This window comes from Lewinellaceae bacterium (genome assembly GCA_020636135.1).
In the GTDB taxonomy this organism is placed as follows: Bacteria; Bacteroidota; Bacteroidia; order Chitinophagales; family Saprospiraceae; genus JAGQXC01.
Genome location: JACJYK010000003.1, coordinates 461,373 through 641,586 on the forward strand (window position 1 = coordinate 461,373; position 180,214 = coordinate 641,586).

General features: G+C 47.1%; 139 protein-coding genes and 1 tRNA gene. 70 read left to right on the forward strand and 70 right to left on the reverse strand.

The annotated features are described in order from the left end of the window. Positions 1-198: 198 nt before the first annotated feature. On the forward strand, positions 199-3,555 hold the full coding sequence (locus H6570_21240) for a methylmalonyl-CoA mutase family protein (GenBank protein ID MCB9321819.1): 3,357 nt from the start codon (positions 199-201) through the stop codon (positions 3,553-3,555). 26 nt (positions 3,556-3,581) lie between these two features. After that, positions 3,582-4,706, forward strand: a complete 1,125-nt coding sequence (locus tag H6570_21245; GenBank protein MCB9321820.1) for a sorbosone dehydrogenase family protein — start codon at positions 3,582-3,584, stop codon at positions 4,704-4,706. Between the two features lie 41 nt (positions 4,707-4,747). On the opposite strand, the gene H6570_21250 is transcribed toward H6570_21245, so the two are convergent. From H6570_21250 to H6570_21260, 3 genes are all read right to left on the reverse strand, one after another. Next, complete coding sequence (locus H6570_21250; protein MCB9321821.1) at positions 4,748-5,986, reverse strand: HlyC/CorC family transporter; 1,239 nt, start codon at positions 5,984-5,986, stop codon at positions 4,748-4,750. Between the two features lie 61 nt (positions 5,987-6,047). Continuing rightward, complete coding sequence (gene lptC, locus H6570_21255) at positions 6,048-6,617, reverse strand: LPS export ABC transporter periplasmic protein LptC (protein ID MCB9321822.1); 570 nt, start codon at positions 6,615-6,617, stop codon at positions 6,048-6,050. Continuing rightward, positions 6,614-8,704, reverse strand: coding sequence for a gliding motility-associated C-terminal domain-containing protein (locus tag H6570_21260; GenBank protein MCB9321823.1), 2,091 nt, complete (start codon positions 8,702-8,704; stop codon positions 6,614-6,616). The genes lptC and H6570_21260 overlap by 4 nt, the downstream gene beginning before the upstream one ends. A gap of 106 nt (positions 8,705-8,810) precedes the next feature. Here H6570_21260 and H6570_21265 point away from each other — a divergent pair, with 106 nt between their 5' ends. Then, entirely contained in the window at positions 8,811-9,566 is a 756-nt protein-coding gene (locus tag H6570_21265) for a CDP-alcohol phosphatidyltransferase family protein (protein ID MCB9321824.1), read from the forward strand. A gap of 43 nt (positions 9,567-9,609) precedes the next feature. Then, positions 9,610-10,290, forward strand: a complete 681-nt coding sequence (rsmI, locus tag H6570_21270; GenBank protein ID MCB9321825.1) for a 16S rRNA (cytidine(1402)-2'-O)-methyltransferase — start codon at positions 9,610-9,612, stop codon at positions 10,288-10,290. A gap of 2 nt (positions 10,291-10,292) precedes the next feature. Here the strand turns inward: rsmI and H6570_21275 are convergent, their stop codons facing one another. The 4 genes from H6570_21275 to H6570_21290 are packed head-to-tail and all read right to left on the reverse strand — an operon-like array spanning position 10,293 to position 15,042. Further along, positions 10,293-11,057, reverse strand: a complete 765-nt coding sequence (locus H6570_21275; protein ID MCB9321826.1) for a 2,4-dihydroxyhept-2-ene-1,7-dioic acid aldolase — start codon at positions 11,055-11,057, stop codon at positions 10,293-10,295. 11 nt (positions 11,058-11,068) lie between these two features. Then, positions 11,069-12,463, reverse strand: a complete 1,395-nt coding sequence (lpdA, locus tag H6570_21280) for a dihydrolipoyl dehydrogenase (GenBank protein MCB9321827.1) — start codon at positions 12,461-12,463, stop codon at positions 11,069-11,071. Continuing rightward, positions 12,460-13,854 carry a hypothetical protein gene (locus H6570_21285; protein MCB9321828.1) on the reverse strand — a complete coding sequence of 465 codons (1,395 nt, stop codon included), beginning with the start codon at positions 13,852-13,854 and terminating at the stop codon, positions 12,460-12,462. The genes lpdA and H6570_21285 overlap by 4 nt, the downstream gene beginning before the upstream one ends. Before the next feature lie 60 nt (positions 13,855-13,914). After that, entirely contained in the window at positions 13,915-15,042 is a 1,128-nt protein-coding gene (locus H6570_21290) for a hypothetical protein (protein MCB9321829.1), read from the reverse strand. 509 nt (positions 15,043-15,551) lie between these two features. Here H6570_21290 and H6570_21295 point away from each other — a divergent pair. Continuing rightward, positions 15,552-15,959 carry a 6-carboxytetrahydropterin synthase gene (locus H6570_21295; protein MCB9321830.1) on the forward strand — a complete coding sequence of 136 codons (408 nt, stop codon included), beginning with the start codon at positions 15,552-15,554 and terminating at the stop codon, positions 15,957-15,959. A 49-nt stretch (positions 15,960-16,008) separates the two neighbouring features. Here the strand turns inward: H6570_21295 and H6570_21300 are convergent, their stop codons facing one another. Further along, positions 16,009-16,689 carry a T9SS type A sorting domain-containing protein gene (locus H6570_21300; GenBank protein MCB9321831.1) on the reverse strand — a complete coding sequence of 227 codons (681 nt, stop codon included), beginning with the start codon at positions 16,687-16,689 and terminating at the stop codon, positions 16,009-16,011. A gap of 213 nt (positions 16,690-16,902) precedes the next feature. On the opposite strand from H6570_21300, the gene H6570_21305 reads away from it, so the two are divergent. Both H6570_21305 and H6570_21310 read left to right on the forward strand, forming a co-directional pair. Further along, positions 16,903-18,252 (forward strand): NAD(P)/FAD-dependent oxidoreductase, encoded by a 1,350-nt coding sequence (locus tag H6570_21305; GenBank protein ID MCB9321832.1) that lies wholly within the window; start codon positions 16,903-16,905, stop codon positions 18,250-18,252. Between the two features lie 11 nt (positions 18,253-18,263). Beyond that, the gene (locus H6570_21310) at positions 18,264-19,631 is read left to right on the forward strand and encodes a 4Fe-4S binding protein (GenBank protein MCB9321833.1); all 1,368 of its coding nucleotides are present in this window, start codon (positions 18,264-18,266) and stop codon (positions 19,629-19,631) included. 131 nt (positions 19,632-19,762) lie between these two features. Here the strand turns inward: H6570_21310 and atpG are convergent, their stop codons facing one another. The 14 genes from atpG to H6570_21380 form a co-directional block, all read right to left on the reverse strand. After that, positions 19,763-20,659, reverse strand: coding sequence for an ATP synthase F1 subunit gamma (atpG, locus tag H6570_21315; GenBank protein ID MCB9321834.1), 897 nt, complete (start codon positions 20,657-20,659; stop codon positions 19,763-19,765). 22 nt (positions 20,660-20,681) lie between these two features. Then, complete coding sequence (locus tag H6570_21320; GenBank protein ID MCB9321835.1) at positions 20,682-22,286, reverse strand: F0F1 ATP synthase subunit alpha; 1,605 nt, start codon at positions 22,284-22,286, stop codon at positions 20,682-20,684. 37 nt (positions 22,287-22,323) lie between these two features. After that, on the reverse strand, positions 22,324-22,875 hold the full coding sequence (atpH, locus tag H6570_21325) for an ATP synthase F1 subunit delta (protein MCB9321836.1): 552 nt from the start codon (positions 22,873-22,875) through the stop codon (positions 22,324-22,326). A 3-nt stretch (positions 22,876-22,878) separates the two neighbouring features. Further along, positions 22,879-23,382, reverse strand: coding sequence for a F0F1 ATP synthase subunit B (gene atpF, locus H6570_21330; GenBank protein ID MCB9321837.1), 504 nt, complete (start codon positions 23,380-23,382; stop codon positions 22,879-22,881). Between the two features lie 106 nt (positions 23,383-23,488). Further along, entirely contained in the window at positions 23,489-23,698 is a 210-nt protein-coding gene (atpE, locus tag H6570_21335; protein ID MCB9321838.1) for an ATP synthase F0 subunit C, read from the reverse strand. 21 nt (positions 23,699-23,719) lie between these two features. Next, positions 23,720-24,970, reverse strand: coding sequence for a F0F1 ATP synthase subunit A (atpB, locus tag H6570_21340; GenBank protein ID MCB9321839.1), 1,251 nt, complete (start codon positions 24,968-24,970; stop codon positions 23,720-23,722). 167 nt (positions 24,971-25,137) lie between these two features. Beyond that, positions 25,138-25,344 (reverse strand): hypothetical protein, encoded by a 207-nt coding sequence (locus H6570_21345; protein MCB9321840.1) that lies wholly within the window; start codon positions 25,342-25,344, stop codon positions 25,138-25,140. 307 nt (positions 25,345-25,651) lie between these two features. Then, entirely contained in the window at positions 25,652-27,322 is a 1,671-nt protein-coding gene (gene rny / locus H6570_21350) for a ribonuclease Y (GenBank protein MCB9321841.1), read from the reverse strand. A 79-nt stretch (positions 27,323-27,401) separates the two neighbouring features. Further along, complete coding sequence (locus H6570_21355) at positions 27,402-27,692, reverse strand: cell division protein ZapA (protein MCB9321842.1); 291 nt, start codon at positions 27,690-27,692, stop codon at positions 27,402-27,404. Positions 27,693-27,700: 8 nt separating this feature from the next. Beyond that, complete coding sequence (locus H6570_21360; protein ID MCB9321843.1) at positions 27,701-27,982, reverse strand: hypothetical protein; 282 nt, start codon at positions 27,980-27,982, stop codon at positions 27,701-27,703. Between the two features lie 47 nt (positions 27,983-28,029). After that, positions 28,030-30,474 (reverse strand): phenylalanine--tRNA ligase subunit beta, encoded by a 2,445-nt coding sequence (locus tag H6570_21365; GenBank protein ID MCB9321844.1) that lies wholly within the window; start codon positions 30,472-30,474, stop codon positions 28,030-28,032. Positions 30,475-30,574: 100 nt separating this feature from the next. Next, positions 30,575-31,759 carry an HD domain-containing protein gene (locus H6570_21370; GenBank protein ID MCB9321845.1) on the reverse strand — a complete coding sequence of 395 codons (1,185 nt, stop codon included), beginning with the start codon at positions 31,757-31,759 and terminating at the stop codon, positions 30,575-30,577. Positions 31,760-31,832: 73 nt separating this feature from the next. Next, entirely contained in the window at positions 31,833-32,699 is an 867-nt protein-coding gene (locus tag H6570_21375) for an SdiA-regulated domain-containing protein (GenBank protein ID MCB9321846.1), read from the reverse strand. Continuing rightward, positions 32,693-35,764, reverse strand: a complete 3,072-nt coding sequence (locus H6570_21380) for a PD40 domain-containing protein (GenBank protein MCB9321847.1) — start codon at positions 35,762-35,764, stop codon at positions 32,693-32,695. The genes H6570_21375 and H6570_21380 overlap by 7 nt, the downstream gene beginning before the upstream one ends. Positions 35,765-35,910: 146 nt before the next feature. Between H6570_21380 and H6570_21385 the strand changes: the two genes are divergently transcribed. Next, complete coding sequence (locus H6570_21385) at positions 35,911-37,656, forward strand: M14 family metallopeptidase (GenBank protein ID MCB9321848.1); 1,746 nt, start codon at positions 35,911-35,913, stop codon at positions 37,654-37,656. Between the two features lie 97 nt (positions 37,657-37,753). Then, positions 37,754-40,534 carry an AAA family ATPase gene (locus H6570_21390; GenBank protein ID MCB9321849.1) on the forward strand — a complete coding sequence of 927 codons (2,781 nt, stop codon included), beginning with the start codon at positions 37,754-37,756 and terminating at the stop codon, positions 40,532-40,534. 7 nt (positions 40,535-40,541) lie between these two features. Here H6570_21390 and H6570_21395 read toward each other — a convergent pair whose 3' ends face one another. Then, complete coding sequence (locus H6570_21395) at positions 40,542-41,396, reverse strand: sulfurtransferase (GenBank protein MCB9321850.1); 855 nt, start codon at positions 41,394-41,396, stop codon at positions 40,542-40,544. Between the two features lie 162 nt (positions 41,397-41,558). On the opposite strand from H6570_21395, the gene H6570_21400 reads away from it, so the two are divergent. From H6570_21400 to H6570_21420, 5 genes are all read left to right on the forward strand, one after another. Further along, on the forward strand, positions 41,559-42,134 hold the full coding sequence (locus H6570_21400) for a RidA family protein (GenBank protein MCB9321851.1): 576 nt from the start codon (positions 41,559-41,561) through the stop codon (positions 42,132-42,134). Positions 42,135-42,163: 29 nt separating this feature from the next. Continuing rightward, positions 42,164-42,613, forward strand: coding sequence for a hypothetical protein (locus H6570_21405; protein MCB9321852.1), 450 nt, complete (start codon positions 42,164-42,166; stop codon positions 42,611-42,613). 126 nt (positions 42,614-42,739) lie between these two features. Then, positions 42,740-43,564: a mechanosensitive ion channel gene (locus H6570_21410; protein MCB9321853.1), complete on the forward strand. Its 825-nt coding sequence runs from the start codon at positions 42,740-42,742 to the stop codon at positions 43,562-43,564. A 184-nt stretch (positions 43,565-43,748) separates the two neighbouring features. Further along, the gene (locus H6570_21415) at positions 43,749-44,315 is read left to right on the forward strand and encodes a YceI family protein (protein ID MCB9321854.1); all 567 of its coding nucleotides are present in this window, start codon (positions 43,749-43,751) and stop codon (positions 44,313-44,315) included. 6 nt (positions 44,316-44,321) lie between these two features. Continuing rightward, positions 44,322-45,383, forward strand: coding sequence for a hypothetical protein (locus H6570_21420; GenBank protein ID MCB9321855.1), 1,062 nt, complete (start codon positions 44,322-44,324; stop codon positions 45,381-45,383). 65 nt (positions 45,384-45,448) lie between these two features. Here the strand turns inward: H6570_21420 and H6570_21425 are convergent, their stop codons facing one another. Both H6570_21425 and H6570_21430 read right to left on the reverse strand, forming a co-directional pair. Then, on the reverse strand, positions 45,449-45,991 hold the full coding sequence (locus H6570_21425) for an HD domain-containing protein (protein ID MCB9321856.1): 543 nt from the start codon (positions 45,989-45,991) through the stop codon (positions 45,449-45,451). Between the two features lie 95 nt (positions 45,992-46,086). Beyond that, positions 46,087-47,613 (reverse strand): aldehyde dehydrogenase family protein, encoded by a 1,527-nt coding sequence (locus tag H6570_21430; protein ID MCB9321857.1) that lies wholly within the window; start codon positions 47,611-47,613, stop codon positions 46,087-46,089. A 115-nt stretch (positions 47,614-47,728) separates the two neighbouring features. Here H6570_21430 and H6570_21435 point away from each other — a divergent pair, with 115 nt between their 5' ends. Both H6570_21435 and H6570_21440 read left to right on the forward strand, forming a co-directional pair. Further along, on the forward strand, positions 47,729-48,835 hold the full coding sequence (locus tag H6570_21435; GenBank protein ID MCB9321858.1) for an OmpA family protein: 1,107 nt from the start codon (positions 47,729-47,731) through the stop codon (positions 48,833-48,835). Positions 48,836-48,942: 107 nt separating this feature from the next. Further along, positions 48,943-50,895, forward strand: coding sequence for a DUF2961 domain-containing protein (locus H6570_21440; GenBank protein ID MCB9321859.1), 1,953 nt, complete (start codon positions 48,943-48,945; stop codon positions 50,893-50,895). A 53-nt stretch (positions 50,896-50,948) separates the two neighbouring features. Here the strand turns inward: H6570_21440 and H6570_21445 are convergent, their stop codons facing one another. After that, the gene (locus tag H6570_21445) at positions 50,949-52,445 is read right to left on the reverse strand and encodes a polysaccharide biosynthesis C-terminal domain-containing protein (GenBank protein MCB9321860.1); all 1,497 of its coding nucleotides are present in this window, start codon (positions 52,443-52,445) and stop codon (positions 50,949-50,951) included. 155 nt (positions 52,446-52,600) lie between these two features. Between H6570_21445 and H6570_21450 the strand changes: the two genes are divergently transcribed. Continuing rightward, the gene (locus H6570_21450) at positions 52,601-55,348 is read left to right on the forward strand and encodes an SUMF1/EgtB/PvdO family nonheme iron enzyme (protein ID MCB9321861.1); all 2,748 of its coding nucleotides are present in this window, start codon (positions 52,601-52,603) and stop codon (positions 55,346-55,348) included. 57 nt (positions 55,349-55,405) lie between these two features. On the opposite strand, the gene H6570_21455 is transcribed toward H6570_21450, so the two are convergent. The 5 genes from H6570_21455 to H6570_21475 form a co-directional block, all read right to left on the reverse strand. After that, positions 55,406-57,913, reverse strand: a complete 2,508-nt coding sequence (locus H6570_21455; GenBank protein MCB9321862.1) for a TonB-dependent receptor — start codon at positions 57,911-57,913, stop codon at positions 55,406-55,408. A 215-nt stretch (positions 57,914-58,128) separates the two neighbouring features. Then, complete coding sequence (locus H6570_21460) at positions 58,129-58,701, reverse strand: DUF2911 domain-containing protein (GenBank protein MCB9321863.1); 573 nt, start codon at positions 58,699-58,701, stop codon at positions 58,129-58,131. Positions 58,702-58,900: 199 nt separating this feature from the next. Further along, positions 58,901-60,067: a DUF819 family protein gene (locus H6570_21465; protein ID MCB9321864.1), complete on the reverse strand. Its 1,167-nt coding sequence runs from the start codon at positions 60,065-60,067 to the stop codon at positions 58,901-58,903. Then, on the reverse strand, positions 60,064-61,176 hold the full coding sequence (locus H6570_21470) for a dipeptide epimerase (protein MCB9321865.1): 1,113 nt from the start codon (positions 61,174-61,176) through the stop codon (positions 60,064-60,066). Before H6570_21470 ends, H6570_21465 begins: the two co-directional genes overlap by 4 nt. Before the next feature lie 207 nt (positions 61,177-61,383). Next, positions 61,384-62,337, reverse strand: coding sequence for a bifunctional helix-turn-helix transcriptional regulator/GNAT family N-acetyltransferase (locus H6570_21475; GenBank protein MCB9321866.1), 954 nt, complete (start codon positions 62,335-62,337; stop codon positions 61,384-61,386). A gap of 99 nt (positions 62,338-62,436) precedes the next feature. Here H6570_21475 and H6570_21480 point away from each other — a divergent pair, with 99 nt between their 5' ends. Both H6570_21480 and H6570_21485 read left to right on the forward strand, forming a co-directional pair. Then, positions 62,437-63,450, forward strand: a complete 1,014-nt coding sequence (locus H6570_21480; GenBank protein ID MCB9321867.1) for a ligase-associated DNA damage response exonuclease — start codon at positions 62,437-62,439, stop codon at positions 63,448-63,450. Beyond that, positions 63,447-65,042 (forward strand): ATP-dependent DNA ligase, encoded by a 1,596-nt coding sequence (locus H6570_21485; protein ID MCB9321868.1) that lies wholly within the window; start codon positions 63,447-63,449, stop codon positions 65,040-65,042. The genes H6570_21480 and H6570_21485 overlap by 4 nt, the downstream gene beginning before the upstream one ends. A 281-nt stretch (positions 65,043-65,323) precedes the next feature. Here H6570_21485 and H6570_21490 read toward each other — a convergent pair whose 3' ends face one another. From H6570_21490 to H6570_21510, 5 genes are all read right to left on the reverse strand, one after another. Then, the gene (locus H6570_21490; protein MCB9321869.1) at positions 65,324-65,884 is read right to left on the reverse strand and encodes a hypothetical protein; all 561 of its coding nucleotides are present in this window, start codon (positions 65,882-65,884) and stop codon (positions 65,324-65,326) included. Between the two features lie 80 nt (positions 65,885-65,964). Next, entirely contained in the window at positions 65,965-67,125 is a 1,161-nt protein-coding gene (locus H6570_21495; GenBank protein MCB9321870.1) for a hypothetical protein, read from the reverse strand. Positions 67,126-67,349: 224 nt separating this feature from the next. Continuing rightward, entirely contained in the window at positions 67,350-68,369 is a 1,020-nt protein-coding gene (locus H6570_21500; protein MCB9321871.1) for a hypothetical protein, read from the reverse strand. Between the two features lie 239 nt (positions 68,370-68,608). After that, positions 68,609-69,481 (reverse strand): hypothetical protein, encoded by an 873-nt coding sequence (locus H6570_21505; GenBank protein ID MCB9321872.1) that lies wholly within the window; start codon positions 69,479-69,481, stop codon positions 68,609-68,611. A 1,512-nt stretch (positions 69,482-70,993) separates the two neighbouring features. Beyond that, a complete protein-coding gene (locus H6570_21510; protein ID MCB9321873.1) occupies positions 70,994-75,052 on the reverse strand; it encodes a response regulator in 4,059 nt (1,352 codons plus the stop codon). A gap of 129 nt (positions 75,053-75,181) precedes the next feature. On the opposite strand from H6570_21510, the gene H6570_21515 reads away from it, so the two are divergent. From H6570_21515 to H6570_21530, 4 genes are all read left to right on the forward strand, one after another. Next, positions 75,182-76,090, forward strand: coding sequence for a pseudouridine-5'-phosphate glycosidase (locus H6570_21515; protein MCB9321874.1), 909 nt, complete (start codon positions 75,182-75,184; stop codon positions 76,088-76,090). 132 nt (positions 76,091-76,222) lie between these two features. After that, entirely contained in the window at positions 76,223-77,692 is a 1,470-nt protein-coding gene (locus H6570_21520; protein MCB9321875.1) for a DASS family sodium-coupled anion symporter, read from the forward strand. 21 nt (positions 77,693-77,713) lie between these two features. Further along, complete coding sequence (locus H6570_21525) at positions 77,714-77,956, forward strand: hypothetical protein (GenBank protein ID MCB9321876.1); 243 nt, start codon at positions 77,714-77,716, stop codon at positions 77,954-77,956. A 131-nt stretch (positions 77,957-78,087) separates the two neighbouring features. Then, positions 78,088-79,305, forward strand: a complete 1,218-nt coding sequence (locus H6570_21530; GenBank protein MCB9321877.1) for a hypothetical protein — start codon at positions 78,088-78,090, stop codon at positions 79,303-79,305. Between the two features lie 89 nt (positions 79,306-79,394). Here the strand turns inward: H6570_21530 and H6570_21535 are convergent, their stop codons facing one another. The 4 genes from H6570_21535 to H6570_21550 form a co-directional block, all read right to left on the reverse strand. After that, entirely contained in the window at positions 79,395-80,546 is a 1,152-nt protein-coding gene (locus tag H6570_21535) for an aminotransferase class I/II-fold pyridoxal phosphate-dependent enzyme (protein ID MCB9321878.1), read from the reverse strand. Further along, positions 80,543-80,803: a 4a-hydroxytetrahydrobiopterin dehydratase gene (locus H6570_21540; protein MCB9321879.1), complete on the reverse strand. Its 261-nt coding sequence runs from the start codon at positions 80,801-80,803 to the stop codon at positions 80,543-80,545. The genes H6570_21535 and H6570_21540 overlap by 4 nt, the downstream gene beginning before the upstream one ends. Positions 80,804-80,819: 16 nt before the next feature. Beyond that, positions 80,820-81,878 (reverse strand): M42 family metallopeptidase, encoded by a 1,059-nt coding sequence (locus H6570_21545; protein MCB9321880.1) that lies wholly within the window; start codon positions 81,876-81,878, stop codon positions 80,820-80,822. A gap of 61 nt (positions 81,879-81,939) precedes the next feature. Next, a complete protein-coding gene (locus tag H6570_21550; protein ID MCB9321881.1) occupies positions 81,940-82,134 on the reverse strand; it encodes a hypothetical protein in 195 nt (64 codons plus the stop codon). A 13-nt stretch (positions 82,135-82,147) separates the two neighbouring features. Here H6570_21550 and H6570_21555 point away from each other — a divergent pair, with 13 nt between their 5' ends. Next, a complete protein-coding gene (locus H6570_21555; GenBank protein MCB9321882.1) occupies positions 82,148-83,620 on the forward strand; it encodes an oligosaccharide flippase family protein in 1,473 nt (490 codons plus the stop codon). A gap of 44 nt (positions 83,621-83,664) precedes the next feature. Here H6570_21555 and apaG read toward each other — a convergent pair whose 3' ends face one another. From apaG to H6570_21570, 3 genes are read right to left on the reverse strand one after another with little or no spacing between them, the layout of a single operon-like run. Then, complete coding sequence (apaG, locus tag H6570_21560) at positions 83,665-84,051, reverse strand: Co2+/Mg2+ efflux protein ApaG (protein MCB9321883.1); 387 nt, start codon at positions 84,049-84,051, stop codon at positions 83,665-83,667. Next, positions 84,029-84,628: a guanylate kinase gene (gene gmk / locus H6570_21565; protein MCB9321884.1), complete on the reverse strand. Its 600-nt coding sequence runs from the start codon at positions 84,626-84,628 to the stop codon at positions 84,029-84,031. Before gmk ends, apaG begins: the two co-directional genes overlap by 23 nt. Next, complete coding sequence (locus H6570_21570) at positions 84,628-85,500, reverse strand: YicC family protein (GenBank protein MCB9321885.1); 873 nt, start codon at positions 85,498-85,500, stop codon at positions 84,628-84,630. Before H6570_21570 ends, gmk begins: the two co-directional genes overlap by 1 nt. Before the next feature lie 225 nt (positions 85,501-85,725). On the opposite strand from H6570_21570, the gene H6570_21575 reads away from it, so the two are divergent. The 12 genes from H6570_21575 to H6570_21630 all read left to right on the forward strand — a co-directional run bounded on the left by H6570_21575 (position 85,726) and on the right by H6570_21630 (position 102,270). After that, a complete protein-coding gene (locus H6570_21575; GenBank protein ID MCB9321886.1) occupies positions 85,726-86,052 on the forward strand; it encodes an integration host factor subunit beta in 327 nt (108 codons plus the stop codon). Between the two features lie 3 nt (positions 86,053-86,055). Next, positions 86,056-86,841 carry a tetratricopeptide repeat protein gene (locus tag H6570_21580; protein MCB9321887.1) on the forward strand — a complete coding sequence of 262 codons (786 nt, stop codon included), beginning with the start codon at positions 86,056-86,058 and terminating at the stop codon, positions 86,839-86,841. A gap of 310 nt (positions 86,842-87,151) precedes the next feature. Then, entirely contained in the window at positions 87,152-88,702 is a 1,551-nt protein-coding gene (locus H6570_21585) for an Rne/Rng family ribonuclease (protein MCB9321888.1), read from the forward strand. 14 nt (positions 88,703-88,716) lie between these two features. Then, on the forward strand, positions 88,717-89,799 hold the full coding sequence (locus H6570_21590; protein ID MCB9321889.1) for a glycosyltransferase: 1,083 nt from the start codon (positions 88,717-88,719) through the stop codon (positions 89,797-89,799). 542 nt (positions 89,800-90,341) lie between these two features. Continuing rightward, positions 90,342-91,067: a DNA repair protein RecO gene (recO, locus tag H6570_21595; protein ID MCB9321890.1), complete on the forward strand. Its 726-nt coding sequence runs from the start codon at positions 90,342-90,344 to the stop codon at positions 91,065-91,067. 30 nt (positions 91,068-91,097) lie between these two features. Beyond that, positions 91,098-93,506 carry a transglycosylase domain-containing protein gene (locus tag H6570_21600; GenBank protein MCB9321891.1) on the forward strand — a complete coding sequence of 803 codons (2,409 nt, stop codon included), beginning with the start codon at positions 91,098-91,100 and terminating at the stop codon, positions 93,504-93,506. A gap of 147 nt (positions 93,507-93,653) precedes the next feature. Next, positions 93,654-94,469 carry an outer membrane beta-barrel protein gene (locus tag H6570_21605; protein ID MCB9321892.1) on the forward strand — a complete coding sequence of 272 codons (816 nt, stop codon included), beginning with the start codon at positions 93,654-93,656 and terminating at the stop codon, positions 94,467-94,469. Between the two features lie 104 nt (positions 94,470-94,573). After that, positions 94,574-95,953 (forward strand): dNTP triphosphohydrolase, encoded by a 1,380-nt coding sequence (gene dgt / locus H6570_21610; GenBank protein ID MCB9321893.1) that lies wholly within the window; start codon positions 94,574-94,576, stop codon positions 95,951-95,953. A gap of 68 nt (positions 95,954-96,021) precedes the next feature. Continuing rightward, positions 96,022-96,432 carry a YjbQ family protein gene (locus H6570_21615; GenBank protein MCB9321894.1) on the forward strand — a complete coding sequence of 137 codons (411 nt, stop codon included), beginning with the start codon at positions 96,022-96,024 and terminating at the stop codon, positions 96,430-96,432. 85 nt (positions 96,433-96,517) lie between these two features. Continuing rightward, the gene (locus H6570_21620) at positions 96,518-98,167 is read left to right on the forward strand and encodes an FAD-dependent oxidoreductase (GenBank protein MCB9321895.1); all 1,650 of its coding nucleotides are present in this window, start codon (positions 96,518-96,520) and stop codon (positions 98,165-98,167) included. A 60-nt stretch (positions 98,168-98,227) separates the two neighbouring features. Next, positions 98,228-98,938: an aquaporin family protein gene (locus tag H6570_21625; protein ID MCB9321896.1), complete on the forward strand. Its 711-nt coding sequence runs from the start codon at positions 98,228-98,230 to the stop codon at positions 98,936-98,938. 137 nt (positions 98,939-99,075) lie between these two features. Next, on the forward strand, positions 99,076-102,270 hold the full coding sequence (locus tag H6570_21630) for a DUF4981 domain-containing protein (protein MCB9321897.1): 3,195 nt from the start codon (positions 99,076-99,078) through the stop codon (positions 102,268-102,270). Here H6570_21630 and H6570_21635 read toward each other — a convergent pair. The 4 genes from H6570_21635 to H6570_21650 form a co-directional block, all read right to left on the reverse strand. Beyond that, entirely contained in the window at positions 102,267-102,539 is a 273-nt protein-coding gene (locus H6570_21635) for a hypothetical protein (protein ID MCB9321898.1), read from the reverse strand. The genes H6570_21630 and H6570_21635 overlap by 4 nt on opposite strands. A gap of 25 nt (positions 102,540-102,564) precedes the next feature. Then, positions 102,565-102,990, reverse strand: a complete 426-nt coding sequence (locus tag H6570_21640) for an RNA-binding protein (protein MCB9321899.1) — start codon at positions 102,988-102,990, stop codon at positions 102,565-102,567. Between the two features lie 182 nt (positions 102,991-103,172). After that, positions 103,173-104,339, reverse strand: coding sequence for a 3-hydroxybutyryl-CoA dehydrogenase (locus H6570_21645; GenBank protein MCB9321900.1), 1,167 nt, complete (start codon positions 104,337-104,339; stop codon positions 103,173-103,175). Continuing rightward, positions 104,336-104,785 (reverse strand): low molecular weight phosphotyrosine protein phosphatase, encoded by a 450-nt coding sequence (locus H6570_21650; GenBank protein MCB9321901.1) that lies wholly within the window; start codon positions 104,783-104,785, stop codon positions 104,336-104,338. The genes H6570_21645 and H6570_21650 overlap by 4 nt, the downstream gene beginning before the upstream one ends. Before the next feature lie 170 nt (positions 104,786-104,955). Between H6570_21650 and H6570_21655 the strand changes: the two genes are divergently transcribed. Together H6570_21655 and feoB are read left to right on the forward strand one after the other, a co-directional pair. Then, on the forward strand, positions 104,956-105,177 hold the full coding sequence (locus H6570_21655) for a ferrous iron transport protein A (GenBank protein MCB9321902.1): 222 nt from the start codon (positions 104,956-104,958) through the stop codon (positions 105,175-105,177). 8 nt (positions 105,178-105,185) lie between these two features. Beyond that, the gene (gene feoB, locus H6570_21660) at positions 105,186-107,318 is read left to right on the forward strand and encodes a ferrous iron transport protein B (protein ID MCB9321903.1); all 2,133 of its coding nucleotides are present in this window, start codon (positions 105,186-105,188) and stop codon (positions 107,316-107,318) included. 10 nt (positions 107,319-107,328) lie between these two features. On the opposite strand, the gene H6570_21665 is transcribed toward feoB, so the two are convergent. Beyond that, positions 107,329-108,162, reverse strand: a complete 834-nt coding sequence (locus tag H6570_21665; protein MCB9321904.1) for a DUF1080 domain-containing protein — start codon at positions 108,160-108,162, stop codon at positions 107,329-107,331. 109 nt (positions 108,163-108,271) lie between these two features. On the opposite strand from H6570_21665, the gene H6570_21670 reads away from it, so the two are divergent. Together H6570_21670 and H6570_21675 are read left to right on the forward strand one after the other, a co-directional pair. Then, positions 108,272-109,210: an EamA family transporter gene (locus tag H6570_21670; GenBank protein MCB9321905.1), complete on the forward strand. Its 939-nt coding sequence runs from the start codon at positions 108,272-108,274 to the stop codon at positions 109,208-109,210. Positions 109,211-109,295: 85 nt separating this feature from the next. Then, the gene (locus tag H6570_21675) at positions 109,296-110,189 is read left to right on the forward strand and encodes an alpha/beta fold hydrolase (protein ID MCB9321906.1); all 894 of its coding nucleotides are present in this window, start codon (positions 109,296-109,298) and stop codon (positions 110,187-110,189) included. Positions 110,190-110,205: 16 nt separating this feature from the next. Here H6570_21675 and H6570_21680 read toward each other — a convergent pair whose 3' ends face one another. Beyond that, positions 110,206-111,072: a TIM barrel protein gene (locus tag H6570_21680; protein MCB9321907.1), complete on the reverse strand. Its 867-nt coding sequence runs from the start codon at positions 111,070-111,072 to the stop codon at positions 110,206-110,208. A gap of 240 nt (positions 111,073-111,312) precedes the next feature. On the opposite strand from H6570_21680, the gene H6570_21685 reads away from it, so the two are divergent. The 10 genes from H6570_21685 to H6570_21730 all read left to right on the forward strand — a co-directional run bounded on the left by H6570_21685 (position 111,313) and on the right by H6570_21730 (position 124,195). Continuing rightward, positions 111,313-113,010 carry a GMC family oxidoreductase gene (locus H6570_21685; GenBank protein MCB9321908.1) on the forward strand — a complete coding sequence of 566 codons (1,698 nt, stop codon included), beginning with the start codon at positions 111,313-111,315 and terminating at the stop codon, positions 113,008-113,010. A gap of 10 nt (positions 113,011-113,020) precedes the next feature. Further along, complete coding sequence (locus H6570_21690; protein ID MCB9321909.1) at positions 113,021-113,614, forward strand: gluconate 2-dehydrogenase subunit 3 family protein; 594 nt, start codon at positions 113,021-113,023, stop codon at positions 113,612-113,614. 47 nt (positions 113,615-113,661) lie between these two features. Next, complete coding sequence (locus H6570_21695) at positions 113,662-114,099, forward strand: hypothetical protein (GenBank protein ID MCB9321910.1); 438 nt, start codon at positions 113,662-113,664, stop codon at positions 114,097-114,099. A 94-nt stretch (positions 114,100-114,193) separates the two neighbouring features. Then, positions 114,194-118,027 carry an efflux RND transporter permease subunit gene (locus tag H6570_21700; GenBank protein MCB9321911.1) on the forward strand — a complete coding sequence of 1,278 codons (3,834 nt, stop codon included), beginning with the start codon at positions 114,194-114,196 and terminating at the stop codon, positions 118,025-118,027. Next, positions 118,014-119,276: a TolC family protein gene (locus tag H6570_21705; protein MCB9321912.1), complete on the forward strand. Its 1,263-nt coding sequence runs from the start codon at positions 118,014-118,016 to the stop codon at positions 119,274-119,276. Before H6570_21700 ends, H6570_21705 begins: the two co-directional genes overlap by 14 nt. 10 nt (positions 119,277-119,286) lie before the next feature. Further along, positions 119,287-121,020: an efflux RND transporter periplasmic adaptor subunit gene (locus H6570_21710; GenBank protein ID MCB9321913.1), complete on the forward strand. Its 1,734-nt coding sequence runs from the start codon at positions 119,287-119,289 to the stop codon at positions 121,018-121,020. Positions 121,021-121,090: 70 nt separating this feature from the next. Continuing rightward, positions 121,091-121,315, forward strand: coding sequence for a heavy-metal-associated domain-containing protein (locus H6570_21715; GenBank protein ID MCB9321914.1), 225 nt, complete (start codon positions 121,091-121,093; stop codon positions 121,313-121,315). A gap of 101 nt (positions 121,316-121,416) precedes the next feature. Then, positions 121,417-122,214: a universal stress protein gene (locus tag H6570_21720; protein ID MCB9321915.1), complete on the forward strand. Its 798-nt coding sequence runs from the start codon at positions 121,417-121,419 to the stop codon at positions 122,212-122,214. Positions 122,215-122,305: 91 nt separating this feature from the next. Further along, the gene (locus H6570_21725; GenBank protein MCB9321916.1) at positions 122,306-122,938 is read left to right on the forward strand and encodes a hemolysin III family protein; all 633 of its coding nucleotides are present in this window, start codon (positions 122,306-122,308) and stop codon (positions 122,936-122,938) included. Between the two features lie 36 nt (positions 122,939-122,974). Continuing rightward, complete coding sequence (locus H6570_21730; protein ID MCB9321917.1) at positions 122,975-124,195, forward strand: NAD(P)/FAD-dependent oxidoreductase; 1,221 nt, start codon at positions 122,975-122,977, stop codon at positions 124,193-124,195. On the opposite strand, the gene H6570_21735 is transcribed toward H6570_21730, so the two are convergent. Further along, a complete protein-coding gene (locus H6570_21735) occupies positions 124,192-124,536 on the reverse strand; it encodes a hypothetical protein (protein ID MCB9321918.1) in 345 nt (114 codons plus the stop codon). The two genes, H6570_21730 and H6570_21735, sit on opposite strands and share 4 nt — an antisense overlap. A gap of 171 nt (positions 124,537-124,707) precedes the next feature. Then, a complete protein-coding gene (locus tag H6570_21740) occupies positions 124,708-125,808 on the reverse strand; it encodes an HlyC/CorC family transporter (protein ID MCB9321919.1) in 1,101 nt (366 codons plus the stop codon). A 138-nt stretch (positions 125,809-125,946) separates the two neighbouring features. Here H6570_21740 and ade point away from each other — a divergent pair, with 138 nt between their 5' ends. Together ade and galK are read left to right on the forward strand one after the other, a co-directional pair. Beyond that, the gene (gene ade, locus H6570_21745; protein ID MCB9321920.1) at positions 125,947-127,569 is read left to right on the forward strand and encodes an adenine deaminase; all 1,623 of its coding nucleotides are present in this window, start codon (positions 125,947-125,949) and stop codon (positions 127,567-127,569) included. Positions 127,570-127,607: 38 nt separating this feature from the next. Further along, entirely contained in the window at positions 127,608-128,795 is a 1,188-nt protein-coding gene (gene galK, locus H6570_21750; GenBank protein MCB9321921.1) for a galactokinase, read from the forward strand. 11 nt (positions 128,796-128,806) lie between these two features. On the opposite strand, the gene H6570_21755 is transcribed toward galK, so the two are convergent. Together H6570_21755 and H6570_21760 are read right to left on the reverse strand one after the other, a co-directional pair. Next, positions 128,807-130,843, reverse strand: coding sequence for a transketolase (locus H6570_21755; protein ID MCB9321922.1), 2,037 nt, complete (start codon positions 130,841-130,843; stop codon positions 128,807-128,809). Positions 130,844-131,461: 618 nt separating this feature from the next. Beyond that, positions 131,462-133,429 carry a carbohydrate kinase gene (locus H6570_21760; protein MCB9321923.1) on the reverse strand — a complete coding sequence of 656 codons (1,968 nt, stop codon included), beginning with the start codon at positions 133,427-133,429 and terminating at the stop codon, positions 131,462-131,464. A gap of 774 nt (positions 133,430-134,203) precedes the next feature. Here H6570_21760 and H6570_21765 point away from each other — a divergent pair. Continuing rightward, positions 134,204-136,393, forward strand: a complete 2,190-nt coding sequence (locus H6570_21765) for a carbohydrate binding family 9 domain-containing protein (protein MCB9321924.1) — start codon at positions 134,204-134,206, stop codon at positions 136,391-136,393. Positions 136,394-136,815: 422 nt separating this feature from the next. Here H6570_21765 and H6570_21770 read toward each other — a convergent pair whose 3' ends face one another. Both H6570_21770 and H6570_21775 read right to left on the reverse strand, forming a co-directional pair. Further along, positions 136,816-137,235: a hypothetical protein gene (locus tag H6570_21770; GenBank protein MCB9321925.1), complete on the reverse strand. Its 420-nt coding sequence runs from the start codon at positions 137,233-137,235 to the stop codon at positions 136,816-136,818. Between the two features lie 58 nt (positions 137,236-137,293). Continuing rightward, the gene (locus H6570_21775; protein MCB9321926.1) at positions 137,294-137,602 is read right to left on the reverse strand and encodes a hypothetical protein; all 309 of its coding nucleotides are present in this window, start codon (positions 137,600-137,602) and stop codon (positions 137,294-137,296) included. A gap of 191 nt (positions 137,603-137,793) precedes the next feature. On the opposite strand from H6570_21775, the gene iolG reads away from it, so the two are divergent. Beyond that, on the forward strand, positions 137,794-138,780 hold the full coding sequence (gene iolG, locus H6570_21780; GenBank protein MCB9321927.1) for an inositol 2-dehydrogenase: 987 nt from the start codon (positions 137,794-137,796) through the stop codon (positions 138,778-138,780). A 2,050-nt stretch (positions 138,781-140,830) separates the two neighbouring features. Here iolG and H6570_21785 read toward each other — a convergent pair. Beyond that, positions 140,831-141,238: a hypothetical protein gene (locus H6570_21785; protein ID MCB9321928.1), complete on the reverse strand. Its 408-nt coding sequence runs from the start codon at positions 141,236-141,238 to the stop codon at positions 140,831-140,833. Positions 141,239-141,738: 500 nt separating this feature from the next. On the opposite strand from H6570_21785, the gene H6570_21790 reads away from it, so the two are divergent. The 8 genes from H6570_21790 to H6570_21825 all read left to right on the forward strand — a co-directional run bounded on the left by H6570_21790 (position 141,739) and on the right by H6570_21825 (position 153,451). Then, a tRNA-Cys gene (locus H6570_21790) sits at positions 141,739-141,809 on the forward strand. A gap of 176 nt (positions 141,810-141,985) precedes the next feature. Next, positions 141,986-143,308, forward strand: a complete 1,323-nt coding sequence (locus H6570_21795) for a phage integrase SAM-like domain-containing protein (GenBank protein ID MCB9321929.1) — start codon at positions 141,986-141,988, stop codon at positions 143,306-143,308. Between the two features lie 295 nt (positions 143,309-143,603). Continuing rightward, positions 143,604-143,870, forward strand: coding sequence for a helix-turn-helix domain-containing protein (locus tag H6570_21800; GenBank protein MCB9321930.1), 267 nt, complete (start codon positions 143,604-143,606; stop codon positions 143,868-143,870). Next, the gene (locus H6570_21805; protein ID MCB9321931.1) at positions 143,867-145,258 is read left to right on the forward strand and encodes a hypothetical protein; all 1,392 of its coding nucleotides are present in this window, start codon (positions 143,867-143,869) and stop codon (positions 145,256-145,258) included. Before H6570_21800 ends, H6570_21805 begins: the two co-directional genes overlap by 4 nt. Positions 145,259-146,009: 751 nt before the next feature. Then, positions 146,010-148,415, forward strand: a complete 2,406-nt coding sequence (locus H6570_21810) for an N-6 DNA methylase (GenBank protein MCB9321932.1) — start codon at positions 146,010-146,012, stop codon at positions 148,413-148,415. Further along, complete coding sequence (locus H6570_21815; GenBank protein MCB9321933.1) at positions 148,406-149,692, forward strand: restriction endonuclease subunit S; 1,287 nt, start codon at positions 148,406-148,408, stop codon at positions 149,690-149,692. Before H6570_21810 ends, H6570_21815 begins: the two co-directional genes overlap by 10 nt. Beyond that, a complete protein-coding gene (locus tag H6570_21820) occupies positions 149,689-152,736 on the forward strand; it encodes an HsdR family type I site-specific deoxyribonuclease (protein MCB9321934.1) in 3,048 nt (1,015 codons plus the stop codon). The genes H6570_21815 and H6570_21820 overlap by 4 nt, the downstream gene beginning before the upstream one ends. A 10-nt stretch (positions 152,737-152,746) precedes the next feature. Then, positions 152,747-153,451 carry a M48 family metallopeptidase gene (locus tag H6570_21825; protein MCB9321935.1) on the forward strand — a complete coding sequence of 235 codons (705 nt, stop codon included), beginning with the start codon at positions 152,747-152,749 and terminating at the stop codon, positions 153,449-153,451. Positions 153,452-153,486: 35 nt separating this feature from the next. On the opposite strand, the gene H6570_21830 is transcribed toward H6570_21825, so the two are convergent. Then, the gene (locus tag H6570_21830; GenBank protein ID MCB9321936.1) at positions 153,487-154,467 is read right to left on the reverse strand and encodes an IS982 family transposase; all 981 of its coding nucleotides are present in this window, start codon (positions 154,465-154,467) and stop codon (positions 153,487-153,489) included. Positions 154,468-154,777: 310 nt separating this feature from the next. Here H6570_21830 and H6570_21835 point away from each other — a divergent pair, with 310 nt between their 5' ends. Next, on the forward strand, positions 154,778-156,424 hold the full coding sequence (locus tag H6570_21835; protein MCB9321937.1) for a hypothetical protein: 1,647 nt from the start codon (positions 154,778-154,780) through the stop codon (positions 156,422-156,424). Continuing rightward, positions 156,424-157,065 (forward strand): hypothetical protein, encoded by a 642-nt coding sequence (locus H6570_21840; GenBank protein ID MCB9321938.1) that lies wholly within the window; start codon positions 156,424-156,426, stop codon positions 157,063-157,065. The genes H6570_21835 and H6570_21840 overlap by 1 nt, the downstream gene beginning before the upstream one ends. Positions 157,066-157,093: 28 nt before the next feature. Here H6570_21840 and H6570_21845 read toward each other — a convergent pair whose 3' ends face one another. Next, entirely contained in the window at positions 157,094-157,819 is a 726-nt protein-coding gene (locus H6570_21845) for a serine/threonine-protein phosphatase (GenBank protein ID MCB9321939.1), read from the reverse strand. Positions 157,820-157,861: 42 nt separating this feature from the next. Beyond that, on the reverse strand, positions 157,862-159,808 hold the full coding sequence (locus H6570_21850) for a protein kinase (GenBank protein ID MCB9321940.1): 1,947 nt from the start codon (positions 159,806-159,808) through the stop codon (positions 157,862-157,864). 251 nt (positions 159,809-160,059) lie between these two features. Between H6570_21850 and H6570_21855 the strand changes: the two genes are divergently transcribed. Continuing rightward, positions 160,060-160,461, forward strand: coding sequence for a hypothetical protein (locus H6570_21855; GenBank protein MCB9321941.1), 402 nt, complete (start codon positions 160,060-160,062; stop codon positions 160,459-160,461). A 44-nt stretch (positions 160,462-160,505) separates the two neighbouring features. Here the strand turns inward: H6570_21855 and H6570_21860 are convergent, their stop codons facing one another. The 7 genes from H6570_21860 to H6570_21890 all read right to left on the reverse strand — a co-directional run bounded on the left by H6570_21860 (position 160,506) and on the right by H6570_21890 (position 169,960). Then, positions 160,506-161,174 (reverse strand): hypothetical protein, encoded by a 669-nt coding sequence (locus tag H6570_21860; protein MCB9321942.1) that lies wholly within the window; start codon positions 161,172-161,174, stop codon positions 160,506-160,508. 712 nt (positions 161,175-161,886) lie between these two features. After that, complete coding sequence (locus tag H6570_21865; GenBank protein MCB9321943.1) at positions 161,887-162,699, reverse strand: endonuclease/exonuclease/phosphatase family protein; 813 nt, start codon at positions 162,697-162,699, stop codon at positions 161,887-161,889. A gap of 9 nt (positions 162,700-162,708) precedes the next feature. Beyond that, entirely contained in the window at positions 162,709-163,929 is a 1,221-nt protein-coding gene (locus tag H6570_21870) for a trypsin-like peptidase domain-containing protein (GenBank protein MCB9321944.1), read from the reverse strand. Between the two features lie 8 nt (positions 163,930-163,937). Next, positions 163,938-166,232, reverse strand: a complete 2,295-nt coding sequence (locus tag H6570_21875) for a PKD domain-containing protein (protein ID MCB9321945.1) — start codon at positions 166,230-166,232, stop codon at positions 163,938-163,940. A gap of 12 nt (positions 166,233-166,244) precedes the next feature. After that, positions 166,245-168,026, reverse strand: a complete 1,782-nt coding sequence (locus tag H6570_21880) for a hypothetical protein (protein MCB9321946.1) — start codon at positions 168,024-168,026, stop codon at positions 166,245-166,247. 9 nt (positions 168,027-168,035) lie between these two features. Then, on the reverse strand, positions 168,036-169,091 hold the full coding sequence (locus H6570_21885) for a hypothetical protein (GenBank protein MCB9321947.1): 1,056 nt from the start codon (positions 169,089-169,091) through the stop codon (positions 168,036-168,038). 26 nt (positions 169,092-169,117) lie between these two features. Further along, complete coding sequence (locus tag H6570_21890; protein ID MCB9321948.1) at positions 169,118-169,960, reverse strand: hypothetical protein; 843 nt, start codon at positions 169,958-169,960, stop codon at positions 169,118-169,120. Between the two features lie 402 nt (positions 169,961-170,362). On the opposite strand from H6570_21890, the gene H6570_21895 reads away from it, so the two are divergent. Further along, positions 170,363-170,533 carry a transposase family protein gene (locus H6570_21895; protein ID MCB9321949.1) on the forward strand — a complete coding sequence of 57 codons (171 nt, stop codon included), beginning with the start codon at positions 170,363-170,365 and terminating at the stop codon, positions 170,531-170,533. 51 nt (positions 170,534-170,584) lie between these two features. Further along, positions 170,585-170,716 (forward strand): hypothetical protein, encoded by a 132-nt coding sequence (locus H6570_21900; GenBank protein MCB9321950.1) that lies wholly within the window; start codon positions 170,585-170,587, stop codon positions 170,714-170,716. 136 nt (positions 170,717-170,852) lie between these two features. Here the strand turns inward: H6570_21900 and H6570_21905 are convergent, their stop codons facing one another. From H6570_21905 to H6570_21920, 4 genes are all read right to left on the reverse strand, one after another. Further along, on the reverse strand, positions 170,853-171,494 hold the full coding sequence (locus H6570_21905; GenBank protein MCB9321951.1) for a hypothetical protein: 642 nt from the start codon (positions 171,492-171,494) through the stop codon (positions 170,853-170,855). A gap of 285 nt (positions 171,495-171,779) precedes the next feature. Then, positions 171,780-173,339, reverse strand: coding sequence for a WG repeat-containing protein (locus H6570_21910; GenBank protein ID MCB9321952.1), 1,560 nt, complete (start codon positions 173,337-173,339; stop codon positions 171,780-171,782). Positions 173,340-173,630: 291 nt separating this feature from the next. Beyond that, positions 173,631-174,164, reverse strand: coding sequence for a hypothetical protein (locus H6570_21915; GenBank protein ID MCB9321953.1), 534 nt, complete (start codon positions 174,162-174,164; stop codon positions 173,631-173,633). A gap of 37 nt (positions 174,165-174,201) precedes the next feature. After that, entirely contained in the window at positions 174,202-175,245 is a 1,044-nt protein-coding gene (locus tag H6570_21920; protein MCB9321954.1) for a hypothetical protein, read from the reverse strand. A gap of 742 nt (positions 175,246-175,987) precedes the next feature. On the opposite strand from H6570_21920, the gene H6570_21925 reads away from it, so the two are divergent. From H6570_21925 to H6570_21935, 3 genes are all read left to right on the forward strand, one after another. Next, positions 175,988-176,323 (forward strand): hypothetical protein, encoded by a 336-nt coding sequence (locus H6570_21925; protein ID MCB9321955.1) that lies wholly within the window; start codon positions 175,988-175,990, stop codon positions 176,321-176,323. 47 nt (positions 176,324-176,370) lie between these two features. After that, complete coding sequence (gene rmuC / locus H6570_21930; protein ID MCB9321956.1) at positions 176,371-177,705, forward strand: DNA recombination protein RmuC; 1,335 nt, start codon at positions 176,371-176,373, stop codon at positions 177,703-177,705. 823 nt (positions 177,706-178,528) lie between these two features. Further along, positions 178,529-180,214, forward strand: a 1,686-nt coding sequence (locus H6570_21935) for a TM0106 family RecB-like putative nuclease (protein MCB9321957.1), incomplete at its 3' end; no start/stop codon positions are given.

Genomic DNA, 180,214 nt, shown 5'->3' on the forward strand with positions numbered 1-180,214 from the left:
ACCCCTATCTCAACTATGAAAAAACAAGTGCATAAATTCAATAACCAATTCTTAGGACAAGAACGAGTACAGTCTTTACCGGATTTTGAATTGCCGGTGCATTAAGAAAAGATTAACCCACGCCGTGCAGGCAGTTGTAGCACCCAATGCACCGGTCCGGACAGAAAAATCAGTTATTTTTGCAAGAAGCAATCCGGCATGCAGTCCTACCATCCGAAAAATAAAATCCGAATCGTTACCGCAGCTTCTCTCTTTGACGGCCATGATGCTGCCATCAATATCATGCGCAGGATCATGCAAGCTTCAGGGGCTGAGATCATTCACCTGGGACACAACCGTTCGGTACGTGAAATAGTACGTGCAGCGATTCAGGAGGATGCCCAGGCGATCGCCATTACCTCCTATCAGGGCGGACACATGGAATATTTCAAGTACATGTACGATCTGCTTCAGGAAGCCCACGCCGGACATATCCGGATATTTGGTGGTGGCGGTGGTACCATATTACCTGAGGAGATCGAGGCTTTGCAGGCTTATGGCATTGCTCACATCTACAGTCCCGATGAAGGGCGGCATCTGGGGCTCCAGGGCATGATCAATGATCTGCTGAAAGCATGTGACTTTGCGACCGGTGCTATCGAAAAAGATGCATTTTCACAACTGGATACAAAGCATCCTCAAATCGTGGCCCGGGTGATATCTGCCATAGAAAACGGTATACCCGGACACCAAGCCGATCTGGATGCTTTGTCGGGGAAGGCTGCTGGCCTGAAAAACACCCCCGTCATTGGGTTTACAGGAACCGGTGGCGCCGGCAAATCCAGCCTGGTCGATGAATTGATCAGGCGATTTCTGCACCAGTTCCCCAGGAAAACCATCGGTGTCATTTCGGTGGACCCGACCAAGCGCAAAACCGGCGGTGCACTGCTGGGTGACCGGATCCGGATGAATGCCATCGATACGGACCGGGTTTATCTGCGCTCTCTGGCTACCCGTCAGGCCAATCAGGCTTTATCGCAATTCGTTCAGCCGGCCATTGATGTTTTGAAAGTTGCAGGATTTGATCTGATCATTCTGGAATCTTCCGGCATAGGCCAGTCCGGATCGGAAATCACCGATCATGTCAACCTTGCCGTCTATGTCATGACGCCGGAATACGGGGCTGCCTCCCAGCTGGAAAAGATCGACATGCTGGACTTTGCGGATGTGGTGGTTATCAACAAATTCGACAAACGGGGTGCTCAGGATGCGCTCCGCGATGTACGCAAACAATACGTGCGCAACCATCAATTATGGGACCAGGACCCAGTGAATTTGCCTGTGTTTGGAACCATGGCTTCCCAGTTCAATGATCCGGGGGTTAATGTACTCTATCATCACCTGCTGGATCAGTTGGGAGAACGTGGATTTTTAACCACAGGAAATAACCCGTCTCAACCGGAAGCCGAACAAACGAAACGTTACATCATTCCTCCGGCCCGGACCCGTTACCTGGCGGAGATCGCTGAAAATAACCGCCAATACGATGGTTTGGTGAAAGAACAGGCCGACCTGGCAAGGGAAGCATTTGCCCTGTCCCTTACCCTGAAACGACAAGATTCGGACCCGGTTCGGAAAAATTTACAGGAACAATTCGAGGCTATCTGGGCAAAACTGGATGCTACCAGTAAAGAAATTATTGAGAACTGGAAGCAACAACGGCAAGCTTATCAGGATGACACGTTCACTTACCTGGTGCGAGGCAAGGCCATCACGGTACCGACGCGAACGGAAACGTTGTCCCATCAGTTGATCCCCAAAATAGCATTTCCCAGGTGGGAAGACTGGGGTGAACAGGTACACTGGTCCCGGCAGGAAAATGTACCAGGTTCATTTCCCTACACAGCCGGGGTATTTCCCTTCAAACGAAAAGGAGAGGACCCTACCCGAATGTTTGCCGGCGAAGGAAGCCCGGAACGGACCAACCGCAGATTCCACTACCTTAGTTATAACATGCCGGCAATCCGTTTGTCCACAGCTTTTGATTCAGTGACCCTCTATGGCGAGGATCCGGATCATCGCCCCGACATCTATGGAAAGGTGGGTAATTCCGGAGTGAGTATTTGTTCGCTGGATGATATCAAACGGCTGTATTCCGGGTTTGACCTTTGTGACCCGAAGACCTCGGTGTCCATGACCATCAATGGCCCGGCAGCCACCATGACCGCTTTGTTCATGAATGCTGCCATTGACCAGCAATGTGAAAAATATATCATTGCAAATGGCCTGGAAGCGCAGGTAGAACAATTCAAAAAGCAGCAATACGACGAAAGAGGTCTCTCCAGGCCGGAATACCGGACAGAACTGCCACCGCATCATGACCAACTCGGTCTGCTTCTCCTGGGATTGACCGGAGATCAGGTCCTGTCACAGGAAATTTACCAGGAATGCAAGGACCGGGCGCTGGCATCTGTGCGGGGTACCGTGCAGGCCGACATTCTGAAGGAGGACCAGGCGCAAAATACCTGCATTTTCTCCACGGAGTTTTCCCTGCAGTTGATGGGTGACATGCAGGCTTATTTCATTGATCAACAGGTGCGTAATTTTTACTCCGTCTCGATCTCGGGCTATCACATCGCTGAGGCGGGGGCCAATCCCATTACCCAGTTGGCCTTTACCTTATCCAATGGATTCACTTATGTGGAATATTACCTTTCGCGGGGTATGCACATCGACGATTTTGCACCAAACTTTTCTTTCTTCTTCAGCAATGGGCTGGATCCGGAATATGCCGTCATCGGACGGGTGGCCCGGCGCATCTGGGCGAAAGCCATCAAGCATAAATACGGAGGCAATGAGCGTTCGCAAATGTTGAAATACCACATCCAGACCTCAGGTCGGTCCCTGCATGCCCAGGAGATTGCCTTCAATGATATCCGGACCACACTGCAGGCGCTCTATGCCATCTACGATAACTGCAATTCATTGCACACCAACGCTTACGATGAAGCGATCACGACACCCACGGAAGAGTCGGTCCGGCGTGCAGTGGCTATTCAACTGATCATCAACCATGAGCTGGGGATGACCCGTAATGAAAATCCATTGCAGGGCGCCTTTATCATTGAAGAGCTGACGGATCTGGTTGAAGAAGCCGTGCTTCTTGAATTCGAGCGGATATCGGACCGTGGCGGTGTACTGGGTGCCATGGAGACGATGTATCAAAGATCAAGGATTCAGGAGGAGAGTTTGTACTATGAGACCCTTAAACATTCCGGCGCATATCCGATCATCGGGGTGAATACATTCCTCTCCAAGGAAGGATCACCGACCATCGTTCCCCGCGAAGTGATCCGTGCGACCGGGGAAGAGAAGCAATATCAGATCTCATCCCTGCACGAGATGCAAAGTCTTCTGAGGCCAAAGGCTCAGGAATCTTTAAAGCAATTAAGACAGAAAGCATTGGAGGGTGAAAACCTCTTTGAAACCCTGATGGAAACCGTGAAATATTGTTCTCTGGGCCAGATCACCCATGCCTTATATGAAGTTGGTGGTCAGTACCGGAGAAATATGTGATCTTGTAATTTTAAATAAATTCAAAAATGAACAGATATAAATGGTCTTTACTACTTGTGCTGGGTGCTGCCGTGACATGGTTTGCGTTTACCCGGTTCAGAGAAGTTAAACCGGACATCCAGCTGGATAAGATCAAACTACCCGCCGGATTTAAGATTGAATTATTTGCCGAGAACGTTACCAATGCCCGTTCCATGTGCCTGTCCCCGTCAGGAACCTTGTTTGTAGGCACTCGGGATGAAGGGAGTGTATATGCTTTGGTGGATCAGAACGGCGATCATAAGGCGGACAAGATGTACACCATTGCCAAAGGATTGCAAATGCCCAATGGAGTTGCTTTTAAGGACGGCAGCCTGTACGTAGCGGAGGTAAGTAAGATCTGGCGGTTCGATCGCATCGAACAGAATTTATCCAATCCGCCCAAGCCGGTGCTGATCACGGATAAATACCCAGATAAAACCCATCACGGATGGAAGTATATCGCCTTTGGTCCGGATGGCAAACTTTACGTGCCGGTCGGTGCTCCATGCAACGTTTGCGAATCGGAAGACCCGGTCTTTAACACCATCACACGCATCAATCCGGACGGCAGCAACCGGGAGATCGTAGCACGGGGCGTACGCAATTCCGTCGGATTCACCTGGCATCCGCAAACCAAAGAGCTGTGGTTTACCGATAATGGCCGGGACTGGATGGGAGATGATTCGCCGTCCTGTGAGTTAAACCACCTGACCAGGGTAGGCGAGCATTTTGGATTTCCGTATTGCCATGAGGGCGATATTCTTGATCCTAAATTTGGTGAAGGCCACCAATGCAGTGAGTTTACTCCTCCGGCCATGAAGCTGGGACCGCATGTAGCCCCGCTGGGGTTAAAATTTTATACCGGAAATCAATTTCCGGCCAGTTACAAAAATCAGATTTTTATTGCCGAACACGGAAGTTGGAACCGGGCCAACAAAATCGGATACCGTATCGCGTTGGTCCACATGCAGGGTAACCAATGTACCAGTGTAGAAAACTTTGCGGAAGGCTGGCTGCAGGGAGAGAACGCCTGGGGCCGCCCGGTGGATATCGAATGGTTGCCGGACGGTTCCATGCTGGTAAGTGACGATCAGGCGAATGCCATCTATCTCATTTCTTATCAACGTTAATTTGCGGAATCCTTATAGTAATCTATTCTTTTGGTGCAGGATCAGTCTTCTTCCTGTCTGATGACACGGACCAGTTCGATTTTCTTTTCATCGACTTTGGCCATAATAAATTTATAGCCCTCCAGTTCGATTTCCTCATCCTGGTGTGGTATGTGGCCGGTCGTCATGATCAGATAACCGGAGAGGGTGGAATAGTCGCCTTCCGGGAAATGAATGGCATCGTATTTTTCATTCAGGTAGTCGATCTCCAGTCTCCCTGAAAACAACCATTCGTGGTCGGATACTTGTTCTTCGGTGTGTTCTTCCTCGTCATGCTCATCGTCGATTTCACCAAAGATCTCTTCCAGGATGTCCTCCAGGGTGATGATACCTGCGGTACCACCGAATTCGTCCACTACCCAGGCGATGGTCTGGCTTTCTTTGATGAGCCTGAGCATAAGCGCCTGGATATTCATCGTTTCCGGCACCACCGGTATTTCCAGGACCAGACGGCGTAGAGACCTGGGATTTTTCAGCAATTGCTGATGGTGTATGTATCCGAGAATGTTATCGATATCCTCATCGTAGACAATGATCCGGGAATGTTTGCTGGTGTCAAACAGATCGATCAGCTCCTGAATGTCGGCGCTCACGTCAATGCTCTGGATTTCCGTGCGGGGCACCATGATTTCTTTGATGCGTGTTTGTTTCAGATGGAGCGCATTTTTGAAGATGTCCGTCTCGATGGGTTCATCATTGGAACCAGCGGAGTCTGCTATGAAATGCTCAAGGTCAAAGCGGGTTAATGCGGCCTGCGTTTTCTCAACCGGAGCATTGGTGAACACCCGGATGATCCATTCCGACAGTTTATTGACCAGGGCGGAAAATGGAAAGAACAAGACCTGAAATATCTTTAGGATGTAGGTGAAGAAATACAACAGGTCATTCGCAAAAATGCGAAAAATGGTTTTAGGGAGGAATTCCCCGAACACCAATACGATCGCGGTACTTAGTAGGGTTATCACCAGGTAACTGGCCACGCCGCCAATGCTTTGGAGTGGTGGTAACAGCAGCTGCTCCATCAGGGAGGTATAGACAACCAGGGCCAGGTTGTTCCCGATCAGCATGCCGCTGATGAAATATTCCGGTTTGCGATAAAATCCTCCGAGTACCCGTCCTTTGCGGAGTCCTTTCTCCTTCTTAAGTTCAATACCGATCTTATTGGCAGAGACAAAGGCAATTTCGGAACCAGAAAAAATGGCTGAAAGCAGCAAAAAGAGAATGATGTAAAACAGGATCATAGCTGAATAATGCAACTACAAAAATAAAGGTCCTGAGGATATTGACCGTCTTTTTTAAATATTAAGGGAGGGTGTCGGTCTTATGCTCCTCAAATAAGAAGCGATTGTAGACCGAATGGGATTTGAAATAGGTAAATGATTCGTTGGCGGTGAAGCCCATTAATCCATTCGCGAGATCCCCATTGGCGCGGCGCAGCCGGTAGGGTTTGTCCGTGCTAATCAACCGGTCATTTTCGTTCCACATCAATTCTGAGGTTTCCAGTTTATCTCCCTGGACACTCTGATAGACCACATTATCTTTGACGATAACCTGCCGGTCCTGTTCTTTGCGTTGCGCATAATTGGCGCGCAGGGTGGATGTTAGGACGCCCTCTTCGTCGTAAAATTCGACGTAAATGCCTTTAGGGAAGGTCTGGATATGGTAGCGACGATTGGTTTCCTGGTACATCACCGGAGCCTCTATCATCACTTTTAGCCGGGCTGAATCGCTATACAGGATCTGCACCGAATCACCGACTTCAATTCCTTGCCGTAACAATGCCATCAGGGATTCATCCTCCACCGGGGCTTCCTTTCGGCACGAACTGGCAGCAAGCAGCAAGAGCAATCCTATGAATATACAATACTTCATCGCACGATGGTGATATCTCCGGAATAGGGCAAACTTACATTATCAACAAACCGCACCACGGCCATAAAAACATAAACACCCGGAGGCAGGGTCTCTCCATTACGGGTTCCATCCCAACCCACGTTTTGGTCATTGAGAGGCAGGTTGTGACCTTCATACAACAACCCTCCCCACCTGTCGAAAACGCGTAGTACTTCGATTCCGGTAGCTGCCTGATTCGAACCGATGTAGAATACATCGTTGATGTTATCTCCGTTGGGAGAGATGGCATTGGGGAAAAAGATAGGCCGGTTATTGTTAACGCGAATTTCAATGGTATCCTTGGCGATACAACCGGTCGCATCCATGATCTGGACGACATAGGTGGTTGTTCCCGGCGGCAGGACATCGATGGTCAGACACCGGGGATCCAGACAAATGATGGAGTCGCCCTTGGTGGATTGCCAGCTGGTGACAATATTGACCGGAGGAGAATAGGTGCCATTAATCTGTGTGCGGTAGCCTAGATCGATTTCCTGGTCAGGGCCCAGATCGACATCGAGTGGTTGGGGTTCGGTGATGGTGACAATCTGCTCACCTTCACACCCTTTCGCATCGACAACATGCAATAAATAGCTGCCGGCATCCAGATTGCCAAAATAATTGTTGAAGGAGTATTCCCCGTCTTCCAGGGAAAACTTATACCATATCTGGCCGTTCATCCCTTCTACCTGGATGGAGCCATTGGGTACTCCGGCGCACACCAGATTGCTGACAGTGGCTTCCAGGGTAGGAGGAGGCAGGTCAATGCAACAGGGCTCAGCATAGATGGACGTGGTATCCGTGACAATACATCCCCGGTCGGTCTCAACCTGCAGACTGATAACTTTTTGTCCAAAGGAATTATACATAACGGGATGTGGTCCGGGACCGGTTGCTGTGATCGGCTCCGCGCCTTCACCAAATCCCCAGGAATAACGGTCGATGGTTCCGAAGTTAAAAACCGAATTATCCGAGATGGTAAATACCTGATCACACCGGAGGCCTGAGTCCGGTACGATGGTCAGCGCAATATCAGGGCCCTGAAATTCAGAAGTACCCCCGAATTCGATGCTGAACCCATTACCGGTCGAAGTGTAGTTGTTGATGGCAAGGGCATAAGATTTACCAGCTTCAATAGTGACCGTGGAGATCCAGTTGTCCTGTCCCCGATTGCAACCGGGTGGCTCGGAAGTGTCTTTGGATTCATCTCGCAAACCGGTAGGCCCATGGCAGGCGGATGGATAAAGGGCCACATCTTCTCCTGCAGCCTCGCAGCGAATGGGATTTTTTGACTGGCAGTCATCAATTCCGTTTGTTAATTCATACAGGACAAAATCAATGTCATCGTCAACCTTGGTCGGTGTTATCGCAAACGTCAGGCTACCGGTGGTCTTGCAGACCCATTTAAACCAGGAAGAATTTGACTCGAAATTTATTCCCTGCAAACCACCCTCAAAACAGGGGGCGTCATTCAATTCATTTGGGTCGTTTCCAGCACCGGATACACTCTCCACGGAAAACGATGATTTATCACACAAAATGGCAGCAGAACTGCAATCCGATCCTGGAAATTTTGGTGCAAAGTAGTTATTGACGCATAGCTGGAAGGTGCCGGTTTGACCATTGCGGCCATCTACCCGGATGTAATAGGGCTGGCCTATAAATAGTCCTCCCTGGTAGATCTCTATGATATTATTCCGGGTATCGGTACCACACTCGATGTTGTTGACATTGGTCGAGATGCACGAATTGTAATATAATCCTACTTGTGGGTTTCTGAGGGTTCCGCCTGGATTGGTGGCAGTGGCGCCAACTACGGTGATGATGACATCGGTAGCCTTGGGGATAAAACGGAACCAGATGTCGTGACTCACAGCATCAAAACAAACCGGTTGGGTATAGTCGGTCGGTGTAGCTCCGGTGTTGGAAAACTGACCTACCGCGGAGCAATAGTTGGTGACATTTTTAATTTCAATAGCCTGCAAACATTCATCGCCGGGCACGATTTGCCCCCATCCAACCGTCATGGTTGCACAAACCAGGACCAGCGTAGCGATTTGTCTCATTCGTTTCCTATGATTTACCACCTTATAAAACGGTTAGAAGTGCCGGATTTGTTGGGGGAACTATCCGTATTTTGATTAAAGTATCGTTAAAAACTGCCTGACAAAGATGAAAAATTCAAGCATCTTTGTCGTGACCATTCTTTCAATGAAACGTTTTTTGGCTGATATCGTTACCTTATTCAATCTTTTTTTAGGTTGTACGGCCCTCATATTTGCCGGTTATCAGCAATTCATCCCGGCGTTTTGGTTACTTTTTGCGGCTGGCTGGGCAGATTTTCTGGATGGAATGGTCGCCCGGGCGGTCGGGTCCAATTCTTCCCTGGGTGTTCAACTGGATTCACTGGCCGACATGGTCTCCTTCGGCGTGGTTCCGGGCATGATCATGGTGCAGCTGCTGGGTATCGGCATGGATTTGTCACCAGGTTATAACTGGACGCTACTGGGTTTCATCATCACGGTATTTTCATGTATACGACTGGCTATTTTTAATGTGAAAGACTCCGGCTCCCAGGATTTCAGCGGATTACCGACACCTTCCAGTACCGGTTTGGTGGCGGGTTGGGGCCTGGCTTACGCCCACCATCCCGGGTTTGCCTGGATGGTCCATCCGGTGACCCTGATCGTGATAACCATCTTGGTGTCGTTTTTGATGGTATCAAGACTCCCGATGGTCGGGATGAAATTCAAAAATTGGAATTGGAAGGACAATGCCGTCCGGTACCTGCTGATCACTACCGGGATATTACTTCTGATATTTCTGCGGGAGTGGGCCTTTTCTGTCCTGATCGCATCGTACATTTTGCTCTCTGCGATCCTGTATCTGGTACAGCCCCGGTCCACAATGAATGCGCATAACCAATGAATACCCCTCTTCTTCATTTCCCGAGTATTATGATTCATGGCCTATGCTGTACATAGTTCCGACGCCAATCGGTAATTTGGGTGATATGACAAGCCGGAGCATTGAGGTACTCCGACAGGTGGAACTGATCCTCGCTGAAGATACCAGGACATCCAAGGTTCTGCTGGATCATTTCGGCATTCAAACTACCATTCGCGCTTTTCACCAGCATAACGAACATCAGGTCTTATCCGGTCTTCTCGACCTGTTGCATTCAGGTAGTGACCTCGCCCTGATCAGCGATGCCGGAACTCCGGGTATCAGTGACCCGGGCTTTTTGCTGGTAAGGGCTTGTCGGGAAGCCGGTGTTGAGGTAACCGTTTTGCCGGGTGCTACGGCCTTCGTTCCAGCCCTGGTAGCCTCCGGATTGCCGTGTGACCGCTTTCATTTTGAAGGATTCCTGCCGCATAAGAAGGGAAGGCAGTCCCGGCTACAGTGGCTAGCCGTTTATCCTTATACCATCATTCTGTATGAATCACCTCACCGGTTGATCAAATGCCTGGAACAGATCAAAACCTTTCTGTCCGATCGCAAGATCTGTGTAGCCAGGGAAATCTCAAAAATGCATGAGGACATCCGAACCGGTACCGTCGATGAATTATTAGCTCACTACCGGGAACAATCCAAGGTGCGGGGTGAAGTAGTGCTGATTGTAGGTCCGGCAGGTTTTGCCGAAGATCTGTAGTGCTATCCGCGTAATGCCCTGTCCAGTTGCTTGGCGCTATCCATCAGCAAGTGAGAATCCGACCCTGTCGAGAAGATATGGAATCCCAGTGCATGCAAATCCGGTATGCGTGAGGTGTCCGAGGTATGGATTCCAAGTAATAATTCCTTTTTCTGTGCTGCCGCGGCAATGCGCTCCAGAGCCGACCACAGTACCGGATCGGAAAGATCCGCCAATTTAGGTCTGCCCAGGCAAATACTGAGATCATATGGTCCGACATAAAGCCCTTTTAATCCGGGTACGGCAGCGATTGCTTCCACCTGGTTCAGTCCACTTGCTGTCTCAATCTGAGCAAAGATTAAAAGGTCACCGGACACCTGATGACGGTAATCCGGATGAGTTACAAAAGCAGCCCGGGTAGGGCCATGTGAACGATTTCCCTGAGGGGGATAATAACATGCGGACAAAGCTTCTTTCAATTGCTCCGGACCATCGATCATCGGTAGAATCAATCCAAGGGCTCCGGCGTCCAGCCATTTCATTAAATTCGGAACAGCATTGTCATGGACCCGGATGACGGGTAATGCTTTCGTATTTCCAATGGCCTGAAGCATATGCAGCCCGGTCTCATAATCCATCAGACCATGTTGCACATCGATCGTACAAAAGTCAAAACCGCTTCGCGCCATGATTTCAGCCGTCCAGGCGCTCGGAATGGTCAACCAGGCGTTTGAATAGACCTTATTCCGCTTTACCGATCGCAATCTTGACAGGAGTTCTTCAGCCATTTTATTGTTTATCAGATGTGAATGGAACGGCCGTCTACATTCAGGGCAGCCTCTTTCATGGCCTCCGAGTAGGTGGGATGCGGGTGACTCATCCGGGCAATGTCCTCGGCCGATCCGCGGTATTCCATGACGGCGGTGGCTTCCTGGATCAGGTCGGCTGCCCGGGCACCAATGATGTGTACTCCCAGGACTTCATCGGTATGGGCATCGGCGATAATTTTCACAAATCCTTCGGTATCCATGCTCGCACGGGCTCTTCCCAAAGCTTTATACGGAAACTTGCCGGTCTTGAAGTCAAGGCCTTTGTCTTTGCACTCCTGCTCGGTATATCCCACACCGGCAACTTCCGGCCAGGTGTAAACCACACCGGGTATCAGATGATAATGGATCACCGGTTTTTGGCCGGCAATGGTCTCAACGGCAAAGACTCCTTCTTCCTCAGCTTTGTGTGCCAGCATCGCTCCACGGACCACGTCCCCAATGGCATAAATGTGTGATTTGGCGGTTTGCAATTGCTCATTCACCGGTATACGCCCTTTATCATCGGTAGCAAGTCCGGCATTTTCCAGGCCCAAACCATCGGTATAGGGTCTGCGACCAATTGCTACCAGGCAATAGTCCGCCTGGAGTGAAAACGAATCTTCTGTATCACGTTTCCGGACATCTACGGTAACGCCTTTGGACGAAGATTTCACGCCGGTGACCATATGGCCGAGATGAAATTTGATACCAATTTTCTTAAGAACACGCTGGAGTTCTTTTCCGAGATCCTGGTCCATGGTGGCAATGATCCGGTCCAGGTATTCGACCACTTCCACCTCGGTCCCCAGCCTTGCAAATACAGAACCCAGTTCAAGCCCAATAACCCCTCCGCCGATGATGATCATCCGTTTTGGCAGTTTTTCGATCTGCAGCGCTTCAGTGGATGTGATGACCCTTTTTTTGTCGTAGTTAAAGGCTGGAGGTACTGCAGGTTTGGACCCGGTGGCAATGATGATGTGCTGACCTGTGATGGTTACATTTTCCTTTTCTCCCTGAACCAGTATCGAATGTTCATCCTTGAATGAAGCGACTCCATGCAGCACATCGATCTTGTTTTTCTTCATCAGAAAATCAATCCCGCTGACGTTTTGTTTGACAACTTCCGCTTTGCGGGCAATCATCTGTGCCAAATTCAACGTAACAGTGGCCTCGATGCCGTGTTCGGCGAAATGCTGCAGAGCGTTGTAATAATGTTCGGAAGAATCGAGCAGCGCTTTAGAAGGGATGCATCCGACATTGAGGCAGGTCCCTCCCAGCGTAGGGTATTTTTCAATGATAGCGGTTTTCATGCCCAGTTGTGCAGCACGGATCGCTGCCACATATCCGCCGGGCCCCGAGCCAATCACGATCAAATCGTAGTTCATACATCCTTGCTTTTCGGTGGATTATTCCGGTTCCGGTTCTGGTTGCGGTTGCGTCCGCCCCGACTCCGGTTTGACCGGGATCGTTGATCATTGTTGGTGTTTTCCGGGCCGGCATTGAATTTAGGTGGATTGGATCGCTCCGCACCTCCCGTATTTTCCTTGTTGGAAGAGTTGTTTCTGGAGGGGCGGTTCCGGTCGCGTTTTTGATTGGGTCCGGATGGGCGGTTGGATTGGCCTGACCGGTTGTCCGAGCCACCTGTGCCTTCTCCACGTTGCCGGGGCTTTCTTTTTTTCTTCTTTTTCTTGATGCTGGGTAATTCGATCTGGCCGGTTACATCGGCAAAATCCATTTCTTCCTCCACCTCATCTTCTATGATCCGCATCGAAGAAAGATCTTCTGCCATGGTGCCTTTTTCCTGCATTTCAAGAATTTGCCACACGGTCTGCACATCCAGTGGTACCACCCTGCTCCGGCCTATCTCTTCTTCCACGGCATAGTACATGATGCCTTTGAAGATGTCCAATTTGATGAGGGTGCCTTTACCTTTTTTGGTGCGGATTTCGTCTGCAGTCGTCGGGAAATCTTCCAGGGCTTCCAGATAGGTATCCAATTCGTAGTTCAGGCAACATTTGAGTCGCCCGCATTGACCGGACAGTTTGGCCTGATTGATGGCCAGGTTCTGATACCGGGCAGCGACGGTGGAGACGGATTTAAAATCTGAAAGCCAGGTCGAGCAGCATAGTTCACGTCCGCAGGGACCCATACCTCCGATCCGGGCTGACTCCTGCCGGGCACCGATCTGTCGCATTTCTATCTTGATGCGGAATTCTTTGGCATAATTGCGGACCAGCTCCCGGAAATCAACCCTTCCGTCAGCCGTGTAGTAAAAAGTAGCTTTTTTCAGGTCCGACTGATACTGGACGTCACCCACTTTCATGTCCAGACCAAGGGTGCGTGCGATGACCCTGGCGCGAACCAGGGTAGGTTTCTCCAGATTGCGGGCTTCATCCATGCGGTCAAGGTCTTTCGGTGAAGCCCGGCGCTGGATCTTATGCACCACCTTATTCTGGGATACGCGCTTCTTTTTCATCTGGATCTGAACCAGTGCACCGGTAAGGGATATTTCACCGACGTCCCAGCCATTGCCGGTATCCACGACGACGTATTCGCCTTTACACAATCCTGCTTCGGGCCCGGTCCAGAAGAATTCTTTCTTGGCTCCCTGTTTGAAAGATACTTCAACCAGATCGCTGGAGTCCGGATCTTCGATATCATACATGGCCAGCCAGTCGAACGTATTCAGGCGGTTACAACCACCGGTACTACACGACCCGTTACTGCGACAGCCGTTGGGTTTTCCATTTTCAGAAGAGCAATTCGAACATCCCATAGTCTTGAAGTCCGTTTTTTTATCGTGAATCCCTTAAGGGATATTGAGTTTTATTCATTTTCAGGCGGCTTTGCTGGATCGTTGTGAGCTGATCCAGTCTCTCCATCTGACATATCTTGCCAGGAGCAGCAGACGGATCTGTCCGTTGCGCTCCACTTGTCCTTCCAGTTCCGTGATGTCATCCATCATCCGGATGACCGTGTCCTCAGTCAATCCCTGCAGGCCAAACTGAATTAATTTCTGCCCGGCGTCTGACAGGGTCGAGGTCATATCAATGCCTTTTCTGAGTAGTAATAGTATACGCAGGAATCCCAGTCCAAATTGCACCCATTGTTTGACCTTTTCCCTCCCCAACTGTTCAATGGTGCTGTTTAATTCCACGATTTGAGCTGTTTTGCCCTGCAAGCAATATTGAAACCAGGGCAGCCAAAGAAGTGGCGCCTGTTGGCGTTCTTCTTCTGAAGCCATTTGAATGGCGCGGTGCATGTCTCCTTCGGCATAATTGGCGATCTGCAGCGCGTCACCGGATTCCAGCTGGTAATTTTCGACCAGATAATCCCGGATCTCGGTCTCAGGATAAGGTTTTAGTTTCAGCAGCTGACAGCGGGATACGATGGTTGGCAGCAGTTCCTGCAGCTCGTCTGCGATGAGGATCATGTATGTATCTGGCGTGGGTTCTTCGATCATTTTCAGCAGGCGGTTGCCTTCCTTGCCCAGATATTCGGCTCCCCAGATTATCCAGATCTTTTTTGCGGCTTCAAAGCTTTTCATTTGCAGGGTGCGCAACATGTGCTGACATTCATCCTTGTTGATGCCGCCTTGTTTGTTGTCGGCTTCCTGCAATGCGAACCAGTCGGCCATGGTCATGAATGGATTTTTTTGAAATCCTTCCCGCCAAACCTGGATGACATCCGCCGATTTGGTTTGTGCTCCGATGGTAGGAAATGAAATATGCACGTCCGGGTGTGCCCAGTGTGCATTTTTACGGCAGGAGGGACAGCTGCCACAGGCGCCTTCTGGTCCCGGGTGTTCACACATTAATTCGGTAGCAAATGCCATGGCCAGGGGTAACGCACCCGAACCTTCCGGACCCCAGAACAACTGCGCATGAGGCACTCGTTGCATCCGGATGGTCTGCTGCAGGTAATTTTTTATTTCGGATCTGCCAGGTATCTGCTGGAAAAACATACGATGCGTTAACGATGACTATTCGATCGTCTCCAGATATTTTCCGGCAATGCAGAGGAATTTACGACTAAGACCAGCTAGGAACAGCTGTTCTTGATGCTCATTTGGGTTTTATTAAGGCCTTTTTTTGCCGCAGCAACTAAAGACTATATAATGATGGCGATGTCGTTATCGATCCTTCGCTCAATCCAACTACCTAAGGGCAGGGGATTGGTAAAATGCCGGGAACTACCCCAGACGAAATGGCTTGTAATTACTACACGTACCATTCAAAAGATAAAAGTACCTATTTTTTCAACGAAATACCAACAAACGCTTTGACCATACCCTTTGCAATGGTTTTCAACCGGAGGCCTTGCGGGAAAATCGAATCAGGCAATCAGCTGGATTCTTCATCTGGTAAAGGGTTTATTTAAACCAGCAGGACTCATTTTCAACATGGCCTCTTTGGGGGAAGGGATAAACTCTGAAGCGATATTTTCGTTAACATTGCTACGAAACCTATCACCATGCGCATTGCGGTATTTCGAAGAGCTCATTTCAACGCGGCACATCGCCTGCACCGCCCGGAATGGAGTCTGGAGGAGAACCTGAAGTTTTTCGGCGTTTGTGCGAATGCCAACTATCATGGCCATAATTACGAACTGGAAGTCAAAGTGACGGGAGAAGTGGATCCCCTGACCGGGTTCCTGATAGATCTGAAAGTGTTGAAAGAGTTGATCCATACGCATGTGGAGCAGCGATTTGATCACAAAAATCTGAACCTGGATACAGAAGAGTTCAGGTCATTGAATCCTACCGCTGAAAACATCTGCTTTGTGATCTGGCAAATCCTGCGCGATGTCCTGGATAAGAAATACGACCTGACGGTCCGGCTCTATGAGACTCCGCGCAATTATGTCGAATATCCTGCCTGATCTGACCAAGGGTCCGGGACAAGTAACAGCAATAAAAATCAGGGAAAAATTATCTTTTGTTCAGGCGCAGGGTTTTGATGACCCGGTTGTTGACATCCATGAGACGAACAAGGTATAGTCCGTCCGGCAGGTCATCCACATAATAACGCTTATTACGGTAGGCATAAAATGTTTTCACCCGGTCTCCTACGATGTTGTACATATCGATTTTTGCCAATACATCGCGGGTCTCAACTTTAAAATATTCGGTTGCCGGGTTGGGATAGATTTTGACATCGTCAGGACGCACCTGTTCCTGTACGGCAGAAGTCTGATTAAAAAGATACATGCCAACGACTTTGTTGTCGCTGTCGTCAACATCGGTGATGGTCAATTCAATTTTGGATTTGCCGGGCACTCCATTTGGATAGATGTGAATGTCCATATTACTGGTCTCACCAGCACCCAATTCCAGGAGCATGGTGTCGATACTGGGTATATAGCATGCATTTTTATCGCAAACGGCAGTCTGCCAGCCCATGGATAATTCCATGATGCGACGCACCCACCGTACATTGATGGTATGATCGGAATTATTTGTCAGGGAAGCTTTGGCCGGAACATCATTGTCTGTTGCCAGAACCGATGCAGCAGCAGGGTTTGGTGTCAGTTCCAGGGACACTTGACTCAACCCCAGGGTACAGCTGACAAATAAAAAAATAAAGGTGTTTACTCGGTGTAGTGTTTTCATCATAGGCAATCTACCACAATATATTAAACTAATTTGCTATATGATAGTTCACAGACTAAAATTAACAGTTATCTGACGAAGTTTCAAGATTCCATGCTGCATTAAATGAACATTAACAAGCTTCAGAATCGGATGTCGGAGGGGTGACAACAATACCAGGTATGCTTCCGGTCATGCTAAACTTTGCCTACATTTAGGCCTAAAGCACATTACATGCACATTGTAATCCTGGGAAACGGAATCAGTGGAATCACCGCAGCCAGGCATATCCGAAAGCTGAGTGACCACCGGATCACAGTTATTTCTTCAGAATCACAATACTTCTTCTCACGTACCGCACTCATGTACATCTACATGGGTCACATGCGTATGGAGGATACGCAGCCCTATGCGGAAGACTTTTGGGAGAAGAACCGGATCAATTTGGTATTTGACCACGTCATTTCAATAGATTTCCTACAGAAATCGCTCCAATTTTCGTCAAAAAACAAAATTTCTTACGACAAATTGCTTCTTGCGGTAGGCTCAGCGTCCAATCGATTCGACTGGCCCGGTCAAAATCTGCAGGGTGTCCATGGATTATACACCTTGCAAGACCTGAAAGCTATGGATGATGCCAGTAAGAACCTGAAACATGCGGTCATCGTCGGTGGAGGCCTGATCGGTATTGAAATGGCAGAGATGTTCAGTAGCCGTCAGATCCCGGTGACTTTTCTGGTGCGCGAAAAAAGCTTTTGGGATATTGTCCTTCCCCCGGAAGAGTCCAGAATGATCAACCAGCACCTCATCGAGCATCACATCGACCTGCGCCTCGAGACCGGGTTGGAGTCTATTGAAGACGACGGTCATGGTGTGGTCGCTGCGGTGCATACGGACCGCCATGAGCGGATACCCTGTACATTTGTTGGGCTGACTGCCGGCGTACACCCCAATGTCCACTGGCTGAAAGATACCGGCCTGGAGATCAACCGGGGTATCTTGGTCGATGCATTCCTCCAAACCAATATTCCGGATGTCTATGCTGCCGGAGACTGTGCTGAAGTGCGCCATCCTGATGAAGGAAGACGATCGATCGAGCCGGTCTGGTATACCGGTCGCATGATGGGCGAAGTTGCTGCTTACAATTTGTGTGACCACCCGGTCGAATACCATCCGGGCCACTGGTTCAACTCTGCCAAGTTTTTAGATATTGAATATCAGGTGTACGGACAGGTTCCCCCCATCATACCACCAGAGCAGGACAGCATTTGCTGGATCCATGCTTCCGGGAAAAAAAGCATTCGCCTGGTGTGGCGCAAATCCGACGATGTCCTGCTGGGTATTAATCTGATGGGTACCCGCTATCGCCAGGAAATTTGCATGCGGTGGCTTCATGAAAATACCTCCATCCGGGATGTATTGGAACAATTGGAGCTAGCCAACTTCGATCCCGAACTATTCTCTTCAAATGAAGAAGAGGTCAGGTCCCTGTATAAGGCCAGGACCGGTAAGGAAATCAGCCGTAAATCCAGGGGTGGTGCTGACCGGGTGTGGCAATTCCTCAAACAACCCAAGTTATCATGATAGAAACCAGTATGTCTTTCAGTAACCCGCACCCCCGGCTGACCTGGTCCCAGCGACTGGCTAGTGCAGTGGGAGCAACAGGCCTGTTGATTCTGGTTGTTGCCTGGTCGGGCATTGAATTCGCACATGCCGGATTCTGGTTAGCGGCCTCTTTGCTGTTGTTGGCCACGGGTACCGTCTGGTTTGCATTTGCCACCTACCGTGGTCACCCTGCCGGCATTAAAAACAATGGAGTTTGGTTTAATCTATTGACCAATCGAGGCATATGGGGATGGTGTCTCGGGATCATCATCACCGGACTTTATATCCTGTTGTATTTCTATCCCGGGTTATTGGGGTTACGCCCGGAAGGGCCCAATACCGGACTCATCGGTGTTTTTGATCTACTGAGCTTTTGGTTGAAGGGAAAGCCAGGTGGTCAATGGTTTGTTTATGGAACGCTTTACACGTTGGCTATCCTGATCTTCGGTGTTAAATTCATCTGGAAATACCGGCATAACCGATACCAGATCATACGTACCATCTCGGTCATGTTTTTCCAATTGTGTTTGGCCTTTTTGTTGCCGGAGCTGATGGATCGATTGAACCAGCCCAGCATGGACCTTAAAAACATGTGGCCGCTCAACTACTATTTTTTCTTTGACTGGAATCTGGATAAGCTGTTGAAGGATGGAAACCTTGGACTTTTTCTCTTCGGGTGGGGACTGGTTATGATCCTGGTCGTTTCGCCGGTATTGACCTATTTTTTCGGCAAGCGCTGGTATTGCAGTTGGGTCTGTGGATGCGGTGGTTTGGCAGAGACGGCCGGTGATCCATTCCGGCACCTCTCCTCTAAGACACTCCAAGCGTGGAAGATCGAGCGCTGGCTGATCTACGGTGTCCTGGTCTTTGCCGTGATCATGACCTTCCTCGTCATCTATACCTACATGACAGGCCGGGACTCCATATTATTCATCAATTCCTATGTGATCCGCGAATGGTACGGGTTCTTCATCGGGGCCATTTTTTCCGGCGTGGTCGGTGTCGGATTTTATCCCATCCTGGGCAGCAGGGTATGGTGCCGGTTTGGCTGTCCGATGGCTGCGATACTAGGTCTGCAACAAAAATTTTTCAGCCGGTTTCGCATCACGACCAACGGAGGCCAGTGCATTTCCTGTGGGAATTGTTCGACCTATTGTGAGATGGGAATTGACGTGCGCTGGTATGCGCAAAGGGGGCAGAATGTCGTTCGCGCTTCCTGTGTAGGATGCGGGATCTGTGCCGCTGTTTGTCCCAGAGGTGTCTTACGACTGGAAAATGGAAAGGTGGATATCAATCAACGCACCGACGAGCTCAGGACCATCCACGTACGCCTGGAAGATGTCACCGTGAACAGGTAGAAGGTTCTCAATCAGAATTTGATCAAAGCCCAGTGTCCAGGTGAATAACCTGGTCGTTGTTTTACCCAAATAAAAAAGGGCAGATCAAGTGACCGGCCCTTTCATTTCTTAGGATATTGTCATAATCCGGATCATCCGCCCAGTGCGGCAGCTCCGGCAACAATTTCGCTCAACTCGGTGGTAATCGCAGCTTGACGTGCTTTGTTGTAATTGATGCGCAGCTCTTTGAGCAACTCATCAGCGTTCTCAGATGCTTTATCCATAGCAGTCATCCGGGCGCCATGCTCGGAAGCCGCATTATCCAGTAAGAACCGGTGGAGCTGTACTTTCAGGATGGCTGGTACCAACTCTGCCAGCAGTGATTCCTCATCCGGTTCAAAGGTGTAATTGGGAACAATGTTTTGTTTCTTTTCTTTCAATGGTTTTGGTGGCGGTACCGGAAGGTACTGGACTGTTTCCGGGATCTGCATGGCTGCATTGCGAAAGCGTCCATAACTTACATCGATGATGTCAAAATTACCGTTGCGGAATTCATCCATCAGGAATGTAGCAAAGTCATAGACCTGGTCCATCTCGATTTTTTCACCCAGTTCCATGAACGAGCGATCCAGCAATGTGGGATCATAATGGCGTTTCAGGACATCCACCGCTTTCTTCCCGACTGGAATGATGCGGATGGTTTTATTCCTGACGGCCTCTGCATATTTGGAATCGATATGGTGGATGGCTTCCTTGACAATGTTACTGTTGTAGGCGCCACAAAGTCCGCGGTTGGACGTGATGATGATGACCGCCGGACGCATACCTTCCGTAGGCCGGTTGAAAACCAGCTGATCGCTATTATCCACGTACCGCATAACATTGCGAAGCATAGCCGTAAGCTTGTTGGCATAAGGCCGTGCTTGCTGGATGGCCGTCTGTGCTTTCCGCAATTTAGCTGCGGAAACCATCTTCATGGCTTTTGTGATCTGCTGGGTGTTGATCACCGATTTGATCCTTTCCCTGACTTCTTTTAGTTGTCCGCTCATGGCAATATCGGATTACTACCGGTTACTTTTTGTATTGTTTGCTGAGATTCGCAGCAACGGTTTTCACGATCTCCAGATCTTCATCCTGAAGCTTTCCTTTGCGGAAGTTGTCCAGAATGGATTGGTGCTGTTTTTCCATTTCGGTGAGGAACATTTCCTCGAACTCGCTCACTTTATTTACCGGCACATCACGCAACAATCCATTGGTTCCCAGATAGATGATTGCTACCTGCTTTTCGACCGGTACCGGAGAATATTGCGGTTGCTTCAGAATTTCCACATTGCGTTTTCCTTTATCAAGGACTGCCTGGGTGGCCGGATCAAGGTCCGATCCAAATTTTGCAAATGCTTCCAGTGAACGGTACTGAGCCTGGTCCAGCTTCAGGGTACCGGCTACTTTCTTCATGGATTTGATCTGTGCGGCACCACCTACCCGGGATACGGAAATACCCACGTTGATGGCGGGGCGTACACCGGCGTTAAACAATCCGGATTCGAGGAAGATCTGTCCGTCCGTGATGGAAATAACGTTGGTAGGAATATAAGCTGAGACGTCACCTGCCTGGGTCTCAATGATCGGCAGAGCAGTCAAAGAACCTCCACCTTTCACCAGTGGTTCCCCATTGGCATCTTTGGCATTTTTCAGGGAATCCGGCAGGTCATTCATGTTTCTGGCTACGCTGTCGTCGTCGATGATCTTGGCAGCACGCTCCAGCAATCTGGAGTGCAGATAAAACACGTCGCCGGGATAAGCCTCACGTCCCGGTGGACGGCGCAGCAGCAGGGATACTTCACGGTAAGCCACCGCTTGTTTTGACAGATCGTCGTATATGATCAATGCCGGCCGGCCGGTATCGCGGAAAAATTCACCGATAGCGGCACCTGCAAAAGGTGCAAAGAACTGAAGTGGTGCCGGATCAGCCGCCGAAGCGCTGACGATGGTGGTATAGTTCATGGCACCGGCTTCTTCCAGCGTCTTGGCAACCTGCGCTACGGTAGAAGCTTTCTGTCCGGAAGCAACATAGATGCAATAGACCGTTTCGCCCTTTTCGAAAAATTCTTTCTGGTTGATGATGGTATCGATGGCGATAGCCGATTTTCCGGTCTGGCGGTCACCGATGATCAATTCCCGCTGGCCACGGCCGATCGGAATCATAGAGTCGATGGCTTTGATACCGGTCTGCAGCGGTTCATTGACCGGTCTGCGGTAGATAACCCCGGGAGCTTTGCGCTCCAGCGGCATTTCGTATTTGATGCCGGTGATCGGTCCTTTACCGTCAATCGCTTCGCCAAGCGGATTGACAACCCGACCAATGTAGCCTTCGCCAACCTGGATGGAGGAGATGCGACCGGTACGACGCACAGTAGAACCTTCCTTAATATCATCGCCAGGTCCCATCAGTACGACCCCGACGTTGTCTTCTTCAAGGTTCAGCACGATAGCCTGAACGCCGGTCTCAAATTCCACCAGCTCATTGGCTTGTGCCTTGTTCAGACCATAAATACGGGCAATACCGTCACCTACCTGAAGGACAGTCCCGATTTCTTCTAATTCTGTTTCTGATTTAAAACCGGATAATTGCTGTTTCAGTATCGCGGATATTTCATCTGGTTTTACATCAACCATATCGAGTGCATTAAAAGATGTTAACGAATGATAGGCGTTAAGCCACTTGTTTATTGATTAATTGTTTGCGCATGGTCTCCAACTGATGGTGAACCGAAGCGTCATACATTTTATCGTCAAATTCAAGAATAAATCCACCGATCAGTTCCGGATTAACTTCCGGTATCAGCTCGATGTGTTTACGGGTCACCTTGCTTTCAGCCAGTTTAGCCTTAACTTCTTCAAGAAATGCTGTGGAGACCGGGCTGGCGGTGATGATCCGGACGGTAGTGATCCCTTTCAGGGCTTTGTACTGCGTCTGAAATTCATAAGCCATCTCCGGCAGGTACATTTCACGACCCTTGCGCACCAACACATGCAAGAAGGCAAGTGTCAGGGCATCAAATTTTCCTTTAAAAAGCACATCCAGGATAGACTGTTTCTTGCTGGTATGGATGATCGGGCTTTTGAGCATCAGGTAAAAATCACGGCTTTTCAATGCGGTGATAAAACCATCCACATCTTCCTTGACCCGCTCGAGATTTTTCTGGTCAATGGCCAGTTCAAGCAGTGATTTTGCGTACCTGGAAGCAACACGGGTTACCGACATGGATTAAGGATTTAATTCTTTAACCAATTTTTCGACGTAAGCCGTTTGCTCTCTATCCTGTTCCAGTTGCTTGCGGATCACTTTCTCGGCAATATCCAGAGCCATGGCGCCTACCTGATTTTTCACTTCCAGCAGGGCAGCTTTTTTCTGGCTTTCGATCTCGGCACGAGCGCTGGTAATGATCCGGGAGGATTCCTCCTTGGCGGACTCGCGTGCTTCGGCGATGATCTCGTTCTTAACTTCTTTGGCTTCCTTGAGGATTTTTGCCCGTTCTTCACGCGCTTCGATCAGCAGGCGCTCGTTCTCGGCATGCAAATTGGACATTTCCTCGCGTGCTTTTTTGGCTTCGTCCAGGGCATTCTGGATGTCCTGATCTCTTTTTTCAAGGGAGCGGGCTATCGGGCCGAAGGCATATTTTGCCATCAGCCACCAGAAGATACCAAAGATGATCAGGGACCATAATGCCAGTCCCGGTGCCGGTTGAAAAGGTGCAAATAAAAGCGTCATTTTAACTGCTTTTAATTTATAGAGTTCCTTAAAACAAATTTCAATGAAAGGATTGACAGCGCAGCCAACCGCTAAACCCTGTCAATCCGTGTTGGGATAATTCAAATTATCCCTGTAACATAAAGATGGACAACAGGATAGCGATCAGGGCAGCGCCTTCTACGAAGGCAGCCATCAGGATCATACCTGAACGGATGTCACCGGCAGCTTCCGGTTGACGTGCAATACCGTCCATGGCTTTTCCACCGATCAAACCAATGCCGATTCCGGCACCGATTACTGCAAGTCCAGCTCCAATAGCAATTAAAGATGTCATGATCTTAACTATTTATATAAATTAATGATGTCCGTCATCTATTGCCGCACCGATATAGGATGCGGTCAGAATGGTAAATACAAATGCCTGTACGAAGGCTACGATCAGCTCGATGGCCATCATAAACATCGTCAGTGGAACCGACATAAATGTTCCTACGACGCTGCCTCCCAGGCTTTCTCCCGCTTTGCCAAAAATAAAGATCAAGCCGATGAAGCTCAGGATGGCGATGTGTCCGGATACGATGTTCCCGGCCAAACGAAGCATCAGGGTGATAGGCTTGATGAATACTCCCAGGAATTCTACGAAGGCCAGTAATGGCTTTACGAAGACAGGTACACCGGGCATCCAGAATATGTGCTGCCAGTAGTGTTTTTTACCACTGAAACTGACCACCAGAAATACGAGAATCGCCAAAATGCCGGTCACGGTAAGGTTACCGGTCACGTTGGTGCCACCCAGAAAGGGAATCTGGCCAAACAGATTTAATCCCAGGATAAAGAAGAATAAGCTCATCAGTAAGGGCAGGTATTTCAGATAACGGTCTCTGCCGATAAACGGAATGGCAACTTCATCGCGGATAAAGGTAAACACGGGTTCCAGCCAGGACTGTACACCACTTGGTGCCTTTCCATTTCGGCGGGTATAGGCCACAGCCGCCTGGCGGAACAGCCAGAACAGGATCAGTGCCACCAGGATCATGGAAAGGACATTCTTGGTGATCGAAAAATCATAGAAAGAGGTGAATTTACCTCCAAACATTCCGTTGTCCAGCGTCGTTCTGGGATCCAGCGGATATTCGGTACCCTGGTAGTTCAGGAAAACCACTTCATCGTTTTCATCATTGATGTGCTCGGTGAAGGAGTGTGGTCCTATTTCCACCAGATCGTTCGGAAAGGAAGGGTCTTTGATCCGGTGTACGTTTCCTTCAAACAGTACATAGCGGTGGTATGCATACTCACCATTGTCGTGCTCGCCGGGATGAAATCTGCCGGAAGAGAAAATGTCCAGGCCTTCATCCTTGCTGTATAGGATCATCGGTAGTGGGATGCGGATGAAATCCAGAATGGTATAAACATTGGCATCGCTGATGTGGTGCAGGGCAGTAGCTGTGGGGTCAAAGGCGGCAGGTCCTTCTTCATGGGATGCTTCAGCATGCGTAGCATCTTCCTGGTGTTCATCGGATTCGTGCTGTGCCCAGCCGGTATATGGCAGACTGAACAGAGCTGCAATCAGCGGCACAATAAGGTAACGGTGGCTTAACATGCGCATAAGGCCTTTTTCAAAATCCGTGCAAAGGTATAGATTCTCCCTCTTATTTCAGCTATAGTAAAACACTTTTTTCCCCTTATATGTGCAAGTAAATCAAGCTTTTAGCTAGCCTGACCGGGTCAGTATGACCTTATGGGGTTTTGCAGATAGAATGGAGTGCCAAATAGTTAGTGGCTTTCGACCTGAATTTCAGAATATTTGGCTAGAAAGTAATTTCCGGAAAGACCGGTTAATGTAACATTGGTTACGCAGGAGAAAACCTGCCAGGCGTCATGCTGTACATCGATCAGCACGTAAAACCGCCGATGAGTTAAAACGGTGAATACCACATTCCCGGACTGTGCCAAATGAATCTTTGCAGATAAATAGTTCATAACAAACCAATGATTCAAAATTATATACCGAAATTATAAAATAACAAAGTATATAATATCGAATCTTTCGCCCCGTGCCATTCTTTGAGCATCACGAAAGGATACATATTCTTGGCCACCTCACCCTGTGAAATCAGGTACCTTGGAGATAGTCGGATCCAGAGGGGAATTTTCTAATCATCAGTGAAGGAAACAGAAATGGAAATCATTTCTTCCAAAATAAGAGACCACTCTATTATTCCTGACATTGACTCGTGGAGCTACTGTTTGCAATCAGTAGCTCCTTTTATTTCAGGCCAATGCTTGATCAACGGGCAAACGCCGTAGCCCGTTTTTCGCGGATTACGGTAACCTTGATTTGCCCGGGGTATTGCATTTCGTCCTGGATCTTCTGAGAGATCAGGAAGGAGAGATCTTCGGCATAGTTGTCGGTTACTTTTTCACTTTCCACGATGACACGAAGTTCACGGCCTGCCTGCAGGGCATAAGCCTTCTGTACGCCGTCGTAAGACATCGCCAGCTCTTCCAGTTCGCCGATGCGTTTCAGGTAGCTTTCCAGGATCTCCCTCCGGGCGCCCGGGCGTGCACCCGATATGGCGTCACAGGCCTGGATGATCGGGGAGATGATGTTGTTCATCTCGATCTCGTCGTGGTGCGCACCCACCGCATTGAGGATGGCCGGGTGCTCTTTATGTTTTTCACAGATCTGCATACCCAGGATCGCATGTGAAAGTTCTGACTCCTCCTCACTTACTTTTCCAATATCGTGCAGCAGCCCCGCGCGTTTTGCCATTTTGACCTGTTTAGGGTGCAGGCCGAGCTCGGCCGCCATCGTAGCGCATAGATTGGCTGTTTCGATGGAGTGTTTGAGCAGGTTCTGACCGTAAGAAGACCGGAACCGCATCCGGCCAACCATTTTGACCAGATAAGGGTCCATGCCGTGGATATCCAGATCAATGACTGTACGTTCGCCGATCTCGACGATCTGCTCGTTCAGCTGTTCTTTCACTTTCTGTACAACCTCCTCGATACGGGCCGGGTGGATACGTCCGTCGGCGACCAGCCGCTTCAGGGCCAGGCGGGCAATCTCCCGGCGGATGGGATCGAATGAGGAGATGACAATCGCCTCTGGTGTGTCGTCGACTACGATCTCGGCACCGGTTGCAGCTTCAAGCGCGCGGATGTTTCGGCCTTCACGACCGATGATCTGGCCCTTGATGTCGTCGGAATCCAGGTTGAATACCGATACGGTGTTTTCGATGGTGTATTCTGCGGCCATCCGCTGGATGGTCTGGATCACGATCTTCTTGGCATCTTTATTGGCAGTGGCTTTTGCCTGCTCCATGCTTTCTTTAATGAAGGCCATGGCTTCTGACTCGGCTTTGCCTTTGACGGCTTCCAGCAGTTGTTCTTTAGCTTCCGTTTCGCTCAGCTTGGCGATGTTTTCGAGCAGGCTGATCTCCTTCTCTATGGATGCATCCAGTTCTTCTTTTTTCTTGGCGACGATCTTCAGCTGTTTATCCAGATTGTCGCGAACCGCATTCAGTTCGGTTTCCTTTGAGTCAATGGAATCGATCCGTTGTTTGAATTCATCCTGCTGCCGCTTCAGTTCTTTTTCCTGGTCAGCGACAACTACCTCGCGCTCCTTCAGTTCGATCTTATGCTGGGCCTTTTCGGAATCAAATTCAGATCGCAGTTTGTTGAATTTGTCTTTGGCTTCCTGGATTTTCTTCTGCTTGATGCGTTCATGGTTGTTTTCAGCATTGGACAGTAGTTTATCGGATTTGGTCTCGGCCTCGGCTACGATGCGTTTGGCGGTTACACGGGCTTCCTGGATGGCCAGGTCGGCCTTCTGGTTTATCTCTTCTATTTTGGATTGATTGGACTTGTTGAGGAGCATGCGGACGATAACGAATCCGATGCCGGCACCGATTACCAGTCCAATAATCAATCCCAAACCTAAGGTACTTGCTTCCATTACGTTGTATATTTTATGTTATAAATGGAGCCAGTACGATCGGACTACATCAAAAAAGTAGGAGAAAGCACACCTGTTTTTAATGGAGCAGGGACGTCAGCAATTCGTCAAGCTTGCCCAGCCGGTCGGACAATTGTCCTTCGGCATTGTTCAGCCTGGCTTTATATAAGTCTACGGCATACGTTAAGAGTGCCATAGACAGGCAATCTTGTTTATCGCGATTGGAATAGGTACGCTGAAAATATTGGATTTTATCATTGACTTCTTCTGCGATCTTCATAATGGCAGAAGCATCTTCTTCATTCACTTTCAGCGGATAGGATCTTCCCGCGATGTATACTTGTATGCTCTTTGCTTCTTTTCCCTCCATGAGGTGGCTTAAAGATTATTCATGAGCTTGATGCACTCGTCGATTTCTTGGATATACCGGTCAATCTCCTCCCGCACTTTTCCCTTGGCTTCTTCATCCAGGGCGTTGGCACCTTCAAAGGTCAGAGGCTGAATGGCCTGATTCTTCGTTTCTTTCTCAACGAGCAATTCCCGCAAGCCGATATTCTCCTTCACCAAATTGGCATTTTCTTCTTTGATGAGTTCTATCTTTCTGGCTAATTGCTTTATTTTAAATTCAATGGTTTCTATATGGTTTACAATATCTGACATTGTCCAAAAATAATACCTTTTTACAAGTTTTGGAATCCCGTCATTTTTTAACCTTTCCGCAGAACCGCTCCCGCTTCTTTCTCCAGGGCTGAAATCATACGCTGCATGATCTTTTCGATCTGCTTATCGGTCATGGTTTGTTCCTTATCTTCCAGCAAAACGTAGATGGCATAGGACTTTTTGCCTTTGCCCAGGGCTTCTTCATTTTTGAATACGTCAAACAGTCCTATCTCTTTGATCCGCACCGGATCTGTATTGCGGATCACCTCCTGGATCTGCGCATAGGCGACGGAATCATCGACCACCAGGGCCAGATCACGCCTGACTACCGGGAATTTTGACGGGTCGGCTACCTGTATTTTTGATTTTCCTATCGAAGGGAACAGATTTTCCCAGAAGATCTCTCCGTACCAAACGTCCGGCTTGATACCCATGTCAGCACGGATGGATGATTTAATTGCCCCGGCCACCCCGATCAGTTGATTGTCGTGCATCCACTCCAGACCATATTCCAGATGGGGATGTTCCATGATCTCCGTAACCCCGTCCGGAAAGACGCCGGTGATCCGGAATATTTGCTGTATGTGTGCCTTGATGTCGTAAAAAGTGAACGATGGCGATTTGCCCGTGATCCAGTTATCGTTGAATTTTTTGCCGCATAAGGTCAGCTGGAGTCGCTCGGATTCAATAAAATCCTCCTGTTTTCCGTATACCCTGCCAAACTCGAACAACTGGATCCGTTGTGCCTGGCGATTCAGATTGTAGGCTACATTTTCCAAAGCCCCGGGGACCATGGAGGCCCGCATGGCATCCAGCTGGATGTTGGAAGTATTGTTGATATAAACCAGAGAGCCTACTTCGGCATGAGCCCACTGTTCATAATATTTCGAAGGACTTAATGAAAGCGACATGGCTTCCATGTATCCGTTAGCTGCCAGATAATCAGCCACCCGGTTGCGGGTGAAATGCGGACTGGGATAATCCGAATAATTGAACGTATAATGGACCGACTCATCAAAATCTACCCGGTTGAATCCATACACGCGCAAGAGTTCTTCAATCAGATCGACTTCCCGCTGTACATCAATTTTATTGGTGGGCACTTCAACCGTCAAGCCCCCTTCATGGATGTTTTCGATGCTTATCTCCAATGCATTCAGGATGTCCCGGATATCCTCTTTGGTCAGATCCACACCAATCAGTTTACGGATATTCTCGTATTGAATGTCAATTTTGACCGGTTCTATCTTTTTGGGATAAATATCTATTGGGTGGGAAGAGACCTGGCCACCTGCGATGTCCTGGATCAGCTGGACAACCCGCTTAAGTGCGGTGACACAGATATTCGGATCAGAACCTTTCTCAAAGACCATAGCTGCGTCCGTACGCAGGAAATGCTTCATGCTGGTACGCCGCACCCATTTGGCATTGAAGTGGGCGGATTCGATAAACAAATTGACCGTGTTGTCGGTTACACCCGAATCTGCACCGCCAAATACACCGGCTATACACATGCCTTTGTTTTCACCATCACAGATCATCAGATCAGTCGGCAGCAATGTCCGTTCAATTTCATCCAGGCTTAAGAATTTGGTGCCTGCAGGCAGGGTCTGGACGATGATCTTTTTACCCTTGATCTTATCGGCATCAAAGGCGTGGGTAGGCTGCCCCAATTCGTGCAGGACAAAATTGCTGATGTCAACAATATTGTTGATGGGTCGGAGCCCGATGGCCTTAAGCCGGTTTTGCAACCAGTCCGGTGATGGTCCCACCTTCACCCCGGTCAGGGTAATGCCTGCATAGCGGGGACAGGCGCGATGGTCGGCTACCTCCACCTCGATTTGCATATCCAGGTTGTCGATATTAAACTGTTCGCCCGACGGGATCTTGATCTTGCCGGTAAATCCACGGTTGACCCGTAAGTAGGCAGCCAGATCTTTGGCAACGCCAAGGTGATTGGTCGCATCAGAACGGTTAGGAGTTAAGCCTATTTCAAATACCGTATCCCGTTCTACCGGAAAATACTGAATGGCTGGCTTCCCGATCTCATAGCGGTCATCCAATACCAGGATACCAGCGTGGCTGGTGCCCAATCCAATTTCGTCTTCCGCACAGATCATACCTTCAGATAATTCGCCCCGTATCTTGGCTTTGTTGATTTGAAAGGGCTCCCCGTTCGTTGGGTGAATGGTCGTGCCTACGGGTGCCACCAGAACCGTTTGGCCGGCCGCCACATTGGAGGCGCCACAAACGATGGATAAATCTTCTCCTGAACCGATGTCTACGGTGGTCAGGGATAATTTATCTGCGTTGGGATGCTTCTCACAAGTAAGCACCTTGCCAATGAGGATACCTTCCAGACTGCCGGGAATGGATTCGAAAGCTTCCATACCTTCCACTTCCAGGCCTAAGCCGGTGAGCATATCTGCCACTTCTTCAGCAGGATAGTCGATATCCAGGTACGCTTTCAACCAGTTATAGGAGATTTTCATCCAACGTATCAATTTGCGAAGAGCAAAGATAGGATTATAGGTCCAGTATAATCGGAAACTGTGTAAGATTCACACGTGGAGAACCGGAATTACCGGATTACTATAGGGTATTGGCACCACTGAGAAAGGCAATCATAAAGGCAAACGCCGTAATGACAATGCCATACATGAAGAAATTGTAACAATGGCGCAGATAGGTGTATTTCTGGCCCAGGGCTTTACCGAGATAAAATAAGTCACGGGTTATCGACTGATCCAGCCGGTCATCTTCTGCGACAATGTGCTTGATCCCGCGTTCGTAATCTTCGTACGTCATTTTGAAGAAGTTGCCAAAGAAAAACAGATTGGATTTGTTTTTATCGATGTCTTCCTGCAGGGTTATCCCGGACATCTTTACGGGCCGCGTAGCCAGGGTGGCGAAGATAATGGCAATGACACACACCACGATGAGCATCAGCGTTGGTATCAGCAGTTGCTGGTTGCTTTTCAGGATGCTGCCTAAAAATGGCAGTGAAATGGAAAGGATCAGTGCATTGACGGAAAGCATGTGATTTGCCTTATTATCCGCAATCGAACTGAGGTTTACGTGATTCCGCAAGGATGTCTTGAATTGATTTTGCGCCGGGCGGTTTTGAGCCAGCGACCGGGAAAGATGCGAACTCGGTCTCAGGGCCTTGGCTTGTTCCAGCAATTGTTCCTGGCGCTTAAGCAGCAGGAGATCCAGGTTGGCTTCCTTGCCTTTGCCCAGCAGTTTTTTTCCTTCCTCCGAATAATATTCATGATGGGTGAAGAAGTCAATATTGGTTTTCAGCCATCCTTTTTTCTTGATCTTATCATCGTGTATGGCTGTCAATTCCTGTCTCAACCTCTCGGACCATATGGCATAATCGGGATCAGCCAGATTTGCGACGTCGGCATCTTTGAGCAACGCCTGCAGGTGGGTCGTCGGTTTGACATCCCTTCTGGTTGCCTCAATCACCTGACAAACGGTCTTGATCGTACCTTCCGGCACCTCATTTTCTTTGAGGAATTTGCGGGCAATATCTTTGGATTGATCTTCATGCTGATCGTAATCGTAAATGAATCCGGCATCATGAAATAAAGCGGCGAGCAATAGTATCTCCGTATCCTCCGGATTGAGTTTAGCCATATGGCCTAACTTCCGGGCTTGTTCAAAGACTTTCTCAGTATGCTCCCAGTTGTGATAAGCATATTCGGGTCCCAATTCCCGGTGTAGTAAATCCTTGACAAAAGCTTCAGCGATGGAAATCCGATCTGTGGCCATACCTTTTAAAAACGCTTCCAATCAAAGGTAACGATAATTTACCATTGGCTTAACGGAGTATTTCTGGGACCGGTCAGGATTTTTTTGGGTGGAAAACCAACAGGGTTGCCGCGCCGTGTTTGCCTTCGTTGGCGATGTACAAGGTTCCGTCCGGAGCAAAACACATCGACTCCGGTTGAGGATAAAGCAAGGATGACAACCGTTGCCAGCTTTTGATTTTGCCTTTAGGGTCCAGTACCAGCAATTGTGGCTCCGGAGAAGAAAGGACAAAAAGTTCACCTGTAAGCGGGTTGAGGGCAATCGATGATGAATGGAAGTCGATCTTGTCAGGCACCTTGAGTCCGGTATTATTCTGTGCCTTGATAAATGACCTGATCTTGTCATCGCTGATAGAAAAGCGGGACTTCGAGGAGGCGTCCAGGTTATTGGGATCAATGGCGATCACTGCACGCTCTTCATCATGCTGGTCTTCTTTTGCCGCCACCCATAATCCATGGCCATCTTCGGTAACCGTCAAACCTTCCACATTGTGCTTTTTACCCCAGAATGATGGTAACCGCCGGGAGGTTTTGTTTTTTGGATCAATTTGCCACAATTTCGCTTCGCTGGTCACCACGTAGCAATAACCATCCATCCACTCCAGCGCCTCATAATCGTCCTTGGGGCCAAACTGAAAGTTGGTAATATTAATTTCCTGATCCTGCGGAACCATTTTAAACAACAACCCATCCTCATCCTGAATGGCCCATAAAGTATCGTCGTACCATGCCAGTCCGGATATTTCCCTCAATATACCCGGAAGCTGATAGGTTGCATCCGGTTCACCGGTTTCATAGGGGAGAGGAGCACCAATAACCGGAGTCGTCAATTGACAATGCAGTTGCCATATTGACAAGATCAAACCCCACAGGACCATCAATTTATTCCAGGAACCTACCACCCCGGCACCAGATTTATTCCAAAACTACCTTTGGTGTTCTTCTGAATGGGGAAGGCCAGATAGGGTTCCACGATCAAAGCACCGAAAACATTGATCCGTAATCCCAAACCGGTACTGAAGACCACTGCCGGTTTAGTGGTTAATGGACCCTCGGCAGGATCTTTGAATTCCGAGAAACTGTCAAAAGCCACACCGCCATCGATGAAGTAGTTCAGCTCGGTGAACAATGCCTTTGACTTGATCAGGGACAGGCGCTCTGGTCCGGTAAATGGCAATCGTGTCTCAAAGTTGACCATCGCCATTTTACTTCCGCTGAGCTGATTGAAGTTGATGCCATAGCGCTGTTCGATCTCATCACGCAATCCGTAGCGATAACCGTGGACAAGACCCATTTCACCGATAAAGAGCGGATAGAATGCATTGGCATCCACGCCGAAGCGCGAATATTGCATCGCCCTGAAGGCAAAGGTAACCGGATTGACCCGTATGTATTTTCGCACGTCGATGAGGGTTGTATAAAAGTCATACCCACCGAAATATTTCTCTGCACCAATCCGGTAGCGGTATCCAGCCAGGGGAGAAGTGAGGCCGAAATAGGAGTTGTCTCCCACCAATGCCACATTTGCATTATGCATGAATGTTTTGCGGATGATATATCCTCCCAGGTTCAGGTCGCCCTCGAGCTTTTGCCTTTCACGCTCCTGATAGATGAGCTGACCGAAACCGTCGTAATAGTTGTGGTACTGGTCCCATCGAAAATACCGGTACGACGTACCGATGCTACCTTCTACTCGCATGGTTGAAGAAAACGGATAATGGAAAAAAGCGGAAGTTCCGTCTTCGAAGATGCGCAACAGATTCAGCTCAACACGGTCGGCAAGGATGTACCCGTTACCATACCGCAACGAATCCACGCCGGCATAGCTGGCATAACCGGTGCGGTAGGGGATATGCGATAAGGTCATCCCCCAGGCTAAGCGATGTTTTCGGTTGATGTACTGGAATACGCCGGCAACGTCGTAGATCTCACCATTGAGGGAGACCCCGGTGTAGAGTTGATTGTTGCCCAGGATGTCACTGAACAACATATCAATACCTCCCGCCAGACCGGTCTGGGTACCATAGGCATTACTGGTCCCTACACCTACTCCGCTGCTGCCGCCGATATAATCCAGCTGGAATTTGGGTTTGTATGCGATCTGTTTGAACTCCTTTACTGGCGGCGCCGGACGGTTTTCCATAAAGTCCAGATTCGAGTTCACCTGATCGGTTTTACTCAGACCTATGACCGGCAGGGTGGCTGCCGTATAGTCGATGGCATTAGGGTCTGCTTCTTCCATCAGGAAGTCCTCCTTCTGCGCCCGGTTGATGATGTATTTACCGTCCAGATAATTGGAGTAATAGACTTCATCTCTTTTCTTGGAGACAGAAATGGCCGGAGAATATGAGGTTATACCGCTGATACCGACGAGATAATCGGTCATCCTGAATACCTTGTCTTCTGGTACTTTGTAATAATACAGGTTGCGAAAGCCGTCGTGGTCGGATAAGAAATAAATATTTCCCTGACCGTCAAATTCAGGATTGAGGTTATCCGCTCCATGGAAGAAATCGTATTGGGTGATTTCCTTGCTTTCCATATCCATAACGGCAATATTCATGGTGTATTTTCCACGCACGCGGCCATCATCAATCGCCATTTTGTCGGTTGCAAAGACCAGCTTGCTACCGTCCTCCGACCAACTGGGCTGGATCTGACTGTACAGGTCATCGGTGAGCTGCGTCAGCCGCTTGGTCCTAATATCAATCTGGTATAGATCGGATTTACCTTCCGACAACCCGGCAACGACAATGCTGCGTCCATTGGGTGACCAGGTTGGATTGGCAAAAGCCTGTAAATTTTTCGGAGCGATCTCCTCGACGGTCCGACCATTGCTGACATCCTTGATCACGAGGATGTTCCTTCCTTTCTTGAAAGCAACAAATGCGAATCTTTTGGAGTCAGGGGACCAGGTACCGGAAGACTCCAGGTAGTCAATGTTATCCAGGTGTCCGTCCTTGACACGGCTGGACACTTTGCGGATGATCTTGCCATCTTTGGTATCGGCCAGGTACAGGTCGGTGGTGATCAGTTCTTTTTCGGATAAGAAAATGACGTAACGGCCATTCGGGCTCACGACCGGCGAGATGTTCATCTCCCCTCCGTTATCTTCCGTGACAATCTTTCGTCCGAAGCTTGCTTCTTTTTTGTCGGCCAGCAGGGGTGTATAATACGTTTCCAGAGCGGTTTTAAACTGGTTGCTCAGGGTTTCGAAATTGGTATGAAGTACCGATTGTACCGCAACGGGTAGTCCGTATTTGGCCGTGGCTACAAAAAAGGGCTTGATCATTTCGTCCCCGTAAAGTCCGGAGAAAAAAGCCCAGAATGCCTGACCGTAACGGTAGGGGAAGAATTCCGGATTAAAAAGATCTTTCAGGGTGGGTACCTTGTTATTAAGGACAACGTCCCGCATCCACATTGCCGTGTTGGCATCATAACGACCGAGGGACATGTATTCGGCCATACCTTCCACCATCCACAATGGCAGGTTCTGCAGGCTGGCCAGGTTAGTCGAATCACCGGTGAGGATCATATGATACTGGAATGCATGAACCATCTCATGGCCCAGCACGTGGTTGGTCTGTTGGTTGGTCATGGTCAGCGGCATGACCACCCGGTTTTTCAAAGCTTCCGTGACCCCGCCGGTACCGATGCCGATCGAACCTGAGATGGCATTGGTCTGCTGGAAATCCGAGTGATCGTTGTAAAACAGGATCGGATTTTTTTCGGTGAATGTATCCCGCAGCACTTCCTGGTGCATGCTGTACCACAATTCAGACCATTCGCTGAGCCGGTTTATCTCATTGCGGTCCTTCAAATAGGAGTATATGTCAAAATGGGGAGTTTCGATGACTTTGAAATCAAAGTTCTGATACACGGGTTTATTACGGCCAAAGTACTGTGCCTGGGCAGTTTGTGCGGTCAGGATAAGTGCAAAACTCACCCCAATGAAAAGTCTATTCATGGTGTTCAACTTTTTTGGCTGTACTTATTTTAACTATTGTTAAGGTCAAGACGTTTACTGGAAAGCATAGATCTGACGTTAAAGATTGCTTAAACCTTTACTTTTACATCCATCCTCTAATATACGAATACAGTAAATTCCTGATTATGGTTTGTTGGTTCAGCAAATTTCTGCCTGTAGTATTTATCCTGTCAACCTGGGCTTTGCCGGCTCAGAATGTAAGACAAACTCCTTTTGAGCGTGACACCAATTATTCAGCCACCTATGCTGAAGTGATTGATTATTACCAGCAGCTGGCGGGCACAGCGGACCAGATCCGCATGCAACCATTCGGTATGACCGACAGTGGGTTTCCTTTGCACGAGATCATCCTCTCTGCCAATGGCGTTTTTGATCCGGGTATCCTTCGTCAGCAGAACAAGCTGATCCTCTTCATCAATAACGGGATCCATGCCGGCGAACCCTGTGGAGTGGATGCTTCCATGATGTTTGTACGGGATTTACTGGAAGGCAAGATCGATCCAGGCCTGTGGCAGAACGTAGTTGTGGTCCTGATACCGTTTTACAACATTGGCGGTGCTCTCAACCGGGACGCTTTCAGTCGTGCCAATCAAAACGGACCGGCAGAACATGGTTTCAGGGGTAATGCCAGGAACCTGGATCTGAACCGCGACTTTATCAAAAGCGATTCAAAAAATGCACAGAGCTTCCAGCAGTTGTTCTGCAAATGGGACCCGGACGTGTTTCTGGATAATCATACGACCAATGGCGCCGACTATCCATACATTATGACCATTGTGGAGTCCCAGAAAGACAAGGCTTCGCCTCCTTTGGGAGATTATATGCGTAAGGAGTTCTTTCCGGAGATCTACCGCCGGCTCACTGCTTCCGGTTATCCCGCGGTTCCCTATGTGAATGTTGAAAATACGCCGGACCAGGGCATATTTGCTTTTTTTGAGAGCCCCCGGTTTGGCTCCGGATATGCGGCATTACATCACACCATTGCCATGATCTCTGAAGCCCATATGCTGAAGACCTTTGCCCAGCGTGTTCGGGGTGCCTATTCCCTGGAGATGCATTTATTGGAGATCCTTACGGAACAAGGGAGTAAAATCCGGGCATTGCGTGAGGAAGCAAAGCAACTTGCACGTGAACAACAGGATTTTCCGGTAGCCTGGGAACTGGATCTGAATCAAAAGGATTCAATACTTTTTTCCGGTTATGAAGCAACCTATAAACCCAGTCTCGTCACCGGCCAGAAACGGATGTATTACGACCACAGCAAACCTTACCGGAAATACATCCCATTTTACAATACTTACATTCCTTCCAGGACCATACATCGTCCGGAAGCATACCTCCTACCGCAGGCCTACGATGACATCATTGACCGCCTGCGCTGGAATGGTGTTCAAATGCGACAGTTGACTGCGGACACCACTCTCGAACTGGAGATGTATTCCATCACCGATTTCCGCTCTCCTTCCAATCCCTATGAAGGCCACTACCTGCATACGAAGGTTGCTGTCCTGGCGCAAACAAGATCATGGAACTATCACAAGGGCGATTATGTGATCCCTACCGACCAACCGGCAGTGCGATTTATCATAGAGACCCTGGAACCGGAAGCCACTGACTCTTATTTTGCGTGGAACTATTTTGACGCGATCCTGGGGCAGAAAGAATATTTCTCAAGTTACGTCTTTGAAGACACGGCAGCAGATTTATTGGCAAAGGACCCGCAGCTTGCTGCTGAATTCGAAGCTAAGAAGCAGGCAGACGCTGATTTTGCAGCCAATGCCCGGGCACAGCTGAATTTCGTCTATCAGCATTCGCCCTACTACGAAAAAACATTCCGTTTGTATCCTGTCGGCCGGATATTGCGTCAATAATCAGAAGGAATTGCTTGTCGTTGACTGGAGGTAAGACCAGTGCCATGAATTAAAAAGGCAATTGTGCTAATTTTGGACACCTAACGAAAGAAGATTTATGACCTACGATGATTTTACCATAAAAGCGCAGGAGTGCATTCTGGAGGGACAGAAGCTGGCCGGCACCCTGCATCAGCAGCAGGTTGACACCACCCATTTGTTATTGGGTATCATGAATTCGGAGGAGAGCATCAGCTCCTTTCTGCTGCAAAAGATGCACGTTGATATGGACCAGCTGCGGACCATCCTGGATCAGGCCATCCGCAACTATCCTCGTTCTGAAGGCGCCAATAAACAATTTCTGAGCAGTGATGCGAATGCAGCTCTGGCCCGGGCTAAAAAAATGATGCCCATCTTCGGGGATGAATACATCTCCGTTGAGCTGATCCTGCTGGGTATCCTCCAGGGGAAGGACAAGGCAGCGAGTCTGTTGCAGGGACTGGGAGCCACCGAGACAGCCATGAAAGAAGCCATCCGTGAACTTCGGCAGGGCCGGAAGGTAGATGACCCCAATGTGGATAATCAATACAACGCACTGAAAAAATACACGATCAATCTCAACGACCGGGCTGCCAATGGTGACCTGGACCCGATCATCGGGCGGGATGATGAGATCCGTCGTATCCTGCAGATCCTGTCCCGAAGGAGTAAGAACAATCCCATTCTGGTGGGTGACGCAGGGGTCGGAAAGACAGCCATCGTAGAGGGAATCGCCTGGCGCATAGTCAAAAAAGATGTACCTGAAAATCTGCGTAAGAAACGCATCCTCACCCTGGACATGGCGGGATTGGTTGCCGGGGCAAAATTTAAAGGTGAGTTTGAAGAGCGGTTGAAAGGAGTCATCGATGAAGTAAATGCTTCCCAGGGAGAGGTTATCCTGTTCATTGATGAGATCCATACCCTGATCGGCACCGGAGGAGGCAATGGAGCACTGGATGCAGCCAATATCCTGAAGCCGGCGCTGGCCCGTGGTGAACTCCGGGTTATTGGTGCGACCACACCGGATGAATTCCAGAAGTATTTTGAACAGGATAAGGCACTGGTGAGGCGTTTTCAGACCGTTTACGTCGATGAACCCAGTGTGGCAGATACCATTTCGATCCTCCGGGGAGTCCAGGAAAAATTCGAAGTTTACCACAAAATCGACATCCTGGATGAAGCACTGGTGGCCGCCGCAGAGCTGTCCAGCCGGTACATCACCGACCGAAGATTGCCCGACAAGGCCTTGGATCTGATCGATGAGGCTGCGGCCAAGCTCCGCCTCGAACTGGACTCCGTGCCGGACGAAATCGATGAATTGGATCGACGCGTTCAGCAGTTGGAGATCGAACGGGAGGCCATCAAGCGGGAGAACAATCAGGTTAAGCTGAAACAAATCTCGGAACAGCTGGCCAATGCCCGCGAAAAAGCCAATAGTAAGCGCTCCCAGTGGCACAATGAAAAAGAACAGGTCGACGCCATCCAAAACCTGAAAAAACAAATTGACGAAAAAGAGCAGGAAGCCAGTAAGGCTGAGCGCAATGCTGAATTCGACAAGGTAGCCCAGATTCGCTACGGTGAGATCGAAAAGCTGAAAGCCGAATTGATTGAAAAGGAAAAGCTATTGAACGCACTTCCGGAAGAAGATCGATTTACCAATGAAGAGGTAACCGCCAATGATGTGGCAGAGGTTGTCGCTCGCTGGACGGGTATACCGGTTCAGCGAATGCTGCAGAGCGAGAAGGAAAAATTGCTGCATCTGGAAGAAAAGATCGGGGAGCGCCTCATCGGTCAGAAAGAAGCGGTAAGAGCTGTTTCCGATGCCGTGCGCAGAAGTCGCGCTGGCATGCAGGACCCCAATCGTCCCATCGGTTCATTTATATTTCTGGGCCCTACCGGGGTCGGAAAGACTGAACTCGCCAAGGCGCTGGCCGAGGTGCTCTTTGATGACGAACGTGCCATCACCCGTATCGACATGAGTGAATACCAGGAGAAGCATGCAGCATCCCGCCTGGTCGGCGCGCCTCCGGGGTATGTAGGTTACGAGGAAGGAGGACAGCTTACGGAAGCGGTTCGCCGGCGACCCTATTCCATTATCCTCATGGATGAGATCGAGAAAGCCCATCCGGACACCTTTAATATATTGTTGCAGGTCCTGGATGACGGGCGGCTGACCGATAACAAAGGCCGCGTAGCCAACTTTAAGAATACCATCATCATCATGACCTCCAATATGGCCTCGGATGTCATTCTGGAGAACTTCGAGGACCTCGATGCGCTCGGGGCGGATCATCGCGCGGAGATTATCGAGACCACCAAAGAGGAGGTGTTTAACCAGCTGAAGGAAAATCTGCGGCCGGAATTTCTTAACCGGATCGATGAAAAGATCATGTTCCTTCCTTTAACCAAAGACGAGATCAAGCAAATTGCCGGACTGTTGCTGAAAGGCGTCCGCAAGAACCTGGGTCAGCAAGGCATCAGTCTGGAATTGACTCCCGCGGCCCTGGATCTGCTCACCGATCTGGGTTACGATCCCGAATTCGGTGCACGACCACTAAAACGGGTGATCCAGAAAGAACTTGTCAACGAACTGGCCAAGCAGGTGCTGGGAGGTACGGCTGGGCCCGGAACCGCCATGGTCATCGATGCGCAGAATGGCCAATTTGTATTCAACGGAGTGAGTAAACCGCTGGCTGAAGAAACGAAAGCGAACAAAAAAGCCGACGCAAAGCAGGAGGATCCTCAGCGCAAGCAACAATTGAACGAACTGATCAAAGCCACGGATGAAGTGAATGACGCGGTGAAGCAAGTGAAAAGAACCCGGCGGTCAGGATCTAAAGGTCACGAAAACAAGGAATAAAACCACATCAGGGATTTTCTCCTAATGCAACCGGGCGCGATGGGTCGGCAATCCAGTGGCTCCATGATCCGGCATATAAGCAAGGCATACCCAATCCGGCCTGGTGATAAGCCAGAATGTTGTGACATGCGGTTACACCAGATCCGCAATAAAAGACGGTGTGGTCGGCAGGTACTTTATCGGCTATGACGGCAAAACGGTCCTTCAGCGTATGGGCTGATTTCCAGGCTTTGGTTTCGCTCATGTTTTCACCGAAGGGCAGATTTACTGCTCCCGGTACATGACCGGCCACCGGGTCAATGGGTTCCTGTTCGCCACGGTACCGGATAGCTTCCCGGCTGTCCACCACACAGAATGCCGGATCTTGTCTCCAGCGATCCACCTCCTGGGCTGGTATCAGCCATTCGTCGTGATAATCCGGGGTATAGGATGATAAACCCGGTTTCGCAATGTCTTTGGTCACCGGAAATCCGCCATTCACCCAGGACTGCCAGCCACCATCAAGGACCATCACCTTGGGGAACCCTGACCATCGCAGCATCCACCACAGCCGTGCAGCGATACCTCCAATCTGATCGTCGTATACGACAAGGTGCATGTCCTTGCTGAGACCCCATTTATTCAGAGTCTCTTCCCAATTTTTTTTGTCCGGCAAGGGATGTCTGCCGGTAACCCCCGGGATCACCGGTTGCGATAGATCACGATCCAGATGGGCATAGATAGCTCCCGGGATGTGGCCATTCAGGTAAGCCTGCTCTCCGGCAGCAGGATCGGGCAGAGAAAACCGGGTGTCAAATACCCGCCAGTCAGGCTTATCAAGGTGATGGTATAGTGCCGCAGCGGTCAGGATTGAATCAGACATAGTCCTGGGTTTTAAGGAGCAAAAGGTAGTTATTTTTCTCAGCCTGCACATGCAAAGCAGATCGTTCCCCAGGCTGACAGGGAATATTTAGAATCGGCAGGGATAAACTTTGGCCGGAATATTTCATGATTTTTTATCTTCATCGGCAGAATCAACTGAATTATGAAAGTCTTTTATTCATTTGCTTTTTTTATCCTAATATTGGCAACCGGATGTGAAGCTCCTTCGACTTCCCAGCCGGCCACCAGCGAAAATCAGGAAACCATGGATCCATCGTACAACCCCGAAGCGAAACTGCAGGAATTAGGCATCACCCTCCCGGAAGTAGGGGCGCCCGTTGCGAACTATGTAAATACCGTACGCGTCGGCAATCTGGTCTATACCTCTGGGAAAGGGCCTAACACGCCGGATGGCGGATACATAACCGGGAAAGTAGGTGTCGACCTGACCCAGGAGCAAGGTTATGAAGCAGCTAAATTGGCTGCTATTCAGTTGATAGCATCGCTGAAAGCTGAAGTGGGTGATCTTAAGAAGATCAAGCGCATTGTGAAAGTGTTGGGCATGGTCAATTGTGCGCCGGACTTTGGCAATCAGCCGGAAGTAGTGAATGGATGTTCTGACCTGCTGGTTCATGTTTTTGGTGAACATGGACGGCATGCCAGATCAGCCGTAGGCATGGGCTCATTGCCCCGGAACATTGCCATCGAGATTGAATTGATAGCAGAAGTATACCCTTAACATCTAAACCTCTAAATCCTTTTTTTCTCGTGACGAAAAGGTTGCCTTTTGAGCCGAATGATGAGCTCATTCAAACAATAACCCGTGAAGTACAGGGCGGAAAGATATGTTATTTACACCGGCCTACCGGTGATCTGAACTTCCTGCCTGACGATGACCACTTCTTCGATAACTTACCTTCCGAATGGGTCGAATTCCTGGATTTCGTCGAAGCCAATGAAGATGATTTCGCCATTGTAGAACCCATGGACGAATTTGATCATCATCAGGTCATGACGGATTTTATGGTAGACGTAACCTTGCCAGTGCATTTTACGGACCTGCTTTACGATGCCCTGCAGGGAAAGCAACCACAGTCTGCTTTCAACCAGGAAGTCAACAACTCACCCTATCGCAAGCAGTGGACAGATTACCACCAGCAGCGGTACGAGGAATACGTACGCACGGGATTGGTTGATTACGACTGGGAGGAAGAATAAAGCAGATTTCAGCATGATGATACTGGATTTCAGATTCTCCTCTGTCACCTCTGATACCTCTGATACCTCTTTTACTTCTGATACCTCTGCTACCTCTTTTACCTCTTTTACCACTGATACCTGCATATGAACGTAGCGAAGTTGAATGATTTTCTCAATAATCTGGGTGGCTGGATCTGGGATATAGCACCCAAATTTTTATTGGCCATCGCCATCCTGCTGATCGGCTTCTGGCTGGTCAAAAAAGTACTGGTGGTCCTTCATCGACTGTTAGCTAAGGCATTCATATCACCAGAGCTGGAAGGGTTTCTCACCTCCATGGCCAGCATTGCCCTGAAAATTATTGTGGTCCTGTTTGCAGCCGGTACGCTGGGTTTCCAGGTGTCTTCCATCGTTGGGGTATTGGCTGGGATCGTCTTCGCCATCGGGCTTGCACTGCAGGGGTTCCTTGGCAATTTTGCATCCGGCATGACCATCATTTTTTTCAAACCATACAAAGTAGGCGATTGGGTGCAGATCTCGGATGTCTTTGGCCGCGTGGAACGCATTGAGATCTTCAACACGTTATTGGTGACACCCGGTAATAAAACCCTCATTGTGCCCAACGGAAAAGTGACCGATAGCATCATCACCAATTTCTCGATGAAAAACTACATCCGGCTTGAGTTAAAGGTCACGATGGCATATTCGGAAAGTTTTCCCAAAGTGCGGGAAACCATCGAGAAGGCGCTCCTTGACTTTCCGGTCATTCTTCAGGATCCTGCACCCATTATCGGCATCGAGTCTTTTGACAGCCACAACATCCTCGTCAGTGTACGACCGTGTATCCTTCCGGATGATTATTGGACCGCCACATTTGAAACCTATCAGCGCATCAAACACGCCTTTAACGAAGCGGGCATCGAGGTCGCCTACTCGGAAGGTATTGAGTTGGGCAAAATAGGGGTTTAAAGGATTTAGTAGTCAGTAATCAGTAATCAGTAATCAGTAGTCAGTAGCAATATTTATTATTTCTGAATACTAACTACTAAATACTCCCTACTCATTACAGTTTTACATTCGGTTTACACTGTTTTACAAGTACTTTACACCAATTCGGCAAAAAGTGGGTTTAGTTTGTCAAAAATAAATTCACATGAAGAAAATGATCAATACCCTCATCGGGATGGTGGTAGTAGGTGCAGGTATCAAAGCTCAGGAAACGCTAAGTGTCAACCTCGAAAAAAGCTCCCTGAAATGGATGGGAGAATATACCTTTTATTTTGGCGGTCATGAGGGGTTTATTAGCCTCACGGAAGGTCAGTTAATAAAAACAAACGATCAAATTACCGGAGGTCATTTTATCATCGATATGAATTCCATTTCAAACACGGATATTAAAATTGAGGATGCAAATAAAAGCTTGGTAGACCATTTAAAATCCGAAGACTTTTTTAATGTCAAGGAATATCCGGTGGCAAGATTGGTTATCACCCAAATAAACTATAACGATCAGACACATGCTGAAATAGATGCTGTGCTGACGATAAAGAATATTTCAAAATCGATCCGCTTCCGGGCAGAATTTGATCCCGGCAAAAAGGAAGTAAATACAAAATTCAAAATTGACCGCAATGATTGGGGCGTGAACTACAATCACCTCCTTAAAGATGAAGCCATTTCGGATGCCATTGGATTTCATATTAACCTGATCTACAAATAACTGATGATGACTCATTCTGTAAACAAGATTTTTGGAATGCTCTACATCCTGATTGCAATGACCATTTTATGTTGTGCTCCCAGCCGGACATCTGAGCATGAAGAAAGTGATGAGCTAACAGGTGGCGGATCCCAAATCGCCGATTATGTAGTAGCAACTTTTGAAGATGCGAAGGGGAATCTGTGGTTTGGTACATTAAGTAAGGGTGTAGCCCGTTACGATGGAAAAAGACTCGGTTATCTGACCATGGATGATGGCCTGCCAAGCAACCGGATAACCAGTATTATTCAGGACCAGGCTGGAAATATGTGGTTTGGTACCGGAGAAGGTATTTCCAAATACGACGGCCAGGCTTTTACCAATTTTACGACGGCCAATCAGCTTTGTAATAACCTGGTGAGCAATTTACTGATCGACAGCCAGGGCAATTTTTGGGTCGGGACCTGGGGAGGCGTTTGTAAATTTGACGGAGAACAATTCGTTGATTTTCCCTTTCCGAGACCGTTGGTAAATACAACCATCAATGAGGACACGAAAAATTGGATAACAGCCATCCGGGAGGATTCACAGGGAGGCATTTGGTTTGGCCTGGACGGATATGGCGCTACCCGATTCGACGGGAAATCATTTGCTCATTTTACCAAAGATGATGGTCTTTATTCGAATAATGTACAAGCCATTGCCGAGGATAAAGACGGTACTATTTGGTTTGGATCCCGCGTCGCGGAAAAAGACGACCCGGATGAAAACAAACGATTTGGACCGGGTGGGGTCACCCGATATGACGGAAAAAATTTCATCCATTATCCCGGAATAGAAGGAATAAATGACAACGATGTTTATGAAATTTATCGCGATCGGTCGGGAAAGATTTGGTTGGGAACATTATCTCATGGTGTCTATCAATACGATGATGACGCATTTAAAAATTACCCGGTTCCCAAACCCATCATGAGCATCACGGAAGACCGAAGAGGTAATTATTGGATTGGCTGTGCCGGTGGATTGTATAAAATCGATTTAAATGGTAAGGTATTAAACATCACGACCAACGGTCCATGGAAATAAATTAGCGAACCGTTTTATTAATCAAACTTCAATCCATATTATTTTCGGGCAGGCAATCCAAATGCTTACTCCAAATCCATTTCTTCCTTATGCTCCGTAAGGACCTCGATGATCATTTTGATGAGATCCGGCAACTCCATGCCGATCATCTCGGCACCCTTATACACTTCATCGCGGTCCACACTGGCCGCAAAGCCTTTGGTCTTGAGTTTTTTAATGACGGATTTGGGCTCCATTCCATCAATCTTGGTGGGTCGGATCAAAGCGGCGGCATACGTAAATCCCGTTAGCTCGTCAGCGGCCACAATGCATTTGTCGAGCAGGCTGTTGCGAGGCACATTCCACTTGGTATAATGGCCGGCAATCGCGTGAGCCATTTCATCCTCGCCCTGCTTGCGCAGTTCTTCCACGATCAGATTAGGGTGCTTTTCCGGCCACTTTTCATAATCTGCATCGTGGAGCAAACCGGTAATACCGAAGAGGTCTTCATCTTCACCAAAGTGCTGTGCCAGTCTGCGCATGACCAGTTCTACGCTGCGCATATGGCGTCGCAGGGCTTCGGTCTCAGTCATCGAAAACAAGAGGGCTTCTGCTTCTGTACGATTCATCAGGATAATTTAAGTCAATGTCTAACGGTCCGAAAATACCATTTTATAGGTGGTAATCGGACAGTATGTGTTGATCATCTTCGGAAGCACAAAGGTTAAAAATCAAATTTGATCCCTTGTGCTAAAGGCAGCTCCGTGCTGTAATTAATGGTATTGGTCTGCCGGCGCATGTAGGCTTTCCAGGAGTCGGAACCACTTTCCCGTCCGCCACCGGTCTGCTTCTCACCACCAAACGCTCCGCCGATCTCTGCGCCACTCGTGCCGATATTGACATTGGCTATGCCACAATCCGATCCGGCGGTCGAGAGATAAAGCTCTGCCTCCCGCAAATTAGTGGTCATAATAGCCGAAGATAGTCCCTGTGGAACGCCATTCTGCAAAGCAATGGCTTCCTCGATGGTCGAATATTTGATCAGGTACAGCAACGGCGCGAATGTCTCGTGCTGTACGATGGCCAGATCATTGGTAACCTCGGCGATCGAAGGGCTCACATAACATCCGGAGTCATACCCTTCTCCGGTCAGCGCTTTACCCCGTACCAGGAAGGTACCGCCCTGCTCCTTAACGGCTTTCAGCGAATTTTCGTAAAGGGCTACTGCGTCGGTATCAATCAGCGGACCCATGTGATTGGAGGCATCCAGCGGATTGCCGATGCGTATTTGCCGGTAGGCTTTGCGCAACGCCTTCTTTACGTCTTCGTAGATGGATTCGTGGATGATCAGCCGGCGCGTTGAAGTACACCGCTGCCCGGCAGTACCTACGGCACCGAAAACGGCCCCGGTAAGAACCAGCTTCATGTCCGAACTTGGGGTGATGATGATGGCATTGTTACCTCCCAGCTCCAGTAAGGAGCGGCCCAGGCGTTGAGCCACCGCCGTGCCGACGATCTTGCCCATACGGATGCTGCCGGTGGCCGAAATCAAGGGTACCCGCTCGTCATGCGTCATGTATTCCCCGACCCGGTAATCCCCGTTGATCAGGTTGACAATGCCTTCCGGCATTTTATTGGCCTTGAGGATGTCCTGAAAGATCAGCTGGCAGGCTACGCCGCAGAGTGGTACTTTTTCCGATGGTTTCCAAACGACCACATCGCCGCAGACCAGGGCGATCATGGCATTCCAGGACCATACTGCCACCGGGAAGTTAAACGCAGACACGATGCCCACGATCCCGAGGGGATGCCATTGCTCGTACATGCGGTGTGCAGGTCGCTCCGAATGCATGGACAATCCGTAGAGTTGCCGGGACAGGCCAACTGCAAAATCACAGATGTCGATCATTTCCTGTACTTCTCCCAGACCTTCCTGATAACTCTTTCCCATTTCATAGGAGACCAGCATACCCAGATGTTCTTTATGCCTGCGCAAAGCATCTCCGTATTGCCGCACGATCTCTCCGCGCTTGGGAGCGGGGACTGTCCTCCAGTAAACAAAAGCTTTCTCGGCAGTCTGGATGATTTTATCGTAATCTTTGCGACTGGTCACGCTTACTTTTCCAATCAGCTGCCCGTCTACGGGAGAATAGGATTCCAGATGATCATCGGATGTGCTGGATTTCATCCCGGTCCAGCTTCCTGCATTGATTTTTGTGAGTCGTAATTTTTTGATGAAATCTTTTTTCATTTTTTGTTTATCTTTAAGGCAAGGCAAAGTTATAAAAAGCCTCCCCCCGTCGTATCCCCCGAGTATAAGAAAGCGAAGTTCGACTTCGTTATTTGTTTACTGGAACTTGATTCCGATGCGCGGCCAACCAATCTTAATCTGTATCCTATGGATAGCTAACTGGCTATACAGCCAGCCACCATTGCGCTATCCCAACCTGATTCCTAACCCTTCATTTGAAGAACTCAACACCAGACCACTGGAATGGTTCTACACGGGGACCCATTTTACGCAATGCAGTAATAACTGGTGTTCACCTACCAGTGCATCGCCGGATCTCTACGGACCGGGGCTGAACGTCCCCAGGCATTGGCGTGAGAAGGGTTTTGGCAACATGTATGCCAAGGACGGATCCTATTGTGCTGGGATTACCGTCTATGGCTGTTACAATGGTAAGCCTCATTGCCGTGAATATATACAGGTATTGCTCAATGAACCACTGGTTCCCGGGCAGCTTTATGAGGTGACGATGTGGGTCGGACACCTCAAAGGCTCCTTATGGGCCGGCAATATCGGAGGGTATTTCTCGGAGGAGAAGATTTCTGACGTTGGAGCCAGCTTACTGGAAGAAGAACCACAGGTTGTCTGGAAAGATGCGGTTATTGTAAAGGATGGCAGCTGGCTGCGACTGCAGAAGACGTTTAGCGCTGAGGTTGACGCTAAATACCTGACCATAGGCAACTTCTTCCCGGATGACCGGACAGCCACCAGTGGGGAGAGCTTTCTGAATTATGCTTATTACTACCTGGATGATGTTTCCGTCCGGAAAATCGATCCCGTCATCAAGGCCGATTCAACCCAGTTGGTGCCGGATCCCATCGAGACCAACCGGCTGTATGCATTGAATAACATCTACTTCGATTACGATGAGGCGACCTTATTGCCCGCGTCCTATCACGAACTGAATAAGTTGCTGAAGCTGATGCGTGAACACGCCGACTGGCTGATCCAGATCCACGGACATACCGATATCTCCGGGGATCCGGTGTACAATCAGAAGCTGTCGGTTCAGCGTGCCCAGGCAGTGGTCAATTACCTGATCAAATACGGCATCGAGCCACGCCGGGTGACCTATGTAGGCCATGGCAGTCAGCAGCCCATAGCCTCCAATGCGGTGGAATCGGGAAGGCAGCTCAATCGCAGGGTGGAGTTCAAGATTGTGATATCGGATGTGGAATATTAACGACAGGGCTTGATCTTCGCATCCTGTGTTAAACGATATGCATAAACCTTTCCCCCCATTACCGCAGAACCATCCAACCCCTTAACTTTATTCCTAGATCGTTATGCATGATGCGAAAGTCTTTACTATGGGTGATCTTCGGAATCATCATCCTGGGTTGCCGGGATCAGCCGCTGATATTTCCTGCCGGACACGATGCGGCCTACTGGGTGGAACGCACTCGTGATGAATATCAGATTTCCAGTTACGATACGACCGGAGGCAACAATGACCGCTGGAGTCTGGCTGCTGGTGACACGGCAATAATTGCAGATGTTTCCGGTCCGGGTCTCATCAATCGCATGTGGTTTACTTTTGACTCCCGGGATCCGGACTACTTACGGCATATCATCCTGCGCATCTTTTGGGACGGAGAACAAAACCCTTCCGTCTGGTCTCCGGTGGGTGACTTTTTTGGCAGCCCCTTCCGGTACGAACATTTTACCGCACAGTTCATCGGCATGAGCAGCGGGGGATATTACTGTTATTTTCCGATGCCCTTCTCCCAGCATGCACGTGTCGAGATCATCAACCGGAGTTCCTATCCCCTTTACGCACTGTATTTTCACATCAATGTGGGTAAATTAAGAGAGGTACCATCGCATCTGACCACCTTCCATGCCCGGTGGCAGCGGGAAGTACGGACGCAGGATACTATTCCTTATACTGCCCTGGATATGCAGGGAAGAGGCTATTTTGCGGGCCTGCACTATTCAGGAGAAAGTTATCATAGTGACCTGGGTTATCTCGAAGGCGACGAACAGATCTATGTAGATGGAGAGCCCCGGCCTTCCACGCATGGCACGGGCATAGAGGACTATCTGAACAGTGGCTGGTATTTCCGCAATGGTGTGTATGCCGCCGATTTTCATGGCCTGGTGGTGAAGGACGACGCGACATCTCGTATTTCAGCTTACCGGCATCACATACGGGATGCGATTCCATTTGATAAATCCCTCCTGGTCCAGCTGGAACACGGTCAGGTGAACGATGAAGAAGCGGATATAGCTACAGTAGCTTTTTGGTATCAGGAAGGCCCAACCAGGCAGCCGGCTCCGGAAATACCGGACGGCCATCTGCAGGCGGTAACCCGGAAAGTTGCCTGGCCGGTGCTGGAAGGCGAGGCCATGATCCTGCCAGGGGTTTACAATCCCCGGATTGTGGATCGCAGCGATGCTGGTCCGGACTGGAGCAACGATCACGAATTGTGGTTTGGCCTGCTTCCCGGCCAGGAGACCCGGCTCTCGATGCCGAACCTGAAAGAATCCGGCTATGACCTCACCCTGTATCTGACGGGTAGTCCCCAGGGAGGCGATTTGGTTATACGGGGCGGAGCCCAGCCTTTAGCCGTGAAAACCTACCGCGATAATCTGTTGCCACTTCCGGAATGGGTGGTGCCGGCAATATCCAATGCACCTGAAGTAAGTCTCACCCTAGCCAATCCTTCACAAACAGATACACTTTGGTTGGGTCTGGATGCCATACGGCTGGAACCGGTACGACATTACATACCTTCGTGGGCATTCATCGGGCCTTTTGACAATCCCAGGATCAACGATGATTTGCGTTTTGGCCTGGATAGTGTCTATCCTCCGGAGCAAAACTGGGACCCGCGAGCTTCTTACACGGGTAAGAATGGTCAGGAAGTACATTGGGAATTGTTACCCGGAGAACCAGCCGGTTACGGCATGCAGTTGTGGCGAAAAGTCAAACCTTCCGAGTTCGTGATTTGTTATGCCCAGACGTTTATCCATGCACCCAGGGATACGGTGATGCCTATGATGTTCGGCAGTGATGATGGCATCAAGGTCTTTCTGAACGATACCCTGTTGCATCGGTTTTTGGCAGTTCGTGTGGCTGCGCCGGATCAAACAACCATTGACCTGCCATTACATGCGGGGTGGAATAAACTGCTGCTCAAACTCGAGAACAACTTTGGAGGATACGGATTTTATGCACGCATCCAGGATCGAAATGATATCCTAAGCTATGATCCGAAATTGTCACAGGCTAATCAGTAAGGCTGACGCTACCTGAATTATCAAGTGATTTTTCAGAGCCGTACGCTGAAGTCTTAGCGGATTAGTTTACCGGGATGGCGTACCCAATCCAGACCCTGGTAGAATAAAGAGGTCAGGTCTTCCGATACTTTCCATTTCATGACCGCAAAAACATACAGGCCACCGATCAACGAGCATTTCAGAAAAATATTAAGCAGCGGAATGCCGGTATCCGGGAAAAAATAACCAATCAGATAACCCACTATTCCAATTGCGATCACTTTGATCAATCCAGGCGAAAAAGGTTGCATCTGAAACCGGTAGCGGATGTAGATCAGTTTAATAAGATTATACAATGTAATGGACAGGCAGGTCGAAATAGCCGCACCAACAATAGCATATTTGGGAATAAATATCAGGTTGAATCCGATATTCAAAACCGATAATAGTACAATGGTGTAAAAATTAAACCGGAAATACCTGGAGTACGAAATAATGTGGGTATTTACGCTGGTCAGCATATCAACCAGACGGGATATGGCTATAAAAAATACCACATATTTACCAAGTGCTGCTTTATCGGAATTAGGCATCACATGAAACACATCATCGATGCAGCTCCAGATCAACAGAAAAAACAATAATCCGATGGCAAAAAGATTAATGGATGATTTTTTATAGAGTTGTTCCACTTCATCCATTCGACCGGCTTTTATGGCAACGGCCAGTATTGGTCCGGCTATCGCCCCGAGTGCTGCGGAAGGGATCTGAATTACAAAGGCCAGGTAATTGGCGTTACTGCTGATGCCATTCAGGCTGTCATCCCGGATTAAATTGCCGATCATAAAGGTGTCGATGCGGGACATCAGCAATCCGCTCAGGCTGCCAAAAACACCGTAAAACGCGAATGTTCCCATATCGCGTAATAACGGCCGGTCCAGGAAGCTGAAGTCCAGTGACAATTTCAATTCACCCAGCCGGGCTAAATAGACGACCAGAAGAAATAGTGTCATAAAATAGTTCAGGGCAATCAGATAACCAGCACCCGTCACCGAAATTGCCTTGAAATAAAAGAGCAGCACAATAAGCGGATAAAATAACTTGTGCAGATTATTAATCATCCCGGGAACCGCAATCCGGTGAAAATTGGAAATATACTGGGTCATCATCGAGGCCAAGCTGAAAAAAATGGCCGTAGGAATAAAAAAAGGTAATGCCCGGATAAATAAATCATCTTTTTTCCCGGTCATATATTGCTCATACCAGGGATAGAAGAAATAGGCCAATACCAAAAACACTATTGTCCCGGCCAGGGCGAATAAAAGCAACAAGGTCAGGAAGCTGTACCGGCTGGCCTGTCCCTTAAATTGCGGAAAATAACGAACAGTCAGGTTTTGAGCGCCCAGCAGAATAAAAGGGGAAAACAGGAAGGCCGTAGCCTGGACAAATGAAATGATCCCATATACCTCAAAATCCAGTGGATAGATGAAAATGGTACTGATGCCGCCAATACCTGCGGCGATCAGGTTAATTAGGGTTTGTTTGGCACCCTGCCTTTGGATTACGCCCATATAAACTTACCTGCGGGAGACAAAGGTAGCAAATGAAGCACATGTAGGCGGTAAAAGGTAGGACCTCCAGCTTTGCCCCGGCTCATGATCTTGTTCCCACATCCTTTGCTTCAGGAGGAAGTCAATTTTACCTATTTTACGACCAAAGAATCATCATGCGTTATTATTGGGGCATCACACTATTACTCCTGGTTCATTGGACGTATAGCCAAACTTTCTGGACGACCGGTCAGGGCCATCTCAACGGCATCAAATTGCCGGGTTCGAGCCTGGCCTTTGACCATCCATTACCCTGGGCAAGTGTGGAGGTGGATGGTGTTCTGCATCAGATCACCGGATCCGCTGTTGACTCCGTTTTGGAAGTTGGCGGCAGCCCGGACCTCCAGGGTGTCTTGCGCAGCCCGGTCTCGAAAAATGGCTATGGGCAAGTGACCCTGATCATTCGCAACACCGGGAAGGATACACTGACCCTCCGCAACCTGGTTCTGACCGGTGAAGATTCTACCCGGTATTATATTACCGGGTATGGAGACCATTGGTTGTCGCGGTCCCGGTTATTCCGGCCGGGTCAGAGCTCCGTACCGGTCATCCTGCCCGATGATGCCTGGGAGATGGGTTATGCCGATGTACCTGTCGGTAAGGATCAGGGTGTAGCATTTCTTTGCCGGCGTAAATCCTGGACTTCAGCTGCCCGTCGTCGTTTTGAGACCGATCTTTTCCCCGGTGGTAAGGTTACATATCAGGCCTATGCCGTTCCTTATGCCGGAGGATGGCGGGATGGCATGCGGCAGGTATTTCAAAAACACTATTTGTTTGATCTGGATTCTGCCTTTGATGATCACCTTTATCAACGGCAGGACCTGGCCTGGATCCGGGATGTCGGCATGATCCATTTGATGATGAGCTGGGATAAAGAATTTTATGACCCGGATTCCGATCGTTATACCTGTCTGGACTTCCTGAAAAAAGCAAAACCAGCCTATGGCGGCATTGACGTGCTGGGTATCTGGCCTACCTGGCCTACCCTGGGGCTGGATCAACGCAACCAATACGACATGTTCAGGACCTTACCCGGCGGCCTTACCCGGCTCCGTGAAGTCGTTGATTCCTGTCACATTCTGGGTACCAAAGTCTTCATCGCTTACAACCCGTGGGATGAGAGCACCCGTAAAGAGGATCATTATGCCGGGTTGGAAGCGCTGACCCGCGCCCTGGACATCGACGGGGTCATCCTGGATACCCGCGGCAATGCCAGCATAGAGCTGCAAAATGCGGTGGACCGGGCCAAGCCTGGGGTAGTTCTGTTTAGCGAGGGCATGGCTGTCCCTAAAGATATGCCCGGGATCATCACCGGCCGGGTGCATAATGCCTTGTACTATCCGCCGGCGCTGAACCTCAATAAATTTATCCGTCCGGACTTTGCTATTTACCGGGTTGCCGAATGGGCTTACGAACCCATCCGCAGGGAATATGCCTTGTCATTATTTAATGGTTATGGCATCGAGATCAATGCATTTAGGCCGGGCTATCCCGACTGGATCGAACCCTATTTTCCATTTTTGGATCAGATACTCCGGCACCTGGATCAGCATCGCAGTACGTTCATGAAAAATTTTACTCCGCTGATTACCACCTACGAAGATCAGGTATTGGTGAATGGCTGGGGTGATGACGACAAAAAGGTCTATACCCTCCTCTCTTTATTGCCCGAAGGATATCAGGGCCCGCTGATCCAGCTTCAGGAAGGAGATGCAGGTCTGCACTGGGTGGACCTGTGGAATCACGAAGAAATGCGGTTTGATACAATAATGGGAAAGCACTACCTCCACGCCGAGATTGACCCGTATCCCAAAAAGTGGGCGGGAACCAATAACGAAAGCCAGCCCGGCCTCATCGCCGGATTTAAGCCCCACCTTGATGTCCGTTTGCAGGGAGACTCATTACAGCTGGCAAGTGACCGGAAGGGCACCATCCTGCTGTGGGAAACTATCCCCTCATCGTCACGGCAACCGGTAAGAAAGGAAATCATGGCCGGTAAAATCCAAAGCTGGCATCTGAATGACCTGGTGGGGACTTTTGAAGGCAAACTGATTGTACAGCTATTGGATGACCAGGGAGAATTGCGGGATGAAAGTATTCTGTCTATACCCCCCAGTATTCCCCGGTTAATGGCATCCAGTCCTGAGCGTGCCATAACCACCGACAAGAGCATGAAATCCATACCAGCCGGATCGTTTCATTATAAAGTCACCCATGGGTACGACTTCATACCTTACCCTGAACCTGCCGATCGCGGTTTGTTGCAGATGCCGGCCTATTTCATGGATGCGCATCCGGTCACCAACGGTCAGTTCAATCAATTCCTGCAGGCCACCCATTACCAGCCACAGGATACATCACGTTTCCTGGCACACTGGACGGGTGCACAGATACCGCAGGGACAAGAAAACTTCCCGGTGGTGTATGTAAGTCTGGAAGATGCCCAGGCCTATGCAGCATGGGCTGGCAAACGGTTGCCCACCGAGGCGGAATGGCAATATGCAGCTCAGACCGGAGAGGGCAACGACTGGCCCTGGGGAATGACCTACGACAGTACGCACTGCAATCCGGGTAATGGCCAACTGGAAGCGGTAGGCGCACATCCCGACGGTGCCAATCCCTGGGGCATTGAAGACCTGACCGGGGTAGTCTGGGAGCTCACGGCAGGGGAATACGTCAGCGGTTCCTATCGCTATCTGATCCTGAAAGGCGGCTCGTATTACCGGCCTACTTCCAGCAGCTGGTATGTGGAAGGGGGCCCTCAGCCACTGCATCGCCAGCAACAGTTGCTACGGGTTTCATCCGGCTTTGAACGAAATGCTACCATTGGATTCCGCTGCATGGCAGATCAGCTGAAGAAATAAAAAAGGGTTTGGACTGCTAAAGTCCAAACCCAGAAAAGCTTATGAAAATAAAGTTACTTACTTGCGCTGTTGTCCGCTGTTGCCTTGCATCTGGGTATTGTCACCACCGGATTTAAGGTCGTCGTTCTTGATGGAGCTTCCCCGCTCACGGGCTTTGAAGTCCAGCTTACCGAAACTATAGCGGAAGGTCACGCCTACCGAGCGGAACGGCATGCTGAAATTACTCGTTTGGGTAAAGGTGGCGCCACTCAATTCGGTTTTGAAATTCAGGTATTTCTGGAATGGAGCAACGGCACGGATCCCCAATGAAGCACGTTTATTCAAAAATTCCTTGCTGATACCAATGCTATACATGGAGAAGGATGGGAATGTTCCCTGCAGGGTGAAGCGTGGCGAATTAAAAAATCCAAAGGCTTCAATCTGCCAGTCCTTTTTCAACTTAAAGGATGTATTCCCGAATATGCGGTATTGCATGCCCTGGTTGGAGACCGACTCCCCGCCCAGATTGCTGGTGATATTCAGGTAATTCACATCGATGCTGCTGCGTAAAGTCCAGAATTTGGTGATCGGAAATGATCCGAAAACATTTAATCCGTAATTTTCAGACAGTCCCAGGTTCTGGAAGGAAGTAGATGCTACCCCTTCGTTATCGATGGTCAGGTAGCGCTCGATAACGTCTTTGGTCCGCCGGTAATAGATCGAAGAGTTCAACACCGATCCTTTCAGGAATGCGGTATAACCCAGGTCATACTGATCGGATAATTCCGGATTCAAATCCGGGTTACCATAGGAAATGTTCAATGGGTCAGAGATGTCCTGGAATGGGTTGATGTACTCGAGGCTCGGGCGCTGGATGCGCCGCGCATAGCTGACCTTCAGCGTCGAGAAATTCTTGAATTTGCGGGACAGGATCAGACTGGGGACAAAGTTGTCGTACTGATTGGTAAAGGTCGTTTCCCCTTGCTTCAGGTCACCGGCTATCGAGGTGTGCTCATAGCGCATTCCGGCAACCATGCTGTAAGCTGCATTGAAATTAACAGTCAGCGAACCGTAACCGGCATACACATCCTGATCATAGAGTAAGATGTTGGACCGCTGGGGATCGGTTAAGTATTCCGAGAGGTTGTAATCAAAATTGGAATAGCGCGAATCGGAATTGATCCTGCGGAAAACGGCTTTTGCACCGGTTTCCAGTTTGAACTTATCATTGAATGGATGGGTGTAATCGGATTGCAGGGTGTACTCACGGTTTACACCATCATTAAAGGTCTTTTGCTTCAGATCGGTACCGCCGTTTTCGTAGACGGTTGCTAATTCAGTGTTGTTCTTGGAGTTTTCACCGCTTAACTGAAATGCCAGGGTCAATTCCTGTCCCGGATTTTTGAATGTTTTCTTGAAGTCGGTATTCCAGTCAAATCCGTCACGTCCATTATTCCCATCAGTGGTCCGGCGATAGTTTTGAATCAGGTTTAGCGAAGGATCGTTGAATACGGCATCCTGGTAGCCATCCCGATTGAATGAAAATCCGCGCAGGTTGAAAGAGGTATTGATGCTGTTGTACGCATTGAAATCATAAAATGCGCCGGCAGTACCCCGGAATCCGATACGCTGCGTGGTGCTATTACCCACCTGGGAGAGCGTACGTACGGCATTTTCCAGGTAGTCTTCCCGGTAGAAGGAGGAAGGACCGTCCTGCGGCCAGGAAAAGAAGGTACCCCCACCACCATTAAGACCAAAACGTCCGCGGGCAAAATTGAAATTCAGGCCACCATTGTTCTGAATATTTCCCAGTGACCCATTCACTGAGCCGCTGAAACCGTCGATGGTTTTTTTCTTGGTAATGATGTTGATGATGCCACCGGTACCTTCGGCGTCGTATTTGGCGCCGGGAGTTGTGATGACTTCTACATTTTTGATCTGATCGGAAGGGATCATGCGCAAAGCATCACCGACGTTGGAGGAAAACATGCCGGATGGCTTGCCATTGATCAGGATTTGCAGGTTGCTTGAACCGCGGAGCGACACGTTACCATCCATGTCTACTGAAAGCAGAGGCACTTTGCGCAGCACATCGGTGGCATCCCCGCCGGCAGTGGACGGATCCTTATCCGCATTGTAGACGATGCGGTCCACTTTATTCTCTACGACAGCAGCCTGTCCGACCACTTCCACTTCATCAAGCATCAGCTGGTCCGATGACATCAATACAGTTCCCAGATCCACGTCCGGTTTGTCCGGTGTCAGTTCGATGTTGTAAATGGTTTTGGTCGTATAGCCGATGAAAGAAAGCTGAACGTCGTATTTGCCCAGGGGTAATTCGATGACTTTAAATACGCCGCCATCTTCACTCACCGTACCATTCACCACTTTGTCTGATCCGGCCTTTAGCACGGAGACGGTGGCAAATTCAACCATGGTTTGTGCCGTAGAATCCTGCAGTACTCCGGATATCTTACCGGTGATCGACGGGCCCTGTGTGCGCCCACTGATCGGCACCTGAGCCGATAGATATCCCGTGCTCAGGATCAGGGCGAAAAACAGAATAATGGTAAATGATTTTTTCATTGCAGTCAGTGATTTGTTTGATTTTCGGATGCAAACGTATGCCATTATCAATGGATGTCGCCAGTTTTCGTGGGCGCTGACCCGTTAATAATTCCTTAAAAAAGATCAACTCAGTGAATGTGTCGACGAAATATCATTTTCAGGAATAGCAAAAAAAATGCGTTCCGGGAGGCGAAACGCATTTGATTGAATCTGATTGGTTGGTTGTAGATTCCTTATTTAAATTTTACTGGTAGTTCTACCTTGGTGTGATCCCAGGCGAACAACAGCACGACCGAGCCATTTTCCTTATCCATAAAGGTGACGGTGAATGCTTCCACCTCGTCATCCATTTTGGAAACCGGGGCAGTTACCCGTGCGATGATTTTGGACTCATCCATATGGTATTGACCCCAGATGTAGAGATCGGTGCTAACTAAAAAAGTCCAGCTGTCTTCCTCTACCAGGGCAAACAGGCTGTATGTGCCGGCTTTCAGGGTTACATCCCCCAGCATGGCTTCGGTATAAAGCGTCAATTCGGTGGCTTCATTGGCACCCAGTCTCCATACTTCCCCATAAGGGACCAGCTCGCCAAAAATGCTGCGGCCTTTCTTTTGCGGGCGGGAATACAGGACTCTCGCTTTGGGTTGAATATCACGCTCTGCACCCTTCTGAAAGTTCCGGAATGCCGTGTTGGTGGGATAGTAGGCGACATCCAGGGGACTCTTGTCGATTGCAGGCAAATTCTCCTGCGCCCGGAGTGTTACAGTAAAGAAAACAAGAACAATTAAGGATATGGTATTTCTCATTAAGCAGACTTCTACACCTATCAAAATTAGTGAATTATATCATATGATCTGTTAATATTAACTCAATTTATGGTTGGGGGAGTATATAGGTGCCGATTATTGGCCTGTAAACTCCGTTTACGGAAACTCCAAACCCGGAACATGCCATCAATTTGGTCATGTAAATTCCAGATGATCTTGAAGGGAATATCGGTTGAAATTAACCGGTGATAGCCCCAAAGCCAATGCCAAGGATGGTGCCGATTACGTAACCCAGAATGGCGATCAGAATGGCCGGGGTCACCGCCATCTTCATTCCATAATTGGCAGCCATTGGAGCCGAAACGGAAGGTCCTCCGATATTGGCAATGGAAGCGATCGCTATCTCCTTGAGCGAAAATTTTAACCAGTATCCCGCAAGCATAATGAACAGGAAGTGAACGACCAGTATGATTGAAACGAAGCCGATAATGGCCGGGCTGGAATGCAATATGGCCTTGATGTCCGAGGCGGCGCCGATCGCTGCGATGAATACGAACATCATCCAGACGCCAATCGGGAAAGCGGTGGGCTCCAGTTTACTGAAATAAGCCGGGAAAACATTGACCAATACCAGGGTCAGGATCGTGATCACCACGATATCCATTTGGATGGAAGTATGTAACAGCTGTTGAAGAGGGCCGTTCAGGCCAACCCCTATGGCCACGATGGCGGCGGTGATCAATAAGATTTGTGCCAGGTTCTCAATTTTGAAACTGGCTATTGGGTCCGATTTATGTTCGATGATCTCCTTTTCTTCTTCACTGTAGTAAGGATAAAACCTGCGGATGATGCTCCAGACCGGGATAGTAAAAATGAGCAGGAAGTAGACATTGGTATAGACGTTGTCTACCGCTACACAAGCGGCGAACAACGGACTCCGCACGAAGTCCAGCGCTGCCGCTACCGACATGAAGTTTACGCTGCCACCGGTATAGGTTCCGATGAATACGCTGGCCACTTTGCTGGTGTCCGGGCCCAGGTTGATCACCAGATAGGCTATAATTGCACCTATGATGACACCTACCGTGCCCAGCAGGAAGAGGACGGTGAGCCGGCCGGCTTCCCGCCAGATCTTTTTGATTTGTGCATTAAACAATAACAGGGGAATCGAGAAAGGAACGAAATAAGTGAATACAAACTGGTAGGCCGGAACTTCAACCTGCTGGTCGGAGGCACTCGGTATTACATTGAAGGTAACCAACAGTGCACATCCCAGTATGGTGATAAAAACGCCGGATACTTTGCCATACCATCCCCGGGCCTCACCAACAATGCCGGCTGCTGCTGCCAGAACCAGAATGGTGAAAATGGTCAAGGACTGGCCCGGTCCGATAAGGGTACTCAAGAGATCACCTGTTGTGGTAACCGGGCCAAAAAGGCCGGATCCCAGGTAGCGCCAATACCGGGTTCGTGATCATCCAGTTCGACAGTGCCCTGGTCCGTGTACCGGATACCACCCTGGACAGGATCCTCAACCAGCATGATCGGGCTATCCATATCGTAATAATGAATGATGGGGTAAGCATAAACAAGGTGTGCCAGGGCGGTAATCGCAAACCGGGTTTCCGAAAAACAGCCGACCTGACAAATGATGTTGTTTTCAGTAGCCAGTTGCAGGATCCGGATTCCGTCCAGGATACCTCCGGACTTGCCCAGTTTTAGATTGAACTGATGACAGGCATTGAAATCGATCAAGCGCTGGGCATCTGTGGAGGTAAACAGGGACTCGTCGGCCATGATGGGCACCGGACTATTGGCAGTCAGATAGACTTGTCCGGCCAGGTCCCAGCGGGCGATCGGCTCTTCACAATGTCCGATACCCAGGGCACCGGCATGCTGCAATACGGATAAAGCATCCTCACGGGTCCATCCCTGGTTCGCGTCGATGCGAAGATCTATATCAGGTCCCACTGCTTTACGGATGGCATCCAGTCTGACCTTGTCCTCGGCTGCTGATTTGCCCAATTTGACTTTGATGGTTTCAAATCCGCTTCGGACGAACCGTATGGCCTGCTCTGCCATCACTTCCGGACGATCGATGCCGATGGTCATATCCGTAGGTAACGAGCGAACCATATCGCCTCCGAGGTAGCGGTAAAGGGGTTCACCGGCATGCCGGGCGTTTAGGTCGTAAAGGGCCAGGTCAAAGGCACTCTTCAGGTTTGTATTTCCAAATACAAAGCGGTCCAGATCGTGCATGCGGGCTTTGATATTCCGCGAATCTTCACCGATCCATTGTCGTGCCAGCGCCGGCGCCAGCGCAAACTGAGCAGCCTGCACTTCTCCGTTGATGCTTTGAAAGGGCGTGCATTCGCCAAACCCTTCCGCACCATCTGAATCCTGGATCCGGATGATGATCCCCGGCGCATCCGTGACGGTTTCACGCGAGATCACAAAGGGCTCGGTCAATGGAATGGAAAATGCATATACGGTAATGCGATCGATGGTCGGCATAGCTGCTTGATGTGTTGGGAGGTAAAATACAAATTAGTAGTCAGACCCCAGATATCAGGTTTCAGAGCAAAGCGAACAGATGCCGGATAAACAAATCCACAAATAAACAACTCAACAGATTTGCGACATACAAAATACGGACACTAGAAAACAGATGTAAGGCCAGACCACACAACCATAAAACCACAAAACCACAAAAACCACGTTTTACAGCGCCACCACCATCATCGCATGTAAAGGATCCGGTGCCGGAAAGCTGTGTTTGTACTTAGAAGTGTAAGTAAAGTGTTCGGCACGAAACAGGTATTCGGCAGCGACAAAAAACCGGGAGGTGTGGAATATGGCTTGCCGGCAACCGATGGACCGGGCATGGTCCAGCGCCTGTTGTAAAAGGCGTCTGCCGATCTGATGCCGCCGGTGATCCGGATGGACCCAGATGAATAGGATCTGGGCAATATCAAAACTAAGCCTTCTCACGGCGACCGTGCCAATGGTTTGTCCATCACGGGCATAAGCAAATAATTGTCCGCCGTCGTTGATGAGATGCTTTTTAGGGTTTTGCAGTAATTCCTCGACAGCAGGAACAGCAAGGTTTAGGGTTGCAAAATGACGGTAATGGTTGAGTACGGCAGGCCATTCTTCCGCCGGCAAAACATCAATGTTGATCGCCGCCATCTGGTGCCCTTTCCAGAGTTCCATCACCCGGTCATGAAACGACTGGGTGTTGAGCGAATACTCCAGATTACGGAGGATCAGAAAGAACTCCGGCGCTTTTTCGCGGATCCACTGTTCTGTCGCGCGCTCGGTGGCCTGCCACACAGGCAATAGTTTTTGAACCATTTCCTGACCTTTGGCCGTCAGGGTGAGCTTGCGTTTGCGCTTGTCGCGCCGGTCGTTTACAGAGGTAAGGTATCCGGCAGATTCCATAGCTTTGGTGATGGTATGGATCTCCGGATGTGACTTGTTCAGCTGCTGGGCGATCGAGGTCACGGGCATGGGTTCCGCTTTCAGATGCAGCAAATTCAGCAGATTCATCCAGCGTACCGGGAAATCCACGCCAACCGATTCATAGATCTTATTTTCTTCCTGATTGAGACGATCCAGGAAACCACGTAGCCTGGATCGCAGTGTTAAATATTGATTATCAATTATATAATCCATTTTACGTAATTAATTACGTATTCAATATACATATTTATTATCGTAATTTTAACCATCGGAAAGATCCATATCTTCGGGATATTGTTAGCGGTATGACACATGGCATTAATGACATTCAGCGATAAGGGTTTCTATTGCCCGCCCGGAGATTTCTACATCGATCCCTGGCGCCAGGTATCCAAAGCAGTGATCACCCACGCCCACTCGGATCATGCCCGCTCCGGCCACCGGCAGTACATCGCCCAGCAGGATTCCATACCGCTGCTCAAATTGCGGCTGGGCTCTTTTATCCAGGCTACCGGATATCCTTACGGTGTTCCATTTACCATCCGTGGTGTCAGGGTTTCTTTTCATCCGGCGGCACATGTCCTTGGCTCAGCACAGGTCCGGCTGGAATACAAAGGTGAAGTGTGGGTGGTGACCGGAGACTACAAACTGGCCCGGGATCCGCTGGCCGGTACGTTCGAACCGGTACCCTGCCATACCTTCATCACCGAATGTACCTTCGGTTTACCCATCTATCAATGGCCCGAGCCTGGTGAGGTTTTTGCCGGTATCAACCAGTGGTGGAGGCAGAATAAAGAAGAAGGAAGGACCTCCATTTTATCGGCATATTCGTTGGGTAAGGCACAGCGTATCCTCTGCAGTGTGGATGCCGGGATCGGTCCCATCTATACACATGGAGCCATCGAGAACACCCATGATGTGATCCGCCAGATGGGCATTACATTGCCCCCGACACAGCGCATTACAGATAAAACCAACAAAAAAGACCTGACCGGGGCCCTGGTCCTCACCCCATCTGCGGGAATGGCGTCCAACTGGATTAGCCGGTTTGCCGATCCGGAGACGGCCACCGCATCAGGCTGGATGATGGTCCGTGGCAACCGCCGCCGGCAAAGCGTGGATCGCGGATTTGTCCTTTCCGATCATGCCGATTGGAATGCCTTGAATGCCGTGATCGGCGAACTGCATCCGGAGAAGATCTTCGTCACCCACGGGTTTACGGATTTGTTCGCCCGCTGGCTGCGGGAACAGGGTTACGATGCCGATGTGGTGCGCACCGAGTATTCCGGGGAAAATGGAGAGCCGGCGGAGGAGGCCAACGGATGAAGCTGTTTGCCAAACTTTACCGGGACCTGGATCAGACCACCAGCACCAACCGCAAGCTGGAGGCACTGGCTGAATATTTTCGAACTGCACCTCATGAGGACGCGTTGTGGACCATTGCCCTGTTCTCCCACCGCCGGCCCCGCCGTACCGTGACCACGACCTTATTGCGTTTGTGGGCTGCTGAATCTGCCGGTATTCCCTTGTGGCTTTTTGAAGCCAGTTACGACATGGTAGGTGATCTGGCGGAAGCCATTGCGCTGGTTACCCCGCCGCCGGAACGAAGCGAAACGGTGCGAACCCTGAAAGACTGGATACGCTTCATGCAGGATCTCAAGGATGTTGATGAAGAGGCCAAGCGAAAGGCTATCATCGAAGCGTGGAGTCAACTGGAACAGGATGAACGGTTCCTGTTCAATAAACTGCTCACCGGAGGCTTCCGGATCGGTGTCTCTCAACAGATGGTGACAAAGGCGCTGGCGCAGGTATTGGATATGGAAGAGAATGCACTAGCTCACCGGCTGATGGGTGACTGGACACCGGATAATACAACCTGGGATGCATTATTCCATAGCGACTCTGCCCTTGATGATCACTCCAAGCCTTTTCCGTTTTACCTGGCCTATGCCCTGGAAGGAGCACCACAGGAGTTGGGATCCTTGTCCGGATGGGCGGCCGAACGAAAATGGGACGGCATCAGGGGGCAATATATTCATCGTGGCAGCAACTGGTTTTTATGGTCCCGTGGCGAGGAGTTGATCACCGGTAAATTTCCTGAACTGGATATCCTCCGACAGGTATTGCCTCCGGGTACGGTCCTGGACGGTGAGATCATGCCCTGGAAAGATGAAAAACCCTTACCGTTTGCCGACCTGCAGAAACGTATCGGGAGGAAGAATGTCTCTAAGAAATTGATGACGGAGATACCGGTCATCTTCAAAGCGTATGACCTGCTGGAGTGGGAGAGCAAGGACATCCGGGAGCGTCCTTACCGGGAGCGACGGGAAATCCTGGATCCTTTGATTGAGCAAATACCAGCTGGATTTCCTATCCGTTTATCGCCTATCGTCACCGCAGAGAACTGGGAAGAGCTTTCCGCGATCCGGTCGCGTGCCCGTGAAGAACACTGTGAAGGACTGATGCTCAAGCGGATGGATTCTGCCTATGGCACCGGAAGGAAGAAGGGCGACTGGTGGAAGTGGAAGATCGATCCGCTCACCATCGATGCGGTGATGATCTATGCCCAGCGAGGTCATGGCCGCCGTGCCAGCCTCTTCACCGACTTCACCTTTGCCGTCCTCGATGGCGAGCAGCTCATCCCCTTCACCAAGGCCTACTCCGGCCTCACCGATGCCGAGTTTGCTGAGGTCAATGTTTTCATCCGCGACAATACCCTGGAGCGCTTTGGGCCCGTCTCCGTCGTCAAGCCCGAGCTGGTCTTCGAGATCGCCTTCGAAGGCATCCAGGCCTCCAGCCGCCACAAGTCGGGCATCGCCTTGCGCTTCCCGAGGATCAAAAGGTGGCGGAAGGATAAGGTGAGGAAAGAAGCGAATACTTTTGAAGATTTGCGGTGGATGTTGGAAAGGTACGGGTAGAAATGTTGAATGCTGAGTGTTGAATGTTGAATGGGGAAACTCAAATTCAACAAACTAATTGTCATTTCGAGCGAAGTCCGAAGCATGAGGACGTAGTCGAGAAATCTCATTAAAGCATTGAGGGAATCCTGCAAACGAAAAAAACGGTGTGAATTGCTCCACACCGTTTCTTACTCGAAGAGAAAGGAATGTTATTGGGTTACCATCAATTTTTGAAGTCACGATTATCCAATGAATTGTATGGCCAGGAATTTCTCTGCTTATATTAAAAGGCTATTAATTCAAACATTACACCCGTAAGTTATTTTAATGTTTCCAGTATGACCTCGTACATCAAGATAAGTGCCTATGCCCACATCTGTGCAATTGATTGGTATTGTAATATTTGAATAATAGCCAATATTTGTAACAATATAGTCGAGTCTCAATGTATAATTACCATCTAGATCGTATGTCCCACTTACGATGGATTTTTGCCCAGCGTCTGCTTGATTTATTTTCACGCCAGTACCTGAAAATAAGCCGTCAGCGAATTCTGTAATAGTTAATTGATGTGTGTGAACTCCATTAAATGCATAACCTTCAAGTGTAAAGCATCCCTCTCCGATTATTACCTTGTCTCCATGATCCAAATGAGTAGTCAGAGCATTTTTGTTCACTTCGATTACATCACTTTCCCTATTTTCATTTAAGTGACATATCAGGGCTTTTCCCTGTTTGACATTTGAAGCAATAATTGAAGTTGTAGACTTTTCATTTGGAGAAGTTACAATATGCTCACAAGAACTAAAAATAATAACAGAAAATAGAAATAGATATAGGTGAATTTTTATAGTTGGCATAATGTAAAGTTTACTTGATTAATTAAACAACGATAAAATCAGGGTGTCCTCTCCGGCATTCATCTCTCTCACTATGAAACTTAAAAACATTCATCTGTTGTGATATCGATCTGGGTCCCGCCGATGATCTTGTTATCCACGCCACAATCCTTCACGGTTTGGCCTGGTTTGAAATAACCCCGGTTATCATGGGTGAATGGAGTCAGGAAGCCAAAGCGCTCGGAGTCACCGACAAAATCAAAATCATAACTGCCATTGTTGGAAGCGGTATTGGCCACCAGTAAATTGGCATAAGCGCCATCTATGGTTACAAATCCCGCGTATAGGTTGTCGTGTGAATTATTTAAGGCTATGATCCAGTGATTGGCTGGTTCCGCAGCGCCTACTACCGTGCCATCATAGGCAATGTAGGCTTCCGGGACCTTGCAAAGAATATGTCCGTAAAAGTTTCCGGAGGTTTCATTTCCCATACAAATACCTCCCTTAACACACTCCCAAATGCCGAATACACTCTGTTGTATGGTATTGTTGGTAATGCTGCAACTGTTGCCATTCATGATGACCACACCATAAGCATCGGCCACTTCATTGGTGTACCAGATATCCGATGTCGTGATGTCATTATGATGTACTTTAAATTGATTACCACCATTATTGAGAATGGCAATCTGAAATCCGTTGAACGTGCATTCACGTACGATGGCTTTATTACCGGTATTCCAGATACCCACCCCTCCGATGGTCACATCCGGTGTAATGGAAATGCCTTCGATAATTGTTCCTACTCCATGGGTAATAATTCCAGGTTGAATGGAGGCCGTATAATCCAGGATATCTGGTGCATGCAGGGTAAGTTCCGCACCCTCTTCACCTTTGATACGCACCTTACTGTCGATGATCAATTGTGCCAATTCGGTATGCATGCCCGCTTCCAGCACTACCGTTCCACCTTCACCTGCTTCGGCAATGGCATCTGCCAGGGCATCAACCGAACCTGCCGGAACGGTAACAGTATTTCCTGAACGGAATTCGAGCAAATCTTCGTCATTCAACAGTGTTTTAATAAGGGCAATTTCTTCCGGGGGGAAAGCATCTGGCATTTCCTGTTGAGCAAATTGCAGCACCTGGTCAGGAGTACGTAATTCGGTTGTTTGCAGCGGTGTATCCATTTTTGCAATGGGTTCCTTGGTGCAGGCAATCAGGGAAACGAATCCCAGCAGTACAATGGTTTTCTTTGTCATGTTTTTTATTGATTATTGGACGTTAAAGAATTTTTATTTAGTAATCAGTAATCAGTAATCAGTAATCAGTAATCAGTAGTCAGTAATCAGAGGAAGGTTATGATTAAAAATAGCCAGGATAAATGGCCGGATTTTTACTCCCGGAGTGTTTCGTACAGTCATCCAATGGTGTATTGAAATCATCAATGAATTATTGCTGCTTCAACAATCATTATCCCTTGTTATTAATAACAGGCATCGATGGAAGTGTCTACTTTATCCCCGCCATAGATTTTGTTGTCTACGCCACAGTCCTTTACGATTTGACCCGTTTTAAAGTAACCTCGATTATCGTGAGAACCGGGAACTAAAAATCCAAACCGATCGGTGTCCTTGGTGAATTCAAAATCATAATTGGCATTGTCAGCGGCTTTATTGGAGACCAGAAGATTATAATTGGCGCCGTCAATAATTACAAAGCCTGTATCGTAATTGTCATGGGAATTGTTTAGTGCAAGTATCCAATGGTTTCCCGGGTTGTGGGACCCCGTCAGATTACCGTAAGGATCGGTATATATATCTTCGGGTACATTGCACAAAATCTGGCCATAAAGGCATGCTGTAGTCTCATTGCCCATATTGATCCCGCCTTTGTCACACGACCAGATACCGAAGATGCATCCGGTAACATTATTGTTCGTAATGCTTGCGCTGCGTCCATTCATATTGATGACACCATGGACTTCGACACTGAAGTCGGACAACCAGATATCCGCCCCCACGATGGTATTGGCATGGACACGCATCTGGTCACCCGCATCATTGATGATTGATAATTCAAATAGGTCAAAATTATTATGGTGAATATTCACCTTATCTGCGGAGTGAATCCAGATGCAATTGCCTCCCAAATCCGTATCCGGAAGAAAATGGATATTGCTGATCTCAACTTTGTCAGCCTCGATCAGAATTCCCGGATCATTAACGTAACTGCGGGCATCAGGTGAGTGAACGACCAATACAGCGTCCGGTTCTCCCGTAAGCTTGATCGGAACATTTAATACGACGCGGTTATTTTCGGTGTGCATGCCGGACTCCAGGACCACCGTACCTCCTTCGCCTGCTTCGGCAATCGCATCTGCCAGGGCATCAACCGAACCTGCCGGGACGGTAACCGTATTTCCGGAACGAACCTCGAATATTTCATCATTAATTAATAATGATTTAATACGTGTAATTTCTTCCGGTGTATATTCATCCGGCATCTCCTGTTGTGCGAATTGTAAAACTTCTTCGGCAGTACTTAACTCTTTAACTGGTTCGGTTGTTCAATTTTGGTTACCGGCTCTTTGGTGCAGGTGATCAGCGATAGCAATCCCAGGAATACAATGGTTCTTTTAAGCATGGTTAATTGAGTTTTGGACGTTAGTAAATGATTTTATGGTTTTTTGTTGAAGTGGTATTTTGGTGTTACTAAAATTAACAAGGCATGGGTTAGGAATTTCTACTCCCGGAGTACTTCGTACTGCCAGCCGATGCGGTGTAGATAATGAACCGCTTCCTTACAGGTGGTGAATGGATAATGGAAATATTCACTGGCGATCCTCAGGATCTTGCGCTGGTAATTTTTGATATCCATGGATTTCCATCCGGTAATACGTTCGATATCTTTGATGCCTGCTTCCGGGTTTTGAAAGTAGATCTCGAATATTTTTCCATGGATAGGATCGAAGCGGATATCGAGAATATGACGAAAATATTGCCGAGCTTCCATCATAAGCCCATCTCTAATTTTAGAAAACCCAATGGACTTAAAAAGTAATTCTGGTGGTTCGAGCAATTCACCCTTATAAGGATGACCCATAAAATGTTGATTGACCTGAGAAATCATCATTCCCTGATCATCTACTTCCAATGGAAAACTAGATTGATATACCCAGTAGTAATTGCCATTTGAATGTTTCATTGGTACCCGAATACGATAGCAAGGATATGATCCCTCAGAAATCAGATTGCGATATTGGATACTTGCGGCATAAGAAGCATGAGCAAACTGAAGAAATAATTGTAATCGATGTGGGTTTATCCAGCTAAGCATATCCCTAATAGGTAAACCATTAAAAGTTGGTTGGATGTCATTGTAACCTAATGCATCTTTTAGCCCGGCAGTAAACTGAATTCTTCTGTCTTTCAGATTGAGCACCATCCAGAATAAATTTTGTATGATCATAGGATGCATTTCTTGATTGATCTGTCCAAATAGTTCTTGAGTCCGACCACTACTTACAAGTCCCAATTGATTTGCATATTGTGTACTGTAAGTGTCGTAGGCATCAAGAATCTCTTTTTGCCGAACTGTACCAATTCCTTTAACCATGAATTGTTTTTACTCCACCAAACTAAATCCAGGAGTAAAATGGGGTCTGGACTATTGTTCCGAATGTTAGCATTATTGTTTACAGGATTGTTACACGGAGGGTCACAAAGGAGGTACAGAGTTCCACAGAGGGTGGAAAATGTCATTATTACAACAATGAATAAGCTCCACAACATAATCCTGACAATAAGCTCAGTGCACCTCTGTGCAAGACTCCGCGTACCTCTGTGAGAAGTTACTTGAGATATTCACGGAATTCCGGAGCGTACTGACGCTGGCTTCACCCGGTGAATATCAAAAGGAAAAAAAATAAACTCAGCGCACCTCTGTGCATAACTCCGTGTACCTCTGTGGTTCCCCCTATCAACTCCTGTCTTCTGAGGGCGGGAGGTAATTACACGGAGACACAGCGATTCACAGAGAAGTTACTTGAGATATTCACAGCATTCTGGAGTGTACTGACGCTGGCTTCACCCGGTGAATATCAAAAGGATAAAAAATAAACTCCGTGCACCTCTGTGCCCAACTCCGCGTACCTCTGTGGTTCCCTTATCAAGTCCTGTCTTCTGAGGGCGGGAGGTAATTACACTGCGACACCGCGTTTCACAGAGAAGTTATTAGAGATTTTCACAGCATTCCGGAGCGTACTGACGCTGGCTTCACCCGGTGAATATCAAAAGGATAAAAAATAAACTCCGTGCACCTCTGTGCACGACTCCGCGTACCTCTGTGGTTCCCTTATCAAGTCCTGTCTTCTGAGGGCGGGAGGTAATTACACTGCGACACCGCGTTTCACAGAGAAGTTATTAGAGATATTCACCAGAAATCCGGAGAGTACTGACGCTGGCTTCACCCGGTGAATATCAAAAGGAAAAAAAATAACTCAGTGCACCTCTGTGCAAGACTCCGCGTACCTCTGTGGTTCCCTTATCAAGTCCTGTCTTCTGAGGGCGGGAGGTAATTACACTGCGACACCGCGTTTCACAGAGAAGTTATTAGAGATATTCACCAGAAATCCGGAGAGTACTGACGCTGGCTTCACCCGGTGAATATCAAAAGGAAAAAAAATAACTCAGTGCACCTCTGTGCAAGACTCCGCGTACCTCTGTGGTTCCCTTATCAAGTCCTGTCTTCTGAGGGCGGGAGGTAATTACACTGCGACACCGCGTTTCACAGAGAAGTTATTAGAGATATTCACCAGAAATCCGGAGCGTACTGACACTGGCTTCACCGGGTGAATATCAATAGGATAAAAAATAAACTCAGCGCACCTCTGTGCAGGACTCCGTGTAACTCTGTGGTATCCCCTATCAACTCCTGTCTTCCGAGGGCGGGAGGTAATTACACTGAGGAGCAGGGAAGAGACACAGCGTTTCACAGAGAAGTTATTTGAGATATTCCTGCATTCCGGAAAGTACTGACGCTGGCTTCACCCGGTGAATATCAATAGGATAAAAAATAAACTCAGCGCACCTCTGTGCCTAACTCCGTGTAACTCTGTGGTTCCCCTTATCAACTCCTGTCTTCCGACGGCGTCACGCCATATTCCTCATGGTAGCACCTGCTGAAATAATTGGGATCGCTGAAGCCCACCGAGTAGGCGACGTCTGCCACCTGCCGGTCGGATTGCAGCAATAATTCCTTCCCTTTCTGTAGCCGGATGGTGCGGATCACATGGGAGGTGGATCTTCCGGTGAGCGCCACCAACTTATTGTGCAACTGGGTACGGCTGACGAGCAGAGACTGACACAATTGAGGGATGGCAAAGTTCGGGTCCTCCAGGTGCTCCAGCACGGTCTGGCGAATTTTCGTGATGAAGGCATCCTCTTGTTGAAATTCTTCCTCTTTCCGTATCATGATCCCCGGATCGAAATAGGCATAGCGGTCCTGGAGCTTCTTGCGGAGGGCCAGCATCTGCTCCATACGAACCAGCAGTTCTTCACGGTTGAATGGTTTGATCAGGTAGGCATCGGCTCCTTTCCGGTATCCGGACATTCGGGAGGCATCATCTGCCTTGGCGGTTAGCAGGATCACGGGAATATGACTGGTCCTTTCATCATTTTTCAGCGTGGTGCATACTTCAAAGCCATCCATTTCAGGCATCATGACATCGCTGATAACCAGATCGGGCACTTGTTCGATGGCTTTTTCCACGCCGGCTTTGCCATTTACAGCCTCCTGGACGTGGTATTGTTCAGGCAAACAGGATCGCAGGTATGCGCGGACATCGGTATTATCTTCAATGATCAGAATGCGGGAGAGGGCCTGATCAACCTTTATTTCATTTGCATGAGGACCGGAGGAGACAGCAAATTCTGAGGCCAGCGGTCCAAAGGATGGCAGGGCGGTCCAGGCGGACCGCTTCGGTGCTTGTCGCGTGATTGGTATTTTCACGGTGAATGCTGTTCCCTCCCCAAGGTTGCTTTCAACCATAATGTCACCATGCATCACCTGGACCAGTTCTTTGGTGAGGGCCAGGCCGATACCGGTTCCTTCTCCCCGGCGGGTAGCACTGGACTCCACCTGGAAAAACCGGTCAAACAGATGTGGGAGGCTTTCCGGTGCGATGCCTATACCATCGTCCGCCACCGACAACCGAATTTCTTGATCTGCTTCGGTGATCCTCACCGATACATTTCCATCATCGGGGGTGAATTTGATTGCGTTGGAGATCAGGTTTTGCACGATCTGTTGATAACGCAGGGGATCAAAATCAACCAATATTGGCGTTGCAGGGATGCTGCATTGCAGCCGGATGTTTTTCTGCTCCGCCAGCGAATGAAACGACTCGGTCAGGTATTTGGTGAAGGCACCGATATCGTCCTGTACCGGATCCAGGACCAGTTTTCCGGCTTCGAGCTTGGCCAGATCCAGCATCTGGTTGACCAGTTGCAGTAAATTGTTCCCATTACGATCGATGGTCTGCAGGTGTTCGAAGATCTGCTTTTGTTCCAGCAGGGGAAATTGCTCCCGGATGATGTTGGTCAAACCCAGGATGACCGTCAGCGGCGTGCGGAACTCATGGGTTATGTTGGTGTACAGAGCGGTTTTGATGCCGTCCAATTCTTTCAGCCGGTCTGCTTCCTGTTTTTCAGCTGCCAGTTGTGCTTTGAGCAGCCACCGACGTCGCTGAAAAAGGTAGATGCCGGTTAACAAGAGCAGCACGGCGACTCCGTAGAGTGTATAAGCCCACCAGGTCCTCCACCAGGGTGGCAGGATGGTGATCTTCAGGGTGCGCCCTTCTTCGTTCCAGACACCGTCCGGGTTAGCGGCTTTGACATGGAAGGTATAATGTCCGGGATTGAGGTTGGTATACGTGGCGGAACGCTGGCTGCCCACGTATTGCCAGTCATTTTGAAATCCATCCAGGTAATGGGCGTACTTGATGCGGCCCGGATTGGTATAATGCAGGCCCGCATAGGTCAGGGTAATGACGTTGAAATGGTAGGGCAGGGTGATGGAGGTGGTGTAGTCGAGCGATTGGGGCAAGTAAAAGGTGTCACGATTGTGGAGCTGGTGTTCATTCCTTGCTATAGAAACGGACCGGTTGAAAATTTGCAAATCGGTGAATACCAACTGAGGAACGATGGTGTCATCCTGAAAATCATCCGGATTAAAATAATCAAAGCCTATCGTTCCTTCAGAGAGGATATATCCCGTCTCCGGATCCTGACACGATCCAAAGGCATCGAATTCAGGATTGTAGAAGCCATCCTTGCTGTTGTAATTGCGAATGGCACCGGTCTTCAGATTGTACCGACTCCAGCCCCGGAAGGTGCAAAGCCAGATATTTCCGTGGTGATCCGGGAAAATGGCAAAAATATTGTTATTCGCTAAGCCTTCTTTTTCTCCAACTATTCTAAATGCATCCGTTGACGGATCATAAATATTCAGGCCACCGCCATAAGTGCCAACATAAACATAACCAGCGGAGTCTTCAAAGAAACTAAATCCGGTGTTTTCTCCAATGGAACCAGTTACATCATTATCGTGAGTATATTTAATAAATGTATCTTTTTCTTTTGGCTTTTTGTAGACACCTTCCCGGCTGCCAAACCAGAGATTCCCTTTCGAATCTTCAAAGATTTTTCGCATTGCATTATTTGGTAAGTAGTGGATGAAAGAATTAGCACCTTGCTTCAACATTCCTAAACCATGATCCCAACTGGCAAGCCAAATATTACCTTGACTATCTTCATAAATATCTTTGACTTTTCGTAAATAATAATTTATGGAGTCTTTCGGACCTGTTAAATATGACTTTAAACTCTTGGTTTTCTCATCATAAATTATCACTCCCAGATCACCGCCCATCCATAGCCTACCTTCACAATCTCTAAGAAAACATAATACGGATTTTAGTTTTTGAGTAACCTTATTTTGTATTTTCGGTAAAAATGGTCTGATTTGATTTGAATTTGGAGAAAACTGAATTAATTCAGAACCTTCGGCCATCAGAAACTTATTCTGACCAATTGGAACAGAGGACCTAACATAATATGCGTTATTTACCTTTCTGGTATATTCACAATCAAAGGACTTAATGATGTTATTAGAATTATTTTTTAGAATAGACACTCCATTGACTGTTTCAACCCATAAATTCCTATTTAGATCAAACATTAGGTTTGAAATGGTGCCTCCTTTCATGCTAAACCTGAATCCATCAACATATTTTATTGTTTGAAATGACTTACTGATTGAAGAAAAAATAATTAATTCCTCATCAACGCCAATCCAGTAATGATTATTATTCGTTGCACTATAACCTATATCATTAAAACGAACCAATGGCTTGGGATAAAAATCCCATTTATTTGAATTTGGATTGCCGCTGACAAAACCATCAAAAGAAAAGAATTCCAATAATTCATTACTGGAAAATCTTTTTTTTACTGGCTGAAGAAAATGATAATTGTTTAAAGCATCAAATATTGAATCTGTAATCAGTAGTTTTTTGTTCAAGTCAATTTTTTTTACTCCTCGATATAATGTACAATACAATGAGTTTTCGTATTCAAATATCTTTTCATTCCCAATTCGCAAACTATCTGCCAGAATTTCTGTAGTAAGAATTTTTTCAATTCTATTATTGGAATTATTAAATTGAAATAAATTCGTCCAACTCAAGAATAATACTTCACCTTTTTTTGAAATATATACGAAATATATTTCTTCATTATAGTCTTTCAATCCAATTTTAGAATTGCTATATTGTATAAATTGATTTTTATCTCGTTGATAATAGCTTAAACCATTTTGAGTTACTATCCATAAATTTCCTAAGCTATCTTCTGCTATATCATTGATTTTATTGTCGATTATTGAAAGTGAGTCATTCGGATCGTTATAGTACCATTTGGTTTCGTAACCATCGAATCTTGACAAGCCTGAATACCCGCCAAACCAAATATATCCGTAAGAATCTTGGAATGATGCAACAGTTGCTATATCAGAGAAGCCCTGCTCCTCCGGTATCTCATCAAACTTATAAATCCTGGTTTGCCCGGTAAGTGTAGTACCCGGGCTACAGAGGCAGTACCATAGCAATAGAGCTATCCAGCGATGCATGATGGTCAGCAGATTGTTCCTCGATTAAGTTAACACAATACCGGTAGATATCAATTTACTCCTGGAGTAAATATTATTGGTTATGGCTGATTCATTCAGAGCGGCTCCGGCTGTGATCTGTCTTTTCTGATGTATTTTACAATCATGAATATCAAAATTGACCTTCCATCAAGTCTTCCACCGGTTGCCCTCGAGTCGACACTTTTATGTCATGGGCTCCCCTGGCCGGCCAATTATGAACTGGCACTTGAGATCAACAGCATCCTTGCTGAAGAAGGAGCCACTCCAGCAGTAGTCGCTCTCATCGATGGCCTGGTGCGAGTGGGACTGAGCGACACTGAACTGGAAAACCTGTGCCGCGAAGGAAGTAAAGCAGTAAAGGTAGCGGCGCGCGACATGCCCTATGTACTGGCTACCAGGCATCTTGGGGCAACGACTGTTTCGGCGACCATGTGGGCGGCAGCAAAGGCGGGGATCCGGCTCTTTGCCACGGGCGGTATAGGTGGTGTGCATCGCGATGGAGAGAATAGTATGGATATCTCTGCCGACCTGGTCGAATTGGCGCGCACGCCGGTGGCGGTAGTGAGTTCTGGCGCCAAATCGATCCTGGACCTGTGCCGCACCCTGGAATACCTGGAGACGATGGGCGTTCCGGTAGTTGGCTACCGCACGGACACCTTTCCGGCCTTTTATGTACCGCATTCACCCTATGCATTGTCCTGTCGCATAAATGATGCAAAACTGCTGGCAGCGGTGATCCGACAACAGGACAGTTTAGGTTTACCATCCGGCATGCTGATAGCCAACCCGATCCCTGCCGGATACGCCATCCCGGCAGTAACCATGGAGACCTGGATCGAAGAGGCCCTGGAAGCAGCGGCTGCGGACCGGATCACCGGTAAAGCGGTCACCCCCTATTTATTGGCCTATCTGCACCGTATTTCCCAGGGTAAAACGGTGGAGGCGAACAAAGCGCTGGTTTTGGACAATGTCCGGCTGGCAGCCAGGATAGCAAAACATTATGCGACGCTGCATTAAACCATTATACCCGGATAACTAGGATAATATGGATATGAATCGGGAAACCATTTGGTCGTATCATCCACATTCAACATTCAAAATTAAACCCTCAGCCTTTTTATTTTCCCCCTTTTTCCTAGCTTTAAGTCTATGAAATTTGGCGCCTCAACCATCGGTTTGATCCTCGGTCCACTCCTGTTTATTTTGGTCCTCACCAATTTTCACCCGGAAGGATTGTCCGAAGCGGGGGTAGCGGTCCTGGCTTGTACCCTGTGGGTCGCCGTCTGGTGGATCACGGAGGCAATACCCATTGCGGTTACCTCCCTGTTGCCGATCGTGCTCTTTCCGCTCACCGGAGCGCTGGATCTGAAAGCAACTTCCACCTCCTTTGGGCATCCCTATGTCTTTTTGTATATGGGCGGTTTTTTTATCGCCATCGCCATCGAAAAGTGGAACTTGCATCGCCGCATCGCCCTCAATATCATCCGGATGATCGGGACCAATACCACCCGCATCATCCTGGGATTCATGCTGGCCACGGCTTTCCTCTCGATGTGGATTTCCAATACCGCCACTGCGGTCATGATGTTGCCGATCGGTATGGCCATCATCGCCCAGCTGAAAGACAACCCGGAGACTTCCGAGGATGAAAATGCCATCTTCGGCAAGGCACTGATGCTATCGGTGGCTTATTCGGCTTCCATCGGCGGCATCGCCACACTGATCGGGACGCCTCCCAACCTGGTTCTGGCCGGCGTACTAAAGAATATGTACGGGGTGGAACTCACTTTTGCCACCTGGCTTAAATTCGGATTGCCGATCTCGATTCTGATGCTGCTGATCTGCTGGATCTACCTGACCCGGTTTGCCTTCACTTTCCGCGATAAATCGTTTCCCGGCGGCCGTGAGGAGATCCGCCGGCAATTGAAGCGTCTGGGCAAAATAAGCTATGAAGAGAAAAGCGTGCTGGCTGTTTTCCTGGTTACTGCATTTGCGTGGATCACCCGCTCGTTTTTATTGACCCGGTTTTTACCTGGTCTAGACGACACGATCATCGCCATTGCAGCAGCAGTGGTACTCTTTTTATTACCTAATAAGGACCGTAGTCGCAGTATACTACGATGGGAAGAAGCGGTAAAATTACCCTGGGGCATCATTTTGCTCTTTGGTAGCGGTATGGCCATTGCAGAAGGGTTTACATCCACCGGTCTGGCGGAATGGATAGGCAACCATTTGACACTGCTGCATGGCATAGCCATGCTGATTTTGGTGCTGATCCTGATCGCTGCCGTCAATTTCCTGACAGAGATCACCTCCAATCTGGCGACCACAGCCATGCTCCTGCCCATCCTGGCCCCCATGGCTTTAAGTATCGACGTGCATCCCTATATTCTGATGGTGTCAGCGACCGTTGCGGCATCCTGTGCTTTCATGTTGCCGGTGGCTACGCCACCCAATGCGGTCGTCTTTGGTTCCGGTTATTTGCGGATTCCGGATATGGTGCGTACCGGTATCTGGATGAATATTTTATCCATCGTATTGCTAACGATCATTGTATATTTCTTTCTTCCCTTGTTATGGGGATTTGACCCGGGGACATTCCCTGAAGCATGGAAGTAGACGATAATAAATCATGTAGCTATGAATACCATCTGGTTTAAAAGAACGGAAATCTTTTTTGTACCAGTCTCTCTGATGGGGTGGCTGCTTTTATCCGGCGCACTGGCTTATGCAGTTTATATATTTATCGCGATTGACCGCAGGTCTCATTCGGTAAGCGACACGCTGATGAATTTCGCCTTTAACCTGTTACTGATAGGCGCGGTGTATGTCCTGGTTGCCTTTTTTACCAGTAAGAAAAAACAGGCATCCTCTGGCGATTAATCATAGTTTTTTTTGCAGTGCAATTAAATTAAAGATCCTCCGTTTTGAGATGTATGCAATATCTCAGAACGCTCATCCTCTTTTATATTTTCTTTCTGGCCTACTCAAATCAGGCAGCTATAGCTTGCAGTATGTATAAAATTACTGTTGACGGTAAGACTATGGTTGGCTGTAATGAAGATGCATGGAGAACCACTTCCAGCATATGGTTTGAAAAAGCAAAAAATAATCAGGCTTACGGCGCGGCATTTACCGGTTCCAGAAGGGTAGGGCAAAACCGCATGGCCCCCCAATCCGGGATGAACGAAGCTGGATTGGTTTTCTCCAGATTGGCGTCTTATTATCCCCGTCAGGAGGAACAAAATAGAGGTAAAAAAGCAATTGTCAATGAAGTGGATTATCTATCCGGTATCCTGCATCAATGCAAAACAATAGATGAGGTTAAGCACTTTATCGAACAATACGACCACAGCTTCTTTATTGACGATGTATTTATTTACGTGGACCAATCTGGAAAATATTTGGTGGTAGAGCCCTATAATTTGATTGAAGGAGATAATCCGTCTTATGTTTTGTCCAATTTCTGTCCCTCGATCACTGGCCTTGAAAAAGCAAGAAACCTCACCCGGTACCGCAATGGTGACGATTTTTTGAAAGTTCATTACCCTGATACAACGTTAGCTTTTTGTACCGCTCTGTCCGACACCATGCATGTTTGCAGAAAGCGCAATGGTGACGGCACATTGCTTACTTCTATCTGGGATAATAGGCATGGTCTGGTAAATATTTATTTTTACCACAATTACGATACTACGGTACAATTTAATTTATCGCAGGAGTTGGCCAAAGGTGACCATATGTTGCAAGTGGCTGAATTATTCCCCGTCAACGCGGAATTTGAGCGATTAAAAACCTATAAAACTCCTTACAACACCCCGTTCTTGCGGGTTATGTTGGTGTTGTTGGCGGGTGCCCTATTAACTTTCACATTACTATTGCTGTTGTTTTATTTCATGAAGTCAGAAAGCCACAGATTGGATAAAATATATTTATTCAGCGCAGTGCTTAATGTAATTTTAATCTGGTATTTATTTATCCTGGCTACTAATGTCAATGTGTATTATTTTGATGCACCTTACAAACATTACAGTTCGCTGCTGATAAACATGTCATCTTATATTCCATATTTATTTTTGATCGCTTTAATTCCACTGATGGTTTATAGTTTGCGACTGATAAAAGCGACAAAGAATAAACGCTGGATCAAGGGCGCACTTGTATTAAACAATTTAATTTACCTGACGTTAATCGCCGGGTTTGCTTATTGGGGCTTGACTTCCTTATCCTGAATTATGCGGGCCGTAATTAATGATCCTCTGAGAAACTCAGTGTGTTCTCTCCAGTCTTCCTTTAGCGGATAATCGTATTGGAATCCCAGCTATCCGAGGGCGTGTAGCCGTCGTCCTGCTTCCAGCAGGGTCTCCGCCTTTTTGGCAAAACAGAATCGTACCAGGCGCAGATCATTTGGTGCAGTATAAAATGCAGACATTGGGATGGTTGCAATGCCATAGTTCTCCATCAGCCAAAGAACAAATTCTTCATCCGGGAGGTCACTTATGGCACTATAGTCGGCAACCATGAAATAGGTGCCCTGCGTAGGTATCACCCTAAAAGGAGTTGGAGCAAGCTGCTCCATCAGCAAGTCCCGCTTCTTTTCGAAGAAGGGTGCCAGCTGCTTAAAGGGATGGTGCTTGGCGACATATTTTGCTATGCCGGCCTGAGCCGGATGGTTGACCACGAAGACGGTAAACTGATGTACCTGCCTGAAGCGAGCGGTGAGGGTTTCGGTGGCAACAACATAACCGATCTTCCACCCGGTGACATGGAGGCTTTTTCCAAACGAAAAACAGGTCAGGCAACGGTCACGAAGCCCCTCATAAGCCAGTGCAGTCAAATGGCGGGCACCATCGTAAACCAGATGTTCATACACCTCATCACTGATCACCCATAAGTCATGTTGTTGGGCGATCTTTTCCAGCTCGCGGTAGTCCTCGTCGGTCCATACATATCCGGAAGGATTATGCGGAGAGTTGATGATGATACCCCGGCTGCGAGGGGTGATGGCAGCCCGGATCTGGTCCCAGTCCAGAGATCCAAAGGGAGGCTCAAGGACAATGGGTACCGGAACGCCGAGATGAGTAAGGATTGCCGGACGGTATGAATCAAATACCGGTTCGAAGAAGAGAACCTCATCACCGGGATAAACCAGGGTGCTCAGTGCGGTATAAATAGCCTGGGTAGCGCCGGCGGTTATCGTAATTTCATTGTGTGGATCGTAATTCACCCCATAGGTGGTATGCAGATGATCATGGATGACTTGCAGCAGTTCCGGAACCCCTGCCAGCGGAGCATACTGGTTAGCACCCTCAAGCATGGCCTGATGCGTGAGATGAAGGAGGTCTTCGTCCGGCATAAAGTCAGGAAAGCCCTGGGAGAGATTGATGGCACCAAGTTCCTTCGCCTGGCGGGAAATACGGGTAAAAATGGTGGTGCCGATCCCGGGTAATTTGGTGTCCCGCCAGTGGGTCATGATTTGTGGGCTTGTTGGTATTTCTGATATACTTTGGATATGACAGCTGCCAGTTTGCGGTCTTTCTCGGTGACGATATTTCCGGCGTCATGGGTACTAAGGTCTATAGTGACCTGATTCCAGGAGTTGCTCCAATCCGGATGGTGATTGGCTTTCTCCGCGTGGAAGGCTATTTCAGTCATAAACGAGAAGGCCTCAGCGAAGTCCACGAATGCAAATTCGGCATGCAGGCTTTTTGGTGTTTCTTTCCAGTCCATAAAATCGTTTGGTTTTTCAGTTGGTTCGTTCATCCCATCCCCATGCGAATGTAGGAAAATCCAGTAAAGCATGCTTTAACAGATCGATTGAATTCCGGACGTCCTGTTTGTGTACCATTTCAATAACCTGATGAATGTGGCGGGTAGGAATGGATATGGCTCCGGCGATGGTTCCTTTCTTGCCCATACGCTGCACGTAGGCGGTATCCGTCCCTCCGGCAGTCAGGATCTCAGGCTGCCAGGTAATGCTGTGCTTAGCGGCGGTCTCCTTCAGGTAGCGTACCATGCGGTGGTCGCAGATCACACTACCGTCCATGATCTTGATGGCGGTCCCTTTTCCCAGGGATGTGATCATCTCGTGCGGCTTGGCACCGGGAACATCAAAGGCAATGGTCGTATCCAGGTTGATCCCAAAATCGGCATCAACAGCATGTGCTGAGACCATGGCTCCCCGCAATCCTACCTCCTCCTGTACTGTGAATACGGCGGTAAGGTCATAGGGCAGAACTTGTCCCCTGAGTTCACGCAAGGCTTCGATGAGTATAAAGACCGAGATGCGGTTATCCAGGGACTTGGCATTGATACAGTCACCCATTTCGATGGTGGTGCGCTCCCGGGTGATGGGATCACCGACTTCCACATACTTGAGAACCTCTTCGCGTGACATACCCAGATCGATGAAATAATCCTGGATTTGCACCACTTTATTGCGTTCCTCAGCGGTCATCAGGTGGATGGGTTTCGAGCCCATGACTCCGATGAGGTCTTTTTTTCCATGGACAATGACGCGCTGGGAGGTCAGCGTCTTTGGATCAAATCCACCCAACGTATGAAAACGCAGAAATCCATCTTCGTCGATGTGCGTAACGATAAAACTGATCTCATCCATATGGGCCGTGACCAGGACACTTTTTGACTCCGTGCCTTTGCGTACGGCCAGAATATTGCCCATGGCATCAATGGAATACGAGTCAACCAGATCCCGGATCTCGCGCAGGATCAAGGTACGGATCCGGTCTTCAAACCCAGGAGCGCCGGGTGTCTCACAGACCGCTTTTAAAAGTTCGATATTCATGAATGTGCGAAACTTAATGATGAACGGGGCAGGAGTACGAAGGTATTGTTTTTCACCCAATTCACGCATCCGAATTCCAGGTGATGAATGGATTGCCAATAGGAAGCTGGCGCAGAATGAGAAAGACAACAAATGGTTGATTGGTTTTTCCTTCACTGCGATCACCGCGGCAACCGGTACTTGACAGAACCAGCCCAGAAAGGCCCAGGTCATTCACAGGAAAGGATAATGGAAAGCGCTGGATTTTCAGTAACATTGCGGGCGGAATTATGGCGTTTATCAAGAAACTAGCGGGCGAGACCATTCTGTATGGGATAAGCAATATCCTGCCGCGGATATTGAACTACCTGGTCATCACCTACTACCTTACCCGTAAGTTTCCGGAAAATATTTACGCCAAGCACGGCACCTATTATGCCTTTACCGCCTTCATCCTGGTGATCTTTTCATTTCGTATGGAGACGGCATTCTTTCGCTTTGGCAATCAGAAACAGCAACGGGAATCGGCATTTGGAACGGCGCTGATCATTGTGGCGGTCATCTCGGTGTTGCTGAGCGGCCTCATATTCGGCTTTGCCCGCCCATTAGCCGACATCCTCAGTGCGAACCCGGACGAATATTACATTGTGCAATGGTTCGTCGCCATAACCCTGCTTGATGCAGTGGTGGCGGTTCCTTTTGCACGCCTCCGGCTGGAGGGCAGGCCTTTGTTTTTCGCTGCGGTCAAGGTCCTGAATGTGGTGATCAATATTGCGCTCATCTTCCTGTTTCTGGAAATGATCCCCTGGCTTGCCGACCATGGCCACCGCTTCTGGCAGGGCTGGGTGGACAAAAACCGGTTGATGGATTATGTGTTTCTGGCCAATTTACTGGCGAGTGCTGCGATTGCCCTCTTTATGATACCTTACTTTCATTTCCGTACCTGGACCTTTGACAAAGCACTGGCCCGCAAGATGATGATCTATGCTGCACCTCTGGTGGTGGTGGGCGCGGCCAGCATGGTGAATCTGTTTGCCGACCGCTTGTTGATTGCCAACTGGGTAGGATTTGACGATTCCGGGATTTACAATGGGGCGGTCAAGATCGCTATCCTGATGAATCTGTTTGCCACAGCATTTAACTATGCGGCGGAGCCCTTCTTCTTCAGCCAGTCTGATCATACGGATGCACGGACCATCTATGCACGGGTGGCTCAGGCATTCACGCTGGCTGCTTCCGTGCTGATGCTGATCATCTTGCTGTACCTGGATCAGATCCAGATCCTCATCGGACGGAATTACCGGGCTGGACTCACCATCATCCCGTATTCGCTGGTAGCTTATGTCTTTCTGGGACTGTATTACAATTTCTCCATTTGGTTTAAACTGAAGGACCGGACCGGACTGGGCGCATTGATAGGCATTGGCGGGGTCGTGGTCACTTACCTGGTCAATTACCTGACACTCAAAGTATGGCATACCGGATACATTGGATCCGCCTATGCTGCGCTGGCTTGTTTTTTGTTTATGGCATTAGCCACCTATGTGACTGGTCAGCGCAATTTCAAGATACCCTATGATCTGGGGAGGATGACTGCTTATGTGGGGGGTGGGTTGCTGATTTTTGGAGTCAGTGAGTTGCTGCGCCACTATGTCACCGGAACCCTGGTGATCTTTCTCCTGAATACTTTCCTGCTTGTATCTTATATAGCCCTGGTTTGGCTTATCGACCGGAAAAACCTGAAAGCCCTGCTCCGTTTTTAACGTACATTATGACATCCGGGTCTTAAGGAGAAAGTCCTTGTTATTTAATTAAGGATATAACTGGCGGCCAGCCGGAACTCGGGAATCTGGACTATAAAATGTTCATCGTCGTCGATATAGCGCATGGTGTAGGTGCCATACATTTTACCAACCATGGTGGATAGCGGGCACCAGGAAACGTATTGATGAAACTGGCCTTTCTCGAGGATGGGTTGTTTACCGATAACACCTTCTCCTTTCACTTCCCGGTGGTTGCCGGCGGAATCGAGGATATGCCAATGCCTTTCCAGGAGTTGAACGGTACGGGGTCCATGATTTTCGATGGTGATGCGGTAGGAGAAGACATACTGGTCAGCCAGAGGCCGCGAATATTCGACCTGGAAGAATGTTTCTACGGTTACTTTTATGTCACGCGTGATTAATGTTTCCATCTTCAGCTTTGACCTCTATAAAATCGGCTACGATCTTTTCTGCTTCCTGTAATGCTATATCTAAATGGTCGTTGAGTAAAACTACATCAAATTTTGTTTCATACGTCAATTCTTTCTTAATCCGTTCCAATCGTTTTTTCAGCGACTGCTCGTTTTCGGTTCGACGTTTTATCAACCGTTCAACCAGGATCTCGTACGATGGCGGTTTAACAAATACAGCCAGAGACTGGTCAGGATAGGCTGCTTTCAGATGTGTAGCTCCCCGGACATCAATGTCAAAAACGATGTGTTTTCCTTTGTGCCAGATGCGTTCGATCTCACGACGGAGGGTTCCATAAAACTGATCTTCATAGACTTCTTCCCACTCAACGAAGGCGCCATCGGCAATCCAGGCTCTGAATTCTTCTTTGCTTACAAAATAATAATCTTTGCCGTTCTCTTCATGTGGGCGTCGCAGACGGGTGGTGGCTGAGATGGAAAATTCCAGTTGTGGGAAGACCTGGAGCAAATGATGTACAATAGTCGATTTGCCTGCTCCGGAAGGCGCAGTGAATATGATCATTTTTCCCTGCTGCATCACATGATGTTTGCCAGTTGCTCTTTGATCTTCTCCAGTTCGTCTTTCATCTGAACGACGTAGCGCTGGATCTCGGGATGCTGGGCCTTGGCACCGAGAGTATTGATCTCGCGGCCCATTTCCTGGGTAATAAATCCCAGTTTTCTGCCTTTCAGCACCTCGTTCTGGGCGAGGACATCATGGAAATACTGGGCATGCTGGGTAAGCCGGACCTTCTCTTCGGTGAAATCCAGTTTTTCCAGATAATACAGGATCTCCTGTTCAAACCGGTTTTTATCAAACTTGACGTCGTTGATCAGGTCATTGAGATCTTTGTTGAGCCGGGTACGGATGGCCTGGATGCGGGTTTCCTCCAGAGGTTCTATTTGCTGTAACAGGGCTATGATGGCCTGTACCCGTTCCTCCATATCGATTTCCAGTGCACGGCCTTCTTCCACCATATGTTCAAGCAGCAATGAACAGGCCTGCTGGACCAAAGCGGAAACGGCTTCCCATTCTGCAGGGAGAATGTCTTCGTCAGCAACGGTTACCACGTTGGGGATGCGCATGATGGAAGGGATGAAGTCAGGGCTTTGAGCGCCTAATTCCCGGCTTATCTCGGACAGCTGGTTGTAAAATTGCCTGAACAACGGACGATTGATGGAGAAGCTCTCATCGGAACTGCCGTTAAGCAGGATGTTCATCTCAATTTTGCCACGCTGGATGCGTTCCTGGACCATCTTGCGGAGCTCAATTTCTTTTTCGCGGTAAGCAAAAGGGATTTTGACCCTCAGGTCGGGGTATTTACTATTGAGAGATTTGATTTCAACCGTGATTTCTTTGGTTCCAAAGCTGCCTTTTACCTTGGCATATCCGGTCATGGATACGATCATACATGCGTGATTTAGATGCGTGGGCCCAAAGTTAATCCAATTCCACCACAACCCTGAGCCTCTGCCGGCCAAAAACACAAGTCCTTACTATTCAAATACTTATTTCGGGCCACTTTCTATAAAAAGGTTGAGGTTTCTTTTGATAATTTTAGAATTTTACGAAATTTGCCACGCTTTTTTTTGCAACTATTCTCTTGTAACTAGTTAAAAACCAAACAAATAACGATGAGAAAAGCCGATTTAGTTACTGCCATCTCCGAGAAAACAGGTGTTCCCAAGGTGGATGTATTGGTTTCGTTGGAAACCTTTTTCAAAGAAGTGAAAGATTCCTTGTCCACCGGAGAGAACGTGTACATCAGAGGTTTCGGCTCCTTTGTCATCAAAAAGAGGGCGAAAAAAATCGGTCGCCACATCAAAAAGAACATTGCTCTGGAGATTCCGGAACACTGCATACCGGCCTTCAAACCGGCCAAAGTATTTGTTGAGCAGGTGAAAGACAATGCTCCCATCCCTCAGGATGACGATGGAAGCGATGAGGATGATGAGGATTAATCCATGACACCATTCAGGTCCAAACCGATCACGTATTACATTAGTATTGGGGTGGCTCTGGCAGCCATAGGTATCATATATTTTGGATTTGATATCAAGCCAAGCACCCAGCGAGTCGTGGAACAGTCCCGGCTTAACCAATTTGAAAGTACAAACATCAATGCGCTGTTTGATGAAGCCATGCCAAAACTGGATGAATCGTCCCGGATTTTTTTACAGAATCTGGAACGGTCCTTGCAGCCGGAAGACAGCCTGAATGCCGAAGTCTATAAACAACTGTCATCGGCCTGGTTTAACCACCAGAATTATGCGATCGCGGGGTATTACGCTCAAAAGGTAGCCGATATCGAAGCGACCGCAGAAGCCTGGGGCATTGCGGGTTCGACCTACAGCTATGGATTGCGGAATGAAGACCCGAAGATTCGCGATTTCTGTGCCAGCCGGGCATTGGATGCATTTGAGCAGGCCATCTCCCTGGATCCCACTGAGGTAGCATACCGCGTCAATCAGGCTCTGGTTTACACGGAAGTGCCACCGCAGGATAATCCGATGAAGGGCATCCTGGCGCTCAGAGAGCTGGAACAGCAATTCCCGGATAACACCACCATCCTCAGCGCTTTGGGCAAATTGGCCGTAAAGACAGGCCAGTACGATCGGGCTAAACAGCGGTTCGAGCGGGTGGTGGAGCTGAACCCGGAGACACCGGGAATTTATTGCCTGCTTGCAGATGTTTATAAAAACCTGGGTGAAGACAGCAATGCTGCCCAGGCTCAAGCGAAATGTAATTGATTAAAACATAAAAAATTTTAGACTATGCCCTGTGGTAAAAAACGTAAAAGACATAAGATTGCAACACACAAACGCAAGAAGCGTCTTCGTAAAAACAGACATAAGAAGAAGAATAGATAGTTTGTAGATCTGGTTTGTGTAGATCTGGCAAGGTCATATTCTTACTTTTAGCTGCCCGCCTAAATTATTATCGAACTCCGCCCGCCCCGTTTATCGGGGATTGATTAAGATAATGACGTAAGCACAAGATTCAATTAAGGATGAATCTTGTGCTTTCCTTGCTTGTACACGGCCATCAAATGCCGTTAAGTTGAAAAAAGAACTGATCATTGATTCTTCCAGTTCCAGCGTGGAAATTGCGCTGCTGGAAGATGGCAGACTGGTGGAGTTGCATCAACAGCGGACCAACAACAATTTTTCTGTCGGTGATGTGTTCCTGGGACGGGTGCAGAAGCTCATGCCTGGTTTGAACGCCGCATTCATCGACATTGGTCACAAACGCGATGCCTTCCTCCACTACACGGATCTTAGCCCCAAACTGCGATCCGTATTAAAATTTACCGAAGGCTCCATGAATGGAAACCTTCAGACACACCTGCTGGAGAAATTCAAGGTTGAGCCGGACATCTTCAAAGGTGGCAAGATCTCCCAGGTGCTGAAAAAGAAGCAGCCCATCCTGGTACAAATCCTCAAGGAACCCATCTCAACCAAAGGACCACGGCTTTCCTGTGAATTAACCTTGCCTGGTCGTTATATGGTGATGACCCCATTCCTCGACATGGTTGCCGTATCCAAGAAGGTGGTTAACAAAGAGGAACGCAAACGCCTCCAGACTCTGGCGGAATCCATTAAACCCAAGAACTTCGGATTGATCATTCGTACGGCAGCTATCGGTAAAGGGGTGGCTGACCTGCACGAAGAATTGCTGATGCTTCTTGATAAATGGAAGACCATCTACAGTCAGGCCTTTCACGCCAAGCCGCCGGTCAAATTATTAAGTGAACTGGACAAGACCTCTTCCATCCTTCGCGATATCCTCAACGACTCCTTTACCAAGATTGTGGTGAACTCGCGCACCATGCAGCAGCAGATCACGCAATTTATGGAAGGAGCCGCCCCCGAAAAGGTAAAGATCATCCAACTGTATAAAGGCAACCGGCCCATCTTTGATGCATTTGGCATCAACCGGCAAATCAAAGGTTCCTTTGGTAAAACATCCACCATGCCCAGTGGCGCTTATGTGGTCATCGAGCATACCGAAGCGATGCACGTGATCGATGTGAACAGCGGACCCAAACTGATCCAGGGCGATCAGGAGACTTCCGCTATCAAGGTAAACCTGGAAGCAGCACAGGAGATCGCACGACAACTGAGACTCCGGGATATCGGAGGATTGATCATTGTCGATTTCATCGATATGCGCGACCGTGACCACAAGCAGGAACTGTACAAGACCATGAAGGAATTCATGAGCTCGGACCGGGCCCAGCATACCGTGTTGCCCCTGTCAAAATTCGGTTTGATGCAGATCACCAGGCAGCGCGTACGTCCTGAACTGAAGATCAATACCGAGGAGCGTTGTCCCACCTGCAATGGCACCGGAAAAGTGCAGCCGACCATCCTGTTGCTGGAAGAGATCGAACGCGATTTGCAATTTATTCTGCAATCCCGTCCGAATATTTCGCTGAACATCCATGTACACCCGTACATAGAGGCTTATCTGAAACGGGGATTCTGGAATCAGCAGAAGAAATGGTATATGAAATACCGTAAATGGATCCGGATCAAGGTGGAGGATGAATTAAATCTTACGGACTACGCATTTTACGATGGTAACCAGGATGAGATTCGTCTGAATTAAGCTAGTTTTCCGGTATGAAACCGGACAACCCCCAAATTCTGGTCGCTCCGCTTAATTGGGGTCTGGGCCATGCTACACGGTGCATGCCCATCATCCGTACGCTGCTTGAACGAGGTTATGATGTGACGATAGCTTCTGACGGCCTTGCTCTGGAATTGCTGAAGCGGGAATTCCCGCATCTTGAAAAATGGGAATTACCGGGCTATGGCGTGCATTACCGTAAGCCGGTTCTGATCTCATTGGTCAAACAAATACCAGGGATTCAAAAAATTATTCGTCAGGAACATCAACTGCTGCTTGAAAAAGCAAGGCAAACCCCATTTCGGGCGATCATTTCAGACAACCGGTACGGGATGTGGCATCCGGATATCCCTTCGATCCTGATGACGCATCAGGTTCAACTACCCATCGGGCGCTGGACCACAAAGCTGATTAATCCCTGGTTGCGGACCTATCTGAAACCCTATCGTGAAATCTGGGTACCGGATTTTGCTCCTCCGCACCATTTGACCGGTTATATGACCGAATCCGGTGATCCCCGGATACAGCGGATTGGTCCATTGTCGCGCTTTAAACCAGACACTGTTCACCAGGATATCGATTTGCTGGTACTGCTCTCCGGGCCTGAGCCGGCAAGGACACGCTGGGAGAATCATTTCTTACAGGAAGTGGTTCGCTTGCCGTATGAGAAGATGGTGTTATTGCGTGGATTGCCCGGAGCGAACCCGGATGCCATACCTTCAACCAACAAACTGACCATTCACCCGCATCTGCCGGCTGATGCGCTGAATAATCTGATGGCGAGAAGTAAAGCCATCATCTGCCGGGCCGGCTATTCTACCATAATGGACCTGATGGTATTGGGAAAAACGGCCATCATGGTACCCACACCGGGCCAGCCGGAACAGGAATATGTGGCACACCGGCTTCATCAAAAAAATTTGGCCGTAGTCCGCCACCACGAGTTATTTCCGATCCAGGAGGCCGTGGCACAGCTGGACCGCTGCCAGCCGTGGCCTCAGGGAGAATGGACTCCCTGGGAAGACCGGTTAAAAGACTTGCTGGCAGATGAAAAAACAACTGCTGCTTCCGGATAAAGAAGCAGCAGTGCTAAAAACGGATTATGCGAGAATATTTTTCAGGGCAGAGAAAAAAGTTACCTCAAACTTTCAACCATCACAACGATGGTATCCTGAATAGGTTCATGCAGCCCGTCGATGAATGACCTGTAATACATTTTAAACATTACAGAAGATAAACGAGCAATACCTCAAAATCAAGGTGCAAAGTCCCGGGTTTAATATACATTTAACGGGTTGTGAATAGAAAACAGAGGCCGGGAGACCGTTATTGTTTTAGAATTTAATCCACATCATGTATTAGGCCCTTTAATGTTAGAACTTGCCAGGAACTCAAGTGGCTGTAAATCAATAAATTATTAATGGTTTACATTTAAGGCTGAAAGCAAATAATTCACATCTCAAGGCTGATTTTGATTCGTATAATTTCAAATTTGTTCTATTTTGAAGGTTTGAAAAATATTCTGCTACGGCACATTTCTGCTTCAATGCCGGTAGTCGGACAGGCCGCACAATAGCGCCCTGCAACGAAATTCTATTGCATCATTTGGGTTTAACGGATGTTAATTAAAACCAGAGGGATCGTTTTCAGGCAAGTCAAGTATGGTGAAAGTAGTTTCATTCTGGACATCTTCACGGAGGACCAGGGCCTTAAGTCGTTTATGGTCCATGGGGTCCGTAAAACAAAGCCTGCCGTAGCGCCTGCCCTGGTGCAGGTCATGAGTCTGGTGGAAGTGGTGGCATATGATAAACGTACGACCACACTGGCAAAGGTTAAGGAGATGAAAAGTGCCTGGCCTTTTCGTAACCTTCCGTTTTCTGTTGCCAAAAGTGCCATTGGGCAGTTTGTACTGGAAGTGACCCGTAGCGCACTTCGTGAGTCGGAAGCCCACCAGGAACTATTCGATTTTATTTTTGATGCACTGATCCTGCTGGATGAAACAGACCAGGGTTTGGCCCTGTATCCGGTGATCTATTTGCTGGAACTTGGCCGGCTTGTTGGATTTCAGATTCAACCGGCGCCGGGAGAGGGGCAATGGTATTTTGACCTTCAGGAAGGTGTATTTCTGCGTCAAGCTCCCTATCATCGCTATTACCTGGAGCCAGAGCTGAGTGCATCACTGGACCTGGTCATGCAACTGAACCTGGAGTCTTCCCATGAAATCCGTATCCCCAAGGCGACCCGTCTCGAATTGATCAAACATCTGTTGTTGTTTTATCAGTTACACCTTGATCAATTCGGTCCCATCCATTCGCATCATATTCTATCTGTTATTCTGAAATAATCGTTCACGGGCAATCGTTAACTTGGTGCCATGCAGATCAACTGGAAGTCCCTGTATCTTGAAAGCCGAAATCGACTCTTTGAGGGTTGGAAATATCTCCGCGCTCAACCCCGGGCATTTTGGATCAAATGGGGAATACGGTGCGCTGGCGGGGGTATAGTTGCCCTGTTGCTTTTTATTTTTTTCGTCTGGATCGGCTTGTTTGGCCGCCTGCCCAGGGCAGCCCAGTTTGAACAAATCAAAAACCCCAATGCAAGCCTGATCTATGGTACTAACGGGGAGCTGATCGGTAAATATTTTGTTGAAAACCGGACAAATGCCACCTTCACGGAAATTTCACCACATGTAATCGATGCTTTAGTCGCGACGGAAGATGTACGGTTTTATCATCATCATGGTATAGATGTCCGTAGCTGGATGCGGGTGTTTTTCAAAACGATACTTTTACAGGATCGCGGTTCCGGGGGAGGTAGCACCATTTCCCAGCAACTGGCCAAGAATTTGTTTCCACGCAAGCGCTATTGGTTTTTCTCGATGCCTATCAATAAGGTCCGGGAGATCATCACCGCCCGGCGGTTGGAAAAATATTTTTCGAAAGAGGATATACTGACACTATATCTCAATACGGTTTCTTTCGGTGGAACCACCTATGGGATCAAAGCGGCGGCCTCACAACTTTTCGGCAAGAGTCCGGAGAAATTGTCCATTGAGGAAGCTGCCTTATTGGTGGGGATGCTGAAAGCAACTACGTTTTATCATCCGGAACGGAACGCAGATCGCGCGAAAGAGCGGCGCAATGTGGTACTGCTGCAGATGGAGAAGGCAGGGTACCTCGATTCGTTATCGCTGGATTCATTGCAGGAGCTGCCCCTCGTTTACGAATATACGCCGGAAGGAAATCAGAGTGGCATCGCCACCTATTTCCGGGAACATTTGCGGCAGGAGCTGGGAGACCTGTTGGATAAGATCAATCAGGACCGGGACCAGCCTTATAATTTATACACCGACGGTCTGAAGATCTATACGACCATAGATCCTACCATCCAGGAGCTGGCGGAAGCCTCGGTCGAAGACCACATGAAGCGATTGCAGAATGACTTTGACAAACACTGGAGCAAACGGGCGCGGCCCTGGGAGAATAGTGAAACCTTCACAAACTTATGGCACGATCTTCCCCGGTACCGTCAGTTGAAGCAGGAAGGCTACGATGACAAGATCATTGACAGTTTGCTGCGGTTGCCCGTGGACATGCGGTTATTCACCTATGACGGGGCAGTAGATACGCTGCTCAGCCCTTACGATTCACTTCGCTATGCCTTTGCCTTATTACAGACCGGCTTTTTGCTGGCCGATGCACATAACGGTGAAATAAGAGCCTGGATCGGAGGAATTGACAGTCGCTTTTTCCATTACGATCATGTCCTGTCACGTCGTCAGGCCGGATCGCTGTTCAAACCTTTTGTCTATGCCAGCGCATTGGAAGCAGGTTATGGACCGTGCGATTACCTGGACAATCAGTTGACCACCTATCCGGATTTTGACAACTGGACGCCAGAGAATGCCGAAGGCAATTACGGTGGGTTGTATTCGTTGCAGGGCGCATTGGCGCATTCCATCAATACGGTGACGGTAGCTCTGGGTTATGAAATCGGGGTGGATTCGGTTCGTGATTATGCCCGGCGGGTGGGAATTACCAGTCCGATACCTAAAGTCCCCTCCATCTTCCTGGGTACGGCAGAGGTCAGCCTGTGGGAGATCGTGCAAGCCTATCAGACCATAGCCAATCAGGGAGCCAGACGAAATCTGCATTACCTGGTCAAAGTAGAAAATGCACAGGGCGAGGTCTTGTACGAGGCACCTGCAGCAGGTGGAGACCAGGCCATGGATCCGGAACTGGATGCCGTACTCATCCGGATGCTATCCAATGTGGTGAACCGGGGTACCGCCAGTTCACTGCGCACCGCTTATGGTTTTACCGGACCTATGGCCGGCAAGACCGGTACAACGCAGGACCAGACCGATGGCTGGTTTGCCGGATTTACCCCCGGATATGTAGCGGCCGCCTGGGTAGGTGGTGAGTCTCCCCTGGTGCGGTTCCGGTCGTTGAGTATGGGGCAGGGAGCTTATATGGCGCTTCCAATCTGGGCACGTACTTTCGGTAAGATGTCCCGGTATAAAAAATATCAGAGCAGGCTGAATGGCAGTTTCCCGGAAGTTACGGAGGAGTGGGCTTACGATTGTCCTGACTTCATGGAGGAATCGGAATACGCTCCGTGGCAGGAATTCTTGTCGGGATTATTTCATGGGCAGGATAGTACCGCAGTAACCGATACCGTTACGGCTGATGCCTCGACAAAACGAAAAGTGCGTCCCAGCCGGAGGATTCAGAAAGAATCCAAACTGAAAAACATCCTGGATAAAATCTTCAAAAAGAACTAACCACAATGGGCGGCACACCCACACGTGTTGCCCGGTAGCGTGTATTAAACGGGTATAAGCCTTATTTTGGCCTAATTTTAGCATTTACTTGTATAACATTTGTGGATTGCCATCGTTTTAAAACGTGGCTGGAAAGCAAATTTTTTCATGCGAAGCATTCGAAAGGCAACCCTGACATTATCCCTCTTGATGTTGTTGTGGCAAGTATATGCCCAACGAGGCCCAGAAGTAGGCGGCTGGCTGGGTGTTGCCAATTATTTCGGTGACCTGAATACGCAGTTTGACCTGGGCCAGCCAGGACCGGCTGGCGGACTGATTTACCGCTACAATTTTAATGAACGACTGGCCTGGAAATTTTCCGGTAATTATGGATTGGTACATGCCGACGATGCACGTTCGGACAATTATTTTGAGCACACCCGTAATCTGATGTTCCGCTCGAGTTTACTCGAATTGGCCGGACAACTGGAGTTTAATTTTCTACCCTATATTCACGGATCTTACGATGATTTTTTTTCTCCTTATCTGGCCGCTGGAGTCCAGTATACCCATTTCAGGCCCAAAGCCTTGTATGAGGGCACCTGGTATGATCTGCAACCGCTGGGTACCGAGGGTCAGCTTCCCGGGGACGAATACCGCCTTTTAACGTTTGGGATCAGCACAGCATTTGGATTGAAATTTGACCTCAGCTATCGCTGGTCCATGAATCTTGAACTTGGAATCCGCAAGCTGTTCACGGATTACCTGGATGATGTAAGTACCACATACCCGGACCCGCTGGTCCTGGCCAGTCAGCGCGATCCACTGGCAGTGATCCTGAGTGACCGGTCAACCACAGATCCTAAAATAGGAGATCCCGGCAGACAGCGCGGAGACCGTCGCACGGGGGATAACTATACCTTTCTGAGTGTAGGACTCGTTTATTATTTCGGCCAGGTAGCCTGTCCGGAGATCACCCGGTGATTACAACGCACCCCTTTCAAATTTATCGTTCATAAACCCTGCATACCTGCACCCGCCAATCTTTGGAGATAATTGGTAGATTTGGCTCCGAATAACCAATCGTTATGGCCGTAACCTGGAATGAGCTTATCTCACGCGTTCGCACCGGCAGCACAGGAACACCGGATCAGAACCGGTCGGACTTTCAGGTTGACTTTGATCGCCTGATCTTTTCATCACCCTTCCGCCGGCTGCAAAATAAAACCCAGGTGTTTCCTTTGCCCGGGAGCATTTTTGTTCACAACCGGCTGACGCATTCGCTGGAGGTTGCCAGTGTGGGTCGTTCACTGGGTAAAATGGCCGGACGTAAATTAGTGGAAGAGCATCCGGACTGGGACCACGACCTGCGGGAATTTTATGCCTATGACCTGGCCAATGTCATTTCTGCCGGATGCCTGGCACACGACATTGGCAACCCTGCTTTTGGTCATTCGGGCGAAGATGCCATCGCTTCTTTTTTTCGTGATCATGCCACAATGAACATCGATGGCCGGGAGCTGAGTGACTTTTTCAGCAAGGCCGAATGGTATGACCTGATCCATTTTGAGGGCAATGCCAACTCCATTCGCATTTTAACCCAACAACTGAACGGCAGACTCCCGGGGGGATTCCGGATGACCTATACCACCCTGGCCTCCATCGCCAAATACCCTTGTGCTTCGCAGGCACGCAACAAGAAGCAGTTACACCGCAAAAAGATCGGCTTTTTCCAGAGTGAAGAGCTCATATTCCGAGACATAGCCAGCCATACCGGCATGCAGATGGAGCAGGATGAACCGCTGGCTTACCGGCGCCACCCCTTTGTTTTTTTGGTCGAAGCGGCTGATGATATTTGCTACCGTGTCATCGACTTTGAAGATGCACACCGCCTGAAGATCCTGCGCACGGATGAGATCCAGGAATGGTTGCTCGACCTGCTGAAATGCAGCCCCTACGATAAGCTGGATGCCATCCGTGCCCGCCTGAAATCTATCGGAGATATCAATGAGAAGATGGCATATTTACGGGCTAAGACCATCAATTATCTCACCCTGGCCTGCACCGATGAGTACATCCGGCAGGAGCAGGAGCTGCTTACAGGTACGCTCGACCGGCCACTGATCGATCTCCTTCCTGCTGAAGTTCAACATTCGCTGAAGGCCATCGATGAGGTTTCTTTTTCCCGCATTTACAAACACCAGAGCGTGGTGGAGCTGGAAATTGCCGGTTACCATATTTTGTCCGGATTGCTTCAGCTATTCGTGCCTGCCGTCCTGAAGCAGGACCCCAGTGGATTGGATAAGAATATCCTTCGTCTGATTCCCGAACAGTTTAAATTAGGAGGTAATGAAGCCAGCCCCTACCAACGTATATTCTGGGCCATAGACTATATCAGTGGCATGACAGATATCTACGCCACAGAATTGTATAAGAAGATTACCGGCATATCCATCGGTTTGTCCTGAGGACGAGGTTGGGTAGGGCCGGGCAATTTCCGGGAAAATAGGATCAAACTTTCAACTATAAACGTGGCATGATTATACAAAAGGTATTTCAACTTAATCCGTATCCGCGTGGCTTTCACCTGATTACCCACGAGGTTGTTCGCCAGCTTGGTGAACTGCCGGCACAGGGTCTGCTTCACTTGTTCATTCAGCATACTTCCGCCGGTCTGACCATCAATGAAAATGCCGATCCATCCGTGCTGACGGACTTTGCTACCTATTTTGAACGACTGGCTCCGGAGCATTTACCCGGTATCACGCATACCATGGAGGGCCCGGATGATATGCCAGCCCACATCAAGGCAACCCTCGTTGGGTCGAGTGTTAGTGTGCCTATTACTGCAGGGCGCCTCCATTTTGGTACCTGGCAAGGGATCTACCTCTGTGAATTCCGTAATCGTGGTGGCTCCCGCCGTCTGGTGGCAACCATTTATTCCTGAGGTTCTGTGTCCATAGAATTTTCAGGAGGCTGCGATTTGAAGCCAACCTTTTTCTTTATATTTTCATAGCAGACCATCTGACCATATGGTATTAGAACGTAAGGAACAGCTTGCTGTAGCGACCCGCACCGAATACGATCTGTGCATTATTGGTGCCGGAGCCAGTGGCGCCGGAGTGGCCCTCGATGCTTCGCTCCGCGGCTATCAGGTATTGCTTATCGATCGAGGCGATTTTGGCGGAGCTACGTCCTCCAAATCCACTAAGCTTATCCATGGAGGAGTCCGGTATCTGGAACAGGCTTTTACCAAATTGGACTTTGGTCAGCTAAAACAAGTTTATCATGGACTGCATGAACGCCATACGCTGCTGCATTTGGCGCCGCATCTGACCCGTTCGATCGCATTGATAACACCGGTGAGACGGTGGCTGGCCGGATTGTACTATACCATCGGTCTGCGTATGTATGGCTGGTTCGCTTCGGGGCAGGACAGACTTCCACATTCGCGCTGGTTGTCCCGCAAGCAAGCTCTTAAGCACATTCCCGGATTGGCAAGGTGGGTGCATAGCGCAGTCATGTATTACGACGGTCAGCTGGATGACGCACGTTATGCCCTTTCCCTCGTGCTGACTTCGGTGAAAGCTGGAGCTACGGTGATCAATCATACCTCACTGGTAGATTTTGACAGGCTGGAAACCGGCCGGATCCATGGAGCTACCTTACGGGATGAGATCGGTCAGAAGACATTTACTGTCAAGGCGAGACATTTTGTCAATTGCACCGGTCCGTATTCGGATGCCATCCGCCAGCTGGCGAATCCCCGGATGGAGTCCAGGATCCGGCCAAGCAAAGGAATCCACGTGATGCTCGAAGCCATCCTGCTGAATAGTCTGGATGGGCTGCTGATACCCGAAACAAAAGATGGGCGGGTGGTATTTGCTTTACCTTTCGCCGGCCGGACCTTGTTAGGTACGACCGATACCCCCTATTCGGACCTCGATCTGGAGCCGGCCGTATTGCGTGAAGAGGTTGAGTATCTGGTCCAGACGCTCAATCCTTACCTGGAGGTTCCCATCCATCCGGATCAAGTCAAGGCCGGATTTAGCGGTATCCGTCCGCTCATTACTACTGCCGAAAAAGAAGGCACCAAGTCCTTGCTGCGTGACCATGAAGTGGAATACGACGACCAGTCCGGCCTAATCAGCTTATTGGGTGGTAAATGGACCACGTACCGCCTGATGGCCAGTGATACGGTAGAGCGCATTCTGGAACTGGATGAACGTGAAGAACCGGACCGTACGGCAAATCACCCTTTGGTTGGAGCTACCGGATGGCATGCCAATTATGAAGACGACCTGGTCCGGCTCTATGCCATTTCCAGTGACTGGGCCCACCATCTTTCGCATCATTACGGCACGGACAGCCCTGAAATCATCCATATCTACCAGGAGCATCCGGATCATCAGGAAAAGTGGCATCCGGATTTTCCGTATCGTGTTGCGGAGATCATCTATCATGTGCGGTTTGAAATGGCTATAACGATTCGCGATGTCCTGGCACAACGAACCCGGCTGGAAATCCAGGATTGGCAGGCGGCGTATACGGTGGCCCCAAAGATAGGTCACTGGCTGGGGAAACTGTTTGATTGGCCGGAACACGAGCGGGATGCAGCGATATTATCTTACCGTACGTATCTGGCTAACGCAGGAGAAAAGGCAGGTATCGTGGTAAAATAGGTAAGTCCGAGCCAGGATTTTGTATATTCAGACAGAAAACAAAAACCAATATATACGGATATGGGACAATCTTTTCTGGCCGAAATGATCGGAACGGCCCTTTTAATCTTATTGGGCGACGGCGTTGTGGCAGGGGTACTGCTCAAGCATTCGAAAGCTAATGACAGCGGATGGATCGTGATTACCTTTGGATGGGCAGCGGCAGTGACATTCGGTGTTTACCTGGCCGGGCAGATCAGTGGGGCGCACATAAATCCCGCTGTGACCATTGCTCTGGCTGCCGGTGGCGCCTTCCCCTGGGGTGATGTACCCTATTATCTGGCGGGTCAGTTTCTGGGTGCGATCCTGGGAGCCGTATTGGTATATATTCACTATCTCCCCCACTGGAGCCAGACAGACGATCAGGATGTCAAGCTGGGCGTCTTCTGCACCGCACCGGCAATCCGCAATTTACCTGCTAATTTTCTGAGTGAATTCATTGGAACGTTTGTACTTATGTTCGGTTTGATGGCGATCGGTGCAAATACCTTTGCGGATGGACTTAACCCTTTGATTGTAGGGGCTCTGGTACTGGCGATCGGTCTTTCACTCGGGGGCACCACTGGTTATGCAATCAATCCAGCACGTGATCTGGGCCCACGCATCGCTCATGCCTTGTTGCCGATACCCGGTAAGGGAGGATCGGATTGGGGTTATTCCTGGGTTCCGGTAGCGGGGCCTATCACCGGAGGCATATTCGGGGTTCTCGTGTATCAGTGGTTATTCGGTTAGACAATAAGTCGCTTTGAGCTGCTCAGAGTGATTAGATTCTTTGGAGCCGGGATAGAAATCTCCGGACCCACTGATCCATCTCATCGGTGTACATTTTACACTTTTTGTATCTTTTGAACTCAACTTTTAACATGATCATGAAAATACAAGCATTTGCCCGGTATGGTTGGAGTCTGCTGGTATTGATGCCACTATTTGCTACTTACAATGGATACAGTCAATCGGTGCCGGACTGGGAGAATCCCAATGTGGTTGAACGCAACAGGGAGCCCATGCATGCACAGTTCTTCCCGTTCCCATCCGAGCAGGAAGCAACAGGAGATGCCCGGACTTCCACAAACTTCATCAACCTGAATGGTAACTGGAAATTCCATTTTGTGGATAATCCCCAAAAAGTGCCAATGGGATTTTACCAGGAGACCTATCGCGATGCAGGATGGGATAACATTCAGGTTCCGGCAAACTGGGAGTTGCTTGGGTACGGAATTCCGATCTACACCAATATACCCTATGAATTTCCCAATCCAGATCCTCCCAAAGTGCCAGAAGATTATAATCCTACCGGGTGTTACCGCAAGGTGGTCAACTTGCCAGCCAACTGGAATGGACAGAAAGTCTTCATCCATCTGGGTGCAGTCAAATCCGCTTTCTACATCTGGGTCAATGGGCAACAGGTTGGGTATAGCCAGGATAGCAAACTGGAAGCGGAATTTGACCTTACCCCATATGTTCATATGGGCGCCAATACGATTGCCCTGCAGGTCATGCGCTGGAGTGATGGCTCCTACCTGGAATGCCAGGATTTCTGGCGCATCAGCGGAATCGAGCGGGATGTTTATTTGTACACGACACCGATGATGCGCGTTAAAGATTTTCATTCCACCGCGGCATTTCATGAACAAAACGGCAGTGGCACTTTCTCGTGTTTAGTCAAACTGGTCGATGAATCCGGAGCAAAAAAATCACCCTACTCTGTTGACGTAGTCCTCACGGATGCGGACGGAAAATCAATAGCACAGGGATCCGCTTCCGGACAAATGACGAGAGATCAGACTATGGGCGAGGTACAGCTCAATATAGATCTCAACAAAGTCAATCCATGGTCTGCTGAGGTGCCCACCCTCTATCACTACCGCATCATCCTCAGGGACAAAAAGGGAAACATTTTACAGGTGATTCCCAAGCGTATCGGCTTCAGGAGCGTACGCATAGAACATGGGCAGCTGCTGGTCAATGGAAAAGCGATCCTTGTCAAAGGGGTGAACCGTCACGAGCATGACCCCATCTATGGCCATGTGATCTCTGAAGAATTGATGATCCGTGATATCCAGTTGATGAAGTCCATGAATATCAATGCGGTGAGAACCTGTCATTATCCCAATGATCCACGCTGGTACGAACTATGCGATCAATATGGACTTTATATTGTCGATGAAGCCAATATTGAAAGCCATGGTATGGGTTACGACCTGGATCGCACGCTGGGCAACGATCCGCGATTCAAGTTGGCCCATCTTGCCCGGGTATCGCGCATGTATGAGAGGGACAAAAACAATACCTGTGTCATCGTTTGGTCATTAGGCAATGAAGCGGGCAATGGGGTTAACTTTTATGCCTGTTACGAGTGGCTTAAGGCGAATGAAATGGAACGCCCGGTCCAGTACGAACGGACACAATATGGCTGGGGCAATAATGAGGGGGTGGAATGGAATACCGACATCATAGCAAACATGTATGCCTGGACGGAAGAGATGGACCGTATGATGAATAAATACCCTGACCGGCCTCTTATCCTCTGTGAATATGCGCACGCCATGGGTAACAGTCTGGGTGGATTCAAAGAATACTGGGACTACTTCCGAAGCCACCCACGTGCTCAGGGTGGGTTCATCTGGGACTGGGTGGATCAGGCATTTTTGAAAACCATGCCGGATGGATCGACCATGTGGGCGTACGGTGGAGACTATGGCCCGGAGGGTACACCCAGTGACGGCAACTTTTTATGCAATGGGTTGATTCAGCCGGACCGGACACCCAATCCACATGCCTGGGAAGCTAAAAAAGGTTATCAACCGGTATGGTTCTCCTGGGCCAACAGCCAATCAACCGCCATTGAGATTTACAATGAATATTCATTCCGTAACCTGGACCACCTGAAACTCGTCTGGTCGTTGCTGGAGAATGGCAACAAGATCCAGTCCGGTACCTGGGAGATGCCTTCTGTAGAACCGGGTCAGCGTAAAGTGCTTCCTGTTACCCTGCCTTCGCACAAGGATCCAACCGCCGAATACGTGGTCACCATTGAGGCAGCGCTGAAAGAAGCCACAGATCTTTTACCGGAAGGCCATACGGTGGCCTGGGAGCAATTGCCTCTCAGTCCACTCACCAGTACCGTATCCGTGAAGAAGGAATCGTTGGCCATGGTCAAAGACCAGTCCAATGCGCAGCGCATCATCCTGCAGTCTCCAGAGGTAACCATTGCCTGGGATCGTATTACCGGCCAGATGGTTCGCTACGAAGTCCGTGGCAGGGATTACCTCCAGACCGGTCCTGGGTTGGAATTTTGGCGGGCACCAACCGATAACGATTACGGAGCAAATCTGAGTGAAAAATTAATGGTTTGGAAAAATGCCGGCAAGGAAGCCAGGCTGGACTCCATTTCTTACTCCATCGGCACAGGAGAGGCCATGGTATATGTGCACTACCAGTTGCTGGGAGGTAATGCCACCTGGGTATCCACCTTCCATCTGTATGGTAACGGAAGTTTGCAGGTTGACAATGACTTCGCGGCGCTGGCCGGAGCTTATCCGATGATGCCCAGGGTGGGGGTTAGCTTTACCGCACCTCAAAACCTGGATCAGTTCACCTGGTATGGTCCGGGGCCTTTGGAGACCTATTCAGACCGTAAATGGGCGGCAATACTCGGGCGGTATTCGTTACCAGTGAAGGATGTGCCTCATGCCTACATCCGGCCTCAGGAAACCGGTAACCACGTGGATATGCGCTGGTTTACCGTCACGGACCGGGCAGGAAATGGTATCCTGATCCATGGTGATGAGCTGATCGATGGGACCGCATTGCCCTATACCGTGGGAGATCTGGATGGCGGAGTCCATAAGACTCAGACACACAGTTCAGAACTGAAGCCGGAAGCTTTCACGACGATTCACATCGATTTGCGTCAGATGGGTCTGGGTTGTATCAACAGCTGGGGTGCGTTGCCATTGCAGAAATACTGGATCCCGTACCAGAATTATTCGTATTCTTACTGGATCCAGCCCATTGCTTCCGGTGAGGATGCCGAAGGATTGTCCAGACAGCGGGTGAACTAGGTACGGTCAACGTAATAAAGCCGGGGAGCTTGGGGATCCCTATCTCCACGCCCTATGCCTATCCGATGGCAAAAACCATGGGTTATGGAGCGATATACTTTTGTCACTTCTTTAACCTCTGCTACTTCTTTAACCTCTTTAACCTCTTTAACCTCTGTTACCTCTTTTACTTCTGCTACTTCTGCTACCTCTGCTACTTCTTTTACTTTTTTACTTCTGTTCCCCCTTCCCCAAAACAAAAAAGGCCCCTGAAAATCAGGAGCCTTCACTCTATTAATTTACGTAAACGTCGTTTCAGAATTTTCTGCGATCGTTGCGATCTCCGCGATCGAAGGAACGGCGTTCTCCGCGATCGAAACGGTCACCGCCACGATCACCACCACGGTCAAAGCGGTTGCCACCGCCATAACCACTGCCACCGGAACGGAACGGACGCTGTCCGCCACCGCCGCCAAATGGACGACGTTGCTGGTTGTCGGGACGTGGTTCTGCTTTTTTAACTACAATGACACTGCCTTGAAAATCATTGTCATTGAGGCTTTCGATAGCACGCAAGCCATCAGCCTGAGTAGCCATTTCAACAAAGCCATAGCATTTGGAACGACCGGTTTCCCGATCCATGATTACCTTGGCGGTGTTAACTACACCGAAGGTTTCAAATAACTGTTGCAAGTCTTCCTGAGTCGTCTCGGGACTTAACTTAGCTACAAAAAGATTCATATTGAAAAGTATTTAGAAAAATAAAAAATCAACAAAAAAAACTACAAATGGTAAATGCAATGAGCTAAGTAACTTCCCGATTTGGTTCTCCCTTGTTTCGTTCTGTTAGACCTAATAGCTTTAGCCAACCAATCTTCATTCAAAGATACGTTAATAACTCATCGCGGTGCCAAAAAATTTCATCAACGCCTGAATTCTGAATAGAAATTTGAATTTCGTTCGTAAACATAACGCAAACCGGGACTTACACGATATCTCGGGTCCCCATAATACCGGTACCAGGTTTCCAGGCGGTGGATGATCTGAGCGAGGTCCAGGTGCTCGGACCATTTCAATAATCCTTGCGGATAACCAGCTCCCAATTGCATAGCCAGATCGATGTCCCCAGGGGTGGCAATACCAAAATACCAGGCATCAGCAGCTTCATTGATCAGCATGGTCAGGATGCGGTCTGCAATTTGTCTCGTCACAGAAGCATTGGTAGGCAAGGCGGATGTATCCCTGGGATACCGGTAAAATCCGCGACCGCTTTTTCTCCCCAGATAGCCAGCTTCCACCAGCCGCAGCTGGTAAATACTGGGCCGGTAGCGGGGTTCTCCGGAGTAGGCCGCGAACATGGATGAAGTCACGGCAAGATTGATGTCGTTGCCGATGTAATCCATCAGGGTGAATGGCCCCATCGGAAAACCGGCTTCCTCCATGGCGGAATCAATCTCTTCTATCCGGGCAATGCCCTCTTCCAGGATACGCAAAGCTTCACTGTAATAAGGCCGGGCAATGCGATTGACGATAAATCCGGGCGTGTCCCTGGCAAGCACCGGAGTCTTACCCCAGGAAAGCAATCTTTCATGGATTTCTTCCACCAGCTGTCCGGCAGTTTGCAGGGCAGGAATGACTTCCACCAGGCGCATCAGTGGCGCCGGATTAAAAAAGTGAGTGCCGATCACACGTTGCGGATGCTCACAAATCGCAGCAATTCCGGTTATGGATAAAGAAGACGTATTGGATGCCAGGATGGTATCCCCGGAAACTATATCTTCCAGTTCTTTAAAAAGCGTCCGTTTTACTTCCAGGTTTTCGACAATGGCTTCAATGATCAGGCCGGCAGGATGCAGATCTGCTAATCCGGTGGCCGGTAGAATCCGTGCTTTTGCTGCGTCGGCTTCAGTCGCCTGGATTTGCTTCTTGGCCGCCATCTTATCCAGGTAGCCATAGATTTTATCGCGGGCAGCCAGGCTTTGATTTGGCTGTACATCAAAAAGTATTACCTGCTCCCCCGCGAGAGCTGCCACCTGGGCGATTCCCTGACCCATCGTGCCGGCACCAATGATCCCGACGACGGAAGTCATAAATAGGATTTGATCAGCACCTCACAGGAAGCATCCAGCAGGTTATAAACTTCCTGAAAACGATCGTTGAAGTATGGATCAGGCACTCCGCGGTGTTGCCCCGGAAAAGCGTAATCCAGGATGGGTTTAACTTTATTTTTCTGAACGGGAAGATTGGCCATATGAATCACATCCCGGTAATTTTCATTGTCCATGGTCAGGATCAGGTCAAAACGATCAAAGTCAATTTTGGAAAACTGACGGGCCCGTAGTCCTGAGATATCCAGGCCGTGGACTCTCATGGCTGCTTGTGCCCGGTGATCAGGCGGCTGTCCGATGTGCCATCCTCCGGTCCCGGCGGAATCTACCTCCCAGTCCAGATTATGAGCGCTTATTTTATGCCTCAGGATGCCTTCTGCCATCGGGGAACGGCAGATATTGCCCAGGCATACCATTAATACATTCATGGTTCACGTGTATTCGAAGATACAAAGATACGGATTCTTGGCATGGGGCGCAGGCAAGTCATTGCTTGTATATACCCAGGCTATGACAGGAATCATGCCGAAAAAATACCTACATTAAGGATTTAGTTTTACTTTTGTTTGGATTTTGTCTAAATAAGAATTGCCGAGCATTGAACAAACAGAATTGGGATCGATTGCCGAAACTTGGATTGCGCGTCCAGCGTTTATTGGAGGATGCGAAAAGCACCAAGTTGATGGCGATGGGCGTGTTGCCCGGCAGTGTAGTCGATGTATTGCGTAAGGCTCCATTCGGACAAGTCTATTACATTAAAGTCGATGGACAGCGTATGGCCCTGCGGCAAGATGAATTAAGCTACATCGTTTTTGAGTAAGTGAGGGTATGACAACGGAGGTCGTAAAAAAGAAATTGGTCAAAACGGTTGCTCTGGTCGGAAATCCGAACAGCGGCAAAACCTCCCTTTTCAATCAGCTCACTGGTATGAACCAACGCACCGGTAACTATCCCGGTATCACCGTTTCCATAAAGACCGGCAAGATCACTAAAAACATTGAATGCGTCGACCTCCCCGGTGCTTACAGTCTCCATGCCACCTCCGGTGATGAATACATCCTGACCAATGTATTGCTTGATCCTGAAGATCAGCATTTTCCCGACCTGGTGGTCTATGTAGCCGATGTGACCCAGCTTGAAAAACAATTTTTACTCTTTACCCAGGTCCAGGATCTTGGATTTCCCATCGTGCTGGTCCTGAACATGATGGACCTTGCCGACCGCCAGAAATACCAGGTGGACATCCAGGCGTTACAAAAACGGCTTAGTCCGGTAGAAGTCATTCCGGTGAGCAGCCGTACCGGCGCAGGCATCGACCGGCTGAAACAGCGCATCTACGCGCTGTCCGGCCAACCGCTTACCGTGCAACCTCCGGTCAATCCATTTTACAAACTATCTGATGCGGAGAAGGATGGAGTAGCCTGGATGGAGGATGCCTTCGGATATACGAATCCGTATCATTCTTTGTTGTGCCTTCATCATCACCAGCATCTGGAGCACCATTCGGAAGCAGAAAAGGCAAAGATCACCAACTGGTGCCAGGAGCATCACTTTAATTCACTGCGGCTGCAGATCGACGATACGATGCACCGCTTCGATACGTTCGAGCCCATACTACACCAGGTAAAATCAAAGAGCTCTGAACACGAAAATAATTCCGACCGGGCCGACCGGATCCTGACAAACCGTTTCACCGGACCAATCATTTTTATTCTGTCCATGGTAGTGGTCTTTCAGGCTATTTTCAGCTGGGCTTCCTATCCCATGGAATGGATCGAGTCTGCATTTGGGTATGCCTCTTCTACCCTCGGTGAAGCTTTGCCGGACACCTGGTGGTCCAGTTTGCTGATTGACGGGATCATACCCGGTATCGCCGGGATATTGGTTTTTATTCCGCAGATCGCCATCCTGTTTTTCATCATCTCTCTGATGGAAGAGTCTGGATACATGGCGCGGGCAGTATTCATGTTCGACCGGGTGATGCAGCGGTTTGGCCTGAATGGACGTAGTTTAATTTCACTGATATCCGGTGGGGCCTGTGCCATTCCGGCTATTTTATCCACACGCTCCATTAGTAATCCCAAGGAACGGTTGATTACCATACTGGTCACCCCTTTCATCAGCTGTTCGGCGCGCATCCCGGTATATGCAGTTCTGGTCGCATTCGTCATTCCGCCGGTAACCATCTGGGGAATATTCAATGCCCAGGGATTGGTCTTCATGGGCCTGTATGCCGTAGGGATCATTGTAGCCATGCTGGTATCCCTGCTTTTATCCAAAACCATGAAAACCCAGGGGTCCAGTTACCTGATGATCCACCTTCCGGAATACAAGATGCCAAGCCTGCGCAATGTGAGCTTAATGGTCTACGAAAGTGTGCGTTCATTTGTCTTTGAGGCTGGCAAGATCATCCTCTTCATCTCATTGATCCTGTGGGTTCTCAGCAGCTATGGACCGGGTGATAAAATGCAATTGGCAGAAGCTCAGGCGACCGAACAGGCACAACAGCAGCAATTGGATGATGCAACCACGGCAAATCTGATCGCATCCCAGAAAATGGAAGCCTCCTATGCCGGCCATATCGGAAAATGGATGGAACCGGCGATTCGCCCATTAGGCTACGATTGGAAAATTGGTATAGCGTTGCTCACGTCTTTTGCCGCCCGCGAAGTATTTGTGGGTACGATGGCGACCATCTATAGCCTGGGTAGCGCCGATGACGAACTGACCATCCATGACCGCATGGCCAGAGAAGTGGACCAGGTGACCGGAAGGCCACGCTATGACCTGGCTACGGCCCTATCACTGTTACTATTTTATGTCCTCGCCATGCAATGTATCAGCACCCTGGCGGTGGTAAAAAAAGAAACCGGAAGCTGGAAATGGCCCGCTATCCAGTTTACCATGATGACTGGCCTCGCTTATATGGTCGCGTTAGCTATTTACCAGTTCTTATCCTGATCTCGGCTCACTAAAGATTCCGAACCCAGATGTTGCGGTAACGCACTTTATCTCCGTGATCCTGGAGCAACAAAGGCATCTTATCCGGGTGTGCTATGTAGTAAGGTTCTCCAATGAATACGCAGGGACCTTTTAAGGCTACGTGATTCTGGATCAGGACTCCATTATGGAATACGGTAATGTAAGCCGGGCTTTCTACAGAGCCGTCGGATTTGAACTTAGGTGCAATGAAGATGGCATCATAGGACTGCCATTCTCCGGAAGGCCTTGATGCATTTACCAAAGGAATGGATTGCTTGTACATCGAGCCGGCCTGTCCATTGGAATAGGTGGCGTTTTCATAGGAGTTCAGCACCTGGAGTTCATACAAGCTCATAAAAAATACCCCGCTATTGCTGTAAGCCTGACCTTCTTTACCCGGGTCGGTCGGACACAGCCACTCGATGTGCAACTGTATATCGCCAAATCCCATCTTGGTCTCAATGGCTCCGGAACCGGGGTGGACAATGCATTCTCCGTCTTTGACATCCCAGGCAGCAGGTGATTTTTTATATCCATTCATCCTTTTCTTAAGGATGGCTTCAACCACATCCATGCGTGCACCGTAGTCAACCTCCGGAGTTACCCACTGATCGAGGTCTTTACCTTCAAAAAGGACAATAGCATCGGAGGGTGGCGCTGTAAAAACACCGGGGGTGACCTTGGCTGGTACCGGTTGCCAGACTTCGGTCGGTTCCCATGGTTTGGTTTTACTCAATTCAGCCCAGTCGAGCTGTGGTATCTCCTGGCTGATGGATATGGTCTTAGCCAGGACCAATACACAAATGATAAAGAAGTATTTCATCTTAAATTATTTTTTCCAATTCGTGAATTTAGGAAAGCAATTCATAAATCCGTACAGGAATTGGGGTCGTAAAGGTGGTAAATAACATTTGAAAACCGAGCTTTGCGCGATGTTAGGGAAACATATAACGGCGCATCCGGATTTCAAAGCTTATCTGGCCTTGTATCTGGTGTGTTTTATCTGGGGAATCACCTGGATCGCATCCAAGGAAGCGGTGAGTTATATGCCGGCCTTACAAATGGCCGGAGTGCGTCAGCTTCTGGCCGGTATGGCCTATGTCATCTATTTTTCGTTGAAAGGTCATGCCCTGCCCAAGGGTAAGGCCTGGACACCTATTCTTTTGTTGGCCGTTTTGAATTTTGTGATCAGTAACGGGCTCAATACCTGGGGCTTAAAGTACATTTCTGCCGGTTTGGGGGCCATCATAGGAGCCATTTTCCCTTTATGGCTGGTGATCATCGAGACTTTTCGCAGTTCAGACCGTCTGCCCAGATTGGCCTACCTCGGTTTGCTGTTGGGGTTTGGCGGCATTTTGGTGATATTCTACGAACACCTGGCTGACTTTCTGAACCGTGAATTTTTGCTGGGTATCTTTCTGTCGGTGGTGGCTACCTGGTCCTGGTCATTCGGCACCATCTATACCAAGGCGTTTGCACAGTCTTTTAATCCCTATTACAGCATCGGGTTGCAGATGCTGATTTCCGGCACCTTTCTTTCCCTGGTTTCCTATGGCTCGGGGCACGTAATACCCCTGGCCGCTATTCCGGCGCAGGCCTGGGTCGCGATTGGTTTTCTGGCTATCATCAGCTCGGTATTTACCTTCATTGCCTACGTCTATGCATTACAACATTTACCAACCAACCTGGTATCCATTTATGCCTACATCAACCCGGTGGTGGCCGTGATCACCGGATGGCTGTTTTTCAGTGAGATCCTGACGCCTTTTCTGATGCTGGGAATTGGCATCACGCTGGGAGGTGTCTACCTCGTCAATTCATCTCTGCGACGGCAGCGCCTGGGTTATCTGCCACCCAGAAACCGTATCTGAGACTATTCACTCCAGGCATCTGTTGTCCGGTTTTTGTATATTAGAATGGAGCATTTTCCAGATAAAACCAAATGGTTTGATTCCGATGACGATAGAAAAACAGGCGGTCCATTTTCACACGCGAGCCATTAAGATCAGTGCCTGGATGATGAAAAAACAGGGTTTACGATCACCTGCTCCTGCCATTGTGATGGGTCCGGGTTTATCAGGCGTCAAAGATTGTATCTACGATCTGATTGCCGGGGTCCTGGCTGCGGCGGATTACGTCGTCGTTCTTTTCGACTATCCCGGATTCGGCGAGAGTGAAGGCCTGCCGCAACAAGAGGTTAATCCTGACCTTCAGATTGAGACTTATCGCGCTGCATTTGATTTTCTAAGCTCACAGCAAGGTGTCGATACCAACAGGATTGGCTTATGGGGTGGAAGTTACAGTGGTTCCCATGCCCTGGTTGCGGCATCGCTGGAAAACCGTGTACGATGTGTGGTTGCCATGACACCGTTCGTCAGCGGATCGGCGCATTGGCAAAGCCTTTCTGATAAAATGCGGATAAGATTAAGTGCCCTCTTTGAGAAGGAAGAAGAGCAATTACAGGCAAGTGAACAGCCTTCTTTGATTCCTGTGGTATCCAATGATCCTCATGTTTTCTGCATGCTCCCTGGTCCGTCAGCCTACCAATTTGGCATGTTTTGTAAACAACAATCGGAATATTGGCGCAATGAAGTCACACTGAACAGCCTTGCCATGCATTTTAGGTACGACCCTATCCGATGGGTTCCGGACATCCAGGCACCTGTACTTATGCAGATTGCTGAAGAAGATGAACTCATCCCAGCCAGTGAATCCAAGCGATTGTATCAAGCCTTACATGTGGTGAAAGAATTCAGGACCATACCCGGAAATCATTTTTCACCTTACCAGACTTGCAGGGATCTGGCGATGACACAAGCTATCAATTGGTTTGACCGGCACCTGAAATAAGTTTTACGGCACCTGCTTATACGTCGCAGGTCATCACGCCATGGCGCAAGGAGCCGATCGGATCGTCGCCGGTTGGAACAAACTCCTGAGCGACATACCCTTTGTATCCGGTGTCTACAATGGCTTGCATGATGGCCGGATAATACAATTCCTGCTGTTCGTTGAGTTCGTGTCTTCCGGGTACGCCACCGGTATGATAATGACCATAGTAATCCTTGTTTTTCCGGATGGTGGCGATGACATCTCCTTCCATGATCTGCATATGGTAGATGTCGTACAGGAGTTTGAAATTGGGTGAACCCAGCTTCTCCACCAGCGCCACACCCCAGGGGGATTTATCGCACTGATAATCCGGATGGTTGACCTTGCTGTTGAGCAATTCCATCTGGAGGATGATGTTATGTTTTTCAGCCAGCTTAACCAATGGTTCCAGGCCGGTGGCACAATTTTCCAGTCCTTGTTCATCACCCAGGCCGTTGCGGTTTCCAGAGAAGCAGATCATGTTTTTCAGGCCTGCCTCGGCAGCCAGCACGATACCTTTTACATAGGAATCCTGCAACTTGGCATGCATCTTTGGGTCGTTAAATCCTTCGGTCAGGCTGGAATATTCCGGATAGGCCATGGTGCAGGTTAGCCCATGATCAAAGGCTGTCTGCCACTCTTCCGGTTTGAGCAGATCGATGCCCACCAGGCCGATGGCTTTGGCCTGGGTGCATAACTCGTCCAGGGGTATCTTGCCATAACACCAGCGGCAGGCAGAATGATTGATATTTCCTTTCAGAGTAACAGATTCTGACATAGTTGGCCATTTTAAACCGGTACCGGCAAGCCCCAAACTTATGGACCCTCCGGTCATGAGATGCAATGCTTCTTTGCGATTCATTTTACAAAAATTGAGTATTCATTAACGGGTATTCGGTCTATTCCCAACTAAGATAGCATTATGGATTTATTTCAAAAATTCCATTGCTCTGGATTTAGGAATGGATTTAAACTTCTTCCTTTTAATTCGTCAATTTCCATTCATCCAAAACTTTTATTTAAGTTTAAGCAATATCTAAATACGGAATACGGATTTCATCAATACTGTATACGGATTACTTATTACTGAATACTCTACAACATGTACTTTAACAGCAATGACACCAATACCTTCGATGCGATCGTCATCGGGTCCGGAGTGAGCGGAGGATGGGCCGCCAAAGAATTATGTGAAAAAGGCTTGAAGACCCTGGTTCTTGAGCGTGGTCGTCCGGTGCGGCACATGGCCGATTATCCGACCATGAACACCGACCCCTGGGATTTGCCCATGCGCGGAGCACTGACCGCCGAAGAACGCAAAAAATTCCATGTCCAGAATCGCAGCGGATTCATTGATGAGTACAATAAGCAATTTTTTATCAATGACCTGGAGAATCCCTATAAAGAAGACAAGCGCTTCGACTGGATACGTGGTGATCAGACCGGTGGTAAATCCCTGACCTGGGGCAGGCAGTGCTACCGCTGGAGTGACCTGGATTTCGAAGCCAATGCCAAAGAGGGCATCGGCGTCGACTGGCCGATACGGTACAAGGATATTGCACCCTGGTACGATTATGTCGAAAAATTCGTAGGGGTAAGTGGTGAAAAGCTGGGCCTGGCACACCTACCGGATGGCCAGTTTCAGAAACCCATGGAGCTGAACTGCGTCGAGCAGGTCGCCAGGGAAAAGATCGAGTCTAATTTCCCGGGCCGGGTGTTTACCATCGGCCGCGTCGCCAATCTTACCGAGCAGCTGAATGGCCGGGGTCCTTGCCAGTTTCGCAATCGCTGCAACCGGGGATGCCCGTATTCCGCTTACTTCAGCAGTGTGTCGGTCACCCTTCCTGCAGCTGAAAAAACCGGTAATCTGACCATCCGCAATCATTCCATAGCCCATTCGATCATCTATGACCCGGAGAGTGGCAAAGCCAGTGGCGTACGGATCGTAGACACCGAGACCAAGGAAATGCAGGAATTTTATGCCAAAGTGGTCTTTGTGTGTGCTTCTGCCATGGCGTCCACTGCCGTATTGCTGAATTCGACGTCGGACCGCTTCCCTAACGGACTGGGCAATGACAGCGGCGAACTGGGACATAACCTGATGGACCATCATTACTTTGTAGGCGCCATCGGATCATTCCCCGGTATGGAAGATAAATATTACAAGGGTCGCCGGCCCAACGGTGTCTATATCCCCCGGTTTTATAACATCGATGCACGCAGTAAAAACGATGCCTTCCTGCGTGGGTTTGGCTACCAGGGTGGTGCCAGTCGAAGTGGCTGGGACGGAGGGATCAATGGGGGCGGAATCGGTGCCGACTTCAAGAATAAGCTTTTTGAGCCGGGAGGCTGGAGCCTTGCACTCAACGGATTTGGAGAATGCCTGCCCGATCACCACAACCGCCTTTACCTCCACGACACCGAGAAAGACCCGTACGGCATCCCAATGGTGGTGTTTGATGCCGAATTTAAATCGAACGAAATCGCCATGCGTGATTTCATGAAGAACGATGCATCGGCCATGCTTGAAGCCGCCGGCTGTAAAGACATCTATACCTTTGATTACCTCGGGGCACCGGGTAAATGCATCCACGAGATGGGAACAGCACGCATGGGACATGATCCCAAGACTTCCGTCCTCAACAAGAACAATCAGGTTCATAGCGTGCCCAATGTTTATGTGACCGATGGGGCGTGCATGACCTCCTCGTCCTGTGTTAATCCGTCCATAACCTACATGGCGTTGACGGCACGGGCAGTCGATCATGCTGTGAAAGAACTCAATCGCCAAAACCTTTAAACCGGAAATCATGAATCGCAGAGAAGCGTTATTATACAGTGGTCAATTGCTTGGTTACACCATCACCGGAACTGTCCTCGCCGGTGTGCTTAATGGTTGTCAGGCACCCCCGGCGCTCGGGTGGGAACCTAAGGTCCTGGCTCCGGAAGATGCATCCTACCTGGCCGAAGTTTGCGAGACCATCCTACCTAAGACAGATACACCAGGTGCCAAGGATGTTGGCGTTGACCGCTACATCGATGCCATGCTCCTTGAGAATTACAGTGAAGAAGAACGCAATGCTTTCCTGGAAGGCATCAAGACATTTCGCCAGGACTGCATCTCCAGCCAGGGTAAGGATTTTCTAAAACTGACTCCGGAAGAACGTACAGCTTATCTGGCTGCCATGGATGCTAATACCCCTCCAAAACCACCATCTATCTGGGGCATATCAACCGAAAAATTTGTAGCTCCACCTTTCTGGAGATCGCTGAAGGAATTAACGGTCACAGGATATTTTACTTCTGAAGAAGTAGGCAAGAATGTTCTGCGTTATCTGCCTATCCCCGGAAGTTATGAAGGATGTATTCCTTATACTACGGGAGAGCGGGCATGGTCTTTGTGATTTCAAATGAAGTGGCACGCTATTTTGATTTTCTGTAATTTTGCATCATGATTCACCAGCGATCCATCGCATATCGGCTTTTATCCGGCTTCATGGCCGTATGGATGCTTGTGGTAAGCCTGGGTGCTACCGTGGATATGCATTTTTGTCGCGGTCATCTGGTGGATTATAAAATATGGGGAAAGGCGCGTAGTTGTGGGATGAAGGAAGAGGTTGCTGCCTGCACGCATGCGACTCATGGTCTCTCACGTCCGAAATGCTGTGATCAGAAGACCCACCAACTTTATTTTGATCAGACCAATGCCGGAGCACAGCAAACAAGTGTCGTTGCGTTGACCCAATCATCACCAGTTGCACTGTTACCTGCCTGGGATAAGATCTGGGTACACCTTGAGATTACCAGACTTCAACCCAACATTCCTGTTCATGGCCCTCCCTGGCAAGTCCGGGACCGCACTATTCTTTTCGCTTCCATTTTGTGTTAGACATCATTGTACGTGGCTACGGTCATCAGATCCGTATGTCCTGGTGCTTCATTGCATCAACCTTGAACATTGATTCTTCGCGAAATGAACTTTTATGCTCAAACCGATTATCCGGTTTTTCCTGGAAAATAAACTGGCAGCCTATGTGCTCCTGATTGTATTTACGGTCTGGGGCCTGATCACTGCGCCATTTACCTGGAATTTACCGTTGCCTGCTGACCCTGTACCGGTAGATGCCATCCCGGATTTAGGTGAAAATCAGCAGATCGTTTTCACCGAATGGATGGGCCGTTCCCCACAGGATGTGGAGGACCAGATCACCTATCCGCTTAGCACGACCTTATTGGGTATCCCGGGTGTGAAGTCCATCCGCTGTAATTCCATGTTTGGCTTTTCCAGCATCTACATCATCTTTGATGAAAGTGTCGAATTTTACTGGTCGCGATCCCGCATACTCGAAAAGCTGAATGCTTTACCCAATGGTCTGCTCCCTCCCGGGGTACAGCCGAGCCTGGGGCCCGACGCTACTGCGCTGGGCCAGGTATTCTGGTACACACTGGAAGGGCGCGATGATCAGGGCAACCCAACCGGAGGCTGGGATCTGCAGGAGATAAGGTCTGTACAGGATTTTCAGGTCAAGTATGCACTCAATGCCGTGGAAGGCGTATCTGAAGTGGCATCGGTGGGAGGATTTGTGAAAGAATACCAGATTGATGTGAATCCGCAGGCATTGCAATCCTATGGCATACCCCTGTCTGCGGTCATGGATGCGGCCCGCAACTCCAACCGGGATGCCGGTGCCCAGACCATCGAGATGAATCAGGCCGAATACCTGGTCCGGGGCCTGGGTTATGTGCATACCGTCGAAGACTTGCAAAAAGCTGTGGTCCGTGTCACGAATAATGTTCCGATCCGCATCGGTGATGTCGCTGTGGTTACGATGGGGCCTGCTCCCCGTAGGGGTATCCTGGATAAGGACGGTGCGGAAGTGGCTGGTGGCGTAGTAGTTGCCCGCTATGGAGCCAACCCGTTGAAGGTGATCGACGGAGTGAAGCAAAAGATCAGGGAGATCAATGCGGGCTTGCCCAGCAAAACATTGGCCGATGGCCGGGTATCGCATTTGACGGTAATCCCGTTTTATGACCGCACCCAGCTGATTCATGAGACGATTGGCACCCTCGAACGAGCGCTGTCCGACGAGATCCTGATCACCATCATTGTAGTCATGGTCCTGGTGTTTAACCTGCAGGCATCGATCCTGATCTCCAGTTTGCTTCCGATAGCAGTTTTGATGACCTTTATCGTGATGCGTTATGCCGGCGTGGAAGCCAATATCGTGGCTTTGTCGGGGATAGCGATAGCCATTGGAGTGATGGTAGATGTGGGTATTGTATTCGTGGAGAATATGGTCCGGCATCTGGAAATGCCGGAAAACAAGGGCATCCGCGGTAAAAAATTAAAGGACACCATCTTCCTCGCCGTCAGCGAGGTATCCAGCGCCATTTTTACCGCTTTGGCCACGACACTGGTTAGTTTTCTTCCGGTTTTTGCTTTGCAGGGAGCCGAGGGAAAGCTGTTCAGGCCATTGGCTTTTACGAAGACAATCGCGTTAGGAGCGGCCTTTGTGCTGGGACTCGTGGTGTTGCCAGCGCTGGCTCATCTGGTGTTGTCCTTACGGACGGACCGCACACGCACACGGCGTTTCTGGAGTGTGGTGCTCATTGCATTCGGTGCAGGATTGTATTATTATTCAGGACTTTGGATAGCTCTTGTACTCTGTGTGCTGGGTCTCAACCGTCTTTTCGAAGATCGCTGGATGGAACGCCGGAAGTCCGTTCCATCCTATCTGCAGATCGGTATTCTGGTCTTGGCGGCTACTTATCTGCTGGCCGGGGAATGGGTGCCTCTCGGTCACCAGCAACCCACTTCAGTCAACTTTTTGTTTGTAATCGGGATCGTAGGAGGCATACTTCTGGCTCTCTGGGCTATGGTCTATTTTTACGAGCCTGTACTAAAATGGTGTTTACGTAATAAGGCTCTCTTCTTGCTACTTCCGGTTATTACCATTTTTTTTGGGATAGTCATCTGGCTGGGATGGCATCGAACCATGGGTTTTGCCGACCGGTCCATGGAGGCCATTGGCATTGAGGCCGGTGAATTATCATTCTGGAAATCCATGGAGCGCAGGTTTCCGGGCCTGGGAAAAGAATTTATGCCTAGCCTGGATGAAGGTAGTTTTTTACTCATGCCTACCGCCATGCCTCACTCCGGCGTGGAGGCAAACCGGCAGACTGTCGCTCAGCTGGACATGCTATTAGCTAATATCCCGGAAGTGGACCTTGCCGTAGGGAAGGCCGGACGTGCAGAGAGCGCCCTGGATCCTGCACCCATTTTTATGTTCGAAAATGTGATTAACTACAAGCCGGAATACATCATCGACGCATCAGGAAGACGACTGACTTTTCAGGTGGATGGTGCGGGCAGGTATGTGCTGGCCACCGGCGACACTCTGAGTCAGGAACAGATCCTGGCGCGTGGAATAGGAAGAGAGGCATTGATTCCCGATCAGCATGGCCAGTATTTTCGCAATTGGCGGCCCGAGATCAAGCATCCGGATGATATCTGGGACGAGATCGTGCGCGTAGCCCAGCTTCCGGGGATCACTTCCGCACCGAAATTACAGCCCATAGAAACCCGGCTGGTGATGTTACAGACCGGTATGCGGGCACCGATGGGCATTAAAGTTTTTGGCCCCGATCTGCAAACCATAGAAGTTTTCGGTCTGCGGCTGGAAGACTTGTTAAAACAAGTGGATGGCGTGAAAGCAGAAGCTGTTTTTGCCGACCGCATTGTTGGTAAGCCCTATCTCAATCTCAGGATCGACCGGGATGCCGCTTCCCGTTATGGTCTGAACATTGAGGACGTGCAGAGGTTTATTGAAGCCGCCATCGGTGGGGTCACCGTAGCCACCACCGTGGAAGGGCGGGAGCGCTATGATGTCCGGGTACGTTATCCGCGTGAACTGCGTGATAACCCCGAGCGGATTCGCAATATGCTGATCCCGACTCCAGTGGGTCCTCAGGTCCCGTTAGGGGATCTGGTCCGGATCGAATACCTTCCGGGGCCGCAGATGATCAAAAGTGAAGAGACCTTTTTGGTAGGTTTTGTCTTGTTTGACAAACAAGAAGGAAGGGCAGAGGTCGACGTGGTCGAGGCAGCTCAGGCTTTCCTGGCGGATAAGATCCGGACGGGCGAACTCGTCGTGCCGACTGGAGTACGCTATGTTTTTTCCGGCACCTATGAAAACCAGGTCCGTGCAGTCAAGCGTCTGGGGATCGTCATACCGCTCTGTTTGATCCTGATATTCCTGCTGTTGTATTTTCAGTTTAAGACGATCATTGCTTCCACCATTCACTTCTCCGGGGTTTTTGTAGCCTTTGCCGGAGGATTTATTCTGATCTGGCTTTATGGCCAGGACTGGTTTCTGAATTTTTCCGTCGCCGATATGTCCATGCGGACCCTCTTTCAGATCCACCCGATCAATCTTAGTGTGGCGGTGTGGGTCGGATTCATTGCATTGTTCGGTATTGCAACGGATGATGGGGTCATTATGGGCACCTACATCCACCAGGTCTTTGAGGAGAAACAACCGCAGTCCGTCCCGGAAGTTCGTGCCGCAGTACTGGAAGCCGGAAAGAAAAGAGTTCGCCCGGCAATGATGACGGCGGCAACGGCACTGATCGCTCTGCTACCCGTATTGACTTCCACGGGTAAAGGTGCCGATATCATGGTGCCAATGGCTATCCCCACCTTCGGAGGCATGTCCATTCAATTGATGACCATGTTTGTCGTCCCGGTATTACAAGCCCTGTGGCGCGAGAATGTGGTTAAAAAACAATCCAAATCGAAAAGTCATGAAATTGCATAAACCGAAAACCCACTGGTTGGGAATCCTTGCTGTGCTACTACTTAACGCCGGGATGACCGGAGCCCAGGAGTTGGACGATTACATCGGGATGGCATTAAAAAATAGTCCTGCCATCAAAGCTCAGGGGCTGGCATATGAAGCGTCCATGCAAAAAATCCCGCAGGTCCGGTCCTGGGCTGACCCCCAGGTCAATGCATCGCTTTTCATCAATCCGATGATGCTCCCTATGGGCAATCAGATCGGTAACCTGTCCGTCATGCAGATGCTGCCCAGAAAGAATGAGTTCAACATTCGTGAATCATTGGCGACTGGTCAGGCTGATCTTAATCTCAAAGAAGGCCGTATCCTCGCCAACGATTTGATCTATCAGGTAACCACAGCGTGGTATGCTCTGGTGGCTAATCGTGAAATGCAGGCCCTCCAGCAGCGGAATCTGGACCTCTTAGCGGATATTAAAACATTGGCCGAGGCACAGTTCCGTCAGGGCAATGCTTCGATGACAGACGTTTTACGGGTAGACGTCGTCAAGGATGATATTCAGACAAATCTTGAAATCCTGGCAGATGAACAATCTGCACGGGAGAAACAGTTTAACCTATTGCTCAACCAGGATCCGGGCACTTCCTTAAAATACCCTGACACACTGGAAGCCCTGAATGCAGAGCTATTGCCTGTCACAACCTTTGATGGCCATCCGCAGGCTGCGTTGCTGGATCAGCGTTCTGAAGTTGCGAATGCAATTATCGAAAGTACCAACCTCAGTCGCAAGCCGGTATTCGGGGTCGGATTGCAATACACACCGCTTTACCGGCGCAAAAATGCATCCTTTGAGTTACCACCCAATACTGGAAGAGACATGATCATGCCAATGGCTACCGTGTCGATACCCATCTGGCGCAAGCAATACGATGCTGCAGTCCGGGAACAGCATATCGCTCAGGCACAATTTGCCGAACAGAAGGAAGCGCTGTTTCTGGAATTGCGCAAAGACGAAGAGGAACTTGGTTATCAACTGGAAAAAACCAGGGCCAATCTGCTCAAGCGCGACCGTCAATACGCAACGACCCGACAGATCCTTGACTTACTGATGTCCGAATACCAAAATGGCTCGGGAACGATGGAAGAATTATTACGGGTAGAACAGCAGTTGCTGAACTACCGTCTGGAGCAAATCGAATTGAAAATGAATTATTATCAGCTGGAAGCCAAACGCAATATGCTGTACGGCAACCGCAATTACAACTATTAACCAGATCTCTATGAAATCACAAACGCGAACCTTGATACTGGCCGTTTTGGTCACGCTCGTGCTAGGAATACTGATCGGCAGGTGGCTGGCACCAAAACAGCAGCATATGCCGTCATCTGAAGTTACCTCTACCGAGTCTTCTGTTACCGAATGGACTTGTTCCATGCACCCGCAGATCCGGCAGCATGAACCCGGCAAGTGCCCCATCTGTGGTATGGACCTCATACCGGTAGGAAACCTGTCCGGAGACGACAATCCAATGGAGATTAGCATGAGCCCCACAGCGGTTCAGCTGGCAAATATTCAGACCGCAGTGATCCGGACGGGCCAGGCGGAAAAGGAGATCCGTGTCATCGGAAAGGTACAGGCCGATGAACGCCGGGTTTTCTCCCAGGTGACACATCTGGAAGGCCGGATCGAGTCCCTGGAGATCAATTTTACCGGTGAACCGGTGACCAAAGGTCAGACACTGGCTACCATTTATTCGCCAGACCTGGTTACAGGCCAGCAGGAGCTCTTTACCGCCTATACCCTGCGTAATTCCCAGCCGGCGCTGTACGAGGCAGCCCGTGAGAAATTGAAAAACTGGAAAATTTCCGATGCACAGATCGATGCCATTATCGCTGCAGGCAAGCCCCGGGAAACTTTCCCGATCACCGCTGACGTAGGTGGGCTGGTGATGGCCAAGAAAGTCAATCTGGGGGACTATGTGATGCGCGGAATGCCTTTGTATGATATTGTAGACCTGAGTAGGATCTGGGTCCTTTTTGACATTTACGAACAAGACCTTAGCCTGGTCCATGTTGGGAGTAAGATTGAATTTACCTTTCAGTCCATTCCCGGACAGACCTACTCGGGTAAGATAACATTCATCGATCCGGTTATTGATCCGATGACGCGATCAGCAAAAGCCAGGGTGGAAATTCCCAACAACAATGGCCAGTTGAAACCTGAAATGTTTGCCTCCGGGTTTATGCGTATACCCGTAGGATCCCGGCGGCAGCAGATTGTGATTCCGGCATCTGCAGTATTGTGGACCGGTGAGCGTTCCCTGGTTTATGTGAAGAATCCCGATATGGGCACACCTTCTTTTCAAATGCATGAGATCACCCTCGGACCGAATCTGGGTAATGAATACCTGGTTAAGTCTGGACTGGAGACCGGCATGGAAATCGTCGTGAATGGCACCTTTGCAGTTGACGCAGCAGCCCAGCTGGCCGGTAAACCAAGCATGATGAGTCCCAGGACCTTGCCAGCAAGCACGATGGACACCATCCCCAGGCTGGCGGAAGTTCCGCCGGCATTCCACCGGGCAATCGGTGCTTTGCTGACCGATTACCTGGTTTTAAAAGATGCTCTGGTTGCAGGAGATATCGTCAATGCACCTCAAATCGTGTCCCGGCTCTTTATCAAGGCAGAGCAAATGCCACTGGAGGATCTTAAAGGCGATGCATCGGCCATAGTACGCAATCAGATCGGTGCCATGAAAGAGACGCTGAAACAAATGCAGCAGAATGATCAACTGGAGGCTTTACGGGCTCAATTCAAACCGTTGTCCAAACTGATGATCGACTTTGCGACAGCATTTGGGCCATTCGAACAGCCGGTCTATGTTCAGCATTGCCCAATGGCCGATCATAACAAAGGTGCTGACTGGCTCAGTGTCCAGAAAAACATTCGCAACCCTTATTTTGGCGATGCGATGTTGACTTGTGGGTCCACGATCCGGGAAATTAATGACTAGGAAGATGAAGGGGATATCGTACATCCTTCCTGCCAATGATTTGTTTATAATGGATAATTAAAGTTTGGATATGAAAAAGACTTTTGAGGTTACTGGCATGACGTGTAATCATTGTGTGCATTCGGTGCAACGCCTGTTACAAAGCATGGACGAAGTGACCGACGTACGGGTTTCGCTGGAACCTCCACAAGCGACCATTGAGGCAGACAAAGATTACAGCCTGGATGAATTGAATGCCCAGCTGGCAGCACACAGCAATTACCGGGTGGAAAAAATGATCTCTGAAAGGTCGTAAGACACATTTTTCCGACTGATCTTGATCATTAAATCCGGTGATTTAGTTTCCAGCAAATCAATACGCCATGGTTTAATTTAAGGATATAAAACCAGTGCATTATGCGTATCCTGATCCCGTATGATTTCTCCAGCAATGCGCAGCATGCATTGCGTTATGCCTTAAACGTGTATCCTGCTGCAGAGCATGACATCACGTTGGTGCATATCTTCCTGACGGATTCGATCAGACCGGTGCTTCCTCTGCCGGATGATCACCTTATCCGGAAAGAAATCATTCAAAATCTGCGTGAAGCGGTGGCTTCCTTTGATGATGCACAACGCATCAAGCTGGAGGCAGCCTATGGCTTACCCAATGAAGTATTGATCGATATGGTCAAAGAGCGATCCATCAACCTGATCGTCATGGGAACCCATGGTGCCGACCAGGCTTATCGTCTCTTATTGGGCACTCATGCTTCCTATCTTGCCAGTCATGCCGACTGTGCAGTGTACATAATCCCTGAACATAGCGTACTGCAATCCCCGAAAAGAGTGGCGTTGGCTATCGACCCGCATCACCCGGTGGTCCCTGAGAACATTGAACTCATCAAGAGCCTGCCATTGGAGCATTTGGAAATTATCTCAGTCGCCAATAGTCAGAAGCAAGCAGACGAGATCGAAGAACTGGCCTGGCTGCTAGAGTTGCGGAAACTGGATATGTTCTCCATGGAAGTTATAGAACCGGCCGGAAGCATCGACCAGACCCTGGAAAAGCTGGTGAAGGAAAAATCCATTGGCCTGGTAAGCCTTATCCGGCGTAAACACCACTTCCCGGAAAGCTTATTCCATGACAGTGTGCTGTCCAGGATAACCAAAAACGCAAAAATGCCGGTGCTGGTCCTGCCGGGCGAATCCTAATTTCTGCTTGTTTTGTGTAATTCTTTTTCTTCTGAGGAATGAATTTGGTTTTCACTCGTTCTACTTTTAAGGATTGAAACCATCCATCTTTATGTTATCTGAAAAAGAAGAACAACTAAACACCTATACACACGGACTTGGCCTTTTATTTGGGCTGGTCGCTTTGCCCTTATTACTCATCCAGGCCTATCAGAATGCCGCTATGGACCTCTTTATGGCCATTCTGATCTACAGCATTTGCTTCACCCTGCTCTACCTCGCATCGACGCTTTATCATGGCATCCGCAATCCGCGCCTGAAGGAAATACTAAAGACCGTCGATCACATCAGTATTTATTTTAAGATCGCCGGGACTTATACACCCTTCATCATCGGTTTTCTGTACGGGCAGGAACAGATGGTTTTTATGATGGTGATATGGAGCATCGTCCTGCTGGGTACGTTGTTTAAGCTGCGGTATACCGGAAAATTTGAAAAGCTTTCGGTTGCACTCTACCTGATCATGGGATGGCTGGTGGTATTCAGGGCTCCAACTTTTTACGATCGCATGCCCATGAGCATTATCCTTTTCATCATCCTTGGCGGACTGGCATTCACGATCGGGGTTTATTTCTACCGCCGCGATGATCGCCGCTACTATCACGCCATATGGCATGTGTTCACCCTGGCTGGAAGCATTCTTCATTATATCGCAGTTCTTTTGATCATCCATTCCTGGAGTTAGGATCAGTCAATCGCTTACATAACTTTATCTTTGGCCATGCACTATCAGGTTGTTGTCATCGGGGGCGGGGCAGCCGGTTTTTTTGGCGCTATCACATTGGCAGAGGCACTGCCTGGCGTACGCATCCTCATACTTGAGCAGGGTAAAAACGTACTCGAGAAAGTCCGGATCTCCGGTGGCGGCCGGTGCAATGTTACCAATGCCTGTGAGGATCCTGCGGAACTGGTAGGATACTATCCCCGGGGTCACAAGGAATTGCTTGGGCCTTTTTACCACTTTGGACCTGCCCAGATGAAAGGCTGGCTGACTGATCATGGAGTGAAGCTTAAAACCGAAGATGATGGTCGCGTATTTCCGGCATCCGACCAGTCGGAAACCATCATCGATTGTTTTCTTCATTATTGTAAAAAGTATGGCATCGACCTGATCACTTCCCGAAAAGTGACAGGAATAGTCCACCATGACCAGGAAGATTACCCTTTTCAGGTGCAGACGAAGCAAGGAAGTATTCAGACAAAATACTTGTTGGTAACACCCGGATCGCAGGCCACCATCTGGAAAATGCTGGAACATCTGGGCCACCGGATCGTAGCACCGGTGCCGTCATTGTTTACGTTTCAGATCAAAGATCCACGGATAATAGCATTGGCCGGTATCCAGGTTCCACATGCACATGTATCGATCCGGGACACCCACCTGGAAGCCGAAGGGCCTTTGCTTATCACCCACTGGGGAGTTAGCGGACCCGCAATCCTGAAATTATCAGCCTGGGGCGCCCGTGTCCTCCATGACCAGAATTACCGGTTTGAACTGCTGATCAACTGGAATCCACACTGGACACTGGATGATGTCCGGCAATTGGCTGCTAAAGAATCAAAAAAGCAGGTAAAGAATACCAGCATTCCTCCGGTACCCCGGCGGCTGTGGCATGCATTGCTGCAGGATTTTCCTGGCCTGGAGCAGAATTGGAACACGTGCATCCCTACAGATCTGAACCAGATCCTGGAACACATCACGTCCTCACAGTGGCAGGTGACCGGCAAGGCAACTTTCAAAGATGAATTTGTCACCTCCGGTGGTGTTGACCTGAAAGAAATTGATTTCAAGACCTTTCGCAGTCGCAAAGTTCCGGGAATGTACCTGGCTGGTGAAGTGCTGAATATTGATGCCCTGACCGGCGGATTCAATTTTCAGGCCGCCTGGACCGGTGCTTATCTTGCCGCCCAGGCTATGGCCAGAGAACTTGAAACGGGTTAGTTTTCCGGTGCTCCATTTTGCACCCAGCAGGTGATCAGTTTGATTTGAGCTTCGCTAAGGGCGGTAGCTCCTGCGGGTGGCATGGATTTATCGGAGACCCGTGATTGGATGCTGCTGGCAAATGTCTTTACTGCAGTGTAAGTATCGTATTTGGGTTGTGGCACATCACCGGTATGACACCCGGACAGTGCACAACTCGATTTGATGATCGATTGGATACCGTTGTTCCAGGTAGCCGTTACGCCATCACATGTATCGGTGGGAGTTGGGTCTCCGGATTTACTGCACTGCAAAAGGGTCAGGGAGAGGATGAATCCCAGGAATAGGAGTCTCTTGATCATAGATATAAGCTTTTCACCAGCAAAATAGTATTGATAGCGTATTCTTTTGTCAATAACCGGATGAACGGGAATAAGCACAGTACGAGAAGGTAAGATAACCTGGTTGAACGCTGGTTAGCCTCTGTGGATTGGATTTCGGAAAGTACAGGCTATCCGGTTATTAAGTGGGATTTATACAGCAGAATCCTGGATTTGATCGCGGTCGATCAATCCCATTTTCAGGGCGCGTTCCTCCCATTTTTCCCGGGCTAATTGTTGTAGATCCGCAGTGGCATCAGACTCATCTACGATCTCCAGTCCCAGGATGGTCTCAATGACATCCTCTACCGTGAGCAGACCGACGACGCTACCGTATTCATCGATGACGATGGCGATATGGGTCCGCTGGTGCATTAAGCGGTCAAAGACCTGTGGTATGGGTAAGTTATCAGCAATAAAGAGGATGGGCCTCCGGATTTGTGACAACGACTGGAGACCTTGTTGCTGGAGCAGTTTGAGCAAGAGTTCGTCCTTTAGAAAAAACCCGGTGATGTGGTCCGGCTCATCCTGATAAACGGGGATTCGGGAGAACCGCATCTTCGGATGCGTGCGGTAATATTCATCGAGGGTCATGTCCTGATTGGCCAGGTGCATCACTGTCCGCGGTGTCATCACATCCCTGCTGGTGAGCTTGTTCAGTTCAAGTAAATTGCGGATCATCACGGATTCGTTCTCGGCAAGTACGCCACTCTCTTTGCCGGCATGGGCCAGAGCTACGTAATCGGCACGGCTCAAAACACTACGATCCTTATCCGACTTCAGTTTCCTGGTAATCACCTGACTGAGCCAAACCAGCGGAGCCAGGACGAAGAGTAATATGCGCAATGACCGGATGGTGAATGTCGCCAGCTGTTGCCAGTAATTGGCGCCAATCGTCTTAGGAATGATCTCCGAAAATATGAGGATGGCCAGCGTCATCAGGGCAGCAATAACCGATTCGGCATTCAGATGCAGTCCGGCGATCTGCCATCCGGAGTCACCAAATAATTTTCCAGCCTGCGCTCCTACACCGATGGCCCCGACGGTATGCGCGATGGTATTGAGCGTCAGGATTGCCGATAAAGGCCGGTCAATGTCATCCTTGTAAACCAATAGAGTTCCTGCGATCTCATCCTCATCCTGGATCTTCCGGCTAATGAAAGAAGGTGTAATGCTTAACAATACCGCTTCCCAGATCGAGCATAAGAAGGAAAACAGCAGCGAGACAAAAAAGAAAATCAATAACAGGACCATTCCACAATATACGACGCCGGAGGGAGTAGACTAAATAGGATCGTTTTTGATCCGGCTGCCGGAAGAGGAAGCCCACCATAAGAAAACCGCTTTATTTTCTAAATTGCTACCGACTTCTAACAAAAACAACGTAAGGTGATTTGTACTGGTCGAATTGTAGATCTATACCAACGCCGGATCTATCCGGGTCATGTCGTTTTTGATGAATCAGGAATTAAAGAACTGATCCCGGACTCCGGAGTCACCGGCCCCTACATCATGCCGGGTTTTATCGATGCCCATGTCCATATTGAATCTTCCATGCTCCTTCCCACGGCGTTTGCCCGGATGGCGGTTCGCCATGGCACCGTAGCCACCGTCTCTGACCCGCACGAGATTGCCAATGTGTTGGGTTCATCCGGTGTCCATTATATGATCGGGAATGCACGGCAGACACCTTTTAAAGTCTTTTTCGGCGCACCTTCCTGTGTGCCGGCGACTTCTTTTGAGACTGCAGGTGCGACCATCGACGCAGCAGAAATTGACCGTTTATTGGGCGACCCGGATATCTGGTACCTCGCAGAGATGATGAATTATCCCGGTGTGTTGCATCAGGATCCGGAGGTACTGGCCAAAATAGCTGCAGCACAACAGCACGGTAAACCGGTGGACGGGCATGCCCCAACACTCACCGGTGACGAAGCTGTAAGGTATATTCAGGCAGGCATTTCAACCGATCACGAATGCATCACGCTGGAGGAAGCCCGGTTTAAGGCTCTTAACGGGATGAAGATCATCATCCGGGAGGGCAGTGCAGCGAAAAATTTCACGGAGCTCATCCCGTTGATCGGTGAGTACCCTGACCGGATCATGTTTTGCTCCGATGACAAACATCCGGATGACTTATTGGTCAGTCACATCAATGGCCTGGTAGCCAGGGCTATCGGGTTGGGTTACGACCTCTATGATGTGTTGAATGCCGCCTGTGTTAACCCCGTCCAACATTACCGGCTGCCGGTGGGCACCCTCCGACCGGGTGAGCCTGCCGATTTTATATTGGTGCCTGACTTGAAGAACATGGTACCCGTGGCTACATTCATCGGAGGTAAAAAAGTGTATGAACGGGGACAGGTATTGATCGATCATAATCCTCCGGCCGAAGTACCCAATGCATTTACCGCCCAATCGATTGTCCCTGCAGACCTTCATTTAACGGTCCGCCCGGGCGAGGCAAGGGTCATTCATTGCTGGGACGGATCATTGGTGACGCAAACACAAATGTATTCCGTACCGGAAGGTCAGACTGCATTTTCCGCAGATATACCGCAGGATGTCCTGAAAATAGTGGTGCTTAACCGGTACCGGAAGGCGCCTCCGGCGGTGGCATTGGTTCATGGATTTGGTCTGCAAAAGGGTGCCATGGCCTCCACCGTTGCGCACGACTCGCACAACATCATTGCAGTAGGTACCTCAGATGAAGCCATTTGCCGGGTTATCGATGAACTTGTCCGGAGTCATGGAGGGATAGCCGCCGGAGATCTGGATTCGATGCAGCATTTACCACTTCCGGTGGCCGGATTGATTGCCACCCTGGATGGTGACCTGGTAGCGGAACGATATACCGCCATAGATCGTTACACCAAAGAAGCTCTGGGCTGTACCCTCGCGGCACCATTCATGACCCTTTCTTTTTTAGCCCTGCTGGTGATTCCCCAACTCAAATTGAGTGATCTGGGATTATTTGATGGTCAAAAGTTTACATTTACAGAAGTAATGTGTTGAATCAACAAAATCTGTCTTCAAGCCCGAATCCGATCAAAATGAAAATGCATGCTCCATCACTTTTAGATCATGTGGTCGAGGAATTTAAGATCCATTTTAACCGCAACCCACTCGTACTGGCCCAGGCTCCCGGAAGGATCAATCTGATCGGTGAACATACGGATTACAACGATGGCCTGGTATTGCCGGGCGCCATTGACCGGAATACCATCTTTGCCCTGGGATTTTCCCCGGAGCCACAGATGTGTGAGGTACATGCCTTGGATGTGGGAGAAATGATACGCTTTGATATCAGTGATCTGGATAAAATGCAGACGCAGGGTTGGGGTCTATACGTCCTTGGGGTGGTAGCCGCCCTGCAACAGGCAGATTATCCGGTGCGTGGATTCCAGGCGGTCTTTGCCAGTACCGTGCCTCTGGGTTCAGGAGTATCGTCCTCCGCAGCTCTGGAATGCAGCTTGCTGATGGCTTGCCGCGAGTTATTCGACCTGGATATCGAACCCTTTACAATCGCCAAATTAGGCCAGTGGGCTGAACACCATTATCCGGGTGTCCTCTGCGGCCTCATGGACCAGTTTAGCAGCGTTATGGGTAAGCAGGATCAGCTCGTCTGTCTGGATTGTCGCGATCTGAGTTACCAATACATCGATTTTCCATTGCCGGATTACCGCTTTGTCCTCCTGAACACCAATGTCAAGCACAGTTTGTCTTCGTCGGAATACAATGTCCGCAAGCGAGAATGCCAGGAAGCCGTCCAGTTGATCGGTGAGGCAATGGGGGAGACCTTTCCCAGCTTGCGCGAGATCACCTTACCGCAACTACAAAAACATCAGGAAGTCCTGTCCGGTAAACAATACTTGCGCGCCTATCACGTGATCACGGAAAACGCCCGGGTGATGCAAATGATGCAGGAACTGGCCCGTGGTAATGAAGAGCAGATTGGCAGCCTTATGTTTGCATCCCACTACAGTCTGCGGGATGCCTATGAGGTCAGCTGCCCCGAACTGGATTTTCTGGTGGTGCAGGCCGAAAATCATCCCGGCGTCCTGGGTGCCCGCATGATGGGCGGTGGCTTCGGCGGTTGTACCATAAACCTGGTACAGGTTGACCAAATCGCGGATTTTATCAGCAAGACAACGGAAGCTTACCTGGAAAGCTACGGCATCCAGCTTACACCGATCACGGTCAAGCTGGCAGATGGTGCGGGCATTATTTCCAATCCTTAATGCCCACGGATTCAGGCCAGAAGTGCCTTTACCTGCTGGTAAACATTTTCCCCGGTGAATCCAAACTTTTCATCCAGAACCTGATAAGGGGCTGAATAACCAAAATGTTCCAGACCGAAGACTTTACCATTTTCACCAACCAGGCCTTCCAGGTTCACCGGTAACCCGGCGGTCATGCCAAAGCGTGGTATGCCTGCTGGCAGAATCGCATGTTGATAAGAGATATCCTGGTCACGGAATCGACCTTCCGAAGGTACCGAAACGATCCGTGTTTTGATCCCGTCGGCTTCCAGCAGGTGAGAGCCCTCTACCAGTGTGGCTACTTCCGATCCATTGGCCAGGAGTACCACATCCGCCTTGCCCTGACAATCCTGAACGATGTATCCTCCCCGCTCCGAAGCCAACGCCTCCTGATAGCGGCTTTCGCCGGCAGCAGGTAGATCCTTTATGCCCTGACGAGACAGGATCAGTCCGGTCGGAGTTTGTCGGTTTTCCAGAGCCATCTTCCAGGCTACTGTGGTTTCAGCTGAGTCAGCAGGACGCAATGCCAGCAGGCTGCGGTGGTGAGCATGATTTTTCAGTTTTTCCAGCAAGCGAAGTTGTGCTTCCTGCTCGATCGGTTGATGGGTAGGCCCATCTTCTCCGACCCGGAATGCGTCGTGGGTCCAGATGAAGATCACCGGGGTTTGCATCAACGCAGCCACCCGCAGCACAGGTTTCATATAATCGCTGAAGGCAAAGAAGGTGCCACAGGCAGGGATGACCCCACCGTGCAGTCCCATGCCGGTCATGATGGCAGCCATCGACAACTCGGAAACACCGGCTTGTAGGAAACCACCGGAGAAATTGCCTTTTTCAAATGCTTTGCGCTTCTTGAGGAAGGCGTCGGTTTTATCACTGTTGCTCAGGTCAGCTGAAGCGACCACCATATTTTCAACGTGGTCAGCCAGATAGGATAGTACCGCTGCCGATGCATCACGGGTGGCTGCATTTGCTTTTTGTGGTATGGATGCAAAATCAATGTCAGGTAGATGGCCACTCAGGAACTGATCGAGTTTTTTGGCCATTTCCGGATTGTCAGATGCCCATTTTTGCTGTCCATTTTTAGCTGCCGATACCTGCTTGCGTTTTTCCGCCAGCACAGATTGATAGTGTGCACGGACATCATCGAAGATGAGGAATGGATTGCCTGGATTGGCACCCAGATGTTGCAGGGTTTTTGGAAAGTCCCCATCGGTGCTACCCAATGGTTTGCCGTGCGTGTCAACTTTTCCTTCGTAGGGCGTACCATCTGCGGTGACTGCACCTTTACCCATGGTGGTATGACCGATGATCAGGCTGGGCCGCTCCGTCTCTGCCGTTGCTGCTTTGAGGGCCATGCGGATGGCATCCGGATCATTGCCAGGTATGGTCTGCACGTGCCATCCCCAGGCGCTGTATTTAGCTGCTGTGTCTTCGCGGGTGACTTCATGGACCTCAGTTGAAAGCTGGATGTCGTTGGCATCGTAAAACATAACCACCTGACCCAGTCCGAGGAATCCGGCAATACGGCCGACGCCCTGAGAGATTTCCTCCTGGATACCACCATCGGAGATGTAGATGAAGGTGCGGTGACTCATCCATTCTCCAAAACGTTCGACTAAAAAACGTTCGGCTATGGCAGAGCCGACACCGAAGGCATGACCCAGGCCCAGAGGCCCGCTGGTATTTTCGATGCCCCGTTTGACGTCAATCTCCGGGTGTCCCGGGGTAGGGCTGTCCCATTGCCGGAAGTTTTCCAGATCCTCCATGGAATAAGACCCGATTAACCCGAGTTGTGCATACAGCATGGCTGACATGTGCCCCGGATCAAGAAAGAACCGGTCGCGCATGGGCCAGGTCAGATCATCCGGATCGAAGTTGAGAAATTCAGAATACAGGATGTGGATGAAATCGGCTCCACCCATGGGTCCGCCCGGATGCCCGGATCTGGCTTTCTCGACCATGGCGATGGCCAGGGCCCGGATATTGTCTGCTGTCCTTTGATCGATCGATGTTTTGACTTCCATGCTATTGGATGCTTTTTGAATTGAGTTGCAAAGTTAACCTTTACAGTTAATGTGGAGGTGAATAGAGTTCATGAGTGGATTAGTTATTTAAGATTTCGGATTTCGGATTTCAGATTTGTTGGCTTCGTAAACTAACAGGTGAATTTAATGAGGGGATAAGTTAATGTGTGTTGTTAATCGAATATGGAGTTAATATGTTGATGAGGAGATAGGTTAATGTGTGCAGTTTATCCGGTACCCCCTATACACATATACAAATATACAACACCATACCACCACAACACCATAAAACCAGAAAACCAGAAATCCATACCACCAAAAAACCACCCCACTGAGTTAATGAGTTAATAAGGAGATAAGTTAATGAGTACGGCTACTACCTGCAACATATACAGATTTACAACGCCCCAACACCAAAACACCCCAAAACCAAAAAACCATACCACCATACCACCAAAAAACCACCCCACTGAGTTAATGAGTTAATAAGGAGATAGGTTAATGAGTACGGCTACTACCTGCAACATATACAGATATACAGATATACAACGCCCCAACAACAAAACACCCCAAAACCAAAAAACCATACCACCATACCACCAAAAACACCCCCCTTTTCTAAATCTTATCAATAAATTCCTGAAGGCTGCGGTTATTCTTGAGCTGCAGTTTCCTGCGCAGCCGGTAACGCTTCGTCTCCACTCCGCGGGGCGATAAGGCCAGGATGCGGGCAATGTCTTTGGTGCCTAACTTTTGACGCAGGAGCGCGCAAAGTTTCAGGTCTTGCTGGGTGAGGCCCGGGAATCGCTGGCGCAGCGTTTGGATGAAAGGGTCCTGCAGCAGATGCAGGTGGGATTCGAATTCATCCCAGCTGGTCTCGTCCATCACTTCTTCTTCCAGTTCGCGGCTAAGTTTGCGGAGACCTGAAATCTCCGGATATTGCTCACTCAGGCGGTTCAGTTTTTGGATGGTTTTCTCCCATTTTTTACGCTGGTTCTCCAGCTGGAGGGATGTTTTGGATAGTTCTGCCTCTTTCTGCTGCAGAGAAACCAGCCATTGTTGTTGCCGCTGCATGCTGTTGCTTTCGCTGCGGGCTATGTTTCTTTCCAGCATGTGCTCCAGGTAAGACTGCCAGTAGGTGTAAGCCTGATGGGTCTGGCCGTAATTCTGGCTGGGCTCGTAGACGGTATCGAGTTTTTGTACCCCCATGGCTTCTTCCAGGGAATGGTAAATGCCAATGGCTACGCCGGCAGCCCGGGCAGCGCCTGCCGCTCCCGTGGTGTCAAATACTTCGATCTGGCTGTTCATCAGGGTGGCGATGGTGGAGGAGAAGACCGGCGACTGAAACATGTTGTCGTTGCTGACGCGTATGACATCGATGTTCAGCCCCATTTTCTTGAGGATGTTCATCCCATAGACAAACGAGAAAGCCACTCCTTCTACCGCCGCCCGGTACAGATGGGCGCGCGTGTGCCGGTTAAACTGGATGTTAAAGATGTGGCTGTCCAGGTTGCGGTTATTCAGCATGCGTTCGGCCCCATTGCCGAAGGGCAGGATGCATAGTCCGTCTGAGCCCACCGGTACGCTGGACATCATCCGTTCCATATCCCAGTAGCTGTTACCGGGCCGGGCTACCTGATGGCGCATCCAGGCATACTGGATCCCGGCGCCATTAATACAGAGGAGGATCCCGATGCGGTTTTTTCCTTTTTGATGGTTGACGTGTGCGAAGGCATTGATGCGGGTACGCTCATCGTAAAGCGGTTTGTCCACCACGCCGTAGACGACACCCGAGGTACCGCTGGTGGCTGCGATCTCGCCCGGCTGCAACACTTTCAGCGATAAGGCATTGTTCGGTTGATCACCGGAACGGTAGGTGACGGGAATACCGGGTATCAGTCCCATCGCATTGGCTGCCTGCCTGGTAAGCTTGCCCTGAACCCCGAAGGTGGGTGTGATGGGAGGTATCATGTCCCGGTCGATGCCGTAATAGTCCAGCACCTCCGCGGCGATGGTATGATTTTTAAAATCCCACAGGATGGCTTCTGAGAGTCCGGGGATGGTCGTTGCAGTTTCACCAGTCATACGCAGGACCATGTAGTCTCCCGGCAACATAAACCGGGTGCCCTGGCTGTAGATCTCGGGCTCATTGTCCTTGACCCATTTTAACTTGGAGGCGGTAAAATTTCCCGGTGAATTCAGGTAATGCTCCAGGCAATAGCCGGTGCCGATGCCCTGGAATGCCTCATCACCCAATCCTACCGCCCGGCTGTCACACCAGATGATGGAAGGCCGCAAGACATGTTTTTCTTCGTCCACCAGGACCAGCCCGTGCATCTGATACCCCAGGCCGATGGCTTTGATCTGGTTGGGTGATACCTGCGTTTGCTTGAGGAGCATCTGGGTGGCAAAACACATGTTCTCCCACCAGATGGCCGGCTGCTGCTCAGCCCATCCCGGTTGCCGGGAGATCATATCCATTTCATGATCGGGGAAAGTGACCATGCCCGCTACCTGGTGGGTTCTGGTTTCCACCAGGGCTGCTTTCACGGTTGAGCTTCCTATGTCAAATCCTAATAAATACACGTTGACGTCAATCCCTCTCTTTCTAACGTTTGAGCGTTGCAGTTTGTAAAGGGGCTACGTCAAAAATACGCCAATTAAGAATAATTTCAGACATTCCAGCGATTTCTCGACTATGTCACAATGCTCTACTACCTCATTGTCATCTCGACCGACCGAAAGAGTACTGACGCCATGGTCAGCATAAAGTGGAGAGGCTTTGCTTGCGCTTGGCCTGATAAAAAATTAATTGTCTCCCCGAGATTAAGCGAGGGGTCTCGACTTCGTCCTCGTTCCTCGTCCTGTGCTCGAAATGACATATGGATTGGTTATGATTGTAAGACAGTTTATTGGTGTCACAAACATCTTCTACCTTATTGTCATCTCGACCGACCAAAGGGAGCGGAGAGATCTCTACCAACGGAGCGATGTCATCCTGCAAATACCCCAGAGAGATCTCTGCTTCGTCCTCGTACCTCGTCCTTCGCTCGAAATGACATAAGGATTGGTTATGATTGTAAGACAGTTTACTGGTGTTACAAACATCTTCTACCTCATTGTCATCTCGACCGACCGAAGGGTACTGACGCCATGGTCAGTATTAGCGTGGAGAGATCTCTATAATACAAAAGCATCAGGTTATCAGGAAATTGAAATCAAAAGAAAAACTCCTTAAACTCTGTGCATAACTCAGGGTAACTCTGTGGTTAAACCCACGTGCATATTGGATTCCCATCACAATTCCTCTCGATCATCCTTCACGAATCATTAAGTTTGCAACCGGAAAGGTTGAAAGATATGAAGACGCACTTGGGCAGGCTGTTCGGCCTGATGATGTATTTGGTTGTTCCCATGTTTTTGAGTGGTCAGGAGACCAATTCCATCCTGGTCCGTACCACGAAAGACCCGATAACCATCGACGGACGGATGAATGAATCAGCCTGGCAAAAAGCCGACAAGCTCACTAATTTTTGGCTTTGGTTTCCCGATGATACTTCACGTGCGCACTACCAGACCGAGATCTATATGATCCGTGATGCAAAAAAACTGTACATCGCAGCCAGGTGCTTTGCATCCGGCGATCATTACATCATCCCGGGTTTGCGCAGGGACTTCAGGGCAGGGGGCAATGACAACATCAGCCTGATATTTGATACGTTCAATGACGGAACCAATGCATTTTTGTTCGGATTGAATCCCCTGGGCGTACAGCGCGAAGCGCTCATCTCAGCCGGAGGACAGGAACTGGAAAATTTCGCCACCGCTTGGGATAATGTCTGGGAAGGCGAAGCCCAGATCTACGATGGGTATTATGTCTGCGAGTTTGCCATACCTTTCCAGACCTTGCGGTATAATGAAGGCGTCAACGAATGGAATTTCAACAGCTACCGCTTCGATTCGCAATCCAACGAGCAATCTACCTGGAACCGTATTCCCCGCAATCAGTGGATATTTAGCCTGGGACATATGGGTAAGATCATCTGGGAGGATCCACTGCCGAAAGCCGGGGCTAACCTCTCTCTGATTCCCTATCTCCGCGGAGGCATCAGTCAGGATCAGACGCATGAAGGCCTGGACCCGGAGGGTAACCTGGGTATCGACGCGAAGGTTGCCGTAACACCCGGGCTGAATCTCGACCTCACGGTCAACCCGGATTTTTCCCAGGTGGAAGTTGACCAGCAATTGACCAATTTGACGCGTTTTGAATTATCACTCCCGGAACAGCGGCAATTCTTTACGGAAAATTCGGACCTCTTTGGTTCTTTTGGAAATGCCAGTATCAATCCGTTTTTCTCACGGAGGATAGGCGTTGCCATCGACACGTCGACAGGGTTTCCAGTGCAAAATCCGATCTGGTATGGCGCCCGTCTGAGTGGAAAGATCAGCAACCCTTTACGGGTCGGATTGCTCAACCTGCAGACGGCGGCTGTCGGAGCCAGCGGAATCCCCAGCTCCAATTACACCACTGCGGTGGTCCAGCATAAGGTCTTTTCCCGCTCCAATGTAGGACTCATCTTTGTCAACAAACAGGATTTTGGCAAGGACCGGGATAGCGAAGACGACTACAACCGGGTGGTGGGCGCAGAATACAATCTGGCCAGCGCCAATAACGAGTGGAATGGCAAGGTGTTCCTGCAGCGGTCCTTTGTGCCGGGCACCCAACTGCAACCCTATGCGCACGGTACCCGCCTGAACTACATCGGCCGGCATCTGAATGCTACCTGGGAACACGAGTGGGTAGGGACGGATTATAACGCCCGCGTAGGTTTTGTTCCACGCCATGATTACTGGAAGGTGAGTCCCAAGTTCCAGACCTTCTTCTACCCGGAGCATGGTATCATCAACAACCATGGACCCGGCATCGAGTGGTCCACATTCTGGAAACCCGGTTTTGGTCGCTCTGACCAGGAGATCATGTATTATTGGGAAATAGATTTCCGGGGTACCCAGACCTTACGTGTCGGCGCTATCCAGTCCTTTATCCATTTGTTTGAAGCCTTTGACCCCAGCCGGACCAATGCTACGCCCTTACCCGGCGACCGGGATTACCGGTTCACCTATTTTGGTGCAGTCTTTAAATCCGATCAGCGCAAGGCAGCCTATTTTCAGCTGACTCCGCTATTCGGCCCATTTTACAATGGCAAATTGCTGTCCCTGGACATGCAGACCTCATTCCGCTTTCAGCCCTATGCCACCCTGGCTGTCAACGGGAGCTTCAACCGGTTGCGGTTTCCGGAGCCCTATGCCACGCGCAATGTAATCCTCTTCGGTCCGCGGCTGGACCTCACCTTCAACAAAAAGTTATTCCTGACCGCTTTCTTCCAGTACAACGATCAGGCGGAGAACATCAACATCAATACGCGGTTGCAATGGCGGTTTAAGCCGGTCTCCGATTTCTACCTGGTGTATACCGATAATTATTACACCGACTTCGCTGCCAAGAACCGTGCGGTTGTCGCCAAGCTGACGTATTGGTTGAACATTTGAGATGGACTATCGTTACAAAGGTGCAACAATGGATTATTATCCCAAGACGATTGAAAGCCAGCCACTGACACATTGGTCAGCAGAATTGGTGAGATTTCTCGACTTGTGTTTGTTCCTCAGACTGCGCTCGAAATGACAAAAGGTTTATTAAGGTGTTCTTCCTTAATATTTCCATTTGCTCATTCAAGATGAAAACAATCATTTTACCTATCCTGCCTCATTTTCATCCCGACCAATCTTCTCTTGCGTACTTTTCATCCCGACAGACCCACTCCCCACTTATTGTCATCTCGACCGACCGCAGGGAGTGGAGAGATCTCAGTAATTTGAATCCGCATTAAACAATGTCGATAGTTTAAGCAGATTTGCCACCAGGCAATCTGAGTGCAAATTCGAAGTGTCAGGCTGAACGGAGTCGAAGCCTACTTCCCTCTTCCCAGCATCCATCCGGCAACACCACCGCCGACAGCCATGATCACCGTGAAGATGACGATGTCCAGGATGGTCCCGCTTAAAGACATAATGTTTGCAGTGGCAAACATGGTCAGGTCAAAGGCGGCTGCGGCCAGCAAGCCAATGATGGCTCCACCTTTGAGGCCGCCCATGAAGGTGGATATGTTCGCCCATGTACCGAAGATGTAAGCCAGCAGGAACCCCCAGAGTAGGTTACCAATAATCAAAGCCCACCAGACCATAGCATCCATTTCTTTCATGACTCCGGGGGCTGAGCCTGTCATCGTTTCCATCGTACTCATGAAGATCACTCCGTAGAGTAGATATCCCATAAGGAATACCGCGATGCCTGATATCAGTCCGCTGATAAGAATTTTGTTAGCTCCCATTAATTGTTGGTTTTATGTTGTAATGAAATTGATTGAAGACGGCTGGAGAGGAAGTAGCTCAGTTGGTGTCTTTCCAGAAACTGGCTACGCCGCTGATGGCTGCGCAGATTACAGCCAGCGAACCGAAGTGTTTCAAATCACCGGTAAGAGCCATTGGGGAAGTCGAATAAGCTGAAATACCGGCTTTCAGATACAAAAACAGGGTTGTCATGCCCGGTACATTGCTTGAGGTCTGGATTCCGTGTTCGAGCGGAGCCAGTGGTTGCGTAAGCATACCGGTAAGCAACAGACAATATAGTGTACAACCCAATACACTGGCGGCAATACCTGCGATCACCCCGCTGATAATAATTTTACGGACTGGCATAATGATGAATTGATTTTTAATTCGTCATTTCAGCCAGATTTACATTGTTAATATCGTTATTTCATTTGAAATGTCATAATATATTTTTGGTAGTCTGTTAATGACAGAATTATATCAGGCCATGGTGAAAGATTTTAGCCTGGCAAGGCCCTGCGGGTTTTCGTAACTTGGGGCATAGCAAATTTAATCCGATGCATATTGCGATAGCCGGTATGGGACGGATGGGTCAGACTCATCTCAAGTCCCTGGCGTTAAATTTTCCGGAGCTGCACCTGCATGTGGTGAGCGCCCGGAAGGAGGGGCATGATTTCGCCCGCAAATTTGGCGTAGAACATTGTTATACGGACCTGGATGAGGCATTGGCGCATCCGGAAGTCACAGCGGTGATCATTTGTTGTCTGTCGGACCTGCATGTCACCCAGGTGGAGAAAGCCATCAAGGCGGGCAAACACGTATTTGTAGAAAAGCCACTGGCGATGGACCTCGCTACCATCCACCGGCTGGACGAGCTGGCCAAAAGCCGCAAGGTCCATCTGATGGTTGGCTTCAATCAGCGTTTTGATCCCACATGGTCGCGGATCCAGGAAGAAGTTGCGGAAGGAAAGATCGGTTCACTGCGTCTGATGCAGATCACCAGCCGGGATCCAATACCTCCCAATATGAAGTTTGCCAAAGCTTCCGGAGGGTTGTTTATGGATATGATGATCCATGATTTTGACATGGTTCGCTTTGTGACCGGTCAGGAGGTAAAGGAGGTGTATGCCAAGGGGGCAGTCAAGGTGGTTCCGGAGCTGGCGAAAATAGGTGATGTCGATACGGCGGTGGTGGTGTTGACGCTGGAAGATGGGTCGATGGCGGTCATTGACAATTGCCGTGAAGCCAAGTATGGCTATGATCAGCGCATGGAGGTCTTTGGATCCGAGGGTATGCTGCAGGGCCACAACCAATACGGGGACACGGTATTGCATTACGATGAGCAGGGCCAGCACCGTGACAAGCCGCTGTATTTCTTCATGGAGCGATATCAGCAGTCGTATTTCCGGCAGATGGAGGCTTTTATTCAGGTATTGGAGGGTAAGATGCCGGTGCCAGTTGGTGCGTACGAGACGGGGCAAGCGACCGAGATTGCGCTTGCCGCCATCAAGTCCGTCAAGACCGGCAAGCCGGTCCTCTTGTAACAGGGGAGTTCTTCAAGGTGATCTCAGAAGTGTTCAAAAGTTTGGGTTCGGCTTGCAAATAATAGAGCTTGCTTTAAACAGAGTCGGGTTTCATTTTTGTTTATATTCTGTTTTCCAAGTTTAATATTGGAATGTTCTGATAATCTCATTCCGTGCTTACAGTTAAACGGGCTTTCAGAGCTTTCTTGCTTTTTTTCCGCAAAAAAGCAACAAAAAACTCGTAACCCGCAAAACTCACCTTGGTGCTCTGTCGTTTCATTTGGCGTGCCATTGCATTTGATCTTCAACCATCCCTCCTTTGATGTCCTTCCCGCCAACCACCGTCTTTCGACGGCAATCAAAGTAGGGTGTATCAATTGTTCAAACAGTTGCGGCTTACCCCAAAGCCCGGATCATTTTGCTTTGAATCACCTTCATTCCTTTGACCCTAAACGTCAAGTAACTACATCCACACAAAAAGATTCATGAGCAGTAGGCGAGTACAGCGAAACTGAAGTTAAGGGAGTCTCCCTTGCGTTATGCCTGGTGTTAAAGCTGAAGGGTGATTAGGGGGGATGTCGCGGTGCATAGGATCCTGGTGCCGGTGGGGGCGTACGAGACGGGGCAAGCGACCGAGATTGCGCTTGCCGCCATCAAGTCCGTCAAGACCGGCAAGCCGGTCCTCTTGTAACAGGGGTCATGTGAAAGGTGTTCTCAGAAGTGTTCATGGTTGTGCCTTTCGGCAGAATAAGCTTTATTTCGTTGTTGTCACATTTATCAATGTGTACTGACGATTACCGTCGTGATGTCAGCATTGTCCTGAAGACGGAGCCGAAATGGAGAAATCTTTATGATGTTTTAGGTTTAGAGCTTGGAAGTTTTTCGTTCAGTTCTTTGCTTTAATTTTTGTTCCCTTTTTGAATCGGCAAAAAGGGAGAAAAACCTCGTAACCCGCAAAACTCACTTAAGTTTAAGTTCAATTTTAAAGGTTCAGTTTCTTCCGTTCTTTACTCATCCCTCCTTTGATGTCCTTCCCGCCAACCACCGTCTTTCGACGGCAATCAAAGTAGGGTGTATCAATTGTTCAAACAATTGCGGCTTACCCCAAAGCCCGGATCATTTTGCTTTGAATCACCTTCATTCCTTTGACCCTAAACGTCAAGTAACTACATCCACACAAAAAGATTCATGAGCAGTAGGCGCGTACAGCGAAACTAAAGTTAAGGGAGTCTCCCTTGCGTTATGCCTGGTGTAAAAGCTGAAGCTGAAGGGTGATTAGGGGGGATGTCGCGGTGCATAGGATCCTGGTGCCGGTGGGGGCGTACGAGACGGGGCAAGCGACCGAGATTGCGCTTGCCGCCATCAAGTCCGTCAAGACCGGCAAGCCGGTCCTCTTGTAACAGGGGTCATGTGAAAGGTGTTCTCAGAAGTGTTCATGGTTGTGCCTTTCGGCTGAATAAGCTTTATTTCACGAATTCTCGCAATTGTCATGGCTTAGCAACCCGAAGGTTGCTGCTGCCATCTTTCTACTTTTTATCATTTCGTACTGACGATCACTATCGTGATATAAGCATCGTCCTGAAGGCGGAGCCGAAATGGAGAAATCTTTATGATGTTTTAGGTTTAGAGCTTGGAAGTTTTTCGTTCAGTTCTTTGCTTTAATTTTTGTTCCCTTTTTGAATCGGCAAAAAGGGAGAAAAACCTCGTAACCCGCAAAACTCACTTAAGTTTAAGTTCAATTTTAAAGGTTCAGTTTCTTCCGTTCTTTACTCATCCCTCCTTTAATGTCCTTCCCGCCAACCACCGTCTTTCGACGGCAATCAAAGTAGGGTGTATCAATTGTTCAAACAGTTGCGGCTTACATCTTTGCCCACCGGTTATGACTTGCAAATATTCATTCCGTTGACAAATATGTCATGGCGAAACAGCCCGAAGGGTACTGCTGACATCTGTTTGTCGAATGTCAGGCTGAGCGAAGTCGAAGCCTGAACGACTGCCCAGGAGCGTCAGTGCTCCGTGCCACTCTGTGCCGTACTCGGAGTAACTCTGTGGTTAAATCTAAATCCTCAAATCACAGTTTTGTTATCTCAATCCGTACTCTATAGTCCTCCGGTTTAATCGATTCCGGGGTATCCGGATAGGGTGTCACTTCGATCATCCGATACAGATATCCGTTGTGTTCGACCTGTGTTTTCGTTTGTGTTGTTTCATAATCGGTGGTAGACAGTTGGATTGTATCCTGTCCATTCTTCTCAAAGAGGAAGTAGGCGGTAGCTACTCCGGCCCAGAAGCAATCAACCTGGGTCGGACACCGGCTGTCATCGATCTTGAAGAGAGTCAGGTCCGCATTCTGGTCACCCAGATGTTTTGTCTCTCCGATTTTGAAGGCACTGTCCTGATACAGGTCAAGGTTTTTTTTCGTGCATGCCATACTGCCCAGTAAGAGCAGGGTCAGGCTAAAGATTAAAGGATATTTCATTTTAGTGTCGTTTCTTACATTAACGTTACCGTGCGATGAAAAGGTTGGGTGGTAAATCCAAAAAGTTGGTATATTTGACGCTCTTTAGCCGGACCACGGATGCGGGTATCCAACTCTGGCTGAAGTAATCAGTTGTGATTTTGACATCGATGGTGTGTATGACCTGGGCTCATAAGCTGCAATGCTGATTGAAAAAGTGGTAAGGTATTTGAGAATATGGGGTGAAGGATTAAAGCTGAAAGGTTAAAGACAGTTAGAACACTTGACGATAGAACTTATTGCACAAGTCTCATATCTGGTGTCTCAAATCGCACATCTAGTTTATGGTCGGTTGGCCCCGCCTTCGCTAAAGCTCCGTTGGGCAGGCGAGTGTGCTAGGCAGAGGCCTCCAAAAACCTTGTACAGCGGTTCTCATCCTAAAGTGGGTGGGATAGAATGATTGAAAGAATCACAACCATTGAGTCTGAATACTCAATACTGAATACTGAAATACTAGAAATGGTCGGTTGGCCGAGTGGCTAGGCAGAGGTCTGCAAAACCTCGTACAGCGGTTCGAATCCGCTACCGACCTCAAAATCTTAAAGTCCCTTTATTCGATTTGAATAGAGGGATTTTTTATTGGCTGAAAATCAGCATATTACGAGATCGGGTGTTTAAATCCGTTTAAATGAGTTTAAGCATTTTTGTACCCCATCTTGTACCCCAACCCAAAATGGAGTAATTTAGAAGCAGCTAAAGAGCCTTCTGATGAACTACAAGAACATCAAATTCTACCTCAAGCGAACGAATGGTGATCAGCCCACCGCCATCTATGCCAAGCTGCAATTGAACAAGAAGCCTTTCAAGTATTACATCGGCGATAGCATCATTCCTGCACTCTGGGATGCCAATCAAGGGAAACCTACTTCAGACTCGGACATGGTGAAAGCCTTTGCCAAAGTCCAGCCCCAAATCCGGGTGATCATGCAAAACATCCAGACGCAAATAGATAAGGTTAGAAATGCCATTGTGGCCTTTGTAAACCTCCAGGAGTCTACGGGTAACGTGGTGACCTCAGATCAATTGAGAGACCATTTGGATGAGCTTTTGGGTAAAGAGAAAGATACGAAGGGAACCAAGCTGAGTGACTACATCGATCACTTCATCCGTGATATTGAATCTGGTGCTCGACTGACACCGAATAAAACACGTTATTCCGAAGGCACCATCAAGAACTATTATGGCTTCAGGACCCAGTGGTTATTGTTCCAGAAGGAGATCAGGAAGACCTTGGACTTCGATGACATCACCCTGGATCTCTACAATCGGTACATCCAATTCTTTACCAGGAAGAACTATTCAATTAATACCATCGGTCGCCATGTCAAGGCACTGAAGGTTATCATGGGAGCTGGAAAAGAAGATGGATTGCATCAAAATAAAATTTATCGACATAGGAAGTTTCAAGTGCTCACCGCAAAGATTGATAGTATCTATCTGTCCGAAACCGAGGTCCAATCTATATTTGATCTAGACCTATCAGATTCCCCTCATCTTGACCTGGCTCGTGACGTATTTTTATTGGGATGCTATACCACGCTGCGCTATTCGGATGTGTCCAGGATCAAACCCCATCATGTGATCGAGGAAGGCAGTAAATGCTATCTAAATATTTACAACCAGAAGACAGAGAAACCTACCATTGTCCCTCTTAAACCTGAAGCCCTGCACATTCTTGCCAAGTACGAGAATGAGATCCCCAAGACATACGAGCAGAAAGTCAACAAATACATCAAAGAAGTTGGCAAGATGGCTGGTATTGATAATCAAGTTGAGATCATTGAAAAACGCGGAGGTTTGAAACTTAAAAAAGTAGTGCCTAAGTACCAGCTGATCATGACCCATACCGCCAGGAGATCAGGAGTGACTAATATGTGCCTAAGAGGGATTGATACGCTTTTAATCATGAAGATCACCAATCATGCATCGGAAAAGGACCTGCTTAAGTATATTCGGATAAGCCGGGAAGAGTCCGCTAGGAAGTTGGCTAGTCATGAATATTTCAAATTTTCAGATATGAAAAGAGTGTAAACTCCTTGCAAGTATTTTCAAACCCACGTCCATTCAGAGGTAAAATTTGTCTATAATCCATTGATAATCTATTTTTTAAGTTTTGCATTATAGCACTATCTATTGATTTACCAATGAATGTACTTTATCAAGTCATGTGAAGCCTGATAATACATATACACTTCTTTAATATAAGCCTTTCATATACGAAAATCTTTTTCTCAACCAGAGATGTTCAGTCTTACAATAAGGTTGAGCAATTAGTTCTTGGACACACGGATAATGGTTGCATTGAGCCTCTCAAAAGGTTAATAGTATGGGTAGTATTAATATAATACAAGGGGATTTTGAGGAATTCATTTCTGGCATCGTAGAGAGAGTAGTTGCCGAAGTGGATAAAAAACTTCTGCAACCAAAATCAGAAGAGGTTCTTTCCTGTCGACAGGTAGAAGAACTATTGGATATCTCACCTACAACGCGTATTGCATGGACGAAAAACGGGATACTTAAAGCCCATGCTCTAGGCAGTCGCAAGTACTACAAGCGGTCTGACATTGATTCATCTTTAATTCCGATAAGATGACCCCAGGACGAGCTTTTGCAATGCACTATGATTGTAGACTACCCAAAAATATTGATCTTGATAAGATCCTTCATAAGCATCCTTTTAACCCACGTTTACATAAGGATAATCCAATTGCCATCAAAGATCGACTTGCATTGGTTTTGGATATGCTCATGGGTTCATTAAACATCAAATGGGGACACGGAGAAGATAAAGATTGTTACGCCAATCTTTGCTCTACCATCCTACAGGATCTTGTAAGGGATTACAAAGGATATATAGCTTTTGCGATTGAAGTCGGAATCATTGAGAAAGGCGACAACTATTTCGTTGGCAAGAAATGTACCTCTTATCGGTTCACGAAGTTATACCGAACCTCCAAGAAGCTACAATTTCATTATATCTACGAAAAGGCTTTGGTGAAAAGGATATGGTCGGCGAAAATAGATCCGGAAGCCGTTAAAAAATATCTACACCTACATGACCAAATAGGCCATTTAAGTGTGGATTGGATAGAAGCTGAAAAGTTCCTTGATGAACTCTATGGAAAAGACGAATTCAGAAAAGAGTTGCAACGGAATAGCTTAAGGAGACTAAAAGATCAAAAATATTGGACGTTTAAGATCGGAGGGACAGGACGTCTATACACTCCGTTAAGCAATATTCATGAAGAACTACGTAAGACATTGCGGTATAATAGTGAGCCGTTGGTGGGGTTGGATATCAAGAACTCTATACCATTCTTCAGTATGGCATTTTTCATCAAAGCAGTGTATGAAGAACAAGGTGTTGAAAAGTTGATTTTAGCTAATAATGAAAGTTTAAATAGTAAAGCAAAGTGGGAAAAGAACCAGGGGACATCCCGACGCCCCCTGGTTATCTTAGTTGATTTTCAAAATAGGCTAGATGAAATTCCAGATCTCAAGGAATTTGTGGAGTTGGTTAAGAGTGGAGAACTCTATGAATTACTTATGGAATTGTTTAACATCCCTGACAGAACAGAAGCAAAAAAGAAGTTCTTGGCAATACTAAACGCTCCGAGTCATTGGGAGTCCCGAAGGAGGGCATCCCTGGTAAAACGTTTTCCAAGTGTTATGCAAGCTATTGATCTTATAAATACAGGTTACACCAAGACCAAGCAGGGTATAGGAAAAGGAGAAAAAAAGATTAATTGGAAACCAGGTGATCAGGTCTGCACCTTAGCTCATGTTACCCAGCAGTTAGAAGCACGCTTTTTACTTGATACCGTTTGCAAAGCGATAGAAGAGGATCATCCGGAGGTTCCGATGCTTACATTGCACGATTGCATTTTTACAACGCAGAATCACATTGCACTTGTCAAATCATATATGGAAAGACACGCAGTAGAGTTTATGGGATTTGCACCGGGAATAGAGGTGAAGTAATTTCATACTTTCAAGGTCCTCAACAATACGTACTACTTATGTGATTGACAATGGAGTAAATATTTAATGGGAAAAAATGATGGAAGTTAAGGGAAGATAAGAGGGCTGACAAAAGGCGGTTGACAGTGATATGGTTATTTCTTATATTTTGAATAGTAGTGGTAGAAATTTTTAAATACCCCAATATATTTATGGTTACCCCTATAACTTGTGCTCCCTTCAATAATCGAATCATTGTATTGATAAATAGAAAATATTAAATAATAACCTATTCGGCCAGACGCAGACGTAACTCTCGGTCCCCATATTCCTTCCTTGCCAGCTAAATATTTTTCAAAATCCTTTTGTGTCGGATTTAATAGGGCTAATAGAAGTATTGTTCCTGTTAGCCCAATCAATATTTTCTTTCTCTTGGTCACTGTCATGTCAATTTTAGTGAAATAAAAAAGTCAGTATCTACCAGCCTCGATAACAAGATGACTTTGCAGGTTATGCAAATGTAATCAAGAAAACGTCTTTTAGGAGGCTACAATCCACGGACAAAGTTAAGTTGATTTCTTGCCAGCATGAGCAACTCATCCTCAAAAAAAGAGATATGATAGATCGCTTGCCACTTAATTGGTGGATTAGTACTAGGTGGCCCAAGGTCTCGGTGAAGTTCAATTGCAACATTAAGAGTTATCCATCCTTTCTTTGATATGATTTCCCTCTTGTCGTACTTTTACAATTCCTACAATAGCACCAAACGACTATGGCCATAAAAAAATCCGAGCTTTACTCTTCCCTCTGGGCTTCCTGCGATGAACTACGTGGTGGTATGGATGCCTCCCAATACAAGGATTACGTACTGACAATGCTCTTCGTCAAATACGTCTCCGACAAATATGCTGGTAATCCCAACAGTCTGATAGAAGTACCAAAGGGAGCATCGTTCGAAGACATGATCGCACTGAAGGGGCAACCTGATATCGGTGATCGGATCAACAAGGAAATCCTCCGTCCACTCTTTGCTGCCAATGGTCTGGAAGGCTCGATGGAACTGGTGGATTTCAACGATGATGAGAAACTTGGAAGTGGCAAGGAAAAGGTAGACCGACTCTCCAATTTGGTTGCCATCTTTGAGAATCCGGCCCTGAACTTTAAGAATAACCGGGCAGAGGATGATGATATTCTGGGTGATGCGTACGAGTATTTGATGCGTCACTTTGCCACCGAATCCGGAAAGTCCAAAGGACAGTTCTACACGCCTGCTGAGGTCTCCAGGGTCATGGCAAAGATCATTGACGTCCACAAGTTGGATAAGCCTTCCTATACGGTTTATGACCCTACTTGTGGTAGTGGCTCGCTGTTATTAAAAGTTGCCGATGAGGCTCCCAATGGACTGACCATCTATGGCCAGGAAAAGGATATCGCTACTAAGGGGTTGGCGATCATGAATATGTGGCTTCACGGTTATCCGGAAGCAGCTATTGCAGGTAAGAATACACTGGCTGATCCTCAATTCAAAGAGCCAGATGGCACGCTGAAACGATTCGACCGCGCTTCTTGCAATCCTCCATTCTCTTTAAAAAACTGGAGTACCGGTATCGTTCCGATGGAAGACGAGTACAATCGTTTCATCGGATATGGAGAACCACCAGCTAAGAATGGCGACTATGCCTTCCTACTTCACATCATTGCATCACTAAAAAGCACTGGAAAAGCCGCTGTGATCCTTCCACATGGCGTATTATTTCGTGGTAATGCCGAAGCCACGATCCGTGAAAATATCCTCAGGAGGAAGTTGATCAAGGGTATTATTGGACTGCCAGCAAACTTGTTTTACGGCACAGGAATTCCTGCCTGCATCATCGTAATCGACAAGGAGGATGCAGAGCATCGAGAAGGTATCTTCATCATCGATGCAAGCAAGGGCTTTAAAAAGGATGGAGCTAAGAACCGTCTCCGTGAGCAGGATATCCATAAGATTGTGGATGTATTCAATAGCCAGTTGGAGATTGATAAGTATTCACGTTTTGTCCCGTTTTCGGAGATTGAGAAAAATGAGTACAACCTGAATATCCCTCGCTACATCGATACACAGGAGGAAGAAGACATCCAGGACTTGAATGCCCATCTGAATGGTGGCATTCCAGATCGTGATGTAGACTCGCTGAAGGAGTTTTGGAAGGTCTATCCAAATCTCCGATCAACGCTATTCTCCCAGCTTCGGCCTGGCTATCAAAAGTTGAATGTGCAGAAGTCTCAGATCAAGAATATGATCTTCGATCATCCAGAATTCAGCGCGTACAGTCAGGAGCTCAACCACATCTTCGAAGATTGGAAGTCGGATGTGTATGACACCCTCACTGGTGTTACGGTAGGCACCAGTCCTAAGGAAATGATCCATTCCATTTCCGAATTGATCCTGAAGCATTACAGTACCCGTCCCCTCATCATCCGCTACGACATCTTCCAGCACCTGTTGGATTACTGGAATGAAACTATGAAGGACGATGTCTACTTGATTATTGAAGATGGCTGGAAAGCCAAAGTGGATCGCATCATCGTGAAGGGCAAGGACAAGGGCTGGACATGTGAACTCATCCCGAAAGAACTGGTCATCAATCGTTATCTGTCTGATCAACAAACAGCTATGCAGGAGATGGAATCCGAACTGGAAAGTCTGCAAGCCAAGATCAGTGAATATGAAGAAGAAAATGGGGGTGATGAGGGTATACTCTCCGATGCCACCAATGACAAGGGCAAGTTCACCAAGTCCACAGTGACCCAATACATGCGGGAAATTAAGGGCGATCCGGAAGAACGGGAAGCTTATAAACTACTGCAGGAGATCAGGGAGTTATTCGACAAAGAGTCTGATTTGAAAAAGGAAATCAAGCAAGTTGATACCGATCTAGATGCTGCAACTCTGAAGCAGTATGGCAAACTCACAGAAGATGAAGTCCGATCACTGGTCATTGACGACAAATGGCTGGCATCAATCCAGGCGGATATCCAGTCTGAGATCGACAGCATTTCACAGCGCTTGACTAGCCGTATCAAGGAACTAGCTGAACGATATGAACATACACTGACCGAACTGGATCAGGAAGTATCCACGCTGGAAGACAAAGTTTCTGCTCACCTGAAAAAAATGGGGCTGGTATGGAATTAGTTGAAGCTGGATTTAAGATGACAGATGTGGGCGTGATTCCTGAAGATTGGGAGTTGATTCCCTTTGATACAATTTTTTCTTTTCATTCCACATCCAATTATTCAAAAGCAGAAATGTCAGACGAAGGAGATGTAGGATGTATTCACTATGGTCTAATTCATGCTATCCCTAATACTCAATACAACCTAAAAAATGGAATAAAATATTACGTCTCGACCGAGCAAGCTACGTATGAATTTGTTCGTAACGGAGATGTAATTATGGTAGATGCGTCTGAGGATTTAGAAGGGATCAATAAGTCGGTTGAAGTTAGTGGAATTGGAGATAAGAAATTTATTTCAGGATTACACACTTTCTTACTAAGAGATAAGAATAAGTCCCTTGCGGATAATTTCAGGGGAATTATTCTTAACTCTCAAATGGTAAAATACCAAATGCTTCAGCTTGCTGTCGGCATGAAAGTATTTGGTGTGTCTAAAACACAATTAATCAAGGTTAAACTCCCACTTCCCCCAACTCTCACCGAACAAAAAGCCATCGCCACCGCCCTCTCCGACGTAGATGCCCTCATCTCCAGCCTGGACAAGCTCATCGAAAAGAAAAAGAAGATCAAGCAGGGATCGATGCAGGAGTTGTTGACGGGGAAGACTCGACTAGCAAGATTTGACAATGGTGTTGGATATAAGATGACGGAGGTGGGGAGGATTCCGAGTGAATGGGAGGTGCTGAAACTAGACAAAATTGTAAAGTTTATCAATGGCATCGCTCATGAGAAATTAATATCAGACAGAGGCGATTACGTAGTTGTGAACTCTAAGTTCATCTCATCTGGAGGGGCAGTAATAAAAAATTGTGACGAATTACTTAACCCAGCATTTGAAGGTGACATACTTATGGTCATGAGTGATGTACCAAATGGACGGGCAATTGCGAAATGCTATTTTGTGGAAACGGATAATTTGTATTCCGTGAACCAACGAATATGTAGATTATCTGCTATATCATCTAATTCAAAGTTCTTATTTTATCAATTAGATAGGAATCCATTCTATATTCAATTTGACGACGGTGTAAAACAGACTAACCTAAGGAAAAGTGAAGTCTTATCTTGTCCAATCCCACTTCCCCCAACTCTCACCGAACAAAAAGCCATCGCCACCGCACTCAACGACATGGACTCAGAAATTAAAGAGTTTGAAACCAAACGAGACAAATACAAGCAGATCAAGCAAGGGATGATGCAAGAACTCCTTACTGGTAAAACCCGACTGGTGTGAGTACTCAAAGCATCGGCAAACTCGAACGTGCCACCCAGAATCGGGTATTAAAACTGTTCCAGCAAGAGTTGGGCTACGACTATCTGGGTGACTGGGTGGATGAAACTCGGACCATCCCCGTCGAGGAGGACCTGCTATACAATTACCTGGTCAATATCAAAGGGTACTCTGAAACCCTCGCCAACAAAGCAATCGAGAAGTTTGACCGAGCGGTCTCCACTATTGGTGTCGGTCTATATGAGGCCAACAAGGAGGTGTATAAACTACTTCGCTATGGTGTCAATGTCCGGGAAGAACTTGGAGAAGCCAAGGAAAATGTCTTCCTGATCGATTGGGAGAACCCGTTGAATAATGAATTCGGAGTAGCTGAAGAAGTCACTTTTCACGGCAAGCACAATAAGCGACCTGATGTCGTCATCTATGTCAATGGGATTGCCTTGGGAGTCCTTGAGTTGAAGCGATCAAAAGTATCGGTATCCGAGGGTATACGACAGAACCTGGACAACCAGAAGAAGGATTTCATCCCGAAATTCTTCACCACCATACAATTGGTCATGGCGGGCAGCGATGCACAAGGGTTACGCTATGGTACCATCGGAACCACCGAAAAGTACTACCTCAAGTGGAAAGAAGAGTCAGATCGTTCATACGATTATTCACTAGACAAACATCTTGCCCAAATTTGCCAAAAAGAGCGATTCTTAGAGCTGATCCATGATTTTGTGGTGTTCGACAAGGGCATCAAAAAAATCTGCCGTCCCAACCAATATTTTGGTATCAAAGCCGCTCAAGAGCGAGTCAGTCACCGAGAGGGAGGTATCCTTTGGCACACCCAAGGTTCTGGCAAGAGTCTGACCATGGTTTGGCTCACCAAATGGATACGTGAGCATGTCAAAGATAGCCGTGTACTGATCATCACCGATCGGGAGGAATTGGATGAACAAATCGAGAAGACGTTTCTAGGTGTTGATGAGCATATTTACCGTACCAAGAGTGGTAGAGACCTGCTCAATACGCTGAATGAAAAGAAACCGTGGCTGATCTGTAGTCTGGTCCACAAATTTGGGAGACGATCTGATGATTCGGACTATGAAAACTATGTTAAAGACATACGTTCCAGTTTACCTACTAACTTCCAAGCCAAAGGTGATATCTATGTCTTTGTAGATGAGTGTCACCGCACACAGTCTGGTATCCTGCATGATGCGATGAAAGAAATCTTACCAGATGCGTTGTTTATTGGGTTTACGGGGACACCGCTTCTAAAGAAAGACAAAGCCAAGTCAATCGAAATCTTCGGAAGCTACATTGGCAGGCCCTATAAATTTGACGAAGCAGTCGAAGATGGAGTAGTCCTGGACCTCCTTTACGAAGCACGTGATGTGGAACAGTTCGTGACCGATCAGCAAGGCATCGACGATTGGTTTGAAGCAGAGACTAAAGGACTGACCGATGTAGCAAAAGTAGAGCTCAAGAAGCGATGGGGCAAAATGCAGGAAGTACTTGGATCAAAAGCCCGATTGGAAAAAATCGTCTACGATATCATCCGGGATTTCAAGGTCAAACCCCGGTTGTCTACTGGTGAAGGTAATGCGATGCTGGTTTCCAGCAGTGTCTACCAGGCCTGCCGGTACTATGAATTATTCCAAAGTGTTGGATTTAAAGAATGTGCGATTATTACCTCCTACGAGCCACATCATGGTGACATTAAAGGGGAAGAGACTGGTGAAGGAAATCCTACAGAAGCGCTGAAAAAATACGAAGTCTACCAGCAAATGCTTGGCAATCGATCGGTGGAGGAATTTGAGAAAGAAGCCAAGTCGAAGTTCATCAATGAACCAGGCAAGATGAAGTTGCTGATCGTGGTAGACAAACTGCTCACGGGTTTTGATGCACCATCAGCCACCTACCTCTACATTGACAAGTCCATGCAAGATCATGGCTTATTCCAGGCTATCTGTCGGGTCAATCGGGTGGATACGGAGAGCAAGACCTATGGATATATCATTGACTATAAGGACTTGTTCATGAGCCTCGAACGGTCGATCAATGATTATACCTCAGCGGCGTTCGAACAATACGATGGAGAAGATATCAAAGGGCTGTTGGCAGATCGATATGAAGTATCTAGGAACAATCTGGAGAATGCCTTAGAAGCAGTAATTGCTATCTGTGAACCGGTCTATCCACCGAAAGAAGAACCACAGTTTATTGGATACTTCTGTGGCGATCCTGAGGATTCGGAAGCTATCATTGCAACAGAAGAAAGAAGGGTGGCTCTGTACAAAGCCGTGGTAAAGCTTATTCGAGCCTACACCGAGATTGCCAATGAAATGCACAAAGTTGGTTATTACCAGGAAGAAGCAGAGAAGATCAAACGGCAGGTAAAGTTTTACACAGACCTACGAGAAACCATCAAAAGAGCAAGTGGAGACTGGGTTGATCTGAAAGCATATGAGGGTGGTATGCGCCAGTTGATGGATATGTATCTCGATGCCAAATCCAGCCGGAAAATCTCCTACTTCGAAAATGATTCGCTGGTCGATCTCATCTCGAATGTATCAGAACCATTGGCAGAATATGGTAGTAAGAGTCCGAAAGAAGTAATAGCGGAGACCATTGAGAACAATGTCAGGAGGGTGATCATCGAAGAGCGACAGACCAATCCGAAGTACTTCGAGAGAATGTCGCAATTACTGAATGAGTTGATCCGTCAGCGCAAAGAAAAGGCGATTGCTTACGAAATGTATCTGGAAAAGATCAAGGAGCTGGCTGAGAAAATAAGTAAGCCCTCGGAAACCACTTCCTATCCACATACACTTAAGACCAATGCCACCAGAGCATTGTTTGACAATCTAGGTCAGAACGAAAGTATGGCTATTGGGGTGGATGCTGTCATCCAGGCGACAAAGCTCGATGGGTGGCGTGATGGAGGTATCAAAGAAAGGAAGCTCAAGCTAGCGGTACTTGCAGTGCTACCAGAAAAGGATAAACTACGGATCGACGAGATCATGGACATTATAAAAGCTCAGCGTGATTACTAGGGAGCAGATCATGATTGGCAATGTGGAGATTGATGTCGTGCGCAAGGACATCAAAAACATGCATTTGGCGGTATATCCACCAAATGGTCGCATTCGTCTTGCTGCTCCTATTAAGACCGATCATGAAGTCGTCCGGCTCTTCGCTATCTCCAAGCTGGGATGGATCAAGAAGCATGTCAAATCCTTCCAGGATCAACGACGGGAAACACCAAGAAGCTATGTTTCAGGAGAGAGCCATTATTATCAGGGCAAACGTTATTTGCTGGAGGTCATTGAGCGTAAGGGCATCAATAAGATAGAACTGAGCGGTAACAAGAAGATCAAGATGTATGTGCGTCCTGGGACAACAGAATCCATCCGTGCTCAAGTGATGAAAGAATGGTATCGCAAGCAGCTCAAGGCTCAGATTCCAGAACTGCTGGAGAAGTGGGAGAAGATCATCGGCGTCACATCCAATGACTGGGGAGTAAAGCAAATGCGCACAAAGTGGGGAGCCTGCAATTCCGATGTCAAGCGTATCTGGTTGAATCTGGAACTGGCCAAGAAACCACCAATCTGTCTGGAATACATCATCGTCCACGAGCTAGTGCACCTATTGGAACGTCATCATAACAACCGTTTCGGGGCGTATATGGACAAATTTATGCCCAAGTGGAGATTGTATCGGGACCAGCTCAACGAGTTGCCTGTAGCGCATGGGGATTGGGGATATTGATGAAAACTTTAAGTTATGAATAACGCGTTGAGTGGTTAAGCTGCCAAAGCATGTTTGGTTTGGTTTATAGGACGGTTGTTTAAATAATTCCAGTATTGCTTAAAAGTTTTGGCTGCAACTTTCGTAATAATCCTGATTTCAAAACCATCAAATCTTTTGGCATAATTCTGTCTGATGGCGTATTCATCACAGTATTGAGAAAAGACCACTTCTATTGTTTTACGCTTTAATTTAAGGATTGGATTGTAAGCTTGATAGTCCTTTTGATTTCTTCGATACGGCACATGAACTTTAAGTCCGGTCTCTTCGAATAATCGTAATTGTGTGGAGTGTCCAATATATGCTCGATCTCCCAATAATTCTCGTCGATAAAGATGCTCATCGTCCATGGATATCTCTTTTAAAAAAGCATTGTCGTGGACGTTTGCAGAGGTGACTAAAAGATCTCTATATACACCTGATTCTGTGGTAATTAAATGGATTTTATAGCCAATAAAGTAACCACCCATAATCGCGTTGTAACCCTTATTGGCCAGTACCTCGTCCATTTCCGGTCTCCGGCAAGCTTTAGAAAACTTCTCCCGTATAATCTTGCAGGTAGGAACTGGGATGGAGTCTATAATAAAGGAATCATTATCGTTAACTAATGGTAATGCAAGGCGCTCCGTACATACCAAAAAGATATATCGAAGGGCCTTCTTTCTGCGGTTATACGAGGTGCGATGTACAAGGTTTGGAAATAGGAAAGGGTAGTCTTTTTGGATCTTGGACCAGAGAAGATTTTCAGAGGTTATCTGCAAGCTCTCGGCGGCCAAAGTCAGGCTTATTATCTCCAGATCTGACATGGATGGGGCATTGGGATAGTATCGATGGTTGCCGTCAGAATCAAAACAATCTTTGGCTACTGTCTTTAGAGTCCTGCGGATTTTTGTGTAAATTGACTTGAGATCATGCATATCAGTAGTTTTAAGATTTGTCGTTATTTCTTTAAAATACTGATTTTCAAACAAATGCATGATCTTTTTTATTAATATTTCAACCACTCAACGCGTTATGAATAATGCCAAAGATCTTTTCATTTCAGAAAAAACGAAATATTGGTGCTGTACAAAAAAGTAGTTGAAGTGCAACAATCAGGGGATATAGTTTTTGTTGACAATATAATCTTTAGAGCTACAGGTTCGTCCAAAACATAAATACACCTCAGCGGAATAGTGTATTTAACTAAGATTTGTTCTTATTTCAACTTCGTTCATATCTTTAAGGGTAAGGTTGTAAATTAATATAATTGAATATTTATGATCTCTTTATTGTAATTAATACCTTATGGTAGACAACGATTTACAATTTGAAAAATGTTTTGCCCCCAAGGCAATGATGCTCTCTTGGGAAAGGGCTAACATAAGTATAGGCAGTGATGCAAAGGATTACTTTGGTATAAGTATTTATCAATCAAACATAAAGAAAAGGTTAGATCAATTGTCAGAGCGAATTTTGAATGGTAAGTATCAGCCACTTAGGCCATTCAAATACTTTGAACCTAAGAGTACCGGTACCCAGCGAACAAAGACAGTGTTGAATATCGAAGATGCCCTTGTTTATCAAGCGATAGGAAATCATATTGCTGAATTACTATATCAGGAATTAGAGGAAACTCGTCAATCCGTTTTCGGTAGTGTTTTAAATGCAAATGTAAAAAATGGGGTCAAATTACTAGATGAGGAAACCGAAGATTATTATTTTTTTGAATACTATGTTAATCTCTACAATAGGTTTATCGACAGTATTGAAGCAACAGTTAAGATCAAATCTATTACCCACATATTAGAAACAGACATTACAGGTTTTTTCGATGCAATTCCGCATTCAGTATTAATCCTTGAATTAAAAAAGCGAGGAGTGAGTAAACCAATATTGGATTTACTTGCAATATGTCTCAACGTGTGGTCTGGAACAAGAGATGAGATCACTCCTGGTGTAGGCATACCGCAAGGGCCAGCAGCATCATATCTATTTGCTAATATCCTTTTAGATAGACTGGATCGGTTTGTAATCAAAACCGGTGTTTATTATTACCGTTTCATGGACGATATTCGGATTTATGGCAAATCAAATAATGAACTCCTATCTATACTTGTAGGAGTTGACCGATGTCTAAAAGGAATGTCTCTAAGTCTAAATGCTCAAAAAACTTCAATAAAATCCATTGATGACCTTGACAAGGAAAAAGATCAAATATTGGACTCATCCACTTTTGAAATCGAACTTGATGCATTAGACTTTGATCCCGAAACTAAGGAGCAAATAAAATCCGATCCTATTGGTGGAGATTCCGAAATAAAAATCATCGATAACATTTATGCTACTAAGCTTTATCAATTGTTAATCGGTAAGGCTGAAAATAATATTGGCGATTTAGTTTATGGGGAGGATAATGATGACCTATTAAGACCTACAAAAGTTAGGGAATTTCTTACACTTGCTCATGATTGGCGAAAACTGGCGCGAGCATTATCTGGAAATAGCGATTGGAAACCAGATCATTCTTTCATTCCTGTTTGGCTTAATTCCATCCCCAAATTTTATTGGAAATCAAATCATATTGTATGGAATCTGAGGTATTATAGCCTTGATGGATACTATGAAAAAATCAATGAGCTAATAGATCACTTCAACGACTATGAGTGGATTCAATATCAATTACTTCAACTTATTGGAGAGTTAGTGCTTGATGACAAAGAAAAACAACTTGAATGTATTCGCAAAATAAATGTAACAAGCAGTCCGCTTGTTAGATTGGGCTACTATAAAGTTATGCTCCATACAATCAAGACTGATTCAAAGCTATTTGAAACATTAGCTATCAGCCTAAAAGCTGAAGAGAATGAATTCGTGAAAAATTCAGTAATGAATGCAATACATTTGAATTTTAGCAAAATCAGTCTTGATATACTTAATAATTGGTTCCGCTAATGAGCTATTTAGATACATTGGAAGAAATCAAAGGTATTGTCGAGAGGACGGAAGAGTTTAATTATGCTCAACGCATTCTCCTTTTGGATATACTGGGAGAAAAAATCCAAGTGGAAAATATGTCAGATGATAAATTTGTGGCCTACTATGAAGATGTTACAAAGTCTGAGCTAAACTTTAATTTTAAAGACACCTTAGGAGAAGCTCCCTATAATTCTGCATCTGCTGCTGCAGCAAATTGTTTTTCTGTTGTTGACAGGTTTGATAATCTAAGGTCAGATCATTCCTTATACCCATGGTTGACGAATGCTATTAAATTTACGGATGAGATAGTACTGCATTATATTCAAGAAGTTTGTGGAGAGGCGGTGACAAATCACCCTGATCATGGGATAGAAAGGTCGCGCTATATTCAAATCAATAGTAAGGTATATTCTGCACAAGTCGCTGGTAATAATATGAATATTTTGTTTGATGAGCGCAATAAACTTGAGCATAGGACTAAAAGAGATCAAGTAAGCGGAAGGCAAATTATAATCGTTCCAGACTATACGAAAACTAAAAAGAAAATAGAGAAGCTTTATCCCAAAGCACTTCTCTCATTTTTGAAAGCATATACAGAATTCTATGGTATAGCTTGATACACCGGAATTAACTGAGTTGTAGTATCTATGATATCCGGGCCACCACAGCCGTGTTATTATCGCTCGAATGTTCGGTACAATGTTTTTTAATCTCACAAATGATCTTCCAGGTATCCGCCATTCTGCTGACCAGGGTGGAAAGTCCCTCGTTCGTCCATGACTCCAATACACCATCGCTACATACCATAATAATGTCCCCATTATCAACTGACTTAAGTTGAGTAACGGATGCTTTCACCTGGTGATCTTTCTTCCCTTGCAAAATCCGGGTAATAACATTGCGTTTTGGGTGATCGGTAGCCTGCTCTGGTGTGATTATGCCAGCATCAATAAGTTCTTGAACAAAGGAGTGGTCTTTGCTCACCCATTTTATAGTCCCATCTGCTGCAAAATGATAAATCCGGCTGTCTCCAATATGTATGGCATAGATTTGATCTTCAACCTGGACTACCATGGCCAGGGTAGCTCCCAGCCCGTGGGACTCAGGATTTTCTCTGACCTGCTCCCATAAAGTCTGCAAGATAGCAGAAGTTAGGTTTTGAGCCCATGCCGGGATGTCATGCCCACCAGGAGGATTGTTTGTCAAGAAGGATTTTGTGACACTGCTTACGATTTCAGAAGCTTTATCCCCTTTAGCCAATCCACCGACACCGTCTGATACCAATAGATAATTTAAGCCACAGGACCAATGATCTTCCTGGAAGTCCCTTTTACCTTGATGGGTGTAGTAGGATATTGAGGTTAGTTGCATTATCTAAATATTTCTTCTGTAAAAGAATAAAAGCGCCATAGCTTAAGTCCTACACAAACGAAATCCAATATGGTCGCGGCGTAACAACCAGAAATCATCTCCGTAGTAGTTCCGATAGGCAACCTGGCAGAGCCTTGCATTATAGCGAAAGGCTCCGCCGCGGATCACCGGAGTGATAATGCCTGGGACATCATAGTGGTTGCTCGTATATTCCAATACATTGCCACTCATGTCGTGCAAGCCATAGCCGTTCGGAAGTTTTTGTCCTACCGGGTGCGTTTTTCCTCCACTGTTGTCCCTAAACCATCCCACATCATTAAGGTCGTTGCTACCGGCAAACTTAGTCCCGTCTGCTCCACCTGCCCTCGCAGCATATTCCCACTCTTCTTCCGTAGGTAACCTGTATTGCTCACCACTTAGTCGATTTAGCTTTTGAATAAATATAACTAAATATGATTGGCCTATTTGCTCTACCGGACACCGGGCACACCCTTTATTTCGACTTGGATTCTCTCCCATAATTGCTTCCCATTGCTCCTGCGTCACCTCATACTTACCCATGTAGAACATTCTGACACTTATCTGCCGGGCAGGCTTCATATCATCACAATTATCTCCCTGCTCAGATGTACAGCCGATCATACAACTGCCTCCCGGGATAGGTACCATTGAGGCTTTAATCTCTGCTGCGGCTTTTCCTGATGCAGTTAATACATTCTCTGGACAGCCATTGTTTTTAGCTACCCCGAATTCAGTTGGGCATATATCCTTTATGTCTGGTACATCATCGCCGTCACTATCATTCTCAAGCCTCTTAGGGTTTAGACTATTCATAATATCGATGCCAGTCAACTCCCATTCAACCCAAGTCCGACCATCCGAGTCCTTTGGCATTTCAGGTGCTTTCTTTGGAGAATTTTGAATAATTACATCTCTAGTTTTACTTCCGGACAAACCTTGCAATAAGAAATATCCTCCTACGCCAATCAGAAAGAACAAAGGCAACACCCACCAAAACTTATGGAGAGGACTAGGTGATGCGGTAGCAGGTTGAGGATCTGTCTTTTCTGCTACGATCGTCTCTTCATTGCTAAGTATTGGCGTTTCCCTAGCAGGTTTTTCTCCAGGGGACTTCCACGACCCTCCCGCGATAATTTCCTGCACATCTTTGACCGTTTTTACTCTCTGCATAGGATCCGCTATCAGACACGCATTGATTACCCGCTGCCAGGGTTGCGGTACGCTTTTGATCGCTTCCGGTATAGCTGCCCGGTTGATCTTTTTTACAATCTCAGCCTGGGCTGTCTCCGTACCGGTATCCGACTCAGGGGTAAAAGGTGTTCTCCCTACAAACAACTCATACAACACCACGCCCAAACTCCAAAGATCTACGTTCTTTCGTATTTCCTCGCCTGCCAGCTGCTCGGGGGCCACATACAGCAAACTACCTCCCGCAAAACTATTGCTGAAGTAACTCTTATCCGTATCGGCAAACTGCTTGCTCAATCCAAAATCGGCGATCTTGGGGACCAAATCACCCTTGTATCCCCGGGTCATCAGGATATTGCTGCTTTTAAGATCACGATGGACGATATGGTGCCTATGCAAGTGATCGATACCTTCGATAATTCCTTGGGCAATATTTTCCTTTTCTACCTCGGAAAGGATTTCTGACTGGATTAGTTGGGTGAGGTTGCCATCGGGATAATACTGCAGAATACCGTAATCAAAGATACCATTGGGCATCTTGAAGCGGTAACAAACCTCATAATGAGCGATGTTTTTATGTTCTGGAAGTTCGGTGGCGAGCTCTACTTCCTTAAGCAAACTAAGTGATTCCTGGCCCTTTTTGACTTGCGACACTTTAAGAGCCACATGTCTATTTCTGACTTCATCAAACGCTTTGTACACGGTGCCAAAGCCACCACCTCCTAATTCGTCTTTCTCGATGTCGTATTTGTACCGGGAGAAAAAAGCTTCTTGGTTCATCTTCTTGACTTATATTACATGTTGGTATTATATAACATTGGTACAACATCTTATAGGCAGTAAATAGCCACTAATTTTATTGGTTTTCAATTATTATGTTTTGTCAATCCTTCTCGCTCACTTTCTTTTCTATACTCTTTGTAGCTGATATTGTCCTATCTTATCATAAAGTAATAAAGTTAGATAATCATTGAAAAGGGGGTGGTATTCAATTTATTTTTATGCAGGAGAACTGTTTTAATTCAATTTTTATGGATGGATACAATCAAGAAACCCTGGAAACATACACTGCCACTGTATCCCTGGGTCAGGAAGATGGCTATACCCAGAGAATCATTTTGGGAGACGATTACATTCATGCCATCCAAGCTTATCAGCATGACCTTAGGAGTACTAAGGAAATCTATCTCTCTGTAAGCATAAGTGAAAGCCGTATTATCCTTGGTGGACAAAACGAGCCACACATCCGTTTGGAAATCATCAACTACCCGCGTTTTCCCTTGAAGCAAGAGGTTTTCAAATCCGAAGTGATTGCCATGGTGGATCATTTGATGGAAACCTTCCATCAAAACCGAACGGTGATCGTCTTCACGGATGAAACCGTTATGTTGCAAAAGACTGAAGAAGTAGATCCGAGAATTGAATCATATTGATTGTCTAAAGCAAAGGATGACTCATCAGAATGGTTTTTCCATTATCATTTGTTGTAGAACACAATAAATAATGTGCTTTCAATTTGGGTATTTGACCAATCTGGGTAGCAATTACATCTCAAATAATTGATAAATGTCATATATCGCTTATAGCCAGAGAGCCCATTTGCCCATGAACTTGGTTTAGCACTTGCTTTAACTGATCTCGTTAAGGCTGGCCATACCCTCTTCAAGATGATTTTATTATCAATAGCTACTGGAGGATCTTTATCAAACCCTAAAGCTCGGCACATAAAATGAAGTGTTTTAGAGGTGATAACTGGGGACCAGCTTAAACTGGACTCTATGTTCTTCCATGCTTCATCTATATTTTTTTCATCATGCAAAGAACTGTTACAGTTCTCAAGTACTTGGTATATTCTTAGCAGATCTGTCGTGTATATTCTTGGATTTTGTCTCCACATAGTCCCCCAAGAAATCGTCATTGCAAGCCCCTCTAGAAATTGATTTTTGCGAAAACAAGTTATTATGTTATCCGGAGATGAATAAGCTTTTCCTGTAAGCATCTGTTTTGACAATAACTTAGTTTGCCAATTGTGTACATTCATGTAGCGTCCAGCAAATTGACTCTGTGGCTGAGTAAAAATCTTGAATTGTTCGGGCAGATATTTGTCCAAAAATGTGACTGTACTATTATCATCTAACCACTCCATGATATAAAAATATGGCTTAGCCATCGGAAATTATAGAGATGTTTGTTAGACGTACCGTTTGCCTAACCCCCGGTGTGTTTTGATTTTTCGAATATCCCCCACTACCTTTGTACTCTAGAATCCAAGGGTGGGGTGGCTGTAGCATGAATATTTATACCCCAATTTGTACCCCAATATTATTATTAGCCGCTAAATATTTGAATATCTTTTAGTTATAAGAAATAATGAGGTCCGCTACCGACCTCAAACTTTTAGCGCACCCTGTCCGCGAATGCGGGCAGGGTTTTTTATTGCGCTATGCGAGCCAAGCCCAAACTTGAGCGAGCGGAGCGCAATGAAAAACAGATGACCTATATGTCAATCTAGGGTGCGCTAAAAAGTTTGTTGGCCTCCCCCTCACCGGATCGACGAAGTCAATCCACTTTACGTAAACACAAGAACACGGAAACACGTCAACACCTTAAAGGGTGCGCTATTCGATTGTTGGGCCACCCCTCTCCGGGTCAGCGAAGCTATTCCTATACATACCTAACCAAGCTAGCTTGAGAGACTGTAGGACAATAAAAAAGCATTGACCGCCAGGTCAATTAGGGTTTGCGTTTTGTTTTGTTGGAACACCCCGCACCGGATCGACGAAGTCAATTTCCTCCTTAACCGAACCAATACTCGTGGGAGAAGAAGGAAATTAATAAAACCATTAATAAATTTAGGACTAATAAATCCCAATCCTCACGCTCACAGGCACATGATCCGAAATCATTAGTGCTGCATCAAGATTTGAGCAATCTTTGATAAAATCAATTACTCTACCTTCGAGGATTTTATAATCGCCTGGGATGAAAATATTGTCTATAGCATGGTTTAGGTAGTAGCCATGGTCACATTTAGACTTTATTGTTGTGGCTTGATTTTTTATACTTGCTTGATAGCCTTGTTCATACATAGGTGAAAATACAGGGTGCTTGTCATCCAGATTGAAATCACCAGCAATGACTACTGGTATCTCGAACCTATCCTTATAATACTGAAAAGTTACCACCTCATCCTCCGGATGTTCATTATACCTCCTTGAATGAAAATTAACTAGAATGAATTCTTTCTTTGTCTTTAGGTCCCTGAATCGTCCTATAAATGGTTCCCGATCACATACAGTCGCCAATTCTTTGTCCAGTTGTGGCCTGCCAATCAATATCACCTTTGAGGGCTTCCACAAATAGGCATAACGTTCTGACCGGTAAGGCGAAGGGCTATTGGTCGGATCACTGATGCGATAGTCCCATTTCGTGCCCAGCCGGTTCAACTGATCGGCTAGTCGAGCCACTGCCTGTGCACCACCTGGATCTTTTGCTACAACTTCCTGAATAGCAATAATATCTGCATCCCTTATCGTCTTTGCAATGGTGACCATTTCAAGACTATCCTTCGATTTTCCAAAATCTCGAATGTTCCACGAGATCAGAGTCAACTGTTGCCCGAAAAGAATTAATTGGAAGAATAAAAGATAATATAAGAGTATAAGCTTCAAATGAACCTATTAAAAACTATTAATCAACTCAGTTTGCGCGCGTACTATTTCACATTGACTATTCAAATGAATGGTTGCTTTTATGTGAGATATGATGTATTTCTTGTTTGAGTTCCTAAATGTAATAATATAATCTGCGGAGACAGAGTTGTTCTGATATTGAATATTGTCCCATTCAACAATTGCCTTCTCCACCTCATAACCAGACTTGTCCAGGCCTTTCTTTTGTAATATTTTCCTTACCTCGGACTTCTTTACATTACGTTCATTTTCAAACTGAATCAGTGTGGGGGCACAAATTGCCTCTAAATTTTGAAAGTCGTCGTAAACGATTGCCTCAAAGTAGGACCGCACGGCTTTGTCGAGGCAGACCTTGGATGACGAATTGAAGCTTGGTTCTTTGAGTTTTGACATAGGTTGGTCTGAAACTGTTGCAGTTTGGGTCGAAATATTTTGTTCAGTAGAAATTAGATTAATGTATTGTTGATAGGGTATCATTTGGATATTAAGAGCAAAATTTAAACTTTGTCCATCAATTCCACCTGTATTTACTCCAATAACTTCAAGATTATGGTTTAATAACGGTCCTCCGCTATTTCCGTGAGTTATTGCTACATCTGTTTGAATCCAATTCTTATCCTTCCTGTAACTTGAAATGATTCCTTTTGTAACAGTATAATCCAAGCCAAGTGGATGACCGATGGCAAAACAGTCGCTCCCAACCGGAGCAAGATTTGAGGCTATAGGAATGGTCATGTATGGACGTATCGTTGGATCTAATCCCAAAATGGCGTAATCCAATTCGGGATTAAATTCTAAAATTTCAACATTGATAACATTAGTATCTCCAGTTTTAAATGCAACTATCGCAAATGCATTTTCAACAACATGGTAATTGCTTATTGCCACGCCAGATTGATCAATGACAAATGCCGTACCTCTATTAATGTTATTTGAATCTATGATATTGTATATAATATAAATGGCTTTTTTCAGATCTTCAAATTGATCGGTATGATCATTGTTTTTAAGTCTAGATATTTCAAATTTTAAACTATCTATTATCCTTTGATTTGGTGCAACGGTAGTCCCAATAGTATCGATAGGTATACTTGTCTCCATAGCGGAATTATCCATTTTGGCTTGACCACAAGAAAAAAATGTTAATAAAACATTATAAACTAAGAAAATCACTAATGAATTAATCGAATAATTATTAATTTTTTTCATGATCAAATTTATTTAATTAAGATCAATTTTATTCTATCTACAAATTTGAGCTGTTCATCTACAAGATCACCTCTATCAAAAAATCCCGGTGTACTCAATGGAGTGGAACCCGAATGGATATCCAAAAAGTAAATTCCAGCATCCAATTGACTCAGATCAACCTGGAAGGTGTGTTTTCCACCACTGATTAATGCGCCATTGCCAAAGGATCGGGAAAATAAATGCTGACCCATTCCATTAATTACCGTATACGCTAATGGCATGGTCTCCGGCAAGTAAAATTCAATAAATGATATACCTGAAGTCGGATTTGGATATAAGTTTTGTATTTCAAAATCAATATTTAAAGGATCTTTGACCAGTATTCTGGCCTGTGCGGTATCGTTACAGCCAAACGTATCGATGGTGGATAGTAGCACATTGTATATCCCATCCTCATGATATACATGAGTGACTTCTGGTTCAGAGGCTATGGAACCATCACCGAAAACCCAGAGACTATTTATTAATGGACTACTGGATGTACTTTTCAATTGGATATCTTCACCAACCAGCAATATCGAATCAGATAAGAAAACATTGCTAATGTTTTGGTAGGGAACATAAACCTGAAACAGTGAATCGGTAGAACACTTGTTCTGGTCTATTACAGTTAATTTGATAGTATGAAGTCCAGGGTTTGCAAATTGATAGTCGAATGAACGACTATCATTATTTTTACGCTTGTTTTCAATAGTCCAATAACTATTTATTGGTGTTGTACCACCTGAGAAGTTAAATAAATTTAATGTCTGCGGATCGCAACGATAAACTTCATTGTATGCAATGTAAGGTTTTGGGACAATTTGAAATTCAACTTCGGCTGTGTTACTGCAACCGTTTGGATCTTCATAATAATAACTAACTGTATGTATCCCTACTCCCAGAAGCTTTGGATCCAAATTTCCATTGGAGAACTTTACGGGTAGTAACAATCCACCGACAGGTTGACGTGAAATTTTGAATGGCGTTTGATTCTCACAAATGATAGGATCTACATTTAATATCCGGACATCAGGCAATGGTAATATTTGAATGGTATTCACAATAGAATTGGAACAGTAATCGTCAGAAACCTGATAGGTGACTGAATGGATACCCGGTATAAAAGCTGTAGCATCAAAAATGGGCTGAGATAATTTTGTTGAACCATCGACCAGGTAAAGACCACCTGGTGGCTCTCCAGCTAGATCAAAGGGTTTGTAGTCTGCACAAATTTGCACTTGTTCTAACGAAAATGCAATGTCTGGAGGCTTTCGAATCGCAAGTGTTTGTGTGATGGAAGAGCTACACCCATTTTGATCAACAACCCGATATTCAAATTGTGCACTGGCCTGTGGAGGGGTTAAACCTGGATCAAATTTGTTCCCCGGCAATGTTACATCGTTAAGATAAAACTGACCATTAGGTGGTTCGCCACGCAATGTTAAGGACGGATCATTGGTACAATAATAGGCTTCATTAAGGTTTATTATGCTTGTTGAGGTAGGCCCTACGATGGTTAATGGCCAGGATTTTTCAATTGGACATCCATTTTGGTTGGTACTAAATGTTATGGTATGCCTTCCAATGGAATTTTTGGATGGTTTAATCACACTGACCAGGTCGATACTATCTATTATGCAACCATTGCAACGCAATCGACCAAACTGTTTGTTTAAGCTCAATAATTGATAGGAAGTATCACTTCTGCAAAAAAGTATACTATCTATTGCCTTTAAGTTCAAGGAAAGTGTCAGATCGGATTCACTGATAATTCTGATAAAACCTTCATAATAACAATCGTTACACGATCCACAGTGATATGAGTAAGAAATAGGCAAATCAACGTTTTCCGGAAAGTCTCCTCGATTTAAGATGCTAACCGGTTGTCCATCAATTTTGAATGTATCAGTCACTTGAAGCCCTAAGTCCTGTTTGTTCAGAGGCAATGATGAAGCACATAGCGATGATATATTGGGTATTTGACACTTTATTACATAAAAGGAATCGATAAAGACTTGAGTTCGAAATGTATCATACCCTATTCCTATGTATACGCCGGATTCAAAAATTGTTAATGTTGAATCACTAATGAATAAGTGCCCCCCTTTAGTAAGCCAATCAACTTCATAAAAAGAAGATAGTGTATCTGGTGTATCAACAATGATGTAGTCTTGATTACAACAAATAGTAAGTGTATCACCAAAGATATTATTTGCTTTTGACCTTGTTGTGAAAAACTGTGATATTAAAACAATATAAATAAGATAGCATTTAAGCATTATTAAAATATTTTAGTTAACCCCATCTAGCTCTTTATTAATTAATTTTTGTATATTCTTAATTTTAGTACGAAGTTCTTCAGCACCTTTATCCTCATTCGGCCCACTAATTTTATAACTAAAAGGACTACGAACATCTTTAAAAGGATAGTTAACTCCAAGATTCAAATAAAAGTCCCCATAGAGCCGATTATAGCCAAGATCTAATTGGAAATAGGGCTTAACATAGGAGAGACCAAAATAGTAATCGGTCGTTTTCACATTATGAAGATCCAAGATATAGTATCCTGAAGATGGATCCCGTGTCATATAATTTAAATAATTACCATCATAATAATCCCAAACACTACCTTTTAAATAGGCAATACCGAATTTTATAAAAAGAGAATTGATGATTGGAATGTCTTTGATCTTATTTTTACTCAGAAAGAAGATATCCAGAATACTGTGTGCATAAATTGTAATTCCAATGTTGAATGAAGTAATATCGTGATCGGATCGTATGTAGTAGATATCTTTGAAATTCTTTCCTGACAAAAACAAAGCTTCGCGATATTCATCTGCTTGAATACTAGAATATGTATTATCAAATAATTTCTTTGAATTAATACGTAAATTTGATAAACTTAGTCCAATTAGATGATATAATGAAAGATCAAAATTTCTTAGAAAATCGTCGCGATGAAAAGATTTTCGAATTGGATCTTTGCTACGCAGCACATTAGCATCTATATTAAATGGAGCTTGGATTAAACCATAACTAATTCCTGTAAATAATGTTCTATTATAATTATATTGGTCATACTTTTGTAGTTTGTGAAAATAGTATGATCCTAAATCGGAGACTTGTTCATCAATATCTTTTAATTTGACAATTATTGACATCCGTATACTATCCTTTATATATAAATATTTTTTACGATTTGCTTCTGCCATTCTTTTACTTTCAGTAAGTTGATTGGATATTGAGTTAATTGCATCTTTTTGTTTTAAGTTTATATTATAATACTCACCTTGCTTTCTTTCAATCGCAAGTAAAATATTTTCTAAACTATCACTTCTAAATTTCTCTTTATTATACGATTTTTCTGATTCGGATAATTTATTAATGGCTTCAGATAATTTTAATTCAAGATCTTTTACTTGCTTGGTCAACACAGGTATTGCACTATTTACAGGAATTTTCACTTGCACGATATCAGATGAAAGTTGAATTGTATGCAAACTGATGGCATTGTTTTCCTGGGTAGTTGCCCACCGCAACTGGTTGATAAATACGTCGTCATTATCTACATGGAGTATGGCAATACGGCTTCTATTGGAACTGTTACACGTTTCTATCGTTTCACCATCTGATTGATAACGCACAAAGACCTTATCTTTTTCATCAAAAATGATCTCTAGCTTATAGATCCGGGGTATAACAGTCGTTTTATGAATGTATTGAATAAAATATTCTACTAACGGCTGCAAAAACTGCCGATTGGTACAATCGGGTGATATCTTATATATGGGATTTAATTTTGAACTATTACACTCAACAGGTACTTCTGTATATAGCTTTCCAAACGGGAATAATGGACCTGGATTTTGGCAAAGCAGATGATGGAGGTTGGTAATCCGGAGATCATTGGACTGGCTAGATTGTTGGACTTCATGGAGTTGCTGTAGAAGACCCTCATATTGTTGCATACATTCTTCGATAGAGCGATAATGACTATCGATATCTTGGCTATTTAATTTCGATGTTATGCAAAAGAAGAATAGTAAAATATAAAGAAGCGAGTAATTCATCTCAAATCTTTAATTCACCCGTATATCTTTGATGAAGATCTCATATTTCATTACTATGTCACCCATAGTGTTTATCCTTTCCACCAATTTCGCTTCAACTCCAACTTCCTTATTAACGACATCCTGGTATTTTATTTTTCCGTTGGATACTCCTTTAAATATTTGATCGTAAGTAATTTCTGCAGGATAATTATCGGGAATATCCCCAGAGTTTGTTTCTTCAAATTCCTTTAGAAATCTGAAATTTCGCATAAACATGCTTACATCATCATATTGATACCTATTATTTGAGGTTATACGGCTTAAAAATTCTTGTACTGTATAGCGTTCGACTGGTCCATTATTATTCCTGATTTCGATATAACTATCCGGACTGGCGAAGAGTTTTTTGATTAGCTCTATAGCATCAGTTTTAGCCTCTGAGTTATTTATATTTTCATAAAGGATCTCCATGTTTTCATAGAATCGGCGCATGGTATTATAGGTCTCAACTTTCGCTTTTCCAACATTAAATTCTTCCACTGGAATATTATTTATTAAATCTATTGCCAGAGGCAAATCATCCTTGATGGCGCATATTTCTCTAAAAGTATTCACAGATGTCAACTCTGACAATACAATGACTTTGTCCTTGTTAAAATAATTTTGAAGCATAGAATTAGCATAACAAATGTATCTTTCAGCAGAAAGTATTGATCTAATTGTATCTAATTTATATGTATTGGTATAGCTATTTGTTAATCTTCTATTTATTTCACGAAAATATTTTTCCTTAGTTGGTCTACTACCAGCCATCCTTTCAAACCAATTTAATTGATATATTGGTACAATTTGCAAGCTATCGTTCTTAATAATAATCAATTTACTGCTTGAAGATGGCAAATAATAACTTGGGCATGTATAATTTAATTCTAGTATTTTATGAATATCTGGATCCATGTTTATTAGCTGTTCATAATTTAAAATAAAAATGTAATCGCGTGTTGGTTCTGGACCACAATTTGCGAATATTAAAATAAACATTAATAGTATTAAATGAATTAATTTATTGCGCTTGATTAACATGTTCTATATAATTTATATGATCTGTATTATTGAAATATTGGTTGGGAGCCTAATATTGAATAGTATTGATGATATAAGCCTTCTCTCGCTACCTTATATTTTGTTTCCGGAGACTGTTGTTGATTAACTAAAGCTTTGAGGTCATCATCCATGAACATGCCATATGTTAGAATGATAAATTGGCCCGAATTTGTATCTTTGTATATTTTGTGTTTATTTATGTTGCATGCAATTATTAATTCATTTGAGCTAAAGCTATGCTTCCTTTCCTGGAATTCTTGTCTATTTTGAATTGAATAATCGCGAATAAATTTACGATAGTCTATTGAATTGAAACCAGTCCGAATATATTCAAATAAAATATACCCAGTTACATTAATGTGTATAACTGCGACAAGTGCATATGTAGTAATAATTACAAGGACGAGTGCATCAAAATTTTGATAGAAACCAAAGAAGAAGGCCATTTTACCTATCGCTAATAATGCAATTAGGCTCAGTAGAAATCCCTTTAGCAGCTTTGGCTTTATTTGTTTCCTTCTCAATTTTTCATATTGGATTTCATCGTTAATTAATGCTAGTTCGATATCTAATTCTTTTATGCGTTTTTGAAATAGGTGGGCCCCAAATGCTAATATTATATCTAATAAGACAAGTAGAATTGCAAACCATGGTTGGAAAGCGCCATAGGAATATAACATGAACATTCCATAAACTTCCAAAAGTAGAACTATGAAGAAAAGTAAAGAATATGACAAAGTATATCTACTTGAGAATAATCCAGGATGAACAAATCCCCCTTCAGTCATTGGTTTTTTCTTTGTGTATAGATAGTACTCTTTCGTTTCTTTGGATGGTTCGAATTGCATCTTGGGTTGTGTTTGAGTTTTAGTATACTAGTTGTTCAAAACTCCAATAATACAAACTTTGAGTCAAAGTTTGACCTGATTTTAGTCTCTTAGGGCGCTTATCTTACTCATAGGTTTTAGATTAAGAGATCTGCTTATGGTATATCGAAAAGTATTATGAATAGTACGATTCATTACCTGCATAACATCAACATATTGTAATTATGTGAAAGTATGAAAGTGGATTCTGAAACAAAGAAACTTTGCACCCCACCAAAGGTAGTAGATCGGTATTTTTGATCACAGATCAATCTCAATCTCGTTATTACATATGTATTTTGTTGCCTTCCCCGAGAATGTTGCCTTCCCCGAGAAAGCATCGAGGCTGATTACTCACACAGTGGTGAAAGCGTCGTTCGGATCATGATTGAACTGGTATGGGAAAGAGGCATACCGCGAGCAATCCGTTTAGATAACGGTCCGGAGTTCCGGGGAAACACCTTTACCATTTGGTGTAAAGACCTGAATATAAACATCCTATTTATTCAGCAAGGTAAGCCAATGCAAAACGCTTATACCGAACGATTCAACTGATTATTCAGAGAAGATGTACTGGATCCCTACTTATTCGAAGATCTCGAACGGTTGCGCAAACTGTCCGAAGAATGGAGTGAATATTACAATTTGAATCATCCACATAGTAGACTGAATGGATTGTCACCATTGAATTACAAAAATCAAATAAATTTGAATCTGTCTATTTTAAACGTGTCCTAATTTCGGGAAGGCTACACCTCCACTGCGAATCCATAGGTAATCAAGATATGTTCTAGAGAAGATCAAATTAAAGCGGTACCACAATCAATATGTTCATCTAGAAGCGATATCGATAGATGAGTTTTAATTGATATTATTAAAACTCATCTTTTAATGCTTTCAAAATATAGGGAGAAATCCCCCCATAAATAATCTCATTAACGGTCAAATATCCAATTATCTTTCTATTTTTAACTATCATAGGAGGGGTAGAGGCAATATCGTTAAATGCACTGTAAGCACTGATATCACTGCCAAATTTTCCAATCTCATTCCATATGCTATTTGAAGAAATAATGCTACCATATGTTCCGATCTCATTGAAAATAGAGTTTAAATTTAACTCGTTAGTCAGTGTACCTAAAAATGTATTATCAACGTCTTGAGCAAATATAGAAGCTCCTCTAAGCAATGTGATTACTTCACTGTACTGATAGTTTGAAGATTGATTGTATGAATTGCTCGAGTTAATCTGCACGACGTTTATGGTTTCCTTTACGCCGTCAACTTTCATCACATAGCCACCTGATGTTTTGTATATCATCACTTGAGGTGAATAAGCATAATGATACAAATAGGAATATGATGATTGTTGCCAAACCTGCCCGTTCATCATTTTGAAAATAGTTTCACCTTCCCAGCCATCAAATTCCCCATCGATCCGAGTTTCAATAATTTGCGCATTTAAATGTAAAATAAAAGCAAAAGTTGCTAAAATCAATGACAAAAGTGTTTTCATATATGATTATTTAGTTGTAATAACCTCTTTATTTCTTGACAATCCGTTCGTTTACTGAATATTAAATTGTACCGTTAATTAAATAATATGCTTAAAAGGACTCCAATCATTCCCATGAATAGTACGAACAGCGCCTGAAAGATAAATGCCAGAATAAAAGGACAAAAGACATCCCAATCCCCAATTTTTCATCCTCTCCTGAAGTTTTTATTAAACCGTATCGATTTAGGATCATCATACTCAATAATAAGAAGATAAATAACATGATAAGTTCATTATACTTTGCTATTCAATACATTGATTTAATAAATTCCCATTGGAGTCGTACCAAATATTGTCATTGCATAGTATGTAATTGCCAATAAATTTTACGCTATAATACTCATTAGGAATAATAGAGTTATTCATATTATCAATAACACCCAAAGAGCCTGAAGAGAAACTATAATAGGCAGCTGAACCAATTCCATATTCTCCTTCAGGAGCCGTTATAAATAAGCCATTGGCGTTATCTACATAATTAATGTAAAAATAGTTTAGTGGTATTATGACATCACCTTTTTTATCTATAATTCCAGTCTTGCCACCATCTATTATGCAATTAAGTTCACATTTTTTCTCACCTTTAATATTCGCATAATACATGGTTGTAGTATCATTGCCTTGAATATATTTAAAATCAGAAATAACATCATAATTATATTGTACTACGATATTATCTCTTGCATCTATAAGTCCAAACTTATTAAATTTATTTGATATGAATAGATGTTGTTTTGTTATTTTACTAAACTCGAATTGCGATATTTCTTTTTGCTCTGCTAAACTATAGTACCTATTGATTCCATTCCATGTATGATATGTCAAAATATTATTTTCAATATCTGTTCCATAAGCAGCAGAAGGCAATTTAATCTCTTTAAAATTGTCGTTAATATTTATTAGATAGTTATCTGGATATCGCCATCCCTTTACATAAGGCTTCTTATAAACTTCAATGTATTGATATTTAAAAGGTGTTAGTAACGTACCTAAAGGATCTCCAATAGCCCAACATTTTTTTTGGTCCTCGCAAGAAAGTCTATATGCATAATAATCATCGAATAAGTATACTATTTCACTGTAGGTTGGGTCTACAACAAATTTACCCTCTTTATTTATAATTCCATATTCTCCCCCTTCCCATCTAGATCCTAATGAGCTCCCTTGGTATTCTCCTCCGTAAACCACTATTGCATGATCTCCGTGAAAACTATAACAATTATCAAAATAGGTATTGATAATTATGTCTTCCAATTTGTTTACATATCCACAAGATGTAGTGTAATTGGAGTTATATACATTGTATATTAGAAGTTCTTTATTTTGCTTTAGTTTTGAATAATCTTGAACTAATCCTATAAGCCCAGATGATGCTGTCTTAAATACATATTTGTTATTAAGTATCGTATCTGAGACAATTATGGTGGCAGGGAAAAAATCAAGATCCTTATAGGGACGATATGATTTCGTTTGATAAAAGGTATCTGCTTTTAAGTTATATGATAGCTTATCGAAATTGAATTCAAATTTTGATATCTCTTTATCGTTATCAATATAAATATTATTTAGGAAGGCGATATGTTTGTAGCTGTTATACTTTTTGGGTTGATTTAGAATGTCAATTATCAATTTGATTCTACCAACTATTGAATCATTGTATATACTTGGCTTGTAGTTTATAAGCTCTGGAAGACAAAAGTAATCAGTTAAGTTGCGATTGAGTTCAGGATGGGTGCTAAGATTTTGAAAACATTTGGGTGATAAATATTTATTATAATTTAGTTGATAATATAAGTTGTACAATATATACTTATTGAGTATGGAATATTTTGTTAATAATATTTTATTGTCAGACCTATTAAAGTGAGTTACTTTTAATATGTATTTAGTCCCAATCATTAATAAAAACAGTGAGGAAATTAGTATTAAAAAGTAATTAGTTTGCTTTTTTATATATATATATAGTAATATAACAAAGAATGCAATAATATATAATAACTGGGTATTAAATATGAAATAATGTGATATAAAACTTTCAAATGAAATACCTATTATTGCGGTCAATATGGTTAGATATAATCGTCTCATATTTTGTTAATTCATTATTTCGAAAGAAAATTTTAGCGCATTGAATTTGGTTATCAAATCATGTCTTGATCCTACTTGAATCAGTATTGATTTCTTCTCTTTCAAGAATATGATCGCTTTTGTAGGTATCCCCATTTGTTCAAATGAATACTCGAGTGCTGGTACGCCTTTATAAGTTATATTCTTATAGTCCAGACCACTGGTAGCTAGTTGGCTGGCATATGACTCTAAAAATTGTTTTTCAAAGTGGGAATAAGTGCTTGGTAACAAGCTGGTATAACTATCCGAAAGATCATTGATATTGATATTAGTGATTGCTACATATTCTGGGTTATCTTTATTCTCTAAACAGATGTACGCACCAAGTATTTCATTTCCTTGCGATTTTATCATTTTTATGAAATTAGTATTTTCGACTAATGTGCATGGACAAGCAACTCTGAAGCCAGCAGCCTTTAAGGATTGAATGTTATTTTGCCCAAATGCAACAACTGAAACGGAAAATAATGCGATGGCCCCAATGTATTTCATATTCTTCATGATTAGTTGTTTTAAGATTAGAAGATTCAAATCATAATTACTTCCATTTATTTTGGATGATTAAACTATTAAGTATCGAATTTATAACTGGTTCATACTTTGAGATATTCGATTGTAATTCATTTTCAAAACTGAATATCATGCCACCAATATTGATAAAATAGTGCTTATATATTACGATTGATGAAATGAATTGTGTTTTCATATCTATTGTCCCTCTTGAAATGGTACCCATGACCTGAATGATCATTCCAGGTTGACCATCAAATTTAGTTATTCTATAGTTTTTACTCAAAATGGTCGATAGGCCAAGAGATTTGATAAATACTTCTGCATAATCTTCGGTGATCATTTCATCAGCTAAATCATATTCAAATTGCTGTGATTTATAATAGTTTACCTCTTCACGTGATAAGTTCGGGTTTTCTTCTAATAGTGCCTTATACATATCTTTTATTAATACTGTAAAGCTGCAATCTCCGATCGGGCTTTCATATAAATAAACAATGTGCGGCCGTTTTCCTTCCTTCTTACTCCAACTCAGCGGACAGGTTAAATTTAGTTCTAATCCACTGGATTTTGGATGGTCTTTGGTGTCTACGGTTTGGATAAAACCATCCTTTATTTCAGTATAAGGGTTACTTCTATAAGTCGGATTGTGCGCTAATATGATTTTGATATTTTCTACGGTTGTTTCGTCTTTACCTTTGATTTTGCTATTGGTAAAGTTATTCAGATAATCCATGGCCACGTTTCTGGTAACTCCCTCGTAATTAAGTAATGGTTTCATTTGTATTTCAAGCTTCTCCTTGTATTCTTCGACAGTAATCTCCATTGCTTGGGCCATTTCTTCTTCCATTGCGTCCAATGTCGTTCTAAAAGCCAGATTAAAGCGCATCTTCGACAAGGTCACTTCCTTAGCAAGATCAGGATATGTGTCGGATATGTACTCCAGAGCCCAAAAGACACCATACGAATAACCAATGGCCTTTGAAATGTCAAGGTAATATTGCTGATCTTTAGTCTGGCTGCTTGCATTTATAGAAAGAAGTATTAATATAATTGCCAAAATGGATTTCATCTTATTATTAATGTTTTGTTGATGCAATTTTACTGGATCTAATAAAACAGTGTAGTTTATATTGACTTAATTCTCACAAGCTTTATAGATTACAAGAAGCAGTATCAAGATAATGGTAAGTACAATTTGCCAAATTATCATTTTACCTGCTTCTTTCACAGCTTCTTTCGCTCCAGCTTATTATTATATAGTATGATGAAGTGTTATATGTTCTACATACAGATGTAAATTGTCTTCTCATATTCATTGTAGGTTTTATGAATTGTGCTTTGATTGGGTGAATGCTCTATACCTAAGGAAGCAAACAATGTGCAATTACTTAACATCCTCACTTAGTTGTTGAGATATTCATTGCTATAAATGAAGGTTCGCTATTAGAGATCTAACCTTTAATAACTCTGCGTCTTGAATTTTGACATTTGTAATTTATTAAATTTTCTCGTCACATTTTAGCCTGTTTCTTTGTGCCTATATGATAGCCTTAGGTAGTATATGCAATATATAATGTAGGAACAAAGTATAAAATGAAGAATAAAAGAGTGCTAAAATATAAAAAGAACAAATATAAAGTAGATTTGGCTTGCTACTGCAGGATTGTCCTAGATGACAAACGAAAGATAACAGATTGATCTGTGATCAATTGTTATTGATTTGTTTCAAGAGGCCCAAGCAATGAATAAAAATATAATTGTAATATCCTTGGTGATTACAGTTTGATCATCGAACCTGAACACTTTGGCTTATGGGACGCATCTACTCCTTTTCCGGTACCCTCCTTGGCTCCGTTTCCAGCAACCGCTTCTACAATGCCAGTGGTATCGAAATCGGTATGGTGAATCAGGACCGCCTCTACAATGGCTCTGGTCGTCTGCTGGGTTCGATCCAGGGCGACCGGCTGTACGATGGGAGCGGCAGGCAACTGGGATTGTTGTCTGGCGACCGGCTGTTTGACAGCAAAGGAAACCGGCTGGGTACCTTACTGGGTGACCAAGTGGTCAATGCTTCGGGGGTGACTATTGCCAGAAGCTCAGGACTATCACGGAAGGAACTGATTCTTTGGTGTTATTTTTTCTTTTAATGTATTCAGTAACTAAATTGGGGTAACCAAATTCAACCAATCATCCCATGAACCTGGAAATCCTAACCCTGGTCCTTAGCCTGTTCACCGCACTATTAGTCATTATCCTGCTCTTTCGCCGGCAGCCGGACCCGCTGCAATCCACACGTACCGCCCTGGAAGAATGGGGAAACAGACTCTTTGGTCTCTTCGGCCCGGAGTTCAAAGCCAACCGGGAGGAAATGGCCCGGCAATCCAAAGATCATTTTGAGCACCTCACCACCCAGCTCATCCGTGCTCAGGAGGAGCAGGGCAAGCGACTGGAAGCGATGACCAGAGAGATGCAGACCACGAAAGAGCAGACCAACCTGCGCCTGGAGCAATTCCAGGACCGCACCTCGCTGCTGCTCTCCGAGCTACGCAAAGAGGTTTTTACCCGACTGGAAGCTATCCGCACCGACAACAACCAACAACTGGAAAAGGTACGGCAAACGGTGGACGAGAAATTGCAGAAGACATTGGAAGAACGCCTCGGTCATTCCTTCCGCCTCGTCCAGGAGTCACTCAACCAGGTACAACAGGGATTGGGTGAGATGCAGTCCCTGGCCCACGGCGTCGGTGACCTGAAGAGAGTACTGACCAACGTCAAAACCCGCGGCGTGATGGGTGAGCTGCAACTGGGCAATATCCTGGAACAACTCCTCAACCGTGATCAGTATGCCGTCAATGTGGCGACAATCCCGGATTCATCGAACTTTGTGGAGTTTGCCATCAAATTCCCCGGCACTTCCGACGACCTGCCCCAGGTATGGCTGCCCATTGACAGCAAATTCCCTCTGGACAAATATTATGTTCTGGTCGACGCCTATGAAGAAGGAGATGGGGACACCATCCAGCGGGCACAGAAGGAATTGTGGCGTACCGTGCGCAGCATGGCCAAAGATATCCATGATAAATACATCGCTCCGCCTTACACCACGGATTTTGGCGTTTTATTCGTTCCCATCGAAGGACTGTATGCAGAGATCGTCCGTCAGCCCGAACTGGCAGAAGAACTGCAGCGACAATACCGTATCCTCATCGCCGGACCCACGAACCTGGCCGCCTTTCTCAATGCCCTGCAGATGGGATTCCGTACGCTGGCCATCGAAAAAAGAAGCAGTGAGGTGTGGTCGCTGCTGGCGCAGGTCAAAACGGAGTTTGGCAAATTTGGCGCTACCCTGGAAAAAGTCAACACGAAACTAAAACAGGCTTCGGATTCCATGGATAAGGTGAGTGTACGGAGCCGGGCTATCGAACGGAAATTGCGGGATGTTGGAGAGTTACCCACTGACGATGAGCCGGCTCAGCTGGATTTCAAATCTATTTTGGACCCGGATGAGTTGTTTGAGAAGGATGGGTGAAGGGAACCACAGAGGTACGCAGAGAAGGATAGGTAAGGGAACCACAGAGGTACGCAGAGTACTGCACAGAGTTTCGCAGAGGGAATTTTAAAATATTGGATTGGTGTAACATTTTTCGCTAAGGACTGTAACAATTTCGGGTCGAGGAGAATGTGAGATAGGAGTACAGTAAATTGGGCTTTAGGGTAAACCGCAACTGTTCGAACTTAGGGCACACCCCTCACTTGACTGCCGTTGAAAAACGGTGGTTGCGGGTGGCCGTCAAGGAGGGGATGAGTGAAATTCGAATTAAAGGTAAGCCAAAATTAATGACAGGACGTTAAAGTGAGCCAGCCCGACTGAACGTCGTTCGGGCGGGTTTTGCGGGTTACGAGTTTTTTTGATCCTTTTTTTACGGAAAAAAAAAGGATGAAGACTTAATAGTATTGAGGATAAGAGTCATTCCTGTTGCCATGTAATTTCCAGAAGGTATGCCAAAAGTGAAAACTTAATAATCCTCCATTCAATTTCCAGTTAATTAAAGGTACAAATGAATATGGTTTCAGGGCCGTAGGCTACTCTACGGTCCCATTAGGTAAGTACGTTAAAGCAGAGGACCTGCCAAATTGGATTGTTTGGAAGTGTTTCATCGAAAGTGTTAGTGCTTTTCTGATTTCCTGAGTAGACTCAATATTATTATAGAAAAATCCATACCAGATTAATCTATGATCAATCAGGATTGAACTTAGTATCGGTTTTTTATACCTACCTCTTTTTAAAGTTGTAGTATAACACCGTCGAATGAAATACATTCTTATTCGTCCAACCATAGAACTTACGCCCCATGCGCTATCAATCCGATAATCAATCCTTCCGATTTGCCCCTACCGACCTTTACCACTTTATCCATTGCAGTCATCTCTCGCTGCTGGAACGTGAATTGAGTCTTAGTAAAATTGAACGACCACCATTTTCTGATCCGTATGCCAAATTGATCATGGAGCGGGGAAGTCGCTTTGAGGCAGATTATGTAAGACACCTGGAGACTAAAAACAGACGTATTATTCACATTAATCGTGGAGATATAGACAAGCCATATACCGATACTTTACAAGCCATGCAGGAGGGAGCCGACTACATCATTCAGGGGTTGCTGCAATACAATGGCTGGGGTGGATTCGCGGATATACTGCGCAAAGTAATGGATAAGCCGAGTCGCTGGGGAGACTGGTCGTACGAGGTGATGGACACCAAGCTGGCGCTGGAGACGAAAGCAGGATCGGTGATGCAGTTGGCAGTCTATACCGATATGCTTACGCAAATACAGGATTGTGAACCGGAATTCATGTATGTCGTACATCCGGATCACGGCGATCACCCCTTTGTAGAAGAGCCTTATCGCTATGCTAATTACGCCGCGTATTACCGTCACCTCAAAAAGCAGTTTGGAGCGATGATCGGTACGGAAGAACTGGTAAATTCCTATCCCGATCCGGTCCCGCACTGCGAACAATGCACCTGGTGGAAGCGATGTGAAAAGCAACGCCGCGACGACGATCACCTGACCTATGTCGCCGGCATATCGCGGATGGCGATCACTGAATTATCCGGTAATGGCATCACCAAATTAAAAGAACTGGCCAGCAAGGAGCCCACCTTCCGCCCACATCGCGGACAAAAAGAGACCTATATCAAGCTGCATCAGCAGGCCAATATCCAGGACCGTGGCAGAACCCAACACGAAAACCTCTATGAATTGCTGCCTGTAATCCAGGATGAGGGAGCACCCCGGAAAGGATTTCTTCTGCTTCCCGAACCAAGCCCGGGTGATGTCTACCTGGACCTGGAATCCGATCGCTTCCTGGAAGATGGTGGACTGCAATACCTCTTTGGGGTTGTCCTTAAAGATGATTACCAGGACTGGACCTATCAGGCGCGCTGGGCACTGAATGGTGCGGAAGAAAAGGAACAATTTGAAAACCTGATCGACTGGCTGCATGCACGGCGGGAGGCATATCCGGATATGCATATTTACCACTTCGCACCTTATGAACCGGCGACCCTCAAGCGGCTGATGACCAAACACAATACGCACATCCAGGAGATGGATCAATTGCTGCGGGGCGAACGGTTCATCGACCTGTACCAGATCTTACGGCATGCCATCCGGGCCAGTGTAGAGTCGTATTCCCTCAAAGAGATGGAGCGATTTTATGGATTTGAACGGAAAACGCCATTACAGGAAGCCGGACAAGCATTGCGGGCTCTGCAATCCAGCCTGGAGATCGGCGATGCCACCCTGGATGAAGCCATTAGCCATACGGTGGAGCGCTACAACGAAGAAGATTGCTATTCCACACTACACCTGCATCGCTGGCTGGAGGCACTGCGGAATGAGTTGATTGGAAAAGGCATAAGCATCCCCCGTCCGCTACCAAAAGACGGTGAAGCCAATGAAGAAATCACCGAACGTGAGGCCCGCTTAAATGCATTGCGGGATGCCATCAAGAACATGCTGCCGGATGACGCG

Excerpts from the sequence above, each read along its gene's own strand:
- H6570_21240 (MCB9321819.1), top strand. The coding sequence starts at position 199 with ATGCAGTCCTACCATCCGAAAAATAAAATCCGAATCGTTACCGCAGCT.
- H6570_21245 (MCB9321820.1), top strand. The coding sequence starts at position 3,582 with ATGAACAGATATAAATGGTCTTTACTACTTGTGCTGGGTGCTGCCGTG.
- H6570_21250 (MCB9321821.1), bottom strand. The coding sequence starts at position 5,986 with ATGATCCTGTTTTACATCATTCTCTTTTTGCTGCTTTCAGCCATTTTT.
- lptC (MCB9321822.1), bottom strand. The coding sequence starts at position 6,617 with ATGAAGTATTGTATATTCATAGGATTGCTCTTGCTGCTTGCTGCCAGT.
- H6570_21260 (MCB9321823.1), bottom strand. The coding sequence starts at position 8,704 with ATGAGACAAATCGCTACGCTGGTCCTGGTTTGTGCAACCATGACGGTT.
- H6570_21265 (MCB9321824.1), top strand. The coding sequence starts at position 8,811 with ATGAAAAATTCAAGCATCTTTGTCGTGACCATTCTTTCAATGAAACGT.
- rsmI (MCB9321825.1), top strand. The coding sequence starts at position 9,610 with ATGCTGTACATAGTTCCGACGCCAATCGGTAATTTGGGTGATATGACA.
- H6570_21275 (MCB9321826.1), bottom strand. The coding sequence starts at position 11,057 with ATGGCTGAAGAACTCCTGTCAAGATTGCGATCGGTAAAGCGGAATAAG.
- lpdA (MCB9321827.1), bottom strand. The coding sequence starts at position 12,463 with ATGAACTACGATTTGATCGTGATTGGCTCGGGGCCCGGCGGATATGTG.
- H6570_21285 (MCB9321828.1), bottom strand. The coding sequence starts at position 13,854 with ATGGGATGTTCGAATTGCTCTTCTGAAAATGGAAAACCCAACGGCTGT.
- H6570_21290 (MCB9321829.1), bottom strand. The coding sequence starts at position 15,042 with ATGTTTTTCCAGCAGATACCTGGCAGATCCGAAATAAAAAATTACCTG.
- H6570_21295 (MCB9321830.1), top strand. The coding sequence starts at position 15,552 with ATGCGCATTGCGGTATTTCGAAGAGCTCATTTCAACGCGGCACATCGC.
- H6570_21300 (MCB9321831.1), bottom strand. The coding sequence starts at position 16,689 with ATGAAAACACTACACCGAGTAAACACCTTTATTTTTTTATTTGTCAGC.
- H6570_21305 (MCB9321832.1), top strand. The coding sequence starts at position 16,903 with ATGCACATTGTAATCCTGGGAAACGGAATCAGTGGAATCACCGCAGCC.
- H6570_21310 (MCB9321833.1), top strand. The coding sequence starts at position 18,264 with ATGTCTTTCAGTAACCCGCACCCCCGGCTGACCTGGTCCCAGCGACTG.
- atpG (MCB9321834.1), bottom strand. The coding sequence starts at position 20,659 with ATGAGCGGACAACTAAAAGAAGTCAGGGAAAGGATCAAATCGGTGATC.
- H6570_21320 (MCB9321835.1), bottom strand. The coding sequence starts at position 22,286 with ATGGTTGATGTAAAACCAGATGAAATATCCGCGATACTGAAACAGCAA.
- atpH (MCB9321836.1), bottom strand. The coding sequence starts at position 22,875 with ATGTCGGTAACCCGTGTTGCTTCCAGGTACGCAAAATCACTGCTTGAA.
- atpF (MCB9321837.1), bottom strand. The coding sequence starts at position 23,382 with ATGACGCTTTTATTTGCACCTTTTCAACCGGCACCGGGACTGGCATTA.
- atpE (MCB9321838.1), bottom strand. The coding sequence starts at position 23,698 with ATGACATCTTTAATTGCTATTGGAGCTGGACTTGCAGTAATCGGTGCC.
- atpB (MCB9321839.1), bottom strand. The coding sequence starts at position 24,970 with ATGCGCATGTTAAGCCACCGTTACCTTATTGTGCCGCTGATTGCAGCT.
- H6570_21345 (MCB9321840.1), bottom strand. The coding sequence starts at position 25,344 with ATGAACTATTTATCTGCAAAGATTCATTTGGCACAGTCCGGGAATGTG.
- rny (MCB9321841.1), bottom strand. The coding sequence starts at position 27,322 with ATGGAAGCAAGTACCTTAGGTTTGGGATTGATTATTGGACTGGTAATC.
- H6570_21355 (MCB9321842.1), bottom strand. The coding sequence starts at position 27,692 with ATGGAGGGAAAAGAAGCAAAGAGCATACAAGTATACATCGCGGGAAGA.
- H6570_21360 (MCB9321843.1), bottom strand. The coding sequence starts at position 27,982 with ATGTCAGATATTGTAAACCATATAGAAACCATTGAATTTAAAATAAAG.
- H6570_21365 (MCB9321844.1), bottom strand. The coding sequence starts at position 30,474 with ATGAAAATCTCCTATAACTGGTTGAAAGCGTACCTGGATATCGACTAT.
- H6570_21370 (MCB9321845.1), bottom strand. The coding sequence starts at position 31,759 with ATGGCCACAGATCGGATTTCCATCGCTGAAGCTTTTGTCAAGGATTTA.
- H6570_21380 (MCB9321847.1), bottom strand. The coding sequence starts at position 35,764 with ATGAATAGACTTTTCATTGGGGTGAGTTTTGCACTTATCCTGACCGCA.
- H6570_21385 (MCB9321848.1), top strand. The coding sequence starts at position 35,911 with ATGGTTTGTTGGTTCAGCAAATTTCTGCCTGTAGTATTTATCCTGTCA.
- H6570_21390 (MCB9321849.1), top strand. The coding sequence starts at position 37,754 with ATGACCTACGATGATTTTACCATAAAAGCGCAGGAGTGCATTCTGGAG.
- H6570_21395 (MCB9321850.1), bottom strand. The coding sequence starts at position 41,396 with ATGTCTGATTCAATCCTGACCGCTGCGGCACTATACCATCACCTTGAT.
- H6570_21400 (MCB9321851.1), top strand. The coding sequence starts at position 41,559 with ATGAAAGTCTTTTATTCATTTGCTTTTTTTATCCTAATATTGGCAACC.
- H6570_21410 (MCB9321853.1), top strand. The coding sequence starts at position 42,740 with ATGAACGTAGCGAAGTTGAATGATTTTCTCAATAATCTGGGTGGCTGG.
- H6570_21415 (MCB9321854.1), top strand. The coding sequence starts at position 43,749 with ATGAAGAAAATGATCAATACCCTCATCGGGATGGTGGTAGTAGGTGCA.
- H6570_21420 (MCB9321855.1), top strand. The coding sequence starts at position 44,322 with ATGACTCATTCTGTAAACAAGATTTTTGGAATGCTCTACATCCTGATT.
- H6570_21425 (MCB9321856.1), bottom strand. The coding sequence starts at position 45,991 with ATGAATCGTACAGAAGCAGAAGCCCTCTTGTTTTCGATGACTGAGACC.
- H6570_21430 (MCB9321857.1), bottom strand. The coding sequence starts at position 47,613 with ATGAAAAAAGATTTCATCAAAAAATTACGACTCACAAAAATCAATGCA.
- H6570_21435 (MCB9321858.1), top strand. The coding sequence starts at position 47,729 with ATGCGCGGCCAACCAATCTTAATCTGTATCCTATGGATAGCTAACTGG.
- H6570_21440 (MCB9321859.1), top strand. The coding sequence starts at position 48,943 with ATGATGCGAAAGTCTTTACTATGGGTGATCTTCGGAATCATCATCCTG.
- H6570_21445 (MCB9321860.1), bottom strand. The coding sequence starts at position 52,445 with ATGGGCGTAATCCAAAGGCAGGGTGCCAAACAAACCCTAATTAACCTG.
- H6570_21450 (MCB9321861.1), top strand. The coding sequence starts at position 52,601 with ATGCGTTATTATTGGGGCATCACACTATTACTCCTGGTTCATTGGACG.
- H6570_21455 (MCB9321862.1), bottom strand. The coding sequence starts at position 57,913 with ATGAAAAAATCATTTACCATTATTCTGTTTTTCGCCCTGATCCTGAGC.
- H6570_21460 (MCB9321863.1), bottom strand. The coding sequence starts at position 58,701 with ATGAGAAATACCATATCCTTAATTGTTCTTGTTTTCTTTACTGTAACA.
- H6570_21470 (MCB9321865.1), bottom strand. The coding sequence starts at position 61,176 with ATGCCGACCATCGATCGCATTACCGTATATGCATTTTCCATTCCATTG.
- H6570_21475 (MCB9321866.1), bottom strand. The coding sequence starts at position 62,337 with ATGGATTATATAATTGATAATCAATATTTAACACTGCGATCCAGGCTA.
- H6570_21480 (MCB9321867.1), top strand. The coding sequence starts at position 62,437 with ATGGCATTAATGACATTCAGCGATAAGGGTTTCTATTGCCCGCCCGGA.
- H6570_21485 (MCB9321868.1), top strand. The coding sequence starts at position 63,447 with ATGAAGCTGTTTGCCAAACTTTACCGGGACCTGGATCAGACCACCAGC.
- H6570_21490 (MCB9321869.1), bottom strand. The coding sequence starts at position 65,884 with ATGCCAACTATAAAAATTCACCTATATCTATTTCTATTTTCTGTTATT.
- H6570_21495 (MCB9321870.1), bottom strand. The coding sequence starts at position 67,125 with ATGACAAAGAAAACCATTGTACTGCTGGGATTCGTTTCCCTGATTGCC.
- H6570_21500 (MCB9321871.1), bottom strand. The coding sequence starts at position 68,369 with ATGCCGGATGAATATACACCGGAAGAAATTACACGTATTAAATCATTA.
- H6570_21505 (MCB9321872.1), bottom strand. The coding sequence starts at position 69,481 with ATGGTTAAAGGAATTGGTACAGTTCGGCAAAAAGAGATTCTTGATGCC.
- H6570_21510 (MCB9321873.1), bottom strand. The coding sequence starts at position 75,052 with ATGCATCGCTGGATAGCTCTATTGCTATGGTACTGCCTCTGTAGCCCG.
- H6570_21515 (MCB9321874.1), top strand. The coding sequence starts at position 75,182 with ATGTATTTTACAATCATGAATATCAAAATTGACCTTCCATCAAGTCTT.
- H6570_21520 (MCB9321875.1), top strand. The coding sequence starts at position 76,223 with ATGAAATTTGGCGCCTCAACCATCGGTTTGATCCTCGGTCCACTCCTG.
- H6570_21525 (MCB9321876.1), top strand. The coding sequence starts at position 77,714 with ATGAATACCATCTGGTTTAAAAGAACGGAAATCTTTTTTGTACCAGTC.
- H6570_21530 (MCB9321877.1), top strand. The coding sequence starts at position 78,088 with ATGTATAAAATTACTGTTGACGGTAAGACTATGGTTGGCTGTAATGAA.
- H6570_21535 (MCB9321878.1), bottom strand. The coding sequence starts at position 80,546 with ATGACCCACTGGCGGGACACCAAATTACCCGGGATCGGCACCACCATT.
- H6570_21540 (MCB9321879.1), bottom strand. The coding sequence starts at position 80,803 with ATGGACTGGAAAGAAACACCAAAAAGCCTGCATGCCGAATTTGCATTC.
- H6570_21545 (MCB9321880.1), bottom strand. The coding sequence starts at position 81,878 with ATGAATATCGAACTTTTAAAAGCGGTCTGTGAGACACCCGGCGCTCCT.
- H6570_21550 (MCB9321881.1), bottom strand. The coding sequence starts at position 82,134 with ATGTTACTGAAAATCCAGCGCTTTCCATTATCCTTTCCTGTGAATGAC.
- H6570_21555 (MCB9321882.1), top strand. The coding sequence starts at position 82,148 with ATGGCGTTTATCAAGAAACTAGCGGGCGAGACCATTCTGTATGGGATA.
- apaG (MCB9321883.1), bottom strand. The coding sequence starts at position 84,051 with ATGGAAACATTAATCACGCGTGACATAAAAGTAACCGTAGAAACATTC.
- gmk (MCB9321884.1), bottom strand. The coding sequence starts at position 84,628 with ATGCAGCAGGGAAAAATGATCATATTCACTGCGCCTTCCGGAGCAGGC.
- H6570_21570 (MCB9321885.1), bottom strand. The coding sequence starts at position 85,500 with ATGATCGTATCCATGACCGGATATGCCAAGGTAAAAGGCAGCTTTGGA.
- H6570_21575 (MCB9321886.1), top strand. The coding sequence starts at position 85,726 with ATGAGAAAAGCCGATTTAGTTACTGCCATCTCCGAGAAAACAGGTGTT.
- H6570_21580 (MCB9321887.1), top strand. The coding sequence starts at position 86,056 with ATGACACCATTCAGGTCCAAACCGATCACGTATTACATTAGTATTGGG.
- H6570_21590 (MCB9321889.1), top strand. The coding sequence starts at position 88,717 with ATGAAACCGGACAACCCCCAAATTCTGGTCGCTCCGCTTAATTGGGGT.
- recO (MCB9321890.1), top strand. The coding sequence starts at position 90,342 with ATGTTAATTAAAACCAGAGGGATCGTTTTCAGGCAAGTCAAGTATGGT.
- H6570_21600 (MCB9321891.1), top strand. The coding sequence starts at position 91,098 with ATGCAGATCAACTGGAAGTCCCTGTATCTTGAAAGCCGAAATCGACTC.
- H6570_21605 (MCB9321892.1), top strand. The coding sequence starts at position 93,654 with ATGCGAAGCATTCGAAAGGCAACCCTGACATTATCCCTCTTGATGTTG.
- dgt (MCB9321893.1), top strand. The coding sequence starts at position 94,574 with ATGGCCGTAACCTGGAATGAGCTTATCTCACGCGTTCGCACCGGCAGC.
- H6570_21615 (MCB9321894.1), top strand. The coding sequence starts at position 96,022 with ATGATTATACAAAAGGTATTTCAACTTAATCCGTATCCGCGTGGCTTT.
- H6570_21620 (MCB9321895.1), top strand. The coding sequence starts at position 96,518 with ATGGTATTAGAACGTAAGGAACAGCTTGCTGTAGCGACCCGCACCGAA.
- H6570_21625 (MCB9321896.1), top strand. The coding sequence starts at position 98,228 with ATGGGACAATCTTTTCTGGCCGAAATGATCGGAACGGCCCTTTTAATC.
- H6570_21630 (MCB9321897.1), top strand. The coding sequence starts at position 99,076 with ATGAAAATACAAGCATTTGCCCGGTATGGTTGGAGTCTGCTGGTATTG.
- H6570_21640 (MCB9321899.1), bottom strand. The coding sequence starts at position 102,990 with ATGAATCTTTTTGTAGCTAAGTTAAGTCCCGAGACGACTCAGGAAGAC.
- H6570_21645 (MCB9321900.1), bottom strand. The coding sequence starts at position 104,339 with ATGACTTCCGTCGTCGGGATCATTGGTGCCGGCACGATGGGTCAGGGA.
- H6570_21650 (MCB9321901.1), bottom strand. The coding sequence starts at position 104,785 with ATGAATGTATTAATGGTATGCCTGGGCAATATCTGCCGTTCCCCGATG.
- feoB (MCB9321903.1), top strand. The coding sequence starts at position 105,186 with ATGACAACGGAGGTCGTAAAAAAGAAATTGGTCAAAACGGTTGCTCTG.
- H6570_21665 (MCB9321904.1), bottom strand. The coding sequence starts at position 108,162 with ATGAAATACTTCTTTATCATTTGTGTATTGGTCCTGGCTAAGACCATA.
- H6570_21670 (MCB9321905.1), top strand. The coding sequence starts at position 108,272 with ATGTTAGGGAAACATATAACGGCGCATCCGGATTTCAAAGCTTATCTG.
- H6570_21675 (MCB9321906.1), top strand. The coding sequence starts at position 109,296 with ATGACGATAGAAAAACAGGCGGTCCATTTTCACACGCGAGCCATTAAG.
- H6570_21680 (MCB9321907.1), bottom strand. The coding sequence starts at position 111,072 with ATGAATCGCAAAGAAGCATTGCATCTCATGACCGGAGGGTCCATAAGT.
- H6570_21685 (MCB9321908.1), top strand. The coding sequence starts at position 111,313 with ATGTACTTTAACAGCAATGACACCAATACCTTCGATGCGATCGTCATC.
- H6570_21690 (MCB9321909.1), top strand. The coding sequence starts at position 113,021 with ATGAATCGCAGAGAAGCGTTATTATACAGTGGTCAATTGCTTGGTTAC.
- H6570_21695 (MCB9321910.1), top strand. The coding sequence starts at position 113,662 with ATGATTCACCAGCGATCCATCGCATATCGGCTTTTATCCGGCTTCATG.
- H6570_21700 (MCB9321911.1), top strand. The coding sequence starts at position 114,194 with ATGCTCAAACCGATTATCCGGTTTTTCCTGGAAAATAAACTGGCAGCC.
- H6570_21705 (MCB9321912.1), top strand. The coding sequence starts at position 118,014 with ATGAAATTGCATAAACCGAAAACCCACTGGTTGGGAATCCTTGCTGTG.
- H6570_21710 (MCB9321913.1), top strand. The coding sequence starts at position 119,287 with ATGAAATCACAAACGCGAACCTTGATACTGGCCGTTTTGGTCACGCTC.
- H6570_21715 (MCB9321914.1), top strand. The coding sequence starts at position 121,091 with ATGAAAAAGACTTTTGAGGTTACTGGCATGACGTGTAATCATTGTGTG.
- H6570_21720 (MCB9321915.1), top strand. The coding sequence starts at position 121,417 with ATGCGTATCCTGATCCCGTATGATTTCTCCAGCAATGCGCAGCATGCA.
- H6570_21725 (MCB9321916.1), top strand. The coding sequence starts at position 122,306 with ATGTTATCTGAAAAAGAAGAACAACTAAACACCTATACACACGGACTT.
- H6570_21730 (MCB9321917.1), top strand. The coding sequence starts at position 122,975 with ATGCACTATCAGGTTGTTGTCATCGGGGGCGGGGCAGCCGGTTTTTTT.
- H6570_21735 (MCB9321918.1), bottom strand. The coding sequence starts at position 124,536 with ATGATCAAGAGACTCCTATTCCTGGGATTCATCCTCTCCCTGACCCTT.
- H6570_21740 (MCB9321919.1), bottom strand. The coding sequence starts at position 125,808 with ATGGTCCTGTTATTGATTTTCTTTTTTGTCTCGCTGCTGTTTTCCTTC.
- galK (MCB9321921.1), top strand. The coding sequence starts at position 127,608 with ATGAAAATGCATGCTCCATCACTTTTAGATCATGTGGTCGAGGAATTT.
- H6570_21755 (MCB9321922.1), bottom strand. The coding sequence starts at position 130,843 with ATGGAAGTCAAAACATCGATCGATCAAAGGACAGCAGACAATATCCGG.
- H6570_21765 (MCB9321924.1), top strand. The coding sequence starts at position 134,204 with ATGAAGACGCACTTGGGCAGGCTGTTCGGCCTGATGATGTATTTGGTT.
- H6570_21770 (MCB9321925.1), bottom strand. The coding sequence starts at position 137,235 with ATGGGAGCTAACAAAATTCTTATCAGCGGACTGATATCAGGCATCGCG.
- H6570_21775 (MCB9321926.1), bottom strand. The coding sequence starts at position 137,602 with ATGCCAGTCCGTAAAATTATTATCAGCGGGGTGATCGCAGGTATTGCC.
- iolG (MCB9321927.1), top strand. The coding sequence starts at position 137,794 with ATGCATATTGCGATAGCCGGTATGGGACGGATGGGTCAGACTCATCTC.
- H6570_21785 (MCB9321928.1), bottom strand. The coding sequence starts at position 141,238 with ATGAAATATCCTTTAATCTTTAGCCTGACCCTGCTCTTACTGGGCAGT.
- H6570_21795 (MCB9321929.1), top strand. The coding sequence starts at position 141,986 with ATGAACTACAAGAACATCAAATTCTACCTCAAGCGAACGAATGGTGAT.
- H6570_21800 (MCB9321930.1), top strand. The coding sequence starts at position 143,604 with ATGGGTAGTATTAATATAATACAAGGGGATTTTGAGGAATTCATTTCT.
- H6570_21805 (MCB9321931.1), top strand. The coding sequence starts at position 143,867 with ATGACCCCAGGACGAGCTTTTGCAATGCACTATGATTGTAGACTACCC.
- H6570_21810 (MCB9321932.1), top strand. The coding sequence starts at position 146,010 with ATGGCCATAAAAAAATCCGAGCTTTACTCTTCCCTCTGGGCTTCCTGC.
- H6570_21815 (MCB9321933.1), top strand. The coding sequence starts at position 148,406 with ATGGAATTAGTTGAAGCTGGATTTAAGATGACAGATGTGGGCGTGATT.
- H6570_21825 (MCB9321935.1), top strand. The coding sequence starts at position 152,747 with ATGATTGGCAATGTGGAGATTGATGTCGTGCGCAAGGACATCAAAAAC.
- H6570_21830 (MCB9321936.1), bottom strand. The coding sequence starts at position 154,467 with ATGCATTTGTTTGAAAATCAGTATTTTAAAGAAATAACGACAAATCTT.
- H6570_21835 (MCB9321937.1), top strand. The coding sequence starts at position 154,778 with ATGGTAGACAACGATTTACAATTTGAAAAATGTTTTGCCCCCAAGGCA.
- H6570_21840 (MCB9321938.1), top strand. The coding sequence starts at position 156,424 with ATGAGCTATTTAGATACATTGGAAGAAATCAAAGGTATTGTCGAGAGG.
- H6570_21845 (MCB9321939.1), bottom strand. The coding sequence starts at position 157,819 with ATGCAACTAACCTCAATATCCTACTACACCCATCAAGGTAAAAGGGAC.
- H6570_21850 (MCB9321940.1), bottom strand. The coding sequence starts at position 159,808 with ATGAACCAAGAAGCTTTTTTCTCCCGGTACAAATACGACATCGAGAAA.
- H6570_21855 (MCB9321941.1), top strand. The coding sequence starts at position 160,060 with ATGGATGGATACAATCAAGAAACCCTGGAAACATACACTGCCACTGTA.
- H6570_21860 (MCB9321942.1), bottom strand. The coding sequence starts at position 161,174 with ATGGAGTGGTTAGATGATAATAGTACAGTCACATTTTTGGACAAATAT.
- H6570_21870 (MCB9321944.1), bottom strand. The coding sequence starts at position 163,929 with ATGAAAAAAATTAATAATTATTCGATTAATTCATTAGTGATTTTCTTA.
- H6570_21875 (MCB9321945.1), bottom strand. The coding sequence starts at position 166,232 with ATGCTTAAATGCTATCTTATTTATATTGTTTTAATATCACAGTTTTTC.
- H6570_21880 (MCB9321946.1), bottom strand. The coding sequence starts at position 168,026 with ATGAATTACTCGCTTCTTTATATTTTACTATTCTTCTTTTGCATAACA.
- H6570_21885 (MCB9321947.1), bottom strand. The coding sequence starts at position 169,091 with ATGTTAATCAAGCGCAATAAATTAATTCATTTAATACTATTAATGTTT.
- H6570_21890 (MCB9321948.1), bottom strand. The coding sequence starts at position 169,960 with ATGCAATTCGAACCATCCAAAGAAACGAAAGAGTACTATCTATACACA.
- H6570_21895 (MCB9321949.1), top strand. The coding sequence starts at position 170,363 with ATGATTGAACTGGTATGGGAAAGAGGCATACCGCGAGCAATCCGTTTA.
- H6570_21905 (MCB9321951.1), bottom strand. The coding sequence starts at position 171,494 with ATGAAAACACTTTTGTCATTGATTTTAGCAACTTTTGCTTTTATTTTA.
- H6570_21915 (MCB9321953.1), bottom strand. The coding sequence starts at position 174,164 with ATGAAGAATATGAAATACATTGGGGCCATCGCATTATTTTCCGTTTCA.
- H6570_21920 (MCB9321954.1), bottom strand. The coding sequence starts at position 175,245 with ATGAAATCCATTTTGGCAATTATATTAATACTTCTTTCTATAAATGCA.
- H6570_21925 (MCB9321955.1), top strand. The coding sequence starts at position 175,988 with ATGGGACGCATCTACTCCTTTTCCGGTACCCTCCTTGGCTCCGTTTCC.
- rmuC (MCB9321956.1), top strand. The coding sequence starts at position 176,371 with ATGAACCTGGAAATCCTAACCCTGGTCCTTAGCCTGTTCACCGCACTA.